Origin of the sequence: Haliscomenobacter sp., from assembly GCF_965225875.1 — a bacterium.
GTDB lineage: Bacteria > Bacteroidota > Bacteroidia > Chitinophagales > Saprospiraceae > Haliscomenobacter.
The window spans coordinates 1,267,778-1,498,463 of sequence record NZ_CBDDBS010000002.1 but is presented as its reverse complement, the minus strand read 5'-3'; the positions used below and the strand labels follow the sequence as shown (position 1 = coordinate 1,498,463).

At 47.5% G+C, this 230,686-nt stretch carries 185 protein-coding genes (2 of these 185 cut by a window edge); 83 read left to right on the top strand and 102 right to left on the bottom strand.

Features of this window, described 5'->3' with window-relative positions:
• The 6 genes from ACO08K_RS08820 to ACO08K_RS08795 form a co-directional block, all read left to right on the top strand.
• Positions 1 to 769, top strand: the 3' portion of a protein-coding gene (locus tag ACO08K_RS08820) for an SH3 domain-containing protein (RefSeq protein ID WP_421796028.1). Its footprint begins 5 nt before the window's first position; the window shows 769 of its 774 coding nt (coding positions 6-774); its start codon lies beyond the left edge, outside the window; it ends in the stop codon at positions 767 to 769.
• 292 nt (positions 770 to 1,061) lie between these two features.
• The gene (locus tag ACO08K_RS08815; RefSeq protein ID WP_421796027.1) at positions 1,062 to 1,781 is read left to right on the top strand and encodes a hypothetical protein; all 720 of its coding nucleotides are present in this window, start codon (positions 1,062 to 1,064) and stop codon (positions 1,779 to 1,781) included.
• A gap of 67 nt (positions 1,782 to 1,848) precedes the next feature.
• Complete coding sequence (locus ACO08K_RS08810) at positions 1,849 to 5,223, top strand: DEAD/DEAH box helicase (RefSeq protein ID WP_421796026.1); 3,375 nt, start codon at positions 1,849 to 1,851, stop codon at positions 5,221 to 5,223.
• Positions 5,224 to 5,270: 47 nt separating this feature from the next.
• Positions 5,271 to 5,837: a DUF433 domain-containing protein gene (locus tag ACO08K_RS08805; RefSeq protein WP_421796025.1), complete on the top strand. Its 567-nt coding sequence runs from the start codon at positions 5,271 to 5,273 to the stop codon at positions 5,835 to 5,837.
• A gap of 89 nt (positions 5,838 to 5,926) precedes the next feature.
• A complete protein-coding gene (gene fumC / locus ACO08K_RS08800; protein WP_421796024.1) occupies positions 5,927 to 7,309 on the top strand; it encodes a class II fumarate hydratase in 1,383 nt (460 codons plus the stop codon).
• A gap of 299 nt (positions 7,310 to 7,608) precedes the next feature.
• Entirely contained in the window at positions 7,609 to 9,138 is a 1,530-nt protein-coding gene (locus ACO08K_RS08795; RefSeq protein ID WP_421796023.1) for a calcineurin-like phosphoesterase C-terminal domain-containing protein, read from the top strand.
• A gap of 252 nt (positions 9,139 to 9,390) precedes the next feature.
• Here the strand turns inward: ACO08K_RS08795 and ACO08K_RS08790 are convergent, their stop codons facing one another.
• The 3 genes from ACO08K_RS08790 to ACO08K_RS08780 form a co-directional block, all read right to left on the bottom strand.
• Entirely contained in the window at positions 9,391 to 11,349 is a 1,959-nt protein-coding gene (locus tag ACO08K_RS08790; protein ID WP_421798301.1) for an alpha-L-fucosidase, read from the bottom strand.
• Positions 11,350 to 11,776: 427 nt separating this feature from the next.
• Entirely contained in the window at positions 11,777 to 12,508 is a 732-nt protein-coding gene (locus ACO08K_RS08785; protein ID WP_421796022.1) for a DUF421 domain-containing protein, read from the bottom strand.
• 129 nt (positions 12,509 to 12,637) lie between these two features.
• Positions 12,638 to 12,979 carry a hypothetical protein gene (locus ACO08K_RS08780; RefSeq protein ID WP_421796021.1) on the bottom strand — a complete coding sequence of 114 codons (342 nt, stop codon included), beginning with the start codon at positions 12,977 to 12,979 and terminating at the stop codon, positions 12,638 to 12,640.
• A gap of 260 nt (positions 12,980 to 13,239) precedes the next feature.
• Between ACO08K_RS08780 and ACO08K_RS08775 the strand changes: the two genes are divergently transcribed.
• A complete protein-coding gene (locus tag ACO08K_RS08775) occupies positions 13,240 to 15,600 on the top strand; it encodes a TIM-barrel domain-containing protein (protein WP_421796020.1) in 2,361 nt (786 codons plus the stop codon).
• A 151-nt stretch (positions 15,601 to 15,751) separates the two neighbouring features.
• Here the strand turns inward: ACO08K_RS08775 and ACO08K_RS08770 are convergent, their stop codons facing one another.
• Both ACO08K_RS08770 and ACO08K_RS08765 read right to left on the bottom strand, forming a co-directional pair.
• Complete coding sequence (locus tag ACO08K_RS08770; RefSeq protein WP_421796019.1) at positions 15,752 to 18,013, bottom strand: TonB-dependent receptor; 2,262 nt, start codon at positions 18,011 to 18,013, stop codon at positions 15,752 to 15,754.
• Between the two features lie 10 nt (positions 18,014 to 18,023).
• Positions 18,024 to 20,777, bottom strand: a complete 2,754-nt coding sequence (locus ACO08K_RS08765; protein ID WP_421796018.1) for an alkaline phosphatase family protein — start codon at positions 20,775 to 20,777, stop codon at positions 18,024 to 18,026.
• Between the two features lie 144 nt (positions 20,778 to 20,921).
• On the opposite strand from ACO08K_RS08765, the gene ACO08K_RS08760 reads away from it, so the two are divergent.
• Positions 20,922 to 21,761: a metallophosphoesterase gene (locus ACO08K_RS08760; RefSeq protein WP_421796017.1), complete on the top strand. Its 840-nt coding sequence runs from the start codon at positions 20,922 to 20,924 to the stop codon at positions 21,759 to 21,761.
• A gap of 76 nt (positions 21,762 to 21,837) precedes the next feature.
• Here the strand turns inward: ACO08K_RS08760 and ACO08K_RS08755 are convergent, their stop codons facing one another.
• Positions 21,838 to 22,659: an SH3 domain-containing protein gene (locus tag ACO08K_RS08755; protein WP_421796016.1), complete on the bottom strand. Its 822-nt coding sequence runs from the start codon at positions 22,657 to 22,659 to the stop codon at positions 21,838 to 21,840.
• A gap of 169 nt (positions 22,660 to 22,828) precedes the next feature.
• On the opposite strand from ACO08K_RS08755, the gene ACO08K_RS08750 reads away from it, so the two are divergent.
• From ACO08K_RS08750 to ACO08K_RS08740, 3 genes are all read left to right on the top strand, one after another.
• On the top strand, positions 22,829 to 23,875 hold the full coding sequence (locus tag ACO08K_RS08750) for a cyanophycinase (RefSeq protein ID WP_421796015.1): 1,047 nt from the start codon (positions 22,829 to 22,831) through the stop codon (positions 23,873 to 23,875).
• A gap of 30 nt (positions 23,876 to 23,905) precedes the next feature.
• Positions 23,906 to 25,027: a glycoside hydrolase family 26 protein gene (locus tag ACO08K_RS08745; RefSeq protein WP_421796014.1), complete on the top strand. Its 1,122-nt coding sequence runs from the start codon at positions 23,906 to 23,908 to the stop codon at positions 25,025 to 25,027.
• A 150-nt stretch (positions 25,028 to 25,177) separates the two neighbouring features.
• The gene (locus ACO08K_RS08740) at positions 25,178 to 25,981 is read left to right on the top strand and encodes a TerC family protein (protein WP_421796013.1); all 804 of its coding nucleotides are present in this window, start codon (positions 25,178 to 25,180) and stop codon (positions 25,979 to 25,981) included.
• 86 nt (positions 25,982 to 26,067) lie between these two features.
• Here ACO08K_RS08740 and ACO08K_RS08735 read toward each other — a convergent pair whose 3' ends face one another.
• The 3 genes from ACO08K_RS08735 to ACO08K_RS08725 all read right to left on the bottom strand — a co-directional run bounded on the left by ACO08K_RS08735 (position 26,068) and on the right by ACO08K_RS08725 (position 29,576).
• A complete protein-coding gene (locus ACO08K_RS08735; protein WP_421796012.1) occupies positions 26,068 to 26,607 on the bottom strand; it encodes a hypothetical protein in 540 nt (179 codons plus the stop codon).
• A 19-nt stretch (positions 26,608 to 26,626) separates the two neighbouring features.
• Positions 26,627 to 28,957 carry a TonB-dependent receptor gene (locus ACO08K_RS08730; protein WP_421796011.1) on the bottom strand — a complete coding sequence of 777 codons (2,331 nt, stop codon included), beginning with the start codon at positions 28,955 to 28,957 and terminating at the stop codon, positions 26,627 to 26,629.
• A gap of 211 nt (positions 28,958 to 29,168) precedes the next feature.
• A complete protein-coding gene (locus ACO08K_RS08725; protein ID WP_421796010.1) occupies positions 29,169 to 29,576 on the bottom strand; it encodes a hypothetical protein in 408 nt (135 codons plus the stop codon).
• Between the two features lie 173 nt (positions 29,577 to 29,749).
• Here ACO08K_RS08725 and ACO08K_RS08720 point away from each other — a divergent pair, with 173 nt between their 5' ends.
• On the top strand, positions 29,750 to 30,184 hold the full coding sequence (locus tag ACO08K_RS08720) for a Fur family transcriptional regulator (protein ID WP_421796009.1): 435 nt from the start codon (positions 29,750 to 29,752) through the stop codon (positions 30,182 to 30,184).
• A 133-nt stretch (positions 30,185 to 30,317) separates the two neighbouring features.
• Here ACO08K_RS08720 and ACO08K_RS08715 read toward each other — a convergent pair whose 3' ends face one another.
• Positions 30,318 to 32,672, bottom strand: a complete 2,355-nt coding sequence (locus ACO08K_RS08715; RefSeq protein WP_421796008.1) for a hypothetical protein — start codon at positions 32,670 to 32,672, stop codon at positions 30,318 to 30,320.
• 102 nt (positions 32,673 to 32,774) lie between these two features.
• Positions 32,775 to 33,869, bottom strand: a complete 1,095-nt coding sequence (locus ACO08K_RS08710; RefSeq protein WP_421796007.1) for a ligand-binding sensor domain-containing protein — start codon at positions 33,867 to 33,869, stop codon at positions 32,775 to 32,777.
• Positions 33,870 to 34,037: 168 nt separating this feature from the next.
• On the opposite strand from ACO08K_RS08710, the gene ACO08K_RS08705 reads away from it, so the two are divergent.
• Positions 34,038 to 34,928 carry a winged helix-turn-helix domain-containing protein gene (locus ACO08K_RS08705; RefSeq protein WP_421796006.1) on the top strand — a complete coding sequence of 297 codons (891 nt, stop codon included), beginning with the start codon at positions 34,038 to 34,040 and terminating at the stop codon, positions 34,926 to 34,928.
• Between the two features lie 65 nt (positions 34,929 to 34,993).
• Here the strand turns inward: ACO08K_RS08705 and ACO08K_RS08700 are convergent, their stop codons facing one another.
• The 4 genes from ACO08K_RS08700 to ACO08K_RS08685 form a co-directional block, all read right to left on the bottom strand.
• Positions 34,994 to 36,139 (bottom strand): Ig-like domain-containing protein, encoded by a 1,146-nt coding sequence (locus ACO08K_RS08700; protein WP_421796005.1) that lies wholly within the window; start codon positions 36,137 to 36,139, stop codon positions 34,994 to 34,996.
• Positions 36,096 to 37,202 (bottom strand): hypothetical protein, encoded by a 1,107-nt coding sequence (locus ACO08K_RS08695; protein ID WP_421796004.1) that lies wholly within the window; start codon positions 37,200 to 37,202, stop codon positions 36,096 to 36,098. The genes ACO08K_RS08700 and ACO08K_RS08695 overlap by 44 nt, the downstream gene beginning before the upstream one ends.
• Before the next feature lie 166 nt (positions 37,203 to 37,368).
• On the bottom strand, positions 37,369 to 38,739 hold the full coding sequence (locus tag ACO08K_RS08690; RefSeq protein WP_421798300.1) for a glycoside hydrolase family 27 protein: 1,371 nt from the start codon (positions 38,737 to 38,739) through the stop codon (positions 37,369 to 37,371).
• Between the two features lie 55 nt (positions 38,740 to 38,794).
• Complete coding sequence (locus ACO08K_RS08685) at positions 38,795 to 39,421, bottom strand: DinB family protein (RefSeq protein WP_421796003.1); 627 nt, start codon at positions 39,419 to 39,421, stop codon at positions 38,795 to 38,797.
• Positions 39,422 to 39,627: 206 nt separating this feature from the next.
• Here ACO08K_RS08685 and ACO08K_RS08680 point away from each other — a divergent pair, with 206 nt between their 5' ends.
• Entirely contained in the window at positions 39,628 to 40,158 is a 531-nt protein-coding gene (locus ACO08K_RS08680; protein WP_421796002.1) for a DUF2975 domain-containing protein, read from the top strand.
• A gap of 3 nt (positions 40,159 to 40,161) precedes the next feature.
• Positions 40,162 to 40,392: a helix-turn-helix domain-containing protein gene (locus ACO08K_RS08675; RefSeq protein WP_320029425.1), complete on the top strand. Its 231-nt coding sequence runs from the start codon at positions 40,162 to 40,164 to the stop codon at positions 40,390 to 40,392.
• A 209-nt stretch (positions 40,393 to 40,601) separates the two neighbouring features.
• Here ACO08K_RS08675 and ACO08K_RS08670 read toward each other — a convergent pair whose 3' ends face one another.
• The 13 genes from ACO08K_RS08670 to ACO08K_RS08610 form a co-directional block, all read right to left on the bottom strand.
• Positions 40,602 to 42,257 carry a serine hydrolase domain-containing protein gene (locus tag ACO08K_RS08670; RefSeq protein ID WP_421796001.1) on the bottom strand — a complete coding sequence of 552 codons (1,656 nt, stop codon included), beginning with the start codon at positions 42,255 to 42,257 and terminating at the stop codon, positions 40,602 to 40,604.
• A 70-nt stretch (positions 42,258 to 42,327) separates the two neighbouring features.
• Positions 42,328 to 43,137, bottom strand: coding sequence for a helix-turn-helix transcriptional regulator (locus tag ACO08K_RS08665; RefSeq protein ID WP_421796000.1), 810 nt, complete (start codon positions 43,135 to 43,137; stop codon positions 42,328 to 42,330).
• 32 nt (positions 43,138 to 43,169) lie between these two features.
• The gene (locus ACO08K_RS08660; RefSeq protein ID WP_421795999.1) at positions 43,170 to 43,574 is read right to left on the bottom strand and encodes a hypothetical protein; all 405 of its coding nucleotides are present in this window, start codon (positions 43,572 to 43,574) and stop codon (positions 43,170 to 43,172) included.
• On the bottom strand, positions 43,522 to 43,977 hold the full coding sequence (locus ACO08K_RS08655; RefSeq protein WP_421795998.1) for a DUF4345 domain-containing protein: 456 nt from the start codon (positions 43,975 to 43,977) through the stop codon (positions 43,522 to 43,524). The genes ACO08K_RS08660 and ACO08K_RS08655 overlap by 53 nt, the downstream gene beginning before the upstream one ends.
• Before the next feature lie 3 nt (positions 43,978 to 43,980).
• Positions 43,981 to 44,391 (bottom strand): DUF1801 domain-containing protein, encoded by a 411-nt coding sequence (locus tag ACO08K_RS08650; RefSeq protein ID WP_421795997.1) that lies wholly within the window; start codon positions 44,389 to 44,391, stop codon positions 43,981 to 43,983.
• Positions 44,392 to 44,496: 105 nt separating this feature from the next.
• Positions 44,497 to 45,093, bottom strand: a complete 597-nt coding sequence (locus ACO08K_RS08645) for an NAD(P)H-dependent oxidoreductase (RefSeq protein WP_421795996.1) — start codon at positions 45,091 to 45,093, stop codon at positions 44,497 to 44,499.
• Between the two features lie 48 nt (positions 45,094 to 45,141).
• Positions 45,142 to 47,574 (bottom strand): ABC transporter permease, encoded by a 2,433-nt coding sequence (locus ACO08K_RS08640; protein ID WP_421795995.1) that lies wholly within the window; start codon positions 47,572 to 47,574, stop codon positions 45,142 to 45,144.
• Positions 47,575 to 47,700: 126 nt separating this feature from the next.
• Positions 47,701 to 48,975, bottom strand: a complete 1,275-nt coding sequence (locus ACO08K_RS08635) for an Hsp70 family protein (protein ID WP_421795994.1) — start codon at positions 48,973 to 48,975, stop codon at positions 47,701 to 47,703.
• Between the two features lie 25 nt (positions 48,976 to 49,000).
• The gene (locus ACO08K_RS08630; protein WP_421795993.1) at positions 49,001 to 49,393 is read right to left on the bottom strand and encodes a DoxX family protein; all 393 of its coding nucleotides are present in this window, start codon (positions 49,391 to 49,393) and stop codon (positions 49,001 to 49,003) included.
• Positions 49,394 to 49,407: 14 nt separating this feature from the next.
• Entirely contained in the window at positions 49,408 to 49,893 is a 486-nt protein-coding gene (locus tag ACO08K_RS08625; protein ID WP_421795992.1) for an SRPBCC domain-containing protein, read from the bottom strand.
• Between the two features lie 120 nt (positions 49,894 to 50,013).
• Positions 50,014 to 50,607: a dihydrofolate reductase family protein gene (locus ACO08K_RS08620; protein ID WP_421795991.1), complete on the bottom strand. Its 594-nt coding sequence runs from the start codon at positions 50,605 to 50,607 to the stop codon at positions 50,014 to 50,016.
• A gap of 91 nt (positions 50,608 to 50,698) precedes the next feature.
• Positions 50,699 to 51,784, bottom strand: coding sequence for an alpha/beta hydrolase family protein (locus ACO08K_RS08615; protein ID WP_421795990.1), 1,086 nt, complete (start codon positions 51,782 to 51,784; stop codon positions 50,699 to 50,701).
• 44 nt (positions 51,785 to 51,828) lie between these two features.
• Positions 51,829 to 52,497 carry a hypothetical protein gene (locus tag ACO08K_RS08610; protein WP_421795989.1) on the bottom strand — a complete coding sequence of 223 codons (669 nt, stop codon included), beginning with the start codon at positions 52,495 to 52,497 and terminating at the stop codon, positions 51,829 to 51,831.
• 523 nt (positions 52,498 to 53,020) lie between these two features.
• Between ACO08K_RS08610 and ACO08K_RS08605 the strand changes: the two genes are divergently transcribed.
• The 3 genes from ACO08K_RS08605 to ACO08K_RS08595 all read left to right on the top strand — a co-directional run bounded on the left by ACO08K_RS08605 (position 53,021) and on the right by ACO08K_RS08595 (position 61,637).
• The gene (locus ACO08K_RS08605) at positions 53,021 to 57,820 is read left to right on the top strand and encodes a RecQ family ATP-dependent DNA helicase (RefSeq protein ID WP_421795988.1); all 4,800 of its coding nucleotides are present in this window, start codon (positions 53,021 to 53,023) and stop codon (positions 57,818 to 57,820) included.
• 170 nt (positions 57,821 to 57,990) lie between these two features.
• Positions 57,991 to 60,765: an endo-1,4-beta-xylanase gene (locus tag ACO08K_RS08600; RefSeq protein WP_421795987.1), complete on the top strand. Its 2,775-nt coding sequence runs from the start codon at positions 57,991 to 57,993 to the stop codon at positions 60,763 to 60,765.
• A 371-nt stretch (positions 60,766 to 61,136) separates the two neighbouring features.
• On the top strand, positions 61,137 to 61,637 hold the full coding sequence (locus tag ACO08K_RS08595) for a hypothetical protein (RefSeq protein WP_421795986.1): 501 nt from the start codon (positions 61,137 to 61,139) through the stop codon (positions 61,635 to 61,637).
• 104 nt (positions 61,638 to 61,741) lie between these two features.
• On the opposite strand, the gene ACO08K_RS08590 is transcribed toward ACO08K_RS08595, so the two are convergent.
• On the bottom strand, positions 61,742 to 62,167 hold the full coding sequence (locus ACO08K_RS08590) for a DUF1801 domain-containing protein (protein WP_421795985.1): 426 nt from the start codon (positions 62,165 to 62,167) through the stop codon (positions 61,742 to 61,744).
• A 111-nt stretch (positions 62,168 to 62,278) separates the two neighbouring features.
• The gene (locus ACO08K_RS08585; RefSeq protein WP_421795984.1) at positions 62,279 to 64,282 is read right to left on the bottom strand and encodes a hypothetical protein; all 2,004 of its coding nucleotides are present in this window, start codon (positions 64,280 to 64,282) and stop codon (positions 62,279 to 62,281) included.
• Positions 64,283 to 64,706: 424 nt separating this feature from the next.
• On the opposite strand from ACO08K_RS08585, the gene ACO08K_RS08580 reads away from it, so the two are divergent.
• Positions 64,707 to 65,753, top strand: coding sequence for a T9SS type A sorting domain-containing protein (locus ACO08K_RS08580; RefSeq protein ID WP_421795983.1), 1,047 nt, complete (start codon positions 64,707 to 64,709; stop codon positions 65,751 to 65,753).
• Positions 65,754 to 66,045: 292 nt separating this feature from the next.
• On the opposite strand, the gene ACO08K_RS08575 is transcribed toward ACO08K_RS08580, so the two are convergent.
• Entirely contained in the window at positions 66,046 to 66,459 is a 414-nt protein-coding gene (locus ACO08K_RS08575) for a hypothetical protein (protein WP_421795982.1), read from the bottom strand.
• 375 nt (positions 66,460 to 66,834) lie between these two features.
• Between ACO08K_RS08575 and ACO08K_RS08570 the strand changes: the two genes are divergently transcribed.
• From ACO08K_RS08570 to ACO08K_RS08560, 3 genes are all read left to right on the top strand, one after another.
• Positions 66,835 to 68,598 (top strand): WD40/YVTN/BNR-like repeat-containing protein, encoded by a 1,764-nt coding sequence (locus ACO08K_RS08570; RefSeq protein ID WP_421795980.1) that lies wholly within the window; start codon positions 66,835 to 66,837, stop codon positions 68,596 to 68,598.
• The gene (locus ACO08K_RS08565) at positions 68,595 to 69,947 is read left to right on the top strand and encodes a WD40/YVTN/BNR-like repeat-containing protein (protein ID WP_421795979.1); all 1,353 of its coding nucleotides are present in this window, start codon (positions 68,595 to 68,597) and stop codon (positions 69,945 to 69,947) included. The genes ACO08K_RS08570 and ACO08K_RS08565 overlap by 4 nt, the downstream gene beginning before the upstream one ends.
• Positions 69,948 to 70,112: 165 nt before the next feature.
• Positions 70,113 to 71,288 (top strand): exo-beta-N-acetylmuramidase NamZ family protein, encoded by a 1,176-nt coding sequence (locus ACO08K_RS08560; RefSeq protein ID WP_421795978.1) that lies wholly within the window; start codon positions 70,113 to 70,115, stop codon positions 71,286 to 71,288.
• A gap of 298 nt (positions 71,289 to 71,586) precedes the next feature.
• Here the strand turns inward: ACO08K_RS08560 and ACO08K_RS08555 are convergent, their stop codons facing one another.
• Together ACO08K_RS08555 and ACO08K_RS08550 are read right to left on the bottom strand one after the other, a co-directional pair.
• Positions 71,587 to 72,672, bottom strand: a complete 1,086-nt coding sequence (locus ACO08K_RS08555) for a methylmalonyl-CoA mutase family protein (RefSeq protein ID WP_421795977.1) — start codon at positions 72,670 to 72,672, stop codon at positions 71,587 to 71,589.
• A gap of 110 nt (positions 72,673 to 72,782) precedes the next feature.
• Entirely contained in the window at positions 72,783 to 74,168 is a 1,386-nt protein-coding gene (locus ACO08K_RS08550) for a Gfo/Idh/MocA family protein (protein WP_421795976.1), read from the bottom strand.
• A 355-nt stretch (positions 74,169 to 74,523) separates the two neighbouring features.
• Between ACO08K_RS08550 and ACO08K_RS08545 the strand changes: the two genes are divergently transcribed.
• The 3 genes from ACO08K_RS08545 to ACO08K_RS08535 all read left to right on the top strand — a co-directional run bounded on the left by ACO08K_RS08545 (position 74,524) and on the right by ACO08K_RS08535 (position 76,557).
• Positions 74,524 to 75,750 (top strand): IscS subfamily cysteine desulfurase, encoded by a 1,227-nt coding sequence (locus ACO08K_RS08545; protein ID WP_421795975.1) that lies wholly within the window; start codon positions 74,524 to 74,526, stop codon positions 75,748 to 75,750.
• Between the two features lie 62 nt (positions 75,751 to 75,812).
• On the top strand, positions 75,813 to 76,226 hold the full coding sequence (gene iscU / locus ACO08K_RS08540) for a Fe-S cluster assembly scaffold IscU (protein WP_421795974.1): 414 nt from the start codon (positions 75,813 to 75,815) through the stop codon (positions 76,224 to 76,226).
• Between the two features lie 4 nt (positions 76,227 to 76,230).
• Positions 76,231 to 76,557 (top strand): HesB/IscA family protein, encoded by a 327-nt coding sequence (locus tag ACO08K_RS08535; RefSeq protein ID WP_421795973.1) that lies wholly within the window; start codon positions 76,231 to 76,233, stop codon positions 76,555 to 76,557.
• 117 nt (positions 76,558 to 76,674) lie between these two features.
• Here ACO08K_RS08535 and ACO08K_RS08530 read toward each other — a convergent pair whose 3' ends face one another.
• From ACO08K_RS08530 to ACO08K_RS08495, 8 genes are all read right to left on the bottom strand, one after another.
• Positions 76,675 to 77,160 carry a fasciclin domain-containing protein gene (locus ACO08K_RS08530; RefSeq protein WP_421795972.1) on the bottom strand — a complete coding sequence of 162 codons (486 nt, stop codon included), beginning with the start codon at positions 77,158 to 77,160 and terminating at the stop codon, positions 76,675 to 76,677.
• A gap of 12 nt (positions 77,161 to 77,172) precedes the next feature.
• A complete protein-coding gene (locus tag ACO08K_RS08525; protein WP_421795971.1) occupies positions 77,173 to 77,772 on the bottom strand; it encodes a GNAT family N-acetyltransferase in 600 nt (199 codons plus the stop codon).
• 149 nt (positions 77,773 to 77,921) lie between these two features.
• Positions 77,922 to 78,872, bottom strand: coding sequence for a carbon-nitrogen hydrolase family protein (locus ACO08K_RS08520; RefSeq protein ID WP_421795970.1), 951 nt, complete (start codon positions 78,870 to 78,872; stop codon positions 77,922 to 77,924).
• Positions 78,873 to 78,950: 78 nt separating this feature from the next.
• Positions 78,951 to 80,129, bottom strand: coding sequence for a Gfo/Idh/MocA family protein (locus tag ACO08K_RS08515; protein ID WP_421795969.1), 1,179 nt, complete (start codon positions 80,127 to 80,129; stop codon positions 78,951 to 78,953).
• A gap of 87 nt (positions 80,130 to 80,216) precedes the next feature.
• Positions 80,217 to 80,789, bottom strand: coding sequence for a pentapeptide repeat-containing protein (locus ACO08K_RS08510; protein WP_421795968.1), 573 nt, complete (start codon positions 80,787 to 80,789; stop codon positions 80,217 to 80,219).
• 6 nt (positions 80,790 to 80,795) lie between these two features.
• Positions 80,796 to 81,926 (bottom strand): glycosyltransferase family 4 protein, encoded by a 1,131-nt coding sequence (locus ACO08K_RS08505; RefSeq protein WP_421795967.1) that lies wholly within the window; start codon positions 81,924 to 81,926, stop codon positions 80,796 to 80,798.
• Positions 81,927 to 82,073: 147 nt separating this feature from the next.
• Positions 82,074 to 82,835 carry a tetratricopeptide repeat protein gene (locus tag ACO08K_RS08500; RefSeq protein WP_421795966.1) on the bottom strand — a complete coding sequence of 254 codons (762 nt, stop codon included), beginning with the start codon at positions 82,833 to 82,835 and terminating at the stop codon, positions 82,074 to 82,076.
• On the bottom strand, positions 82,822 to 84,765 hold the full coding sequence (locus ACO08K_RS08495) for an OstA-like protein (protein ID WP_421795965.1): 1,944 nt from the start codon (positions 84,763 to 84,765) through the stop codon (positions 82,822 to 82,824). The genes ACO08K_RS08500 and ACO08K_RS08495 overlap by 14 nt, the downstream gene beginning before the upstream one ends.
• 187 nt (positions 84,766 to 84,952) lie before the next feature.
• Between ACO08K_RS08495 and ACO08K_RS08490 the strand changes: the two genes are divergently transcribed.
• The gene (locus ACO08K_RS08490) at positions 84,953 to 85,393 is read left to right on the top strand and encodes a DUF4293 domain-containing protein (protein WP_421795964.1); all 441 of its coding nucleotides are present in this window, start codon (positions 84,953 to 84,955) and stop codon (positions 85,391 to 85,393) included.
• Positions 85,394 to 85,471: 78 nt separating this feature from the next.
• On the opposite strand, the gene ACO08K_RS08485 is transcribed toward ACO08K_RS08490, so the two are convergent.
• Complete coding sequence (locus tag ACO08K_RS08485) at positions 85,472 to 86,320, bottom strand: Ca2+-dependent phosphoinositide-specific phospholipase C (protein WP_421795963.1); 849 nt, start codon at positions 86,318 to 86,320, stop codon at positions 85,472 to 85,474.
• Positions 86,321 to 86,525: 205 nt separating this feature from the next.
• On the opposite strand from ACO08K_RS08485, the gene ACO08K_RS08480 reads away from it, so the two are divergent.
• The 3 genes from ACO08K_RS08480 to ACO08K_RS08470 all read left to right on the top strand — a co-directional run bounded on the left by ACO08K_RS08480 (position 86,526) and on the right by ACO08K_RS08470 (position 89,541).
• Complete coding sequence (locus ACO08K_RS08480) at positions 86,526 to 87,395, top strand: hypothetical protein (RefSeq protein ID WP_421795962.1); 870 nt, start codon at positions 86,526 to 86,528, stop codon at positions 87,393 to 87,395.
• A 702-nt stretch (positions 87,396 to 88,097) separates the two neighbouring features.
• Positions 88,098 to 88,883 (top strand): sensor histidine kinase, encoded by a 786-nt coding sequence (locus ACO08K_RS08475; protein WP_421795961.1) that lies wholly within the window; start codon positions 88,098 to 88,100, stop codon positions 88,881 to 88,883.
• On the top strand, positions 88,858 to 89,541 hold the full coding sequence (locus tag ACO08K_RS08470; RefSeq protein WP_421795960.1) for a response regulator: 684 nt from the start codon (positions 88,858 to 88,860) through the stop codon (positions 89,539 to 89,541). The genes ACO08K_RS08475 and ACO08K_RS08470 overlap by 26 nt, the downstream gene beginning before the upstream one ends.
• Before the next feature lie 9 nt (positions 89,542 to 89,550).
• Here ACO08K_RS08470 and ACO08K_RS08465 read toward each other — a convergent pair whose 3' ends face one another.
• Positions 89,551 to 91,791, bottom strand: coding sequence for an outer membrane beta-barrel protein (locus tag ACO08K_RS08465; RefSeq protein WP_421795959.1), 2,241 nt, complete (start codon positions 91,789 to 91,791; stop codon positions 89,551 to 89,553).
• Between the two features lie 139 nt (positions 91,792 to 91,930).
• Entirely contained in the window at positions 91,931 to 92,260 is a 330-nt protein-coding gene (locus ACO08K_RS08460; RefSeq protein ID WP_421795958.1) for a hypothetical protein, read from the bottom strand.
• A 151-nt stretch (positions 92,261 to 92,411) separates the two neighbouring features.
• Between ACO08K_RS08460 and ACO08K_RS08455 the strand changes: the two genes are divergently transcribed.
• Complete coding sequence (locus tag ACO08K_RS08455; protein WP_421795957.1) at positions 92,412 to 92,969, top strand: RNA polymerase sigma factor; 558 nt, start codon at positions 92,412 to 92,414, stop codon at positions 92,967 to 92,969.
• Complete coding sequence (locus ACO08K_RS08450; protein ID WP_421795956.1) at positions 92,966 to 93,367, top strand: hypothetical protein; 402 nt, start codon at positions 92,966 to 92,968, stop codon at positions 93,365 to 93,367. Before ACO08K_RS08455 ends, ACO08K_RS08450 begins: the two co-directional genes overlap by 4 nt.
• A gap of 3 nt (positions 93,368 to 93,370) precedes the next feature.
• Here the strand turns inward: ACO08K_RS08450 and eutC are convergent, their stop codons facing one another.
• The 3 genes from eutC to ACO08K_RS08435 are packed head-to-tail and all read right to left on the bottom strand — an operon-like array spanning position 93,371 to position 96,041.
• Positions 93,371 to 94,147, bottom strand: coding sequence for an ethanolamine ammonia-lyase subunit EutC (gene eutC / locus ACO08K_RS08445; protein WP_421795955.1), 777 nt, complete (start codon positions 94,145 to 94,147; stop codon positions 93,371 to 93,373).
• A 10-nt stretch (positions 94,148 to 94,157) separates the two neighbouring features.
• Positions 94,158 to 95,522: an ethanolamine ammonia-lyase subunit EutB gene (locus tag ACO08K_RS08440; protein WP_421795954.1), complete on the bottom strand. Its 1,365-nt coding sequence runs from the start codon at positions 95,520 to 95,522 to the stop codon at positions 94,158 to 94,160.
• Between the two features lie 12 nt (positions 95,523 to 95,534).
• Positions 95,535 to 96,041 carry a DUF6702 family protein gene (locus ACO08K_RS08435; protein WP_421795953.1) on the bottom strand — a complete coding sequence of 169 codons (507 nt, stop codon included), beginning with the start codon at positions 96,039 to 96,041 and terminating at the stop codon, positions 95,535 to 95,537.
• 234 nt (positions 96,042 to 96,275) lie between these two features.
• On the opposite strand from ACO08K_RS08435, the gene ACO08K_RS08430 reads away from it, so the two are divergent.
• The 7 genes from ACO08K_RS08430 to guaB all read left to right on the top strand — a co-directional run bounded on the left by ACO08K_RS08430 (position 96,276) and on the right by guaB (position 104,206).
• Complete coding sequence (locus ACO08K_RS08430) at positions 96,276 to 98,639, top strand: M1 family metallopeptidase (protein ID WP_421795952.1); 2,364 nt, start codon at positions 96,276 to 96,278, stop codon at positions 98,637 to 98,639.
• A gap of 128 nt (positions 98,640 to 98,767) precedes the next feature.
• Positions 98,768 to 99,454, top strand: a complete 687-nt coding sequence (locus ACO08K_RS08425; protein WP_421795951.1) for a TIGR04283 family arsenosugar biosynthesis glycosyltransferase — start codon at positions 98,768 to 98,770, stop codon at positions 99,452 to 99,454.
• Between the two features lie 39 nt (positions 99,455 to 99,493).
• Complete coding sequence (locus tag ACO08K_RS08420) at positions 99,494 to 100,273, top strand: DUF547 domain-containing protein (RefSeq protein ID WP_421795950.1); 780 nt, start codon at positions 99,494 to 99,496, stop codon at positions 100,271 to 100,273.
• A gap of 243 nt (positions 100,274 to 100,516) precedes the next feature.
• Positions 100,517 to 100,855, top strand: a complete 339-nt coding sequence (locus ACO08K_RS08415; protein ID WP_320031055.1) for an arsenosugar biosynthesis-associated peroxidase-like protein — start codon at positions 100,517 to 100,519, stop codon at positions 100,853 to 100,855.
• Between the two features lie 82 nt (positions 100,856 to 100,937).
• Positions 100,938 to 102,014 (top strand): arsenosugar biosynthesis radical SAM (seleno)protein ArsS, encoded by a 1,077-nt coding sequence (gene arsS / locus ACO08K_RS08410; protein WP_421795949.1) that lies wholly within the window; start codon positions 100,938 to 100,940, stop codon positions 102,012 to 102,014.
• 89 nt (positions 102,015 to 102,103) lie between these two features.
• Positions 102,104 to 102,601 carry an outer membrane protein gene (locus tag ACO08K_RS08405; RefSeq protein ID WP_421795948.1) on the top strand — a complete coding sequence of 166 codons (498 nt, stop codon included), beginning with the start codon at positions 102,104 to 102,106 and terminating at the stop codon, positions 102,599 to 102,601.
• 120 nt (positions 102,602 to 102,721) lie between these two features.
• Positions 102,722 to 104,206 (top strand): IMP dehydrogenase, encoded by a 1,485-nt coding sequence (guaB, locus tag ACO08K_RS08400; protein ID WP_421795947.1) that lies wholly within the window; start codon positions 102,722 to 102,724, stop codon positions 104,204 to 104,206.
• Positions 104,207 to 104,313: 107 nt separating this feature from the next.
• On the opposite strand, the gene ACO08K_RS08395 is transcribed toward guaB, so the two are convergent.
• The 3 genes from ACO08K_RS08395 to ACO08K_RS08385 form a co-directional block, all read right to left on the bottom strand.
• Positions 104,314 to 104,922: a YceI family protein gene (locus ACO08K_RS08395; protein WP_421795946.1), complete on the bottom strand. Its 609-nt coding sequence runs from the start codon at positions 104,920 to 104,922 to the stop codon at positions 104,314 to 104,316.
• A 100-nt stretch (positions 104,923 to 105,022) separates the two neighbouring features.
• Entirely contained in the window at positions 105,023 to 106,453 is a 1,431-nt protein-coding gene (locus ACO08K_RS08390) for a hypothetical protein (protein WP_421795945.1), read from the bottom strand.
• Positions 106,454 to 106,502: 49 nt separating this feature from the next.
• Positions 106,503 to 107,081 (bottom strand): YceI family protein, encoded by a 579-nt coding sequence (locus ACO08K_RS08385; protein ID WP_421795944.1) that lies wholly within the window; start codon positions 107,079 to 107,081, stop codon positions 106,503 to 106,505.
• A 305-nt stretch (positions 107,082 to 107,386) separates the two neighbouring features.
• Between ACO08K_RS08385 and ACO08K_RS08380 the strand changes: the two genes are divergently transcribed.
• Positions 107,387 to 108,838 carry a pyridoxal phosphate-dependent decarboxylase family protein gene (locus ACO08K_RS08380; protein ID WP_421795943.1) on the top strand — a complete coding sequence of 484 codons (1,452 nt, stop codon included), beginning with the start codon at positions 107,387 to 107,389 and terminating at the stop codon, positions 108,836 to 108,838.
• A gap of 193 nt (positions 108,839 to 109,031) precedes the next feature.
• Positions 109,032 to 109,550: a YdeI/OmpD-associated family protein gene (locus ACO08K_RS08375; RefSeq protein WP_421795942.1), complete on the top strand. Its 519-nt coding sequence runs from the start codon at positions 109,032 to 109,034 to the stop codon at positions 109,548 to 109,550.
• Positions 109,551 to 109,555: 5 nt separating this feature from the next.
• Here ACO08K_RS08375 and ACO08K_RS08370 read toward each other — a convergent pair whose 3' ends face one another.
• From ACO08K_RS08370 to ACO08K_RS08350, 5 genes are all read right to left on the bottom strand, one after another.
• On the bottom strand, positions 109,556 to 110,323 hold the full coding sequence (locus tag ACO08K_RS08370; RefSeq protein WP_421795941.1) for an SH3 domain-containing protein: 768 nt from the start codon (positions 110,321 to 110,323) through the stop codon (positions 109,556 to 109,558).
• Positions 110,324 to 110,381: 58 nt separating this feature from the next.
• Positions 110,382 to 110,729, bottom strand: coding sequence for a hypothetical protein (locus ACO08K_RS08365; protein WP_421795940.1), 348 nt, complete (start codon positions 110,727 to 110,729; stop codon positions 110,382 to 110,384).
• Positions 110,730 to 110,888: 159 nt separating this feature from the next.
• Positions 110,889 to 112,508: a T9SS type A sorting domain-containing protein gene (locus tag ACO08K_RS08360; RefSeq protein ID WP_421795939.1), complete on the bottom strand. Its 1,620-nt coding sequence runs from the start codon at positions 112,506 to 112,508 to the stop codon at positions 110,889 to 110,891.
• A 744-nt stretch (positions 112,509 to 113,252) separates the two neighbouring features.
• Entirely contained in the window at positions 113,253 to 114,323 is a 1,071-nt protein-coding gene (locus tag ACO08K_RS08355) for a Kelch repeat-containing protein (protein ID WP_421795938.1), read from the bottom strand.
• A 6-nt stretch (positions 114,324 to 114,329) separates the two neighbouring features.
• The gene (locus ACO08K_RS08350; RefSeq protein WP_421795937.1) at positions 114,330 to 115,619 is read right to left on the bottom strand and encodes a DUF4270 family protein; all 1,290 of its coding nucleotides are present in this window, start codon (positions 115,617 to 115,619) and stop codon (positions 114,330 to 114,332) included.
• Positions 115,620 to 115,917: 298 nt separating this feature from the next.
• On the opposite strand from ACO08K_RS08350, the gene ACO08K_RS08345 reads away from it, so the two are divergent.
• The 4 genes from ACO08K_RS08345 to ACO08K_RS08330 all read left to right on the top strand — a co-directional run bounded on the left by ACO08K_RS08345 (position 115,918) and on the right by ACO08K_RS08330 (position 121,650).
• Positions 115,918 to 116,853, top strand: a complete 936-nt coding sequence (locus ACO08K_RS08345; protein WP_421795936.1) for an MBL fold metallo-hydrolase — start codon at positions 115,918 to 115,920, stop codon at positions 116,851 to 116,853.
• A gap of 33 nt (positions 116,854 to 116,886) precedes the next feature.
• Positions 116,887 to 118,272, top strand: a complete 1,386-nt coding sequence (locus tag ACO08K_RS08340) for a sialate O-acetylesterase (protein ID WP_421795935.1) — start codon at positions 116,887 to 116,889, stop codon at positions 118,270 to 118,272.
• A 186-nt stretch (positions 118,273 to 118,458) separates the two neighbouring features.
• Positions 118,459 to 120,018, top strand: a complete 1,560-nt coding sequence (locus ACO08K_RS08335; RefSeq protein ID WP_421795934.1) for a T9SS type A sorting domain-containing protein — start codon at positions 118,459 to 118,461, stop codon at positions 120,016 to 120,018.
• A gap of 240 nt (positions 120,019 to 120,258) precedes the next feature.
• Positions 120,259 to 121,650, top strand: a complete 1,392-nt coding sequence (locus ACO08K_RS08330) for an aminopeptidase P family N-terminal domain-containing protein (protein ID WP_421795933.1) — start codon at positions 120,259 to 120,261, stop codon at positions 121,648 to 121,650.
• Between the two features lie 55 nt (positions 121,651 to 121,705).
• Here ACO08K_RS08330 and lepB read toward each other — a convergent pair whose 3' ends face one another.
• Positions 121,706 to 123,301, bottom strand: coding sequence for a signal peptidase I (gene lepB / locus ACO08K_RS08325; protein ID WP_421795932.1), 1,596 nt, complete (start codon positions 123,299 to 123,301; stop codon positions 121,706 to 121,708).
• 101 nt (positions 123,302 to 123,402) lie between these two features.
• Positions 123,403 to 124,629: a metallophosphoesterase gene (locus tag ACO08K_RS08320; protein ID WP_421795931.1), complete on the bottom strand. Its 1,227-nt coding sequence runs from the start codon at positions 124,627 to 124,629 to the stop codon at positions 123,403 to 123,405.
• A gap of 96 nt (positions 124,630 to 124,725) precedes the next feature.
• Between ACO08K_RS08320 and kdsA the strand changes: the two genes are divergently transcribed.
• The 3 genes from kdsA to ACO08K_RS08305 all read left to right on the top strand — a co-directional run bounded on the left by kdsA (position 124,726) and on the right by ACO08K_RS08305 (position 127,626).
• Positions 124,726 to 125,538, top strand: a complete 813-nt coding sequence (gene kdsA / locus ACO08K_RS08315) for a 3-deoxy-8-phosphooctulonate synthase (RefSeq protein WP_421795930.1) — start codon at positions 124,726 to 124,728, stop codon at positions 125,536 to 125,538.
• Between the two features lie 6 nt (positions 125,539 to 125,544).
• The gene (locus tag ACO08K_RS08310) at positions 125,545 to 125,970 is read left to right on the top strand and encodes a hypothetical protein (protein ID WP_421795929.1); all 426 of its coding nucleotides are present in this window, start codon (positions 125,545 to 125,547) and stop codon (positions 125,968 to 125,970) included.
• A gap of 93 nt (positions 125,971 to 126,063) precedes the next feature.
• On the top strand, positions 126,064 to 127,626 hold the full coding sequence (locus ACO08K_RS08305) for an NAD(P)/FAD-dependent oxidoreductase (RefSeq protein ID WP_421795928.1): 1,563 nt from the start codon (positions 126,064 to 126,066) through the stop codon (positions 127,624 to 127,626).
• Positions 127,627 to 127,757: 131 nt separating this feature from the next.
• Here ACO08K_RS08305 and ACO08K_RS08300 read toward each other — a convergent pair whose 3' ends face one another.
• Both ACO08K_RS08300 and ppdK read right to left on the bottom strand, forming a co-directional pair.
• On the bottom strand, positions 127,758 to 128,168 hold the full coding sequence (locus tag ACO08K_RS08300; RefSeq protein WP_421795927.1) for a hypothetical protein: 411 nt from the start codon (positions 128,166 to 128,168) through the stop codon (positions 127,758 to 127,760).
• 190 nt (positions 128,169 to 128,358) lie between these two features.
• Complete coding sequence (ppdK, locus tag ACO08K_RS08295; RefSeq protein ID WP_421795926.1) at positions 128,359 to 131,130, bottom strand: pyruvate, phosphate dikinase; 2,772 nt, start codon at positions 131,128 to 131,130, stop codon at positions 128,359 to 128,361.
• A 143-nt stretch (positions 131,131 to 131,273) separates the two neighbouring features.
• Here ppdK and ACO08K_RS08290 point away from each other — a divergent pair, with 143 nt between their 5' ends.
• From ACO08K_RS08290 to ACO08K_RS08280, 3 genes are all read left to right on the top strand, one after another.
• On the top strand, positions 131,274 to 131,693 hold the full coding sequence (locus ACO08K_RS08290) for a DoxX family protein (RefSeq protein WP_421795925.1): 420 nt from the start codon (positions 131,274 to 131,276) through the stop codon (positions 131,691 to 131,693).
• A gap of 134 nt (positions 131,694 to 131,827) precedes the next feature.
• The gene (locus ACO08K_RS08285) at positions 131,828 to 132,595 is read left to right on the top strand and encodes a LytR/AlgR family response regulator transcription factor (RefSeq protein ID WP_421795923.1); all 768 of its coding nucleotides are present in this window, start codon (positions 131,828 to 131,830) and stop codon (positions 132,593 to 132,595) included.
• A 218-nt stretch (positions 132,596 to 132,813) separates the two neighbouring features.
• Complete coding sequence (locus ACO08K_RS08280) at positions 132,814 to 132,963, top strand: hypothetical protein (protein WP_013766911.1); 150 nt, start codon at positions 132,814 to 132,816, stop codon at positions 132,961 to 132,963.
• Between the two features lie 98 nt (positions 132,964 to 133,061).
• On the opposite strand, the gene ACO08K_RS08275 is transcribed toward ACO08K_RS08280, so the two are convergent.
• Positions 133,062 to 134,735 (bottom strand): Ig-like domain-containing protein, encoded by a 1,674-nt coding sequence (locus tag ACO08K_RS08275; RefSeq protein WP_421795921.1) that lies wholly within the window; start codon positions 134,733 to 134,735, stop codon positions 133,062 to 133,064.
• Positions 134,736 to 135,053: 318 nt separating this feature from the next.
• On the opposite strand from ACO08K_RS08275, the gene ACO08K_RS08270 reads away from it, so the two are divergent.
• Positions 135,054 to 135,848 carry a hypothetical protein gene (locus ACO08K_RS08270; protein ID WP_421795920.1) on the top strand — a complete coding sequence of 265 codons (795 nt, stop codon included), beginning with the start codon at positions 135,054 to 135,056 and terminating at the stop codon, positions 135,846 to 135,848.
• Here the strand turns inward: ACO08K_RS08270 and ACO08K_RS08265 are convergent.
• The 6 genes from ACO08K_RS08265 to ACO08K_RS08240 form a co-directional block, all read right to left on the bottom strand.
• Positions 135,845 to 136,582, bottom strand: coding sequence for an NUDIX hydrolase (locus tag ACO08K_RS08265; protein ID WP_421795919.1), 738 nt, complete (start codon positions 136,580 to 136,582; stop codon positions 135,845 to 135,847). The two genes, ACO08K_RS08270 and ACO08K_RS08265, sit on opposite strands and share 4 nt — an antisense overlap.
• 132 nt (positions 136,583 to 136,714) lie before the next feature.
• The gene (locus tag ACO08K_RS08260; RefSeq protein ID WP_421795918.1) at positions 136,715 to 137,398 is read right to left on the bottom strand and encodes a response regulator transcription factor; all 684 of its coding nucleotides are present in this window, start codon (positions 137,396 to 137,398) and stop codon (positions 136,715 to 136,717) included.
• Positions 137,399 to 137,486: 88 nt separating this feature from the next.
• Positions 137,487 to 138,494 (bottom strand): sensor histidine kinase, encoded by a 1,008-nt coding sequence (locus tag ACO08K_RS08255; RefSeq protein ID WP_421795917.1) that lies wholly within the window; start codon positions 138,492 to 138,494, stop codon positions 137,487 to 137,489.
• A 121-nt stretch (positions 138,495 to 138,615) separates the two neighbouring features.
• Positions 138,616 to 139,923 carry a glutamate-1-semialdehyde 2,1-aminomutase gene (hemL, locus tag ACO08K_RS08250; protein WP_421795916.1) on the bottom strand — a complete coding sequence of 436 codons (1,308 nt, stop codon included), beginning with the start codon at positions 139,921 to 139,923 and terminating at the stop codon, positions 138,616 to 138,618.
• Positions 139,924 to 140,143: 220 nt separating this feature from the next.
• Positions 140,144 to 141,040: an IS630 family transposase gene (locus tag ACO08K_RS08245; protein WP_421798283.1), complete on the bottom strand. Its 897-nt coding sequence runs from the start codon at positions 141,038 to 141,040 to the stop codon at positions 140,144 to 140,146.
• A 4-nt stretch (positions 141,041 to 141,044) separates the two neighbouring features.
• Positions 141,045 to 141,344, bottom strand: coding sequence for a hypothetical protein (locus ACO08K_RS08240; RefSeq protein ID WP_421795433.1), 300 nt, complete (start codon positions 141,342 to 141,344; stop codon positions 141,045 to 141,047).
• Positions 141,345 to 141,554: 210 nt separating this feature from the next.
• Here ACO08K_RS08240 and ACO08K_RS08235 point away from each other — a divergent pair, with 210 nt between their 5' ends.
• Positions 141,555 to 142,160 (top strand): Tll0287-like domain-containing protein, encoded by a 606-nt coding sequence (locus ACO08K_RS08235; RefSeq protein WP_421795915.1) that lies wholly within the window; start codon positions 141,555 to 141,557, stop codon positions 142,158 to 142,160.
• Positions 142,161 to 142,173: 13 nt separating this feature from the next.
• Positions 142,174 to 142,770: a class I SAM-dependent methyltransferase gene (locus ACO08K_RS08230; RefSeq protein ID WP_421795914.1), complete on the top strand. Its 597-nt coding sequence runs from the start codon at positions 142,174 to 142,176 to the stop codon at positions 142,768 to 142,770.
• Positions 142,771 to 142,802: 32 nt separating this feature from the next.
• Here the strand turns inward: ACO08K_RS08230 and ACO08K_RS08225 are convergent, their stop codons facing one another.
• The 8 genes from ACO08K_RS08225 to ACO08K_RS08190 form a co-directional block, all read right to left on the bottom strand.
• Positions 142,803 to 144,239 (bottom strand): redoxin domain-containing protein, encoded by a 1,437-nt coding sequence (locus ACO08K_RS08225; protein ID WP_421795913.1) that lies wholly within the window; start codon positions 144,237 to 144,239, stop codon positions 142,803 to 142,805.
• A complete protein-coding gene (locus ACO08K_RS08220; RefSeq protein ID WP_421795912.1) occupies positions 144,239 to 144,847 on the bottom strand; it encodes a hypothetical protein in 609 nt (202 codons plus the stop codon). The genes ACO08K_RS08225 and ACO08K_RS08220 overlap by 1 nt, the downstream gene beginning before the upstream one ends.
• Positions 144,831 to 145,379 carry an RNA polymerase sigma factor gene (locus ACO08K_RS08215; protein WP_421795911.1) on the bottom strand — a complete coding sequence of 183 codons (549 nt, stop codon included), beginning with the start codon at positions 145,377 to 145,379 and terminating at the stop codon, positions 144,831 to 144,833. The genes ACO08K_RS08220 and ACO08K_RS08215 overlap by 17 nt, the downstream gene beginning before the upstream one ends.
• A 78-nt stretch (positions 145,380 to 145,457) precedes the next feature.
• The gene (locus tag ACO08K_RS08210) at positions 145,458 to 145,799 is read right to left on the bottom strand and encodes a DUF6054 family protein (RefSeq protein WP_421795910.1); all 342 of its coding nucleotides are present in this window, start codon (positions 145,797 to 145,799) and stop codon (positions 145,458 to 145,460) included.
• 40 nt (positions 145,800 to 145,839) lie between these two features.
• Positions 145,840 to 146,595: a phosphate ABC transporter ATP-binding protein PstB gene (gene pstB, locus ACO08K_RS08205; protein WP_421795909.1), complete on the bottom strand. Its 756-nt coding sequence runs from the start codon at positions 146,593 to 146,595 to the stop codon at positions 145,840 to 145,842.
• The gene (gene pstA, locus ACO08K_RS08200; protein ID WP_421795908.1) at positions 146,592 to 147,452 is read right to left on the bottom strand and encodes a phosphate ABC transporter permease PstA; all 861 of its coding nucleotides are present in this window, start codon (positions 147,450 to 147,452) and stop codon (positions 146,592 to 146,594) included. Before pstA ends, pstB begins: the two co-directional genes overlap by 4 nt.
• Positions 147,453 to 147,454: 2 nt before the next feature.
• Positions 147,455 to 148,336: a phosphate ABC transporter permease subunit PstC gene (pstC, locus tag ACO08K_RS08195; RefSeq protein ID WP_421795907.1), complete on the bottom strand. Its 882-nt coding sequence runs from the start codon at positions 148,334 to 148,336 to the stop codon at positions 147,455 to 147,457.
• Positions 148,314 to 149,234: a PstS family phosphate ABC transporter substrate-binding protein gene (locus ACO08K_RS08190; RefSeq protein WP_421795906.1), complete on the bottom strand. Its 921-nt coding sequence runs from the start codon at positions 149,232 to 149,234 to the stop codon at positions 148,314 to 148,316. Before ACO08K_RS08190 ends, pstC begins: the two co-directional genes overlap by 23 nt.
• A 361-nt stretch (positions 149,235 to 149,595) precedes the next feature.
• Between ACO08K_RS08190 and ACO08K_RS08185 the strand changes: the two genes are divergently transcribed.
• From ACO08K_RS08185 to ACO08K_RS08175, 3 genes are all read left to right on the top strand, one after another.
• On the top strand, positions 149,596 to 152,751 hold the full coding sequence (locus tag ACO08K_RS08185) for a SusC/RagA family TonB-linked outer membrane protein (protein ID WP_421795905.1): 3,156 nt from the start codon (positions 149,596 to 149,598) through the stop codon (positions 152,749 to 152,751).
• Positions 152,752 to 152,762: 11 nt separating this feature from the next.
• Entirely contained in the window at positions 152,763 to 154,247 is a 1,485-nt protein-coding gene (locus ACO08K_RS08180) for a SusD/RagB family nutrient-binding outer membrane lipoprotein (protein WP_421795904.1), read from the top strand.
• A gap of 64 nt (positions 154,248 to 154,311) precedes the next feature.
• Positions 154,312 to 156,732 carry an alkaline phosphatase family protein gene (locus tag ACO08K_RS08175; RefSeq protein WP_421795903.1) on the top strand — a complete coding sequence of 807 codons (2,421 nt, stop codon included), beginning with the start codon at positions 154,312 to 154,314 and terminating at the stop codon, positions 156,730 to 156,732.
• 209 nt (positions 156,733 to 156,941) lie between these two features.
• On the opposite strand, the gene ACO08K_RS08170 is transcribed toward ACO08K_RS08175, so the two are convergent.
• The 3 genes from ACO08K_RS08170 to ACO08K_RS08160 are packed head-to-tail and all read right to left on the bottom strand — an operon-like array spanning position 156,942 to position 160,096.
• Positions 156,942 to 158,252, bottom strand: a complete 1,311-nt coding sequence (locus tag ACO08K_RS08170; protein WP_421795902.1) for a DUF5690 family protein — start codon at positions 158,250 to 158,252, stop codon at positions 156,942 to 156,944.
• 6 nt (positions 158,253 to 158,258) lie between these two features.
• Positions 158,259 to 158,987, bottom strand: coding sequence for an HAD family hydrolase (locus ACO08K_RS08165; RefSeq protein WP_421795901.1), 729 nt, complete (start codon positions 158,985 to 158,987; stop codon positions 158,259 to 158,261).
• 17 nt (positions 158,988 to 159,004) lie between these two features.
• Positions 159,005 to 160,096: a zinc-binding dehydrogenase gene (locus ACO08K_RS08160; protein ID WP_421795900.1), complete on the bottom strand. Its 1,092-nt coding sequence runs from the start codon at positions 160,094 to 160,096 to the stop codon at positions 159,005 to 159,007.
• Between the two features lie 719 nt (positions 160,097 to 160,815).
• Between ACO08K_RS08160 and ACO08K_RS08155 the strand changes: the two genes are divergently transcribed.
• Both ACO08K_RS08155 and ACO08K_RS08150 read left to right on the top strand, forming a co-directional pair.
• Positions 160,816 to 162,207 (top strand): vanadium-dependent haloperoxidase, encoded by a 1,392-nt coding sequence (locus tag ACO08K_RS08155; RefSeq protein ID WP_421795899.1) that lies wholly within the window; start codon positions 160,816 to 160,818, stop codon positions 162,205 to 162,207.
• Positions 162,208 to 162,317: 110 nt separating this feature from the next.
• Entirely contained in the window at positions 162,318 to 162,800 is a 483-nt protein-coding gene (locus ACO08K_RS08150; RefSeq protein ID WP_421795898.1) for a toxin-antitoxin system YwqK family antitoxin, read from the top strand.
• Positions 162,801 to 162,874: 74 nt separating this feature from the next.
• Here ACO08K_RS08150 and ACO08K_RS08145 read toward each other — a convergent pair whose 3' ends face one another.
• The 11 genes from ACO08K_RS08145 to ACO08K_RS08095 form a co-directional block, all read right to left on the bottom strand.
• Positions 162,875 to 164,794, bottom strand: coding sequence for a histidine kinase (locus tag ACO08K_RS08145; protein WP_421795897.1), 1,920 nt, complete (start codon positions 164,792 to 164,794; stop codon positions 162,875 to 162,877).
• Between the two features lie 102 nt (positions 164,795 to 164,896).
• Positions 164,897 to 166,252: an MFS transporter gene (locus tag ACO08K_RS08140; RefSeq protein WP_421795896.1), complete on the bottom strand. Its 1,356-nt coding sequence runs from the start codon at positions 166,250 to 166,252 to the stop codon at positions 164,897 to 164,899.
• A gap of 134 nt (positions 166,253 to 166,386) precedes the next feature.
• Entirely contained in the window at positions 166,387 to 167,049 is a 663-nt protein-coding gene (locus tag ACO08K_RS08135) for a bifunctional 4-hydroxy-2-oxoglutarate aldolase/2-dehydro-3-deoxy-phosphogluconate aldolase (protein WP_421795895.1), read from the bottom strand.
• 148 nt (positions 167,050 to 167,197) lie between these two features.
• Positions 167,198 to 168,199: a PfkB family carbohydrate kinase gene (locus ACO08K_RS08130; protein WP_421795894.1), complete on the bottom strand. Its 1,002-nt coding sequence runs from the start codon at positions 168,197 to 168,199 to the stop codon at positions 167,198 to 167,200.
• Positions 168,199 to 169,617 (bottom strand): glucuronate isomerase, encoded by a 1,419-nt coding sequence (gene uxaC / locus ACO08K_RS08125; RefSeq protein WP_421795893.1) that lies wholly within the window; start codon positions 169,615 to 169,617, stop codon positions 168,199 to 168,201. Before uxaC ends, ACO08K_RS08130 begins: the two co-directional genes overlap by 1 nt.
• 105 nt (positions 169,618 to 169,722) lie before the next feature.
• Positions 169,723 to 171,378, bottom strand: a complete 1,656-nt coding sequence (locus ACO08K_RS08120) for a UxaA family hydrolase (protein ID WP_421795892.1) — start codon at positions 171,376 to 171,378, stop codon at positions 169,723 to 169,725.
• A gap of 115 nt (positions 171,379 to 171,493) precedes the next feature.
• Entirely contained in the window at positions 171,494 to 173,011 is a 1,518-nt protein-coding gene (locus ACO08K_RS08115) for a tagaturonate reductase (RefSeq protein ID WP_421795891.1), read from the bottom strand.
• 11 nt (positions 173,012 to 173,022) lie between these two features.
• Positions 173,023 to 173,379 (bottom strand): cupin domain-containing protein, encoded by a 357-nt coding sequence (locus ACO08K_RS08110; protein ID WP_421795890.1) that lies wholly within the window; start codon positions 173,377 to 173,379, stop codon positions 173,023 to 173,025.
• A complete protein-coding gene (locus ACO08K_RS08105) occupies positions 173,376 to 174,488 on the bottom strand; it encodes a pectinesterase family protein (RefSeq protein WP_421795889.1) in 1,113 nt (370 codons plus the stop codon). Before ACO08K_RS08105 ends, ACO08K_RS08110 begins: the two co-directional genes overlap by 4 nt.
• Before the next feature lie 66 nt (positions 174,489 to 174,554).
• Positions 174,555 to 176,462, bottom strand: a complete 1,908-nt coding sequence (locus ACO08K_RS08100) for a glycoside hydrolase family 88 protein (protein WP_421795888.1) — start codon at positions 176,460 to 176,462, stop codon at positions 174,555 to 174,557.
• Positions 176,463 to 177,474: 1,012 nt separating this feature from the next.
• Complete coding sequence (locus ACO08K_RS08095) at positions 177,475 to 178,983, bottom strand: hypothetical protein (RefSeq protein WP_421795887.1); 1,509 nt, start codon at positions 178,981 to 178,983, stop codon at positions 177,475 to 177,477.
• Positions 178,984 to 179,593: 610 nt separating this feature from the next.
• Between ACO08K_RS08095 and ACO08K_RS08090 the strand changes: the two genes are divergently transcribed.
• Complete coding sequence (locus tag ACO08K_RS08090) at positions 179,594 to 179,899, top strand: hypothetical protein (protein ID WP_421795886.1); 306 nt, start codon at positions 179,594 to 179,596, stop codon at positions 179,897 to 179,899.
• 224 nt (positions 179,900 to 180,123) lie between these two features.
• Here the strand turns inward: ACO08K_RS08090 and ACO08K_RS08085 are convergent, their stop codons facing one another.
• A complete protein-coding gene (locus ACO08K_RS08085; protein ID WP_421795885.1) occupies positions 180,124 to 181,944 on the bottom strand; it encodes an ATP-binding protein in 1,821 nt (606 codons plus the stop codon).
• Between the two features lie 495 nt (positions 181,945 to 182,439).
• Between ACO08K_RS08085 and ACO08K_RS08080 the strand changes: the two genes are divergently transcribed.
• The 5 genes from ACO08K_RS08080 (at position 182,440) to ACO08K_RS08060 (ending at position 187,233) form a co-directional block, all read left to right on the top strand.
• Entirely contained in the window at positions 182,440 to 183,060 is a 621-nt protein-coding gene (locus ACO08K_RS08080) for a hypothetical protein (RefSeq protein ID WP_421795884.1), read from the top strand.
• An 8-nt stretch (positions 183,061 to 183,068) separates the two neighbouring features.
• A complete protein-coding gene (locus tag ACO08K_RS08075) occupies positions 183,069 to 184,880 on the top strand; it encodes a T9SS type A sorting domain-containing protein (protein WP_421795883.1) in 1,812 nt (603 codons plus the stop codon).
• A gap of 223 nt (positions 184,881 to 185,103) precedes the next feature.
• On the top strand, positions 185,104 to 186,057 hold the full coding sequence (locus ACO08K_RS08070) for an L-threonylcarbamoyladenylate synthase (RefSeq protein WP_421795882.1): 954 nt from the start codon (positions 185,104 to 185,106) through the stop codon (positions 186,055 to 186,057).
• Positions 186,058 to 186,146: 89 nt separating this feature from the next.
• Entirely contained in the window at positions 186,147 to 186,680 is a 534-nt protein-coding gene (locus tag ACO08K_RS08065) for a DUF2911 domain-containing protein (RefSeq protein ID WP_421795881.1), read from the top strand.
• A 169-nt stretch (positions 186,681 to 186,849) separates the two neighbouring features.
• Positions 186,850 to 187,233: a hypothetical protein gene (locus ACO08K_RS08060; protein WP_421795880.1), complete on the top strand. Its 384-nt coding sequence runs from the start codon at positions 186,850 to 186,852 to the stop codon at positions 187,231 to 187,233.
• Here the strand turns inward: ACO08K_RS08060 and ACO08K_RS08055 are convergent.
• Positions 187,230 to 187,814 carry a hypothetical protein gene (locus ACO08K_RS08055; RefSeq protein ID WP_421795879.1) on the bottom strand — a complete coding sequence of 195 codons (585 nt, stop codon included), beginning with the start codon at positions 187,812 to 187,814 and terminating at the stop codon, positions 187,230 to 187,232. The two genes, ACO08K_RS08060 and ACO08K_RS08055, sit on opposite strands and share 4 nt — an antisense overlap.
• Before the next feature lie 381 nt (positions 187,815 to 188,195).
• Between ACO08K_RS08055 and ACO08K_RS08050 the strand changes: the two genes are divergently transcribed.
• From ACO08K_RS08050 to ACO08K_RS08035, 4 genes are all read left to right on the top strand, one after another.
• Entirely contained in the window at positions 188,196 to 195,902 is a 7,707-nt protein-coding gene (locus ACO08K_RS08050) for a gliding motility-associated C-terminal domain-containing protein (protein ID WP_421795878.1), read from the top strand.
• 230 nt (positions 195,903 to 196,132) lie between these two features.
• The gene (locus tag ACO08K_RS08045) at positions 196,133 to 196,861 is read left to right on the top strand and encodes a sulfite exporter TauE/SafE family protein (RefSeq protein WP_421795877.1); all 729 of its coding nucleotides are present in this window, start codon (positions 196,133 to 196,135) and stop codon (positions 196,859 to 196,861) included.
• Positions 196,862 to 196,922: 61 nt separating this feature from the next.
• Positions 196,923 to 197,528, top strand: a complete 606-nt coding sequence (locus ACO08K_RS08040; RefSeq protein ID WP_421795876.1) for a hypothetical protein — start codon at positions 196,923 to 196,925, stop codon at positions 197,526 to 197,528.
• Between the two features lie 4 nt (positions 197,529 to 197,532).
• Entirely contained in the window at positions 197,533 to 198,372 is an 840-nt protein-coding gene (locus ACO08K_RS08035; RefSeq protein ID WP_421795875.1) for a hypothetical protein, read from the top strand.
• A 98-nt stretch (positions 198,373 to 198,470) separates the two neighbouring features.
• On the opposite strand, the gene ACO08K_RS08030 is transcribed toward ACO08K_RS08035, so the two are convergent.
• Complete coding sequence (locus ACO08K_RS08030) at positions 198,471 to 198,764, bottom strand: DUF427 domain-containing protein (protein WP_421795874.1); 294 nt, start codon at positions 198,762 to 198,764, stop codon at positions 198,471 to 198,473.
• 75 nt (positions 198,765 to 198,839) lie between these two features.
• Complete coding sequence (locus tag ACO08K_RS08025; protein ID WP_421795873.1) at positions 198,840 to 199,088, bottom strand: FUSC family protein; 249 nt, start codon at positions 199,086 to 199,088, stop codon at positions 198,840 to 198,842.
• 33 nt (positions 199,089 to 199,121) lie between these two features.
• Here ACO08K_RS08025 and ACO08K_RS08020 point away from each other — a divergent pair, with 33 nt between their 5' ends.
• Both ACO08K_RS08020 and ACO08K_RS08015 read left to right on the top strand, forming a co-directional pair.
• Positions 199,122 to 199,523 carry a hypothetical protein gene (locus tag ACO08K_RS08020; protein ID WP_421795872.1) on the top strand — a complete coding sequence of 134 codons (402 nt, stop codon included), beginning with the start codon at positions 199,122 to 199,124 and terminating at the stop codon, positions 199,521 to 199,523.
• A 43-nt stretch (positions 199,524 to 199,566) separates the two neighbouring features.
• Entirely contained in the window at positions 199,567 to 200,982 is a 1,416-nt protein-coding gene (locus tag ACO08K_RS08015) for an AAA family ATPase (RefSeq protein WP_421795871.1), read from the top strand.
• Between the two features lie 122 nt (positions 200,983 to 201,104).
• On the opposite strand, the gene ACO08K_RS08010 is transcribed toward ACO08K_RS08015, so the two are convergent.
• The 5 genes from ACO08K_RS08010 to ACO08K_RS07990 form a co-directional block, all read right to left on the bottom strand.
• Positions 201,105 to 201,740 (bottom strand): DUF4304 domain-containing protein, encoded by a 636-nt coding sequence (locus ACO08K_RS08010; protein ID WP_421795870.1) that lies wholly within the window; start codon positions 201,738 to 201,740, stop codon positions 201,105 to 201,107.
• A 257-nt stretch (positions 201,741 to 201,997) separates the two neighbouring features.
• Positions 201,998 to 203,245 carry an NAD(P)/FAD-dependent oxidoreductase gene (locus ACO08K_RS08005; RefSeq protein ID WP_421795869.1) on the bottom strand — a complete coding sequence of 416 codons (1,248 nt, stop codon included), beginning with the start codon at positions 203,243 to 203,245 and terminating at the stop codon, positions 201,998 to 202,000.
• Between the two features lie 128 nt (positions 203,246 to 203,373).
• Positions 203,374 to 204,372 (bottom strand): 4-hydroxyproline epimerase, encoded by a 999-nt coding sequence (locus ACO08K_RS08000; RefSeq protein WP_421795868.1) that lies wholly within the window; start codon positions 204,370 to 204,372, stop codon positions 203,374 to 203,376.
• A gap of 102 nt (positions 204,373 to 204,474) precedes the next feature.
• Positions 204,475 to 205,923, bottom strand: coding sequence for an aldehyde dehydrogenase (NADP(+)) (locus ACO08K_RS07995; protein WP_421795867.1), 1,449 nt, complete (start codon positions 205,921 to 205,923; stop codon positions 204,475 to 204,477).
• 109 nt (positions 205,924 to 206,032) lie between these two features.
• Positions 206,033 to 206,926: a dihydrodipicolinate synthase family protein gene (locus ACO08K_RS07990; RefSeq protein ID WP_421795866.1), complete on the bottom strand. Its 894-nt coding sequence runs from the start codon at positions 206,924 to 206,926 to the stop codon at positions 206,033 to 206,035.
• A gap of 126 nt (positions 206,927 to 207,052) precedes the next feature.
• On the opposite strand from ACO08K_RS07990, the gene ACO08K_RS07985 reads away from it, so the two are divergent.
• From ACO08K_RS07985 to ACO08K_RS07970, 4 genes are all read left to right on the top strand, one after another.
• The gene (locus ACO08K_RS07985) at positions 207,053 to 207,919 is read left to right on the top strand and encodes an AraC family transcriptional regulator (protein ID WP_421795865.1); all 867 of its coding nucleotides are present in this window, start codon (positions 207,053 to 207,055) and stop codon (positions 207,917 to 207,919) included.
• A 203-nt stretch (positions 207,920 to 208,122) separates the two neighbouring features.
• Positions 208,123 to 211,437 carry a cohesin domain-containing protein gene (locus ACO08K_RS07980; RefSeq protein WP_421795863.1) on the top strand — a complete coding sequence of 1,105 codons (3,315 nt, stop codon included), beginning with the start codon at positions 208,123 to 208,125 and terminating at the stop codon, positions 211,435 to 211,437.
• Between the two features lie 177 nt (positions 211,438 to 211,614).
• Complete coding sequence (locus ACO08K_RS07975) at positions 211,615 to 214,101, top strand: gliding motility-associated C-terminal domain-containing protein (protein ID WP_421795862.1); 2,487 nt, start codon at positions 211,615 to 211,617, stop codon at positions 214,099 to 214,101.
• Between the two features lie 120 nt (positions 214,102 to 214,221).
• Positions 214,222 to 215,388, top strand: coding sequence for a M50 family metallopeptidase (locus ACO08K_RS07970; protein WP_421795861.1), 1,167 nt, complete (start codon positions 214,222 to 214,224; stop codon positions 215,386 to 215,388).
• 49 nt (positions 215,389 to 215,437) lie between these two features.
• On the opposite strand, the gene ACO08K_RS07965 is transcribed toward ACO08K_RS07970, so the two are convergent.
• Positions 215,438 to 217,603, bottom strand: a complete 2,166-nt coding sequence (locus tag ACO08K_RS07965; RefSeq protein ID WP_421795860.1) for a family 20 glycosylhydrolase — start codon at positions 217,601 to 217,603, stop codon at positions 215,438 to 215,440.
• Between the two features lie 239 nt (positions 217,604 to 217,842).
• On the opposite strand from ACO08K_RS07965, the gene ACO08K_RS07960 reads away from it, so the two are divergent.
• Entirely contained in the window at positions 217,843 to 218,442 is a 600-nt protein-coding gene (locus ACO08K_RS07960; RefSeq protein WP_421795859.1) for a 3-keto-disaccharide hydrolase, read from the top strand.
• A 22-nt stretch (positions 218,443 to 218,464) separates the two neighbouring features.
• Entirely contained in the window at positions 218,465 to 219,100 is a 636-nt protein-coding gene (locus ACO08K_RS07955; RefSeq protein WP_421795858.1) for a DNA-3-methyladenine glycosylase, read from the top strand.
• 77 nt (positions 219,101 to 219,177) lie between these two features.
• Here ACO08K_RS07955 and ACO08K_RS07950 read toward each other — a convergent pair whose 3' ends face one another.
• The gene (locus ACO08K_RS07950; protein ID WP_421795857.1) at positions 219,178 to 219,885 is read right to left on the bottom strand and encodes a membrane or secreted protein; all 708 of its coding nucleotides are present in this window, start codon (positions 219,883 to 219,885) and stop codon (positions 219,178 to 219,180) included.
• A gap of 118 nt (positions 219,886 to 220,003) precedes the next feature.
• Here ACO08K_RS07950 and ACO08K_RS07945 point away from each other — a divergent pair, with 118 nt between their 5' ends.
• Positions 220,004 to 220,942: a hypothetical protein gene (locus tag ACO08K_RS07945; RefSeq protein ID WP_421795856.1), complete on the top strand. Its 939-nt coding sequence runs from the start codon at positions 220,004 to 220,006 to the stop codon at positions 220,940 to 220,942.
• 479 nt (positions 220,943 to 221,421) lie between these two features.
• On the opposite strand, the gene ACO08K_RS07940 is transcribed toward ACO08K_RS07945, so the two are convergent.
• Entirely contained in the window at positions 221,422 to 222,036 is a 615-nt protein-coding gene (locus ACO08K_RS07940; RefSeq protein ID WP_421795855.1) for a superoxide dismutase, read from the bottom strand.
• Between the two features lie 120 nt (positions 222,037 to 222,156).
• The gene (locus tag ACO08K_RS07935) at positions 222,157 to 222,846 is read right to left on the bottom strand and encodes a LolA family protein (RefSeq protein ID WP_421795854.1); all 690 of its coding nucleotides are present in this window, start codon (positions 222,844 to 222,846) and stop codon (positions 222,157 to 222,159) included.
• A 447-nt stretch (positions 222,847 to 223,293) separates the two neighbouring features.
• Between ACO08K_RS07935 and ACO08K_RS07930 the strand changes: the two genes are divergently transcribed.
• The 5 genes from ACO08K_RS07930 (at position 223,294) to ACO08K_RS07910 (ending at position 229,652) form a co-directional block, all read left to right on the top strand.
• Positions 223,294 to 223,953, top strand: a complete 660-nt coding sequence (locus ACO08K_RS07930; protein ID WP_421795853.1) for a hypothetical protein — start codon at positions 223,294 to 223,296, stop codon at positions 223,951 to 223,953.
• Positions 223,954 to 224,100: 147 nt separating this feature from the next.
• A complete protein-coding gene (locus ACO08K_RS07925; RefSeq protein ID WP_421795852.1) occupies positions 224,101 to 224,778 on the top strand; it encodes a hypothetical protein in 678 nt (225 codons plus the stop codon).
• Between the two features lie 48 nt (positions 224,779 to 224,826).
• On the top strand, positions 224,827 to 225,861 hold the full coding sequence (locus tag ACO08K_RS07920; RefSeq protein WP_421795851.1) for a glycosyltransferase family 9 protein: 1,035 nt from the start codon (positions 224,827 to 224,829) through the stop codon (positions 225,859 to 225,861).
• Positions 225,862 to 225,986: 125 nt separating this feature from the next.
• Positions 225,987 to 227,078 carry a PorP/SprF family type IX secretion system membrane protein gene (locus ACO08K_RS07915; RefSeq protein ID WP_421795850.1) on the top strand — a complete coding sequence of 364 codons (1,092 nt, stop codon included), beginning with the start codon at positions 225,987 to 225,989 and terminating at the stop codon, positions 227,076 to 227,078.
• Positions 227,079 to 227,111: 33 nt separating this feature from the next.
• Positions 227,112 to 229,652, top strand: coding sequence for a DUF1573 domain-containing protein (locus ACO08K_RS07910; RefSeq protein ID WP_421795849.1), 2,541 nt, complete (start codon positions 227,112 to 227,114; stop codon positions 229,650 to 229,652).
• 71 nt (positions 229,653 to 229,723) lie between these two features.
• Here ACO08K_RS07910 and ACO08K_RS07905 read toward each other — a convergent pair whose 3' ends face one another.
• A complete protein-coding gene (locus tag ACO08K_RS07905) occupies positions 229,724 to 230,401 on the bottom strand; it encodes a M15 family metallopeptidase (RefSeq protein WP_421795848.1) in 678 nt (225 codons plus the stop codon).
• A gap of 42 nt (positions 230,402 to 230,443) precedes the next feature.
• Here ACO08K_RS07905 and ACO08K_RS07900 point away from each other — a divergent pair, with 42 nt between their 5' ends.
• On the top strand, positions 230,444 to 230,686 hold the 5' portion of the coding sequence (locus ACO08K_RS07900; protein WP_421795847.1) for a PQQ-binding-like beta-propeller repeat protein. The gene runs 1,629 nt beyond the window's last position; only the first 243 of its 1,872 coding nucleotides appear in the window; it begins with the start codon at positions 230,444 to 230,446; its stop codon lies off the right edge, out of view.

The window sequence follows — 230,686 nt, the reverse complement described above, 5'->3', positions numbered from 1 at the left end:
CTTAATGAATTGCTTTCAAAAACAATTGACCCTCATGGGTTTGACTGTTTTTCTTGTGCTGCAGCTTGCCTTCCGTTTTGTGGAGATGGAAGATAACACTACCTTTTATGTACTGGCCCCCAGTGGCCTGAATCTGCGCAAGGACGCCGATCCCAATTCCGCCAAACTGGACCTGGTTCCATTGGGCGGAAAAGTAACGCTGGTCACTCCACCTGCTGCCAAAAACATGAACATCGACCAACTCAGTGGTGGGATGGCCCAAGTGAAGTACGGGACTAAAACGGGTTATATTTTTGATGGTTACCTGTCGAAATTTCCGCCGCCCAAAAAGGCCATCAACACGGAAGGCGAGTACAAGATTGAAACCTATGTGGAAAAACTCCGTGAAGTTCCCGACGCCACCGTGCTGCACGAAGAGCATACGATGGACTATGGGGGGATATACTCCTCAGAAAGTTCGATCCATTTATCGACTCAAAACTGGCAGGAGGCTTTTTTGATCGCCAAATTGCTGATGAACATCCCACCCAAATTGCTGTACCCCAAAGTTAACCGGGCGGTTGAAACCATCATTCCCAACCCCGACAAAAAGGAACAGGCCTGGTCGGATGAGTTGAAAGTGGAACGGGATAAAACCGGGCAATTGATCAGCATCAGCTATTATTATCGTTCGGAAGGCGGCGGCTGGGGAGCGGTGATTTCCAGGAGTACAGAGGAAGCCGGGGGACAGAAATTGTTGAAGATTGCTTATACGGGGATTGCGGATTAGGAGTCTTTTCATTTGGCCACGAAGGCACAAAGTCACTAAGGAAGCATTGGTCACTTTGAACATTGACAAAGCGACATTTTATTAGCACAAAGGAAAAAAGAGAGGACACAAAGAACACAAAGCGAAGCGTTGTCAACGTCTAACTTTGTGTCCTTTGTGTCCTCTCTTTTTTCCTTTGTGCTAATTTTCTTCATTTTGGTTTCACATTTAAACTTCGTGATGGTCTATGTCTCTCTTATGGGCTTTGAGGCTGGAAATCCTCTGTCTTACGAACAAGTTAAACACGATTTTTATGCAAAAGGCTCTATCTCTATTTATCGTGCTAACACTTTGTTGTTGTCAAGGCTCAAGAGAGTCTAAATCACAACCTAACGTAGCACAACTCACTGCTATTTACCAAAGACTTCCCTTGCAATACCAGAGCTTGGACTTTGCTCAATTGTTGTTGCTTAAACCAGTTGATCAACAGATCACACTCAAGCAGGCATTAGACGCAGTTAAACGCCGCCAGGCTTTTGATTCTTTGTATTTTAGTTTTTTAGGAAAACCTTTTTCGAGTTTTATTGGAAGCACTATTGTTCGAACAGACGTCCCAAGTGCAAATGGAGATTCAGTTGAAATTCTAATACGCCATTCACAGGCTTTGACGACAGTTGTTGAGACCTATTATATTGGCATTGCTGGTTTACAATTCAAGCGGTTCATCATTGATCAAAACTGTAATCCTCAAACAGGTTCAAAACCATTGACATCAGGGTGTTTTTCTGTTTTAGACCAAAAAGCCCTTCCTGCAAATCCTGATAACCTTGCTGAGATTAAGGATTATTTGAATAAATGTGACTTTTCTGGATTTCCCGTAAAGTTCAATAACTCTTGTTTTGATGGCGATTATGTAACCATCTACCTAAAGAATCATGGCCAATATCAGGTGGTTTACGCCCATTGCCCTGATGAATTACATCCACTTAGGATCATCCTCAATAAAATGAAGCATTTTCTGGAGCTTAAGTAATTATTTATGTTTTTATTTGATGAAAAATAAAACATAATTTTTAGTTTTGTCAACTAAACACCACCAGATGCTACCACAACTCGCTCAACTCTTCTACCGGGAACTCCAAAAAATCATCGAAAACGACCAACTTGACGCGGCAGCTCAAACCGAGGCCTGCTACCAATTGCTCGTGGTGATGCTGATGGAGGCGACTAAGGAAGAGCGACTGCGTTTTGTGAACCTGTTCTCGCGCATGGCTTTCGCGGGACAAAAATTTCAACTGGACAAAAAACTCCAGTTTTACCAGCATCATTTCCGCAAGGTGGCTCAAGAAGTGCGGCAAAAAGGAGACTTGCGTTCGGATCACCATTTTTTGCCGGGTTTTGCCTACAAAGTCGTTTTGGAAACCATCCAGGGCCTCAGCAAAATCCCTGCCCCGAATGCCCTGCTCAACCAAACGCCCCCCAACTGGCCCCAAACCTTCCGCCCGGTCGACATCAAGGAATACCGCCCGGTGGTGCGGGTGCTGGCGCTGGAGGATCGCCCCAAGGAGCAATGCCTGCTGGTCAAAGACGAAAGTAGACCCGACGAAAACATCCTGGTCAAATACAATCTTCCCGAGCGCAATGAGGGCTTTAATCCCACCATCAAAGCCTTGCGCCAAACCTTTGGTTTCCCCATCCTGCTCAATCTGTTGGAAGTAGAAGTAGATACCGAAGGCTACTACCGTCCCCAGGCTTTTGTGGTGGAGCCCGACCATTTGGTGGATGTAACCGGGGTGGCCGAGTGTTTTGACACCGACCATACCGTGCCAGAAACCTATTTGTTGAAGAAATTTCTGCCCTTTAGTTCCAGTTCGGCCTTGCTGCTGGGGCATATCGCCAACTTTTTCCTCGATGAATTGATGCACAAACCCCAGCAGGATTTTCGGGACGTGTTCGTAAAAGTATTCGCCCTCAATCCCCTGGCTTTTTGTTTGTTGGATAATCGGGAACTGGCCGACTTGCACCACCGTTCCCAGGCTCATTTTGTCAACTTGCAACGAGAAATTGTACAAAGTTTCCCCGCTCAGGGCATTCATCCCGAGCAATGTTACCTCGAACCCACCTTTTATTCCAACATTCACGGCCTCCAAGGGCGTTTGGATGCCCTGTACCGCCACGGCAACAAATCAGCGATTGTGGAACTCAAAAGTGGCAAACTCTTTAAACCCAACCAGTTCAAAATCAATACGGGGCATTACATCCAGACCTTGCTTTACGACCTGATTATCCGGGCCACCTATGGCAAAGAAATTGACCCAACCAGTTACATTTTGTATTCCGCGCTAGAGACCGACAACCTCAAGTTTGCCCCGGTCAATCGCAGCAACCAATGGGAGGCGCTGCAGGTACGCAACCACATCCTGGCGCTGGAGCACACCTTGCAAGGACTGGGCTTACCTGGCCAAGGCGAAGACAACCTCGAAGACCATACCCAGCGTCTGCAAAACCTGATGGCCGATTTTCGTTTTCAATCCGCCAGCAAGTTTGCCCAGCGCGATCAGGAGCATTTTCAGCGGGTGTACAGCGCCTTGAGTGAATTGGAAAGGGCCTACTTTACCGCCTTCACGGGCTTCATTGCCCGCGAGCACAAACTGGCCAAAACCGGTCTGGACGGCATCGAAAGCATCAATGGTCAGGCTGCCCTCTGGCTGAATCCCTTCCACGAAAAGCAGGAGCATTTTGAAATCCTGAGCCACCTGCAAATCACCGACAACCAGGCGCGGGCCGATGAAGCGATCATTCGTTTTGCCCGCAGCGAACATACCAATCCGCTGGCCAACTTCCGGGCTGGCGACATCGCGGTGTTGTACCCCTTTGTCAACGAGGAGCAATCGCCTTTGCGTAACCAGCTTTTCAAGTGCAGCATCATTGAATTGAGTGCCCAAACGGTGACGGTGAGTTTGCGATCTCGCCAATTCAACGACCAGATTTTTAAGGAATACGCCTGGTGGAACCTGGAGCACGACCTGCTCGACAACAGTTTTACCGCTCAATACCGAGGCTTGTTTGAGTGGGGGAGTAGCAGTAGTTCCAAACGGCAACTCTTGCTGGGCATCACTGCGCCCGCCGCGCCTCGGCAACTTGCCGCCAGCCCAGCACCCGCCGAAATGACCCTGGAACAACAGGAGATTTTCCAATCCATCCTGGCTTCGCAAGACTACTTCCTGCTTTGGGGGCCTCCCGGCACGGGCAAAACCAGTGTGATGCTCAAACACCTCGTGGGGCATTGGGCCGATCATACGCAGGACAACCTCTTGCTGCTGGCCTATACCAACCGGGCGGTGGACGAAATCTGCGAGGCCATCGAAGCCTATTCGCCCAGCATGCGCAGCCAGTACATCCGCATTGGCTCCCGCTATTCGACTGCGCCCGCCTACCAGGATCGACTGCTGAGTGTATTGTCGCAGCGCATCAACACGCGCAAAGACCTAAAAGAATTGGTGGAGGGGCACCGCATCATGGTGGCCACGGTGGCTTCCATCATCGGCAAGCCCGAGTTGTTTGCCCTGAAAAGCTTCCAGCGGGTGGTGATTGATGAGGCTTCGCAAATTTTGGAGCCAATGTTGGTGGGTTTGTTGCCGCGGTTCAAACACTTCTTGCTGATTGGCGACCACAAACAGTTGCCCGCCGTGGTGGCGCAGGATACCGAATTGTCCAAGGTGTACGATACCCGTTTGTACGACATCGGCTTGTACGACCTGCGCAATTCCTTCTTTGAGCGTCTGTACAAACGCGCCCAAACCCAGGGCTGGCATCATGCCTACGCCCAGCTAAGCCACCAGGGCCGCATGCACCAGGACATCATGGCCTTTCCGAGCCGCTATTTTTACGAGGAACGCCTGCGCATTTTGCCCCCCGATACCCCCGGGCACGAGGTGCAGGTCAAGGTACTGGAACACCCGCTGGAACTGGAAGCCCCCGTACTGGAACAGGCCCTGCGCCAACAACGCATGATTTTTTGCTCCACCCCTCTCGACAACGTGGGCGCTGCGCACAAAACCAACCGCTACGAAGCGGAATTGGTGGGGGAACTGGTGGAAAAAATCCAGGCTTTGTACCAGCAGCAAGGACGAAACTTCACCGCGCGCAGCGTGGGCATCATCACGCCTTACCGGGCGCAAATCGCCCAAATCCGCCAGGTGCTCTCCCAAAAAAACATTGACCTGGACCGCATCACCATTGATACGGTGGAGCGCTACCAAGGCGGGGCAAGGGACATCATCATCATCTCACTGAGTACCAACACGGTGAATCAGTTTCGCTCGCTGATTTCGCTGTCGGAGGAAGGGGTGGATCGGAAGTTGAACGTGGCGCTGACAAGAGCAAGGGAGCAGTTGATCATTTTGGGGAATGGGGATTTGTTGAGCGGGAATGAGGTGTATCGGGAATTGATGGGAGTGTGTTTTGGGGTGTAGGTAATTAGTGGAGTTTAAATTAACTTTGGGAAAAGAATAAAGCTCCGATGAAAGAAAATGAATTGTTACAACGAATCACCATTCTTCCTGAGGTGTGTCACGGGAAGCCGACTATAGGTGGGTTGAGGTATACGGTTGAGGGGATTTTGGACTATTTTGAGCTAATCAATTCCAGCAAAGAAGCCGAACTGGCCTATGCCAATTGGTACTACCATTTGCCCAATGAGCGCAAGGCGCAGATCATGAGCGACACCTTTGAATTTGGGGTGAATACCGTACTGTACAATTACCGCAAAGCCCATCCTTTTTGTGCAGAAGCAGAAGCGCTGTTGTTTTACATGGAGCAAAACCTCAAGTCCCATTTTTCGGAGAGCACCTGGGCGTTTGTTCGGAAAACCATGGAAGAGAAGGCGGAACAGGAATGGAAAAAGCGTTTCAAAGCGATGAAGGATGACCTGGATTGGTCTTACACCGACATGGCGAACATTATGGACAGCGACAGTGCAGATGCTGTAAAATCCTCGGTTTCGCGAAAACTTCCTGGCTTTGCAAAGTTGGCCATCGGGGTGTATGAGTCGATGCAGGGGAAAGTAAGTAAAAGCATCAACCCCTGATAATTCTCCTTCCCATTCCCTTCCAAACCTTCCTCAAATTTCCTATCTTTGCGGCACTTTTTTAAACCAAACGCTAAGCAGACCACATCATGGCTTTCCGCAAAGAAAAAGACAGTCTGGGCTACGTAGATGTACCCGCTGATAAGTACTGGGCCGCACAAACCCAACGCTCCAAGGAGAACTTCAAAATTGGTGGGCACTTGATGCCCCTGGAAATCATCCGTGCTTTCGCCATTTTGAAAAAAGCCGCCGCTTTTACCAACTTTGAAGCTGGCGTGTTGTCCAAGGAAAAAACCGATTTGATCGCCCAAGTGTGTGATGAAATTTCGGAAGGAAAACTCGATGACCAATTCCCCCTGGTGGTATGGCAAACCGGGTCGGGCACCCAATCCAACATGAACGTCAATGAGGTGATCGCCAACCGCGCCCACGTCCTCACGGGCGGGACTTTGGAGGATGCCAAAAAGGTACTGCACCCCAACGACGACGTCAACAAGTCCCAGTCTTCCAACGATACCTTCCCTACGGCGATGCACATTGCCGCCTACAAAATTTTGGTAGAAACCACCATCCCTGGCATCGAACTGCTGCGCGACACCCTCAAAGCCAAAGCGGCTGAGTACATGAAGGTGGTCAAAATTGGCCGCACCCACTTGATGGATGCAACGCCGCTGACCTTGGGCCAGGAGCTGTCTGGTTACGCAGCGCAATTGGACTACGGCATCCGCGCCATCAAAAATACCTTGCCACACGTAGCCGAATTGGCTTTGGGTGGTACTGCGGTAGGTACAGGCTTGAACACCCCTCCAGGATATTCTGAAAATGTAGCAAGCCACATCGCAAAATTGAGCGGCTTGCCTTTTGTAACGGCGCCCAACAAATTTGAAGCCCTGGCTACTCACGATGCCCTGGTTGAAGCCCACGGTGCGCTGAAAACGGTTGCGGTTGCCTTGATGAAAATTGCCAACGACATCCGTTTGTTGGCTTCCGGCCCACGTTCAGGGATTGGCGAAATCATCATCCCTTCCAATGAGCCAGGTTCTTCCATCATGCCTGGTAAAGTGAACCCTACCCAGTCCGAAGCCATGACCATGGCCATGGCGCAGGTAATGGGTAACGACGTGACCATCAACATCGGCGGTATGAACGGCCATTTTGAACTCAACGTGTTCAAACCGGTTATCATCTTCAACTTCCTGACTTCGGCGCGTTTGATTGGCGATGCTTGTGTTAGCTTCAACGAAAATTGCGCGGTGGGCATTGAACCGAACTACGCCCGCATTACGGATCAACTCAACAATTCCCTGATGTTGGTAACGGCGTTGAATACCAAAATTGGCTACGACAACGCGGCCAACATTGCCAAAAAAGCACACGCTGAAAATACCACGCTGAAACAAGCCGCCATCGATTTGGGCTTGTTGACCAGTGAACAATTTGATGAGTGGGTTCGGCCTGAAGAGATGATTTAGGACTGCCTTCCGCTGGTACAAGTCTGCCTACGCTGGTACAAGTCTCCAGACTTGTACCAGTATTTTCGCGTCTCTGACGCATAAGCAACGCCAAAAAACTGAGTTTTGTTGATATTGGTACAAGTCTGGAGACTTGTACCAGCAGATCCTTGTACCAGCGGATTGCGTAAAGTGTTCCATTCAGCCGAAAATCTTACGTTAAATAGCTTTCGGAAAGTCTGAAACTTTCCGAAAGGCGTTTTTGATTTGTCGATAGACATCCAATTGCCTGCATCCTAAACCCCACAACCAGTCCACCCATGCACCCGATAAAACAAACAGCCAGTGGCTACGTCTACGAACAAGGAAGCACCCGCGGTATTCCCGGCGTGATGGTCAGCAACCAACGCCAGGTCGTTTTGACCGATGAAAACGGTTACTATGAACTGCCGCTGGAAGAAGACTGTAGCATCATCGTTTCCAAACCTACCGCCTATAGCTTCCCGTTAAACGAACACCAACAGCCACAGTTTTATTACCTCTACCGCCCCAATGGCTCGCCTGAGCCAGAGCGTTTGATTCCTTATCCGGCCATTGAACCAACGGGGGAAGTGCCGAACCCGCTGAATTTTTATTTGATCAAAACCGAGCCCAAGGCCGATTTTACGGCCATTTTGATGGGCGACATCCAGCCCGAAACCAGCAAAGAAGTTGAGTATTTTCGTCGTTTGGCTGTTCCTGCTTTACAACAAGAACAGGCTGACTTTATGATCCCCCTGGGCGATTTAGCCTGGGATGAATTGGAAGTCCACCCCGAAGTGCAGGCCGCCATCGGCGAAATTGGCAAACCCTGGTACGTAGTTATGGGGAACCACGACATCAACATCCAGGCTACTCAAAATCGGTATGCTCGCGAAAGTTTCCAGTACTTTTTTGGTCCCACCTATTATTCCTTCGATTACGGGCAAGTGCATTTTGTGGTGCTGGATGATGTGGATTATAGTGGCTGGAACCTGAAACGCGACGAACAAGGCATCACCGAAGGGCGACTCGATGCCCGACAGTTGGAGTGGCTGGCCAATGATTTGGCCCTGGTTCCCAAAGACAAATTGGTTTTTATCCTCTCCCATATCCCCATTTATACCAAAACGGCATCTCATAATCCTTACCGGAACATCATGAACCGACGGGATTTGTATGCCTTGCTCAAAAAGCGACCCCACTTGTTTGCAGCTTCGGCGCATACCCATACCATCGAGCAGGTGGATCTGCGTGAAGGAGGCTGGGAGCAATGGAATGGCCCCTTTCCAGAACTGATTTCCGGAGCCATTTGTGGCGCCTGGTGGCAAGGGCCACTGGAAGAAGACGGCCTGCCCGTGCGCATGGCGATGGACGGGGCACCCAACGGGTACTTTGTTTTCCAGTTTTCCGGCACCACTGTGAGTTACAAATTCAAACCCTTGGGGGTACCTGAGAGCAAATCGCGTTATGTTCTGCGTTTTCCACGAAGCCTTGGTTCAAGTGCCAGCGAGTTGGTCGTCAACGCTTTTGCTACCCCGCCTGAAGCCTCGATTGAGGTGAGTTGGAATGGGGGCGAGTTTATTCCCCTCAAACAGTTTGAAGGAACGGATGCCTATGTGACAGATTTTTTGACCACTCACCGCGATAAATACGATATCTGGATGGGGGCCAAAGTGAACCTGCACTTGTGGAAAGGCGTGTTGCCCAAAGGCCTGGGGGATGGCAAACACCAGCTGGAAGTCAGGATTGTAGAAAAGAATGGGGAACAGTACGGCGGTGTGCATTTTTTGGAAGTCAATACACTGGCCAAAACGAAAATTAAGGGGTAGTCCGCACTACTGTACATTTTACTCGGAGGACATCAATTGCCCCTGGCTTCAGCCTGGGGGCTTGGGAACTCCCCGGATTTGGGCTTTAGCCCTGGCTTAAAAATTGAGGCTGGGGCTGAAGCCCATCAAGAAGGGCAATCTCGGTCCACGCGCTAAAGCACGTGGCAATTGATGTCCTCCGAGCAAAATGTACAGTAATATGGGGATAAGTTTAAACAAAGGTTTGTCTACCCAATTGCAAAACCATAACCTCTACTCCGTAATCACATCTATTTCTGCATAACCAGAAGCAGTATTTTGTACATTTTGAATTGCCCTTAGCTTGATGTAACGAGCTTTGATGGAGCCAAAAGATTTGGTCTGCCAAAAAGGATTGTTTTTGATGTTGGCAAATTCGCCTTCACTGACCAGTTTCCACTCCTGGTTGTCTTCCGAAACAAAAAACTGGTAATGGGTGATGATGCTCCCATCTGCCCACCAATTTTGATCTGGCAAATAGCGGAACCCCTTTAAATTTTCCAGCTTGCCCAAGTCAATCACCAGATCAACGGGCATCTTGGCATTTCTGCTTTGGTGCCAATTGGTATTTACGTTTCCATCCAGGATTCTGGACACATTTTTGTCTTCGATCCCGAGAACCTTCCAGTTGGCTCGGGCAACATCAAATTTTTCCTCGGTGAGGGCACTGCTTTTTCCCGTAACCGGATTGTAGGCGATGGCTTTGACCTCAATTTTGCCACCATTGGTTTTGATCAATCCAGTGTATTTGTTGGATTGTACAGTGGGCGTACTGCCATTCAAGGTATAATATATTTCAGACTCTGGATCGGCGGGCGTGATTTGGATGTCGCCCGATTGTTCGCGCACAATGGAGGGCGGGGTCAAAATTTGAGGTGCTTTGTATACCCCAATATTCGAAATAAGTGGGCAACTCTTCGAATCGGTGATGGTGAACCGCAATTGGGTAGCCTCAACGCTTGGAAAGCGAAGAATACGTTTGTATCCGATCGTGGTTTGTTTGGCTAGTTCCTTCCAAACTCCATTTACCAGGGCTTCCACCGTAAAAGCCTTCACCCTTTGCCCCAGGCGGATGTACTCCTGCACCAAAAAGCGGTTGAAGGTGGTTGGTTTCGCAAAGCGGATGGTCAAGGCCGCTTGATTGACCCCATCGTCAGTGGCCCAATAAGTCTCTTTATCTGAATCTATGGCTTTGCTGGCATTGTATTGAGCGCTTTTGCCCCGAATATTGGAGGCTTTTGCACGGGCTTTTTCCACCAGGTTGACAGCAAAAACCTCTTTGACGGCCTGGGCAAATTCCAGCGCGGCTTTTTCATCTTTTTCATGGATCAAGCCATTCGGCATAATCGGGAAATTGAGCAACAAGGTGCCATTTCGACCAACAGAGTGGTAGTAGGTATCCATGAGCTGAGGCAGGGTTTTGACCTTTTTGTCCTCACGTTCGTGATAAAACCATTCTGGGCGAATGGAAGTATTTACTTCGCCAGGCACCCAACTATCGCCATTTTCCACACCATGACGCAACATGTCTTCTGGCACGTCCCCTTTTGCATTCAATAAACTCCAGTTGGTTTCCCCCACATAACCAGCTTCGGTGCCCACCCATCTGAGATCCGCCCGATCGCCACCGTCGTTCCAGATGACGATGTTGGGTTGGAGTTGGCGAACCAGCTTGTAGGTGTTTGGCCAGTCATAATAGGTTTTTGCATCAATTTTGCGGGTCTCATTGGCCCCGCCATAATAGCCTGAGCCACCATTGGCCCCATCGTACCACACTTCAAAAATGTCGCCGTAGTTGCTCAAAAGCTCCTTTAATTGATTGCGGAAGTAGGTGATGTAGGCTGGCTTGCCGTATTCTGCGTGGTTGCGGTCCCAGGGGGAGAGGTAAACGCCAAATTTCAATCCGTACTCTTTACAAGCATCGGCCAATTCTTTCACAATATCCGCCTGGCCATTGCGCCAGGGTACGTTTTTTACAGAATAGTCGGTGTATTTGGATGGCCATAAACAAAAGCCACTATGGTGTTTTGCGGTAAAAATGATTCCTTTCATCCCGGCTTCCTTACAAATGCGTGCCCACTGCCGGCAATCCAAGTTGGTAGGGTTAAAGATTTTTGGATCTTCATCACCCTTGCCCCAGGCCATATCGGTATGAGTGTTGATGGAAAAATGGATGAAAGCGTAGTACTCCATTTCCTGCCAACGCAATTGATTTTCGTTTGGAACTGGCCCGAATGCGCTCGGCGCTTTTACTTGGCCAAGAACAGGAAGGATTAACCCCAGGCAAAAGAATGCCCCAATAACAAAGCCTTTAGTGTGCATGTTTGTTGTGTTTATAGTTCCATTTACTGGGGTAAGGGGCGATAAAAAATAAGTGCTTCATTTTGTCAAAGGAATAGATAAGTAAACGGTTCATTTTAAACGCCTTATCTAATCCTTTGGCTCAGGAAAAATGAACACTTATTTTTGCCCCACTACCAAGGCTGCAAAATAAAAAAACAAAATGGAAGTAGGGGTAAAAGCCCGTTCGAACAAGTCTCCCTATCAACAATTTTATACTCTACACTAGCACAATTTTATGAGGTATTGTACAACCTTCTTTCTGTTCGTAAAGGTAGCATTAGGTGGGCTCTTTTCCTTTTTCTGGTAAAGTTGCTCGTATCCATTTTTCTTGCCCACAATTGGAACATGGTTCAAAATGCTGGCCTTTGCGAAAATTATCCGTGTAAGCACAAGTGGTGCAGCTGTAAGGATGACTTTCTTCTGCCTTATCTTGAACCTGCTTGTAAACGTTGTCGTCAATGTGCTCTTCCGGAAGGATGCCTAGCCCTGGTTTGATCTCATCTTTGCTGAAGCACCAAACGGAAAGCATTCCTGATGTTTCGAAAAATGCACGTTTTACTTCTCCCAAATGCTCCACACCCTTTCCCCGGAGGAAACGATACAGGTCTTTATGGCTGAGGTTGTTTCGAGTCAAAGCATCTGGAAGGATCTGACCATTTTTCACCAAACAGTCTGCCTCGCCCTCCATTAAGGTCTCCAAATTTTTGTTCTGGTTGATCAGGTATTCTATCCCAATCTGCAAAAATGCGATGGTGGTAATCACTAACATACCATGTAAAATGGGAACCTCGACATTTAGCATCGGATCACCTACCGCCGAGCCAAAGCTGATGATAATGGCCAGCTCCAAGGTTGACAATTGTCCCATGCTGCGTTTGCCTAAAAATCGCAGCAATAGGATGGTGTAGAGGTACATGATGATGGTACGCACGACTACCTCTAACAAAAAGCCGTAGTGAAGGTCACCAAAAAACATCCGGTGAAAATCTAATATCTCCTTGGGTTCCATCTGGAATTGGGTTGTTCTGGGAAGTTAATGCACTAGGGTGTATGTTACAACAATAAGCCGGGCAGTAGTGATGCGACTGCCCGGCTTATGCAATATTGATACAACTGTGGTTATTGGAAAAAATGGGAATTAGCGTCCGCCTTCTTTATTGCCAACATCATCACTGATTGTTTCCTCGTCTCGCTCATAATCGACAGATGACTTATCCTGATCCCATTCATCCTGTTCAGGATTGCGATTTAGGTCATCTTTATTCCAATCAGTGTCACCTTGATTCTGGTTTACATCATCTTGGTTGTCATAATAGTTGCCGTAAATAGGTGATTTACCCTCTGGATTCCAATCGTCGGTGCGGGGATTGCGTTTCACGTCTTCTTCGTCCCAACCTTGGGTATTGGGAATGCGATTGACATCCTCGCGATCGACGGCCGTAGAAGGATCGGTACGGGGATTTTTTTGTGGATCTGGCATAACAATGCGTTTTATTAAAGTGAACTGATCATTAAGGTCATGATTGAAAGGAAAAAAATTATGCCAAGACTGTTTTACTAAAAATTAGTCCTTTTTGTAGGGCATCTTACCCAATTTGGGGTATTTAGGATGTTAAGTGGGCTTTATAAAAAATGACTAATGACTCCTTACTGAAATATCCCAATCCTTTCCAACAAAAAATCTATCTTGACTTGGAAAAATCCATAACAAGGGATATCCTTTATCCACAATTTTTGGTAATGAAACAGATTTTGATTGTTGTCACTTGTCTGCTCGGCTTACAGCTGAGCCTTTGGGCGCAGCATCGCCCTACCCTGCTCAATGAACCGCTCGACCTCAGCGGCGATTTTCGAGATTACACCAACACCTACTTTTTAGCCGACAGCCTCGCCGCCTTCGATCCCGCCACCGGCCAGGGCCAGCTCAAATGGCGGCGCAATGAATACTATCCAGCGCATGCCTTCAACAACACCCAGGCCGGGCTTCGCAGAGTGCGGGGCAATGAATTCCCGGGCATAGAGTACGCAGTGGACCCGGTGCTGCCCTTTAGTGTAGAGTTTGTCTCGCCACGTGCGGTGCGGATTCGGGCCAATACGGGGCAGGCTGCCCCTGCGGGGGAACCTTCGCTGATGTTGGTCAAGGAGCCGAACAAAGACAACTCCTGGCAGTACAGCAAAATCTCCAATGGGCACCAGTACAAAAGCGCCTTTGGTACCGTAATCATCACCCAAAACCCCTGGACCATTGAATTCCGGGATGCCAGTGGCAAATTATTGACCAAAACCTGGCACCAGAGCAACAGCCGTTCTTTTACGCCGATCCTGCCTTTTTCTTTTGTTCGTCGGGCGGGGGATTATTCCCGGAGTGTCAGTGCTGCATTTGCCCTGTCGCCCGATGAAAAAATCTACGGCTGTGGAGAGTCTTTCACCAGTTTGAACAAATATGGCCAAAAGGTCAACCTGTTTACTACTGATCCCAATGGTGTGGAGAATGCTGGGATGTACAAACCCATTCCTTTTTTCATGAGCAGCCGGGGTTATGGGATGTTTATGCATACCTCCTCACCAGTCACCTGTGATTTTGGCGCCACTTACGGCGCGGTAACCAACCTGATGATCGGGGACGAAAACCTGGACTTGTTTGTGTTTTTAGGCGAACCTAAAGACATCCTGGACGAATACACCAACCTTACGGGCAAGGCCAGTATGCCCCCTCTGTGGTCATTTGGGTTGTGGATGAGCCGAATCACCTACTTCTCCGAAGCGGATGGTCGGAATGTGGCCAATCTCCTGCGGAAAAACGGCATTCCTTCGGATGTGATTCACTTTGATACGGGCTGGTTCGGCACCGATTGGCGTTGTGACTACCAGTTTGCGAAGGATCGTTTTCCTGACCCACAAAAAATGATCAGCGACCTGAAAGCCCAGGGTTTCCGTACCTGTCTTTGGCAATTACCTTATTTTGTACCCAAAAATGACCTATTCCCGGAAATCATTGCCAAGGGATTGCATGTAAAAAATCCCAAGGGTGGAGTACCTTATGAGGATGCAGTACTCGATTTCACCAATCCCAACGCCGTACAATGGTATCAGGATAAAATTGGCAATTTGTTGAAACTCGGGGTCTCGGTCATCAAGGTTGACTTCGGTGAAGCCGCCCCATTAAATGGCATCTACGCCAATGGTCGCAGCGGCTTCTACGAGCACAACCTCTATCCATTGCGCTACAACAAAACCGTAGCCGACATCACCAAACAAATTACTGGCGATCACATCATCTGGGCACGGAGCACCTGGGCGGGCAGCCAGCGTTATCCGCTGCATTGGGGTGGCGACGCGGAATGCTCTGACATGGGCATGGAGGCTCAACTGCGCGGAGGTTTGTCACTCGGCTTGTCTGGTTTTACTTTTTGGAGTCACGATGCAGGGGGCTTTACGACCCGCACTCCGGAGGAGTTGTACCGCCGTTGGGCACCATTTAGTCTGTTTAGCTCCCATTCCCGCTGCCATGGCCAGGCACCCAAAGAGCCCTGGGAGTTCAGCGAAAGTTTTTTGAACCATTTCCGCAATGCTACCGAAACCCGCTACCGGCTGATGCCCTACATTTATGCTCAAGCCAAGGCTTCAAGTGAAAAAGGTCTGCCGATGTTGCGCGCTCTTTTTGTGGAATTTCCCCAGGACCCCGGTTCTTGGCTCATCGAAAATGAGTACCTACTGGGTTCGGATATGTTGGTTGCGCCCCTTTTTGAAACAGGTTCCACCCAACGCAACGTTTACCTGCCGCAGGGCAAATGGATCGACTACCAAACGGGCAAAGTGTACAACGGAGGCTGGCATGTGATTGATGGTGGCAATTTGTCTCTGGTGGTGATGATTCGCGATGGCGCGGTGATTCCCCATGCGGAATTGGCGCAAAGCACAGATCAAATTGATTGGTCAAAAATTACGCTGCAAGCCTATACCAGCACTGGTGCAGCCAAAGGCAAGGTTTGTTTACCTGCAGAAAATGTGTTGCAAGAAGTCAATGTGACGCTGAAAAATGGCAAGGGAACTTTGCTGAAAGATCCTTATGCGGGGAAAATCAAGTGGATGATTAAATGATTTGGGGATAGGATAAAATCGTGGCAACGCAAAAAAAGGAGATGCCCTGGATTGTAGAGACGCACGACTGTGCGTCTCCGGGTTTTGCGAGATTATGGAGACGCACGGCCGTGCGTCTCTACAGTGCGTTGCCTCGATTTTTCTCTTAATATCAAAACCTCCAATCCAGCCCTACCCACACACTCCTGCCCACGCCATCAATCCCCGATCCATGTGTACGATAAGCCTCGTTGAACAAGTTGTTGAGTCCTGCTTGTAACTCCACCTGCTTGAATTGATATGCACTACGTAGGTTCAGCACATTCCAGCCTGGTGTGCCTCCCTTTGGAATGCGGGGATCAGACTTGTCGCCACTTGCCAAACGATCTTGTTTACTAGCGTACAGCCACTCAATGCTGTTGAACCATTGCTTGAGTGGCTGATACCTCAAACCCAAGCGACCATTGAGCGGAGGAATGCGGCGCATCGGTTCATTGGCCGTCGTGTTTTGCCCAAAAGTGTAGGTCAGGCTGCCTTGCAGGTTCAAAACTTTGAGCAAGGCCCAAGCAAAATCAATTTCCGTACCTCGAATAAAAGACTCCGCCGCGTTTTCCTTTTTGTACACATCATTACCCTCGTAGGTGGGAGACCCTTCAAAAGTGCTGCGCACCCGCGTTACTAGATCGCTCAAAGCAGTATAAAACCCGGACACATTTGCCTGAAACTTGTTGGAGCTGTACTTGTAGTTCAACTCGTAGGTGGTGGTTTTTTCTGGTGAAAGATCGTAGCTCGGTACCTCAATCCCAAAATCAAAACGACCAAAACTGGTCATGTCGTTGATGTTGGGTGCGCGGAAACCAGAGTAGATGCCCCCGGAAATGGCGTGGTTTTGGCCAGCTTGATACCGCAAAAGCGCATGCGCCACCAGGGCATCGGGGGTGATCTCGGTATCGCCAAAAGTAGCGTCTTTTATGGCCAAACGCACCTGATTGTAGCGCAAGCCCAGGTTCAAAGTCCAAGCCTTCCAGCTCAATTGATGGGCGGTGAAAGCTGCTGTGTTGGTCGCATTGGTTCCTGCTGGATAGAGGCCCCGGCGTGGGGTGACGGCCCCCGTTTCGGTATTGGTATTGGTGCCACCACTGCTCACTTTGTCGTCGTAAAGCTCCAGTCCGGAAGTGATTTTCCAAAAAGACAGGGGCTGGGCGTGCCATTCCAGCACATAGCCGAGGGTGCGGATTTCATCCAGTTCATTGCTACGGGTGACGGTGTTGTTGCGCTGAAAAATGCGGCCTTCTTCGGCAAATTGCCAGGAAGCAGTAATGGTCAGGTTTTGTAGCCAGGGGGATTGCCCTTCCCAGGCCAGGCGAGCGTAGGCCATTTGACGGGTTTGGGGCTCAAACTGGGCCAGCTTTGCAACTGTCACATACTGATCGTAACGTTCTACTTCGGATTGAAAAAGACCATTGTAAGCCAGGGTGAATTTGGCGCGATTGCTGAGTTTAAAAACTGCTTTGGCATCGGCGGCCCGCTCACGGTAGCTGGAAGGGCCTTCTTTGCCCAAGCCTTTTCCGGCATAGTGGTCGCCAAAATTGCGCAGGCTGGTACCTGCCCGGAAGGCCACATTTTTATTGGCGGCTTTTAATTCAGCATGTATGGTTTGTTCCATGTCCCTATCCAGGTAGCGCCCCAACAGTCGGCCACCGAACTGCCATCCTTCTGCAGAAAATTGCGGCGTCGCCGTCAAGACCTGGATGGCACCACCCATTGCATCACTACCGTACAAGACCGAACCAGCCCCGCGCACCACCTCAATTTGTTCCACACTGAATACGTCAATGGTGTTGAAATACTGGTTGGGGCCAAAGCGGTAAATGGAGTTGTTGAGCCGCAGGCCATCCATGAGCAACAGCGTCTGGTTACCAGTTAGCCCCCGTACAAATGGGGAGCCGCCTCCGTGGTTGGTTTTTTGTACAAAAACTCCGGTCAGACCCATCAATGCTTCGGGCGTACTGCGGGCCCCATTGTGGATGATGTCGCTGGATTTCAATACACTGATGGCCTCCGAACTGCTGAAGCTTTGGTTCAAACTGCGTTGTGCGGTGATGACCAGGTTGTTTTGGATGAGGGTGGCTTCGGCATCGAGGTAAAGGGTATCGAGCAGCATATCGGCCCCGTTGAGGCTGATGCTTTGTTCTTTTTCAGCATACCCCAGCATGGATACGAGCAAGGTATAAGTGCCCTCTTGTGCTGGTGCGTAAAGGGTGAAGCTGCCTTGGGCATTGCTGGCGGTACCGCGTTGGGTGCCTTTGAGCCAGAGGTTGGTGCCGGAGAGTGGCGCTTTGGTTTTGGCGTCAAGCACTACGCCTTGGATGTTTTGGGCCCAAAGCGGAGCTTGCCATAAAAGGAAAAGGAGGACAAGAATCGGCTTATTCATACTGTTGATGTTATTCTTGTTTTTTCAAAAAATCTTCCACATTGTCCAACTTGGGCGACTCGATGACTGCCTTCCAGTCAAATTTGGCGTCCATCGGTGTCAAGGCTTTTTGTGGATCAAAAATTTTGGGATTGACTGGGAAGGCCTTGTACGGCGTGAAATCAGGTTGATTGGTGAATAAATCCGCCAAATCACTCGCCGCCGCATCGTACTGGTTCAGGTACGGAATGCCCAGGATGTTCCAGAAGGTTTTAAAAATACTACCAAAGCTGTAATGCTGGTGCCCCACGTAGTTGCGGCGAGCATAGGGTGAAATGACCATTAGGATACTGCGGTGCGCATCTACGTGATCCTGACCATCCTGCGCGTCGTCTTCGGTGACCACGATGGCCATGTTTTTCCAATAAGGGGTGTTGGATAAAAATTCCACAATGCGCCCCAGGGCCAGGTCATTGTCAGCCACATAACTCGACTTGAAAGGGTAACCCGCGTGGGGCCTTTCACCGGCGGTGTGGTCGTTGGGTAGGATGATGGTGAGCACTTCAGGCAGGGTTTTGCCGGGACCCAGATACCTTTCATTGAACTCGTCCATAAAGGTTTTGGCGCGAAACTGGTCAGGGATGGCCATGTTGTAAGTAGCATACCTGCGCGAAGAGCGATCGAACAAGGGGCCGGGAACGGGGTAGTTGACCAGGTATTTTAAGCCTACATATTTCATGGTAGAATCGTCGATGCCGCCAGCGAGTTCGACGCCGAAACCGAAATTGAAAAAATCTTTTTTGTTGCGTTCCAGGTGATCCCACATGGAGCCCGCTTCGTTGTAATCTTCGGGATAAATGGCTCCGGAAGAGCCGTAGAGCAAGAGATTACCTGGCGCTTTGCTGTTGCCGCGCATGCTGCGTTTGCCGCCGTAGGATGCAGTAACTCCTGTTTCTACCCATTCGTTGGGGTACGTGTTGACTAGCCAGCGGTGGCCGTCGGCAGAGTGATCGGAATCGACATAAAAATTGTCGCTGATGGCAAAACGTTCGGCCAAGGCGAGGTGGTTGACGGCGATGGTGGCATTCAAAACACTATCGGTATGGCGGCGGTTGACGACCTTTTGATTGGCACCAAAACGGGCCATAGTGGGGTCCCCCCGAACACCTTTGACTTGGGCAAAAACTTCGTCAAAAGTTCGATTCTCCTTGGAAATGAATACGATGTATTTAATTGGGCTTTCTTTTTGGCCCATAAAAAGGGGCACTGGGTTGTTTTTGCGCCAGCTAAACTGAGGGTCATTGGCGGGTGCAAAGGAGTAGTTTTGGCGAATCACCTCGGCGGTATGCGCTTTTAGTTGTTCGGCATTGGGCATGTCCACAACGCTAAACAAACCCTTCATCAAACCACCAACGTAATGGCCTTCGGGGCCATCTTTCCAATCTTTGCCTCCGTTGGGGCCACTGCCATATCCTTTGGCGGAGGTGACCAACAATTTTTTACCATCCGGTGTAACCGCCACTTTGGACGGAAACCAACCCGTAGGTATATGCCCCAGTACTTCCAATTTTTCGGCATCAATCACACCTACAGCATTGACACCTGATTCGGCCACAAAAAGCTGCTTGCGGTCGGGCGAAAGCGCCAAACCAAATGGAATAACGCCCCGGAAACCGCCCAGGCGCGTATCCGGTTTCAGGAAAATGTTTTTGACCACGGTATCTTTGACGAAGTCGATTACCGAAATACAATCGTTGTTGCCATTGGAAACAAAGACGTAACGATCGGAAGCCACCAGAGAGTTGGGGCTGGCACCACCCACTGCAGGGATACCTTCCACCAAATCGCCGACCAGGAATCCGGTTTTGATTTTTTTACTGACTTTGGGGCGTTCGCCCAAATTGTATTTCCAAACCGAAAACCCTTCGGGAGTATTGGGGTCGCCCAGTCCAGGTACGTCCAGTTTGCCTTTTTTGTAACCGTCCCGCATCTCAGGGGTATTGTAACCCGAGGTGACAAATTCAGCTCCGGTACCCTTGAGGTCTTTAGGGTCGAGGTTTTTCAGCGGTTTGTATTCAAAAATACCCACGTTGGCTATGTACAGATTGCGGCCATCAGGCGAGAGGGTGATGCCAAAGGGATAACGCCCGGTGGGGACGTTGTGCAGAAGCTTGAGGGTTTGGGCATCGATGACCAGTAGGCGGAAACCAATTTGATCGACTGCATACAGGCGGGTGCCGTCTTTGGAGAGGATTATGTCGCCAATGTAGCCGTGGGTATAGTCGCGCTCGCCGTCCACCACACCACATTTCAGAGAATCGACTTTTTTCCCGTTTTCCAGGTCAAACTTGAAAATTTTGTTGGATTGTCCACCGGCTACAAAAACGTGACGGTTGTCGGGCGTGATGGCGAGACCCATGAATACGGATTCCAGAATGCCGACCTGGTTGTTGGCGCCTTCAGGGATTTGGCGCACTGTGGGTTGGCCATTGCCATCAAAATTGCGGATGACGCTGATGGAAAATGGGGCATTGCCAGAGTTGGCGGTCACGGCTACTTTGCCATCGGGCGAAAGCACCAGGCCGTAAGGGTGAGGAGCAGTGAGTATACTTTTGCCCGCGGGCCGGATGATGCGACCATTGGGAATGATGCTTTCGCCAGCAGCATTGATCTGGCAATATTGGGCTCCTGCAGGTGCCTGGGCAATCCAGGGCGTTTTGGGCGCACAGGCTGTAATGATGAGCCCAAAGAACAGGTAGCTCAGGGTAGGTAAGTGTTTGAACATGACGCTGAATGGTTTTATTCAGCGTGAAGTTAAGGGTTTTGGGGTAGGGGAGGTGAGTGGAGGAAAAAATTGATATTGGGGTGATGTTGGGTTAACAAGAATGTTGGAGTATGTTCGTTTTTTAAAAAACATTCCCAACACCCGATGAAAAGAAGAATTTTCCTTAAAGGATTAGCCCGACTAACTGGCCTCGGTGCCCTCACTGGCTTGTATACCTGGCAGATTGAACCCTTTTGGTTGGAATTTGTCAAAAGAGATTTGCCCATTCAACATTTACCCACTGAGTTGGAAGGTTTGACCCTGATGCAAATCAGTGACATTCACGTTGGCAATCGTTTTGACTGGCATTTTATCATCAATTCCTTTGAAAAAGCGCGGCGCTTTGAGCCCGATTTTGTGGTGTATACGGGCGATTACATTAGCTACAAAGATGCGCAGCAGTTTGAACAACTGGAAGAGGTATTGCGCCATACTGTCAAGGGCAAACTGGGCACTATCGGTATTTTGGGTAACCACGATTATGGGATAGATTGGGCACAAAATGAGGTGGCGGCCAAAGTAGTACAGTTATTGGAACAAGCAGGAGTTCAAGTGCTTCGAAATGCACAAACTGCCATCAAAGGGCTCAATTTTATCGGTTTCGATGATTATTGGGCCACCAATTTTCAGCCAGAGAAAGTGATGCAGCATTACCAGCCCGACCAAGCTAATTTACTGCTGTGCCATAACCCTGATGTGTGCGACCTGAATGTTTGGAATGGATACCAGGGCTGGATTTTATCGGGCCATACGCATGGAGGGCAGTGCAAAGCTCCATTTTTAACTCCTCCGATGTTGCCGGTAAAGAACAAGCGATACACCTCGGGGGAAATTGATCTCGAAGATGGACGTCGGCTATACATCAACCGGGCATTGGGGCATTTGTGGCAGGTACGGTTTATGGTGAGGCCGGAGATTACGGTTTTTACCTTGAAGAGAGGGTAGTTGTCCAGGTCGAAAGGGCTGCACCCTTTCTTGATGTTATGCCGCCCTTTCAGGGCTTGTCTACGAAAAGCGAGGATCATTCTTCTTTTTTGTGCACCAATTGTTTGCCATCCCAGGTCCAGATCGTTGTAGTGATGGTTTCTACACTATTCCCTATTTCATCTTCTTGTCCTTTGATGACTTTTTTGACAACCCAGCCCTCTTCTTGTTTGCCTCCTTTTTCCTCAGGGAAAATAAAGTCAATTTCATCCCAGCTTTGACCGACATTTATTGTACCGCCTTCAAATCCAATATAAGCAAGGGTTTTGCCATCCCATAAAAAAACACTGAATCCCGTCCAGTGCAAACAAGCTGGCATGTAATTGTATACTCGGATAACGTTGCTGATGTTTGGTACACCTTTGTTTCCAAGCACCTCAAAACCGAATTCATGACCATCTTCAGCATTACTTTTGTACTCCTTTGTCGCCAGCAGTGCTCCCTGTTTTACAATGCGAACTTCCTGGTAGTATACTCCATTTTCAATCCGGGTCAGACCCAATAAAAACTCAAAACCATCTCTTGCTATCCGATCCAGTGCCAATAAACCCGACCAAATGTAGCCCTGCTGGCTTTTCCCGTTTTGTAAAAACTGCACCTTCACCCAAGGCACTTCGATGCCTTTTTGGGCTAGTTTATCCCCGGCTACATCCAGGATTTTCAAGGTTGTACCTGCCTTGATTTGAGTTAGCACTTTACCTGTAGTGTTGGGCGCATCCCGGACGTTGATGTTGTCGCCAAAAGCGTAGGCCGTTTTGTTGGTTTCGATTTGAAAATACGCGTGGGTTTCGATATCCTGCGCGGATAGGGTAGTGCCCAAACTAAAGATCAAGCTCAAAAGAGTAAGTGTTCTATACATGGATTGAGTTTTATTTTTACAAAAACGACTGTGTTCAAAAAATTGGTGCGTAGCCTGTTGAATCAAGATAAATAAAAAGAAATGACAATTGAAATTGGCAGTTTTTGTATTTTACCTTCATTCCTTAGAGATGCAATGTTAGCGTCTCGTAACCAAATAACCCTCAATTATGCGCAAAAGCACTGTATCTCAACTATTACTGCTTGGATTGTTGGCCTTCAATCTGGCTTGTTCCCAAAACACTCAAATCATACCCAGTGATGAAGTCGCGGGTGAAATTTCGGGAAAAGCGCCAAAAGTAGTGACTTACCTGACCGGAAATGCTGCCGACGTGACCCCTACACCTACCCCTGGTCTGGTACTGATGGGGGGAAGCACCGATGTAGACGCTGCCATTGCCTGGTTATTGAACCGCAGTGGTGGCGGAGATATAGTGGTTATTCGTTCATCTGGGGCGGACGGTTACAACCAGTACATGTTTGACATGGTACCGGTCAACTCTGTGGAAACCATCATCATCGATAGTCGGGCAAAAGCAGATTTGGCCAGTGTGACGGACAAAATCCGGGCTGCCGAGGCGCTCTTTATTGCTGGGGGCGATCAGTGGAACTATGTGAATTATTGGAAAAACTCAGCTACCGAAACGGCAATTAACTACCTGCTGAACACCAAGGGGGCACCTGTTGGCGGTACCAGCGCGGGTTTGGCCATTTTGGGTTCCGCCTATTACAGCGCCCAAACGGGCAGTATAACTACGGCTCAAGCTTTGGCCAATCCATACAACAGCCTTTTAACACTGGGGCAAAACGACTTCCTTGCTGCTACCCACTTGCAAAATACCATTACCGACTCCCATTATACCCAACGCGACCGCCAAGGACGGCACATTGCCTTTATGGCGCGTTTGATGAAGGATTTTGCCTATACCACGGTAAAAGGAATTGGGGTAGATGAACAAACCGCAGTGTGCATCGACCAAAATGGCATTGGCAAAGTATATGGACTCAACCATGCTTACTTTTTGAAAAATGTCAACCTCGGGCCGGAAACTTGTGTAAGTGGCAGCCCTTTGACCTGGAACCGTGCCGGGCAAGCGGTACAAGCTTATAAAATTCAGGGCAGTGCGACCGGGAATGGTTCTTTTAATGCTACCAATTGGACTTTCAGTGGTGGAAATTCCTATTTTTATTACGTGAATAACGGGGTCTTGTTTTAATTCGAGGCCACGGGCTATCCAACTTCATCCATGAAAGCAAAAAATACCTTCTTGCTGTTGTTGTGTTTGATTCCTTGCGGGATAATGGCACAAATTGATAAAAAAGCGACCCCATTAACCAAACAACTCTACACGAGTTTGCAACAATTACAAGGCCGAGGCATCTTATTTGGCCATCAGGATGGACTAGCTTACGGCCTCAATCCCGATGGAAGCCGCTGGACGGGTGAATCTGGCCGTTCGGACATCAAAACACTCACTGGTGAGCATCCGGCGGTGGCAGGTTGGGATTTGGGCCACCTTGAACTGGATAGTACCAGTAATCTTGACGGGGTTCCTTTTGAGTTAATGCGCCAGCGCATCATTGAACAGCACCAGCGAGGAGGTATTTCTACCTTGAGTTGGCATCTCAATAACCCTATCGACCCGAGTAAAACAACCTGGGATAAAGTAGAATCCACAATACCCCGTATCCTTTCCGATAAAACTGCACGCAGAAATTATCAAGCTTGGCTAAGCAAGGTTGCCCAGTTTGTACAATCCCTGCGCGACCCACAATCAGGAGAACTGGTTCCGCTGATCTTTCGCCCCTACCACGAGCATACGGGCTCCTGGTTTTGGTGGGGTGCCGATCATTGTAGCCCAGAGGAATACCAGCGGTTCTGGCGGATGACCATTAACTATTTGCGCAAAAAAGAAAAAGTGCACAACCTGATTTATGCCTACTCTACCGATCGATTCAACTCCCCCGAGCATTATCTTGAACGTTACCCTGGCGATCGATTCGCTGATTTAATTGGCTTTGACATCTATCATCGCAATGCCCCATCTAGCAATGAACAGTTTGTAAAAGATACCCGCCAAATGGTCACCTGGTTAAAAGAAATGGGTAAAGAGCACCGCAAAATCACGGCAATTACGGAAACAGGGTTGGAACAAGTAACTGTCGCCAACTGGTGGACGAATGTAGTGGCACCGATTATTCAAGGTTCGGATTTGACCTATGTATTGGTTTGGCGCAATGGACGCCCCGATCACTATTATGCACCTTACCCCAGTCAGCCCTCAGCCCAAGACTTTCTGGAATTTGTGGCTTCTTTTAACATCTTATTGGAGAATAAAACTGCAGCGTTGAATCTGTTTAAAAAATAGGAAGATGTGACAGTGGAGGACCCCATAGCTCACTTTCTTTTAGCACCAAACCCCATTTGCCTGTTTGTACCAAATTCCTGCTCTTCTGGCGAACTGCGGTCCTAAAAAAGCGTTGAACGAGTATTTCACCCCTTCAACCAAAAAACAACTATGGACTTTTTCGCCAGTATGGGCCAGCCTGAATTTTGGATCAGCTTGCTTACTTTGACCGCCCTGGAAATTGTATTGGGCATCGATAATGTGATCTTTATCTCAATCATTTCCAATAAACTCCCGATAGCTGAACGCCCCAAAGCCCGCAATTGGGGTTTGATATTGGCACTTATTTTTCGCCTGGGGCTCTTGTTCACCATTACCTGGATCATTACTTTGACCAAGCCAGTCTTTCACCTTGGGTTTATACAAGACAAGACTGGGCATGCGCTGGGCATCAGTGTAAAAGACCTGATTTTGATGCTGGGAGGTCTGTTTTTGATCGCCAAAAGCACCAATGAAATGTTCCACAAACTCGAGGTCGATACTAAAGAGCATGATATTAAAGGTCGGGCCACCTTGAGTGGGGTCATCGTTCAAATCATTTTGGTCGATATGGTTTTTTCTTTTGATTCCATTCTGACAGCAGTGGGTTTGGTTAAGGAAGTTTCGGTGATGGTCATTGCTGTAATCATTTCTATGGCAGTGATGCTGGCCTTTGCTGGGCGCATTAGTAATTTTGTCAACAAGCACCCTTCCTTACAAGTGTTGGCACTTGGTTTTTTGATCATGATCGGGACGCTGCTGGTCGCCGAAGGCTTCCATCAAAAATTTGACAAAGGCTATTTGTATTTCGCCATGGCTTTCTCTTTGGTCATTGAACTGATCAATATGCGGATGCGTAAAAAACGGGAAAAGCCAATTCAGTTGCATGGACTGGGGGAAGAGGCAGTAGGGGATGGTTTGATCAAAAAACTTTGAAAATAAAAAGGGGGTAGCCCCAATGCTACCCCCTAATATTACCTGAGTAAGTATGAAAAAACAGTGCACCTCAAATGCACTGACTCTTATTGCACCGTTACATTAAACGTAGCTTCAGCATCGGTCTCCCCGGTGCCACAAGCGTTGGCATTACTTTTATCCGCTTCGTGCTTGAGGGTAACTTTGAGTGTGCCTGCTCCGGACGCTCCCGTTTTAAAGGCACTTTCGAGGCCTAAGGTTTTCCCTGCTGCGTCTTTATCACTGCTTTGTGGGCTTACCATGGCACCCGTTGCGGCATAACAGATCAGGTGATCGTTGCTTTCCGCCTTGACCTCGGTAGTGATGTCCTCGCTAGGCGATTTGGATTCATCGAGGAAAGAGACGGATAGGGTGTAATCAGTATTGGCCTTCAAATTGATGTTTTGAATCACGGGGGCCGAACCGCCATCGCCATCTTTATCCACAGCAGTAAAAGTCACAGTCTGGCCACTACCCGTAAATTTCAAAGCAATGGTGGTGATCAATTCCTGTTCATTGTCGGGCCCATTGTCATCGTCTTTTTCACAGCTTAGGAATGGGAGTACCAGCATTGCCAGGAGTGGCAATTTTAAAGCATTGATTTTCATGGTTTTTAAGATTTTATCGTCAAGTGAAATTGAAAGGCACTTTTAGGCGTAAACTCAGGTTCCGACCTGGTTCAGCGGTAAAGTAACGGAAGCGGTTCAAATACTCCCGATACTCAGTATTGAGCAAGTTGGATACTGAAATACCGAGCTCCAACCTTTGCCTGCCCCACATCAAAGTGTGAAACAACTCTGCATCCAAGCGAACAAATCCTGCCGGGGGTGGCGCGTAGTCAGTAGCAGGGGCTTGTTTTTGTTGCAGCACCCATAGCGCAGCGATGCGCACAAATGAAGGGTGATCGGCCTGTTTTTTTTCATTAAAACCCCATTTCAAACCCTGTTCAAAACGCAGAGGGGGCATGTAAATGAGGTAGTCCTCCAGTTCCCGGTTCCAACCACTCAGTAGAGATGCTTTGGATTCCAGGTGAAAAGTTTTGTAAAGGGTGAAATCTCCTGTCCAATCAATGCCCATGATTCGCGCATCAGCCTGATTGTAATCGAAAGCCGGGAATGCACCTCGAATGGTCAGTTGGGCTTCACCCCGGGGTTGCAGGTAGATGAAATTGTTGATCAGGTTGTAATAGCTGGTCAGAGCCATCGTCCAACGATCATTGCGACTGCCTTCCAGGGTGAGACTGTTGTTGAAACCCCTTTCAGCTTGCAAATCGGGATTGCCTTCTTCATAACTGGCCGAGCCATGGTGCACGCCACTGCTGTACAATTCATTCACGAGGGGTGAACGCCAGGCAGAACCCGTATTGAAACGCAATTTCCAATCATCATTCAAGGCATAAACCAGTCCCAGCGATGCCGACCAGTTTTGAAAATTGCGGTCTTCATCCAGGTTGTTGGTGCCTTGTTCGGCCACGTGCAGGTGACGTAAATCGTAGCGCAGGCCAAACTCATATTCCCATGGGCTGCCACTTTTGAAGCGACGTTCGGTCCAGTACAAGCCCCAATCAAGGTTGTCAAAATTGGGAATCAAGGCGCCGCGGTCTACCGTATTGACTTGCGATTGCGCATTGGTACCCAAGGCACCCCGCCAATTGCGGCCCAGACGGTGATCCCAATTCAGTTCTGCGGCCCAGGTGGTGATTTCAAATTCTATGTTGGGGTCGTCCAGCGTTGCTGGCAAGGGATTGAAACGACGGTGCGCATCAAATTCCTGACGGCGATTGAACTGGCGACTTACCTGCAAAGAAAGTTTGTCGGTTTCCGAAAGCGCGTGCGCTAGCTTCACCCGAAAAGTTTCGTGCATGACCTTTTGCAGGGGGCGCCCCAGCTCGTAGCTGAATGCTCCATCTTGTAGCGGTCTGCCCCGTTCAATGGCATTGTTTAAGTCGGTTAAGTTGCCGATATGTGAGTCGCGCAAGATGCCCAATTGGGTGAAAAAGCGGGAATAGAAAGTTTCTACAACCCAATGTTCTGGCTGGAATTTGCCGCTCCAGGAAAAATTGGATTCACTGACTCCAGTATTGTTGAGGAAATAATTGGGCGTTTGCAGGTTGCCTGCACGTTTGAGGGTACCTTGGATGCGGCCGCTCAAGGGAAGTTTGGCCAATTTCCCTTCCAACATACCCGAAGCAATGCCCCCGCGGCCATTGCTGTAACCTTGCAGGTGAGCCTCGCCGCCAATTCCCGGAGTTTGGCGGCCAGGCTTGGGTTCAAGCAGGATGATGCCTCCCAAGGCATCTGCTCCGTAGCGCACACTGGCGGCCCCCTTTACTACAGTGATGCGCTCGGCGGTGAAAGGGTCAACTTCGGGAGCATGTTCGTTGCCCCATTGTTGGCCTTCCAGGCGGACGCCGTTGTTAAAAATCAGGATGCGGTTGCTGTGCAAACCTTGGATGACGGGTTTGCTGATGGTTGCGCCCGTGTTGAGGGTGCTGACCCCGCTGAGGCGTTTGAGGCTTTCGCCCAAACCCATGCCCCGGCCAGCGTCTAATTCCACTCCACTGAGCTCGGAACTGGTTTGGGTGCCCGCTTTTTTGCTACTGCTGCCCGTTACAACCAGGTTTTCCAGGGTAACCGCGTTTTCTTTCATGGCAATGTCGAGTACGGCATTGCGTTGGAGTGCGAGTTTTTGCTCGGCGTGGTCGCAGCCGATATGGCTACAAATAATGGTGTATTCTCCGGGGCAAATCCGGTCGATCAGGTAATGGCCATGCTCGTCACTTTGTACGCCTTGCTGGGTTTCTTTGATGATGATGCCCGCATAAGGCATGGGTAAACCGGTGTCAGCATTTAATACCTGGCCGCGTAGACTCAAATTACAGTCTTGGGCCAACAACTGGGTGGTTAAACCCAGGCCTAGCCATAGTACTGCCCAAAAGGATGTCCATCTTTTTTCCATACGTTTCTCTCAAAGCCAAAACAAAGATAAAATCTTTTTGCAACAATGTTTCATTTGTGGGTGTTTATTTTTTGTGTTGATTTTTTGAAACAATGGCAGATGGAGAGAAACGCTCAGATGGGAATGTAGAGACGCACGGCCGTGCGTCTCTTGGTTTGATACCAACCATAAAGATCCATAGACACAAAGACGCACGGCCGCGCGTTTCTACCTACACATGCATCCTGGCAAAAATCAAGCCAGCAATTGCCCCCTGAAAAAAGCCATACAGCAACCAGGTGCCAATCACCGTCAGGGATACGTCAATTGCACTGAACAACAAAACCATGATGGGCAGGGTGGAAATGATGAGGTACACAAACCCAAATTCCAGACCTCGAGCCAGCAGGTTGCCTACAAAAATGTCCTTAAAACGGTTCCAAAACCAGGCCAGGGCAAAAGCCAACACGATCGGGTGCAAAAAATAAAATGCATTGCGGAAAGGATCGTTGACAAATACCGGATTGAAATATTCAAAAGTGACCGAGAGCAGCAAAACTGGCATCAACTTCAGGCATAAAAAAGCAAATGCCAACAATACCAAACTGGCCACCAGGCCCGAGGTGAGGACTTTTTTCATGTAATGTTAATTTTGATGAGCAAATGAAATGTAGCCTGAAAGTAGTTGGCTTCTGTGGATCGAGCTATGATATTGATCAATCGAGCAGATCGTTTTAATCAGCCCGTAAGTAGAAGATTTTCAAACCAACAACACCAACAAAATTCCCCAGCCATTCAAAAACTACCGTAACTTTGCATCCAAATACAAATAAAGTGGCCAGCAACGCTCAACATTTGTTAAAATCTCATCAATTGCGCCTCACCGATATGCGCGTGAAGGTCTTGGATTTGTTTATGTCGCGGGCACAAGCACTCTCTCAAAACGACCTGGAGCAAGAATTGGGCAAGGTCGATCGCATTACGCTTTACCGCACTTTGCGCACTTTTGAAGAACAGGGCCTGATCCACAAGGCAATGGACGGTACCGACAAACAAAAATATGCCCTGTGTCAGCACGATTGCGGCCAAGGGACGCACCATGATCATCACGCTCACTTTCATTGTGATACTTGTGGTAAGACGGTTTGTGTGGAGGAAATAGCCGCACCGGTGATTACACCACCAGCAGGGTTTGCGGTGTCGGAGACCCATTTGGTGATTCGGGGGCGCTGTGATGGGTGCCAGTAAGCCTCTTTATTGAGTGCTTCTTAAGTGCCTTCGGTTACTTAGGTGGTGAAAAAATGACCTTGCTGCCAGGGCGTTTTTTACCACCTAAAGAACCAAAGACACTTAAGGAACAGTTCAGTTGATTTTATTCCAATTATTGTGATAACTGTGGCGTAGGTAAGTTTTGCAGAGAAGCTGTTCCAATCGTATACTCGCCCCATTGGGTTAACGCCACTGGATTTTTGCTCGACTCTATCACCTGGTATTTGATTTTCGATATCCTGGCCGGAAGGTTGAGGATAAAGCGGAGTTCTCCTTGTGGCCTTAGTTCAGCAATCAATTGATCGGTTCCTGCATCTTTGACCTGTAAAATCATTTCCCTCCGTTTAAATCCCGTCAAATTTTGCCCAATGCTGCCAAGTGGAAGCAGCAAAATTTTTCGCTTTTCAGCTTTGCTGATGGCTGGTAATGCCATGCTGTACAACTCAGATTCATCGTTTTTTGATAGTTCGATGGTGCTGAAAAAAGCCCGACTATTGTCCGGGGCAATACTCAGCCAGTGCTTTTCGTCGCCAAGGGTATTGACCTCCTTACCGAGGTTTTTCGGAACGGCCCAATTGGTGTAATCTGATTTGGGAAACTTGCTCGGGTCGAAGGAGATTCCAGATTTAGCCATCATTTCCACATCGCTGTTTCCATCGAGAGGTTTGCTGAAAAACAGATCCCCCTGGCCCAGGCTTGGCCAACGGTCGGCGATAAAATACAAATTGCTATCTGGTCCAAAACAGGGATTACGCTCCTCGCCACCCTCAACCATCAAAGTTGTTATGGCCTTTGGATTGCTCCAGCCAGAACGACTATCCCCTTTGAACATGCGGTAGAGGTGGATAAAAGGTGGCTCCAACTCGTGGGCTTGTTTTTTATTGCCAGAACCTTCAAAGACTAAACAACGCCCATCGGATGACAAGGTAGCTCGCCCCACCCAGGGAAATTCATTCACGGTAAGCGGCAAACCAAAAGGCTTTTGCCAATCGGTAGCACCAAAGGTACTCATCATTAGTTTTCCACCTTGGGCCAGCAAAAACTCGCGCCCATCGCGGGTGATGCTGTAAGGCAAGTCGTCGCGCTCACTGCTGAGCATGTCCACCTTTTGCGGAGCAGACCAGAGGCCCTTGAGCGAGTCGAAATGACAAATGAACACATCAAGGCCTGTGGGGCCATTTTCCAAAGCCATATAAAGACTCTGCCCATCTGGGGAAAATACCGGGGCCAATTCCTCGCGCCCCTGCTGGCTTAAACTCGGTAGTAATTCAATGCTAAATCCATCCGCCGGGCGTTGAAAAATCTCCAGCGCGGTTTTGAACCATTCATTTTTGGAAATGTAAAAAGAATAACGTTTGTCGCAGTCGGGAGGCGTGACATCGGGGTAAAGTTTCTGTGCAGTTTGTAAAAGTTGAATGGCTTTGTCCCACACGCCCCGCCGTTGATAAGAAGCCAGAGCGGTACGAAAAAGGTCATAACCCCGTTTGGAAGGGGCGGTCAGATTCAGGTAGCGCAATAGGTTGGCATCATAGGTAGGCAGGCGTTTGCCGGTACGCAATTGTTTGGTGAGTTCCCAGCCCAGGCGCAATTCGGCCAACTGAGCCCATTCCGTAGGTGCATAATCAAGGCTGTCAAGCAGCAAACCGCCATTGCTCAGGCGTTCGATGTGCAGGTCGATCCAATCGTCGAGGATGAAGTATGGGTAGGTACGCAGGTAATTGAGTGCAAGTTGGATGCTGTCTTGGCGCAAAACTTCAACGGCTTCCTTGGACCAGCAGGCTTCAGAAAACCAATGCCCGGGTTGCTCCTTGACAAAGGTGCTCAAATTGCGGTAGGTGTGTTCTTTGACAAAGGCGTCAAGAATAAAGGAATACACGTGATCGGGATAACGACTACCCCGTTGAGCCAGAAGGTCGTGATGATGGTTGTACAAGGCGTCCAAAAGGGCATAGTTGGCCGTCCGCAGGGAGCGGAGATGCCAAGTGACCATGCGTGCTCGTAAATCTTCGCGTTGTTGAAAAATGGCTACTGATGGGGTGTCTACAAAAACGGCCAGGTGTTTTTCAAAGTTAAGGATGCCACTACTATCGTGGTAGTGGGTGAGGGCTTTTTGCTCCAGTTCAATGCGCAAACTTTTGATGTTCAAGGTATCGAACTGGAATTTTTTGCGCAGTTTTTTGCGGGCTTTAAGGTTAAGTTGCTCCCAACGCCCAGCGTCTTCGTAAAGGGCTTCGGCCATTTTGTAGATGCTGGACAGTTCGGGTTCTTTTTCCTCAAATTCGGTTTTGATGAGGCCATAGTGGGCCAATGGCGCATATACCGGATGGGCGGCGTGTTTAGTGAAAGCCGTTCGGGCAGCAGCGTAATTGGATTTGGCCAAATACTTAAAGCCTTTTTTGACCTGAGCGAAGCCAAATTGAGTGAAACTCAGGAGTAATAGCATGCAATAGATGGTCGGGCGGAGCATGTTTTTTTCGTGGCAAGATAATAAAAATGTCAATTCAAAACGTGATTTTTAGTTGTTTGACTTAAAAATTAGTTAATGAGCAAATTCCCGACCATCCTGCAATTACGATTTAAAATATTTAAAAGTTTTCCCATCATAACGGCACACCCCAACTTCTGTACCGAACCAAATGTTTCCTTGCTGATCCTCTAAAATGCCAAAAATTTGCCCATCACCCACAATGATTTTATTAAAATAGGGCTCGCCTAAACGGGGCCCGGACCTGCCATCATAACGATACAATGCCATTTTACGAGGCTGCGGTGTGCCAGCACTGAACCAGATGCTCCCTTTTTTGTCTTCGTAAAGAAAACCTATAAAATCCTTGCTGAACTGGGTGAAGTTTTTGCCATCGTAGCGGTATAACCCATCCTGGCCTCCGACCCAAATGTTCCCGGTTTTGTCTTCAATGATCGAACGAACATTGTTGAATGGGACACCTGCTTGATTGTTTACAGCGGTAAAGGTTTTGCCACCAGCCTTGAGCGAAGCCGAAGGGTTGTAATAGCAAACTCCTCCACGAGTGCCAATCCAAATCTTACCGCTGCTATCTTCGATGATCGAATTGACATCGTTGTCGATCAGGCCTTCCTTGGTGGTGAAATTGTGGAAGGATTTGCCATCGAAATAACTTACCCCAGCAGCCGTGCCAAACCAGATGTTTCCCCGTTTGTCCTCCGCAATGCAAGTGACCATGTCATCAGCTAGTCCATCCTTGGTCGTAAAAAGAGTAAATGTTTTGCCATTGTAGCGGTACACACCAGTGCGAATGGTTCCAAACCAGAGGTTCCCCTTTTTGTCCTCCAAAGCCGAAAAAACATGGAAACGCCGCAAATTATCCTTGTTGGTAAAATTGGTGAAGGTTTTTCCATCGTAGCGAATGATGCCTTCCCAGGAGGCAAGCCACAAGTTCCCTTTTTTATCCTGCACCATATTGCGGGTGATGCTTTGGGGACCAAAAGGGGCGTTGATGGTTTTTGTTTCGACAAAATAGGGGTCAGCTATGAGTGTACTCTGGTCTTTTTGCCAGATTGAAACCGGGTTGGGTTCAGCACTGCTCTTCTTGGAAGGGCTACTTTTAGGTTGTCCATTGCAGGATGAGACCATTAGCGATAAAAACAGCAGGGGGATTTGTTTGAAAAAAAAAGATGGCTTCATGTGTCAGTGGTTTTATTTTTTAATTTGTCGTAAATGTATACTCTTCTTAAAAACACCAGCGTGAATGCCTGTAAAAGGATGTAACACAATTGTAAAACCATTGAAAATCAAGGAGTATTCCAGTGTTTTATTTGCACGAGGGTTTAAAAAAAGCATTATTTTTGAGGCATGTTTTCCATCCATCATTTCAAAAATCTGTGGGTAGTGCCCGTGTTGGCTTTGCCCCTGTTGGTTTGGCTGCTGTCGGCTGCCTCGGTAGAAGCCCCCAAAGGGCTGTCGCCTGAAAAGGTCAATCTGGCCTTGCGTCGCACTGCTGACCGCCTGCTGCGCCAATCTGGCGATCATACCAGCCGCATACCCGCTATCGAGCAGGTAGGTACAAATGTGTGGCGGGTAAGCCTGGAGCAGCCTTTTCGCTACGAAGAACTGCCAGCCACGCTTCAGGCCTCTCTCGACCTGTATGGCATCCGACAAACTTATGATGTAGCCCTGCGCCGCTGTGTGTCGGCCATCATCGATTTGGGTTATCACCAGAGTGATGTACGCAAAGATACCGTGCCCTGTATGGGAAGGGAGATGCCTACGGGTTGTCATTTTATTGAAATCAGTTTTTTGGAAAATGAGGACAAAGTATGGTGGGTGGATAAAGGTGCGTTGATTTTGCTGGCCCTGGGCGGACTGGCCAGTATTTGGTTTTTGGGGAGGCAAAAACCTGTACAAACTACACCAGACCCAGTTAATGCAAGTGAAGCACTACTTTTTGGAAACTCCAGACTAGATGTAGCTGCCCAGATTCTAAGTTGTGGCGATGTACGCCAGGACTTGACCTTCCGGGAAACAAAATTGCTCCGGCTTTTTGCCATTAGCCCCAATCAAGTGCTTGAACGGGATTTTATCCTTCAGGAGGTTTGGGCTGATGAGGGCGTTTTGGTTGGCCGGAGTATGGATATGTTTGTGTCGAGGTTGCGGAAAAAACTGGTGATTGATCCTTCGGTGGGGATTGTGGCGGTGCATGGATTGGGGTATCGGCTGGAAACGAGGAGGGATTACCCGGGGTAGTTTTTTTCTTTTTCACCACCTAAGAAACTTAAGGCACTGAAGAAGCACCTAAGTTAGAAGGAGCATCAAGGCTTCACCTCAAACCCAAGCTCATAATAAGACTTGTTTCTACTTTTTGATTTGGTAATGTCCCGATCAAAAACGCGGTTGAGGTTATTGCCGGCCAGGTCTTCCAGGCGGGCATCTACTTGCAGGCGGTAGCGTTGGGCTTTCCAGGGTTTCGCAGGAACAAAAAGCACTTGTTGGTCTCTTTTATCCAGACTTAATTTCCCTTTTACTAGGCTATTGTTTTGATCGACGATGCCTATCGATTCATTCAATAGATAATGGTCCAGGGTTTCTCTGGTTTTGATCTCGAGGGGGGCAGTAGTGCTTGCTACGGGGACTTGCAATTGCCATTGTTTAAGGTCCGGAGCGAGGTCATCGCGCTTTCCTGCTACGAAGGTTTTGCGGTAGGTTTGGGCCAGCTTGAGCCCGTTTTGTCCTTTCCAGGCAGATGAAATCACCAGGTGATAGGTTTCATTCATTTTTAGGGGGTTGCCCAGGGCACGGTTTAAGGTCAGGCCCCTTTTGATCCGGCCGGGATCGAGCCAAAGGGTGAGTACGCTGCTGCTGGTATCCCACAATTCGGGCTGTAGATTCAAAAAAACATTGCGGATTGTGTCCTGCTTTTTATCCAACAAATGAATGAATTGCAGGGATTCTCCACTGCGCATGGGTTTAGAAAAGTGGATATAAAACTTGAGCAAATTCTCAGGTAAAGTATCGAGCTGCGGGTAAATCGCCAGCAATTCGGGTGCTTTTTCGTTTTTGTTGAAAGGGACAAGTACTTGCCCAATGAGCTGATTGTTTTGCAGGATGTGATAGGTAAGTCCTGGCGTTAGTGGAATCAATGGTTCAAACAAAAGCGCGGAATTGTCGGTAGAGAATTTGCCCAATATGGCCCGCTTGTTGCCATTTGCCAGAACTACTTTGATCGAAGGGTCGGTTGTGGCAGCCGAAAAATTTTGGATGAGTTGCTTGGGAATGGAAATGCCAGTTGCCTGCTGGTCGTTCCATACCAGTTCTATGCTCCTTTCTTGCTTTTGGCAAGCACTCAAGGCAAGCAGGAAAAAAAAGGCCAGGCCGCAGATCAGCTGCAACCCGGCTTTTTTTATGGTAGTTCTCTTAGATGTTTTTGCCATCGGAAGTCCAAAGATCAATGTCGCCATTGGTTTTCTTTTGAATGACTACGGCTCTGTTTTCGTCCAATTTAGCCATTTGCATCACTTTTTCGTGTGGCAAAATGATAAAATTGGTACCGGCAGTACCTTCCACTTTTTCGGTCAGAGTGCCCTGGAATTTTGCAATCTCCTCGTGGCTTACCTTAACCGCTGGCCGGTTGTCGTTGGCCATGACCAGGAAAGACTGGTTGCCATCTTTCAACCAAATCATGTCAGAAGGCGTATTCCGGTTGCCCATTTCGGCAATGGTTCTGCCCTTAACGTGTGCGCCTGGCTTCAGCTCATCCATTGGGAAAAGCACCAGCGGCGTACAAGTATAACTGGCTACCACGTATTTTTTGCCCTCAATGGTGGTAGTGGAGAAGGTGCGTACGGGTGAAGTGGTTTCAAAGCGACCGTGGTTGGCGTGGTACAATTCCAGGGTAGCTTCTTCCTCGGCTTTGCCAGTAAATGGGAAATTGATGCTGCGGAAAGAAGAGCTGAATTCCTTGTTGCACAAGCCGCTGATCAACAGCTTACCTTCCTCAAAACCCATATCTGAAATGGACATCAGGCTCAATGGTTTTCCCTGACGGTCTTTTTTGGTTTCGTCGGGAGGATTGTTGACTGCGGTGGATGAGAAGTTTACATCGGTAAGGGAAACGGCTTTGAGCTCGTTGTTGGCGCCGAGGCTGAGCAACACTGGAGTGCCGTCTGCACTTTTCACTGCGATGTAGAGTTTTTTGGAAACCGGGTTGATGGCCATATCAATGATGGAAACATTCTCTTTGGTGGTTCCCAGCGCTTCGGCAATTTTTACATCGATGTTCTTGACCTCGTATTGGATGCTGGCTGCTTTTTTGGTGTCTTTGGTCTCTACCGCAAACACGGTTGAGCTCTGTGAATCACCAATGAACAAGACGCCTTCGGGGCCAAAAGCCAAAGCAGCAATTGACTTTACTGCGGGGGTGCCCTTGCTAAAATTGTATTTGTTTTCGGTCTTTTGGTAAGTACTGGAGATAAAGAGCATTCCCAGCACGCCTACGGCAACAAGAAGAGTGATTTTTTTCATTTCTGATGCGTTTAAAAAGTTAGGTATTGAATGGACGTTTGGTGTCAACTGAACAAGAACTGACTATCTAAGATACCATGAAATACTGAACTGAAAGTCAGGATTCTACAAGTAAGGGCGTTTGGACTGTGACTGGTAGGGAATATTCGATGCTTGGGTTGAGGCTTTATTTACCCAAACTCAACTTATACAAGCCACAGGCATGCGCCGCCAAGCTCTGCGCAAAAGCCCCCTCTTTAACCCCCATTTTCTCCCCACTCCACAAGTTGGTCACTTTGACCTTACCCAGTAAATCGAGATCTGCCAGTTCCACTTTGAGCTCCAGGCCTGGAGTTTCAGAAGTATTGAACAAAGCCAGGTACGTTTCGCCAGTTTTGCTGTTTTTGGAAGTAATCGCCGTTTTGCCATCTTGTTGGTACAGCAGGCGCACCTCGCTGCTCTCGCGGTGCATTTTTAGTACTTCCTTATTGGTCAGCAAAGAAAGGGTGAAGGCATCATTGCTGGGCAAATCGCCACCAAAAATCAGCGGTGAGCGGAAGATGCTGAAGAAGGTCATCAAGGTGTATTGTTCATCTTTAGTCAGTCTGGTAAGGCGGTCTTTGCCCACTTCACCCCGGATGGAGAGACGACCGAGGGGGATCATGTCACAATCGGGCCATGTCCCGGTTTTGATGTAAGGATACCATTGTTTGCTTACCTCCATGAGGTGGGTAATGTGCCGCCAGGTGTCCCATACGTCGTTGACCATGCGCCACATGTTGGCGTGGTTGCTCACGTGGGTGGCGGCGTTGAATGGGGTTTCGCCGGGGGAAGTGCTAAGCACAATTTTGCGGCCACAAGCATTGATGGCATTGCGGATCAGCTCAATCTCGTCCTGGTGGTAAATGGGAGCAGAGAGGTCGTCAATTTTGATAAAATCGACACCCCATTCGGCATAGAGTTTAAAAATGGAGTTGTAGTATTCCTGTGCACCTGGCTTCTTGGCGTCAACGGTGTAATTGTCGCTCAACCACTTGCAGAGGTTTTCCGTAGAGTAAATCTGATCGGCGGTGATGCCGTTGGTGCCCGCGATGGGTAGTTTTTTGTTGACGGCCACTTTGGGGATACCCCGCATGATGTGGATGCCAAATTTCAATCCTTTTTTGTGCACATAAGCCGCCAATTCCTTGAAGCCTTGCCCATTTTTGGCGGATGGAAAACGATTGACCGCGGGTTGATACCGGCCGTTTTCGTCTAGCACGTAGCGAGGGTCTTTTTGGTTGTAGCCACCAGCCTTGTCGTTTTCTACAAACCAACGAATGTCCACTACGATGTATTCCCAACCGTATTTTTTCAGGTTTTTGGCCATGTAATCGGCGTTGGCTTTTACCTCGTGTTCCTCTACGGTGGGGCCATAACAATCCCAGCTGTTCCAACCCAGGGGGGGAGTCAGGGCCCAGGTTTTGAATTCTCCAGGTTTAAAAGTCGTGTTTTGGGCATGAGCAGTAGATACAGCCAGGATGGCGATCAGGCATACAAAGGTGACGGATTTCAACATGGTCATTTTATCCAGATTAAAGAATGGACTTGCAGGTTTTGATCAAAGATAGGGCTTACTTCGGAAACTGCGGATTCGCTTTAATTCTTTTGATCTGGTTCAAATGTCTTTCGGTATGTGCAATCCAAAGTAGGGTGTACTGATGCAGGTCCCGGACATGCCAAACACCCCAATCTGGTGGCCTGAAGATGAAATGGAGCCTGAAATCAGCTTTGGTTTCTTGCACCAATTTGATGACTTCATTGCGAAAGCGGTTGAAAAAATCTAGGAGTTCTGCTTTGGTTTGAAACCGACCTAAGGGTTGTGCAGCCAGAGGAGATTGGCCCTTGTTGGGATCAGAAGCATAGGCAGTCATCACTGAATCTATCCCTTTTACCTTCGCAAGCAGGTCTGGCCGTTCATCGGTATATTGGTTGTTTAGGAGATCCCAATACAAAAGCTCATCATATACTCCAATGTGTTCAAGTACTTCAGCTACTGACCATTGGTCGCTTGCTGGTTTAAAATGTAGTTGTTTTTTATTTAAAGCCTCCACTTCTTTCTGAACTGCGGATTGGGTGTTTTTTAGCCCGTTCAACAACAGTTGGCGGTCTGCCATTGTCCAGATTGCCTGAGATTCCTGCGCCTTTGCGCCTAAAACCAAGCTCAGCATGAAGCATAAAAAAAGGAGTTTTTTGAGCATCACAACCAAAGATTTAATTATCAAGGTAAGGTAAAACATAAAAAGTGCAAGTACAATTAAACCCGTTCAAATAATGGAGGTAGGTAGATTGGAAGTATTCGTCGAAGTGGAAAGGTGGTTTTGTCTGATTTTTATCCTTTTTAGCTAAAAAATTATTGTTTATCAATAAATATTTACCGATATTTGCTTTGTCAAAAACAGTAAAGATGAAAATACGGACAGAACAAATTCTCACTTTTTTGAAAATTGTAGCCTGGTTAGCCTTCGTTGGGTATGCCATAAAAGCTGGGGCTCAGACAGTTGCGCTGGTCGTCGGGTTTATCAATCCGGAGTTAGGAGACAAACTCTACGAGGCTAACCCATTGCTGTTTAAACTGCTGAAGTACAATAGCTCTTACTTTGCCAATGCCATGTCGATGCTGGTGTTTTTATCCGCCTTTAAGGCTCATGTATGGTATCTGGTCATTCAATTGTTGTCAAAATTGAGACTCCAAACACCCTTTTCAAGGGACATAGCCAAAAGATTGGAAAAAATTGCCTTTGAGCTACTCGGCATCTGGCTCGTCAACATCGTGGGAATGGGCTATTTGAAATGGTTGGAAAAAACCACTGGAGAGCAATTGGGTGACCTTGGTGTTGGCGACGAGTTTTTGTTGTTTGCGGCCATTGTGTACATTGTCGCTCAAATTTTCAAACGGGGCATTGAACTCAAAGAGGAAAACGAACTAACCGTATAAACCATGCCGATCATTGTGAACCTGGATGTGATGTTGGCGCGCCGCAAAATGCAACTTCAGGAGTTGGCCGAAAAGGTAGACATTACCATCGCCAATCTCTCTATTTTAAAAACGGGCAAGGCCAAAGCGGTGCGTTTCAGTACTTTGGAGGCTATTTGTAAGGCGTTGAATTGCCAGCCGGGGGATATTTTGGAGTTTGTGGATGAGGAGCAGGGCATCACAAATAATAAATGAGCACAAAGGGCACAAAGAAAAGCACAAAGGGCACAAAGGTGGGATGTTGACAAAGCGATGCGCTCAAATTTTGGTTTCATTGCCGCTCATTTTTTATGATAACCCTTGTCAACGTCTCATCTTTGTGCCCTTTGTGCTTTTCTTGGTGTTCTTTGTGCTGAAAAATTGTGTCGCTTTATGTTTTTCTTAAAAACTCGTGGTAATTCATGTCATTTTAGTACCGCCGGCAAAATATACTCCGACAACATTTTTGCCACCTGCGGATGCGCATAAGGCATGCCATAAGCCGTGGCCGTAACGACAATCACCAGCGGTAAATCCTTAAAAACCAGGATGTAATTCCCCCCATTGCCCGCGCAATAAAAAGCCTCGTAAGTTTTGCCGTTCACCTGGAAACTTTTGTTCCAGAACAGATAGCCATAAAATTCACGGTCTCTTTCGGGTATTTGCTTCTGCTTGCTGAAGGACTTGTCTACCCATGCTTTGGGGATGATTTGTTGCTTGTTCCAGACCCCACCATTTTTATAAAGCAGCCCATACTTCGCAAAATCCAGGGCATTCATCTGAATCCCACCTGCAGTATTCGGCACCTGTTGAGGGGTATATTGCCATTGGTAATTGCTAATCCCGAGGGGTTTAAACAAACGTTCAGTGGCATAGGCTTCCAGCCCACCCTTAACTTGTTTGTTTAAAATATCGCCCAAAAGCACCACTCCAGCCGTAAAATAACTCCACTCGCCTTTGGGTTTGTTGAGGTCAAAAGGTAAATCCAGGGCAAATTTTACCCAATCCGAAGTGGGGTACATGTTTTCTTCATTCCCGGGTGATTGGTCGTCGTTGTCATTGCCAGCAAAGCCCGAGCTCATGGTGAGCAATTCCCGGATACTGGTTTTTTCTTTGGGCAAGCTGAAATTGGCAAATGATTTGAGTTGGTAAAAATCCTTCAAGGTTTGGTTTTCATCCTTCAAGTAGCCGTCGCGGATGGCAATTCCGCACATTGTGGAGGCAAAGGACTTCCCTACCGAGCGGGTATCGTGCAGGGAGTTGCGGTTTTTGCCATTGAAATACTCTTCGATCAACAATTTGCCATTTTTGATGACGACTACACTGCTAATTTTTTTAAAAACACCTTCATCAATGTTCCCTTTGAGCTCCTTGATTTTGTTTTGGTCAAAAAGTTCTTTTGAAACCGGAAGGCCATTGTAAGGCATCACTTTAGTCAAGCTGACGGTAGACACGTCAATTTTTGGATGCCTCAGCACTTCCAGTGCCAAATCGCCCGCCGCGATGATTTCTCCAACTTTTAACTCAGCGGAGTTTACATAAGGCCGAATTTCCATTCTGAGCAAATGTTTCCCGTCGCTCAGGGCAGCCTCTCCTCCGTTGTAAAGGAATCGGTTCCAGAAAGATTCACTCCATGAGCCACCGCCATTTTCATTGTCGACCAATGGCCGATTGAGGACCATTGCGGTGTCCTGCATCCTGGCTTGGGGTGCTCCGGGCCAAAGGTTGCTTTGGTAGATTTGTTTGCCGTCTATCAACAAGGTAAACTGGTAATTGCCAATTTTCACCAAAGAATCAGCAGTCAGATCAGGTTGTAAACGATGGAGGTAATTGGTCAAAGAATTGCCCAAAAATGCGGTAAAAAAGAGATTGCTTTTATTGGTGAGGGTATACGATTGCAGGAAATCGGATTCCTTTAACGCTGAGATAGGAATGTATTTTTGGGTGAAAAAGACCCGACCCAAATTGTTTTGGTGCAAGGTGGTTTTTATACCTTCGGGCTTTACCAGATCGGCGACTTGCCCACATAACCCCAAAGGCAGCAGAATACTGGCCAAAAAGAACAAACAAACAGCCTTCATTTTTTTAAGTTTGGTGATTTGACACCAAAGGTATTGGGAAGCTGATCAGGAAAATAGAATGAAATTAACGTCAAAAAAACAGCATTTTGCGGTAGGCTAGGGGACTGATGCCCATTACCTCTTTAAAACAGCGGATGAAATGGCTCTGATCGGCAAAGCCGCAGGTAAAAGCAATGTCTGTTAGCGTTTGCTGTTGGTTGGAGATGAGCGGCAAAGATTTTTCAACCTTTATTTTTCGGAGGTATTCTCCAAAGCTGCAATGAAAATACCGCGAAAAATCCCTGGAAAGATGCCCCGGATGGATGCCTGCTGCCTGGGCCAACTGAGCAAGGGATATACTTTCATTGAATTGATCGTGTAAAAACTCTTTTACCTTTTTTACCCAGGAAGGGTTGATCTTTAAAACATCTTCCTGATTGCGTTGGATGCCGGACAGGGTCTCTAGCAACAATCCTTGAATGGACAAATCGCTGGCATTGTCCTGGAGTTTTGACTCCACAAAAATTTTGTACAGCAGCAATTTGTGTTTCGGGTTGGATATTAGGATGTTCCCTTGAAAGCTTTGCAAATCAAAAGAAAAAGTATCTACCCATTTTTGCTCCAATTCGATGTGGAATCCCCTCGTGTAACCCTTTGGCTTTATGTTGTAATGCGGCTCCTGCCAGTTGTGAAACAAGATGGTTCCTGCAGGGCAGTGGTTCACTTCTTTTTTGTTGCCTTCAATCAGATTTCCTTGCAGAATAAAGGTGAAATAAGGGTTTTCGTGATAATGCCAATCCACTTTGTCATGGGTGTAGGCGGTGTCGGTCAGGGTGATGCCGTCCAGGTAGACTGTTTCGGTGGTCTGGCCGTAAAATTGTCCCTTGGGCAGATGGATCATGGATGGGAGTGTTGGTTGAAAAATAGGTTTATTCAATTGCCAAAACCATTTTGAATTTCCTCTAAAAAATAGGTTTCAATCAACCTGCAATAACTTTGTCTAGGATAAATTCTCTCTTTCAAATTATTGCTTAGGTATTCATAAATGTCAAACTCCTCGTTTTCTCTTTTTATCAAATCGATAACCCTATATCTTTGCCCATCTCTCATTTGAAGCTCGACTCTATCAAAAGTCATATGATCTACAGGAGTATGATATCGACCATATTCATAACAAAATATGAGGGTCACATGCATGTTCCTAAAAAGAATTTCCTCCGCACTACAACTAAGCAAGGTGAATTTTCCTGCCTCTAATGGAATTTTAAAATCTTCTAATAAGGTCTCAACTTCGATAGCCCATAGGCTTATTAATCTTTTGTTGTACTCTGAGTTCATGGTTTGTTGTTTTTGATTCAGTTTTCAAGTTGTTCAAACCCCACAACATAAACAGGATCTCTATAATGGTACCGATTAAAAATAGAACTGAAGGAATTCCATCGACGAGTATGCTTAACATTCGACCAGAGGCCAGCCCGCCCATAAAAACAATACTGCTTAGCGTGGCTCCACGCCAATGTTCCTCTTTAAAAATGCCAATGATCCAATACGTTGCAAAGCCCAAATAAAGCCCCATCATAGCTCTAAAAACATGACTCAAATCAACACTTTCAACCTTAAAGTCGAACAAAAAGGGTAGAACCTGGCTCGGGCAAAGACCATAACTCAGTCCAACCAAGATGATGGTAAGAGATGCTATTCCCAGGTGTAAATTCCTAATTTGTATGATTGGGTTTGGCATTTTTTATCCCTTCTCCACCAGTTTCAACCAATCCTGAATGATTTTTTGCAGCGCTCCTTGTTTTGCTTGCACATCCTCCAGATCTTTAAAAATGGCGATCCGCCTGCCATCTTTATAATCCCCTTCAAGTAACCCGGATTGGTCATTTACTTTGGCTCCACTTGGAAATACCAGCATGATTCGTCCTTTGTGCAGGTTCATCACGATCAGGTCTCTTTTGTATTCTTTGGGGTCAAATTCTACCATCTCGCCAGTATAGTAAAAACTGGGATTATTCCATTTTATCCTTTCACCAATTTCGGGATCGGTGCCCAAGATGATCTGGCGCAAAGTTTCAACCACCTGAGCCAGGGCTGGCTCCAGTTTTTGGATGTGTTCACAGACTTGTTCCTGGTCGTTGAGTTTGGCTTTCATGTTTGGCATTTTATTGAAAAAGTTGTTTGGGTAAAATTATTAAAAACTTTTCGTTTTGTAAATGTTGATTTTAAATCTTTACTGGCTTTAATTCTTCAGTTTAACCTATCCAAAGCAGGTTTTTATTTTTAGGGTCAGTTCCCTTAATTTTTCCTCATGTTCTGATCGGACTTTCTCCAGGTCCAAAGTTCCCCCCAGGATCAACATTTCTTTGTTTGTAAATCTTTTACCCAGCCTGTCCCCCAACATCACGGTTTGCATGCTTTGAGCAATGTTTATTTCTTCCAAAAACGCGTTGGGGTGACCGGCCGTGCAAATTACAGCGCCGAATGGAATGGTTTTCATGGGCTGCATTTGGGGGCGATGCCCATAAGCGTAACCTACGCTGTACACCCGGTCAAACCAACCTTTCAGCTTGGCCGGACAATCGCTCCACCACACCGGGTATACGAATAAAACGCAATCCGCCCATTCCAGTTTTTGGTGTTCTGCTTTGACATCAGGAGGGATGGGCAAGTCAACTTCTGCAAAGCCTTCACGTTTGTATTCCGCTTCGGACATATCGCTTTGAAAATCCAGGGCATACAAGTCGGATACTTCTATCTGCCAGTTTTCTTGAGCTAGCAGGGTTTGGATTTGTTGCAAAACAGCATGTGTATATGACTTTTTGCTAGGGTGGCAATAGACAATTAAGGCGTTCATTTTTAAGTGTGGTTAAATAAGAGATGTTTTCCTTTATCCTTTTGGCTTTCATTCGGCCCGTAAGCTCTCCACCGGATTGGCTATTGCGGCCTTCACCGATTGAAAACCAACCGTCAAAAATGCAACCAGCACTGCAGCAGCGCCCGCAAGGGCAAACATCCACCATTGCAGGTCAATCCGGTAGGCAAAACCAGTCAGCCATTGTTGCATGAAATAATAGGCAATGGGTGAGGCAATGATGATGGCAATGACAACCAATTTCAAAAAATCTTTGGTCAAAAGCGCCGTGATGCCTGCAACCGACGCGCCGAGGACTTTGCGGATGCCAATTTCTTTGGTGCGATTAATTGTCGAAAGGGCAGCCAAACCAAACAAACCCAAACAGGCCAAAAATACCGCAATACCACCTGCCCAACCAATGGTTTTGCTCATACGGGATTCGGCCACATAAACCTTCTGGAGGTTTTCATCCAGAAAGGTATAGCGGAAAGGCAAAACTGGCTCGGCCTTGCTCCAGGCTGCCTGAATCTGACTGAGCGCTTGCTGAGGGTCGCCAGGAGCGATGCGCACAAAAAACTGTTGGGGCAAACGGCCATGAGCCATAAACAACATCGGGTATAATTTCTCGTGGAGCGAACGGAAATGGTAATCTTGCACTACCCCAATCACCACGGGATTGCGGGTGGGGTCGGCCACATTGTAGCCAGTGAGTACCTGGCCGATGGCAGTTTCATTGGTCCAGCCGAAATTACGTACCGCAGCCTCGTTGAGGATAACCGAAGTCACCGTGTCCTGTATCCGCTTGGGGTCAAAATTTCGTCCGGATATCAAGGGGAGTTTCAGCACGCTGAGGTATTCTGCGTCGATAAAATGTTCAAAAATATCGGTGGTTTTTCCATGATATTCAAAGCGGGTATTGCCCGCGATGGCACCTGCTCCGAGCGAAAATTCCGCTCCGCTGATCCCTTCAATTTTCGGCTGATTGACCAGTGATTGACGTAATCGGGCCAGGGTTTTAGCAGGGTCGGTCGTACCGTTGGCACTGACCACCACAACGTTTTCTTGATCAAAACCCAGGTCTTTTGAGCGCAAGAAATTCATCTGCCACAACATGATGAACGTGCAAGCCATAAAACCAACTGAAAGCACAAACTGAAAAGTGACCAGGGATTTGGTGAACCAGTTTTCGCCACCAATCTTTAACTTGCTTTTTAAGGTTTCGAGTGGCGAAAAACCAGACAACACAAAGGCTGGATAAGTTCCCGCCAAAACACCAACCAGCAAGGCTAACCCGGGGATCAGCCCAAAAAGCTCGGGGAATTGCTGGAAATCAAAAGTCAATTGTTTGTCAGACAATTGATTGAAGACAGGTAAAAGCATCGCAGCTAAGGCTATGCCCAGGATGGTTGAAAAACAACTGAGCAAAATAGCCTCCACCAGGTACTGCCTGGAGAGTTGTCCCCGGCTCGCTCCCACGATTTTGCGCACCCCAATTTCCCGCGCCCGGCCTGCTGAACGCCCAATGGAAAGCGTCGTAAAATTGATACAAGCGATGAGCAAAATGATGCCGCCGATGGCTAGTAAAATCAGCGATAAGGAGGGATTTACACCTAAATTTGGGTCGTGGTGCAGCGACTGAATGGGCAAGAGCCCAAAGGTGACGGGTAGCTCCGGTTTGTTCCACAGCCCAGCAGTGCGGAGCGACTTTTCTACATCGGGGTAATATTTTCCAAAAAACTGATCCATACGAGCCTGGTTATTGGCCAAACCAGAACCAGGGCGCAATTCAACAAAGGTTTGCATCGACAATTGAGCCCAGTCCGTTGCGGCTGCCTTACCGCGTTCAGTGGTGGCGAATTTTTCAAAAGGCATTAAAATGCCAAACTGAAGGCTCGAATTGGAGGGTAAATCCTTTACAACGGAAGACACTGTAAATGGCTCAAATTGAGTACCTCCAGCCGCGTTGATTTCCAGGATTTTGCCCATTGGATTGGACTCGCCGAATAGTTTTTGCGCCATTTTTTCGCTCAAAACCACGTTGTTGGCTGAACTGAGCGCGGAGTTTGCATTCCCGTATAAAAAAGGAAAGTCAAACATTTGGAAAAACGCCGGGTCGACAAAGCTGGCCGGTTCTTCTACCACTCCGTTCGGGGTACGCAGCAAAAAACTTTCCCCTGCACCTTGCAATCGCGCGAAGCGTGCTACATCAGGTAAATCGGCTTTCAAGGCTGGCCCAAGCGGCATCGGCAAATTGCTCATTTTTTGAGCGGGCTGGCCACTGATTTCGCCAATGGCTTCATACACCGCAAATAAGCGATCTGCCTTGGCATGAAAACGGTCGAAACTATACTCGTTGATGACGTCCAGCAAAAACAGTGCGAAACAAGCCAAACCGACGGAAAGGCCTACAATGTTGATGACGGAGATGGCCTTATTTTTCCACAAGGAACGGAAGGCGATGGTGAGGTAATTTTGGATCATATCAATAGACTACCCAAGCAACGTGCCAAGTATTTAAGGCAATGATAGTTAATATTTTAAAATAATTCGATTTTTTAAAAACGTCCGAAATTGGACGCTCTCAGTTCAATTTCGAACGCGTTTGGTTTACTTGGCCTGCGACACCACCTGATAACTATACGCAATCCCCGTCGCCACACTATTGAAATTATCCCCGGATTTGATTTTTTCTGGGCCAAATAAGCGGCTGAAAATGTTGCTGAGCGGCCGGACGTAAGAAGTGCCGCCTGTCATAAAAACCGTATCGATGGCTGCAAATTCAATGTTTTGGCTATTTAAGAATGCATGTAGGTAGGCCTCAATTTTAGCCACATTTTTGTGGATGATCACACTTTCAAAGTCTTCAATGGTAATGGATTCATCGATTTGGATGTCCATTTCATGAAAAGTAAAGTTGGAGACATCCTGATCGGTTAAACCGAATTTTGCTTTTTCAATTTGTTTAAAGAGAATATAACCCAGGTTCTTTTCAATCAAAGTCAACAGGTTTTTTACCCGGTAATCGCGCCCTGCGGCAAAGTAGGATTTGTTGATGGTGTTGCGCCATTTGTAGGTGTCCAGGAAGTTCATTTTTTCCCAGGAACAAATGTTGGTAAAATAGGAGAGGGGCAGGTCAATCCATTTTCCTTCCCCCAGTTTTTCCTTCACCCCCCGACCAAAATGGGGGGTGCCCCGGTGCCACATGATGTCCGAATCAAAACTATCGCCGCCGATATAGATGCCGCCTTTGGCGATCATGTCGCCACTGCGGTCGGGATTGTGGATGGCCTCGGGCTTGAGTTTCATGATGGAAAAATCCGAGGTGCCGCCACCAAAGTCGGCTACAAGCACCAGCTCTTCTTTGGTAATTTGCCGTTCGTAAGTGAATGCCGCCCCGATGGGCTCCATTTGAAAATAAAAGGTTTCAAAGCCAGCAATCCGTACAGCCTTGGCCAGGCGCTCCTGGGCGAGTTGGTCTTTTTCGGGGTTTTCATCAAAAACCACGGGGCGGCCAATCACGGCTGTGGTGATATGGGTGCCCAAAAAATCATCGGCTTGTTTTTTTAAATGGAGCAAAATCAAAGCAACCAAATCCTCGGCTTTGTAGAGCTTGGTGAAAATCCGAGTGCCCAGGAAACTTTTATTCGGCAGCGCCCGCTTGATGGACTTCATAAAACGGCCTTGCATGCGGCTTTCCACGTAGGCTCCCACGGCTGTTTCTCCCACGGAATAAGTCAGTGGTGCAATGGGGATTTGAGCGTCTGGAAAAAACAGCAGGGAAGGGGTGGTGAAAATTTTCAACACGCTGTTCGTTCGGGTGTCCAGAATGGCTAAGGCCGAGTTGGTGGTGCCAAAGTCGATGCCGTAGATAAAATGATTCATGGGGCAAAGGTATTAAAAAATATCCTCAGCCTTTTTGCGACTTCAAGCCATTGGGAAATAGTATAGCGACCAACACCACAATCAGCAAAAAATTATACTCCCAGCCATTGCGCCCACCGCCAACTACATACCAGCCTTCTTTAAAATGCAGCATCACAATGCCAGTCAGCAGGACGGAAATGGTCACGATAGCCGCAGGTTTGATGAATTTGTCGAGCAAAAGGCAAATGGCCGCAGCGACGTGCGATAGTTTGATGGCCCAGGCCAATGGCACACCAATTGGTGCAAAACCAACCGTATTGAGGTACAAATTGCCAAAATTATTGACGTCTCCAGTGTAAATGCTGGGCAGGCTGTGGGTCAATAAAATGATGGCTACTGCAGTGCGGAGTAGGAAGGTGGAGTTGCTGAAATTCATGTTGATATCAGATTTTAAGGATGATTTTCCTCGCCTATTTTACTGGCTACGTACTCACGGAGGTACGCCTTGAGTTTTTCAACCGTTTGGTGGAGGCCTTCGCTGGATTTATGCTGAATCTCCACCAGTTCAAATAGCTCTTTGGTTTCATACAACTTGTACCAATCGAGCAGGGTCTGATCCTCGCGGCCTTCAAACTCGATGACAGCGATAAAATTAGGGTCAAAATGCTCGTGCACCAATTTTTTGTGCTTCACCACTTCCCTGAAAATGGTTTTGTTGGGGTATTCTTTCCCATCCGGCCCCTGCATCACAAAAAGCCACTCCCCCTCGGGCTTGACTTCCATTTTGGTAATGGTATTGCTAAAGCCATTGGGGCCCCACCAGTGCTGGATGTGTTCGGGTTTTGTCCATACCTCCCAAACCAGGTCTAAGGGGGCGTCTAATTGGATCGAATTTTTTTGTTCCCGGTCGGTGGTATTGCGTTTGTCGAGTTGCATGTTTTTTGTTTGGAGGGAAAATTTTGAGTGAAAGCAATTTTGAAATGTTGATAGTACTGGAGCGGTTCGGCCACAATTTCCTCCAAAGTAGGCATTTTTTTCCACTCTTTTGATTGTTGCTTATGTGCCAAGGGTACCTGTCTTAACTTCTCCAGCTCGTTGGTAGGTGGCAATAATCACTCCGGTTGGGGTGATCACACTCTCGGTTAAGGTAAATGCCGCCGGAACGCTGCCATCGGCAAACAATTTTTTCCCCTCACCAAGGATCAAGGGGTGGATTTTGAGCCGGAGCTCGTCCACCAGGTCATATTTGAGTAGCAGCTGAACCAACTCGCTGCTGCCCCAAACCTGGAGGTCTGCACCTGCAGTATTTTTAAGCGCTCTGATGGCTGCAGGGCTGTTGAGGAATACCGAGTTCTTCCAGTCTGACTTGGTCAGGGTGTTGGACATGACGTACTTGGTGCCTTCGTTGATCCCTGGCCAAAATTCGCCATGTTCTGGCCAGTAAGCGGCCCAAATGTCAAATGTTTTTCGGCCTAAAAGATAATCGGCAGGTTCCAGCTCTTTTTGCACCACCGCATCATAAACCTCATCGCCATAGGGGGCAACCCAACCACCGTATTGGAAACCGCCCGAGGTGTCTTCTTTTGGTCCACCCGGGCCTTGGATGATTCCATCCAGGGTAATCATGGATAAAACAGTTATTTTTCGCATGGTATTGGTGTTTGGTGAGGGTGCAAATTTCGGGAATAAATATGGAGCTTGGGATGGGGGATTGCGACAATTGGGGTGGGGGGATGCGGCTTTAATTGGCATCAGCAAGACTGCTCAAGCCAGCCAATACATCCACCCGCAAGGTGTGTTGTACTTTTTCGGGCTCTTCAAACATGGGGCTATGCGCCGATTTCCAAAAAGTATAAAATCCTTTTAATGGCGCTTTTAATTGATAAAAATACAGTTTTGCTTCATCGTAAGAGCAAGTGTAATCGTAAATGCCCTCGAAAAAATAAACGGGCAATTTCAGTTCTGGAATTGTCTGACTCAAATTGGTAGCGAGTATTTCATTCCAGACCACACTAACTCCAGCATTGGCTTTGGAACGCCACAAGTTTATTTTTTCCCTCAGGGTGTACTCCCGGAATTGTAGGGATGGAATAAAAATACCGTTTAGTACCGAGTGCATGTGATGCATGGTGCCGATGCCAAGGCTATGCATGGCTTTATCGCGCCAGAGGAGATACGCCTTGGGTACCCCATCTGCCAGTGTGACTGGGGCTCTTTCAAGTTTTCGGGTCATTTTTTTGTTTCCCTCCTCTTTGAAACGCTTCAGCATGTAGTCATAAGCGCGTATTTCGGACTGCAACTGGTTCGACATCTGGGCTATGCCAATGTAAGCATGGTACAGTTCCGGTGCTTTTGCTGCTGCCTGAATGGCAACAAAGGTCCCCCCGGAATGGCCCATTAGGTAAATCTTCTCTTTGTGGAATCGTTGTCGGAGGTAATTGGTCATTGCTATCACATCTGCTACCAATTGCTCAGTTGTTACGGTCTCTGTGGCGTTTTTAGGGTGGTAAGACAACCCAATGCCCCGCTGCTCCCACCAAACAACAACAAATTCGTCCTCAAACCCGGTGGGGTAGTTTTGGGTTAAAAAATAATCAGGAATTCCGCCATGCACATATAGCAACACAGGTTTTGTTACATCTTTGCCTTTAATGAACATACCCTGATGGGAGTGATTGATTTTTATAAAACTTTTCTCCGATATGCTACCGCTTAGGGGTTTTCCATTTGCATCGAGGAAGGGTTTGGGCTTTCCCGGGCTATACGACCACAATAGACCGAGAGCAATAACAGCACAGAATAGTATGGCGGAGAATAAAACCAACATAAACCACCTTGCTTTTTGAATAATAGAATCCCGCTTCGCCTTGCTCATTTTATGGCAGGAGTTGAAATTTGTCTTTTAAATAGTATGGCCAGCAACAGCATAAAAGCAGGCGCAGTAACGCCCCAAGGCGCACCTAAAAGCAAAAGTTTTTCAGAAAAAACGGGATAGAAGTAAACATAAGCAATGAAGGGGGTGGTGATGCTATGCACAATGAAGGCCAACCTGACCCATTTTTGAAACCCTTGTTTTTCAAAAACAGGGATTGCTGCCAAAGTTGCAAAGCCCATAAAAATGTAGCCTATGGCGTCAAAATCCCAAAACAGAGAATGGGGCGTTTGTTTTAACAATTCAATTTGATCACCCATACCACTGGAAACCATTGGGATAACCGTGGCCAACTGAACAATGTAGTTCGCGACAACAAAAGGGGCATACAAAACGGCAAAAATGAGCGCCGCGTGGCTCCAGAATTTTTTCTCGGCAGGAACCACGTAATGCAAGGCCAACATTTCCAATATAAACGGTACGGAGATACACAAAGACGAACCGTAAATGGATATTTCATCATAAGGATAGGGAAATACCCTGAAAAGTTGCAGGGTTTGAAATATGGTAAATGCTGCGGTTGAAATACCGGCTGCTAAGCCCGACAAGTAGCCGATTTTGTAGAGCCGATTGTCTGTACTCCAGGGGGGTAAATTATCTTCTTTCATTTCTTGCTATTTTTTGGATGCTGTAGGGAAAGGAAATATAGATGCCTGCGCCCGATACAAGCCAAGGAACTCAGGAGGGCGGCGGGAATCTATACAGGTACAAAATTACGGGCACACAAAAATTCAGGAAATGATTGATGTCATTGGGAAGAATGACTGATTTTTAGGGGAACGGGGATACAATTGCCATTGGTCCAAAATCGTAGGGATTAGCTCTCTTGATGATCGTGCAGAAGGTGGTCAAAGCAAAAGCGGATAATGAGGAACTGGTGATGAATTTTTTCCTGTCTATTGAGGTGGTGGTGTTTTAGAATTAGGTAAATATGGCCTAAACATTCCAAATTAGGGTGAAAGTAAAGCTGAAGTGGATCAATCGGGTTTTTGGCCCTATTCCAGTCTTTGTGGGTAACGAATTGGCTATTATTTCGTATAACACTAGAGTGACGAAGGTCCTTTTACTCGAATCAGCCGAATTAAATTCAAAACGTGTTCGTAAATTTGTAAACGACTGAACTAAAGGTATATGCATTCCATCGTCTTTTTCGATACCGAAACCGACCGCAACGGTAAAAAGCTCTACGACATCGGTGGATGTTTGGACGATGGCAGGCAGTTTCATGATGCTTCACTTGAGCGTTTTGCTTCCTTTCTCAAGGGGGCGGAATTTGTTTGTGGGCATAATATCCTTCAGCATGATGTAAAATTTGTCCGCCCTGCGCTTGCCACAGCGGGCGTCCCGTTCGAAAACGCCATTGATACCCTGCCTTGGTCGCCCCTGCTTTTTCCTCAGAAGCCCTATCATGCCCTGGTCAAGGACGACAAACTCCAAAGTGAAGCCGTTAATAACCCCCTCAACGATGCCCTAAAAGCACGCGACCTGTTTCACGATGAAGTGGCAGCCTTTTCGCGCCTGGAGTCTGAAATGAAAAGCATTTTTTACGGGCTGCTTCACGACCAAGGGCTGTTTGCTGCCTTTTTTAGGTATTTGAATTTTCGGCCTGAAAAGACGGACCTCGCCGCATTGATTTTTCAGAAATTTCATACCCATATTTGTGAAAAAGCAGATGTCGCTCGTTTTGTGGATGAGAATCCTATCGAATTGGCCTACGCACTGGCGATCATCAACAGCCAACATCGTTTTTCCCTTACTCCGCCCTGGGTGCTGAAAAATTACCCTAAGATTGAGCGTGTGACTGCACATTTGCGCAGTAAACCCTGTTTGGAAGGCTGCTCCTATTGCCGCCAGCACCTGGATATTTTTAAAGGGCTGAAACAGTTTTTTGGTTTTGATGGCTTCCGAACTTACGGAGGCGAACGTTTGCAAGAAAAAGCCGTTCGCGCTGCCATTCAGAACCGATCCCTATTGGCCATTTTTCCAACTGGGGGCGGCAAATCGATCACTTTCCAGGTACCTGCTTTGATGAACGGCCAAAGCATGAAAGCCCTCACGGTCGTTATTTCACCCCTGCAATCCTTAATGAAAGACCAGGTGGACAACCTCGAACGGGCGGGCATCACCGAGGCAGTCACCATCAATGGTTTGCTCGACCCCATCGAACGTGCGAAATCCTTCGAACGTGTTGAAGATGGCTCGGCTGCTCTGCTCTACATCTCGCCCGAATCCCTGCGGTCTAAAAGCATCGAACACTTGCTACTGGGGCGCAAAATCGCCCGTTTTGTCATTGATGAGGCACATTGTTTTTCTGCCTGGGGGCAGGATTTTCGGGTGGACTACCTGTATATTGCTGATTTCATCAAAAACCTGCGGGAAAAGAAAAACCTGACCGATCCCATCCCCGTTTCCTGCTTCACGGCTACGGCCAAACAAAAGGTGGTTGAAGACATCTGTGCTTATTTTAGAGAGAAATTGAACCTTGAGCTCGACATTTTTCAAGCCTCTGCAGCCCGCAGCAACCTGCACTACAGTGTTTTTGAAAGAGAAGGCGACGACGACAAATACAACGCCCTACGCAACCTTATTGACGACAAAAACTGCCCAAGCATCGTCTATGTGTCGCGCACCCGCAAAGCGACCGAACTTGCTGAACGCTTGAGTGCCGATGGATTCAACGCCCGCGCTTTTCATGGCAAAATGGAGGCCACTGAAAAAACCCAAAATCAAAACGCCTTCATCGAAGGGTCTGTACAGATTATGGTGGCCACTTCGGCTTTTGGGATGGGGGTGGACAAAAAAGATGTGGGCCTTGTCATCCATTTTGACATTTCCGATTCTTTGGAAAACTACGTACAGGAGGCTGGCCGAGCCGGGCGTGACGAAAAGATTGAGGCTGAATGTTATGTCTTGTACAATGAGGAAGATTTGAGCAAACATTTTATCCTATTGAACCAAACCAAACTCAACATCCAGGAAATCAAACAAATCTGGAATGCCATCAAGTTCATCACCAAATACCGGACAAGTGTTTCCAATTCCCCGCTTGAGATCGCGCGTAGAGCGGGCTGGGACGACAGCGTCTCTGAGATCGAGACCCGCGTAACCATTGCCATAGCTGCGCTCGAAGACGCTGGTTACCTGCGCCGCGGGCAGAATATGCCCCGCATTTACGCCAACAGTATCTTGAGCAAAACCGCGCAAGAGGCCATTGAAAAAATCGAAAAATCCAGTCGCTTTGAGCACGAGCGTCAGAAAACAAACGCCATCCGCATCGTCAAAAAACTGTTTTCCAGCAAGAGTAAGGCTCAAGCTCTTGACAGCGAAGCCGCCGAATCAAGGATTGATTACATCAGCGACCACCTGGGAATCGTCAAAGAAGAAGTCATTCAAATCATCAACCTGCTGCGGGAGGAAAAAATCCTCGCCGACGCCAAAGACCTGACGGCTTTCATCAAACGTGGTGAACAAAAGAACCGCTCACTTGCGATTGTTGAAACCTACCATCAAATCGAACAGTTTTTACTCACCCAGTTCGACGAAACTGAGCGCGACTACTCGCTCAAAGCCCTCAACGAAGCAGCCGAAGCGGCAGGCTGCACGAACGTTTCGCCGCAACGAATAAAAACGATGCTGAATTTTTGGGCCATCAAACACTGGATAAAACGTGCACCCCGCGATTTTGCGCATCAAATCGTCGTTGTGCAAACGATGGACTCGCCAAAAAATTTACGTGAAAAATTGGAAAAACGGCACGAACTGGCCTGGTCGATCATTGATTTTTTGTACGAAAAAAACAAAAAGGTCAATACCGAAAATGAGCAAGCTGATGAGGTACTGGTAGAGTTTTCAATATTGGAATTAAAAGAAAATTTCGAAAGACAATCCGGCCTGTTCCAGCAAAAAACTACCCCAGAGGCAGTTGAAGACGCGCTTTTTTACCTTTCCAGAATCGAAGCCCTGAAAATAGAAGGTGGTTTTCTGGTGGTGCACAACCGTTTGAACATTGTGCGCCTGGAAGAAAACAACAAAATCCAATACAAAAACGAGGACTACCAAAAACTCAATCAGTTTTATGAAAACAAGGTGCAACAAATCCACATTGTGGGCGAGTATGCCAAAAAAATGGTGCATGACTATGTAGGTGCTTTGCGTTTTGTAGACGATTATTTCCAGCTGAACTATTCTTCTTTCATAGGAAAATATTTCCCCGGTACGCGCGGCGCAGAAATCAAACGGAATATCACGCCCGCCAAATACCGCCAATTGTTCGAAACGCTTTCTGATGCCCAGCGCCAAATCATCGACGACAAAAACAGCCCTCATCTTGTGGTGGCTGCCGGACCAGGGAGTGGCAAAACCAAGGTGCTGACCCATAAACTCGCCGCGCTTCTGCTGATGGAAGATGTGAAGCACGAGCAATTGCTGATGCTCACCTTTTCGCGGTCGGCTGCAACGGAGTTCAAAAAACGCCTGACCACACTCATCGGCAACGCTGCCCATTTTATAGAAATCAAAACTTTTCATTCCTACTGTTTCGATCTTTTAGGCCGCGTAGGCAGCCTTGAAAAATCGGACAGTATCCTCCAGAATACGGTAGAAAAAATTCGCAACGGGGAAATCGAACCTAGTCGAATCACCAAAGCGGTGCTGGTCATTGATGAGGCGCAGGACATGAACGTTGATGAGTTTTCATTGGTCAATAGTTTAATGGAAAGAAATGAGGGTTTGCGCGTGATTGCGGTAGGTGACGACGACCAAAATATCTACGGCTTCCGAGGAGCTGATTCCCGCTATTTGCTGGAGCTCATCGAACGTTGGCAAGCTGTGAAGTACGAGCTTACGACCAATTTCCGCAGTTGCCCCCAAATCGTAGCTTTTGCCAACGCTTTTGTCAAAACCATAAGCAAGCGACTGAAATCCAGTGAAATCATTCCACATCAAAGTAAAGTGGGGCATTTGAAGTTGGTGACTTACCAAAGCAAGCATCTCATCGAACCCCTGGTGCAGGACTTACTTGCCACTGACCTGAGCGGAACCACCTGCGTGCTGACCAAAACCAACGAAGAGGCTGCCCAAATCACCGGATTATTGCTCCAGCAGGGCAGGCCTGCCAAACTCATCCAAAGCAACGACGGTTTTCCGTTGCAAAACCTGCTAGAGGTGCGCTATTTCATGGATGCATTGGCACCCCACTCGGTCAGCATCGCGCCGGAAGATTGGGAGAAGGCCAAACGCGCGGTGTATGAAAAATTCAAGTCCAGTCCGAAATTTGAGATCGTATTAAATTTGGTCAAAGATTTTCAGGAAATCAACCCGAAAGTTAAATATTGGTCTGATTTTCATGCATTTGTTCAGGAGTCAAAAATCGAGGATTTTTACCGCCAGGAAGGCGACACGATCTTCGTTTCGACGATCCACAAGGCCAAAGGCCACGAGTTTGACCAGGTTTTCCTCCTGCTCGACGACTTCAAGGCAGACTCCGACGAGGCCAAACGCCAGATTTACGTTGCCCTTACCCGCGCCAAAAATCGTCTAGCGATTCATACCAACGGGTATTTTTTTAATCACATCCAATTACCGGGGATTCAACTGATAGAGAATACGGAAACTTGGTTACCACCTTCCAAAATTGCCGTCCAACTTACGCTCAAAGATGTTTATCTCGGTCATTTTGCTTTTGTCCAAGCTCAGGTGCAGGCGCTGACAAGTGGGCAAAGCCTGAACATCCAGGCCGATGGGCTGGCTGATCCAAACGGGAATTTAATCGTGAAATTTTCGAAGAAGTTTCAGGAGCAAATTGCGGGTTATCGCGCATCGGGGTATGGGATGACGGAGGCACGGGTTAATTTTTTGGTGTATTGGACTGATCAGGAAAGGGGAAGGGAGTTGAGGGTTGTGTTGCCGGAAGTGGGGTTAAAGAAGGAATGAACCTGAATGCCAGTCCCTCGCTTCTAAGGCTGAACAAGAGTGAAATGCCAACTACCTTACCAAACCAAACATATATCCAAAATAAATTTACAATCGATTTCATGAAGTCGGAGCATTGTTGTAACATTGCTTTGATCACAACATTTTTAGACCAATTAAGGAAAAAATTCATGAAACAATTGACCAAAAACCATTGGTTAGCGACATGCCTTTGTCTGCTAACCAGCTATGCTGTTGTAGCTCAAAATCTTATTCCCAACCCAGGCTTTGAAGCCGGAACCGGCAAAACTTTCACCAACTGGAACATTTTTAACGAAATCAGCGGCACCTTTTCAGAAGCTGTTGCCAATGGAGAATACCGAAGCGGCAGTAGAGCCTTGAAAGGGCAAGTGACGCAAGCTGGGCAAGCCTGGCAATTGCAGTTGGCCAGCGATTTGATTCCTACCCAGGCGGGCGAGGAATACACCTTTTCTATTTGGGTGAAGGGGGCGAATGCAGGTACGCAAATTCGTTTTTCCACCCAGCCCAATGCATTGTATTCGGCAGATTACGCGGTGAGTAAGGAATGGGCACAATTGACCTGGAAGTTCACAGCGAATGAGGCGATGACGAGAATTGTACTGGACCTTGGCGCACAAGTGAACACGTATTACCTGGACGACATGTCTTTGCAGGGCCCTGCGGGAGGTGCAGCCAATTGCCAATTATTGGACAATGGCGATTTTGAAACGTACAACTCAACTGCCAACACCTTCAGTGGCTGGACATTTTACAACCAAAACGGTGGAAGCAGTTTTGGCCTAGCCACAGGCACCAACGCCTATGCCGGCACCAACGCTTTGCAGGCGACCAATGCGGGGGGGATTGCTCGCTGGGGATTACAAATTGGCACCCCCGCTTTTCCTACGGTGAATGGACAATCCTACACACTGAACCTATGGATCAAAGCAAAGACACCCAATGCGAATTTCATTCAGTTTTCCACCAGGGATGGAAACGGGGGAAATGAAACACAATACACCAACTCTGCAACGAGGATAAGTGGTGATTGGACCCAGATTTCTTATTCGTTTACGGCAATTAGTAATGCGACGGTAATTACCTTAAACCTTGGCGACGAAACCGCCAATACCTATTACATCGACAACATTTGTGTGGTCTATCCAAAACCAACGGACAACTGTTTGCCACTTACCAACAATGGTTTTGAGACCCATGATGCCGGGAGCAATACCTTCAACGGATGGACTTACTACAATCGTGCAAACGGTAGTTCTTTTGGCGTGACGATGGATACCGCGAAGGTATACAGCGGGTCGAATGCGCTGGTCGCACGCAACCCTGCCAACACGCTAAGTTTCCAGCTGCAAATGGCCAGTCCTTCTTTTTATACCTTATCTGGAGGCACTTACCGCTTCAAGATCTGGATTAAAGCAGACAGCGCGGATGTCAACACCATTCAATTTTCCCTCAGAAACGCGGCCAGTCCCTTCAATTCTGAAACGCAATACACTACTTCCGCCAACCGAATCGGCAAGGAATGGATGCAGGTAACTTACGAGTTCAAAGCATTTAGCCCTCGCTCGCTGGTGACCCTCAACCTGGGCGGCGCTGTGGCCAATACCTTTTACATCGATGAGGTCTGTCTGGAAGTGGTCTGTGGCACCAGCTACAGCGCGCCAGCAACTCAAGTGCCGATTGCGACGGGCAAGTCGAAGTTTTTGGGGAACGTCTACGCTGGTCATGCTTTGCCGGATTTTGAAAAATATTTCAATCAAGTGACCCCGGAAAACTCCGGTAAGTGGGCTTCAGTAGAAGTACAGAGAGATTCGTTCAACTGGGCCGCTTTGGATCAAGCCCGGCAGTTTGCGAAAACCAATAATTTCCCCTTCCGTTTCCACGTGATGGTTTGGGGCGCCCAGCAACCCACCTGGTTAGAGAATTTGCCACAAGCGGAACAAGTGGCAGAAATCAAGGAATGGTTTGCCGCCGTGTCCACGCGTTACAGCGGTGAGAACGCCCCAGCCTATGTGGAGGTGGTGAATGAACCTTTGAACCAGCCGCCTTTTTACAAAGCTGCTTTGAGCTCCTTAAATGCGGAATTAAACACTGAAGCAGGCGAATACGACTGGATTGTGAATGCGTTTAAATTAGGCAGACAATATTTCCCTACCCAAACAAAATTGATGATCAACGAGTACGGGATTGAAAATACCCCTAGCCTCAATCGCCGCTATGCCGATATCATCCGATTGCTGAAAGCTGCCAATTTGGTGGATGTAGTGGGGATGCAAGGCCACACCTTCAGTACCAAAAAATACGGCGGCACTTATGCAGCATTGAACAGCAACCTAAAAAGCAACCTGGACAATTTGGCGCAGTTGGGACTGCCCATTCAGATTACGGAATTGGATATTGAAGGCGACCTGTACTTTGATGCCAACGGCGAACCACAAGATGGGGGTACCACCGCTCAAAAAGACAGCTTCCAACTTGCGGAATACCAGCGGATTTTTAGTCTCTATTGGAACCATCCATCGGTCATTGGCATCACGCTTTGGGGCTGGCGACCAGGCCTGTGGCAAAACGACGCTGCGGCTTATCTGATTGATCCTTGTACCGGACAGGAGCGCCCTGCTTTGCAGTGGCTCAATTCCACGATCAGGGCTTCCGCTCCTCCCGTCAACATTCCCACCAGCTTGAAGGAGATCGAATCATCCATTCCGTTAAGGGTTTATCCTACCGTGGTTCAAAACGAATTGACCATCGAGGGGCTGGCTCAAAACAGAGGGCTTGTTCAGATTTTTGACCTACAGGGGCGTTTGGTCAAATCGTTTACTCATCCCTTGAAAGACGATCGAATCACGGTCAATCTTGCTGCAATACCCCGCGGCCTGTACATCATTCGAGCGGGTAGAGCGGTTCAAAAAATCATCAAGGAATAGTAGGGTGTTACTTTAAACAGTTGGACATCCGGAATTTTTGAGAAAACATAAAACGGCATTTTTTAGCACAAAGGACTCTGTGTCCTTTGTGCTTATTTTTTCATCATGATATTTGTAAATTCAGGGTGACTCATTTTTAGTCATAAAATGTATACCTATTTAAATCCCCCCGCTTCTCACAATTGGAACCTGAAAATGGCACAGGCGATTTTCCAGCTTATCGAATTCACGACCATCCACGTGTTTGTTGGCCATTCAAAGCATATTCTCTAAAATACGCAAATCTACGTAGCCGATTTACGCAAACCTGCGCATAACTGCCGCCCGGCAGCCCCTTAGCTTTGTACCATCAAATCACAACCAATCAAACTATGAAAAAGACACTTTTAAACCTTCTCGCTTGCTGCGCTTTTGCGTTTTTTTTCCAAACGCTGCAAGCCCAAAGCATCTCCGACGCGGATCAAAAAGGCATCATGGCAAACTACAATGGTTTTTCAGCGGCCTTTGGAAAAATGGATATGTCGGGTATTGAAGCCCTGCTTACCGAAAATGTAGATCAAATCACCCCAGATGGGAACATTACCCGGGGCCGTGCCACTGTGGTCGCCAACATGAAGGGCTATATGGAATTCCTGAAAGGTTTGCCTAAGCCCGACAAGGTTGACGTCAAACTCATTGGCATGCAAAGCCGCTATCTGGCACCTGGTCTGATATTGGCCACTTACACTGAGGAAAAGAGCATCAGTTTTGGCAGCCAAACGAAAGTAGAAAAAACAACTACGGCAGTGGTGCTCAAAAAAATGGGCGACAAGTGGCTGCTTGATCTCATCGCACTCACCCCGGTGGTAAGTGGCCCTGAAATGGGAAAATAAGCGAGCGGTTGAGCAACGCATTGTACTTAGACAAGCCTTTCTAAGGAATGAAAGGGAAGCTGCCCCAAAACGGTAGCTTCCTTTTTATGCGTAGTGGTGTCGGCTCAAAATCTCCCATCAAAGCCATCCCGTATCGCCGCTTCAAGTACATCCAGTTTGATGTCTTTTAGCGCTTTGAACTTAATGCAATACCCGGTCACGCTGGCTTTGCCAATGCTTTCTCCGTAGGTTCTGGACAGATAGGTCTTGTCTTTGAGGCCCATAATGTAGACCGAGATCCCGGTTGTGTTGGCACTCAACCCAATTTGATAAAACTCCCTGCTGCTTCCATCGGCATATTTGATGGTATAAAAGCCATAGCCGATATTGGGGTTGGCAATGGTTTTGCCTTCGCTGTTTTTACCATCGATGAACCATACTCTACATCCAGGTGATACTTGAAGAGCGAGCTGGTGCAAGGTTTGCAGGTCAATTCGTTTGGGCTCAGGCTGGCTGGCTATGTAGGAGTCGATTTGATCTTGGACGTTCATTTAAAGTTGCAGCTTGATTCTTCACAAAATAGAAACTGAACTTCTCTTTTACAAAGAATCAAGCTGTTGAATTTTTAGGGATGGTTAGGGATTTTGATTGAATTTTTATCTTTACCCATTGTCCACCGCGCAAACCGGGCCAACCACTGGCGTCTGAGCGGGCTTGGCTATTCCGTAGATGACCAAAACACCTGATCCACCACCCCAGGTCGAAAAGGCGGGATCGGGTTGCGCTTGCATCACCGTTTGAGGTAAATTCCAGTTATTGGCACACCAGAGATTGCCCGCCTGGTCAACAACCACATCGGTCAACATCTGAATGCTGCCAGAATGGATGGTGTGAATCACATCGCCGGTATTAAAAGATTCAGTGCGGCCACTGGGCGAAGCGCCAGCCATAAAAGATACCCCTCTGCCCATAAAGTTGGCCACCCAGACATCATCGTTGCCATCTACGGATACCCCCCAGGGGGCATTCAAGTCCCCATCGCCATAAGGTGTCAAAGGAGTGGTGCCATCCATTGTATCGATCGGTTTGGCATCGAAAGGAATCATAAAAACAGAACCCGTTTTATGCTTGCGCCCAAGTGTTTGTTGGAGATGCGGATAACCAAGTGCAAATCCCTCAAGGATTGAAATACCATCGGTCGGAGTGGTGGAAGGGAATTCGGGACTTAAATTGCAAGATACCCAACAATTCCCTTTTGAGTCAAGCGCCACACCGCGTCCACCACCGGCTACAATAAAGCGTTCCACCGGATTTTTTTCTGCCGATGGCGTATACCGCACCAACGATTTACCATTTGTATTGCTAATCCAGACCCGGTTGGATTGATCGATCGAAACCGCAAAGGGGGCAGAGAGAAGATGGTCTGCGCTAAGGTCCGGCACCTTCCGGCCTTTGGAGAGGTCTCCGCCCGGAAAATAAAGCACATTATTGGACGAAGTTCCAGCAATCCAGATGTCGCCATTTGCGGCTACTCCAATGCCTTGCAAACCTCCATTGTCCCTTAACATTTCAGCCAGGTAGGCTGGCACTTCGTCCATTACCGGAGCACCATCCGCTAAATTATATACGCCAATAGCGCCATTAAAACTTGTCACCCAACAGGTGCCAGCTTGGGTAATTGCGGTGCCCCAGCCTGCCCCATCTACGCCCATTCCCGTATAACCCGTAACCGGCGGCGACAACAGTCGCCCCGTAGAATCCAGCTGAACAAGTCCACCGCCTATACCTTGATACACGCCGTTTTGTGCGCCCGGCATCCAGTTCAAACCAGTCCACAAGTTTCCTTCCGCATCCAAAGCCAACTTCCCGGGTGCGCAGATGCCACCTTGGCCAAAAGCCAGGATCATTGAAAAATCCTCTGGAGCAAAACTCAAATAGGGTACAAAAGGAGCACTTCGCCGACTGACTGGAACCTTGCTGTTGGGTTTAGCCGGGAAGCCATCGGTCGGCTGAGGATAGGCTTGATCAAAAAGGGCATACAAAGCTGCCGGGTTTGCCCAAGGCGACTGGGCAATGCCAATCATTGCTTCAGCGGTATTCTCCGGCTGTTTGCCACCCAAGGGCGTTGTATATTTCAAAAAATTATCCTGCCAGCCAGTTATATCAACTGTGCCGTAGGCAGTGATCAGTGCCCCCAATGTATTCAGGCGCGCCAGTGTCTCATTCTGGGTGATGTTGAAGGGGTCCGTTAACACATCGCCCCAGGATCCGCTTACTGGATTGACCAGATTGGGCATATTTTTAGCGGCAATCGTCACTCCTTTTAGGTTACCAGACAGTTGTAGCCCCTTGAAAAATTGAGCGCAAGTAAACGCCGCAGCCACGGTAGTTAACTCATTCACAACTATCCCCTGCTTGGCAATATCTGCTTGCAAATTCGGCGACAAAACAGACAGCAAAACAACTCCAGAGGCTTGTAAATCAGCCGTAACGTAAAGAATGGCGTCCGCTGATCCGGGAGTAACGTCAATGGTGAATTGACCGTCGTTCACCGCAGCCCCACCAATCGACTCAGCATTATTGGCCTCCCAAACGCTTACAGTGGCAGTGACATCACTGGATTGGTTAAAGGATACCCTGCCGTTAAGGGTAATTTGATTAGACATAACTTTAATTTTAGCGTTTTGTGATGATAAAACTAGTTCAAGTAGGAAAAGATAAGTCGGTACTAAAGATGGGGTTTACGGGCAATGCATTGCGCCCCAAACTAATTCAGTGAAAGTTTGGATAAGCTATTGAGGAGTCCAAACAAAGATAATTATCTGGGAGCTGAAAAGCAAGTTGTATTAATGTTTTGAATCATTGATTTGTGTTTTTAATTTGATTTTTATCTTTATACAGAACGTTTTAAATATCAGTATCCTTATACCGAACACCTACATCCAGATTCACATCCACTACGTATTTGCACCCAAATACCGGACTTTGTGGAGATAGCTCCCGAGGCAAAACGGGCTTTGGTTCCTTTGCAATATCGCTGGTTTGTTCTACTTTCGCTTCTATATAGAAACCAAAAATTATTCCAACAATATGAAAAAATTGATCCTTGTCTTCGCCTGTCTATGCGCTCTGCATGCCACTGCCTTTTCTCAGAAGGTATTTGTCGAAGATTTCCTTTTTGGACCAATAGGAAATCTTGACAACAATAATGATTGGTTTAAATCTGGCATTGATTTTCCTTACAATATAAAGGTGGTCGCTCCCGGGCTTACTTACAAAGATTATGTCGGTTCGGCCAAGGGTAACGCCTGCCAAATAGCCAATGCAGGCAATGGAGATGTGGTTATAAAAAATCTGGATTCCGCAATTACCACAGGGGCCGCTTATATGTCTTTGATGATTCAAGTAGATAGTTTGCCGTCGACTGTGACCGAAGGATATTGTATTTCGTTCAACCCCAATACGGGTGGAACGAACCTCAACACAAGCCTGTATATTAAGCGATTGTCGGATTCAACTTTCAACCTGGGGGTACAAAAGGAAATCGAAAATACCATTGCATACGCGAGCAATACGTTTGAGCGCGGGAAAACATATCTCGTCGTACTGAAATATTCGATTGTCGATGGCGCCGGCAATGATGCCAGCAGCTTGTATGTGTTTACGCAAGGCGTACCTGCGACTGAACCTGCAACGCCCGCTGCGGGTACGAATGACGGAGGTGATTATACAGGGCAGGCTTCGGTGGTGTTGAACAACAATTATGCCCAAACAGGCATAACCGGATGCAATATTAAACTTGATGGTATCCGGGTTGGCACTTCTTGGGCTACCAGCGTTTTGGACGTTTTGTCGTCGGTATCAGGCAAACAAACCAGGGAATCGGTCGCCCATTCCAACTCTCCTAACCCTTTCTCTCAAAAAACTGCCATCCACTACCAACTACCAGCAAAGGGCTTGGTTCAAATCGACGTGCTGGATGCCAGCGGCCGGCTGGTTGCAGGATTATTACATGAAAAACAGGAGACTGGAGCACATACCCTGCATTGGGATGCCTCCTCCTTGCCGCCGGGATTGTATGTCTACCGAATTTATTTCATTGGGGGAGTGTTCAGCGGGCAAATGTTCCGGCAATGAGTGTGGAGTGGCTTCTGGTCGGTACTCTTCTGGCCTCATGCTGCTTCCGATTTCTGCTTAATGCATGGTAAAATGCTTCTGTTCTCAATATAAAAACAGTACGCTGATTTTTCAAATGAGTATTGCATTGAATCTGGAAATCGTGGGGACGAAAGGTGGGTGCCGTGGTAAAATAGAGGGGTTTTGCGGAGTCAAGGGATTTAGGCTGAATCCTGCGAGTTTCTGAATGATTAGAGAAACAAGCAACTTAATTTTTTGAAATGTTGCTTACAAAGTTGATCAGTTTAAGTGATTACTCTCTTACTGTTCTATTTATTTGGTTTAATGTTGTCCTGAAATAAATCTTGTAGATTAAATAGAAAGCAGTTAGTCCAAAAAAAGAAAATAGGATGTCCCAATAATCGAAAACTTGAGAATTGGCAAAAGTTGGTATGTATTCTTCATATATAAATAAAAGAAAGAAAATCCCAAGCCCCCATAAAATATATTTGTCATACTTTTTTAGAATGTTTTCTTCTTTCTTATGCAGGTTCCATAGTGAAAACATTGGCATCCCAATAGCAGAAAAAAAGTTGGGAGAAACCCCTAACAGAAATATTGCTAAACCATTATTTAGATTTAAAGTTCTTAGATAAAATTTACAAAAAATAAAAAGAATTACAAGGAAAATGGTTAATGCTCTAATGTAAAAAACATTATTTTTCATCGTTTATGATTTAACTACCTTTTTATTGAGTGCCGTCGGTTTTTGCATGTCGCCCAACAAGTCCCTGACGCAACAACCGTCAAAGTGAAACCCGCATTGTACCTTTTACTTTGACAGCTGTTGCGTGTGAGCTGGGACTGTCTTCATCCCATTTTACTCCGTCTATAGTCAAATATCCATGATACAAAGACTCAAATCAAAGTTAATCTTATAGCCTATAAGTTTTCAAGAAGAGCACATTAAATTTTCAAATCATCAATCAGGCTTTTGATTCTATTCCGACCCCGATGAGTGATTTATAATAATTTTCAGTGATTTTGCCCCGCTCAATCCCCCGAAATTCCCTATTTTCCCCTCCAAAAAAACCAAAAATCCATGCGCCACCACCTCCTCCTTCTCCTCCTCCTTTTTACCACCCTTTCCTCCGCACAAACCTTCAATAACTTAAATTTCCGCTTCCTCGGCGTCGACGGCAACCGCGCCTCCGCCGTAGTCGGAGAACCCGGCAATCCCATGGTCGCCTACGTCGGTGCGGCCTCAGGCGGTATCTTCAAAACCGAAGACGGCGGCCTCAACTGGCGACCCATTTTTGACGATCAAGACGTTGCCGCCATTGGCTCTCTGGCCATTGCCCCCAGCAACCCCAACCAGATCTGGTGCGGCACCGGCGAAACCTTCGTCATTCGGCCCGCACACCCGCTGGGCAATGGCGTGTACAAGTCATCTGATGCGGGCAAAACCTGGAAGCACCTGGGGCTGGAAAAAACCGGGCGCATTGGGCGCATTGTGGTGCACCCCAGCGATACCAACACCATTTACGTCGCCGCCCTGGGCAACACCCACGCGCCCCAGCAAGAGCGTGGCGTGTATAAAACCAGCGATGGCGGCAAAACCTGGGCTCGCGTCTTTTTCCTGAACGAGTCCACTGGGTGCAACGAGATCGAGATCGACACCAACAACCCCAATATCCTCTTTGCCGCCATGTGGCAGGTCGACATCAAAACCTGGGGCCTCAACTCTGGCGGCCCTTCCAGCGGCATTTACCGCTCGACCGACGCGGGCAAAACCTGGGAGCCCATGAACACTCGGGGTATCCAATTTGGCGAAAAGCACCCGGTCGGCAAAACCTCCGTGTGCATCGCCCCCAGCAATTCCAACGTGGTGTACGCCCTGATCGAAGACAAGGAGCCCTGCCTCTACCGCTCCGACAATGGTGGCAACAGCTGGACCCTGGTCAAAAAAGACCATTCCATGGCCCAACGCGCGCCCTACTACACCCGGGTGCGGGTCTCCACGGGCAATGCGGACGAGGTGTACACCATCTGCGTGAGCGTTTCCAAGTCCAAAGACGGCGGTAAGTCCTGGGTAATGGGTGAGGGCAGCCCCTGGGCCATGGGCGGCGATTGCCACGACATGTGGTTTGACCCAAAAAATCCCAACCGCCAGATGGTGGCCCACGACGGCTGCATGAACATGACCCTGAACGGCGGCAAAACCTGGAAAAACGTCAACCTACCCATCGCCCAGCTTTACCACGTGGCGGTCGACAGCATGATCCCCTATCACGTACTCGGCAATCGCCAGGATGGTTATTCCTACTACGGCCCCAGCAACAGCCGCAGCGGGGGCATCCCCATCAGTGACTGGAAATTTGTAGGCGGCTGCGAGTCGGGTTTTGCCCAGGTTGATCCCTTCAATCCGAACATCGTCTGGTCGGGTTGTTACGATGGCGGCCTGGATGTGACCGACCTGCGCACAGGCATCGCGCGCGACGTACGCCCCTGGCCCGAAACCCAATACGGCTGGAACCCCCAAAACGTGAAATACCGCTGGCACTGGAACTTCCCCATGGTGCTCTCGCGTCACCGCCCGAACACGGTGTGGGTGGGCAGCCAGTACATCCACCAGACGACCAATGGCGGCCAATCCTGGCAAGTGATCAGCCCGGATTTGACCACCGCTGATCCCAAAAAAATGGACAATTCCGGCGGCATTGCCTACGACAACCTCTACACCTGGGATGGCTGCACCACGCTGAATATGGCTGAATCGCCGTCAAAGAAGGCATCCTTTGGGTGGGTACCAACGATGGCCTTCTGCACATTACCCGCGACGGTGGCAAAAACTGGGAAAATTTGACCAAAAATATACCTGGCTTACCCGCTGGCGGCAGCGTTTCCTGCATCGAACCCTCCAATTTTGAGGCCGGAACCTGTTACGTATCCTACCGCTTTTTGTACGTGGGCAACACCCAATCTTACATCTTCAAAACCAGCGATTACGGCAAAAGCTGGACGAAAATCATCGGCGACTTACCCCAAAATCAATCCAGTACGGTGTTTCAAATCCGTGAAGACCCTGCAATGAGAGGCCTCTTGTACTGCGGCACCGACAATGCGCTTTACTTTTCGCCCAACGACGGCAAGACCTGGCAACGCCTGCGCAACAACCTGCCTCCTGTGGCGGTCTACGGCATCGCCATCCAGAAACACTTTGGCGATTTGGTGCTCGGCACCTACGGTCGAGGTTTTTACATCCTGGACGACCTGACACCCATCCGCCAGTTCAGTGCCGAGGTGCAAAAGGCTGAAAGCCACTTGTTCAGTTTGCGGCCAGCCTATCGCTTTCAACGCGTACAGGGCACCCACGCGGACGGCGACTCTTTTTCGGGACAAAACCCTACCTACGGCGCATTGATCAATTATTACCAAAAAGATACTTTGCAAAAAACGGCTGAGCTGCTGGTGCTCTCCATGCAGGGCGATACACTGCGCAAGTTGCGTACGGTCAACAAAGCGGGTATCCAGCGGACCAGTTGGGACTTGCGCCCGGAACCCGCCCGTTTGCCCAAGTTGCGCACCAAACCCCGCGACAAGGACTGGGTAGAACTGGACAAAAACGGCGAGCGCAGCATTTATCCCTGGGATTTGGACATGCAGCCGGGCATAAACGCACCGCTGGTGCCTGCGGGCAAATACCGCGTGGTGTACAATGCCAATGGCAAAAAACAGGAGCAAATCTTGGAACTGCGCAATGACCCAAATGTAAAGGGCAATGACGCCGACATCCAAAAACAATTCAGCTTTGGCCTGCAACTGAACCGCGACCTCAAAGCTACGGTCAAATTGATTGAAGACATTGAAAAACAACGCGCTGATCTGCAAAAGGCCAGCAGCCGGGAGAAATCGGCGGAAGTGAAAAAAGACCTGCTCGACCTGGAGGAGCAATTGTACCAAATTGAAAGTGGTTTGCTCGACTTGAAACAAACGGGGGCTCGGCAGGACAATTTCCGGAATCCGGTGGGTGTGCTGGAACGTTTCTTGGCGATCGGGAAAGAGCTACTGGTTTCCAGTGGTGATCACCCGCCGACGGATCAGCAGGTGGAGGTGCATCAATTGACCAAGGGGAAATTGGAGGCTGCGCAGGCGGCGTATCAGGGGGTGCTGAACTCGGCTTTGTGGAAAAAGGCGACCTGGAAGAAGCCTTGAATACTGAGCGCGCTTAGGTGCCTCTTATTTGCCTGTGGTTTCTAAGGTGGTGAATGAATACCTGCTTCGCAGGTTGGGGGTCTCACCACCTAAGAAACTGAAGGCACATAAGGGACACCTAAGGGGAGCGTCGGCTTTTAAATAGTACTTAATTTTTTGGGATAAATGGCACGGATAACCTTTGGGATAGATCATTTTTTGCAAACGCAGCAAGACAAAAACAAACGTTGGGGCTTGGTCACCAATGACGCTGTTTTTACCCGTGATTTTATCCCCGTCCGTCAAGCACTACTGAATAATGGCTTTCAGCTCGCCCGCCTCTTTTCACCTGAGCATGGCCTGCAAGTCATCGGCGCAGATGGCGCTCTGATGGCCCATCAAACCGACGCATTAACCGGCTTACACGTGTTCAGTCTTTACGGCGATAACCTGCGCCCACCTACCGAGGTTTTGCAAGACCTGGATGGCATTTTATTCGATTTACCCGACATTGGGGTACGTTTTTACACCTACATCTGGACCCTTTCCTACGTGATGGAGGCTTGCCACGCAGCCAGAGTGCCCTTGGTCGTTTTGGATCGACCGAATCCTCTCAGCGGAAAGCTCGACCTTGCGGAAGGCCCGATGCTGGATGAATCCACGGCTGCCTCTTTTATTGGCCGTTGGCGCATTCCCATTCGGCATAGCCTGACGATTGGGGAATTGGCTTTGTTTTGGCACAAAGAACGTTTTGATGAGGGGCTGGATTTGAAAGTGTATACCGCTCAAAACTGGAAACGGGAGCAATTTTTCCAGGATTTGAACTTGCCCTTTGTACCCAGTTCGCCCGCCATTTCGAGTATGGAAACCTTGCTGACCTACCCAGCTTTGTGCTTTTTGGAAGGGTTGAATGTGAGCGAAGGCAGAGGAACTGCCTTTCCCTTTCGGGTATGTGGGGCACCCTGGATCGATGGCTTGGAGTTGGCTAAGGCTTTCAATGACAGTGGCTTGGAGGGGGTGAGGGCCCGACCTTTTTCGTTTACGCCAAGTGAAGGTTTGTACAAAAATCAAGCTTGCCAGGGCATCATGTTGCATGTGCTGGATGAGCTTGTTTTTCGACCCATTTTTGTGGGTTTATACCTGGTAGGACTGTTGAAAAAGCTGTATCCCGAACAAGTCCAATGGGCGAATTACCCGACTCATGTGAATAAAACCGGAGCACGGCATTTTGATTTGTTGACGGGTACGCCCGCTGTACGCGAGGCCTTGGAGGAAGATGTGGATCAGTTTTTTAGTCAAATTGGGGATTTGACGGTTGTGGGCGATTGGAGAGAGAGGACGGAAGCATTTTTACTTTATTAATAACTCACATTGCGCATTTTATTTACCGCAGAGTTTCACAGAGTACACGCAGAGTTTCACAGCGTTTTTTTAGGGCACCTGCGGTGCCAAGAGGCCTCAGAGGTCGCCTTTGCTGAAGGCTGGCCGTTACTCGTTATCAAATATTACACTTTATCTTAAGCAAGATTTTCCTGGAGCCCTAACTCCAGCCACCGCAGGTGGCAAACTCCTTAAAACTAAAAAACTCCGCGAAACTCTGCGTGTACTCCGCGAAACTCTGCGGTAAATAAAATGCTTAAAGTGAGTTAATAATTCAAACCTACTGTTGCTGAAAAATCGCCCACGCCTTCCTCGCCAATTCCTCCGTCAATTTTTCCACATAATAACTTCCCGCCGCCGGGTCTTGCACCTTATCCAGGTAACTTTCCTGGCGCAGCAGGTGTTGCACATTGCGCGCAATCCGCCGGGTGAATGGGGTAGGGGACTCGCCTGCGCCCACATTGGAGGGCAAGACGTACAATTCCTGGGCGCCACCAATGATGGCCGACATGGCCTGCGTGGCCGCCCGAATCATATTGGTATTGGTATTTTCATCCTGTGAATCAGGGGCGAAATGAGCGGAGATGGATACGCCCGACTTTTGCACCCCATACGCCTTCAACACATTGAACCAGAGGATGTGCAAAGCCCTCAATTTGGCGATTTCCACAAAATAACTTTTGCCAAGGGCTACTTTGAAGAGGATGCTTTGCGCTACCGTTTCCAACTCCGTACTTGAAGCTGCTGCGAGGTAAACTTCTCCCGCCTGTAACAGACCAGCCAACTCTTGCGCACTTGCTGTATGCCCCTGATGCAAGCCTAAGCCATCAACCACACCAAGTTTGAAACCTGGCAAGTATTTTTGAAGGGTAGCAATTGGAACAGGTTTTTTACCAAAATCGATCGAGCCGTGCAGTTTTTCAGGTTCAAATCCTTGTTTGATAATGTAGTCCTGTAGGCCCTCCAGAAAAACGCCCGGCTCCTGATTTATCTCCCTCAAAACCAGATTCAGCGCAATGTACTCCAGTTGCACATTTTCCAACAAAACTGCCCAATCTTCAGTACCCATCGGGCTGCTGAGGTGCAACTCCAACGCCTCTGTGCCACCCTCCAACGCCGCCAATATCTCCTGATTGCCCAACTTGAAGTCAGCAATTTCCAATGACTCACCAATTGCCCATTGGGCTTTTGACTGCCCGGCCAGCAAGGGCAAACGTTGGGGGAAATACTGATCCGGGTGGTAAAAGGGATCAACTACAATATCATCACCCAGGTGCCATTGTAGGTCGGTCCAGGGTTTGCCTTTGAGGTCTTTTTCAAGTTGTTGGAGCCAATCGGCGTAGGGGGTTTCTGGAAAAGAGAACATACTCTTTGGAGTTATGAGTGATGAGTGATGAGTGATGAATTGGCTGCAGCAGCGACCTTGTCAAAGTTGCTGCGGCAGCCAATTCATCACTCATCACTCATCGCTCATCATTAATAACTGCCTGTTGCAAAATCATTTTTCTTCTTCATCCAACGCCCCCGTGTAAAGTCGGGGAAAGCTTGGGCGGAACTACCCGTAGCGATACTTGCTTCCGACAGCGGGGTGATGGCCAGCCAGCTCGCTGCATCGTACACATCGATTTGGGCCGGAGCATTTTGTTTAACACACTCGATGAAAGAGTTGAGCACAAAAAAGTCCATGCCGCCGTGCCCGGCGCCCTGGGCGTCGTTTTCGTAACGCTTCCAAAGGGGGTGATCGTACTTTGTGAGGTAATCATCCGCTTTTTCCCAGGCGTGGGCCTTAGGACTGGTGCCTTCGATGTAGAGCGACTTGTTGACGTCCATCCAAATCCCCTTGGTGCCTTGCACCCGGAAACCGAGCGAGTAGGGCCGTGGGGAGTTGGTATCGTGACTCAAAATTATGGTTTCACCGTTATTACATTTGATGACACTTGTCACTATATCGCCTAATTTCCATTCGAGATTGGCGTTCGGGTGATTGGGGCCACCTTTGGGATGCTTGGCCACGTATTCGTTCAGGGAACGGGGTTTGGAAGCGGTGGAAGTCAGGTGTACAAAACGATTGCCCCGGTTGATGTCGACCATCATGGCTACCGGGCCAACGCCATGGGTAGGGTAGAGGTCGCCGTTGCGGTGCAGGGAGTGGGTAGTGCGCCATTTGGCTTCACTGAAACCTTTGTCGCCAAATTCTACTCCGCCGCCATAGGGATTCACTCCGTCGTTGAACTTGACCTCGCGCAGGTCGTGCTGATAGCCCCCTTCCAGGTGCAGGATTTCACCAAACATATCTTGCCGTACCATGTTCATGACGGCCATGATGTCGCGGCGGTAACAGACGTTTTCGAGGAAAAACAGGTGTGTCCCGGTTTCTTCGTGGGCATTTACCAATTCCCAACACTCGTCGAGAGAAAAACCGCCGCAGACCTCACTACCGACATAAATGCCCCGCTTCATACAAGCTATCGACTGCTCAGTATGCCATTCCCAGGGGGTCGCGATGATGACTGCATCCAGTTTTTGTTTGTCCAACATGCGCAGGAAATCGCGCTCCCCTTTTTCACCATAAGCCGCAGCAGCTGGTTTTCCAGCTTTGCTGATCATTTTTTGCGTCTCAGCAATAGCTTTTGGATCGATGTCACAAATGGCCACTACTTCACAATCTTTGCGGAGCAGAGCAAGTTCTACGTGGTTGCGGCCACGCATACCCGTGCCGATGAAACCGATGCGTACTTTATCGACCAGTGGGCCTTTGCGGAGATTTGGCGCACCGATGATTTCAGTATTGGGCAGGAATCCTGCACCAGCTGCCAGCGAAGACATTTTGAGGAACTTGCGGCGCGATGTTGTTGATGACATGGTCAGAGCGTATTTTTTGTCAAAAAATAAATAAAGTCTGGTAAATCCCGGGTAAAAATAAACGCAACGCCGCAATAATAGACCTTTATAGTGGGCAAAAATAAGCATTCATTTTCTCTGAGTCAAAGGATTAGATAAAACACTTAAAGTGAATCGTTTATTTATCTGATCCTTCGGCAAAATGAAACACTTATTTTTTTACCGCCCAATTGAATCCCAAAAGCTTTATCGCCCTATAAAGAAAAGTTTTCCACCAGCAATGATTTTTTAATTGTTTAGAACTTTTTTTCCCACCAATCGTTATCTTTGTGTCAGTTTTCAATAAGATTAGATTCAATCTAAATAAACTTAGGTTATGACCAAGGATACACGCCGCGTGTACGTGGACAACAACGCTACAACTCCCACCGATCCACGGGTAGTGGAAGCGATGTTGCCCTATTTTTATCAGATGCCGGGGAATGCGGCGAGTCGCAACCACCCTTTTGGTTGGGAAGCAGAAGAAGCTGTTGATTATGCTCGCGAACAACTCGCTTCACTGATCAATGTTGATCCTAAAGAAATCATCTTTACCTCAGGAGCAACCGAGTCCGACAACCTGGCCATCAAAGGGGTGTTCGAGATGTATGCCAGCAAAGGCAACCACATCATCACCGTTACAACCGAGCACAAAGCGGTGTTGGATACTTGTAAAAAACTGGAGAAAGAGGGTGCTGAAGTGACCTATCTCCAGGTTAATGCCGAAGGTTTGATCGACCTGGCCGAGTTGGAAGCTGCAATCAAACCGAGTACCATCCTGGTATCGGTGATGTGGGCCAACAACGAAACCGGGGTAATTCAGCCGATGAAAGAAATTGGCGAAATTTGCGCCCGCAAAGGTGTTTTGTTCTTCAGTGATGCAGTACAGGCAGTGGGTAAAATTCCGGTGAATCCAAAAGAAACCGGAGTACACCTGATGGCTTTTACTTCACATAAAATGTACGGTCCTAAAGGGGTAGGTGCCTTGTATGTGAGCCGCAAAAACCCACGCGTAAAGGTAACTGCTCAAATGGACGGCGGTGGCCACGAACGTGGCATGCGCTCCGGCACCTTGAACGTACCTGGTATCGTTGGTTTTGGCAAGGCAGCTGAAATTGCCAAGGCAGAAATGCATCAGGATGCCGCACGCCTGAGTAAAATGCGCGACCGTCTGGAAAAAGCATTCCAGGACAATCTGGAAGAAGTATATGTGAATGGTAGCCGCCAAAGCCGGATGCCCCACGTGACCAATATCTCCTTCAAACATGTTGAAGGTGAAGGTTTGATGATGACATTTAACCAAAACATTGCCCTTTCTTCAGGTTCTGCCTGTACCTCGGCCTCATTGGAGCCGTCTTATGTACTGGTAGCACTGGGTTTGGGAGATGATTTGGCACACTCTTCACTGCGTTTCAGTCTTGGCCGTTTCACTACGGAAGAAGACATTGACTATGTGATTGAAAAAGTGAGCGAAGGGGTAAACCACATGCGAGACCTGAGTCCAATCTGGGAAATGTACAAAGAAGGTATCGATCTGAATTCCGTTCAGTGGAGCGAACATTAAGAGCGATAAACGACTAGTGTTCATTTTGCCCACTATTTAAAAAATAAAAAAACGCTAAAATCATGGCATACTCCGATAAAGTCCTCGAACACTTCCAACACCCACGCAATGTAGGAACCTTGGACAAAAGTAAAGCAACCGTAGGTACTGGTTTGGTTGGTGCACCCGAATGTGGTGACGTAATGCGTCTGCAAATTGAAGTAGACCCTGCTACCAGCACCATTGTGGATGCCAAATTCAAAACCTTTGGTTGTGGTTCTGCTATCGCTTCTTCTTCACTGGCCACTGAGTGGTTGAAGGGAAAAACCATCGATCAGGCTTTGACCATCGACAACATGACCATCGTAGAAGAACTGGCTTTGCCACCGGTTAAAATTCACTGTTCAGTATTGGCTGAAGATGCCATCCGCAGTGCGATTGCTGATTACCAGCAAAAAAACGGCATTGAAGTAGCAGTTGCTGAAAAAACACACTAAGAATATGCTTTTTGTAGCAGATAGTGCCAAAGAAAGGATTTCAGAAATTCGCTCACAAGGTAAGTTGGGCGAAGATTTCTTTGTGCGGGTATCGGTTACCAGCGGCGGTTGTTCCGGCTTGAGTTACAACATGGACTTTGATAATGAATCCAAGCCCAATGATCAGGTCTTTGAAGACAACGGCATCAAAGTGGTAACTGATCTGAAGAGCTTTTTGTACCTCTTCAATTCCACCCTCGAGTTTTCGGGCGGCCTGGATGGAAAGGGCTTTTCCTTCAACAATCCCAACGCTGCGCGCACCTGCGGGTGTGGAGAGAGCTTTGCGGTTTAGTCGAAGTTTAGGAGTTGAGGGGTTGAGAAGTTGAGGCTACCGCGAGCGATCTGGACAAAGGACATTGTCAAAATCGCTCGCGGTAGCCTCAACTTCTCAACTTTCTAAACTCCTCAACTACTTCAGTACTTTATTCACCACATACACCATTCCCTCCGGCGTTTCAAAGCTGGAAATTACTTTGGCTTCGCCAAAAGACAGCACATTTGATTCCATTTTGACTGGAATAGCATTGCCCTCCAAGGTGGTCACACTTCCCATACTTTGTAATTTTTTAGGACTCAACGGCAGGTTTAGCACATGGCGCTTGAGCATGGATAGTTGGGCAGAAGTTTGTTTGGCATCCATCAGTTCCATCAGTGCCTGACCACCCAATTGGTTGTAGGCTTCATCGGTAGGTACAATCAAGGTACCCTTCTGTTTAAAACCCAGCAACTGGGTGCTTCCACCCGCGTTCAACAACAACATTTGATAAGTCGTCGTATTGCCTACTTTTTTGAGTACGGCAGTAAAGTCCTCCATTTGGGGCAAACCTGCACTGCTGCCACAAGCGGTGCAAAATAGCAGGAGAGCTCCCAAGGTGAGGGTGGAAAAAATGCGCATAAATCGATCAATTTAAAATAGTTCTTTCATCCAAAACCGCAATGGCTTTGGGCTTTCTTCTTCTTCAGTCAAGTCTTTCCAGCTCATGTAGCAGACCATGTCGGTCTCCTGAAAGCCGCGCCGCCGCCAAAAATGATTGAGGGGAACGTAATCAGCTGGGCGCAAAGGATGATCTTGAGGCCGTTCTACGCCACAAAAACAAACCCATTGGAAGCGTTGCAAACTCCGGGCTTTGCGCTCGCGGTGCTCAAAAAAGCCTACCCCAATGCCTTTTCGCCGGTACTCAGACTGCAAAACCGATTCACCGTAGTAGTAGATTTTTTTGACATCCAGCCCTTTTTCTAAAAACGGCTTTTGAACGGATTCGGGCTCGTTTTCCAACGGAATACAAGTTGAAGCGCCGATGACCTTGCCTTCATCTCTGGCGATAACAATGGCTGCCTCAGGCGCATTTAGGTAGCTGCGCAGGTATTCGCGTTCGTATTCCATGTGGCCTTCGTACAAGTAGGGATAAGCTCGAAATACTTCGATGCGCAAACGGGCAACATCTTCCAGGTAAGGCTCCAAGTCAGCTCCAGAATAGGTATGGAGGGTGATTGATGTGTCGATCATTTGGGAAAATATGGTTGAAAAAGTTGAGGAGTTGAGGAGTTGAGGAGTTGAGGAGTTGAGGCTACCGCGAGCGACTTTGACAATGTCATTGTCCAAGTCGCTCGCGGTAGCCTCAACTCCTCAACCTCTCAACTTTCTCAACTGTTTATTCACGAATTACTCAAAGGATCATCCAGATCCAGCTCCACCTCCAGAGGCATTTTCAACTTTTCTGTTGCCTCCATATGGTAGAGGTCTTTGCGGCGATCTTGCAAGTTGCGTACACTACCCCGGTGGTGCAAGTTGTGCAACAGTTCCAGGTTGACATCGGTCACGATAATGGATTCCACATTGGCGGGCAATTGTGACTTGACTGCACCTTGCGGGAAGGCATAATCGGATGGAGTAAAAATAGCCGACTCTCCGTACTGAAACTCGATGGCGCTCACTTCTGGTAGGTAACCTACGCAGCCGGAAATGGCCACATAACACTCGTTTTCGATGGCCCGAGCCTGTGCACAATGGCGCACCCGAAAAAAACCTTCTTGCGAATCCGTGGAAAAAGGCACGAAGAGGACTTGTACCCCGGCATCGGCGTACAAACGCCCTAACTCGGGGAATTCCACGTCGTAGCAGGTTTGGATACCAATACGTCCGCAGTCGCTGTCAAATACCCCCAACTTATTGCCGGGAACCATGTGCCAGGCGTGTTTCTCATAAGGGGTAAGATGGATCTTGAGGTATTTTTCCACACTACCGTCTCTGCGGCACAGGTAAGTTGCATTGCGCAGCTCGCCAGCAGGCGAAAGCTCCGGAATACTTCCTGTGATCACATTGACCTGATAGGTACTGGCCATGCGGGAGATTTCCTCCATGAGGTGGTTGGTAATACCCGTCATGGCCACCAAACGCTCTCGCTCTTTGGGGCCTGGAAACAGGGACAACAATGGCATGGAGAAGTACTCCGGATAGAGCACAAAATCTACACCATAATTAGCAAAAGACTGGATTTGGTGTTCGATCTTGTCAAGGAAAATTTCCACTGACGCAAAATTCCTTACCAGCCATTGGACGACCCCCAGACGAATTTCGCCGGGTTTCAGTTCAGTAGCGTTTCTCATTCCGGATGAAAAAGACGGTTAATTGTGACGTGCAAAAATACTGGAATTTAAGGGGATATGCAAATGCAAAATTTGAGATCACAAAATCGGATACTTAAACGTCGAAGTCAACTTCACCCTTTTCCCCGTACTCGCCGACTTTCGCGCCGCTTCAATCACTTCCAACACATGCAAAGCATGCTCCGCCTGAATGCGCGGCTCGCCACTCGCTCCGGCCATGTACTCAGAAATGACAGTGGCACCCATTTGCCAGACATAGGCACCCGGATCGGGCACATGACGCACCGTTTTTTCATTTTCCAGTGTAGCCATGTCTACACCAAAGGGGGCCCAATCGTAGCCGATAAGGTTCATGTTGCCGCCGCTGCCCCAAATGGAGATGGTCGGTTTTTCCTGACCTTTCCCTTCGTGCCCATAGGGGTCAAAATAGTTGAAGCCACACTGTACGCTGGAAATGATGCCTTTGCCGTGATCCATGAGGACAACGGCATTGTCTTCGGCAATTACGTCGATTTCCCCTTTGTTGTCGGTCTTGCGTTTGGGAGTTACGATGCTGGTCATAGCTGTGATGTATTTGGCCGGGCCCAACAAACCCGTCAAAGTAGCCAGGTTGTATACGCCCAAATCTGGCAAACTGCCCCCTCCCTTTTCATAAAAAAATGCCGACCAGTGCGGCCCCAAATGCCCGTAATGGGCGTGGGCTGCGGCAATTCGACCCAGTTTTCCGGCCTGGATTTGTTGGGCCATGAAGGCAAATTGAGGACTATTAACTACAGCTGGGGCGCCCCAAATGCGCAGTCCTTTGGATTTGGCCAGATCTAGCAACGCTTTGCCTTCGGCATAGGTATTGGCCATGGGTTTTTCACTCCAAACATTGCGGCCGGCCAGCAGGGCTTGTTTGTTGAGCCGACCGTGTTCCTGCATGTCGGTGAGGTTGAGCAGCAGGTCGAAGGGCTCGCCAGCCAGCAATTGATCGATGTGGGGGTACCAATGTTTGATGCCGTATTGTTCGGCGGCTTTTTGCGCCCGCTCTGGAATGATGTCGCAGGTGCTGACCAATTCTACGTAGGGCGACTTGGAGATGTGGGGCAGGTATTGGGTCGAGACACTTCCACAGCCAATCACACTGACGCGCACTTTTTTGACGGGCATCGGGCTACTGGCTTGCAAAAGGCCGGGTGCAACTACAGTGGCCGCACCCACTATCGCCGTTTGTTCGATGAACTGGCGACGGGATAATTTTTTAGGCTTGCTCATGATGCAGGTATTGAGTTGAGATGAGGCTAGAGACGCAAGATCTTGCGTCTCTACGTCATGTTGTAATGATGTTGTACTGAACGCTCATCATTCCACGATAATACCATATTTTCCTAAAAGTCCGATGATGTTTTGGCGAGAAAATTTTGCTTTTTTGATGCGGTTAAAACTGGGGTCGATGGAAAAATTGTGCGCAGTACGCAGGTCAGCCCCTTCCAAAATGCTGTCTTCAAAAACCGCAGCATTCAATTCGCAATTGTCAAATACGGCATTGCTTAAATCAGCCTCCACAAAATCCACCCCTTCCAGTTGGCAATTCTTAAAAATTGTGCCAGGAATTTTCAACTGATAAAAAGCGCTGTAATTCAAGGTGCAATCGGTAAAAGTGAAGGACAATAAAAAAGGATTGCAATAGTCAAAGTGTAGGCCCAGTAGTTTACAGGCCTTGAATTCCACTTCCCGAAAAGTACATTGGTTCAATTTGGCCATGCTGAAATCACAATCAGTAAAGGTGCATTGCACAAAGGTGAACTTGGACAAATCCACTTTAGCAAAAACACATTGGGAGAAAGTGCAGGCTTCGTATTCACCTAGTAGCAAAGTTGTTTCGCTGAAATTTTCACCAGTAAATTCGATTCCGTGTTGGTACGTTTCATCCATGAGTAGTTAGTCTAAGCCTAAAAGTTCGGTATACAAATCCATCATTTCTTCGGTCACTACTTCCCCTTTGAAGTTTTGAGCGTATTCAAGCCCGGTTTTGATCATGTTGTGTCGAAAAGCATCGTCGCTCAGGATGCGCTCAATGCCTGCGGCGATTTCGGCGGGTTCTTCGGGGTCAACCAACCAAGAAGCTGGCCCCGCCGCCTCAGGCAAGGAGGATACTTTAGAGCTGATCACCGGAGTGCGACTGAACAAGGCCTCGATTACCGGAATGCCAAAACCTTCCCAACGCGAAGGATACAGGAAAATCCGTGCCTTTTGGAAAATGGCGGGCAAGTCATCGTTGTTGACCTGGGTAAAGATGACCCACTCGCTCAAACCTGCTTTTTGCAGAAATTCCAGCACCTGAGCTTTGTATTCTTTACCCTGGCCAATGACGACGAGGGGAATGCGCATGCTTTGTGGCAATTGAGCCATGGCTTGAACAATCCCGAGCAGGTTTTTACGCTCAGATATGGTACCCACGTAAAGCATAAACTCGGCGGGAAGTTGGTATCTGGCCAAAATAGGCTCAATCAATTTAGGCGACTTTTCCTGCATGAAACGTTCGTCGCAAGACTGGTAAATTACCTTGATTTTTTCGGGTGGAATGTCGTAAAAATGAACGATGTCGGCCTTGGTGCTTTCGCTGATGGCTACAATGGCGTCGGCTTTTTGACAAGCGTAATTGAATTTGAAGTCGTAGACCTGGCGGTCAAAAAAGGGATAATAATCCGGGCGGTGCTTGAATACCAAATCGTGAATGGTCACTACCGATTTGATGCGGGTGCTTTTGATGCCCAAGGGGAGTTCATTACTCAGGCCATGGTACAACTGGATTTTGTGGCGCTTCAGCGCATAACGGATGCTGTAACTCCGCCACAACATGCGCTGGTATTGCGAAGGGCTATAGGGCGTAAAAGAGGCACTGCTGGTGAAAAATCGGGTATCCGGCTTGCGCTCAATGCGGGGAGAAAAGAGGAAATAAGCGTGGTCGGGGTAATAATAGGACAGGTTTTTCAACAAGGTACGGCTGTAATTGCCTAAACCGGTGAAATTGTTAAAAAGCCGTTTGGCATCGTAGCCGAAGCGCAACATGTAATGGGTTATTGGTTATGACCCATGAAGATAGGGGGTTTGGTGCTGAGTTTTGAGAAATCGTGGGAAATTATTTATAGTCGCTCCATCAACCCGATGGTAATGACCCCAAAAAATGTGCGCTACGAACTCTTTTTGCTTTATCTTTCACCTAATCCTCCCCGTACTTTTCCCTTCCAACCAGCCCTCCTGCCCATTGGCCAAACGCACCTTGTCCCAAGTCCCGATTTTGTCCAAATAAGCCACTTTGGTACCCTCGTGCAGAGTGCGAATGGCCGGACTGGCTTGTTCTGGTCCGATACGCAGGGTCGCTTCTTTGCTCAAAATTACTCCGCTGGGGTTTTGATGATCGTGCCAATAACTCAAACCAGCAGCCAGCATAACAAAAAAAGCCAGTGCCAGTAAACCACGCGCGGCCCAGGGCATCCAGGGTGCAGCAGGTTTGCGGCGGATGTACCAAAACAAACCCATACCCAGCCAGATCAACACGGCGAAGGTAACAGCCCAGGCATTGGGTCGCATGATCCATTGGGGTTGCAGGAACCAGTCCCACCACTCGGGGGCGGCGCTGTGGTCGATTTGATCGGTGAGTTCGCTGCGCACCTGTTCGAGGTTGGCGAGGGTGGCTTCGTCGGTGGGCCTTAGGCTGAGGGCTTTTTCGTAGTAGAGTACGGCTTTACCGAGTTTCCCGGCCCGAAAACAGGCGTTGCCCAGGTTGTAGCACAAATCGGCGTCGTGGTAGCCGCCCTGGATCAGCTTTTCGTAGGCGCTGATGGCGTCGGCATAGCGGCTTTGTTGGTAGGCCTGTTGGGCTTGTTGAGCAATTTGGATGGGCGTTTGGGCAAAATTAAAACCTTTAAAACCCAATATAAAGAGAATCAAAAGGATCCGTTTGTTATTTTTCTTCATCGCTGTTGAGCTTGATGCGGTTAGCGGGGGCGATACGGCTTTGAGGAGTAAGCACCACAAATATATCTTCACGTTTGCGGGGGCGGGAATCCACTTCCCAGCGGAAGCCTTTCAAGCGCAAGGTCCGGTGGTTGGTGGTCCCCATCGGGCTGAGTACGGATTTGGGATCGGTGATAAAAGTGATTTTTTCCACCGCATTTTGAGCTCCAAACCTGATCACCATTTCACTACACTCCGTTTTGTTGACTCCTACATAGGCACCCGAATCGTCTTTGGCGTAATAGACGACCTCGGCATTGCCGAAGGCGTCCATTCGTTTGAGGTTGCTTTCCACAAAGTAGGAGACCACGTTTCGGGCCTTGATTTGATTAAAATAAGTCCCATCCGAGATCACCACTATGAAGGAGTTACTCCGCATGATGATTTTATCAATCTTTTTGTTCTTCAAAGTGATGTAAATCGTATCGGCGGTAAACTGGCTGGTGTCCGACCAAACAATCGGGTTGCCGTAAAGGGTAAACAAAGAATCGCGGGTGGAATACACCATCGAGTCACACACCGCCTGAAAATCCCTTTTGTAAATCCGGGCATTGTGGTAAGCGTGCAAAATGCGGCTGGTGTCGCTTGGCATGGTATCTTTTTGCACCACAGCCAGAGAATCATTTTTTCCAACAGACAGGCTATCCTTCCCTTTGCCGGGCAAACTATCGGCTTTCACCGCCAGAAGGGTGTCGGCAGATAAAAACAAGGAATCTCCCTCCACAATCGTGATGAGTTCCGGTCGCCCTCGCGACCCACCTGAGGCTTTGAGGTAACCGTTTTTTTTGCCATAATCTGCTCGATTGGCATTGATGGAAAGGTCGGCTGCGGTGTCGCGCCACATCACATTACCTGTTGCCACCCCAAGGCCTGTCGCATCGTCAAAACCCATTTGGTCGGCTTCCATGAGGTTGGGTGGGTCGCTGACGTAGGTGCGCCCCAGGGTTTTAAAAGTGCCTTTTTTGCGGTTGTAACTGATGACTTCAGAATTGATGTCCTGTTCTTTTTCGCGGTAGCGGGCATTGCCTTGCAGGAAGGTGGTATCCTGGAGTTCGTCGTATCGAATCAGGTTACCGATGGCCAAACGGGTTGAATCTTCCACCCGGGCGTTGCCGCGCAGGGAGTAAATTTTGAGGTTGTCGTCGTAGGTGATGGTATCAGCCTCGGCTTGTTGGTCTTTTTTGACGTACTGGGCATTGCCCGAAAATTCGGCGCGGTTGTTGAAGGTGTCGTAAAAACCATCTTCGCAATAGACTTTACTGCTGTCGTTGGTGATGACAGTTGGCCCGAGAAAGTCGACGACTTTGGTTTCGGTATTGTAGTTGAGCGAATCGGCTTTGAGGCTGAAGCGAGGGCCTACGGCGGTTACATTCTCCCGAAACTGGGCTTGTTTGGTGGCCACATAGTAAAACCCAACCTTACTTTTTAGGGATAGGGAGTCGCTGACCATTGTGGCATTGTTGGTGTAATAGGCTACTCGGGTATCGGTGCGGTAGTCCAGACGGCGGGTGTAGAGTTTACGGTTGCCATTGACCAGAATGACCCGGCCCAGAAGGTTGGCGATTTTGGACTCGCCATCGTATTGAGCTTCATCGGCAAATATTTTCAGGGAATCGCCTTGCTGGATGACCACATTCCCGTAGGCGTAAACCTGGGTCTCGTTTTCTACAATTGCCGAGTCGCAGTACATGTACACACTATCCTGCTTCAGCTCTACTTTTCCTTTCAGGCGATTGATGGTCGTTTCACCTCTGGTTTCATACACGGATTTGTCGGAGTAAAGGATTTTTACCCGACTACCTTCTCTGCTTGCGCCGGGGGTCTGTGCTTGTAGTTGGGCTATTCCGATCAGCATCCACATCACTCCAAAAAGCCAAAGCTGCCTATACATTTTTTTCTCTTAATGATTAATCAATCAGCAATTCTGCTGCCTCTTCCCCCACCAAAGAACCAATAACTTAGTTGATTGATCTTTTGTTGTAAGTACATAAGCCTTTAAAGTTGTTGTGATCGCAACAACTCTTTATCTTCCGCCGCAAATATCACTATTAAACTACAATATCCTTTAATCTACAGCTATGATTCAGCGAATTCAGAGCGTTTTCTTTCTGCTGGCCGGGGGCTTATACCTCGGATTGTTTGGGGTTCCTTTCGCCGAAACCAAACAAGCAGTGGCTCAATCGGCCTTTTTAAGTGATGCTGCTTATGGCGTCCAGGATCATGTGGCACTGATGGCGGCCTTTGCCGTAGCGGGTGCACTGTCTATCGCGGCGATTTTTTTGTTCAAAAACCGGGCACTACAAATGCGGCTGGCACTGTTTTCAACAATTGCCGCTATTGTGGGTAGCATCCTCACGGTGGTATTGTTTATGCAGGAGGGACTGAATAAAAGCAAAGAAGCCATCAACGATGGGCTGGGTTTGTACATGACGATCGCGGCGCTGGTGTTTACAGTGCTGGCGTATCGTTTTGTGAATAAGGATGAGAAGTTGGTAAGGTCGGCGGATCGGTTGCGGTGATACCAAAGAAGGTAGAGACGCAAAACCTTGCGTCTCTACCTTAGTAGTGTGGTAAATATTACCCATTAAGGTTTTTCTTTAGTTAGGCGTTTCGCAGAAAGGTGCGGAGCCGACATTGGCCCAATTGGTACCCGTAATGTCATCTGTGGCTATATTGCTTACACTGGCACTCATTGAAGCATCCCATAATTCTGCACTACTTGCTATGTAAGCTCTCACCAGGTAATTTTTGGCCTTAAAAAATGGGATGGTTGTGGTCCAGGTGTCGATATCACGGCTGTAAATGTGAAAATTAAAGACCACAAAATTGCCAGTTACGGGTGGAGTAATGTGTTTGTCGCTATCACTTTCATCCTGATCCGAAAAACAAAGCCTTTGAGTGATGTTGTCATTGGCATAGTAAGATTTCCACTCCACCGTTCCGCTGAGGCAAAAAAGGAATTGATTGCGCATCGCACTTAGGGTAGGGAACCCGGTTTGAATCACATTTGCAGCGAGTGATAGAGCAGGGTTGGGCATTACCATGCTAGGGGTAAAAATGAGTGAGCTATCAAAATAAGTGCTCAGATAACCGTCAATTTCACCAGGGAAATTACTGAGTGGGTCTTTTTTTGTATCAGAGCTTTTGATATCCAGGGTGATAAAAACGGGGTCGTGATTGGGATTTGCCTGATGCCAGGTCATAATATCTGACAAGTATATGCTGAGTGGTGGTCCATCATTGGTGACATGCCCAACTGTAAAAAGGTAGGGCGTCCCTATTTTATCCGAATTCCTCCAAATGTCCAACTCTAAGCCTCGACAGCCATAATTGGATGGGTTGCTGGGATCAAAAGTGAGCTGGACACTCATTGAAGCAGGTTGTTCATAGGAATTATGTGAACCTTTAAAAGAAACGTGTTGATAGTTCAGATCCAGGTAACTCATGGTTGATATTTTTTTTGAAGTGCTATTGTTTTGCTGCCTTTCGGCATTTGTCGAGACAAAATTCAGCTCATTCTGCTTTTAAAATAAGCGTAGATGAACCCCTTTGCCAAAACACGGAGTTCTACGCATATGTATAGGTATTTATACCTGTTTTATCTATGTAAGTTTGCTCGGCACTCAAATAAAAAATATCTTTGATGGAAGAATGATCGAAAACACCTCAAATTCATCCACAATGCGCTATTTTATTTTCTTTGGATTGCTTTTTAGTTTTGCTTTATTTGAGATGGGCTGCAACAATGGAGCACCTGAGCAAGCGTCGAATGAATCAGATTTTGTAGAAACTCCCTGCGATACCCCTTCCAGGGAAGTTGATCCGACCAGGGCTCAGCTAGACTCTGCCCAATACGCAATCTTCATCAATGGGGTGAAGCTGCCCAAAAAGGTCAAGATCACCAACCCTACGGTCACTTACTTTGTAGTACCCATTCGACACATCAACACGTTAATAAAATGGCAGAACGAGGGCAAAATTATGCCCAATCAAAGTGAAGACAATCTCACCTGGACTATGTTGGCACTGGAAAAAGATAGTGACTCCGATTCTTCAACCATTGTTCCCTACTTCGTATGTTATTCTACCATAGACAGCAATAAGCAAGGCCCGATTGTGTATTTCAAGTTGCCAGAGCGCGGCGAAATCGATACCATCCCGACAGAGGTAGCACAGGCCAATACAAAAGCCATGGAAAATTATATTGATAAATACTTGAATAGTGAAAAAGTGTTTTATCCCCATGGATTCCAATTCCCTTGGAGTGATATGGTCGGGCTGTCTTGTAGCTTGCAGGGAGAGGATCCCAATAATAGTTTACATGGAATCTTAGTGCTCAAAGACAGAGAAGATGACAAGGACAAGGACAAGCAAAAGAATAAAAACAAGAAAGGCAAAGAAGTAGACTATTATCTACATGCTTTTTACAATTCTAAAGTTGCAAAGTCTCGCAAAGGGCGGCCAGGTGATGGTGGTGATTATTTTGATTTTACGAGCCCTTGTCCAAATTCTTGCCCTTAACGATTAACTTAACCTATTAAATTTTATAGTATTGCCTATGTCGAACTGGCAATTTTGGATTACGGGCTGTTCGGAAGTACTGTTACTAATCAATACAGTTTTAAGTGTATTGTATTTGTGGAGAAGCTTCGGTGGGTTTAAATATTTTGTTTTTTTTCAGGTCTTTACATTAATAATTTTGGTCGCGGCAAAATTATTATGGCTAGAGCATGAGCACAATAAGGCAGTTAACAATTTGCCTTTGTTGCATTTTTATACCCTTGGTGAGTTCATTATATTGACAATGTATTATCACCAAATTTTTAAGTTAATCCCAATTTGGCGAAAGTACATCCTCAGTTTTGTCGTGGTTGTAATCGGATTAATCCTCGCAAACTCTATTTTTTTACAACCTATTACAACCTTTAACGCCAATGCAAAAACCCTAACCCAGGTTATTTTCATTGGGTATTCAGTGTTTTTCTTTTCAAAGGAAATATATAACAGAACTGACTTTCTTTTTTCCATTTTAAAGACTATCAACTCTGCTATCTTGTTGTATTACGCTGGAAGTTTATTTATCTTTATGTTCGGTAATGTGTTAATCAATCTAGAGCAATTACATAGTCTCTTCTGGGTTGCGAACGCTGTACTTTACCTGATTTTTCAACTTCTGGTGTTCTACGCAATATGGCAATTTCGGCAAACGAAATCTACTTACTCATGACGATTGGCATACTTATTATGCTCAGTCTGGCTTTAGCTTTTATCGTTTTTTTTAACCGGTCTCAACGCAAAATACTAGCAGAACAAATGCGGATGCAGCAGCTCAAGCTGGAGCATCAGGAAGCACTGCTGTACAACAACATCAAGACCCAGGAAGAAGAACGAAAGCGCATCGCAAAGGACCTACACGACGAGGTAGGCTCCAAGCTCAATGTCATTCACCTGAATTTGCACCGGCTGAAAAAAAATGCGGCGGCTTCGCCACTTTTGGAAGAGACGGTTAGCGACATTTTTGGGGCTATTAATGATACCATCAATACTACCCGGCGCATTTCGCACGATCTGCTACCCCCTACGCTGGAGAATTTTGGGCTGGCGGATGCCATCAAAGAATTGTGCGACAGCTACCAGCGTACTTCGGCCCTGAATTTACAGTTCGACCACCTACAAAACGAAGGACGGCCCATTGAAAAAATGGTTGAAGTCAACCTGTTTCGCATCATTCAGGAACTGATCAGCAATTCGATCAAACACGGTCATGCGTCCCAAATCAACATCCGCTTGTTGGCCAACAACAAGGAATTGCGCCTGGAGTATCAGGACAATGGCCAGGGTTTTGACCCCGCTCAATTGAAGAAAAAAACGGGTCTGGGTATGCAAAACGTCGAAAGTCGATTGCAAATGATCCAGGCCCAACACAGTATAGACAGCCAGCCGGGTGCTGGTTTTTCGCTCAGCATCAAATATCCATACCCCGATGATTCACCTAGCCTTAGCCGATGATGAAGCCTTGTTCCGCAAGGGCATGAAACTGTTGCTGGAAGATTATGAAGGCATCAGCGTTGTGCTCGAAGCGCAGGATGGTGAGCAGCTTTTGCAACAATTGCGCCAGGCCACTACCTTGCCAGATGTGCTCTTGTTGGACATGAAAATGCCCAACCTCAACGGGGTAGAAACGGCTAAGGTTTTGCAAGAAAATTTTCCTAGTGTCAAAATTATTGTGCTTTCCACGTATTTCAGCAAAGCCTTCATCGTCAACATGATCGAGTTGGGTGCCGGGGCTTATTTGCCCAAAAATGCTACACCGGACGAAGTAGTGGCCACCATCCGGGAGGTGTACAACAATGGTTTTAGTTACAATCAGGCGGTATTGGAAGTCATCCGGGACAACATGTTGCAAAAGAGTAAACCCAAAATGCCCCTGTCTTTTGGGGTGGAGATTACCAGTCGGGAAAAAGAAATCCTGCAACTCATTTGTGAAGAATACACCACGGGTGAAATTGCCGAAAAACTCTTCATCAGCCCCCGCACCGTGGATGGGCACCGCAATAATTTATTGGAAAAATTGGGTTGTAAAAATGTGGCGGGGCTGGTAGTCTACGCCATTCAGCACCAGTTGGTGAAGATTAATCCGGAGACGTTTTGGTTTAAGAAGCGTTGAATAGCGCAATCATTGCTTCGACAGGTCATCGTTTTTTATGTTGCGTTTGCTGCGACTCACCTCTCCTTTAGACTGCCCAAATCTGTAGTTAAGGCTAAAATTGAATGACCTAAAATATTCACGCACCAAGCCCTTTTCCTCAAATCCAGCCCCTACAATCTCAGTGATATTGTCCCGGAATTTGTTGACTGGGTTGCTTACCGTACCGGAGAGCACCAGTTTCCTTTTAGCCAGTTCTTTGTTCAAGCCAAAAGATGAGCTTACAAAACCATTGGTCGTTCCTTGTAGTGAATTGGGGTTTTGGCTGTTGATGTTCAAATCAATATTTGCCCTCCATCCTTTATTCAAATTAAAAGTAAGCGAAGGCGCTGCAAAAAAAGTAAGCCACTTGTTGTCAAATAAAGTACGATCCGTTTCTCCTTGTAGGGAGAATTGGGCAATGTTGCCGTTGAGGTTGAAGTTGATGTTATCGGAAATGGGGCAGTTGATGTTCAAATCCAGGCCAATTCGACTTCCTTCCCCCACATTAGCAAAGGTTATGCTTGTAACATTGGTTGTGGGATTGAAACTGTAAATACGCAGATCAAGTTTATTGAAAAACGAATACCCCAACCCTACATTGATGCTTACTTTTTTTGAATAACTATAGCCCAACTGGATGTCGTTTAACAAGACGGGGACCAAAGTGGAATTTCCGGTGGTTTGCAAGTTGGGGTTGGAACGATCTACATAAGGGTTTATCCTCACAATATTGGGGCGGCGGATTCGCTGAACAAAACCAACGTTGAGGCTATTGCCCTCGGAAAGCGTATAGTTCAGCATGATCGAGGGTATAACATTAAAAAAATCCTGTTTCACTTTGGTACTGGTAGAGCTGAAATTGGCGCGGGTATTGGTTTGTTCTACTCGAAAACCACCCAACAAAGCCCATTTTTCGCCCATGAGGGTATAACTATTGTAAAAAGCGTACACATCCTGGAGGTAGTCATAAGCATTGCTAAAGCTTGGTACCTTTTCGAATGTATTGGAGGAGGAGTTAAAAGCAGCATACTGAAAGTCGCTGGCATTATCCCTCCAAATGGCTTTGGCGCCCATTTCAACTTTTATGGTTTTAGAGGGATGGACAAAATCAATCTGAGTAGTATTTTCGACAAAACCTTCTTGATTAGATTGCCTGAAATCAGGCTGATCAAAGTTCAAGCGCTTTGCAAAACCCAGGTTGTTTCTGTTGTTGTTTTTGAATTGAAAAAAACGGTAAGAAAACGTGAGAAGATTGGCCTTGTTTTTGCGAAAACCATGTTGAAAATTTAGGGCGGCGTCCATACCATTCCCCAAATAATTGATCGCGTTTTGAACATCGTAACGCTCAAGGGATCCTGTTCCAGCATTTAAAGCTGAACTTTGAGTAAAAAACGTTTCTGAACCACTTCCATTAAAATTGATCTGGCCCGAAATGAGGTTGATGCTGTCTAAATCCCAGCTTAACTCCGCACCTACATACCCAGATTTGTTGTCAATATTGCGCGTTCCTGATTGTACCAATGTGTTAGGATTGCTGAGCAGTGTTTCACGATTTAAGGTATTGCTGTAACTTGGCGTATTGTAAAAGTTTCCTCCAGCGTACCCGGAAAAACCAAATTTACCCTCTTTAAAAGCAAAAGAAGTACCCACTCCTGGGCCTCCTACGGGAAAACGCTCATAAACATTAACTGTGCCATTGTACCCATTGCTGGCACGTTTAGTTGTGACTATATTGATCAGTCCCGCTAAACCTTCTGCTTCATACTTTGGTGGTGGGCTGGTAATCACTTCCACGCGGACAATGGTGGATGCTGGAATGCTGCGCAAAACCTCTGTGGGGTTACGTTCCATCATACTACTGGGTTTTCCGTTGATCAATATACGGAATGAATTATTCCCTTTCAGTAAGATGTTGCCTTCTGCATCGGCGGATAAATAGGGAATTTTCCGCATGATTTCAAGCAGATTACTGGCCTTGCTTTCAGGATCTGCCTGCATGTCATAGCTGATGCCCCCCAATTTTTGTTTCACCAACACCCGCTTAGCTATAATTTCTGCTTCTTTTAGGTTAATAATAGTAGTCAACGCTGGTGGTTCCCCTGAAACGGAATCAACAACTAAGCCCTTCAAACGGTAATTGACCGTATCCTGAGCTTGTATGTTTTGGGCAAAGCCAATCAGGGTGAAAAAATGAATAAACAGGAGTTGCCTGTGTAGCGTATATTTCATGATACTATTGTTTTAATTCGAAAATTAGATAGCCAGGGTAAAGCCCTCTCTCAAGTGCTTACCAGCATAAGAATGCTGTTTTGTATGGATGGATAAGTCAGGTCAAAATTTACGCGGTATGCGTTTTTTTAATCCTAAATCAAGGTTTTTTACTATTCAAAATCAAATAATAGATGAAAAAGCCGATTGCTAAAAAAACGGCTTCTATGCCATAAGGTATCAAAGACTCGGAGGCATTGAATGGGAGCATTTCAATGGTGATCAAGCCTACTCCACCCATAAAAAAGACAATTGCCCACTTCAACACCTGTACAGCTGAGAGCTGCTCCATCAGTTTTATCGCATTTTCGTCCAAAGGCCCTGCGTCAAGAATGCGTTTTTTTAAATTGTGATTCAGCAGCTGAACGATGGTCATACTGATCATTCCGATAATCAAAATCATTGCAAAAAAAGGGAGTAATTGTTTCATCCTGAGTCTGTTTTTGTGGGGTGTGATGGGGTTTTTATGAGTTGACAAAGTGTAATTCAAAAATGTTGCAGCTAAAATGGGTTAGGGTGTAACATTTTTGCAACATGGATTGTCTCATGGTCATAATTGTGGGCAATGATCGCGAATGCTTATGCTTGACGAAAAAGAGCTGGTCAACAAAGTTTTAAAGGGGGATTTAACTGCTTTTAAAACTTTAGTTGAACAGTATCAGAATCTGGTTTTTTGTGTAATCCGCAGGCTTTTCCGCGAAGATGAAGATGTCGAGGATGTATGCCAGGAGGTGTTCATTAAGGTTCATCAACATCTTACCCGTTTTAAGTTTCAATCAAAATTATCAACCTGGATTGCACAAATCGCTTACCGCACTGCCCTCAACCACTTGAAAAAGTACAAACGAAGCTTGATCAGCGTACCGATAAAACCGATTGAAGACGTCTACCTCAGTGCAGAAAATATAGAGCAAAAACTAAATGACCTGGATGTTGCTGCGTATCTGGATAAACTGATCGCTCAACTTCCTGAACAATACCAGCTTGTGCTCACTTTGTACCACTTGAAAGAGTTCTCCTATCAAGAAATAGAAGCCATTACTGGCATGCCGGAAGGAACGGTAAAAAGTTACCTTTTCCGAGCCAGAAAAATGCTCAAGGACAAACTGGACAAGTACTTAAAAAACGAACAAGTATGAAAAAATTCAGCGACGAGGAAATCCAAAACGCTCTGGATGCAGGTGAAAACCTGACATCTGAAGATGCTGATATAAAGCAGTATAAACTTTTGTTTACAGCTTTGGAAAAAACGCCGCGGGCTACCCTGCCTTTGGCTTTTTCTGCTTCGCTTGTCCGCAAAATAAAGGCAAAACAACTCCGCCGACAGGATCTGAAATTAAACCTTTTGGTTGGTTTTCTGCTTACTTCGGGCCTTGGTGCCGGTTACCTCTGTCTGATTTGGTTTAGCCCTAATATGGTCAAGCAGTTCATGCAAATATTGAGTCTTTACAAAGGTATTGGACTGCTGATTTTGTTTACGCTACTACTGTTTTATTGGGGCGAACGCAAATTATTGTCTCCTGCAAAACCGAGTTAAAATTTATGGAAGCTCAAGAAAACCAGGGTCTGCATTGTCTTTCAAGGCCACTCCAGATAATTGCAAACGGAGTGACTCTTGAATCAAATAAAGGATTTTTTGTTTGGCCATTTCGTAAGGAAGCCCCTCTGGGCGAATGTTGGAAATACAGTTCCTGCGTTCGTCGGTAAGACCTGGAGTAGGTGCATAGGTCATATATGCCCCCATACTATAAGGCGAACTCAGTCCTGGCCTTTCTCCAATGAATACGACCACCAGTTTGGCCCTAAGTAAGCACGCAATCTCATCACCAATGGCCACTCTGGCCTGTTCTGCCACAGTTATCGGAGCAATCCGATAACTGTTTTTTTGCAAATCAGGAATCAGCCGTTGCAACAAAGGCATGGCATGCTGATTAATCGCAGTAGCCGACAATCCATCGGCCAATACAATTGCAATATCATGGTCAATCTTGGGCATTTCTTTCAAGCTCGCCACCGAAGCTTCATTCAAACTCCGCCCCCAATCAGGTCGTTGCAAATAAACTGAGCGGGAGCTCGCCCGGCTATGCAATTTTAAATGAGGTACAGCAAGCTGCTTCAGCCTTTGCTCCAATTTGAGCCAATCGAGTTCAGAATACACCGCATCCTTGGCGTGGGCGAAAGCCAGTTTGAACTGCAATACTTCTTTTAAAGGGATGGCACCGCCGGTGTGCCCCAGCGCAATGCGGGCATCGGTGTAGGTCTTGAGTGATTGCCAGGGATCTGGCTCCACGGATTTTGAGTATTGCTTTTTTTTCAACTGATGCCATTTAACCCAACAACAAATGATTCGGCTTTAAAGGCAGCTTCTGGCCTTGTTCATTCAGAATTCCTTGCGCCAAAAGCCATTGTTCAAACTCCGGTGCGGGCTTTTTACCCAGCACCTTGCGCAAATATAAGGCATCGTGAAAAGAAGTAGACTGGTAATTGAGCATGATGTCGTCGGCACCGGGAATGCCCATGATGAAATTGCAGCCAGCCACACCCAATAAGGTCAGCAAGGTATCCATATCATCCTGGTCGGCTTCAGCGTGGTTGGTGTAACAAATGTCGGCCCCCATGGGTAAACCCAGCAATTTGCCACAAAAATGGTCTTCCAATCCCGCTCGGATGATTTGTTTACCATCATAAAGGTATTCCGGACCAATAAATCCAACCACGGTATTGACCAGGAAAGGGTCATATTTTCGCGCTACCGCGTAAGCTCTGGCTTCGATGGTTTGTTGGTCTACCCCATGATGGGCATTGGCGGAGAGGGCCGAGCCTTGCCCGGTTTCAAAATACATGACCTGCTGGCCAATGGTCCCACGATTTAAGGCCAAAGCAGCTTCGTGAGCTTCTTGTAAAATGCTTAGGGTAATGCCAAAACTTTGGTTCGTTTTTTCCGTGCCACCTATCGATTGAAAAACCAAGTCTATGGGTGCGTCCTGGATGATTTGTAAGGCGGTCGTGACGTGGCACAACACACAACTTTGGGTGGGTATCTGGTATTTTTCCCGTAAATCATCGATCATATGCAGCAAAGTGCCCACCGCTGCCGGGCTATCTGAAGCTGGGTTGATGCCAATCACCGCGTCGCCACTGGCGTATAAAAGGCCGTCGATGATGCTGGCGGCTATACCTTTGGGGGCGTCGGTAGGGTGATTGGGTTGTAAGCGGGTTGACAAGCAGCCGCTGAGACCAACAGTAGTGCGAAAACGGGTAACTACACTACATTTTTGAGCTACTGCGATCAAATCCTGGTTGCGCATCAACTTGCTCACGGCGGCCACCATTTCGGGCGTCAAACCTGCGGCTAAAACTTGAAGTGTATCGCTATCCGCCTGCTCACTCAACAACCAATCCCGCAATTGCCCCACCGTAAAATGGCTGATGGGAGCAAAAGCCTCTTTATCATGTCCATCAATGATCAGGCGAGTCACGTCATCCATTTCGTAAGGGATGACAGTTTCGTTCAGAAAAGTTTTCAGGGGTAAATCGGCCAGGGCCAATTGCGCGGCAATCCGCTCTTCAAATCCGTCTGCGGCCAGGCCAGCTAATGCATCGCCGCTCCGCAGAGGGCTTGCTTTCGCCAATAAGGTCTTTAAGTCTTCAAAGAGATATACTCGATTGGCGATGGTGTAGCGGTAGGGCATGGCAGCCAGGTTTTATTGAATGCTAAAACTCTCCCGCACCTTCCCCTGGATAAAGCGCATACTTCCCTTCTTTTGTGGAAAAGTGAAATTCACCAGGTTGCTCTGGTCATCGTACAGGTCCATCAAAAAGGAATCGGTCAAATCCACCGATTTTGGTTTGGGTACATTGAGGATTTCGACGTACAACCAACAGGCCACATCCTCGTATTCCTTGCCTAAAAAGTTGGCTTTGTAGGCTTTGCCGTTGATGAGGAGTTTGAAATGAGCGGCCAGGTATTCAGCCAAATAGCGGTCGGTATCGGGGTGCTCCTGGGAAGTACCCAGTTTCAGGTTCACTTCTTTCCCCTTGGCTTTTAGTGATTCTTCGACGTGCCGTTCCAGGTCATCCATAAAAATTTTGTGGGTGACTTGAATCGTTTTGCTTTTTTCCTCATAAACGACCTCGGAAAGCGTTAAATGGATAGGATGAAGATTCCAGGCCCCAATGCACAACCACAATCCGATCAAGATACTTTTCATCTGACTATTCTTTTTTAAACTGTAACGCAGTTTGTGATGACAAAGATACAAACGCCGAACGTCTCCATGATAGGTTCTATCGTCGATAATCGCCAGGCGCAGCAAGATAATTTTTACCTTTGACTACTTTTTTAGCACCCTGGTCACATTTTCCCGCCAATGGGGGGAGAAGCACACCCGACTTAAGGTGTATCTTACGAGTTTAAATTGTTCATTTACCACCCTCAACTACAAATGAGACGGATAAACCAAATTGGAACTTTGGTTTTGTTGCTGGTAGCCACGCTTACCTATGCACAACAAAACACCGATCAAAGCAAATTCCGCCAGCTTGGCACGGAATTACCTACGCCCAATACCTACCGCACTGCCTCTGGCGCACCTGGCGAGTCGTATTGGCAACAACGTGTAGATTACGACATCAAAGTGGAGCTTGATGATGAGAAGCAAAAGATCAGAGGCACGGAGATGATCACCTATTACAACAACTCTCCACATCCGCTGACTTATCTCTGGCTGCAGTTGGATCAGAATGTGGTACACCCTGAATCGGATACCTACAAAACAGCAACCAATGAACTGGGCGCGCGCGTCAGTGCTGGTCAGTTGAACAGCATGCTGGACAATTCTTTTGACGGTGGTCACAAGATTGAGTATGTAAAAGACGCCACTGGCAAAGCCCTGAAATTCACCATCGTCAAAACGATGATGCGGGTTGATTTGCCTACTCCGCTGATCGCCAAAACGGGTAAAATCCAATTGCAGATCGGTTGGAACTACAACATCAACGACCGTCAAAACCCGGCTTTGGCAGCCGATTCTCGTGGTGGTTACGAGCTCTTCCCCGAAGATGGCAACTACCTGTACACCATCACCCAGTGGTTCCCACGTTTGGCTGTTTACGACGATTACAATGGCTGGCAGCACAAACAATTCCTGGGGCAAGGTGAGTTTACCCTGCCTTTTGGAAACTACACCGTAGCGATCACCGTTCCTTCTGACCACATCATTGCCGCTACTGGTCAGCTACAAAACGCCAAAGATGTATTGACTGCTGAGCAGCAGAAGCGTTTTGAAGAAGCCAAAACTGCTACCAAACCTGTGGTAATTGTTTCCCAGGAAGAAGCTACACAAAAGGAAAAAACCAAAGCCAAGGACAAAAAGACCTGGATTTACAAGGCTGAAAACGTACGCGACTTTGCGTTTGGTAGCTCCCGCAAGTTCATCTGGGATGCCATGGGTGTCAAAATTGAAGGCAGCCCGGTTCCTACCGTAATGGCGATGTCTTATTATCCAAAAGAGGCCAACCCGCTGTACGGTCACTTGTCTACCGAAGCGGTGGCGCATACCCTGCGTGTATATTCCAAGCACACCATTCCGTATCCATACCCCGTAGCGATTTCCGTAGAAGCTTCCAACGGGATGGAATACCCAATGATTTGCTTCAACTATGGCCGTCCTGAAAAAGACGGAACCTATTCCGACCGCATCAAATACGGCATGTTGGGAGTAATCATCCACGAAGTAGGGCACAACTTCTTCCCGATGATTGTCAACTCCGACGAGCGCCAGTGGACCTGGATGGACGAAGGTTTGAACACATTCTGCCAATTCCTTGCTGAACAAGAATGGCAGCGCGACTTCCCTTCTGGCCGTGGGCCAGCCCGCAACATCGTTGGGTACATGAAGGCGGACAAATCGGTACAAAATCCAATCATGACCAACTCGGAATCCGTCATCCAGTTTGGAAATAATGCCTATGCAAAGCCCGCTACTGCACTCAACATTCTCCGTGAAACGGTGATGGGGCGTGAACTTTTCGACTTCGCTTTCCGGGAATACGCCCGCCGCTGGGCATTTAAACACCCAACGCCCTACGACTTGTTCCGCACCATGGAAGATGCTTCGGGGATTGATTTGGATTGGTACTGGCGCGGTTGGTTCTTCACTACCGATAACGTAGACATTTCTCTGGATGCGGTTACGGAATTCCGCCTGGACACCAAAAATCCGGAGATCGAAAAGCCGCTCGCTTCCAAAAAATCGAAAGAACAACTGGAGCGTGACGTGACTTACCAAAACAACAAACGCGACCTGGCCACTACTGCGGTAGAACGCAATGAAGCCTTGAAAGACTTTTACAACAGCTACGATCCGAATGCCCCAGCGCCAAGCGATCGGGAGCGTTACGAAAAATACCTGGCTAGTTTGAGTCCAAAAGAAAAGGCCATCATCGAAGCCCGCAAAAACTACTACCAACTGGATCTCTCCAACCAGGGTGGTTTGGTGATGCCTCTGATCATCAAGTTTGAGTTTGAAGATGGAACCAGTGAAACCCAGCGTATTCCTGCGGAAATCTGGCGTATGGACGATAAAAAAATCAGCAAGGTATTTGCTTTCGCCAAACCCCTAAAGCAGGTCATCCTCGATCCACAGGAAGAAACGGCTGATGTGAATACCGAGAACAATTACTATCCACGTCGCCCGATTCCTTCCCGTTTTGAAGTGTTCAAACAAGAAGGATTTGCTCGTGGAGCCAGCATGGGTTCCAACCCGATGCAGCAGGCACAACAGCAAAAGAAAACAGGCAGTAATTAGCCTAAATAAAGCTTGAATCATGAAGCCTGGCAAATGCGTGATCATTTGCCAGGCTTTTTTGTTGTATAAATTGTACCCATCAAATTTTCCAGCAATCCAAAAAAACGCCTCGGGTCGTATAAAAACACATGAACGTTTCCATTATCATACCAACCCTCAACGAGGCGAGCAATATTGCCAGATTGCTGGAGTACATTCGGCAAAACGCCGGGCCTCAATTGCTGGAAGTCCTTTTGGTGGACGGTGGCAGCACCGATGATACCGTAGCCATTGCACAAATTAAAGGGGCCCAGGTAATCCATTGCCCAACCCGGAGCAGGGCGGCCCAGATGAATTTGGGGGCAAAGCATGCCCGTGGGGAAGTCCTTTACTTTATCCACGCTGATACCCTCCCGCCACAAAATTTTCTCGAAGCCATTCACACAGCTCTTGCAAATGGCTTGTGTATGGGTTGTTTTCGCTACCGATTTGACTCTTCCAGTTGGTTGTTGAAATGTAATGCCTGGTTCACCCGCTTCAATTTCCTTTGGTGTCAGGGGGGAGACAAAACCTTTTTCATCCTTACCGATACCTTTACCGAACTTGGTGGCTATGATGAAAAATACGTCATCATGGAAGAATACGACTTCATCCGCCGGGCGCGCAAAAAGTACCTCATGCCGACCTTACCCCATACCGCTATTGTTTCAGCGCGAAAATACCAACAGAATTCCTGGCTGCGAGTGCAATTGGCCAATCTGTTGGTATTCAATCTTTTTAGAGTTGGGCTGGAGCCCATTCGCCTGAAAAAGATCTACAAACAAATTTTAAACTAGCCCGTTCTATTCCCGAACTGGTCAATTTTTACTTTTTTTATGAAAAAACAAGTGTTTCTAATCACCCGACTGATGGTACTGGCTATGGTTTGGTTGAGCGCGTCCAACTGTGCTGCCATTCGCCGCAATACCAATTCCAGCCCAATCAATCACGAGCGCTGGGATCAATTGGTCAAAAAACACGTCAAGGACGATGGTTTTGTTGACTACAAAGGGTTCATCCGCGATTCGCTGGAATTGAATCGCTACCTGGATCAACTTTCAGCAGTTCATCCCGACGACAAAAGTTGGTCCCGCAACGAACAAATGGCTTATTGGATCAATGCCTACAATGCCTTTACGATTAGACTGATTGTCAGAAATTATCCGGTGGAAAGCATCAAGGACATCAAAAAAGGCATTGCTTTTGTCAACTCGGTCTGGGACATCAAGTTCATCAAGATTCAAGGATTCACCTACGATCTCAACAACATCGAGCACAATATCCTGCGCCCGGTGTTTAAAGATGCAAGGGTGCATGCAGCCATCAATTGTGCGTCCTATTCTTGCCCAAGGTTGCGGCCAGAAGCCTATACCCCTGAAAAACTGGACAGCCAATTGGAAGATGGCATGAAAAAATTCCTGGCCGATCCGCTGCGCAATAAAATAACGGCTGAAAAAGCCGAGATTTCCGAAATCTTCAAGTGGTTCAAAGGTGATTTTGACCGCGATGCAGGCTCTTTGATTGCCTACATCAATAAATTTTCGACCCAAAAGATCACAGACAAAACTGAACTCAAGTACCTCAATTACAACTGGACCCTTAATGAAGCTAAGTAAACTAGCACACTACTGACATTTTGCTCGAAGGACATCAATTGCCCCAGGCTTCAGCCTGGGGGTATCGGAACCCCTCGGATTTGGGCTTTAGCCCTGACTTGAAAATTGAAGCTTGGGCTAAAGCCCGATCAAAAGAGGAAACCCTATCCACGAGCTAAAGCACGCGGCAATTGATGTCCTCCGAGCAGAATGTCGATTAGTATGGTAAATAAACAACCATTCATCTAAATACAACAACTAACCATGGCTCAAAAGCATTATTTCGATCCAGCCGACCTGGCCAAGTTCGGCGACATTACCAAGTGGCAAAAAGCAATGGGTGATAAATATTTCGCCTGGTATGGAGAAACCATGAAGGAAGGAGCGCTTACCGAACGGGAAAAAGCACTGATTGCTCTCGCGGTAGCTCATGCCATTCAATGCCCTTATTGCATCGATGCCTACACCTCTACTTCGTTGGAAAAAGGTGCTGATGAGGAACAAATGATGGAAGCGGTGCATGTAGCAGCTGTGATTCGGGCTGGTTCGAGCCTCGTTTATGGCGTGCAGATGATGAACCACGCTGAAGAAATAACCATGTAAACTTTAAGGATCGAAGTTTATGAACGGTCGCCGAGCGTAGCCGAGGTGCCGTTCATAAACCTCGATCCTTACAACTCTCGCTATGGCCATTCACCAAAAAGGAAAGTCCCTTGCTGCACGCGGCAATGCCCTGTCGGATACTTTTTTCCAGCTAGAAGTCCTAAATGGGCGCGAGCGCAGTGCTGCTCAATTCAAACCCTTCGAGGAATCCATCAAAATTGCTGGGTTTGATCAGGGAAAACTGTTGCCCTCCCGCATCGAAATATTCCAAATCAATGTAGGCAAGTTGTGCAATCAAACCTGCGCTCATTGCCATGTGGATGCAGGACCTGACCGCAAGGCCGAAAACATGGACAAGGCAACCTTCGATCGTTGTTTGGAAATACTGGCCAAATACGACATCCCTACCGTGGACATTACCGGTGGTGCCCCCGAAATGAATCCACACTTTCGCTGGTTTGTTGAAGAATGCCACAAGTTGGGCAAACACGTGATGAATCGTTGCAACCTTACCATCATTGTGTCCAATCCCAAATACCAGGATTTGCCTCATTTTTTTGCCGAAAACAAAGTTGAAGTCGTTTCCTCTTTGCCCCATTATTCTGCGCTGCGCACGGATAGCCAGAGGGGCGACGGGGTATTTGAAGATTCGATCAAAGCCTTGCAACTGCTCAATGCGGTGGGCTATGCTCAACCCGATTCAGGATTAAACCTCAATCTGGTCTACAATCCTTCCGGTGCTTTTTTGCCCGGTGGCCAAGCTTCCCTGGAAAATGAATTTAAGCGCCAGCTGAAGCGCAAGTACAACGTGGATTTCAACAATCTCTACGTCATCACCAATATGCCGATCAGCCGCTTCCTGGATTATTTGCTGGAAAGTGGGAATTACGAAAAGTACATGAATGCACTGATCGATGTGTTTAACCCCGCCGCAGTGGCCGGGGTGATGTGCCGAAATACCATTTCAGTCAGCTGGGATGGCTGGATGTACGATTGTGATTTCAATCAGATGCTGGATCTTAAAGTTAGTACCCCGGGCAAATCGGTACATGATTTTGATTTCGCAGCGCTTGAAAAACGGGATATTGTTCTCAATCAGCACTGTTATGGCTGTACTGCGGGTGCTGGATCGAGCTGTGGTGGGCAGGTGGTAGAATAAGATCTTGTTAAAAAATTCCTAATCCCCCATTCACCCAATAATTTTTATCTTGCTTAGGTCATTCTTTTGCTATCACAAAAAACCAAAACATGAAACAATTGAGATACCTAAGCTGTGCGCTGGCACTGTTGCTGAGTGGAAATTTTTTGCTGGCCCAGGTACGCGTGGGTGGTGGTTTTACCTACGGAACCAAATTTGAAAAACCTGGATTGTTCGCCCGTGGGGAGTTTCAAATCCCCAACAAAGACCTGGGCATTGTAGCCTCGGGGAATTTCTATTTCCCCAAAGAAGACAAAAACCTGGGGGTAAGTGATAGCCGCGTGGCCTTCAACCTGGATGGAATGTACACCTTCGCAGGCAACGACTTTTTGGATATTTATGGCCTGGGCGGTTTGAACGTGATGCGTTCCAGCCGCAAGATCACTGGCTTTGACGATAAGGCTACAGATACCAAATTTGGTTTCGGCGTAGGTGGCGGCATTCGTTACAAATTGGAAAGTAAACTGGTCCCCATGGCCGAGATGAAATACATCAATGGCGGGCAGGACGAGTTCGTGATCAATATTGGGGTGTTGTTTCAACTGTAGGGGCAACCCTCGCGCTTGCTCGTGTGAAATATAAGGGGGGAAAATCCCAATTTTCCCCCCTTAAAAAAAATAGTCATTTCTTCCTTTGCGCAAATCTCCACAAAATCCCTACCTTTGCGCATGGATACGCAAAATACCAACCTGGACAAATTTCTGGGCGAGGCACTGACCTTCGACGACGTGCTGCTCGCTCCGGCATACTCTGAAGTATTGCCTCGTGAAGTGGACATCACTTCCCAACTTACTCGCGAACTAAGATTGAATGCTCCCGTTGTTTCGGCCGCTATGGATACGGTAACCGAAGCAAAACTAGCTATTGCCATTGCTCGGCAGGGTGGCATCGGGATCATCCACAAGAACATGACCATTGCTGAACAAGCCGAACAGGTTCGCCTGGTCAAACGTTCGGAAAGTGGCATGATCATCGATCCCGTCACGCTGAAACCGGACGCAACCATTCGCGACGCCAAAAACCATATGGAGCGCTTCAAGATTGGCGGGATTCCGGTAGTCGATGCTGGCAACCACCTGGTGGGCATTCTGACCAACCGCGATCTGCGTTTTGAAACCAGTCTGGACCGCTCGGTTCAAGAACTGATGACTTCCAAAAACTTGGTCACCGCCCCGGCAGGCACCACTCTGCATCAAGCCCGCGAAATTCTGCAACGCAACAAGATTGAAAAACTGCCAGTGGTGGACGACCACAACAAACTGGTCGGTTTGATCACCTACAAAGACATCATGAAGGTGATCAACTATCCGCTTTCGTGCAAGGACACCTTTGGGCGTTTGGTAGTAGGTGCTGCTTTGGGCGTTACTCGCGACATGATGGAGCGGGTGGAGGCCCTGGTTCACGTAGGTGTTGACGTCGTTGCGATCGATACGGCTCATGGGCACTCCCAAGGAGTACTCAACGCGGTGAGAGAGGTCAAGAAAAAATATCGGGATCTGCAAGTCATCGGAGGAAACGTAGCTACAGGTGCCGCTGCCTTAGCTTTGGTTGAAGCCGGAGTTGATGCAGTAAAGGTGGGCGTAGGCCCTGGCTCGATTTGTACCACCCGCATCGTAGCAGGGGTAGGAGTGCCTCAGTTGACAGCGATCAGTTGGGCAGCTCAGGCTTTGAAAGGCACTGGGGTTCCCATTATTGGTGACGGAGGGATTCGCTATACGGGTGATATCGTTAAAGCCCTGGCCGCCGGGGCAAGTACCATCATGGCGGGCGGCTTGTTTGCCGGAGTAGAAGAAGCTCCCGGTGAAACCATTCTTTTTGAAGGCCGGAAATTCAAAGTATACCGCGGCATGGGCTCTCTGGGGGCCATGCAAGAAGGCTCCAAAGACCGTTACTTCCAGGATGTAGAAGACGACATTAAAAAACTGGTACCAGAGGGTATCGAAGGCCGGGTACCTTTCAAAGGAACCCTGGCGGAAGTGATGGTTCAATACATCGGAGGCCTACGCGCCGGGATGGGTTACTGTGGCGCCAACACGGTAGAAGAGTTACAACAGAAAGGTCGTTTTGTAAAAATCACGGCGGCAGGGGTGAAAGAAAGCCACCCGCACAACGTGAACATTACGAAGGAAGCACCGAACTATAGTACACGATAATTTCAGATTTCGGGATTTGGGATTTCGGTGGAAGTTTGCTTCTAAGGTTGAATAAACCTTCAAACGATTGCTCCACCGAAATCCACATTCCGAAATCCGAAATCCGCTTACATTCCCTTCTCCACCTCCACAATCATATCCATGTGGATGCGAATCAGGTCGTTGACCCGGATAGTGCCCATGAGCGCTCTTGGTGGAGTGAGCCCAAAATCGGTCATGAGAATGTTTTTATCACTGACAAATCGAAATCTTCCTGCTTCGGTTTGCTGAGTACGTACGCTCAGGTCTATCGTTTTTCTTACCCCGGCAATGGTCAGCCCAGCCTCGACAACCTGAGTGGCCCAAGTTCCAGGTTCTTTCAGTTTCTCATCGTCCAGTTGTTTGACCTGAACCAACTCGATGCGGATTCGGGGGTATTCGTCCCCTTTCAAGGTTCGTTGCAAATCCTTGTTCATCATTTTGTTGCCACAATCCAGGGTAGCCACTCCAAGGTCAAGTATTGCATTGGAAAAAGTAGCTGAGGTTCCACTTTTTCCCTTGTTGAATTTCACGGTTGAGCGTGGAAACTGATCCGTACAATCACACTTGAATTTGTTGACGTTGCTCGAACCGTAAAGCGTCAGTTCACTTGCTGGATCAATGGAAACAACAGCATCATTGGAAATACCTAGCACCAAAACCCCAAACAAAAGAACTAAAGCAAAATACTTTCTCATGGCTTTGAATTGTGGTGTGACTTAAAAGGGGAATAAAAGCGGGGCACCAAATCTTGATGCCCCAGTTGTTTTAGAGGAAAATCACAGTATTCTATTCAACTTATAGGCCAATAACGGCTTCTACCATCATCCCTTTGAAATTGCCACCGTAGCGGTAGTCAGTAGTTGGGAAGTTTTTGTAGTTCTGGTTTACATATTCCAGTTTCAGCAAGAGGTTTTGAGTTGGGAACCAGCCTGCAGATACAGCGCTGCGTTCGATGGTTACGTCGCCCAAACCGCGAGCTTCACCAGTTACGGTATTGTATCGTGCACCGATGTAGGCTTGCTCATTAGGCAAGAAGCGGTACAAACCTTCTACTGCAACTTGAGTCCAGCTCCGTTTCATCCATTCGCCATCAGATACGTCTGCGTATACACTACCTTTGATGAAATCAAGAGAGCCAAAAACTTCAGCACCTTTGTACTTGATGAATGGGTTGATCACGATTGCAGTTACCCGGTTGGCTACACCTGGGTCAAAACGGCCAGAGGTAAAGTTTGGACCGGCTTGGGTTGCAGGGTTAGATGGAGAAGTACCAATCGAGATTGGTAAACCACCGATGGTAGCAGGTTCCATGATGCCGAAGTAGTGAGAACCAGTCCGGTCACCTGCAAACAAGGTATTGCGTTGGCTGTTGCTGTTGTGGTATACAGATGCTGATACCCTTACTCTCAAATCCTCATTCACATTGTTGTCGTATGCCACTTTGGCAAAAATGGAAGGCGTACGTTTGGTAGGAACCACTCCATTAGAGTTAATGGCATCTGCTGGTTTAATGATGTTGCCATTGATGAAACCAGAGCTCATACCACCCATCAGCATGATGTTTTTTGCAGGGAACAAGTACACTTCGCCACCAATCTCAGTGGTAAATGCATCAATGATGAAGTTTTCAGCAAATGGGTTGAAGAGAGCATTACCACCATCGGAACGACGGAACTGTTGGTCGCCGAAGTTAGGTTGGAAGTGACCAATTTTCACCCGTACCAAATCGGTAAACCATTGTGGGTTACCAAACATGGGCAGTTTGTCGATTTGGATGTAGCCGCCTTTTACCCAAAATTCGTTGTGGTGACGAGCGGACATGTAGTTTTCCAAACAAACCCGGATCCCGTCGTCAACCTGGAAGTCAAGGTTCAAGTTCGCCATTGCCAGGTTGAAACCTGCCAATCTTGCGGAAGTAGTGTCTTCTGCTTTGATGTACCCATACAAGTAGTTTTTATTCAACTTGTTGGTAGCAGAGGAGGGCGCATAAACGGCTTTGTTGGAGTGGGTCAGGTTTTGATAATCCTGAGTAAAGCTACCACCAATCCGTACGCTCATGCCTTTGAATTCAGGTTGTTCAGCCGTTTTGGAAGGTTCAAAAACGTTGATCCCTTTTTTGTTCCAAGGGCGGAAGTATTGCAAATCAGCTTGTTGAGCTACCAATGGTAAGGAGAAAGCGAGGGCCAGCAAACCTGCCAGCAGGTTCGACAAAGATATATTTTTCATCTTGTTGAATTTTAGTCGTTAGTGAAAGAGCTTGAGAAGAAGGAGGTGTTTATTCACCCAACACAATATCAAAACTTACAGTGATGTCGTTGCCCGTTTTGAGGGTACCCATGAGTGCAGTCGGTGGATCGATTTTAAAATCGGTCATTTTCAAGGCTTTCGATCCTTTAAAGGAAAGGCTGCCGTTACTCAAAATTTTACCTTTTACGTTCATGCTGATCGGAACTTTTACACCTGCGATGCTGAGGTTGCCGAGCGCTTTAATGTCGTATTCTCCGGCAGCAGGGTTAATCGATTCGATCTTGGTCAATTGGTACGTGATTTTGGGATACTGTGTTGTTTTCAGTGCTTCCCAGGTCTTTTTGTCCATAATCGAGCCCTTGGTACTCTTGATGGAAGTGGCGTCTACTTCGAGGTACAAACTGTTGATGGCTTCTAGGCCACCTTCGTTAATGACGATGTCACTTTTAACTGTGGCGACTCCTACACTCGACTCCCACTTGTGAAGGGAAGAAGTGCCTGCAACAGTCATTTTAAAACTTTTGAGTGTTTGAGGGCGCACTGGTATCCAGAGTAAAAAAGGAAGAATCAGTGCGGTAGTTAGAATAAGAGATGCCTTGTTTTTCATGGCTTTTCGCTTTGTTTCGATACAAATGTAAGCCGAGGGCGAGGTGCCAGACCATGAGCTTTGAGACTGCTTTTAGGTGATTAATATCACGGTAGGGAAAAATTTGAGTGTTTTAGTATGACGCAAAAAATTACTTCCCGATTTTTTTAAGGCTTTTGAATAGAAAGCTCACTTGAAATGAAGCGTTCGACTGCCTATTCAAAACCCAAATCGGGAAGTTAATTTTTCTGCGTACTTAGGACTTCAGCGTTGGCTTCAACCCTTCAAAATGTGCTGTTGTTTATTAATCCACAACCAATACGGCAATGACACAATCCAACACCACCCTCTTACAAAAAGTATATGATCCAGGCAGTTTTCGCCAACAAGGTCACGCCCTCATCGATCAATTGGCCGATTATTTAGAATCCGTGCAAAGCCAAAGTGATGAAGTGGTTTTTCCTCAGCACGGCCCCGAAGACCATTATCGTTTTTGGCAAAATGAACTCAATGGCCCTTTGTCAGAAAATCCCGCTTCTTTTTTCGAAACTGTAATCCAACATTCGGTTAAAACCCATCATCCCCGCTATATGGGCCATCAGGTGGCGGTAACAGCACCCGCGGCAGCATTGGCAGGCTTGCTGAGTAATGTACTCAATCAGGGGATGGCCTTGTACGAAATGGGCATGAGTTCGACACCGATGGAACGCCTGGTGATCGAGCTGCTGGCCAAAAAAATTGGCTACGATACTTCCAGCAGCGGTATCCTGACTTCGGGCGGTACTCTGGCCAACCTCACCGCCTTATTGGCTGCCCGTGCTTGCAAGGCCCCCTCGAATGTTTGGTCCGAAGGCCATCAGGAACGCTTGGCCATTATGGTGAGCGAGGAGGCGCATTATTGTGTGGACCGGGCGGCGCGCATCATGGGGCTGGGCAATGCTGGTATCATCAAGTTGCCCACCGATGCGCAGTATAAAATGCGTTGTGAGTTGTTGGAGGAATCCCTGGCCAAAGCTCAGCGGGAAGGATTGTATGTATTTGCGATCATTGGCAGCGCTTGTTCCACCTCTACTGGCTCTCATGATGACCTGGAAGCGATTGCCGATTTTGCGGAACGGCACAACATCTGGTTCCATGCCGATGGAGCGCATGGCGGAGGGGCGGTTTTTTCCACAAAATACCAATCCCTGCTCAAAGGAATCGATCGAGCGGATTCGGTAGTGGTAGACTTTCACAAAGTGCTCATGGTTCCAGCTCTGGCTACCGCTCTGGTGTTTAAGCGAGAACAGGACAGCTTCAGCACTTTTCAGCAAAGGGCACAGTACCTCTGGAACTCTGCCGAAGCGGATTGGTACAACCTCGGCAAACGCACTTTTGAATGCACCAAATACATGATGTCCCTAAAAATTTTTACGCTTTTGAAATTATACGGTGAAGAAGTTTTTACAGCTGTTGTGGATCAGGTGTATGATTTGGGGCAAAAATTTGCAAAAATGATTGCAAAAAGGCCAAATTTTGAGCTTGCAATGGAACCCGAGTGCAATATAGTGTGTTTTAGAATCGTGAAAAATGGAGTCAGTGACCTTAACGCATACAACCAGGCGCTTCGCGAACGCATCCTGGAAAAAGGGCATTTTTACATTGTACAAACCACCCTGCGCGATAAACTCTACCTCCGCACTTCCCTAATGAACCCACTCACTACCGAACAGGATCTTACGATTTTGCTGGATGAACTGGAAAGTTTGGCCAATCGGCTACTTTTTAAGTTCTCCTGAAAAGAGTTTTTGCATAATTTGGAGCCTCCCTTTGTGCGTTGTTACGCCGGGGGAGGTTTTTTGTTAGTTTAGAAGTTGAGGAGTTAAGAGGTTGAGGCTACCGCGAGCGATGTTGACAAAGCCATTGTCTAAGTCGCTCGCGGTAGCCTCAACTTCTCAACCTCTCAACTCCTCAACCGATTAATCCATCGCTATGAATCCCGAAGAAACTTTCTCTTTCACCTCTTACCTGGAAGAATCCAACAACCGCTTGTGGGGGCAACACTTTATTGTGCCAGCTCCCGTTGTAGGCGCCATCAGCGAAGGCAGCGAAGACAAACGAGTGGTATGCAACATCAATGGAGCCGTCGAATACCAATGTGCGCTGATTCCTCGGGGAGAAGGCATTTACGTGATCCATGTCAATAAAGCACGGGTGAAGCAGCTCAAGCTCAAGATTGGCGATCAGGTGCAAGTCAGCCTACGCAAAGATGATAGTGAATATGGCTTACCCGTACCCGAAGAATTTACCGAAGTACTGGAACAAGACCCCGAGGCCAAGGCCTTTTGGGAAAAACTCACCCCGGGCAAAAAACGCACCCTGCTGTACATCATTGCTCAACCCAAAAGTTCAGATTTGCGCATTACCCGCGCCCTGGCGATCTGCGAACACCTTAAAGCATATGTAGGCAAAATCAACTTCCGCGCTTTGAATGATACCTTGCGGGGGTAGTACTATTAATCTGCAGAATAAAATCCCACAATCACCTTGTCCCCTTTGTCTTCAAACTCCATCCACTCATAAGGGTTGGCCGTATCGTTCACTTTGATTTTTTTGGTCTTGGCGTTGCGTACGATTTTCAGATTTTTAGCATTGCTGAAATAAAAGGAACGCAGGGTAACCAAAGCCTGAGAAAAGGACAAGGTGCTGCTGGGGATGCGCAAAAACTGCGTGACGCCGCCATTGTACAAAATCAATTCAAACTCGCCGCCATCGGCAAATGCCTGCTTGTAGCCTTCCAAGATGCCTTCTTTTTCATTGGGCGCCGTTACCTCCCGCTCGCCCTTGGGTTTCGACAGGTTCATGTAAAACCATTCTGGCAAGGCCATGTCCTCTTCAGGCTCTTCTTCGATGGTTGGGAATTTGGCCAAATAGCCATCAAACACATAAGCTTCCTTTTGGTCGGCATTTTTGATTTTTACCCAGTGCCCTTTTAATTGGAATTCGTCGATGGTTTCGGCGACATAGGTTTGGTCGGCTTCAGGGAGGGCAAGGATTTCCAAGGCTTCACCGTATTGGGCTGCGCCTACTTTTTCAGCTTTGGCATCAGGGCCTTTGCGCAGGCTGAGCCCCAGGAGGGCGTGGACGTACATGGTTTGGCCTACCTCGTACGCGGCCGTGGATTTGGGCGCTTCCGGAGCGGTGTTTTCCTGTTCCTGATTTTTTTTGTTGCGGCAGGAAAGGGCAAGGGTGGCGAGGAGGGTAAAGAGCAGGAGTTTTTTCATGGATGGATGGCTTGAGTGAATGCTAAAGATAGGCAATCCATGTAAATGCGTGCAAGATTTACGGCACATCATTTATCGGACCAACAGTAAGAAACATTTGCCAGGATTTTAATAAATCAATAAAGTCTTCATAACTGATTTCTATGGTTTCAGCTCCTGGATCATTTCCATAAGTTTCAAACACCACAAGCTTTTTTGTAATCAATAGAGAGCCCGCATTGTATCCAGTAAACCGCTCAATCTCTTCCCCTTCGGATAAATGCTCTGCATTTTGAATGATGGATTCACAAGAAATTGGGTTTGCGAGATCCATTAAAAAATAGCCAATCATCAAATATTTTTCAGAATAATTAGGCCGAGGTGAACCGCCATAACCCCAATGGAATTTATGCAAGTCACTAATCATGTTTAGGTATTAATTGATAAAGTGGAAAAAAATCTCTGATTAAGTCAAATATACTCATGGTTAGGTATTTACATTGAGCACTACGTTACTGATGGTCTGTTACACTTTAAGCTGAGTTATACCTCACTGCAAGTACAACTCAGCTTAAAGAGGATAAATTTACTCCACCACCAATTTTTCAACCTGCATCCAATCACCCTGTTGTAAACTCAAGGTATATACTCCCGCTGGCAAGTTTCCTAGTTGAATCGAGCGACTTTCCAGCGCGCGCAGCGGTTGTTGCAAGATCAATTGTCCAAATAAATTGTGGATGCGCAAGGTTCCATCTCCCAAGTCGGCGTTTAGGCTATGTATTTGGAGTTGATCTTGGGCAGGGTTGGGAGAAAAGGACAATAAATCCCGTGCACTACGGATTTCTTGGGTGGGTGTAAGTTTTGATTTTGGTGTATACACCCATAATTCTCTACCAGTTTGTGGGTCATTGATGGTTAGGAACAATTTGTCTTTAACTACTAAAAAATTTCCAGGATCAGCCTCAGTTGGTCCTTTTTTCCATTCAACTGGTACCGTACCGGCGGTAGTACCATTGGTTCTCCAAAGCTCCCAGCCCGTCTCGTCACGGTAAGCATTCAAGTAAATGCTATCACCAAAGACGGCGTATTGCCCGCCACTAAAACTCAACCCCCCGCCTAACTTTGACAGATCCAATGGTCGGGTAGTACCCTTTGGTGTGCCATCAGTTACAAAGAGATCAGAAATATAGGAGGGAGAAAAGGCATGAAAGTACAGTTTGTCTTTCAAAATTCGGGGTGATGATGGCTCCTGGTATGCTTTTTCCCCTTCTAGTTTAAAAGTACCTGCACTGGTGCCGTCCGATACATAATAACGTTCTGTATTGCTGAACCCTCCCAGATCCACGGCAGGGAAATAGAACTTATTATTCCAAACGACCAGGGATTTGAGTTTTTTAAAATCGTTATTGTTGTCATCAACCTTGGCTACCTGCTTCGTCCCTGCAGCTGTACCATCACTTACATACCAATAAGCTGGATCAAAAAAGCTTGTACTCAAATAAAAAAACACCTTATTGCCCATTGCGGTAAGTTGAAACGGGTTGGACAAGCTGAAATCGGTACCAATTTCATATACTCGCTTGGTATTGGCAGCACTTCCATCGCTCGACATCAGCCACAGGGAACTTACTCCGCTAGGGTTTGCAATCATCATGAGTTTATTTCCAGCCACGACAATATCCTTCAGTCCGTAGAATCCCAATTCAAAAACCTTAGTTACCTTACGACTGCCCAAATTCAGGCGGAAGAAGGAAGCATAAAAACTACCAGACTCCTCTGCTGCAAAGTACATCACGCTATCCAGTAAAACTGGCCCAACCAAATAACTATAAGCAGAGGTAATGGCTAATGTACCAGCTTTTGTACCATCACTCAACCAAAAACGGCCAGAACCTGATTCGTTGATGGTTACGATGGCTTTTTTGCCTTTCCATGTAAAAATATCCTTCACCCTTTCCCCATTGGCTAAAGTTACCAGGGGTAGTGTACCTGCGTCGGTCCCATCGGATACCCAGATGTTGTTTAGCTTTTGAGCATCGACTAGAGAGAAGAGGGCTTTATTTCCCATACTATCCATCATTGTACTGCCTTCACGCCAGCCACCAGTTGTGCCAGGTGCAAAATCTTTGACCAAACGATAGCTTTGAGCATTAAGATTTAGCATCAGTGCTAAGAACAAAAGGGTTGTTGTAAAAAGTTGTCTCATTATTTTTAAAATTAAAAAGTGATAAATTTCTTTAGGATCTGATGAATAATTGTGAGTTGTAACCACCAACCGTTTTAGGATAAACTAGTTGATGTGTACAGCATACTCTGTCCTGATTGCTCTGCTGAACAACAGGAAATTTAAGAGGCAGTTGAATTGTAAAGCAAGCTCGGTATGGTGACTAATAATGCGTAACTGGAACAAACCTGGACGTATCAGGAATTGATTTCCTTTACATTCGTTTCAGGTTGTATACATTGTTGTATTTAGAGTGCAAACATGAAGAGAAAAAAAACATTTTGCAACTTTATGGTTGGATTTAAGCAAATTTTAGACAGGCTCGTAGTTAATCAAAAAAAAGATGTCGCACCAAAGGACTCAGCGCGACATCTTCATCAACAGTTAACACCAAAAATATTGGTCGGCACCAAAATTATTCGCCTTGAGGAGAGAGAGTCAATACGCCGACCAAAATTTGAACACCCAATTGACCATGTGTAACAGAAAAAAAATTAAAAACTCCTTGTACTGCTTGTTGAGTCAAAGATAAAGTGGATAGGCGCGGAATTGGGTGACTTTTGGGTGATGGGGAGGGTGATTTTTATCAGCTTGCAAAAAACGATGGCACCGCTCCCCTGCAGTGCCATCTTCATTTGCTGAAGGAAAACGGAGCGTACCCCGTTTTTAGCAAACTTAACCCTATCTTATATGTCTTAATAAATTGAAGATCAATATTAAATGATCTCAATCACAATCCTCCTGCTCCGCATCCGGCGAAAATGTCCACAAATCATCAAAGCGCCCACTGCCCGCGGTACCCGTAGTGACATAGGCTAAACTCCCAAAACTAAAGGTGATCGTAGTCGCACGAGCCGCCCCACAATCGTCGCTGAGGGGAGTGTGTTCCGTCCAGGTATCCAGTGCCGGATCATAGGCCCAGATGTCGCCGAGATAATACCCACCAGTAGAGCCACCAAAGAAAAAAATGCGCTGATCCAGCACAAAAGCACTGGCCGAAATGCGCGATTCCAGGTTAACCTGATCGTCATCATCGTCATCATCCCGCAGACTTGTGACCTCCGTCCAGGTATTTTGCTGTGGGTCAAAGGTGTAGAGGTTTTTCTGCGCCACCCCATTGCTGTTGCCAAAACCAACGTAGGCTTTGCCGTTCAAAACAACCGCCGTAGCCCCCTCCCGTTTGGAACCCCCAAAATCGCGGATGGGCGACCAAGAATCGGAACTGCTGTCATAACTCCACATGTCGACCAGGTAATTGCCATCGTAACCAGTGCCCACATAAGCTTTGTTCCCAATCACAAAAGCGATCGCTCCCCGCCGGGCTCCGCCCGGAAAATCAGCAATTTTGCGCCAGCTGCGGGTAGCCGGAGTATATTCATAAAAATCGGCGAGATAGTCTTGGTCATTATCCCCCAGCCCTACATACCCTTTGCCATTGAGGGCAAAGGCTACCGCTCCATTGCGTGCCGATCCCGGAAAACGCGCCTGAGTATCGGTATTGAGGCGCCCCAGGTTGTCCCAATATCCCTGGCTTGGATTGTAGGCCCAAAAATCACTCAAACGTTCACCGTCTTCATCAAAGCCCAAGCCAACGTAAGTGATGTCATCAATGGTGAAACTTACGGCGGCATTGCGCCCAACGCCGGGAAAACCGGAATTGATCTGCTCCCAATCACCAAGGAGCTCTTCATCATCGTCACCGCCCAGGTCACAACTCAAGGTGCCTAGTCCTAGTGAGAGCAGCAGGAGCATCAGCGTGCCCCAGGAAAAACGAGTTAAAGTCGGTTGATAAAACATGGTTGTTTATTTAATTACGGTGAAAATTACATGCAGTTTGATGGCGTCACGAGAGAGCCTTTGACTGGGCAGTACTAGACGGCCAAGCTCATTAAGCCCCGTACTAAAAACCGGAGCATAGAGCATAATCCCGTCGTAGTCATCACCATCCTGATGCAGAATGTCGTGGACGTAATCGGTGAGGTAAATGCGGAAATTGGAATTGCCGGTTAGCGGGTCTATGGTTCGGCGGACGCTGACGGGGTTATAATCCCTGCTGCTCCAGTAGGTTTCCGCCAGGGTGTTTTTATGGGTAGGGGAGTACACGTAGATGTTTTCCAAAGGAGAAAAATCACTGCCCTGGTAACTGGTCTTGAGGGGTTGAATGTCCAGATAAGCCAGATTGACGCTGATGTTGCGGTTTTGGCGGATGCTGCGCAAAGTGGGAAAATCCAGTTTGGTACAGATGCCCACCCCTGCCTGGATAAAGGTTTGATGCCCACTTTGTGAGGAAGAAAGGGGGACACCTTGCTGAGTCAGTTTACTGATTACGGTATTTCCCCGATCACTGGTGATACGATTGAAACGCCGCCCCGGTTTTAGCCTTAATTTTACTTCGCCGGCTGCGTCGGTTTTTTGATCGTGGTAATACAGTCGAATTTGTACACTGTCGCTGGGGAAACCCATTACTGATTGGCCTTCATTATCGCCTTCATGCACGAGGGCAAGGCCCTTCAACACATTTTCCAGCAAAAGGTCATCCTGTCCTTTAGCTACTTTTAACAGAGTTTGTCCCAATACATCGGGCAGGCGGATGTTGAAACGTTTGCTGCGCGTTGTTCGGGTGTTGAAACTGGCAGTGGCAATTTTATTGAGGGTTCCCGGGGCTGGTGAATCATTAAAATAGAAGGTCTCATCGTCTAGTGTACTTTCCAGGGTATAAACGGTAAGCCTTTGCAGGTGATCCGTAGCCGGGTATTCATAATCCTGCCTTAAGGATAGACTCAGGGAGTCAAAGCGAAAATTGTCGTCGTCATCCAGGGAAAAAATATCAAAGGTATCGGCATTGAAAAAGCACTGCGCACTGATGTTGCCGAGGTAAGGGTCGGGGTAGGAACCTACCAATAAACGCGTGCCATCGGTGGTGTACATGGAATCGAGCAACAGGCTGGCTGATTCAACACTCAGGCTATCAATTTCCTGTACCTGGGTGTTGTCTTCATCAATCAAGTCCTCCCCGATGATGGTGCCATGTTGGCAAGCAGCCAGCCAAATGGCCATGACAAAAAAGAGCAGTAAGTCGGTTAAATTTCTCACATTCAATTATTTTTAAGTTCAATAATGAGCAAAGAATCTCCATGCTGAGCAGCGGTTTAAAGCTGTCAGTTCGTAATGGACATGACAATCCCAGGTGCAGAAAGGTCAATACCTAGGCACCAGGCATGGCAATACCAAAATGAAATTAGGAGTGGGTTAGCGGATCAAAATGAGATCGCCGTATATTGAGCTTGTGAGAGTCTGGAGCGTTTGGGGTAAAGATGGAGGAAAAGGGGGCTCTGGTTGTATGGAAATTTGTCAGATGCGTTACATTTTTTTGTGGCTTTAAACCAGGAATATGAAAATAGCCTATTTGTTGCTGATTTGCAATGCTTTATTACTGTTGTCTGTGCAGCCAGACCTAGCTGATTCACCCGCAATAATTGTTTTGGGCACCATCCAGGATGCAGGTTCGCCCCATGCGGGCTGTACCAAAGACTGTTGCAAAAGTCTTTTTTCGAAACCTGATCCCACCCGGATGGTGGTCTCTCTTGGCTTGATCGACCCGCTTAACAAACTGAATTTTTTGTTTGAAGCCACCCCGGATTTACCCCGTCAAATGAAATTGCTCAAAACCTATAGCCCTTTTCGGCAGGAAGAAACGCCCAACGGGATTTTTTTGACCCACGCCCACATTGGTCACTACAGCGGACTGATGTACCTGGGCCGGGAAAGTATGAACGCCAAGTCTACTCCCGTATACGCCATGCCCAAAATGCAAGAATTTTTGGAAAAAAATGGCCCCTGGAGCCAACTGCTTGCTTTGAAAAACATTGCGATTCAAGGACTAAAAAACCTGGAACCCCAGCGTTTGTCGGACCATCTTCAGGTTACCCCGCTGCAAGTACCCCATCGCGATGAGTTTTCTGAAACGGTAGGCTATCGCTTCGAAGGTCCTAATAAATCGGCCTTGTTTATCCCGGATATCGACAAATGGGAGCGTTGGTCTATGGACATTGTGGCTGAGATCAAAAAGGTGGACTACGCTTTTTTGGACGCTACTTTTTACGACAACGCCGAACTCAATTACCGCAATATGTCCGAAATTCCCCATCCTTTTGTGGTCGAAAGTATGCAGCGCTTTAAAGAACTGCCAGCCTCAGAAAAGAAAAAAATCTATTTCATTCACCTCAATCATACTAATCCCTTGCTGAACCCGAAGAGCCCCCAACTGAAGGAGCTTCAAAAAAATGGTTTCCAGGTTGCCCACTTTCGGCAAATTGTTCATCTTTAGCTCCTTAAAAGAATCAAAAAACAGTTGTTCATCATGTCACAACAAGCAATCAAGTATTTTTCTACACTCTGCCTTTTGGTGTTGGCTCAAGTCTCCTGGGCGGTATCCCTACCAGCCGTATTTTCCGACAATATGGTTTTGCAACAAAACAGCGAACTGATCATCTGGGGTTGGGGAAAACCACTGGAAAAAATCAGCATCAATACCCCCTGGGATGGCAACATCCTCAATACCGAAGCCACCAATCAAGGTGTCTGGTCCGTATTTGTCAAAACGCCCAAGGGCAGCATGACTCCTTATAACCTTACCATCAAGGGCTACAATGAAATTGTGCTCAAAAACGTATTGGTCGGCGAGATTTGGCTTTGTTCCGGGCAGTCCAATATGGAATGGTCGGCCAATATGGGCATCAACAGCGCCCAGGATGAAGTCAAACAGGCGAAATATCCCAATATCCGTTTTTTCTCAGTGGTTCACCGTACTGCAACTGCGCCCCAAATCGACCTGGAAGGGGCATGGGCAGAATGTAGTCCGGAGAGCATGCAAAATTTCAGTGCTGTGGGCTACTTTTTTGCCCGCAAGCTTCAAGCAGAGCTAAAAGTACCCATTGGCATAATCAATTCCAGTTGGGGTGGCACTCCCGCCGAATGCTGGATGCCCTCAGAAGCTTTTGAAGGCAACGAACTGATCAGTACTGCGGCCGCAAAACTGGAACCAGTGCGTTGGGGCCCCACCGAAATTGCCCGCATCTACAACGCCATGATTGAACCCCTTACCAAATTCAAAATTGCCGGAGCCCTGTGGTATCAGGGCGAATCCAACGTAAGCACCGCCTATGCCTACAAAGAAACCATGACGGCATTGATTACCAGCTGGCGCAAAAAATGGGGGCTGGAATTTCCCTTTTATTATTGCCAAATCGCCCCTTACAAATACGAGAACCCTGCCGAGGGTGCCGCACTACGTGACGCGCAACGCCGTACCCTTAGTGTCCCCAATACTGGCATGGTGGTGACCAGCGACATTGGCGACACCAGCGACATTCACCCACGCAACAAGCAAGATGTGGGTTTGCGCCTGGCCAACCTTGCTTTGGTGAAACATTACAAAGCCAGCAATGCCGTAGTCGCGGGGCCACTTTACCTCAATAGTCGAGCCCGGGCTGGTCAAATGTTGGTTTATTTTGCCAATGCAGAAGGGTTGAATTTTAAAGGGGATAAAATCACCCACTTCGAACTGGCCGGTGAAGACGGTGTTTTTTACCCCGCCGAAGCCACAATCAACAAAGATAACCTCGTAATCGTACAATCTGAAAAAGTGCCTCAACCTACCATGGTGCGTTATGCCTGGGGCAATACAGCTACGCCGAACTTGTTCAATGGGGCGGGATTGCCAGCTTCGTGTTTCAGCTCGAAATAAAGTTGAGAAGGTTGAGATGGTTGAGGGAGGTTGAGGCTACCGCGAGCGACTTGAACACAGATCTTGTCAAAGTCGCTCGCGGTAGCCTCAACTTCTCAACTCCTCAACCCACTCAACTATGTTAAACTTTCCCCCTCCACTAAACTTCACCCCTTTTTCCTCGTCTTATTCCTAAAGCCCATCATTATGCAGCAGAAATTACTATTATCGCTATTATTGGTTCTGTTCGGTTTGAGCGTAAGTTCCGCCCACAATCCAGTCTGGACCCTGGATATCGCACCGATCCTTTACAAACATTGTACCCCTTGTCACCACGATGGTGGATTGGCGCCCTTTCCCCTGGTGACTTATGATGATGCCTACTTCAATCGATTTTCAATTGAATATTCGGTTAAGACTGGCAAAATGCCGCCTTGGCCGCCCGATCCCACTTACAGCCGTTTCGCGCATGAGCGCCTGATAAGCGCGGAGGAAATCCACCTGATTCAGGAATGGGTTGCCGGAGCTGCCTCTTATGGCAATCCCAAGGATGCTCCCAAAGTCCCGGAATACAACAACGCGCCCCTGATCAGTACGCCGGAATTGAGTTTGCAAATTCCTGAGTACACCATTTCAGGTGAAAAAGACGTATACCGTTGCTTCCCCATTGCGAGTGGGGTCAATGTGGACAAATACATCACTGCTTTTGAATGTGTACCTGGGAACGGGCAAATCGTGCACCACGTACTGGTGTACGCCGATACTGCCAAAACCGTACTGACCCTGGATGCCCGCGATCCGGGGCCGGGGTACACCAGCTTTGGCGGCGTCGGCTCCCAGTCAGCAGTACAAATTGGGGCTTGGGTACCGGGTAGCCGACCAATTATTTATCCCAAAGGGATGGGGCAACTGTTGCCAAAAAATGCCACCATCATTCTGCAAGTTCACTACGCACCAGGATCAAAAGGAAAAACCGATCGAACCCGTTTTTTGGCACGCCTGGAATCGGGTCCGATGCGTCGCCTGGAAACTCAACCATTGCTCAACCACTTTTTATCCCTGACCAATGGGCCACTCGTTTTACCGGCCAATCAGGTAAAAACCATCAAGTCCCAATTCCGGGTACCTATTCAGGGCACGGTGATTGCGGTGGCACCACACATGCACCTGTTGGGAAAATCCGTCAAGGTTTGGGGCATTACCCCCAAAAAAGATACCTTGAAAGTTATCCGCATCAACAACTGGGATTTTCATTGGCAAGGATTTTACTTGTTCCGCAAAGCAATGGTAATTCCAACCGGGACTACCGTGTATGGCGAAACGGTATACGACAATACCGTCAACAATTTTGACAATCCCAATTCACCACCTAAAGAAGTGCGGGTAGGGGAGGGTACTACCGATGAAATGATGTTGGTGTACTTCACCTTCACGGCCTATCAACCGGGGGATGAAAACCTGATCCTGGCGCCCGAAGAAGTGACCAACAGCCGCGAGATTAAACTGGAAGATTTGGAGCTCAAAGTGACCCCCAATCCAGTTCAATCTCAGGCCCTGATCTCTTTTAAACTCAAAGAGGCCGAACCCATTTGGTTGGATGTCTTTGATGTGCAAGGGCGTTGGGTGCGGAGTTTGGCGGCCAATCAAGGTATGGCTGCTGGAGAGAATCAAGAGGAATTGGATTTGAGTGGGTTGCAGAGTGGGGCGTATTACTTGCGTTTGCGGACGATTAAGGGGTATGCTTCGAGTCAATTGGTCAAGTTGTAACCTTTCGCGAAGGTTTTACCCCAAGTTTTCAATATTACCAAAGCGACACTTTTTAGCACAAAGGACACCAAGGAGAGCACAAAGAGCACAAAGAGCACAAAGTTAGATGTAGACGATCTTTGTGCCCTTTGTGCTCTCCTTGGTGTCCTTTGTGCTAATTTTTATGTTGATAATGAAACTTGGAGATGATCCTTGATTTCCCTGAAAACCCCTATTTTGCCCCTTCAACCTACACGCATCATGACCATCAACCTGAACACCGTTGAACTGCCGAACTTTGGCATGCCCTCCGCTGAACCAAGCCTGAGCCAGGCCATTTACGAAGGGCGCATCGACCGTTTGCGGCAAAAAATGCAAGCCGAAGCCCTGGATTTTGTGATTGTTTACGGCGACCGTGAACACAACGCCAACACCACTTACCTCTGTGGCTACGATCCACGTTTTGAAGAAAGTTTATTGATCATTGGCAAAACGGGTTTGCCCCATTTGTTGCTGGGCAACGAAGGCTGGGGCTACGCCGAACTGGCACCATTGCCAGTAAAAAGAGTATTGTTCCAATCCCTGAGCTTGATGGGGCAAGACCGCCTTTCGGGCGTATCCCTGAGCCAGGCTTTGAGTGACGCCGGGATTGATGTAGAAAGTACCATTGGAGTAGCAGGCTGGAAATACTTTTCCGCAGCCGAATTCGCCGATCCAGACCATTGTTTTGAAACACCTTCTTACCTGATTGATACCCTGCGCAAAATCAGCGGCAACCACCAGCAGGTGCGCAATGCCAATGCCCTCCTGATGAACCCGGACGACGGCCTGCGCATTTTGAACGAAGCCGAACAGTTGGCCCTATTTGAATTCGCCGCCTGCCATACCTCCACTGGCCTCAAAAATGTACTCTTCAACATGCAGCCGGGCATGACCGAAATGCAGGCTACTACGCTGATGCAACTCAATGGTTTTCCCCTGGGTGCGCATACCATGCTGACCAATGGCCCTCGGGCGGCTTACGGCTTGCCCAGCCCATCGATGAACACACTCAAGGTAGGCGAACCCTTCACCATGGCCATGTGCCTTTGGGGTGGTTTGAATGCCCGTGCGGGTTGGTTGGTACACGATGAGACCGAGTTGCCGGATGGGGTAGGGGATTATCTGCAAAAGCTGGCCATTCCCTATTTCCGGGCCATCGTAAAATGGTACGAGCACATTGGCATTGGGGTGCCTGCCGGTGAATTGTACGACATCATTCACGGCGAAATCGGCGATCCTTTTTATGGGGTAAAACTCAATCCCGGGCACTACATCCACATCGATGAGTGGGTGCATTCCCCAGTATTCAAGGGCTCGGAATTAAAATTTAAATCAGGGATGGCCTTGCAAGTGGATGTAATTCCCGGAACTGGTACTGCCTACCATACCAGCAACATTGAAGATGGGATTGCGCTGGCCGATGAGGCGCTACGCGCTGAATTGGCTCAAAAATTTCCGGAAATGTGGCAACGGATTCAAGCCCGCCGGAAGTTTATGGCTGAAGTGATTGGCATAAAATTGAAGCCGGAGGTGCTGCCCTTTAGCAATATTCCGGCGTATTTGCCGCCGTACATGTTGAGCCCAAGGAGGGTGTTGACAGTGCAGCAATAAAAAAAGGGCGCATTCTCATCATGGAATGCGCCCTTTTTTTGATCAGTTGAGAACTTTACCGATTCCCCGCCGACATAAAGATCCTCCGCCAGTTGATCCCCTTGGCCAGGCTTCCTTCTTTCAGCGAGAACCAAATCAACAGCGGTTTGCCCACTACATGGTCTTCAGGAACGAAGCCCCAGTAGCGTGAATCTTCCGAATTGTGGCGGTTGTCCCCCATCATCCAGTAATAATTCTGCTTGAAGGTATAGGTCTTGGCTTCTTTGCCATTGACATAAAATTTGCCATTGCGCTCCGCAAAATCGTTGCCTTCGTATTTGCTGATTACCCGGCGGTACAAGGCAATCGATTCGGGGTTGAGAGCAATGGTTGCACCTTTTTTCGGAATGTAAATCGGGCCGTAATTGTCCAAATCCCATCTGCCAAAATGGGCGGTATCGTAAGGGAACAAACGACTTTGGGTCCGACTCATATCGATGTTTTCAATCACGATGTTTTTGTCCATCGCTTTGAGCTTGGCCTTTTGTTCGTTGTTCAGAATCAGCATCATGTTGGAACTACCACCGTTCACCCCTTGCAATTGATCCTCGGTTGAAATGCCCCAATCACTGAATTGTTGGGTGTTGATACCCGCTCCAGAAGGATTGTACACTTGATACATGTACTGCAGGTACTTGGGGTTGGCACCGGGTTTCCCGTTGATGTACACCTGGCGGTTGCGGATTTGCAAAGAATCACCGGGCAAACCAATACAACGTTTGATGTAGTGGTCCATTTTGTCCATCGGACGGGTAATCAAGGGGGCTTGCCCAATTCCGATCATGGAACTGGCCTCCGGAGAAACACTCCCTCGCCTATAGTCGTAAATACTCCAAGTACGATTGGGGAAAATATATACACTATCGCCTTCAGGGTAGTTGAAAACCACTGGATCATTGTGATCGATGCTTTCAAAAGCCTTTAGTCGATTGTATTTGAGTTTGGGTTTTTCCAGGTAAGACTCGGTATTGAGGATGGGAATGCGGTTGTGCAACAATGGCACCATCGCCACAGTTTGAGGCATCCGCAGGCCATAACTAGGTTTGCTCACAAACAAAAAGTCGCCCACCAACATCGAACCTTCCATCGAAGAAGTTGGGATCACATAGGCTTCAATCAAAAACATCCGAATAAAAGCAGCGGCGAAAACCGCAAAAATGATGGCCTCAGCCCATTCCCGAATTCCTGATTTTTTGTAAGGATTTTCGGACAACAATTTTTTGTGCTGCCGCTCATTGGTACGAGATTCGTGCAATTTATTGCGGTAATCCCGCTCCTTAGGCAAGATTGGGCCTTCGTACTTATCCGTTTTATTGGTGCCTAGGTACAGGAAATAAAAAGGGGCAAACAATACCGCCAGAGCACTGTGGTAAAATTTGAGTTTACCAAAAGAGCGTGCCATATCTACTGCCAAACCAGCGTAGATGAAGATGTTGACTATTGGAAACAAAAGAAAGATGGCGTGGGTGGCTTTGCGCCCCACCAGTTTACACCAAACGATAAAATTGTATCCAGGAACCAGGCCTTTCCAGGCGGCTTCTCCACATTTTTGAAAAATGAAGTATAAACTTACACTCAACAATACGTAACTCAGTACAAAAAACAGGATCATGCTCTGCGTAATTTGTGTGATGGATTGTACGAAAGCCCAAATATAAGGCTTTCAGGGTTAGTTGGGTAACCTTAAATAAAATTACAGCCTTGGGGCAAATTTTAAGCGGGTTGTAAATCAATTAGCGTTACCTCAGGCAAAATGCCCACCCGGCCAGGATACCCCAAAAAGCCCAGGCCACGATTGACATACAAGAACTGCTCGCCCTGTTGGTACAGTCCCGCCCATTGTTTGTACATAAATTGGGCAGGGCTCCATTTGATCCAGCCGGGAATTTCTACCCCAAACTGGAACCCATGAGTATGTCCTGAAAAAGTAACATGAATGTCCTTAAATTCGGGGACAATCTGAACATCCCAATGCGAGGGGTCGTGTGAAAGCAGGAGCCGAACATTGGCTCCATCCGATCCCTGGTGTGCATCCGCCAGACGGCCCATTTTGGGAAACTGCGGCAAGGCCGAATAATTCTCAACCCCAATCACTGCTACTTTTTCGTCGTTGATATCAAGGATGCGGTGCTCGTTCATCAACAGATTCCAACCCAATTTTTTGTGGATCCCTTTAAGGTTTTCCAAATTCGCCTCCTTTTCTTCCGCGTTTTTCCAACGGTGGTAGTCGCCGTAATCGTGGTTGCCTAAAACGGAATACACCCCATACTTGGCTTCAATTTTATCAAAAACATCCATATAATCAGCCATCTCATCGGCATGATCGTTGACCAAATCTCCGGTGAAGAAGACCAGATCGGGTTTTTGCGCATTGATGAGGTCGATGGCGTTTTTCACCGGATCTTTAAAGGTGAAACTCCCGGAGTGGATGTCTGAAATTTGCACAATTTTTAGTCCAGCCAGTTTGGGAGACAAACCTTTGATGCCAATGGTTTGCTGGAACAACTTGTAGCGATATGGATTGCGTAGAATGCCGTAAGACAGGGTGAAGAAAGGGATAGCGCCAAAAAACACGCCCATTTTGCTCAAAAACTTGGAGCGGCTGATGTCAAAATTGGGATCCCCGTTCACGCGTTGAGCCACCCACATGGTCAGGCGGCGCAAATCGTCGATGAGCAGCATGGGTACAATCAGGAACTTGGAAATGTAGATGATAAAAACAACCGTCCGGGAGTAGGTCTCCATATTTTTGCTCCAGCCATCCGCCCAACCCCAGTTATGGGCCAGTAGGTAAAAAACGCTGAATGCGGTCAGGCCCCAAAAAAAGCCGTAAGCAATATTTTTTGCCAACATCGACCAGTCTTGCACAATCAGCTTAACCGCTTGAAAACTATAAAAGTCGATGACCAATAAAACAAGGATGAAGATGGTGAATCGCATTTTGATTGGATTGATAAACACTCGTTTAACACTAGAATAGGACAAAGGGATTAATTTTGCGTGTAAATTTGCGTTTTCTTAGACCATAATTCAAATATGCTGGACAAAATACCCAATCTCAAGCATCTCGATAGTGGAAATTTTTTCCTCATCGCGGGCCCTTGTGCCATCGAGGGCGAAGACATCGCCTTTGAAATTGCTGAAAAAGTACACCATTTGTGCACCCAATTTCAAATCCCCTACATTTTTAAAGGCTCTTACCGCAAAGCCAATCGTTCACGCCTGGATTCCTTCACCGGGATTGGCGATGAACAGGCTCTAGAGGTACTAAAAAAAGTAGGCCAGCACTACAACATTCCCACTACTACGGATATTCACACCGATGAAGAAGCGGTCTTGGCTGCACAGTACGTTGATGTGTTGCAAATCCCGGCTTTTTTGTGCCGCCAAACCAGCCTTTTGGTTGCCGCTGCTGATACAGGAAAGGTAGTCAACGTCAAAAAAGGGCAGTTTATGAGCGCCGAAGCCATGAAGTACGCGGTGGATAAAATTCGGCAATCGGGCAACGAAAAAATCATCCTGACTGAGCGCGGGGTGACCTTCGGATACCAGGATTTGGTGATCGATTATCGTGGGCTGCCGGTGATGCAATCTTTTGGGGTGCCTGTCGTTTTGGATTGTACTCACTCACTCCAACAACCCAACCAAGCCAGCGGCGTAACGGGTGGCCGACCCGCCCTCATTGAAACGGTAGCCAAAGCGGCCATTGCTGTTGGGGTAGATGGTTTGTTTCTCGAAACCCATCCACGTCCCGCTGAAGCCAAATCCGATGCGGCAAATATGTTACCTTTGGAACGTTTGGAAGCGATGTTGGAAAAATTGGTGAAAATCCGCAAATCAATACAGTAAGAACTTATGAAAAAATTGCTGCTAGCCTGTTGTCTTTTTGCGTTGCCGCTGCTGATCCATGCCCAGATCAAGCGCACCATTCACGAAGTGATCGAAGTTTCGGATAGCATCCAAACCATCACTTTTGAATTTTATGATTCGCTCAAAGTGCAAACCTGGCCCAGCAATTCGATCATGTTGGAAATTTTTGTGGTACACAAAGAAAACAGCACCGATAGTATCCTAAAGGGTTTGATCGAACAAGGGCGATACCGTTTGGACCCCGTAAAATCGGTAGATCGTTTGCACGTCAAATTTGACTTGCGCAACCGGGGCATTTTAAACACCCTCACCAGTGGCGATATACCCGAAGACATTAGTGTCAATATATTTGTGCCCGAAGATTTTGTTGAGGGCCAAAAAGGGGAATGGATCCGAAAAAAAACACCGTAGGGGCAACCCTACGTGGTTGCCCTTTAAGGATATCGTAGCCCGAATAGGGCAACCACGCAGGGTTGCCCCGACGGTTGCCCCAACCACCATCACATGTTACACGAAATCGACATAAAACTGCTGCCCGCCGAAGCCAAAGACGAAACCGCCATCCGGCGTAAAGCAGCCAGTAAATTACAATTGCGGGAAGATCAAATCCAGGACTTAAGGGTACTGCGCCGCTCGGTGGATGCCCGGAGCAGCCAGCCCATTTTTTTGCTGCGGGTGGCTGTATATGTTGGCGAATCCTACCAGGCTGAACCCGCCATTTTATCCCAACTCAAATCGGTCGCCGATCGTCCCTCTGTGCTCATCGTAGGGGCAGGCCCTGCGGGATATTTTGCGGCGATGGAATTGATTGAACAAGGGTTGAAACCGATCGTGTTGGACCGGGGTACCGATGTGCAGACCCGCCGCCGGGATTTAAGGGCCATCCAGCAATTTGGGCAGGTCAATCCCCACTCCAATTATTGTTTTGGGGAGGGAGGCGCTGGAACTTACTCCGACGGTAAACTCTACACCCGTTCCCACAAACGCGGCACCATCGATAAGGCCATGCAATTGCTGGTTGAACACGGGGCTTCTTCTGAAATCCTGATCGATGCCCACCCGCACATTGGTTCCAATAAACTACCCAACATTGTGGCGAACATCCGGGCTACCATTGAACATTATGGCGGAGAAGTCCATTTCGACAGCTACGTTACCGATTTTATCCTGCACCAGGGGCGGATGCTGGGGGTAGTGGTCAATGAAAACCAGGAACACCGGGGCGAGGCGGTTATTTTGGCCACCGGCCACTCTGCCCGCGACATTTATTACCTCCTCCATCGCCATCAAATTGCCATCGAGGCTAAACCTTTTGCCTTGGGCGTTCGCATCGAACATTCCCAACAGCTCATCGACCGCATCCAATACCACTTACCGGAGCGGGGTGAACATTTGCCAGCAGCCAGTTACAAGCTGGTGACTCAGGTGGCTGGACGTGGTGTATTTTCCTTTTGTATGTGTCCAGGTGGCCTGGTGGTGCCTGCGGCAACCGCGCCTGGGGAAATTGTGGTGAATGGCATGTCCTTATCGCGCCGGGACTCACCCTACGCCAATTCAGGCACCGTTGTGGCCATTGAAGTTGAGGACCTGTTGCCCTTTGCCCAGCACGGCGTTTTTGCTGGCCTGGAATTCCAGCGCAGTGTGGAACAAGCCATGTTCAACTTTGGAGATGGCAGCCAAAAAGCGCCAACCCAACGTTTGACCGATTTTGTCAAAGGAAAAATATCCAGTACCCTACCGGACTCCTCTTACATCCCAGGCTTGGTGCCCGCGCCCTTACACGAATTGCTCCCTGCGGCCATCTATAGCCGGCTGAAACAAGGGGTGGCCGATTTTGGCCGCAAAATGAAGGGCTATTACACCGAAGAAGCCAATGTGATTGGCACCGAAAGCCGTACCAGCTCTCCAATTCGCATTCCGCGCAACGCGGAAACTTATATGCACGATGGGGTGCAGGGCTTGTTTCCTTGCGGCGAAGGCGCAGGTTATGCTGGTGGGATCATTTCAGCGGCGATGGATGGGCAGAATGTGGCGAAGGGAGTGAAGGGGTTTGTGGGAAATAGGTGAGAATCGGGATGAGGCGATCAGGGATATTGGCATCGTAGAAATAGACGAGGTTATCGATTAGGGCAAAGGTCAAAGGTTTCGGGGTAGTCAGCGGTTTGGTAGATCATGCGCATGCTGAAGGCGTCGGCGAGTTAGTCGTCAAAAATAATCTTATTCGGCTTATAGCCATTGTAGTTTTCTCTATAAATAAATTGTATTAAAAATGATTTGTAATTTTTTTGAGGATCTTGCCCCAAATAGACTTTATAAATATTTTTTGGATCAACACTAAATGCTGTATCGATTTCATTGATAGAAACTTTAAGGCTCACTAAATTTTTATTATTGCAAAAATTATTAAATAGAATTCCTCGTGTTTTTGAAAGCCAGAAGTAGTGAGGAGTGATAAACTCTTTCTTGTACATCTCATCTATCCATAGTGTCAATTTTGCCCCCATTTTCAAATTGCCTACTGCAATATTTACAGGATATTGACATCGACTCCTCCGTTCACAATTCAGAAGGAGTAAAACAGTAAAAAAACAACACATAATTTTAAGCATAATCTGTTATTTAGAATACTCAAAATGAAATCAAGCAACTTTACTTTTGTTCTATTCTGGAAGACTTGGACTAGCGGCTAGGAAAAATCACACCTCAAATCTACTAAAAAACCCACCCAAAGGTTCCAAACCTTCGGGTGGGTCAGTCAATCCCCACTGCTAAGCCCATCCGGACTTAAGCATTGCAGGTTTACCCCACAGCTTCCAATTCCGGTTTCTGCTTCAGTTCCACCTTTTTTGGAGCATCCTTAATGGCTGCCTGTGTCGCCGCCAGCCGTGCGATTGGCACCCGGAAAGGAGAGCAACTCACATAATCCAGACCACTCCGGTGGAAGAACTCAACCGAAGCCGGGTCACCGCCGTGTTCGCCACAAACACCCAATTCCAGATCTGGCCGAACCGAACGACCTTTTTGTACGGCCATTTGTACCAGCATGCCTACTCCTTTTTGATCTATAGACTGAAATGGGTCTTTTTCGTAAATACCATTTTTTAGGTAGTGAGGCAGGAATTTGCCTGCGTCGTCACGCGAGAAGCCCAAAGTCAATTGAGTAAGGTCGTTTGTACCGAACGAGAAGTATTCAGCCTGGCTGCCTACGCTATCCGCGATCAGGGCCGCACGAGGGGTTTCGATCATGGTGCCAACCAGGTAGTGGACCCTATCTTTACGCTCTGCAAAAACCATTTCCGCGGTGCGGCGAATGACTGCGGCCTGCGCATTGTATTCTCGTACGGTACCAATCAATGGAACCATAATTTCCGGTTTGACCACAATCCCTTTGGCCTGTATATTGAGTGCGGCTTCGATGATGGCGCGGGTTTGCATTTCCGTAATTTCGGGATAGGTAATCCCTAAACGGCAACCCCGGTGGCCCATCATTGGGTTGAATTCTTCCAATTCTTCTACCCGCATCTTGATTTTGCCCAAAGAAACCCGCATTTCCTGCGCCATCACTTGCTGACTGGCTTCATCATGCGGTACAAACTCGTGCAATGGAGGATCGAGTAGACGGATGGTTACGGGCAGGTCGTGCATTTCGCGGAAAATGCCTTCGAAGTCACTGCGCTGCATCGGCAACAATTTAGCCAGGGCTTTGCGGCGACCAAATTCATCGTCGGCCAGGATCATTTCCCGGACTGCGCGAATACGATCTCCTTCAAAGAACATGTGCTCGGTACGGCAGAGTCCAATACCCGTAGCGCCGAATTCGCGAGCGACCACGGCTTCCTCGGGCGTATCGGCATTGGCCCTTACCTCCATGCGGCGGTATTTATCGGCCAGGGCCATCAGGGTACCAAAGTCGCCACTTAGTTCTGCGTTTTTGGTGGTGATTTGGCCATCGTATACTTCACCAGTAGAGCCATTGAGGGAAATCCAGTCTCCTTGGTGCCAGGTTTGCCCATCAATAGTCATGGTGCGGTTTTTGTAATCCACGTGGATGGCACCAGCCCCAGATACGCAACATTTACCCATTCCACGGGCCACTACCGCGGCGTGAGAGGTCATACCACCACGAGCGGTGAGGATCCCTTTGGCCACACTCATGCCCCGCAGGTCTTCGGGCGAGGTTTCGAGACGCACCAAAATCACGGCGTGACCATGTTTGGCCCATTCTTCGGCATCTTCGGCAAAAAAGACGATTTGCCCGGTGGAAGCGCCAGGTGAGGCAGGGAGGCCACGTGCCAATACCAGTGCATTGCTCATGGCCTCGGAGTCAAAGATGGGGTGCAACAATTCATCCAATCGGTGGGGGTCTACCCGCAGCAAGGCCGTTTTTTCATCAATCATCTCTTGCTCCAGCATCTCCATGGCAATGCGGACCATTGCGGCTCCGGTGCGTTTGCCATTGCGGGTTTGCAACATCCAGAGCTTTCCTTCCTGAATGGTGAATTCTACGTCCTGCATGTCCTTGTAGTGGTTTTCGAGCTTGGTTTCTGCTTCAACCAACTGATGGTATACATCGGGCATAATTTCTTCCAGAGAAGGATAGCTTTTACGCCGTTCTTCTTCGCTGACACAAGCCAGTTGAGCCCAGCGGCGTGAGCCTTCCAGGGTGATTTGTTGAGGGGTACGAATCCCTGCAACGACGTCTTCTCCCTGGGCATTGACCAGGAATTCACCATTAAAAAGGTCTTCGCCAGTGCCCGCGTCGCGGGTGAAAGCTACACCGGTTGCACTGGAATCGCCCAGGTTGCCAAAAACCATGGCCTGTACGTTGACTGCTGTGCCCCAGGATTCGGGAATGTCGTTCAATTCGCGGTAAACCCTGGCCCGGTTGTTGTTCCAACTTTCGAATACAGCGACTACTGCACCCCAGAGTTGTTCCCAGGGATCAGTTGGGAAGTCGCGGCCCAAACGCGCGCGGATCAAGGATTTGAAGCGTTGAACAAGCTCGCGCAAATCATTGGCATCCAAATCCGTATCTAGTGTGACGCCGCGCTCATCTTTGAGCATATCAATGATGACTTCGAAGGGATCGTGGTCTTCTTTGGAGACTGGTTTTAAGCCCATGACCACATCGCCATACATTTGGACAAAGCGACGGTAGGAGTCCCAGGCAAAACGTTCGTTGCCGGTCTTGCGAGCCAGGCCTTCCACGGCGCGGTCGTTGATGCCCAGGTTCAGGATGGTGTCCATCATGCCAGGCATGGAGGCGCGTGCTCCAGAGCGTACGGATAAGAGTAGCGGATCGTCGTCGTTACCAAAAGTTTTTCCCATCTCTCTTTCCAGCAAGGTGACTCCCGCTTCAACCTCAGCTTTGATGAGGTTCAATACGTAATCTTTGCCTTTTTTGGTGTATTCGGTACAGGCTTCGGTCGTAATGGTAAATCCGGGGGGAACCACAATTCCCAAACGGCACATTTCGGCTAGGTTAGCGCCTTTTCCACCGAGTAAATTCTTCATGGAGGCTTCGCCCTCCGTCCTGGAGGCGCTGAAGACGTAGACATACTTCTGTTGCATAGCTTGACAAATGATGTAGTCTGATTAATGATATCGAAGCTCAAGCTATCCTGTTTACAAATCTTAAAAAAGGAGGGATGTCATGCGAAAAATTGAATAAAGTCAGTACATTGTCCAGGCAATTTAATGACCAAATCCTCGACATGAAAGCCATCATGGACCTCATCGGTCGAATGTGTATTTCGCTGATTTTTTTTTATGAAGCCTACGATTCCATTGTGTATGCCAAGGCAACCAAGGAAATGATGACCGATTATGGCTTATTGTGGCGGCAAGATCTGCTCTTTTATGGAGCAGTGGTGGCTTTGGTACTGGGCAGTATTTTAGTGTTGATTGGGTATCGGGCCAGTTTGGGCGCTTTTTTGTTGCTGGCCTATTGGATTCCCGTAACCCTGATTGTACATTCGTTTTGGAATGATGCCCCAGAGTTGCGCCGAATGGAATCTATTCAATTTATGAAAAACATCGCCATTGCCGGGGGCCTGCTTTCAGTGCTGGTCAATGGGAGTGGCAAAATTAGCATCCGGCGCTTGTTTGCTACTTTTCGGGTACGCAATGCCTGAACGCTTGTCTCAAGCCAAGGGATTTATTTTTTTTATATATAAAACCCTTTTCTCTGTTTTTTTGTATCTTTACGAGTACCCGATTTATTTTTAATCGTTCATTCAGGATATTTACTTCTAAAAAAGTGACAAACGTGATTAAGGCAATAATCGTTGAAGACGAGATTAAAGGAAGGAATAATCTCAAGAACTTGCTCAAACAACACTGTGAGCAGGTTGAAATCATTGGGGAAGCCGGAACCAACTCCGAGGCTTTGGTCTTGTTGTCAGATGAGTCAATAGAGCCCGATGTTGCCTTTTTAGACATAAGCCTTCCCGACGGACTGATATTTCAAATGCTCAGTCAGTTGGAAAATTTAGATTTTGAGATTATCTTTGTCACAGCTTACGAAGAGTACGCCATCAAAGCCTGTGAATACAGCTCGATTGGCTACATTCTGAAGCCGATTGACCCCGACGCGCTAAAAGAAGCCGTCAGCCGGATTCGTATCCGGACGAAAAACCAAATGGATAAGCGCCTGGAAATTTTCAGCGCTTACTACAACAACCCCAATGCTTTTTCAAAAATGAGCATATCTGCTGTAGACGGCATCTACTTTGTCAACATTAAAGACATTGTACGCTTCGAAGCAGAAGACAATTATACCCACATCTACCTCAACAGCAGTGAAAGAATCACTGCATCCCGCACAATCAAATCATACGAAGATTTGTTAGCTCCCTTCAATTTTTACAGGGTTCACAAACGCCATGTGATCAATTTGAACTACATGCGCAAGTTTGTGAAAGGAGAAGGAGGCTTCGTGATTATGGATGACAACATCAAGATCGAAGTTTCCCGTCGGCGTCGACCTGCATTTATGGAACAACTCCGCAGATTACAGGAAGGACCGGTGCAGTAGGCACAAAAGTTGAATTTTTTCATTTTTTTTGCCTCAAAAATCTCCTGAAAACTTAGCTTTGGCAGGGTTTGTAGCTTGCATACAAGGTTGCGTCTTGTCGTTGTATGTACAACTTCAGGACAAATTGACGTTTATTACTTGGTACTTTGGGGTAGTGTTCTTAACTTTCGCAATAGGAACCGATTTAAGCAATTTTTTATCCCATAAAACGCACTCATATGGGAAAACCAAAAGATGAAAAAAAGAACCTGGACGACCTGAAAAAAGACCTTAAAACCGTCAAGAAAGAGGATATGAAAAAGATCACTGGCGGTAAAAAGGATGGGAAGAACTGGAACAATGGCTGTGGGGGAATTATCCCGCAATAGCCTGTGTTTCAAATGTCCGAATGCTGTTCTTACCAAAGGAAAAACCTCCTGTAGGCATTTGCCACAGGAGGTTTTTCTATTTTATTGGCTACCGCCCCTTAAAATTTGACAAAGGATGCGCGTTGTCCATCCTGAGTAATGAGCCAATACCGGCCGGTACCAAGGTTTTGCACGTTCAGTTCGCTACGCGTGCTACTTTCTTGCACCATTCGCCCCACAGCATCATAGATGCGGATGCGGGTCGATTCGCTCAAACCCATCAGATAAAGCTTTTCTCGTACCGGGTTGGGGAAAAACTGCAATTCGCGGTAATTGATGTCTCGCATTGCAGTCGTGGTACTTACGGTGAGGTTGATCACCTTACTTTCTTTCACCTCGTCGACATCATCCCAGGTTTTTGCTTTCAATTTGTGCACACCCAGGGGTAGGTTGTTGAGGGTGATGGCATAGGGAGCCTGCCCGTCTTCACCCACTTTTATGTCGTTTAGGTAGAGCTCCACCCTGATGATTTCTCCATCGGGGTCATTTGCATTCAAGCGGACTGTCAGTGGAGTACTCTGTAGAATCGTGGTATCCTTGGTCGGGTTTTGAAAGCTGAGATTGGGCGGTGCATTGACAATGACCGCAACCGGTGAAGAGGTGCTGGATGCCCCAAAATTGTCAAAGGCCTTGGCTGCATAAATGTAGGGTCCAGAGCTTAAATTATTGACGATGAAGGTGAAAGGAGAGTCTAGGTCTTCGCCCAATTTTTCACCATTTTGCCAAAACTCCACTCGACCTACAACACCATCCACATCACTGGTATTTACTTGCAAGGTCAAAACGCTTCCCGGTGTATATTTTGCACCAGTGACAGGGTTGGCAATGCTCACAATAGGTGGTGCATTGACGATAAAACTAAGGGAGCTTGAAGCAGCAATACCCCCCAAGTTATCTGTTGCCCGGGCAAAAAAGCTGTAATTGCCATAAGTGTTGGCACTGTACTCGTATTCATAAGGCGCAATACTGTCCTCCGCTACTTTGGCATTGTTCAGGTAGAATTCCACCTTTTTTACAGTTCCATCGGGATCTGTGGCGCTTACCTCAAAATTCAAGGTAGAAAACTGAGGGTAAATATTACCATTGCGGGCTCCTCCGATTTGAACCACGGGCACTGCATTTACCAATACTGCTGCAGGTGTAGAGACTCCTGAGCCTCCTCTCGAATCAAAGGCTTGAACGGCAAAAAAATAAGGACCTGGAGTCAAGTTGCTCAAAGACAAAGAATAAGGCGCGATCGAGTCTTCGCCTACCTTGATCCCATTCTGTAAAAAGGCTACTTTGCGGACGGCATCGTCGGTATCGCCTACTCTGGCTAGTAAAATCAGGTTGCCGGTACCATGAAAAATACTGTTGTTGGCGGGAGAGCTCAAAAAAGCAAAGGGCTGAGCATTAACGGTAACCGAGACGGCACTCGAGATTTTGGAAGCTCCTTTGTTGTCGATGGCTTTGGCGGTAAAGCTGTAAACACCCGGAGGTGTAAACCCTAGCTGATAATCAAAGGGCGCATCACTCGCCTCTCCGATTAGTTGCCCATCCTGGTAAAACTCCACTTTGTCGATGCTACCATCTGGATCACTGGCATTGGCGGTTAAGCTGATGGTTTGACCCTGTTGAAAGATGGTGCCGTTGGCAGGAGCGGCTAGGTTTACACTTGGCGCTAGGTTTTGGGCATGACATAAATAGACGCATAATAGTGCTGGGAACAGTGCACTAAAGTTCTTGATGTGCATAAAATTTGTTTTTGGTTTGAGGTCAGGGAATAAAAGCTCCTGCCTCTTTGTCATAAATCTATGACGCAATTTACAACAGAAAATTATAACCTTAAATAGCTGAATATTTTGTATAAGAGAAAGTATAAAATTATAATTGATAAGTACAAGACTACTAAGGGAAGAGAGAAAATATTGAGAAAAAAAGAATGTGTTTAGGTCAAATGCGAAGTGTGCCCTATATTTGCAAGCAGCAAAAAGGGTTTTGTATCCGTTTTCAGGATACTGACTTTGTAAAGACCAATGTGCTTGCTTGCGGACAACCCAAAATGACTAATTATGCTCGCTTATTTATCAAAAATGGTACCTATGTTGTGCCTCTTGCTGGTGATGCAAGCGTGCAATACCGACAAAACCGAAACCCCGGTTTTGGATACTGAAATTGAGAAGGAATACGAATTAGATTTATGGGAAAACCTGAGTAACCAAACCCGCGCCTTCCAGATCCGCGCCAACACCATCAAAAGTCAGGATTGCCTGAATTACTTCATCGAGAGTTCAATCACCCGTAAAGGGAACAACATAGAAATCAACTTAGGCAAACCTCAGATTCCCAGTGTTTGTGAACGCGGCATTGGTACCGCAAAATCCAGCCTGGATTTAGGTGCTATTTCAAATGGGGTGTATCCCTGTACCATTAAACTTGGGCAAATTGTACCCAGTACCGGACGTTTAGTGGTCAGTAATGGCAGCTTTTTTTTGTCCATGCCCACGCCCATTGGTTTTAGGGTCCTTCACAATACCCTACTGCGCATTCCCGACAATACCATTTGGGGGTACATCGGTTATGATGCAGTTGCTCAACCAGCAGTGGTGCAGTTTTTTAATGACCTGGCAAACATTAGCCAAACCAACGACTTGCCTAAAGGATATTACGGCTATTTTAATTTATTGGAAAATGGTTCCATTGAGTTGGGCAATGCCCAAGGTTCTACCGACCGACCCATTCAACCCATCGTACGTCGATTTACAGCCAACGAAAATGACCTGGAAAAACTGATCCAAACGTATCGCGATAAATATGGGCAGTCTATTTTGATTCGCTTGCGGAATACGGCGGGTAAGGAGTATTAATTGCTTAGCTCGGCGGTTTTCATTTTTTTGGTAGGCGTTTCCTTCAACTCAAAATTGAAGCCCTGTTCCACCAACTTATTGTAGCGCTTACGGTCGAATTTGTACAGTTTGGCGGGGCGGTGGGCAACACCTTCCTGCGTCTCATCACAGTCCACCAACAAATTCATCGACAGGATCTTTTTGCGAAAGTTACGTTTGTCCAGTGGGCAACGCAGGATGGCTTCATAAAGGTGTTGCAACTCGGTCAAGGTAAATTTAGGGGGCAATAATTCAAAACCAACCGGTCGGGTTTTGACCAACCATTTTAAGCGTTGCAAGCATGATCCCAGGATAGCGTCGTGGTCAAAAGCAAGGTGTTGCAGCCCATTTACCGTATGCCACTGCGCTTGTAAGGCAATGGAGGAGGGTTGAATGGTATAATTGTCGATTTTGATCAATGAAAAGTAAGAAATGGTAATGACGCGCCCAAAAGCGTGGCGATTGACCGAGCCAAAGGTGTGTACTTGCTCCAGGTACACGTTGGTGAGCCCCGTCAATTCTGACAAAACCCGTTTTGCAGCAGCATCGAGGTCCTCATCGGTTTTTACAAAATAGCCTGGCAAGGCCCATTCTCCGATGTGTGGTTCCTCTCCCCGTTTGATTAGCAAAACCTTTAAATCACCTTCGTCAAAACCAAAAATAACGTTGTCTACTGTGAAGGCCGATTTGAAGTAATTGTCAAAATTTGTCCCCATTTCTTTGGTGAAATTGTTGCAGTACAGTTTGGCCAAACAAATTATAAAACCTCCACAGGAAAACCAAATAAAGAGAGGGTAATTAGTGTGAAAAATGCACTAACTAATTGCATACGTTTTTTTAGCCCTTGCTCAGGTTGCAAATTTGTAACCAACCCCACGAATGGAATGAAAATGGCGGGGGTTTTTGGAGTCACCTTCAAAGTTGCGCCGAAATTTAAGGATAAAGTTATCGATGGTCCGGGTGCTGGGATAAACGTCGTAACCCCATACCGATTGAAGAATTTGCTGACGGGAAACCACCTCATTGCGGCGATCAATCAACAACTTTAAAAGCATGGCTTCCTTTTTGGTCAAAACAAAACGGCCCAGAATGCCATCGGCTTCAAAGGTTATAAAATTGATGCGATTGGATCCAAATTCAAAAATTTCGGGAGTGTTTTCTGGCGATTTACTGGTCCGTTTGATCAGGTTATTGATGCGCAGCAGCAATTCTTCCAGTACAAAGGGTTTGGTCAGGTAATCGTCGGCGCCTTTTTTTAAACCAGAAATGCGGTCACCTACTGCATCCTTAGCTGTGAGGAAGATGACTGGAACCTCCATGTCGGTAAGCCGAATTTGTTCGCAAATTTGGAAACCGTCAATTTCGGGCAGCATCACATCCAGAATGATGAGATCAAAATGCTGTTCTTGAAAATAACGGATGGCATCTTTGCCATTGCCAGTCGCCACTACCTCGAAGTTTTCCAACTCAAGGTTCAGTTTGACTACCTCGCGGATGTTTTCTTCGTCTTCAACAAGGAGGATACGCATCATGGTGTAAAAGTTTAAGCTAAGAATTGAAAATGGCTGCCCAAGACTACAAAAAATCCCGGGATATATAGATTTTTTATTACTGTTAATTTCAACCTGTGGGCAAGAGTATTTCAAAAACGCTACCTCTGGGCAGGTTATCGTGAACACTGATTCGCCCGGAATGTGCGCGAATAATTTGATCAACGATGTACAAGCCCAGGCCAGTACCCTTGGCGGTACGGGTGTCTTCGTTGCCCACCCGATAAAATTTCTGGAAAATCTGTTTCTTTTCCTTTTCGGGAATGCCCACGCCCTGGTCTTTTATTTCAAGTTTGATTTGTCCATCTTCTTGCATGCTCAAGTGAGCTTCGATATTGGCCTTGCCTCCATTGCCTGAGTACTTTACGGCATTTTCCAAGAGGTTGAGCGCTACTGAAATCATTCCCATTTTGTCTCCCTGGAAATAAGGCATTTCTCCCTCCTGTTTAAATGTGAAGGAAGCATCGGGGTATTTGTCACTTAGTTTGCTGATGATTTCTTCCAACAACTCATGTAAATCGAGAGGCTCTTTGTTCGCTTGATAAGTTGATTCCAATTTTGCAGAAAACAGTAGGTTGTTGACCAAAGTATTGAGGCGTTCGGTTTCCTTGAGGGCATTGCCTTGCAATTGGGTCGTTTTTTCCCGGGGCAATTCCCGCTTCAACAGGGTTTCCAGCACCAAACGGATCGAAGCAATGGGTGATTTCAGCTCGTGGGTGATGGACAACAAAAAATTCCGACTTTGCTGGGAAGCAATCATTTCTTTGTTGTAGCCCCGATTGATCAGGTAGACCCCAAATACCAGACTGATCACAAACACCACCGCCTCACCCACGATCATCCACTCCTGTCGGGTATAGTGTTTGGACAAACTTTCATATTGAGCACTGGCTACAAACTGAGCATCGTTTTTGATGACTCCTTCCGCAATCATGCCGATCTTCATCAATTGGCTTTTGGCTTCAAAAGCATCGCGGTTTTTGGTAAACAGCAATACCGTCCACCAGGTGAAGGCCATCATCATGTAGGCGATCACCAGGTAAGAGAGGAAACGGAGGCGGATGTTTTGTTTTTCCATGTATTTACAGTTGAGAAGTTAAGAAGTTGAGAGGTTGAGGAGTTGAGGCTCCGCGAGCGACTTAAGCATGTTCTTGTCCAAGTCGCTCGCGGTAGCCTCAACTCCTCAATTCCTCAACTTCTCAACCAAAAACGATATCCAAAGCAGCCTTGAACTGCTCTGCTGCCTCAGCCAGGTCCGCATCGGTATGGGCCGAGGACACGAAGCCTACTTCATAACCCGAAGGCCCCATATACACTCCCCGTTTGAGCAATTCCAGGTGCAATACTTTGAAATGACTCATGCTGGCTGGATCAATTTGTTCGGCGGCAATGATGCGTTCAGTGGCAAAAGCTACCCAAAAAATGGATCCAATGTGTGGGAAAGTAACCGGATATCCCTTGCTGTTGGCATAATCCTGGATGGATCCGACAAACGCAGCGGTTTTAGCAGCTAGTGTTTCGTAAAAGCCGGGCTCCAACAATTGCTTTAAGGCGGCATAACCTGCGGCCATAGCCACTGGATTCCCGGATAAGGTTCCGGCCTGGTACACGGGTCCATCTGGCGCGATATTGCTCATGAGTTCAGCACTGGCACCATAGGCACCAACGGGCATTCCTCCACCAATAATTTTACCAAAAGTAAGGATGTCGGGTTGGATGCCGTAATAGCCAGCGGCCCCTTCAAATCCTACCCGGAAACCAGAGATGACTTCGTCAAAAATCAGCAGCACATTGTGCTTATAGGCCTTTAAACGTAGACATTCCAAAAAAGAAGGGTCTTGCAGCAATAGGCCATTGTTCGCGGGGATAGGCTCCACAATGATACAAGCTATATTGTGCCCTTCTAGTTGGAGGGTTTCTTCCAGTTTTTCCCGGTCGTTGAGTGGCAACACGATGGTTTCCTGCGCAAAAGCCTCGGGGATACCCGCTGAGGTGCTTTCTCCAAAGGTGATCAAACCCGAGCCTGCCTTCACCAGCAAAGAATCAACGTGCCCGTGGTAACAGCCTTCAAATTTGATGACCTTGCTCTTCCCTGTAACGCCACGGGCCAGGCGCAAAGCGGACATTACCGCCTCGGTGCCTGAACTGACAAAACGCAATTTTTCGATGTAGCGATGATTGTCGACAATCAAGCGCCCCAGTTCAATCTCCAGTCGGGTAGGGGCCCCAAAGGAAGTGCCCTCGGCCACTGCCGCATAAATGTGCTCGCGGATTTGAGCATTGTTATGCCCCAGAATCAGTGGCCCCCAGGAGCAACAAAAATCGATGTATTGCTGGTCATCTTCATCCCAGATGTGACAACCATCTCCTTTTTTGATAAAAATGGGGGTACCAAAAACCGACTTGAAGGCCCGTACTGGCGAATTGACGCCACCCGGGAATAATTTTTTAGCCTCAGTAAAAAGTGCTGCCGAAACAGTACGCTTGTGATCGAGGAGAGTTTCCATTCTTTATTTTTATTAACTTGCTACAAATGTAACAAAAGCGGACGCAAATGTTCAAACACCTGCACAGCTGTGACGGAGAAATGAAAATGGGTTAGTGTGTGAAATGTGATGTTGTGGGTGTTGGGGCAGCCCTATGTGGCTGCCCTGTGCTGAAAGTGTGGGTGAGTTGGCCTTCCATTCTCGCGATTACCCCGCCAACCCACGGCTTATGAAGTTTTCTTTAAAAAGCGTTCTTTGACATATTGGAACTAACATCAGCGAAAGGGCGATAAAAAGGCGACTGTAAAGCCCTTAGGCCCACATATTGAAGCAAAGGCTGGTTTTGATGACCAGGTTGTGCAAACCATTGTTCGACTTTAATTTTCAATGCATCCCATTGATCGACCAGGCGATGATTGTGCAAAAGATCTTGCTTGAGCCATCGCCACATTTTTTCAATGGGATTGAGCCAAGAAGCATAAGTGGGCAAAAACAACAATTGAACGGGTAAATTTTTACCCTTGAACTTTGCTTTAGGCTTGAGATGTTGCCATGATTTGGGTAAAATTATGGGGAATGGAGATTGCTGAGGAGCTAAAGCAGCAAGGACGTCGGGGTGAAAATGAACCGGCCAATTATCCAGGATGACCCAAATGGTTTTTTGAGGATGCTTCAGGGTGAGTTCCTCAAAAAATTGAATGATGGTGGGTACCTTGATTTTATGACGAATCAAATAGTGGGTTTGGCCCGTTAGTCCATTTAAAGCGCCACAGATTCTGAACGTTTTATTGGAATAATGACCTAATCTACACAAGGGTTGCTTTTGCGAAGCTGGACTCCAGTCATAGCCAATCGTGGGCTGGAGATATACGGTGAGCTGATCCAAGAAATAAATTTCCTGCTCTCCAGGATTATGGCTTCGGATTTGCTGTAGCAGGTACTCTACTTTGGCCTGATAAGCTGGATCAGGGCTATGTACATATTGGCGTGCTCGTAAATGGCGAACCCCAATTTTTTTGAGTACTTGCCACACTCCACCCAGGGAGTAGTCCTTAAATGCCTCGATCTTTTCCCTCAATGCCTTTAGCGTCCACCGACTTTGATCTAAACCAAAGTTAGTTGGACTTTGACCTACCACCAACTCAACCTGGGTTTGTAGTTGTGGGGGGCTTAGAGGGGGAAAACCCAGGCTTACGACCGCGGCCTGCCTTTTGTTCTAAGCCTTTGATGCCTCCTGCTTTGTAGCGAACCACCCAGTCATAGACCGTGTTCTTGCGCCGACGTCGCAGTAAGCCTTTGTTTGCAACTTCGTTGCCAAAGGAACCAGACGCAATTTGTAAAATGGCACTCGCTCGCTCTCGAAGATAGGGCTTGGGTGAACGTTTCAAGAGGCCTTCCAAGGCTTCTTTTTCCCCTTCGCTCAAGGTTAGATAGATTCTCATCTCTCCTCTTTTTGATGCTAAGTTACCAATATTTCAAAGATCGTTTTTTACGAAAAACTTCATTATCCGTGGGAGGCTACCCAAGGTCTCAACCCACGAATTTATTCGTGGGAAAAACCCGTGGGATACCATCTGTGGAGTCCCACGTGATCCACATCACCAAAAACAAACCCCCAAAACGCAATCTTTGGCACAATAAATAAATCCCTCATGGCAACATCTCGCACAACTAAATTTTGGACCTTCGCAAGCAGCACCTTCCTACTCTTGCTCAGCACCTGCACAACCACCCAAACAACCTCTGAGCTCAGTGAAAAAGAACAAAAAGACTACCTCCAAAAGGGACAAACCCTGGCTCAACAATCCTTCGCTGCCCTCAGCAGCCGATTGATGAGTGCCATTGAAGCCGGTGGTGTTCCCCATGCGATTGAATATTGCCACGCGGCTGCGCTTCCACTCGTAGACAGCCTTTCCAAGGTTTACCAGGCCAACATCCGTCGAACCAGCCTCAAAGTGCGTAACCCCAAGGACACCCCCCAAGATTGGGAAAAAACCATTTTGCAAAGTTTTCAGCAGGAATTAGCCGCAGGAAAACGCCCAACTCCGGTGGTAAAAGCGCTGGACAAAAAGCACATTGCCTTTGCTACACCTATATATATGGCGCAACCCTGCCTGAAATGCCATGGCAAATTGGGAGAAACGATCACTGAACAGCACTACAGCACCATAAAAAAACGATACCCAGCGGACCAGGCGATTGGCTATGTAGAAGGCGACTTGCGTGGAATGTGGAGCATTACTTTTTTCAGAAAATAAAAGTCATCAGGATATGAAATCATTTTGGGACGAGCGGTATGCAGCTTCGGAATACGTTTACGGTGAAACGCCCAACACTTTTTTTAAAGCACAATTGGAAAAACTCAAACCTGGTCGTTTGCTGTTGCCCTGCGAAGGGGAAGGCCGGAATGCGGTCTATGCAGCCCAAATGGGTTGGGAAGTAGAGGCTTTTGACCAAAGTGAGATGGGGCGAGACAAAGCATTGCGCTTGGCCGAGCGAAAGGGAGTCCATTTTAATTACCAAATTTGTGATTGGAGTGATGCCATTTACCCGGAAGCATCCTTCGACGCCATTGCACTCATCTTCGCCCACCTTCCTGCGGCTATACGTGCTACCGCCCACCAACAATTGATTCCTTACCTCAAACCTGCAGGAACGCTCATCTTAGAGGGATTTAACCCCCGTCAACTGCAATACCAAACGGGTGGCCCAAAAGACCCAAGCATGTTGTTCACGGAGGCCATCCTGCGGCAGGATTTTGCTGAACTGGAACTGTTGGAGTTGTACGAGACTGAGGAGGAATTGGATGAGGGGCCTTACCACAGCGGCAGGGCAGCAGTGATAAGGCTGGTGGGGCGGAAGGGGTGACACATTGACTCTCCCTTGTCATTGATTATCCCTTACTCAGTCTTGCTTTGCGCTTTTTTATTCATTTCAATAATCTTGTCCATCACCAGTTCTAATTGGTCTGCTGGAACCTGCTTGGACAAAATTTCTTTCTTTTGGTCCAAAATGTAGACCTGTGGGGTGGTTTCGAGGTTGTACAAGCCAAAGTATTTGCCACTTGGATCAGTGGCATTAAACCACTCAGGCATCTGGTTTTCTTGCAGGTATTTGGCGCAGTTTGGCTGTTCCAGGGTCGGGTTTACACAAATGGCCACCAAGGTGATGCCCTGTGCGGCGTATTTTTCATAAAATTTCTTCACCGCTGGCAGAGACTCGGTGCAATGGCTACAATCGTAACGCCAAAAGAAAAGTACGGTGTAAGGAGACTGGATTTGATGCAACTGAGTGCGCTGCCCCTTGCATTCAAGGCTGATGTCTGGTGCGATTTTGCCAATCAGTAAGGGTTTTAGCTTTTTTGCATTGATGCTCAATTTTGCGAGTTGATCCGCAGATGCCCAGGGAGCTTTTCCCGTATTGTAATATTTTTCAACCAAATGGACGTAAACAGCATCCATTCCTACAAAATTTGAAGCAGCAAAACTGTTGAGGAAGTGGATGAGGTAAAATTGAAAAGTTTCGGGAGCTTGGCCCATTTGGTGTAGGACAGTATCGATTGCCCGGCAGATGGAATCGGGATGCTGCGGCGTCAATGTGCGGATGAAGTAGTCGACTTTTTCAAAGAGAAAGGGCGTTCGCAGTAGGTTAGAGTCACCCAGGGGCAAGTAATCAAAGTAATGCTGACGGGTCCACATCCAAAGTTGGTGCGACTTTTCGAGACTATCCAATTTGGCAAAGGATTCAAGTGGAGGTGTTGGATGCAAATTCGCGCCGATGATGGTAGCGGCATAAGTGCCTTTATTTTTTTGCACCCATTTTTTTTGAGCCTGCGCTACGTTTGTATTTAACTGCTGCCGCTTTAGTTCGGCCTGAGTTAGGGACGTTTTTTTTGTTTTCGACTGTTTGATGATTTCAGAGATCGCTTCTGCTTTCGCTTGCTGTTTTCGCAGGTAACGGAGATAGGCATAAAAACGCCCATTTTCTTGACTTCCTTCAATTTTGACAACTTCATTCAATTTTTCTTGGGTTGTTTGAATCGAAAAAAATTGCTCTTGGGGCGTAATCAGGATTTGGAAAAAATCATTTTTGGGAGGTAAGGCAACAAAATAAATTCCGGTTTCCAGGGGCTGAGCACCACTAAACACAAAAGTATTGGGAGCAATGGCATCGGCGGTATCCAGAACGTATTGTTTGTCGCCTAGGTAGTAGCCAAGGTAAAGCTTCGGGCCTGAAAACCCGACAATGGTCACTTCAATGCGGTAAGCAGGGGTCATAGCTCCGCCCTCTGTATGCAGCATGAGCAACATACAAGTCCAAAAAATTAATGCTTTCATTAGTTTGTTGTCTTTAGTTTGATGACATGATGAGGGAAATTGGTGGAATCCATAGTGGGGCGAAGCAAGTCAAAAGATTGCTCCTTAACCCATTGGGCATCGATACTTGCACCGTCTTGGTTCGCATCGGTATAAATTCCTTGATCCCATAAAAAAGCGAAAATTATCGTGTTGGAATCGGGGGTTGAAATCGCGGGAAGCCCCGGTTCAAATGCATTGATGACCAAGGACTCCTCAATGCATTTGATTGTAATTGGGTTTTGCTTGTTCAACTGTTTTTCCAGTTTATGTTTCAGGGCAGGTTCAATTGCGATAAAATGAACCCGGCCTTTTGCATCTGCAATGGGCTGCCGATCAAGTTGCCTTTTCTCAGGGCTGCTATTTTTAGCGTTTTTGGGTGAAGTTTGATCAGTAGGAAATCCTGTAAAAAGCAATATCAGCACCACCATCAAGCAAACCAACGGGCGAACCGAACCTCGGGGTGGATTCATTCTTTCATTGACCTTCTCCCACATCCTTTCTTCCTCCCAGGCTGGATAAAGATTACCAGCCTCTGAGGCTTCTAGCCGCTTTGCGAGCGGTTCTGAAAACTCATTTTTGGAAATCATGCCAGTATAATTTTTTGATTTTGCATTGTAAAAGAGCCTTGGCTTTGCTGAGTTGTGATTTGGAAGTCCCTTCTGAAATCTCCAACAACTTCGCAATTTCTGGGTGGCTGTATCCCTCAATTACGGCCAGATTGAATACAGTGCGGTATCCAGGCGGCAAGGCTGCAATGAGCTTGAGTATTTCAGCCGCACTCAAGTCGTCCAACTGCTCTTCCATACCCGTAGAGTATTGAGGCAATTCACTTAACTCCGCCCAAGTCCATTTGTAACGCTCGCGCAAAATGCCCAAAGCTTCATTGACTACAATGCGACGGAGCCAGGCTTCCAGCTTGGCAACGGAATCGAACTTGCATTTGGCCATTTCTTGAAAAGCCTTGGCAAATCCCTGGGCTACTGCATCTTCAGCCGCCATACGTTCTTGTAAGTAACGCCAGGCCACTTTGAACAAAACCCCGCCATAGGCCGCAAAGACCTTACGTTGGGCCGAAGTTTCACCGCGTTGGCATTGTTCAATGATGATCTGGGTAATCAAGTGGTGGTTTTACAGGGATAATGGGATTTGGAGGCAAAGGGTTGCCTGGGGAGGAAAAAATGATTTCTTTTCTTATCCCTATTTGTTTTCTCCGAGTTCAAATGCCCAATTCATGTTTTGGCAACATTCACGCATCGCATCGATAGCTGAATTAATGAATTCTGATTCTGAGAAATAGTTGATGTTGAATATCCCTGATCCACCTGCGCCGCCAATTGCATCAACCAGAATGGTCGATCCTTCTTTTTTAGCGACGACCATATTGAGCTGGCTGGAATTGTTGAAAATATAATATTCTTCAGCTGCTAAAATGTACATGTCGGTACTGTGGTTCTCATATTGAAAACTGAGGTGCTGCTTGAGTTGAACAATGAATTCATCAAGCAGCGGGGTTCCGATTTTTACTGTTGCGATTTCCATGGATGAAGTTTGGGGCTAATATACCAAACAGTGAATGGAATCACCCAAAATTCCCACTCAAATAATTCGCCGTCAACTCCACCTTCGGATCCCTAAACAACTCCTCCGTCGGCGCATATTCAATCACTTCTCCGAAGTACATAAACGCAGTCAAATCCGCCACCCTTTGCGCCTGTTGCATATTGTGAGTCACGATGACAATGGTGTACTCTTTTTTTAATTCCAGCATTAAGCCCTCAATTTTAGCCGTACTGATTGGATCCAGCGCAGAACAAGGTTCGTCCATAAGCAGTACTTCGGGCTCGACAGCTACCGCGCGGGCAATACACAAGCGTTGCTGTTGGCCGCCAGAGAGGGAGAGTGCCGATTTGTCCAAATCATCCTTTACTTCTTCCCAAAGGTAGCTACTCCGCAAGGTGCGCTCTAGGATGGTATGTAATTTTTTTTTATCGTTTTCACCAGCTAGCTTTAGTCCATAGGCAATGTTGTCAAAAATGGATTTGGGGAAAGGGTTCGGCTTTTGAAACACCATGCCGATTTTACGCCGAACAGCCACCACGTCTTTGCCTGGAGCATAAATGTCGTCGTCATCCAACAAGATTTGTCCTTTTACCTTTGTCTCAGGATTCAGATCATGCATACGGTTCATGGCGCGCAACAGGGTCGACTTGCCACAACCCGAAGGCCCAATCAAGGCTACGATGTTGTTTTCAGGTACATCTAGGTTGATCCCCTTCAACACTTCTTTGGCACCATAGTGCAAATGCAAGTTGCGCACTGCCAATTTCGTTTTCATATCCGGGCTTTATTGAAATTTCGGTAACGGTACCGAATGATAAAGGCAATGATGTTCAGCACAAAAACCAAACTCAGCAGTACCAGCGCGGTACCGTAGGCCAGGGGGCGTACTTCCTCAATGGCGTGGTGCTGAGTGGACAAAATGTACAAGTGATAAGGCATGGCCATAAAGGAATCGTAGACGCTGGCCGGCAGGTAGCGCAGGTAAAAAGCCACACCAGTAAACAGAATTGGAGCCGTTTCCCCCGCCGCTCTGGACAAACCCAGAATCGACCCCGTGACAATACCCGACACCGCACTGGGCAACACATTGGTCCAGATGGCCTCCCATTTGGTCGCCCCCAAGGCCAGTGCACCCTCGCGGTAGGAATGAGGTACATTTTTGAGCGCCTCTTCCGTAGTCGTAATGATGTAAGGCAAGGTGAGCAAACCCAGGGTGAGCCCCGACGACAACACCGAAGACCCCAATCCTAAACCTTGCACAAACACGGCCACCCCAAACAAGCCATAAATGATCGATGGCACCCCCGCCAGGTTGCGGATCGAAGCTCGGATCAATTGATTGGCCCAATTGTTGCTGGCATATTCGCTCAAATAAATGGCTGTAGCAATGCCCATCGGCAAGGCAAAAATGGTGGTGACCATCGTGACAAAGATGGTACCCATAATGGTGGGGAAAATTCCTCCTAAGGTCATGCCCTTGCGCGGATAATCAAAGAGGAAGTCAGCATCAATTGCCCCTCCACCTTTGGAAAATACCTCCCAGAGGATGATGCCCAAAAACAACAAAACCAGGCCCACAAACAAACGGAGGATATTTAGCCCCAAAAACTGTTGCAAAGCTTGTTGTTTCATACCTACATTTTATATCGATACCGTTTGGCAAGCCGCTCTGCAAGCAGATTGATGCCCAGGCTGATGAGGAAAAGGACGGCGCCAACCGCAAACAAACTGTAATAATGGGTAGTGCCGTAAGGTACTTCACCCAACTCAATGGCAATGGTGGCCGTCATGGTCCGCACCGGGTCGAAAAATCCCCGAGGCATGGCCAGCGCATTACCTGTAGCCATCAGCACCGTCATGGTTTCGCCAATTGCGCGACCCATGCCCAGAATAACGGCGGCGATAATGCCCGAGTAAGCCGCAGGCAAAACCACTTTTATCAAAGTTGTCCATTGGTTGGCGCCAAGGGAATACGAAGCCTCTTTAAAACTATTGGGAACCGCACGAATGGCGTCCTCTGCCACGGTAATGATGGTAGGCAAGGACATGATCGCCAATAAAATGGCTCCATTCAGGGCGTTCAACCCATTGCTTAAGCCAAAAACTTTGGCGATGAATGGCCCCAGCATCACGATGCCAATGAAACCCACGACCACGGAAGGCACTGCGGCCAAAAGTTCGATCACGGGTTTGAGTACCAGCCGGGTTCTTTCATGAGCTACTTGAGCCAGGTAGGTGGCAGCACCAACCCCCAGTGGAACGGCCAAAATCATGGCTCCTAGGGTTACAAGTAGCGTACTGCTCAGCATGGCCAAAATCCCATAACTCGGTTTGCCGTAGGCGGAAGGATTCCAATTGTTGCTCAGGAAAAATTCGCCCAGACTGATTTCGCTAAAAGCTTTCAGCCCATTGGCTAGCAACATCCCAAAAATGCCCAGCAACACCAGCACCGAACTAGCCGCTGCGCCAAAAAATAGCCATTTGATGGCTAGATCAACGAAGTGTCGATTTCGCATATTGATAGTTTAGGGCTTGTTCATTTTGCAATTGGTATTGCGCACTGACTGGGAAATAACCACTGGCTTTGACCAAAGCCTGACCTGCTGGGCTCAGGCAGTATTGCAGGTACTGATGCAATCTACCCTTGGGCTGGCCATTGGTGTATTGGTACAAAGGGCGAATGATGGGGTAATCACCAGATTCAATGTTTTGTACTTCAGTGGGTAGGAAGGCAGGTTGATGATCGCTGCGGCCGATGGGCAAAACCTTGATGCCAGCGCGTGCTCCACTTTTTTCCAAAATGTATCCTACGCCTACATACCCAATGCCGTGTACATCGTTTTTGATGGCCTCTACAATCTGGGCCGTACCGTTCATTTGTTTGACTTCTTGAGCATATTCTGCCCGTACGATGCTGTCGCGGAAATACACAAAGGTCCCAGAATTGCTTTGGCGACCGTACAGGGATATTTCAGCATCGGGGCCACCTAGGGTTTTCCAGTTTTGAATGTCGCCGCGATAAATGGCACCCAATTGTTGCAAGGATAGATTTTGCACCGGGCATTGCGGGTGCACCACTATTGCGATGGCATCCATGCCCAACACACTGGCCAGGGGTTGCACTTTTCGTTCGTTGGCCAACGCGATCTCTTCCCACTTCATCGGTCGAGAGGCATTGGCAATACTGGTTTTGCCATTGATCAGGGCGGCGATACCTGCTCCAGAGCCGCCGCCAGTAACGGCAATGGATACGTCGGGATCGGTACTCATGTAGGTTTCGGCCAGGGCGAGAGCCAGGTTGACTTCGGTGTCCGAACCTTTGATGAGGATGTTTTCGACTTTGTGGTGATTAGGGTTGCAGGCAAAGGCAAAAAGAGCCCCGCCGATCAAGATAGTATGGATGTATTTAGACATGGTGTTGATTCACATTTGCTGTAAATTACTAACAGCGTGTCAACTCCAGGTTAAGGGCGCGTTATCTTCTGGTAAATTGATGAAAGTCATGTTGGGCTTTGATGGATGTTGCTTTTTGTAGAAGTCAAGGGCTGACGATTGTCATCAAAGCAATTAGGAGGTTTTTTCTAGGCAAGCTTTTTTCCAGGCTGATAAACAGTGCATTCCTTTACACCTAGAGGAAGGATTTAATCCAAAGGTCAAGTTCGCTTAACGAGCAGGATACTTCTCAGACTTACCTTCGCCAAAAGATCGTAGGCGCGGCCACGCCTACAATCAGGTGTTATTAATCAAAATGCTCAATCAACAACCTTACAAAGGTATGAAACGAAGTCTACAAAAGGTAGTCCTATCGATGGGACTTGTCATGTATTTGACGCTAAGTCTGTTTGCCCAATCGGGGGTAATCGCAGGGAAAGTGTCTTCAGAAAATGGAGAAGCTCTGCCTGGCGTCAACATTCAAATAAAAGGAACTACTACAGGTACCATTACGGATGTGGATGGGAAATTCCAATTGGAGCAAGCAGCCGATAATCCCGTACTCATCTTTTCCGCTATTGGTTTTGTCACCAAGGAATTAAGTGTGAGTGGGCAAATTTTCATTGAAGTGAAATTGGCAGAAGATACGCAACTGCTCAGTGAAGTGGTAGTCGCCGCTTTGGGTATCAAACGGGAAGAAAAATCCTTGGGCTATGCTGCCCAAACCATCAATGCCAGTGCGGTATTAGATGCCAAAACCAACAACTGGGTGAGTTCCTTGAGCGGAAAGGTTGCAGGTTTGAATATTCAGGGGGTAGGCGCAGGTCCATTGGGGTCGGCACGGATCACCTTACGTGGAGAATCATCTCTGAACCTCGATAACAATCAAGCCCTGATCGTTATTGATGGTATACCCGTGAGCAGCAGAATTTCGGGTACAGGATTCAACTCTCACCTGGCTACGGATAGTCCGGTAGATTATGGCTCCACACTCTCGGATTTGAACCCGGACGACATCGAAAAAGTCACGGTGCTTAAGGGCCCGGGGGCAACCGCATTATATGGTAGCCGGGCAGCGGGTGGTGCCATCATCATTACCACCAAGTCTGGTGCCAGAAAAGACAAGGGCATTGGCATTACGTTCAACAGCAACTTTAGTGTAGAGCAAATCAATCGCTGGCCCGACTATCAGTTCGAATACGGCGAAGGGCGTACCGATGCCTATTATTCTTACCTCGATAGCCCGGATGGCATCAATACCAGCACCACTGTAGCTGCAGGCCGTGCCTGGGGACCAAAATTCAATGGTCAACAGTATTTCCAATACAATCCCAATGACCCCATCGGAAAGTCTACCGAACGTACACCTTGGGTTGCTTATGATGACTACATCTCTGGCTTTTTTCAACTGGGAAAAAATTACTCCAATAGCCTCTCTTTTGAAGGCGGAAACGAAAATGGCTCGGCGCGTTTGTCTTTGACCCAACTCAAAAACGAGTGGATCATTCCGAACACGGGTTTTGAGCGACTGAATGCCGCCTTATCGGTCAATCAGAAAGTTTCAAAGCGCCTGAAAATCTCCGGCAAAGCCAACTACACCAACAAGAAGAGTGACAACCTACCGCTAGCGGGGTACAACAACCAGACGCTGATGTACTTCCTGATCATTGGTACAACTCCAAACGTTCGTCCGGAGTGGTTCAAACCTTATTGGCAGGAGGGATTAGAGGATGTGCGTCAGCGCAGCCCATTTAATCCCGGCCCGGATAACCCCTACCTGGGCATGTACGAAATGCTGAACAAACTAAATAAAAATGGGATGATCGGTAACGTAACCGCCAATTATGAGTTTTCACCAAAACTCGAATTGCAAATTCGTACCGGGGTAGACATGTCCTATGAGTTTCATTCTCAGCAGCGCCCGTTCAGCATGACCCGTTACCCTCGTGGAATGTACCGCGAGCAAAACATTTTTAGCCTGGAATCCAACTCCGACTTCTTGTTCACATACAAAGATACCTACTCCTCTTTGTTCAACGTTACCGCCTCCATCGGAGGCAACGCGATGCGCCAGACCTATGATTTCGCCGGGATGTATGCTGATCAGTTGGCTCAACCAGGCGTGTATCAAATCTCGAATAGCCTCGATCCTGCCGTAGCTGATCCACTCAAGACTAAAAAGGCCATCAACAGTTTGTACGGAAGCGCGCAGTTTTCTTATGCTGAAAAAGTCTTTGTTGACGTAACTGGCCGCAATGACTGGTCGAGTACCCTGCCTTTTGAAAACAATTCTTTCTTTTACCCTTCGGTGAGCGCAAGTTTTTTGCTCAGTGAGATGCTCCATTTGCCCAAAATGGTATCCTTTGCCAAACTGCGGGCATCCTGGGCACAGGTGGGCAACGATACCCGGCCTTATCAAACAGCACGGTATTATGATCGGATTTACGGCAACAGCTTTACCAACCCAAGCCAATTGTTCAACGCTGATTTAAAACCAGAGATCACTTCCAGTTATGAGTTCGGTTTGGACCTGCGCTTGTTCCGCAACCGCATTGGTTTGGATATTGCTTACTACAACAACGAGAGCCGCAACCAAATTTTGTCAATCCCGCTTGATCCCGTGTCTGGTTTTTCCAATGCCTTGATCAACGCTGGTTTGATCAACAGTGTAGGCGGCGAAGTGAAGTTGATACTTAAGCCTATGGTCAAGCCAGGTTTCAGTTGGACTACTACCTTACTGTGGGCCAGCAACCGCAGTTACGTTCGTGAATTGGCACCGGGCATTTCCAACCAAATCATTTATGCTCACAACACCAACGTGACCATTGAAGCACGGGTAGGCGGTCGTATGGGGGATTTGTATGGGCGCGGCTTTCAACGCTCGCCTGATGGACAAATCGTATATTCCAGCAATGGTCTTCCCGCACCGCTCGACCCAGTGGCCAAACTTTGGGGCAATGCTTTTGCCGATTGGAAAGGCAGCATCATGAATGAATTCACGATCAAAAATGTACGCCTCAGCATCTTGCTGGATGGCCAAATGGGCGGTGAAATGTACTCTCAGACTAGCCACAAAAACAACACACTGGGTAAAACCCGAGTAACTCTGCCTGGTCGTGATGGCGGTTTGGTCGGTGATGGCGTGGTCAAACAAACTGATGGGACTTACGTGCCCAATACGACCAAGGTTGCAGCTAGTGCTTATTACGATAACTACTACCAGATCAGCAATGCCGAAACCAATATTTTTGATGCCACCTTTTTGAAAATCCGCGAAGTACGCCTCGAATTCAATCTGCCACAACGTTGGCTGGACGGGGTCGGTATTCAAAAAACCTCCGTCGCTATTTATGGGCGCGACCTGTTCAACTTCACCCAGTTCCCTGGCTTCGATCCTGAGAGTGGAAACCTCAATGGCAGTACCTTGACACCAGGAGTGGAATTGACCCAGTTCCCTTCCACCCGCACTATGGGCGTCAACCTCACCTTTAAATTCTAAAATCGACAATCATGAAATTTCTTAGCAAAATAGCCATCGTTTTTTTGGCACTGTGCATCGTTCTCAGTGCCTGTACCGAGGGGTTTGAAGACTTGAATCTCGACCCCAATCGCCCTAAAGACGTCACCCCTGGCGTGTTGCTGGGCCAAATGCAATATCGCTTTGTCAATGCCAGTATGCAGGCTTCCCGCAACTTCACGCACGAGCTGATGCAAGTAGATGCACCTCGAGCAAGTACCAGCGGCCAAGGGCTTCATCGCTACGTGGTGAGTCCTGGAGCCGGGGTATGGACTTCTTTTTACACCCTGATGCGCGATGTGGAAGACATCATTTCTATCTCCGATCGTTTGAAAGAAAACAACTACAAAGCCATTGCGCTGGTCTACAAAAGCTGGGGCTACTCCATTTTGACCGATTTGTACGGGGATGTGCCCTATTCTCAAGCCGTTAAGGCGGAGGAAGGTATTTTTGAAGCAGCTTTTGATGCTCAAAAGGACATTTATCTGCAAATTCTGAAAGACCTGGAAACGGCCAATAACCTGTTTGATGATACCAAAATCCTGACTTTTGGTGGTGATCAGGTTTACAATACGAACGTTTTGACCAGCGGCAAAAACATTGGTATTCAGCGGTGGAAAAAGTTTGCCAACTCCCTGCGCTTGCGCCTTTTGTTGCGCATTTCCAAGCGGGATGGCGAAGTCAGTGTCAATGAGCAGATTAAGGCGATTTTAGCCGACCCCACCAAAAATCCAGTGTTTGTAGCCAATGCGGATGAAGCCATTTTTCGTTACCCTGGTACTTTTCCTTATTTTAACCCTTATTACAATGCCCGTACCCTGGACTGGCGGGATGGCACCTATTTCACCGAATTTTTCCTCAATAAACTCAATGCCGACAAAGACCCACGCAGAGCGGTATGGGCTACAACGGTTGCTGTGAATGGGGTGCAAGTTTATCAAGGCATCAAAAGTGGTTACCCAACTACTACCGAATATGTGGTTGGCCGCAACTCCAGCTATCAGGATGCGCTTAGGACTTCGCCGCTACTAGGGGTAATGATGACTTATGCAGAGCTGGAATTCATCAAGGCTGAACTTGCGCTGAAGGGATTCAATACCGGCAAAACGGCCAAAGTTCATTACAATACTGCTATTGGGGCTTCGATGGTACAATGGGGCACCACGCTGCCAGCCGATTTTTTGACCCAGCCTGGAGTACTGTACGACGATGCACTAAGTGTAGACAAACAGTTGGAACAGATCATGCTGCAAAAATACATTGCCTATTTCTTTGTAGACTATCAGGCATGGTTTGAGAAACGGCGAACTGGTTATCCCATTTTGCCTCGCGGTACGGGTATTCCTGCTGAGAATAAGTTCCCTTCCCGGGTACCTTACCCCACCTACTTGCAGTCCCAAAATGCGGCCAACCTCAATGCTGCGGTAGCCAAAATGGGTGGCGACAACAGTGATACCAAGGTTTGGTGGGAGCAATAAAGTTGATTTTTTTCATAACGCCGACAAATCATCCCTTTTTGCCGGCGTTGCAATTTTAATGATCATGAAAAAACTGTTCGTCTTCGTACTGTTTTTAAGTATTGGTGGCCTTTTTGCCCAAAACACCATCTCAACTGTCACCCTACCCAATGGTTGGTCGCTCAGCCCAGCCGGGCGTTCGTTGGAAGTGGGCGACTTGCCTTTAAATATTGCCGTATCGGGCAATCAGCAACGCATCGCCGTCACCAACAATGGCCAGGGCAAGCAGAGTTTGCAACTCATTGACCCAGTCGGGGAAAAAGTTTTGTCGAATATTGAAATCCCCAAGTCATTTTATGGGCTAAAATTCAGCAAAGATGGCAAGTACCTGTACGCCTCTGGGGGCAACGACAACTGCATCCGCAAATACGCCATCGAAAATGATCAATTGCTGCAAAAGGATAGCCTAGTACTGGGCAAACCCTGGCCAGAGAAAATCTCCCCGGTGGGCATCGATATAGATGATCAGCGTGGCTTGCTTTATCTGGTGACCAAAGAAAACAACTCCTTGTACATCCTCGATTTGAAGACAAAAGCTACCGTCCAAAAGCTCGATCTGAGGCATGAGGGCTACACCTGTGTCTTGTCTCCTGATGCCAAAATGCTCTACATCTCGCTTTGGGGCGGCAAAAAGGTAGCCTATTTTGATACCTATAGTCGGAAAATTGTAGCCGAAGTGCCCGTGTCATATAATCCCAATGAGCTGATTTTGAATAAAAAAGGAAATTTGATTTTCGTCGCCAATGCTGGCGATAACAGTGTTTCGGTGCTTGACGTAGCCCAACGCAAAGTAATAGAAGTACTCGACGCCGCTTTGTATGCCAATTCACCAGTGGGGTCTACGACTAACGGTGTGGCCTTGTCCAAAAATGAAAAGACGCTTTATATTGCCAATGCTGACAACAATTGCCTGGCCGTATTTGATGTAAGCCATCCGGGCCGCAGTGAATCCAAGGGTTTCATTCCAGTAGGATGGTATCCGACGAGTGTACGGGTAGTCGGCAAAAAGATTTACGTGGCCAATGGCAAAGGCTTCAGTTCTTTTGCCAATCCACTTGGCCCTCAGCCCGTTCAGCGCAATGTTCGCTCCGAATCGCACCAAGGAGAATTTCCTCAGCCCAACAACCGACTGCAATACATCGGCGCCCTGATGAAAGGTACGCTGAGCATCATCGACCTGCCTGATGCGGCCACAATGAGTGCTTATTCGGCCCAGGTCTACAAAAACACACCTTATAAAAAGGAAAAAGAATTGCAAACCGATGGCGAAGTAGGCAACCCAATCCCGATGAAGGTAGGTGCAGCCTCGCCAATTAAGTACGTATTTTATGTGCTGAAAGAAAACCGCACCTATGATCAGGTTTTGGGCGATATGCCCGGCGGCAATGGCGACACTAGCCTCTGTTTATTTGGTGAAAAATACACACCCAATCAACACAAGCTGGCCCGGGAGTTTGTGCTGCTGGATAATTTTTACGTGGATGCTGAGGTCAGTGCGGATGGCCATAATTGGTCGATGGGTGCCCTGGCCAACGATTACCTCGAAAAAACCTGGCCCACGGGCTATGGCCGCCGGGGAGGTGTAACCGAAGGAATGGGGCGTCGCCAAATTGCCAACAACAAAGACGGGTTCATTTGGGATTTTTGTAAACGTGCAGGGGTGAGTTACCGAACCTACGGTGTGTTTGCCGATGACAAAAAAGGCAATATTCCAGCCTTGGACGATGCGCACGTATGCTCGAAATTCACCGGGTACTACAACCAAAAAGTGCGGGATACCACTCGATTCGCCCAATGGAAGCACGACTTTGATTCACTGTTGGCCATCAATGCTGTACCTAGCCTAAGTACCATCCGTTTGGGTGCCGATCACACCCAGGGTTTGGCCGTAGGCCGACCAACGCCTTATGCCTGCGTAGCAGACAATGACTTGGCCGTAGGAATGCTGGTGGAGCACATCAGCAAAAGTGCCATCTGGGCCCAATCAGCCATTTTTGTTCTGGAAGACGATGCCCAAAATGGCCCTGATCATGTGGACGCCCACCGCTCGATTGCTTTTGTGGTGAGCCCTTACACCAAGCGCAATTACGTAGACCACACCATGTATTCTACTTCGGGGATGCTACGTACGATGGAACTGATCCTGGGATTGCCGCCGATGAGCCAATACGATGCTGCGGCCATGCCCATGTTCCGCAGCTTTACCTCAACGCCTAATTTGGCACCATTCAAGTCCATGCCACTGTCCGTGAGCCTCGATGATGTGAATACCCTGGCCAGCCGCTGGGCAAAAATTTCCGAAGGCTTCAACTTCGCGGAAGTAGACCTCAATGATGACCGCCTGTTCAACGAGGTATTGTGGAAGGGGCTGAAAGGGGATCAAGCCGAATTGCCTGCGCCGAGAAGGAGCGCCTTTGTACGGATGGAAGAAGGGGAGAGGGAGTAGATTTCACAAACATGAGTCATCCCGAATTTTCAAATAATTCACAAACGACATAATTTTCACAAAGAAAACACAAAGAGGCACAGAGGACACAAAGTTAGACGTAGACGACGCTTCGCTTTGTGTCCTTTGTGTCCTCTTTTTTTCCTTTGTGATAAAAAAATGTCGCTTTGGTAGTCTTTCTGAAAAAATTCGGGATGTTTTTTGATGTACTACGCAAGGCTGGCACCCCCCCGCTCCTTCCGCCAAAAATACCCAATCGCTAATCCCGACAGCACCACCGTCACACTCCCCATCACAATCGCCGTAGTGATAAAAAAATTCAACCAACTGATCTCTTGCGCCCCAAAATTTTTGTACAACAAAACCCCCATACTGCCCAAATACCCAAAAGCATCGCTGATATACATAAGGTAGCCAATGTTACTCTGGTAGCGAAACAAGGCGATCCAGCGCTCAAACAGCAGGGTGTGAAACCCAATGTAAGGCAAATACATCCCAAAGCCCATCACGATCATCCACAAGGCTGGATCAACTGCTTTTTGTACAAAAAGATAAGTCATCACCAGTACAATCAACCCACCGCTCAGGATGGCTATTTGATTGGCAAAAAAAGCAACTTTGTTGTTGCGGATAAAAACCATGGACCCAATGATGATCAAAACCGCAATGGCCACAGGAATTTCGGACAGTACCAAAATGGCAGGAGCATCAGCATAGCCTAGATCCGCCCACAGCTCCACCGCAAAATTGTCGCGGATGTCTCTAAAAATGGTCAATCCAATGTAAATCAATACAGAAAGGACAATGCCCGGTGCAAAAGCGAGGAAAAATGCCCGCCGCTGCGCGCTCGTCATTGGTACCCGGCGGGTGCGTTGTTGCTCGTCTTCAGCACTTGGGGGAGGAATCTGTTGCAACATCCAGATGCCCAACAAAAGTAAGGGCACAAAAAGCAGCCCGGTCAAAAAAGGCATCCAAAAATCGCCCACGCCGTAATTGTCGATCAAAGTTTTTCCGCCTGCTTTTACAAAACCCGACGAAACAATAAAACTCGAAGCCATCGCAGCCCCTAGCAACTCCGTAAAGCGTCGCCCCTCCAAAAAACTAAACACCACCCCCCAAATCATCCCCAGGGGTAAGCCATTAAAAAACATCCAGACGAAATTGTAAGGATAAGGGGTAATGGCAAATAAGAGGAGGGTCAGCCAGGCGAAACCCATCAGCAAAATGAGGATTTTCACCCGTCGGGAGGCGGTGAGCTCAGACACCAGCTTGATGCCCATAAACTTGGACAAAGTGTAACCAATGGCTTGCGCAATGATCAAAACAATTTTGTAATCTATTCCCCAGAGGTTTAATCCCTCAAAAGTGGCCGCAGTGAAGGGTTTGCGAAAAGCGTACATGCTGCAGTAGGTGATGAATGCAGCAGCACCGCTGAAAAGAATAAACACTAGTCCATCGTTGCGCATCAACCATTGCTGAACGCGGCTGGGACTGGCCAATTGGGTAGGTTGGAGGCTCATAGGGGTTTATTTGTGGAATTCTCTAGTGATGAGCTCGGGCAGTTCACGTACACTGGGCAAAATATGGGTGTGGGGGTATTTTTGCAGGGTTTCCAGGCTGTTGGCCCCACTCAGTACGCCAATGTTGCCTTTGCAACCTGCATTGTATCCCGATAGCAAATCAGCTGGGGTATCGCCAATTTTGATCACTTCGTGGATGCTTTGAATCCCCAAGTCCATCATGGCTTTGTAGATCAAATAGGGGGAAGGGCGACCAATGCCTCCGGTGCTTTCCACATCCAGGGTCAAATCTACCAGACCCCGCTCCACCCATTTTAGCCCATCCGTAATCGCAGTATTGACATCCCGGTGAAAGCCCGTATCGGTCACTACTTTAATGCCTTGCTCGTGGCACCAGGCAAAAACCTCTTCGGCCCCCGGCATGGCTTGTACTTGCTGACGGTAGTAGTTGACCATGACGACGGAGTAGCGTTCAAAAATCTCCATCGCCTGGTTCAGATGCTCAGGGAAATGGTATTTTTCGAGGTTCTCAATCAGTACGGGTTCGCCCTGGCTTTTGGCGATCATGAATTGGTACAGGTGGATTTTATTGGTGCCAATGGTTTTTTCAAAGTCTTCGAGGTCGACATTGAGGCCAAATTCCAGGGCTGCTTCGTACAAACTTTTGGCTACGGCATTGTCGTCGCTTACGGTGGTGCCCGACAAGTCAAATACTACAAGGCTGATCTTATTCATAAATTTTAGGTGTTTTTTTATAAAGTGATTCCGACTCGGAAAGGATTGTTTTCGATGGCATACTGAAAAGCCGCGTCCACCTGATCCAGGGTAAAGCCGCCTTGCACCAATTGCTCGAAGGGGTATATGTTATGGTGTTTTTGGATGAAGTCCACAGCGGTGATTAAATCCTGGCTATTGTAATTGTGCAAGCCTTTAATGGTCAGTATTTTTCTCACGACTTTCTCGGCATTGATCTGTACATTGCGTTGTGGATAAGTAGAGCCGATCCAGATTGCGGTGCCGGCAATAGCCAGTAGTTCGAGTCCATTTTCTATCGCGTCAGGTGCTCCACTGAAATCAATCATGGTATGGATGGGCAGTTGGCCCAATTGCTCCGCTGCTACTGCACCCAAATGTTGAGGTTCTCCTGGAATAACTAGCGTGTAATCTGCCCCAAACTGCCGGGCCAATTCCAGGCGTTGGGGATTAATGTCCAGGGCAATGACTTTGGCTGCCCCCTTCGCTTTGGCCATGGCACAGGCAATGATGCCCAACATGCCCGTGCCTGAGATGAGCACGTTTCTACCAGGCAAATCTTCCGCCAAGCGCAGCGCACCAGCTACGGTTGCCACTGCACAATTGATGATGGTAACAATTGGAAGTGGAATGGATTCATCAAGTTTGATGATGGGGGTATACTTGCGCAAAATAATGTACTCGCTCAACCCTCCGTGCAAATGGCTTTCAGGCGTGATGGCTTCGTGGCCGTATTTAAAAAGGTCATCCGCTTTTTGGGGCAGGCCCGCTTGGGCCAAAGGGGAGTTGGGATCGCTGGCAAATATAGCCCAAGTAACCCGATCTCCTACTTGGAGTGTTTGACCTAGGAGGTCACTTTTTGGTGCATCTCCAGCCATTGCCGCTATTCGCCCTACAATTTCATGCCCAAGTAAGGTAGGCGTCTTTTCTTTGCGCTTGCCCAAATAGGTTAACAAATCACTGCGGCAGAGGGTGGCGTATTCATTGCGTACCAGGATTTCCTGAGGCTGAAGTACAGGTATGCTTACTATGTCAAGTTGGAAAGATTCTAAAGGGGCATTAAAGATGGCAACTGAAGCGGTTAATGGCATCGTCTTTTTGCACGAAAGTAAATTGAATTTTATGGTAAGTAACTTGGCTGCCGTTTTTTGACAATAATTTAAAAATCAGTTTACAAGGTGCGGGCTTAGTAGTGGGGCAAAAACAAGTGCTCATTTTTTTCTTAAAAGTAAAACTATCTTTCGCAACAGTTACATCCTTCAAAAATGAAAGAAAAAAGCTAATTTTTTTCCATTAAGACTTGACATTAATTTTTTTTCATGTATTTTTGTGCTGTACTAAATGTCCTAGCGACGACAAGTACAATTTCATTTTGATCTGAGTTTTGTACTATCATCATTTGAGGTACATTTTATATAGGCTAATCTACATACTTCACCACAAGCTATGATTTATCCATAGCTTACTCACATTCTGCCGTTTTGAACTAGTTGTCAGCTCAGTTTACTGTTCTGATTAATTCATTTGTAATCTACATCCATGTTGATGTGGTTAAAACGAATCACCCAGTATGATGACTTATTAACTGTTTTATTTTTGTCCATTCGGTTGATCTGAGAAATCTACACACCAAAATTTATTACGCTAAGCTAATCAGCACTTTGCTTTGGTTGTACTGCTTGTAGTAAAAACCAATTAAGGCATTATGTGCTTCAATTTACCCAATTTGGAACATGTTCCAGATTAGGCCAGGAGAACTCTATCTAATTTTAAATTTATAACATCATTAACACCACAAATTTTTTTAACCATGGGTATTCTTTCTACTCTAAAAAAAATGTTACCCGCCCTGCTTTTGATGGGCGTGTTGTTCACTGCCTGTGACAATGACGACGACGACAAAGTCCTGGTACTGGATGAAAAAACGGTAGCGGACTACGACTACGAAGTAGCTTTCAAATGGAATGAAGTATTCCTCGAAATTGAGCGTTACGCTGCGGGTTACCGGCCCGGCCCGGCACCTCGTGCCTTGGCTTACATGGGTTTAGCTTCTTATGAGGCCTGTGCACCAGGTATGGAAGACCACAAATCCATTGCTTCTCAGTATCCTGGCTTGACCTTACCAGTAGCAGATGCCAATGAAGAGTACCACTGGCCAGCTGTGGTAAATACGCTGCGTGCCAACCTGACTCGCCGCTTCTTCCGCAACGCCAGCCAGCCTTTGTTTGAAAAAATCACTACGCTGGAAAATGCCTTGGGAAGCAAGTACCGCACTCAGACTTCTGAAGCAGTGTACAAGCGTTCAGTAGCACATGGTCAGGCGGTAGCGGATGCTATGTGGGCATGGTCGGCTACGGATGCAACTGGTCACGAAGCTTATCTGGATCCATTCAAAGGGTACAACTGGGCAGATTACCAAAACAAACCTGGTCACTGGCGCCCAACTGTTCCCGGACCAACTCAACCGATGTTCCCATTCTGGGGCCGTGCTCGTGCTTTTGCGATCACTGAAGCAGACAAATTGTGTCCTCCACCATTGGCTTACAATGAGTCTCCTAACTCTGCATTTTTCAACCAGGCCATGGAGGTTTATGCACAAACGGTGAATGCTCCTTATGAAAACATCTGGATTGGTGAATTCTGGAGTGACGATTTGTTGAACCTGACTTTCAGCCCTGGCCCACGCTGGATGGCTATTGCGAATCAGGTGTACGAAGCAGAAGATGTTGACCTGGAAACTGCCCTGTTGTGCGATGCAAAAGTAGGATTGGCACTGAATGATGCTGCTGTAGCTTGCTGGCACTCCAAATACTATTACAACGTAGAACGCCCAGAATCTTACATCAAGCGGGTGATTGACAGCAAATGGGAGCCACCATTGGACAACCCAACCAACGGCGACAAAGGCTTTAGCCCTCCATTCCCAGCATATCCTTCTGGTCACTCTACCATGGGTGCAGCTGGTGCCGAGGCATTGTCCAGTGTTTTTGGCTACAATTATGCCATGACCGACCGTTGCCACGAAAACCGCAGCGACTTTGAAGGCCGCCCACGTAGCTTTGGCTCTTTCTACGAAATGGCTGAAGAGAATGCCTGGTCTCGGGTTCCACTTGGTGTACACTTCCGCATGGACTGCGAGCAAGGCGTTAACCTGGGCTACCGTGTAGCACGCAAGGTGAACAAATTGCCTTGGAACAAATAATCGCCAGCAAATAGAATTGTAATAACACTGGGCTCTTGGCGTTGACCATTGGTTGGAAGCAACTGGGGTCTTCACCAAGAGCCTTTTTTATCCTATAAAGGTTTTATCACATGAAGTTCCACAGAAACACGATACTCGCTTTGCTAGGCTTTGTTTTGCTTTTGGCCACCGTTGCCTGCAAAAACACCAATAATGCCGAAGAGCATATCCTTAAACACCTGGATGGGAGTATCAAGCGCCGTTATACCATGGTAGAAGGCAAAATTGAAGGAGAAATGCTCGAATATTACCCTAAGACCGGTGCTGTTCAGGTCAAACGCCAATTTGTAAAGGGCATTCAAGTAGGGCGTACTGAGCTGTTTTATCCGGATGGAAAACTCAAAGAAGTACAATACTACGAAGGGGGTAAAAAGCAAAGAGGGGACACTATTTTTTATCCCAATGGCCAACCCCAGTTTTTGATCACCTTCAAAGACGGAAAAATGGATGGCCCAATGCGCCGTTGGGAAGAGGATGGGACCTTATTCTTTGAAGCCCACTATGTACAGGACTCTTTGAAAGAAGTGACGAAGAAAATGGAAACGATCAAATAGCGATCAGCAGTCAGCTATGAGCGATCAGCTAGGCGACAACTACTGGCTGACAGCTGATTGCTCGTTGCTGATTGTTATCGCGTATGCACATCAATAATCGGAATTTTTATCTCTACCCTGGTACCCAAGGCCTCACCGGTTTCTTCATCCCGTAAGTCGATGGTGTGCACATAGACCTTCTTCTCGCGTGAGTTGTACAAAAGTTGCAAACGCTGCTCGGTGATGGCCGTGCCTCTGGAGCGGTGGTTCTTGTAGCGCCCGTCGTTGAGGTGCATTTGCCGGGCTTTATCGCGGCCAATGCCGTCGTCTTCCACTACACAAAGGATGGTATCTTCATTGTACAGTGAAAAATCCACCCGGATGTTGCCCGATTCCTTGTTGCGCAGGCCATGCTCGATGGCATTTTCCACGTAAGGTTGTACAATCATCGTAGGTACCCCGGTGATGTCTTCTTCTATTTCATCATCCACGATGATTTTGTAGCTGAGCCGATCTTCAAAGCGCAGTTTTTCATTGATGTACAGGTAATCGCTCAAAAAAGCGATCTCTTTTTCCAGGGATACCACTTCCAGATCGGAATATTCCAAACTTTGCCGCATCAGCTTGGCAAAACGGGCCAGGTATTTGGCGGCGTTGGTGACCTCATTGGAGGTGATGTAGTTTTGGATTGAATTGAGGGCATTGAACAAAAAGTGGGGGTTCATCTGGGCACGCAAGGCCTTCAGTTGTAGCTTGGCCGCTTGCAGGCGAAGTAACTCTGCTTCTTTGTGCTGTTTTTCCGCTTCATATTTTACCTCCAGTTCCATCCGCTTGCGCTCATTGACATCCTGCTGGTACAGTTCCGCATTTTTACTGTGTTCCAGGAGGTGTTCATAAGCTTTTTCGTACTGCCCTAAGAGCGCGAAAAAACCCGCCATATCTTTGTAAATGCTAGACAATCGTTTGAAATCATTGGCTTCATCGGCCAAAATAAGCGCCTTGGAGAAATGTTTTTCAGCTTGGCTGGCTTTGCCAAGAGCACCATAAGCTAGGCCTCGCCAGGATTCGATCAGGGCAAAATTTTCAAGAGATTCCGCTGACATGCCCTTGAACTGACTTTCCGCTTTTTTGAACAACTTCAGGGCGCTCTCATAGTCCTTGTGCTGCAATTTGCAGTACCCTACATTGGCAGTGGCACTGGCTTTTGCGTAAGGATTGACATCTTCGTGGGTTTCGATGGCTTTTTGAAAATAATACTCAGCACTTTCGAGGTTGTTAAGGGCCATAAAGCCATTGCCCACATTGAGGTAATTCCAGGAAAGGCGGCTGCGCATTTCGGTGGCCTCGGCAATTTCTACGGCTTTAAGGTAGGCTTCTACACTTTTTTCCTGATCGTCGTTGCGCTCATAAATGGTCCCTAAACCCGTATGGATCAAAATGAGAAAATGGTAGTCTTTGAGGTTGATGTAGCTACCAAACTCAGTGATTTTTTTATCGGACTCCATGAGTAACTCGATGGCCCGGGAATAGTTGGCGAAATGCAATTGTACAAAACCTTCGCGGGCTGTATGCCGGGCACGGAGCCGCTCGTCGGGGAAGGCCCGCAAGAGTTTGCCCGCCTTGTCCAAATAGGAGAGGGCCTGATCCATGTTCTGCATGTTGATGCAGGTTCCTGCAAAATCGATGTATACTTCAGCCTGTTGTTTGACGTCGCCGCATTCTTCTACCAGATCGAGTAATTGGGTGAAATGAGCGTGAGAACTGCTGTAGTTGTACAATTGGTTCTCAACAATGGCCGAATAGAGGTGAAAATTTAATTCAACATCGGGGTTCGGGTACGATTTGATCAGTGCCCCTTGTTCTGCCAGGTAGGTTTTGGCGCGTTGTGGGTTGGTATAGGTATAATAGGCCAATAACCGATCCAGCAAAATCAAGCGCTGGTGCGGCGCTTTTTGTTGCTGTAGTTTATTCTCCAAACTACGGATGTCGTCAATTTGTGGGAGAAGGTCGGTCATAACATTTTGCGTTTTGGCGAGAAGGTCATTTAGAACAATTTTACATTCTTATTCACAACCTACAACCCAAAACGCAAAATGTCAAACTTTGTGCGGATTTAACTACAAATCCGTAATCAACTTATACTTTGGCACCAAACTCTTCATCACGGTCCAGGCAATCACATAAGCTATTGCACAAAAACCAAACATGATGGAGTACCCGGTTTGAATGTGGCCTAATTCTTTGTAATGGTCAAACAAAGCACCAGCTACTTTAGAGACAAAAACGCCTCCCAAACCACCGGCCATACCCCCAATACCCACTACTGAAGCCACCGCCTTTTTGGGGAACATGTCCGAAACGGTGGTGAAAATATTGGCACTCCAGGCCTGGTGCGCGGAAGCACCAACGCCAATCAGCAGAACTGGGATCCAGAAACTGATCCCGCCCAGAGGTTGCGCCAACAAGACTACCAATGGAATCAAAGCGATTAAAAACATCGCCCGCATCCGCCCATCGTAGGGAGCATAACCCTTGTTGATGAAATACATCGGAAATGCACCGCCACCAATGCTACCAAACATGGTCATGCTGTATAAGACCGTTAGAGGAAGAGCGATTTCCGTTTTTTCCATGTCGTATTGCGCTTTCAAATAAGCGGGTAACCAGAAGAGGAAGAACCACCAAACGCCATCGGTCATAAATTTACCAAAGGCAAAAGCCCAGGTTTGGCGATAGCCCAAGAGTTTCATCCAGGCCACTTTTTCCTGCGCGCCTACCGATTCTTGTTCTTTATCGCTATGGATGTATTCGAATTCTTCTTTGGAAAGGCGTTTTTGGTCTTCTGGTTTTTCGTAGTACATCCACCAGAAAATCAACCACAAAAAGCCTACCGCACCAATCAGGACAAAGGCCGTTTGCCAGCCCCATGCTTCAGCGATATAGGGTACGGACAAGGGCGCCAAAATAGCACCAACGTTGGTACCAGAGTTGAAAATTCCCGTTGCGAATGCGCGTTCCTTTTTGGGGAAATACTCCGCTGTCGCTTTGATCGCTGCTGGAAAGTTGCCCGCTTCTCCAAAGCCCAAAACCGCTCTGGAAACCATAAAACCGGCAATTGAAACCGAAACCGCTCCGATCCCGAACAGGCCCAATACGGCAGCCGTTGCTTCACCCAATGGAATCGCCAAAGCATGCAAAATGGCTCCAAGTGACCAAATGATGATGGCCCAGGTGTAACCACTTTTGGTCCCCAAGCGATCGATGATTCGGCCCGCAAACAACATCGAGATGGCGTATACAAATTGAAAAACCGAGGTGATGTTGGCGTAATCAACGTTGGTCCATCCGTAGGTTTCCGCCAGTGTAGGTTGCAACAAACTGAGGACTTGCCGATCAAGATAATTGACCGTGGTGGCAAAAAAAAGCAGTGCACAGATCGTCCACCGGTATTTTCCAATTGTATTTGTACTCATGATGTAGGTTTTTTAAGTTGAGGATGTTAAGGGAGGTTGAGAAGGTTGAGAAGTTGAGAAGTTGAGGCTACCGCGAGCGACTTAGACAAGGACATTGTCAATATCGCTCGCGGTAGCCTCAACTCCTCAACCTCTCAACTACGCAACTTCGTAACTATCTGCACCAGTTCCGCAATATGTTTTGTGAATCCCTCGATGCCGAGCTCGTCTGCTTTTTTGATCAGTTGTGATCCAATCCCCACAAAGTTGACGCCCGCACCAAACCATTCCCGCAAGTTGGCCTCATTCGGCTGTACCCCGCCGGTAACCATTAATTTTACCTTGGGCATCGGACCCCTCAAAGCTTTGATGTAACCTGGTCCTACGGCATCGCCAGGGAATATTTTTACCACCGTAGCGCCCAGGCTTTCCGCCTGGTAGACTTCGTTGGGTGTAAGGGCGCCGGGCATCCAGGCTACGTTGCGTTCCTGGCATACCTCACCTACGGCTGGCGTGATGATGGGTTGAATGATAAAATCGGCACCGAGGTCCAAAAACTGTTCGGCTTCCTCGGGGCGGTAGATGGTACCAATTCCCAGGGCCAGATCGGGCAAGTTTGCCTCTACATGTTTGCTCAATTGAGCAAAGGTAGCAGGGGCGCTGGCCCCCCGATTGGTGAACTCAAAAGCACGTAAACCACCCGCGTAGCAGGCATCCAACAGCTTTTGGGCATGGCTGGCATCGGCATGAAAAAAGAGGGGTACCACGGGGGAATCCTCTAGTTTGGATAGTATTTGTTGAGGTGTAAATCTTGGCATTTTATTTTGTTGAGGAGTTGAGGGAGTTGAGGAGTTGAGGAGTTGAGAAGGTTGAGGCTACCGCGAGCGATTTTGACAATGTCCTTGTCTAAGTCGCTCGCGGTAGCCTCAACTTCTCAACCCCTCAACTTCTCAACCCTCTCAACCATTATCTTAACAATCTTCCCGAAACATCCCCAGCCAGAATCTGCTCCACCTCCGCCACCGAATGTTGGGCAAAATCGCCTTCCACCAGATGTTTGAGTGCAGAAGCCGCAGTGCCAAAGCTGAGGGCATCGAGTTCGTTGGACAAATTTAAACGACCATAAATGTAACCAGCCAGGAAGGAGTCACCTCCACCGATGCGGTCCACAATGGGATTGATGTCGTAAGTTTCGGTTTCTTGGTAGCCTGCTTTATGGGAAAAACCAATTCCTGTCAAGCGGTTGTGGCTGGCACTCAGTGTATCGCGGCGGGTAGCAATGATGCTTTGAGCATTGGGAAAACGCGCCAGCATTTGTTCAGCCATGTCTTGGAAGCCATTGGTATCCATCCCAAAAATGTCCTTGGCATCCCCTTCGGTGCATACCATCACGTCGCAGTGCTCGACCAGGGCGGGCATCACTTCTTGCACGGTTTTGCCGTATTGCCAGAGGTTGCGACGATAATTCACGTCGGCGCTGACCGGGATGCCCAGGCGGCTTGCGGTCTCCAATGCTTGTAGGCAAGCTTTTGCGGCATTGTCCGAAATAGCAGGTGTGATCCCCGTCCAGTGAAACCAACAGGCGTCAGCCAACAAGTCTTCCCAATCAAAAGCAGCTGGATCCATATTGGCAAAAGCGCTGTCGTACCGATCGTAAATGATGCGCGAAGGGCGCATTCCTGCGCCCACCTCCAAAAAGTACAATCCCAGACGTTGGTCTTTTTGGTATACTGTGCGGTCAAAATCGACACCGTGTTGGCGAAAAAAAGCGCTGGCAGCGCGCCCTAAATCATTGTCGGGAAAACAGGTGACGTGGCGGCTCGGCACCCCCAATTGGGCCAGGGCTACCGCTACGTTGGCTTCCCCTCCGCCATAAGTGACTTCCAGGCTACGGGCCTGTAAAAAACGTTGATGGCCTGGCGTATGCAGGCGCATCATGATCTCTCCAAAGGTGACGACTCGTTTCATTAGAATCCAAAGTAATTTTTCGCGTTGTTGTAGCTGATGTCCTGGATCACTTTGCCAATCCACTCGTAATCGCGGGGCAGTTCACCATTTTCGATGTCCTGGCCGAATAGATTACACAAAATGCGGCGGAAGTACTCGTGGCGAGGGTAGGAGAGGAAGCTGCGTGAATCTGTCAACATCCCCACAAATTTGCTGAGAAGCCCCATGTTGGAAAGTGCATTCATTTGCCGCTCCATCCCGTCTTTTTGATCCATAAACCACCAACCTGATCCAAACTGGACTTTGCCCGCAATTGAACCGTCGTTGAAGTTGCCCGTCATGGTGGCCATCAGTTCATTGTCGTTGGGATTGAGGTTGTACAAAATGGTTTTGGCCAATTGGTTGTTGCTGTCCAGTCGGTCCAAAAACTTGGACAAGGCGCGGGCTTGCGGGAAATCGCCGATGGAATCCCAGCCGGTATCCGGGCCCAATTGACGCAGCATGCGCGAGTTGTTGTTGCGCAGAGCGCCCAGGTGGTATTGTTGTGTCCAGTTTTTCTCCCAGTCCCAAATGCCAAAATACACCAGCATCGCCGATTTGAACTTCAGTATTTCACTTTGCTCTAACGAATGGCCATCGCGAATTTTGGTGAAAATCGTTTTGATCTCGGCTTCGGTGTAATCCTCGGCATAAATCTGCTCCAGGCCATGATCGGATACCTGTGCACCCATGCTGGCGAAAAAGTCGTGCCGCTTTTTCAGGGCATCCAGAAAATGGTTAAAATTATCGATAGAGGTATCGGCGGCTTTTTCCAGACGCGCTACGTATTGGTTAAAAGTCTCAGGATTGTCTACTGCCATCGCCTTATCGGGGCGGAAGGCGGGCAATACCCGTACATCGAAACCACTTTGGGCAATCTGGCCGTGAAACTCCAGGCTGTCCACCGGATCATCGGTCGTGCAGAGCACCTTGACGTTCATTTTGCTCAATAGCTTGCGCACGGAGTATTCCGGCGTACGCAACTTGGCGCTACATTCTTCGTAAATGGCTCGCGCAGTGTTAGGTGAAAGCAAGTCGTCTACGTCGAAGTAACGCTTGAGTTCGAGGTGGGTCCAGTGATAAAGCGGATTGCGTAAGGTATAGGGTACAGTAGCAGCCCACTGCTCAAATTTTTCGTAATCGGATTTATCGCCCGTGCAATACCCTTCAGCTACGCCGTTGGTGCGCATGGCCCGCCACTTGTAGTGATCGCCGTACAACCAGGCCTGGCTGAGGTTGTCAAAAATTTTGTCTTCGGCTATTTCCTGTGGTGGCAAATGGTTGTGGTAGTCGATAATGGGCATCTCCCGAGCGTACTCATGGTAGAGTAGCCGTGCTGACTCACTTTGCAGCAGGAAATCCTCGGTGAGGAAGGTTTGGGTAGTAGTTAAGGTGCTCATGTGTTTGAATATAGTTTAGGAGTTGAGAAGTTGAGAAGTTGAGGCTGCCGCAGCGACTTAAGTACTAGCAATGCTAAACTTCTCAACTCCTCAACTCCTCAACCTTTACAAAGAGACTCCCCGTTTCCAGGGAATAAAATCATCTTGTCCGTGCCGAACGGCAGCAACTTCAATTTCGCCGCTGGCCACAGCTATGACGTATTCCAGGAGTCGTTCCCCTGACTCCTCGATCGTTTCTTCTCCTTCTATGATGGTTCCTGTGTTGAAATCGATGATATCGGGCATCCGTTTTGCCAGCGCTGTATTGGTCGCAATTTTGATGACTGGAGCAATCGGATTGCCAGTCGGGGTTCCCAGGCCAGTAGTGAAGACCACTACATTGGCACCTGAACCAACTTCAGCGGTGGTTGATTCTACATCATTGCCGGGTGTGCAAAGCAAGTTGAGCCCCGGTTTGGTGACCATTTCCGGGTAGTCCAATACCGCAGTCACCGGGGAGGTTCCACCTTTTTTAGCCGCACCGGCCGATTTGATGGCGTCGGTGATCAGGCCGTCCTTGATGTTGCCAGGGGAAGGATTCATGTCAAAACCAGAGCCTACGGCCTTGGCGCGGTCATTGTAAGTCGACATGAGGGTGGAAAAACGTTCAGCGGTTGGCGCATCTACGCAGCGGTCGCAGAGTTCTTGCTCTACGCCACACAATTCCGGGAACTCAGAAAGAATAACCGAGCCACCCAGGGTGACCAACAAATCAGAAGTATAGCCCACCGTAGGATTGGCGGAAATGCCCGAAAACCCATCCGATCCGCCACACTCCAGGCCCAGACAAATTTTGCTCAAAGGCGCAGGTTGCCGGGTCAGCGTATTGGCTTGCATCAAGCCTGCAAAGGTTTTTTTGAGCGCAGCACTGATCAGCGCTGATTCAGTACCCATGGTTTGTTGTTCAAAAACGTAGACTGGCTTTTGCAGGTTTGGATCCCGCTTGGCCAGCTCTTCTTTGAGCATGGAAACCTGTGCATTTTGGCAGCCCAGACTCAATACCGTTGCGCCCGCCACATTGGGATGTACAATGTAACCCGCCAGCAGACCACAGAGCGCCTGCGCATCTTGCCGGGTGCCACCACAACCGCCATCGTGAATCAGGAACTTGACCCCATCCACATTGGAGAAAAGGCGTTGGTTTTTTTCCAGCGTAGCTGTTTCAACATCGATATCGGCTTGCAAAATTTCTTCCACCGTTTTACCCGCCCGCATCAAACTCACCAACTCGCGGGTTTGGCGCTGGTAGGTATGGGAGCGGCCGTAACCGAGGTCGTCTACCAAGGCTTCGCGCAAGACTTCGAGGTTGCGGTTCTCACAAAAGACCAGTGGAATTACCACCCAGTAGTTGGCTGTACCCACTTTGCCATCGGCACGGTGGTAGCCCTGGAAGGTCCGGCCACTAAAGCCGTTCACGTTGGGTACAGGCCAGTCTTTCCTTTGTTCGCCCAGTTGGTAAGTCCCAGCGGCGTGTTTCAGGTTAGCCGTGCTGATCAACCCTCCACGAAAGATGGGCTTTTGGGCTTTGCCCACCAATACCCCATACATGGTGACTTCGTCGCCTTCTCCCAGGTCGGCGGTGGCAAATTTGTGCTTGGCAGCAACGTCTTCCAAAATGGTGAAAGTCTCGCCGCCCAATTGTACGGTTTCACCCGCCTTCAGATCACTGAGGGCAACAATCACATTGTCATTGGGATGAACCTTGAGTATCCGGTTTTTCATGATTGTACTACTTGTAAAAAGGCCTCCAAGGGGCGATAAAAAAATAAATGTTCATTTTGCCACAGGATTAAATAAGTAAACGATTCATTTCAAGTGTCTTATTTAATCCTGTGGCTCAATAAAAATGAACATTTGTTTTTGCCCCCACTACTAAGGTACTGCAAAGTCCCTGATCTTGCATGGATTCGAGCTGAAAAGCTACTTTTTCTTCAAAACCGGCCAGTTGACTCAAATCGCATCCCCAGAGGTCTTCGTTCTTCAAAACTGCACTAACCAATGCTCGGGGAGCAAAATTTTGCCACATGGTATAAAAATAGGCAGCTTGATCATCCTGAATCAGGTAATCTTCATTTTCGCGGCGACCATAAAAGCGACCATCTTCGGTTTTGGTGGCGCGCATGAACAAGAGGTAAGCTGCAAACCCCAACGCCATGTGTTCAGGAACCGTACCTACGACATCATAATAACGCAGTAAAGTGGGCACATTGCGCATTTGCATCTTGGAGCTGTATTGCATGGTGATGCTCAACCATTTGTGCTCGATGAAGGGATTGCGAAAGCGGTCGAGTACTTTTTTGGCAAAATCACGCGCTTCAGCCAGGGTAAGCGGTGCCGGGATGCTGTGGGCGATTTCGTCCAGCAACAAATGCTCGATGAAGTGAGTGAACATTTCTTGATTCATGGCTTCTACCACCGTGTTGAATCCACAAAGGTAGGCCAGGCCGCAGGAAAAGGTATGTCCGCCGTTGAGGATGCGTAGTTTGAGTTCCCGATAAGGATTGATATCTGGGGCGATGATTACCCCTTCGTGGGCCAAGTGTAAGGGGAATTTGGCCTTGACCGCTTCATCGCCCTCGATGGCCCAAAGGGCGTATACTTCCGACATGATCAGCAGATCGTCCTGGTACCCCAATTGGGCCTCAATGTTTGCCTTTGCCGCAGGAGCAGGTGTGCCGGGTACAATGCGATCTACAAGGGTATTGCAACAATGGTTGTGCTGTTCCATCCAATCGATGAACTCGGCTTCCAGGTTGTTGAGGTGAGCCAGTTCCAGCAGAATTCGCTCCAGTTTGTCCCCATTGTCGGGAATCAATTCGGTAGGGGCGATGATCAATCCTTTTTCAGGATCTCCTGCAAATGCTTGATAACGTGCATACAAAAAAGCCAACAATTTGGCTGGGAAGGAGCTGGGCGGACTTTGGTGAATGTCTTCCTTGACCAATTTGATTCCGACCTCAGTGGTATTGGAAATCACCACACTGAGCTCAGGATTATGGGCACAAGCCAAGACTTCATCCCATTGAGTGCTGGCGGTCAATACCCGGCTGATGGAGCTACACACCAGATTTTGTTCTACTTGTTGGGCATCCTGGATCCCCCGGATACAAACGGTATACAGATTGTCCTGTTGATCAAAGGCTGCGGTATCGCCCGAACTGGTTGATTTTACCACGACAATCCGTCCCTGAAAGATTCCCTGGCGATTGGCCATTTCGATCAAAAAGTCTGGTAAGCCGCGCAACAACACCCCGGTGCCAAATTGCAACACCTTTTCAGGCAAAGCTGCCCTTTCTTGATGGGCAATACTTTGGCCATTTTGAGCAGACATCAATTGGTGGGATAAGTATTCCATGCTTGTGGTTTTCATTTGTCCTGAATAAAATCTTCCCGAATTGGTGAAAAAACATCCACTAAAATGCCTGCTTCCAAACAAAGGGCACCGTGAATTTCATTGGGTGGAATGTAGTAACCGTCACCCTGGCGCAAGATTTTTTTCTCCGCCCCGATGCTGATTTCGAATACCCCTTCCGCAACATAGCTGATTTGAGTATGGTGGTGATGGTGCAAGGCACCAACTCCTCCGGCATCAAATGCTACTTTAACCATCATAATCCGTTCATCAAAAGAAAGGACCTTACGCTTTACTCCAGGTTCCACTTGTTCCCAGGGAATGTTTTCGTCCAGCATGTATTGTAGCCCAAAAGTGGGAAGATGGTTCATTTTAATTGAGTTTTATTTGACTGTAGAGACGCACGGCCGTGCGTCTTTACAAGTGTGCCCGGAGGCGTCCATTTTCCTTCAAAAGTCCAATCTATGGTGATGGCCTTGGCTTTCACGCCTGCCTTTAAATTGTCCTTGTGCCAGGCATAATCCCCACCATTGCGTTTGCAGCGATAGTAGTACACCCGGCGGCCCCAAAGGGGAGTGCCCGGGCCAGATTGCGCCCAGTAAATGTCGGCATCGGCCATTTCCCTGGCGAATCGACAATTGAGCAAATAAAACTGCGATTCACGGTGAAAACGTCCTAGCTTGAAGCCAGGGTCGCCTTGAAAATTGCAGTTTTTGAGCACCGTTTTTGAACTTTCGTGTAAGGATCCATCGTGCCAAATAGCGGCACTAAGGTTATGGCAAATAAACTGACAATTTTCGGCATATGCCCAACCTCGGGGGCAATAAAAATCTACACCACCTTCCATCACACAATCCCGGAAATAATACATACCCTGATCAACATCCCAGGGACTCACCGTATCTCCGCCAAATGCGCGGAATACGCAGCCAATCACCGAGAGCCGGGTACAACCGGGCATGGTGCGTAGTGCAAACTGATGCCCATCTTTGTGCACTACTTTGGGCTTGTTGCCTTCATTGGGGCAATTGATCGTGCTGTCGCCTTTGGCATTGAAGCCGTACGTGTTGATTACACTCAGGTTTTGGAGGGTAATGTCCTGCGCCCTAATGTTAAGTGTGGCTGCCCCCCAGTCGTCGGGGTGTTCGCAGCGCCAGCAGTCGCGTGGAAGAGAAATGCTGATGACTACACCTGTAGCAGATTCGCCGCTGAGGCGAATCTTGTTTTTGTCGATGAAAATTTTTTCTGGGTACTGGCCATTTTTGACAAAAATTTCACGCCAGTTAGTTGATTCGGAGGGTAAACTATTGACAGCAGCCTGGATAGAACGGAAATCCCCCGATCCATCAGTAGCAACCACTAGCCGGGTTTGCGCTTGCAAGGTAAGGCTGCTGACCCAGTAGAGTAGAAAAAAAAGGCAAAAGCTGGACGCTATACCTGCATCCAGCCGGGCCTTGTGGTGTGATGGATTGGTTTTCACCAGTGCTTGTTTTTGTTTGTTTACAGGAAAAATCCTGATTCAGTGCCATTAATTATGATCAGGCACTCATTGGGATTGCTCCAGTAGCCACTTCGCCAATAAGCGAGCAGCTTGAAAATTTTCGTATTGCGCCGGGAGCCGTTTCCCGTTGACATATTCGTTGTAAATCCAGGGATCACCTACCACAAAGACCGTGCCTTTACCGTATTTCACCGTAGCCATGATGACATCTCCACCTTCACTAATGCTGGCTTTGGCCGTACCACTGAGCTGAAGGGTCACCAATTCTTTGATAAAAAGGGTGGACAAACCTTTAAAGATTGGATGCCCGGCGGGGACGGCTACTTTCCCTTGCTCATAGACATCATTTTTGACCATGTTGCGGTTTTTGCTCGTAAGGCCAATCCCAAAAGTTTGAGTCAACTGGCCGAAGTGTTTTTGCTCACAGTTGCTGGTGTCATTGCCCATCAGCATCAGTACCCCACCTTTTTTTACCCAATCTTTGATGACTTTGATGTGCTCGGGGCCAATAAAATTGGGGGTAGCGGTTTCTTTTTTGGTGTCGGGGTCAACGATGATGTAGACCTTGGCATCCTTGAGGTTGGCAGCAGTGGGCGCCGTTTGCAAGGGTAGGGTAGTGGCACCGTATTCGCGAAACAGGTTGCCCCACATCGAAAAGCCGGAGTCCATGCGGTCTTCCCATGTGTAGTGAAACCGCTCCGTTTGGCCATTTAGCCCCTTACGGTATTCGTTGTTGAAGTAATAGTCGAGTACCACATTTTTGCCTTTGGCCAGGGTATTGGTGGCAGCGATTTCGATTTCCAGGGCGGCTTTGATGAAGGGGCCGATGCCTTTGAGGTCGTCTTTGCGCAGGGGCTCGCTCAGGTAATACTCGTAACTGCCATCGCGGTAGGGAGTGCCTCCGAGGCCACCTACACTCACCGTTTTTTCCAAATGGATTTTGCCATTGGGCTCGGTGCTGATGAAATTACTGAGGATACCCTGGAAGCCTTTTTGGGCCGCTGGCAAAAAACTGGCGTTGAGGTAGCCCATCCGTACCCCTTTGGCTAAAGTGTAAGTGAACATGCAAGAGGCCGAGGCTTCGAGGTAATTGCCTTTATCATTGGCTCGGTCCAGAATTTGCCACCAACAGCCTGAAGGGTCCTGGTATTTGACCAATACAGGTGCCAATCGTTGCAGATACGTGATGAACTTGTCGCGTTCAGGGTGATCCACGGGGAAATTGTCGAGTACATCCACCAGAGCCATTGCGTACCAACCCAGGGCGCGACCCCAGAAATTGGGAGAATTGCCCGTGGCTTTATTGGCCCAGGGCTGCTCCCGACTTTCGTCGTAACCGTGGTACAACAAACCCGTTTTGGGGTCGATCATGTGTTTTTCAACCAGGGCAAATTGTAGCGCAATGTCATTAAAATTGGCGGGTTCGTTGAACTGGACACTAAATTCAGTGTAAAAAGGATGACCCATGTACAGGCCATCCAACCACATCTGGTTGGGGTACCGTTTTTTGTGCCAAAAGCCATTTTCTTTATTGCGGGGGTGGCTACTGAGCTGGCTGCGCAGCAGGTATGCGGCTTTTTTGTACTTCTCCTTTTTGGTCTCCTGGTACAACAACAACAGCGAACGGCCGGTAGGCATGTTGTCGATGTTGTAATCCCCCAGTTTATAAGTGCGGATGCTGCCATCTTCCTGCACAAAATGGTCGATGTCCTTTTTGATGTAATTGAAATACCGTACATCGCCGGTATGCTGCCAGAGGCGTTTAAAGCCTTCAAGTACAAGGCCTTGCTCGTAATCCCAGCGGGAGAATTTGTTGGCACCTACGAGGATGGAGTCTTTGTGGGTGTCCATAAAAGATTCGGCCATCCGCACCGACCAGGGTTTGTCCTGAGCAGTTCCGATTCCGAAGAAAAATACGGAAAAAAGAAAGAGGAAAAGTTGTTTTGTTTTCATGGCACGCGGTCTGTTCGGGGCGATAAAAGAAAAATGAACACTTATTTTGCTCCACTACTGCTGATAGGCGATTGGTCTTTTCCAAAACGAACGGTGCCAAAATTATGCATTAATGTATGAAACGTTAGAGTGAAAAAAGACCTATATCTGGTGATAAAAAATGCTACGAGCGCTTCCCAGCGCCTTGTCTGGCGCGCCCGCAGCGTTCCTACTACTACTACTACTACTACTCTTGTTGTCAGAACGGGATTGTAGTTTTACAGCAACTGCAATGAAGTTTAAAATAAAATTTTGCATTCACTGTCAATCGCAACACGAATCTATGTCATTGCAAGGAGAGGTTTTTTTTTGTTTGGATTTTTTTTTACGCAATCGTTATCGGGAACGATTGCAGAGGAGGAAAATGAATCACGGGTATTTCAAAATTCGGCGCGCCGCAAAAACCGAGGATTTATATCAAAAACGGCTTCTAATGGCAAAGCTTGGATTACGTAAATTTTTGTAAATTTTCATAAAATGCTTGTAATCAAATACTTATAGTGGTTTTTTCTTGACAGGTACTAGATCATCGCATATCTTTGTCCCATGCTTCGGCAGAAAAGGGTGATCACAAAATCGCCCGCTTCTTGCTGAGCACTTCCCAACAAATGTACAAAAAAAGTAAGCTGTACACTTAGGTCAGGCCCATGTCTGACCCTGGGAATGCTTTGCCTTCGGGTATGTTTTGCCGGACAAGATATCTGCAGTACCACTTTCCGGGTCAGCATACGATTCACATGATTTTTTCATCTCAAAATCGATTATCATGACGATGCTTGATCTGTTTATCCTTTGGATGCAAGGGGTAGGAGCTACGGACCTTATCATCTAGTGCCAGTTCCAACAAAAAAATTACTTATCTGGAGGCCCGGGCTCCAGGTATGTAATCGAAAAACATGGTGTTTTCTGGCATAAAAATCATGATAAGCGGGTTTTAAACCGCTTTGCCATAACAATGCATTTTTGATTGCTTTTAGCAATTTTCTATCTTTTCTTTTAACCATTTTTTGCAGACGATTGGGCTATACTTTTCCAATTTTCGCTGCAATTTGTTGCGCTTTTCAGCTAAGTTGGTATTTGGGTCAAGTTTTGCGCTGACGAGGGCCTGCACCATTTTGACAAAATTACCGTACGACTCACGATGCTGAGGACTAAAGCGATCCTCACTTCTGCTCAATGCCTTGGCGAAACTCTCGCAAAAAGAATCGAGGAGAATGTATTCTTCCATCTCAAAATAACTTTGCACCGTACTGGTGCGTGCAACAAGTTCCATAAAGTGATTGGAAAAGCGTTTGACGGTGGAGAATTGTGCAGCGGATTCCTTGTATTTTTTGGAAAAAAACTGAATCCGACTTTTTGAAGCCATGATGGCTTCTTCTTTTAAACTAGGGGCAAGATGTGGCCCCCACCTTTCCAATAATGCTTCAGCTTCAGCCAACTGTTGCGCTTCACAAGTTATGTTGAGAACACTGAGCAGCAATTCGGGAGTGATTTTTTCGTCCTGGAGCAGTAAACCAGTTTCCAGCCCATAGTGATGTAACAAACTGGCTTCGGCATAAAATTGTTCCTGCCCCTTGCGGATAGCGACTGATGCATAATTGATTAAGGGGGTCAATAAGTTGCCTTGCTCATCTCTGCTCAACTGTTTGCCCAACCTTAGCAGTTTAGCCTTGAAATCATAAAATTTTTGATCATCCGGATTGGCGAGCAAATCATAGGCATGGCAATAAAGGTAGAGAAAGGTCTCTTTTTCCGTAAGTTTTGTTTTAAGTGCTGCAAGTTCTTCGTTTGAGAAGGTCAAAAGCGGCTCTTTGCCATTGATCAATTTTAAGGTGGCCATTTCCAGGGCAATCCGTAGCCTGGCCGCTAAGTTGGCCTGTTCCAATTGCTCCAAACTCAGGTCCAAGTTGGTTTCGCCAGAAGCAGCTTTAATGGTATCACGAGAATAATAGCGCAGATGGTACATCCGGTATAAGTTCCAATGGTACCAGACATTGATGCTTCCTCGATCTGAGTCTTTTTTTTTCTCCTGGTCCAATTTATTGCCTTCCAACTCTTCTTCATCAGTTTCCTCTTTAATGGTAAGTTTTTCAGGCGCATTTAAATAGCTGTCAATTTTCCGATCCAATAAATCCGGGAGCCCCAGCCGACTGTATTCAAATGCCAATAAGAACTCATATTCTTCCCAGTTCTTTTTCAGGGCTTGTTCTACCAAAAAATCGTCAATGATCTTGGTCAAGTTATTTCCAATGTTGCTCAATCTTTTGGCCGGGTTAGCCCAGTTGCTGTCTTTAAAGATTGAGAGGATTTTGTCCTGATCCAAATCTTTTGCCTTGAACTCGGGATGACAGTTGTATAGGTAATTGAATAAACTATTCTCCTGTTTTTTTTGTGCCTCTCTTTGTTTGATAAAAGCTTTTAAGGCCTTTAATTCAGCCTTGTCCATTTTTTGTAAAATCTGCACACAAGCGTTATTAAACATAGCCCAAAGTTTTGAAAAAGTGAGTCAGGGTTCCTGGGATTCCAAAAATAGTGAAATGATAGAGTATAGCTCATTTATGGGTTAATGAAAAACAAAGAAATGGCGGAGATTTTGCAGCAATTAATTTTTGTGAGAAAAATAGGATGGGAGCATTTTGAAAAGTGAGCGGGAAAGCTGAAAGAAAAGGGTTGCTTAAATTTTGTGCATAAATAATAGATTTTCAAATATTTATAGTTTGTTTTTTGAATTTCAATGAAAGGAAATTTCACAAATTTGAGCAGGATATTGAAGAATTCTGTCCAAGATTTTGGGGGAGTAGTTGCTTTATATTTGTTTCAGCGATGAAGCGCAAGCGAATTGCTGAAACATAAAACTAAACCCCAATTCAAGCTCATTGAAAGTTTTGTCATTTTGAAATTTGGTGGAGAGCTGAGTTCCAAATCTTATGAGAAACTACCAATTATTTCTCTAGGATAAGCAAGCTAGAGTTTAAAATCCATATTATTCCCGGAACCCCTGACTAAATTAGGTATAACAATTATAGCAGCTCTTCCACTTTTTTGCTTGTGCTAAACCAATAAACGTTCATACACAAATAGAATACTAAATTATGGGAAATGAATTAAACCGCAAACAAATCCTCGATTTATTTGAAGATCAACTTTTTATAAGTTATGAGGACTACTGTAACAAACACGAATTACCACCTGATTACAAAGGTTTGATCACCTACATCATCGATCAGGAGTTAATTCACCCGAGTGTGATTCAAAAATATACGGTGTTGAAAGAATTCAATGCTCGATGTCTAGGGGACCGTGGTCAAAAAACACAAACAGTGGAAGCTTTGGCAGATCGGTTCAACCTCAGTTCAAGAACGATCTGGAGCATTTTAAAAAGTCATGTTAAAAAATGAAGTGGGCTGACGGGAGACCTAGTTAAAATGGACAATAAATTAAGGGGTGCCTTTGGGCTTTTTTACCACGTTGCCATTTCTATTTGTGGTTTAAGAGCTCGGGGTGCCCTGATTTGAAAAGGATAATTGAATTATAAGGTTTCCTGTGGTCTTTTTTGAACGCCCCCAATGGAACACTGTAAAAAGCTAAACCCCAGTTATGTAACACTTATTTTGCCTCACTACTAAGTTGTCAAGGGTACATTCAACGTGATCCTCGTCCCTTCCCCAATTTCCGAATGAATAAACATTCTACCTTCAATGAATTGCATCCGTTCCCGCATGAAGGACAATCCCATCCCGCTGCCATCCTGTTTATCCGATACCTCTTCTGGATCAAATCCCACCCCGTCATCATCGATCACAATGCTCAGCATTTTTTCAGAATGGGAAATGCGGATCAAAATAAAATTGGACTGTGCGTATTTAATCGCATTGTTGACTGCTTCCTGGGTAATGCGGTAGAGGTTGGTTTCCACTACGGTGTCCAATCGTTCATTAAAATTGCTGCTGTTTTCAAAAAGAATATTGCGGTTGGTGAGTTTGCTCAGTTCGGCGGCCATACGTGCCAGGCCAGTGGCGATGCCGTAGTCGCTTAGCTCGGGTGGAGTGAGGTTGAAGGTGACCATCCGTACTCCCTGGATGAGTTTGGCGGTGAGCCCCTGGAGTTTTTCGAGCTTGGCCTGGACTTTGTCGGGCTGCTGGGGGTCTAGTGAGTCGAGGTTGAATTTGAGGGCCGTGAGCATTTGGCCGATTCCGTCGTGTATATCGCGGGCGATGCGTTTGCGTTCTTCCTCCTGCGCCTCTACAATTTGCGCTGAGCGCAATACTTGCTGCCGCATTTGTTCATCAAAACGCTCCTGGTTGAGGCGTTCAATTTCCAATTGGGCTTCCTTGCGGTAGGTGATGTCGGCACACAAAATGAGCAAATCCTGCGCCAAGCCACCGCCACTGACGGGGATTACCGACATTTCCAGCCACAATTTCCGCCCATCCGGGGTGCTGATCTGGATTTCATTGGTGCTGATGCGCGACCTTGCTTTTTGCATGGTCTCTTCGATGCTGCGTTGGCCAGGTTCATCCGCGCAGATGATTTCGGCCAGTCGCCCCCGCAGTGGTTTGTTGTCGTAGCCTAGTAGTTCGCGGAACTTTTCACTCAGGTAACGCAGCTGCCCATTGGTGGTACAATTGGCGAACAAAGCCGCCTGATCCACCGCAAAGGTGAGCGCTTTTAACTCCTGTAAAGAACTTTCTTTAGCACGGTAAAGCTGCTCCATTTCTTTGGCCATTCGTTTGGCTTCTTGCTCCGAATGCATGAGGCGTTGAAGGGTGTTGCGCACATGAATGGCGGCGGGGCGAAAAATGAACCAAAATTCAATCAGCAAAATAGTCAGTGCGATGACGAGCAAAACCCATTCGATGCGCTTGATTTCGTTGACCTTGGCTTTGGATTCGGCGTCGTATTGAAAAACGATTTGGTCCATCTCGGCCACAAAACGTTTTTCGTTGCGCATGATTTGGGTCAACAATTGTGAATCGGGCTGAACGACTCCATTCGCCGAGGCGTTGGCAATTTGTAAGGCGGCGCGATAAATGGCTTCGAAATGGGGATTTACCCGCTGAAACATGTCCCTGATGGCCGGGCTATTTTGACCCGGCAAGCCCAACTTGCTGCTGCCTCCTTGCAGGCCCAAATGTGCTTGCTGCCATACCCAGAGGTCTTTTCTTAACTGTTGGCGCAAACTTCGGAGGGAATCGGGAGTAGCATTGGTATTGAGCAACAACACCTGTTTGGTAATGCGCTGGCTGAGCATACGTTGCCGCCCCGCTACATTCACCACCCGCGAGTCATCGGTTTGTTTGCGCAAATGATCCTGAATCAACAACTGCCCACTGACAATGGCCAGGGCAATGGCCCCCAGGGCCAACACGTACAAACGACGCAGGCGCGAAAAGGTGGCCGAATCGAGTTGTTCGGCGTTGGGCTGGGCGAAGAGCGGTGACATGGGGTAAAGGTACGGAAAAGTTGAGGAGTTGGGGTTTTCTCCAGCTTATGCAAAAATAAGTCAAAAAAAGTTTGTTGAAAATTTGGGAAATTCTGTGTGTGTGCCTTTATATTTGTGCCATTAGAATTACAACAGCGTATTGAAAAAAGTAAGTGCCTTATTCTAATTTAATTGCAAGAACACTGGCTTGTTTTCTCCACAGAAAAACAATCCCTCATAGCTACCAAAAATAGAGTATGCTTTACAATCAATGACTTAGGTACAGTGTGTCTGCCCTGATGTGCCACTGCTTAAGCTTAAGTGCTATTGTCTTAATTGACCTACACCATGATGAGTGGTGCCGAAATTGCAAGATTATTGCTGGAATGCCAAATCGGAAAAGCACATATTTTATAGAGCTTAAATTCGAAATCGAGGCAAGTGATAATGCATTAAAAACGCAGAAAAGGAACTTAGTAAAAGTTTTTGATGTTTTGAAATAAAAAATTTAATAAAATGAAATATCGATTTTTTATAAGCTTATTTGTTTTAATGTTGACTCAGATGAGTTGTGAAAGTGACAGCCCCGACTTCGAGCTCGGCCGCTACACCTATGCCGGGATCGACAACAAAACCTTCCGTTTTTTCCGGGTAGAAAACGGCGGAGTTTTCCGGGAGGTCAATGCCAAGCGTACCGGTATTGGGTTTTTGCAAACCATCCCTTTTTGTGATGAAGACTTTTTGGGCAAAACTTTTTACGATTGTGGTTTTTTCCCCAATCTGGCCAAACCTTACTTCGAGTTTCGGCAAAACGAAGTGGAGTTGGCTCTTTTTTATGCACCTGATGAAGACCTGCTCACCCAAACGATTCCCTATACTCTGGAAGGTGATAGTTTAGTGATTGGGGAACTACCCGATGTGCTCAAAATAGCTCGCCCTACGGGCAATAAAAACCGGGAAATTTTGTGGCCTTGGCGGATTTATCAAACGACCAAATTTGGGGTATCTTCGGTAGACCTAGTCTTGGAGGCCCTTAGCGAAAAAGAGCATTTACAAGCCATCCAAAAATCGGAACAATTGAGTATAGGGGATACGATAGCGCTGTGCTTGCTAAAAGAAAAATTCGTGAAACAATAAAAACAACCATGAATAAACCTCTAATTGGCAGTTTAGTGCTGCTGCTGGCCTTAAACTGGATACAAGCCCAATCCCCCAACTACCATTGGGCTACAAAATGGGATGCTGATCGTAACGATGATTTTGGGTTTGACAGTGACGACCAATTTGTAGTAGATGCCCAGGGCAGCAGCTACATCTTGCAGCGCATTGTGGATCAAATCCAATACGCTGACACCTCCCTATTTGCTGAACCCGAAGCAGGAGCTTACGCTCTAGCCAAGTATGACGCCGCCGGGCAATTCCAGTGGGCCCGTACCCTGGTGGGATTGGACGAAAACGGAGTGGAAAGCAGCTTAGGTTATCTCAACAGCCTCATTATCGACCCCGCTGGAAATATTTTAATCTCCGGAGAATACGATACACCACAGTTTTTTGCTGGAATGGGTGATCCCCTGCAGAACCCTTGCCCCGAGGAGTATTGCAATGCCCTTTTCGTCCTTACTTATAGTCCTGGAGGGCAATTGTTGAAAGTAGAGCAACACTACGCTTTTGGCGCCCCACCCGATGCTGAATATTATGGGGGCGCAGATAGCCCGGTATTGAACATTGATGCCTCCGGGCAGCGGCACCTGGTGTGCAATCTTTATGGGGACACCCTAGTATGGAATGGCCAAAAGCGGTACTATGGCAGCCAAAATTACCAATTGCTCCTGACGCGCAGCCTGAGTACAGGCAAACTGGAGCAAATTGGGGCCATCCACTACGAAAATGGAGGATTTTATCCTCTAAAATTAATCCCCCAAGCGGATGGGTCGGTGTTGTTGTTTGGGGAAGCAGATGAAGAAACAACCTTGAGCGATGCTCATGGATTTAGCTTCACCACTGGCCCACTGATCGAAGGCTCCAGTCTGGAAGACATTTACCTGGTGATCAAATACAATGCCCAAGGACAAGTGTTGTGGATCAGGGAGCTTCACGGCGAATATGCTGAAGCGCAACTGGTGGCCGATCCACAAGGGCATACCTACCTCATGGGTTATTTTGAAACTTTTTTGAGATGGAAACAGCAAACCCTACGCGAAGGAGAGGATGAATATGGCGGCTTTTTGTTCCGACTGGATGAACAAGGGGAAATCGTATGGCAAAAAATCTATGCGAATGCGGCAATTGACGTGACCCTCGCGGCACAAGTGGCGAGTGTTTCGCCGGATGGTGGCTTATTGGCACCTTTGGTTATTCTTGCGCCCGAAGGGGAGCCTTCCACTACTTTTGAAGGGCGAACTGTTCAGTCAGTTTGGGAGGATTATACTTCTGCCATAGGCCATTACAACCTTCACGGCACGCTGGATACTTTGGTACCTTTACCTGCCGCTGGCGAGGGCGTTTTTTTTGTGACCAATTTGAGCTACGATCCCAATGGCCGCATTTATGGTCTTTTTCAAACCGCAGAGGTGGATACCCTGCGGATTGGCGCCTACACGTTTCCCGTTGTCGAATACACCTCTGAAATACTAGCTTGTTTCACCCTTTCCAACCTCCCTCCAGGCTTCACTGCCCCCAAAGCAGCTACCAAGGTGGAAAAAACGACCGAAAACCTCCGCATCATCCGCACTTACCCCAATCCTACCGACAACCAATTGACGGTGGAATGGGTGCCACAAGCTACTGAGGTGGAACTGCTGTGGAGCGATGCCCAAAGCAAAGTGTTACAAAGATTTGAACTTGAGCCTTACGCGCAGCAGCATACTTTTAATGTGGCTCAATGGCCTGCGGGTTGGTATACTTTGGAATGGCGAGGAGGAGGAAAAAGGCAGAGTGTGAGGGTGGTGAAGAAATGACGAATTTTTCGAATGACGAATGACGAATGGGGTGGTAGCACCTAAGATTTTTGGGAAGTGCTAGACTTTGATTCCATTTATTTGAACTTACGAACAAATCTTGAGGGCAAGGCCCCAAATTCGTCATTCGTCATTCGGGCTATTCCTCATTCGAAAAATTCCTCATTCGAAAAATCTCCCCCAAAAACCTTTTCTTTGCAGCTCAAACCAAGTCCACCATCCAATGATCGGCCAAAACATTGCCCAGGCTGCTGCTTTATTGAAACAAGGAGAGGTGATCGCCATTCCGACCGAAACTGTTTATGGCCTGGCTGGTAATGCCTTGGATGAAAAAGCTGTGGCGAGAATTTTTGCCATCAAACAACGCCCATCATTTGATCCACTGATTGTACATGTGCCCGATTTGCGGCAACTGGAAAACTGGGTAAAGGAGATTCCCCCCTTGGCCCGCAAACTGGCCGAGCAGTTTATGCCCGGAGCTTTGACTTTATTGTTGGAAAAAAAGGACCAGATTTCCGATTTGGTCACCGCTGGTTCGCCGCTGGTAGCTATGCGGATACCCGCACACCCTTTGGCACAGCAACTCCTACAAAGTTTACCTTTCCCCTTGGCAGCCCCTAGCGCAAATCCCTTTGGCTACATCAGCCCCACCCGCGCTGAACATGTGGCGCATCAACTGGGTGATCAAATCCCTTACATTTTGGACGGCGGTCCTTGTAGCATTGGACTGGAAAGTACCATTGTTGGTTTTCCAGAGGGTCATGCTACCGTTTTCCGCAAAGGAGGTATCTCCGTAGAAGCGATCGAGGCACTGATCGGACCGGTACAGGTAAAAGCCCATTCTAGTTCCAATCCCCAGGCGCCAGGTATGCTCAAAAGCCACTATGCACCACGGGTGCCCCTGGTGCTAGGCAACTTATCCGAATTGATACCTGTCTATCAGGGAAAGGCGGTTGGAGTGCTCAGTTTTCGAGAAAGATTTCCTGAGATACCCTCCGAACGGCAGTTTGCATTATCTTCGTCAGGTGATTTTACCGAGGCAGCAAGGAATCTTTTTTCGGCCATGCGGTATTTGGATCGTTTGCCTATTGATTTCATTCTGACGGAATTATTGCCGGAAGAACACCTGGGGCGCGCCATTAACGACCGACTAAGACGAGCTGCTGCCGTGGAATAATCAACCAAGTATCGGCATGTTCTGTTACTAAAGTCTAATTTCAGGAGTCTAATATCTATTCACAGGACTGTTTAAAAAAACAAATCAGTATGCGTTTCAACCAAATCACAATGGCCCTAACTATGGTGTTGGCCATTTTTGCATCCACCGCGCTACAGGCTCAAGACCAAAAAGCCCAACGGCCTAGCCCTCCTAAAACTGTCAATCGGATGCTGGATTCGCTCAGTATCAACATTGTGTACAATGCACCTTCGGTGAAGGGACGTACCATCTGGGGCGCACTGGTACCTTATGGAAAAGTTTGGCGTACTGGCGCCAATGAGGCTACCACTTTTGAGGTGAATAAACCAGTTTTGATTGAAGGCCAAAAATTGGCAGCAGGCAAATATTCTTTGTTTACCATCCCAGGTGAAAAGGAATGGGTAGTTGTTTTTAACAAAGAAGCTGAACAATGGGGTGCCTATAGCTATAAAAAAGATACAGACGCTTTGCGGGTTACGGTAAAACCCGGCAAAACCAAACTTCTGGTAGAACAATTGGCTATTGATGTATCGGAAAAAGGAGAGGTCAGTATTGCCTGGGAAAATGTCCAAATTGCTTTTGCGGTAAAAGAAGCCAAGTAATTTCGGGTTTGGGATTTCGGCCCGGCTCCAGCGCTTCGGCTTACTTCGACTTCGCTCAGTAACCGACGCTCAGCGACAGGAGCCAGGACCGAAATCCGACATCCCAAATCCGACATCCAAAATCGTATATTCTTCGTATTTTTGCCCCAGTTTATTTAATACACACTCCATGAAACGATTGATAGCATCTACATTATTTCTCTCTTTGGTTTCTATTGGCATTCACGCTTGTAAAAATGAACCCAAAATAGAGCAAGCCGATTTGTTGGGCCGGTGGGAGCTAAGGGAAGGCTTTCGGAACGAACAGAGATCAGAAGATCTGGCCGGTTTGTTCTTCGAATTTTTTGGCGATGGGAAAATGATCACCAACATGTCGGGATCTACCACTGAGGCACAATATGAGTTGAAAAAACAAATGTTGTTGCAGCGCGGTGGCGAGATGGATGCTGATTATCAAATTGAAATCTTAAATGATACCAGTCTGACCCTTGTCGCCACCTTGCGCGAGATTAATTTCCGTTTTGTTTTGGGCAAAAGCATCCAGGTCAACTAGAAGTGCCAATTGAGCCCAAAACGTAAGGATAGTGGCGATTTTGATGAGAGTGGACTCGGGTTAACATTGTACAGCAACAGGATCTCGCTCCGCATTGCTCCTCCTCCCCCTTGCAACAAGCCTAAACCAAGGTGCAAATTGTTGGCGTTATACCGTTGGACCTCAAATCCGTTAGAGGTATAATAAGGTACAGCCTCATTGGCGTATTCGTATTCCGCGTGCACAAAAAAGCGATCCACAAACTTGTATCGGCTGAATAGTCCAGCTGACCAGGAAAGTGGTTGCACCCGCTCAACCTGCCCATTTATCAAACGTTGGCTGTAGTAACTGTATAAAAAACCTACCCGTGGCCCCACCGAAAAATCTGGTGTTAATTTATAGCCTAACATTGGACTGATGCCAAACTGAATCAGGGTAGAAGAACCAAACCCCAAACCCAAGGGTACGTTTCCTCCGTACCAGATGCGGCTATTGCTGCTGCTGACTTTCTTTTCTTTGTCGGTACTTCTGGTCAGGCTTTGGGCTTGTATGTCCAGGCTCATGAACCCCAAACAACAAAGGACAATAATGATGTTACGCATGGCTGAAAACATTGGTGATGGTTTGATTTTTACGATAATGCTCCGCAAAGATACATGCTCTGCCATCACTTGATAGAGATATTAAAAAATTTGGCAGCGCCCTTACTGAATTATGCTAACTTTGAGTCCTTAAATACCGCAACACTGTAAAGCTTCGTTCAATGTGTTGATGTTGTTTCCCTCTATTGGCAACGAAAGAATTTTCTTCCAAGTAGTGGGGCAAAAATAAATGTTCATTTTTTTTTTAAGCCATAGGATTAGATAAGGCACTTAAATTGAAGCGTTTACTTATCTAATCCTATGGCAAAATGAACATTTATTTTTTTTCGCCCCCGAGACCCTTTACGCTACCTTATTTCCGTGGACTAACTGTGTGCTACAATGAAGCATTGCCTTACTCTATTTATGATTCTGCTTAACGGCTGGCTGTGGGGTCAAAACTGCCCGATTGAAGCGCCTTTTCGTATTCCTGCCAACGATTCGATGGAATATTTCTTTGAAGTTTTTGATGTTATCAATAACAATTTAGCGGCAGCGGGCCAAGGTGTTTGTGGGGTGAAAATGCGCTTCAGCCACAATTCGATTACCGATTTTGAAGTGTGGCTTACCTCGCCTGCGGGTACCACTGTACAACTGATTGGCCCCAATGCCACGGTATCGCCAGCCACCTTGGGCGGGACTTGGGATGTAACATTCGTGCGCTGTTTGGCTACCCCTATGCCCCAAGTACCCTTTCAATCAAGATGGAATAACAGTAGTAATCCCTTTAATGCCAGCGGCATTACGGGGTCGTATTGGCCCTATCAGGGCTGTTTGGAAGAATTCAATACCGGACCAGTGAATGGCACCTGGACATTGAAACTTAAAACTCTGACGAGTACACAGATACCAAGTAGGCTTTTTGCCTTGGACATTCAATTTTGTGACAAAAGGGGGCAACGCTGTTGCTTCGCAGATGCAGGTGTTTTGAACAACCTCAACCCCGTCTCCGCCTGCCAATACGATAACGACCTGAACCTGGCCCTCGCCCCAACTTACAGCGGGGTGAAACCTGACTCTAGCAAATTCGGCTACACCTTTGCAATCGGGCGAGATATGATCCTGCAACGCTACGACTCAATTCCAGATTTGCGCCGATTAACCCCAGGAAATTACCAGGTTTGTGGGATTTCTTATGCACGCAAAGACTCTAGTTTATTCCCTGCACCTGATAATGTCCTGCGTTTGGACACCTTGCGCAATCGATTATTAGGGAATGCTGCGCCATTTTGTGGGGAAATGACCAGCAATTGTGTCAACGTAACCATTGCCCCACGCAATGATTCGTTAGTATTGCCCCTCAAGGTTATTTGTGAAGGAGATTCGGTGGTCGTCAATGGCCAAAGTTTTAAAACAACTGGCCGATATTATATCAACTTTAACCAGCCGGGCCGTTGTGATAGTTTAGTGATCGTTCCCGTGCAAGTTCAAAAGGTATTGAGGGTAAACCTGGACAGTACCATCTGTGCAGGTGATTCAGTCCGAATAGGAACTTCTTTGTATAAAACGACCGGCAATTATGTAGATACCCTCCAGTCGCGCAGTAGCTGTGACAGCATCGTTGCATTAAATTTACGCGTACTGCCTGCGATTCCAGTTCGGGATACGGCCATTGAAACCTGTTCTGGCCGTTCGGTGGTGGTAGCTGGTCAGCGTTTTAGCACTTCTGGAGTCTATATCATTCCTTTGGTGTCCAGTCAGGGTTGCGATAGTTTGATCCGTTTGACGATAAATTTCATTAGCCCTACGTCAATCATTACAACTCCCGATACCGTTCTTACCTGTACACGCAAACAAATCGTATTGGATGGCACGCGTTCGATTCCTGTAGGACAGGTCATGTACCGCTGGGAAGACAACATGGGTAACCCACTCAGCGATAGCAGCCATTATGTAGTGACTACGGCCAATACGTATTATTTGCAGGTAATTACCAATAGGAGTTTGTGTGTCAAACGTCAAAGAATCATCATTTACGCAGATACACTCAAACCTGCCATCAACATCCGCGGGCTGGACACACTGGACTGTCGTACCCCGCGGATTACTCTTCATGCACCAGATACAAGTAAAGCCAAAGTCAACTTCATTTACCGCTGGACAACTGGTGGCACTGGGCGCATCGAAGGCGCTACTGATCGAGATTCAGCCATAGTTAGCGGCCCTGGTTTTTACAACCTGCAAATTGACAATACCCGCAATGGCTGCTCAAACAACGCCAACACCCAGGTCATCCAAAATACCAACCCACCCATCGCCATCGCCGGGGGAGGGGGGACCATCACCTGTACCAATACCAATATTACTTTGAGTGGAGCTGGGTCGAGCCAGGGGGCTAATTTTCAATACAACTGGAGGGGCTTGAGTGGCCAAGCGGTGACCAGCCCCGGAGCCTTATCGACCCAGGTGCGTCGTGCCGGAGCCTATGAACTAGCAGTAACCAATCGGGTCAACCACTGTGTTAGTTTGGATACCATCACGGTGGCCGCGGATACTACCCCGGTTCGCTTATCGATCGATATTCCGCGTGAACTAAACTGTATCAATCGATCGGTAACCCTCAATTCCCGGGTTACGCCCTCCAATCGTACCCTGCTGTACAATTGGACGACGTTGAATGGTGGAAACATCACTGGTTCAGCTACAAGCCCCAATATTACCGTCAACCGGGCTGGATCTTATGCACTCGAAGTTACCGACCAGGGCAACGGCTGTACCAGTGGCGCGGTTGTTACGGTTAAAGACAGCAGTGCCACTGTGCGGGCAGTCATTGCCGCACCCGCTCCACTTTCCTGCACCCAGCCTGGAGCAGAGTTGGATGGCACAGGATCTTTGGGAGGTAGTACACTGGTTTTTAAATGGAGCACCAGCAATGGTAAAATCGTGGGGGCGGCCAATCGGAATCGGCTCAGCATTTTGGGCCCGGGAACGTATAAACTTGTCGTGCGGGACAGCATCACCCAATGCCAGGATTCCGCAGAGGTAATCGTACGAAATGATAGCGCAGTACCCGTGGCTGATGCAGGTATCGCCGTCGATTTATTGACCTGTCAAAATCCCCGCTTGCGCTTGAATGGCTTAAATTCCTCGGGTGGGGCCGACTTTGAATACAAATGGTCGGGCACTTGTATCATTGGCAGTGAACGGCAGCCACTGGTTACGGTGAGTTGTGCAGGAATTTACAAAATTACTGTACGCAACAAAATCAACGGCTGTACTGCCGAAGATAGTGTTGAGGTATTTAGCAATCAGGTGAAGCCAAAGGCTAAGCCTATCAAGGATCAAGTACTGACCTGTGACAGTCCATCTTTAGTGATTCCGGCAGAATTGGATTCTCTTGGAGCTGCGTCGATTAGGCTTAAATGGACAACCCCTGTTGGGGGTGGAATCGTTTCCGCAGATACCATCTTAAAAATCACCGTAAATAAACCCGGCCAATACATCCTTCACGCCACCAATCGCCAAAATGGTTGTATGTCTGAAGCACCGGCCAATGTCTTTATTGATACCATGACTTTGCGGGCGGATGCAGGTGCAGCCTTTGCCCTGGACTGTAAAACTCCACAAGGAACCTTACGAGCATTAAACGTTACTACCGGCCCCCGGATGAGCTACACCTGGTCGACTCGCAATGGGGTGATTGGCACCCGGGTGGATGACCTTACCGCAACTGCCTTGGAACCGGGCGTCTACTCATTTACAGTTCGAGACACTTTTAATGGTTGTTTTGCCACGGATAGTGTGCTTGTGAACAATGACCGGGTTCCCCCGGTTGCTCAAGCTGGGGCCGATCAGGAATTAACCTGTAGCAGACCCAGTGTAACCCTTAGTGCAGTTGGCTCCGCAACGGGTAGTGGCATCCAATACACCTGGAGAGGCCCTTGCACTATTCCTGATTCTACATCTGCATCTATCAACATCAATTGTGAAGGCCAATATGTGTTGCGGGTTTCGAATTCAACCAACGGCTGTGTCGCTACGGATACCGTGCTGGTCAACCGCAATCCACTGATTCCTAACGCCCGAGTTGAATCTGCTACCACCAACATCAATTGTACTGCGGGGGAAGCTATTTTATCCGCACGGGGTTCTTCTGGCGGGCAAATCCACTGGTTTTTCCAAAACAATGAAATTGGGCGCGACACCCAGTTGTTGGTTCGTGCCCCAGGGACTTATTCATTGGTGATCGAAAATGCAACTTTGCGTTGCTCCGATAGTGCTACGGTGATTGTTAGCAAAGACTGTCGCCCTACCGCCATTATTGCTCCCCCGGCTACACTGACCTGCCGACAGGCGGTGGTCACCCTGGATGGTACGGGCTCGTCCTTCAATGCCTCCATCCGGTATCGCTGGATTGGTCCCAGCGGAAGATGTATCGTCAGTGATTCTACCTTGCGCCGGGTGGACGTCATTTGTCCAGGAACTTATCAATTGATCATTGAAAATGTGGCCGTCAATGAGCGAGATACGGCGACGGTGCTGGTCACTGCGGATCAGGTCTTGCCGGTAGCAGTGGTAGCAAAACCAGACACCATCACCTGTACTGTACCCAATGTTACACTGGATGGCAGGGGTTCTACCCAGGGCGCCAATATCCAGTACACCTGGCTAAACAACCAGGGCCAAGTGGTAAGTCGAACCAGCCAAGCTCAGGTCAGTACATCCGGACTTTATGCTCTGGAGGTATTGAATACCACGAATGGATGTTTTGGACAAACCGAAATCCTGGTACCCAAAGACACCAACTTCCCCCAAATCATTCTTAATTCTGCCTTGTTCCCCTGTAATCGAGATACCTTTAGTTATCGTGGAGCTACGGTGCTGCCACAAGAGCGCAACTATCAATTCCGTTGGACTGGACCAAATATTGTTGGTAAAAATGATACACTCCTGCTCAACATCACCCAGGGGGGCCAATACATCCTGTCGGCTACCGATCTTGGTAGCAATTGCGTCGTCACGGATACCATTACCATTCAGAATCAGGAAAACTGTGCCCCTTGTGTGCGGGCAACGGATACAGACCCACTCTTGACCTGTACCCAAACTGAATTGGCTCTGCCTGCTGCATTTTGCCGTCCCTGTGTAGGTTGCAGGGTGACCTGGACGAGTAGCGATGGCAACTTCGTTTCCCGAGCTGATACCATTGCTCCCCGAGTGAACCGCGCCGGTACTTACAATCTTACGGTAATCGACTCCAACAATCGTAGCGTTAACTTAAGTATTATCGTTCGAGCTGATCAACAGCTGCCCATTTTACCGGCGGGATTTGATGCGAATTTGACCTGTGGCATTCAACAGATTGCTTTGCCCAATCCTGATTCAACCGCCAATAACCCGATCACCTGGACTTGGACAACAACGGATGGTTTGTTGGTACCCGATACCATCCCCGGAGCATTCCTGGCGGCCAGGATGGGTACTTACCGCCTGGCAGGCCGCAACGTCCTGACTAGTTGTGAAAATTTCAGCTTGGTGCGCCTAGGTCTGGACACTTTGGCCCCACGTGCTACTGCGGGTGCTGATGCAGTTTTGGATTGTGCCAATCAACGCCTGACCCTCAATGGCAGCAATTCATCGGTAGGCCCTGGCATCAGCTACCTTTGGACTGCTCTGGACAATGGGCGAATTCTGGCGGGTGAGAATTCTTTAAACCCCATTGTAGATGCTCCAGGCCGTTACCTCATTCGAGTGGAAGATGGCCGAAATCAGTGTGCGGATACGGATACCCTGCGCGTTACCCCCGATGCTTCTTTACCACCCATCACCCCAATCGCTGATCAGCTGCTCAATTGCCGGGATACCGTACTGACCTTGGCAGGAAGTATGCCTGCGGGAGGCAATTACACGGGCAATTGGTGCGCTTTGGGCCCCAATCGAGATACCCTGGATTGTTTTGCGCAAGCGAATTTGCGGGTCACCCAAGCCGGTTTGTACAGCTACGAACTCACGGATACCCGCAACAATTGCCGCAACCGTATTTTTGTAAATGTCAGCCAAAACAATCAAGGGCCCGTCATTGATGCAGGCAATACAGACACCCTGCGTTGCAATGAGTTGAGTTTGCGCCTGAAAGGGGATGTACAAAACCCCAGCAACCGCCTCAGCTATTCCTGGTCGGGCCGCAACAATCCTTCGATACAATCAGATACTACCCTCACGCCAACGATCATCAGTGGCGGCTGGTATCGCTTGCAAGTGCTAAACCGCGACAATTTCTGCTCCAGTTTGGACAGTGTTTTCATTGCCAGTGACCTGGGCCGGCCTCAGGTGTCGGCAGGGCAGGATACTTTTTTGAACTGTGTACCCCTGCAAATCAACTTGCAAGGGCGCTTTAGTTCCAGTAGTGCCGGAACGCTGGAAGCCCGTTGGACCGCCAATGGTGGTCGCATCATCAGTGGGCAAAACACCGCCAACGCCCAGGTCGACCAGCCCGGCATATACCGGCTTACGGTGCGCAATACTGCCAACAGTTGTGTGGCCGCCGATGAGGTGCAGGTGAGCAACCAGGCCTTAAAACCGAATGCCCAAATCAACGGGCCTACCTTGATTTCCTGTAATGTAGCACAAGTCATTTTATCGGGTGCTGCTTCGACCAATCCATTCAACCGAGTCCTGCGTTACTTTTGGACACCAGTAGGGACAGGCCGTATCATTGGCAGCCCTGCCGATGACAGCATGCGCACTGCCCAGGCTGGTCTGTATCGCCTGATCGTCACAGATGGTTTGAGCGGCTGCCAGGATTCTACTGACTTTGCGCTGGAAGCTGATACCAATCGGCCTCGTATTGATATTGCCCCGCCTGCGACGCTGAGCTGCTCGCGGAGCCAGGTGCGGATCGACGCTAGTGGCAGTGCTACTGGAGTGATTTACCGTTATTCCTGGCGCGGGCCAAATGGACAGGCCTTGGCTGATTCCAGTAAAACCCCACAGGTCAACCTGCCAGGTGTTTATCGACTGACGATTCGCAATACCCAAAGTGGTTGCATCGCGGTGGATTCTGCCGCGGTGACCGAAGATTATGTAGCGCCTCGCATCCGCATGCGGGCACTAGACGTTTTGGATTGTGTTACTTCGGTGATCGAGCTGGAAGCAGGGACTTCGCAAGGGCGCAATTTGAGTTTCCGCTGGTCGGCTCCACAAGCAGGTATCGTCAGCAATCCCAATACCGCCCTGATTCGGGTCAATGCTCCGGGTATATACCGTCTGGTGTTGACCGATGGATTGAATGGCTGTAGCAGCCGGGATAGTTTGGTGGTACAGGAAGCTGCCAGTGCGATCGATTCTGTTGCATTCAATGTCCGTCAACCAGGTTGTGGCAGCAATCAGGCTGGGCAAATTGTGGTGACAAACATCACAGGTGGCACGGCCCCTTATCTGGTTTTGTTGAACAATTCCCTTCCCGAAGCCAACAATACTTTCCGCAACCTACGCCCTGGTACTTATAACCTCAATGTAAAAGACGCGGGAGGCTGCCTTTGGACCAGTTCGGTGGTATTGCAAGCACCGAGCGCTCCTTCAGTGGAACTGGGTCCCGATCGGGAAATCAAACTGGGGGATAGTGTGAACATCGTGCCGATCATTAGTACGGATAGCATTTTATCCATTACTTGGTCCACCGGGACTACCCTCAGCAACCCGAATGCCCGGAATCAATTGTTGAAACCAAGCACGAGCACCACCGCTCAAATCACCATCCAGGCGGCCAATGGCTGTACCGCTACGGATTTGCTCAACATTCTGGTGATTCGCAATTTGCCACTGTTTGTCCCCAACGTCTTTTCGCCCAATGGGGATGGGATCAACGACTTATTGAACATTTATTCCGGCTCGCAGGTCAACAAAATCAATTTCTTCCGCATCTATGACCGTTGGGGTAGCCAGGTGTATGGCTTACAAGAGTTCCGCCCGAATGATGTGTTATTGGGTTGGGATGGTAAATTTGCTGGCAAAACCTTGAATAGCGCCGTGTTCACCTGGTACGCGGAGGTGGAAATGGCGGATGGGAAGTTGGAAAAATTGAAGGGGAGTGTGACACTGGTGAGGTAAGTGCTCAGCTGCATATTTATTTGGTTACCATTGCATATTCAGATGGGAAGCAAAACTCCCGAACGCCCCATCGAAAGTTTCAGACTTCCGATGGGTTTTTGCTTGCACTATTTTGCGCTAAAGAACTTTTCAAAAGGCTGAACCTTTTGAAAAGGCATACTAATTTTGCACCTGCTCTAAAGCTGGTTTGACAGGTATAAAAAATGTCACTCCGCACAAACACGCTAATCATGCAGACCATCGTTCTTTGTCTCGCCGCCTTTTTCGCCAGTATGTTGAATGCGGGTGCCGGAGGAGGAAGTTTCATTACCTTTCCAGCCTTGGTGTACAGTGGTTATTCCCTTACGGCTGCCAATGCCATTAGTACGGTTGCTTTGTTTCCAGGGGCGCTTTCCAGCGCCTGGGGTTTTCGCAATAGTTTGAATGAAACAGTGAGCAAGTTGATCATTTTTGCCATTTTGAGTTGCCTGGGCAGTATTGCCGGAACTTATTTGTTCTTGTGGACCGACGAAGCACAATTGAAAAAACTGATCCCGGGGCTCATCCTTTTTGCAACCGTTTTGATCTATTTTAAAGACCGGATCAAGGGTCTGCAAGCCAAACCTAATCCTTACATCGTCTACCCCTTGCAGTTTTTAGTGGGCATCTATGGCGGGTATTTTGGGGGTGGAATGGGCATCATGATGATTGCGGTGTTCAGCTTGTACGGCATGAAAGATTTTTTGCAAATCAATGCATTGAAGTCTATTCTTGGTTTCTCGATCAACCTGGTGGCAGCCACGATTTTCATCATCCAGGTAGACCTGCCCTGGCCAACGGTGCTGTCGATGATTGGCGCAAGCGTATTGGGCGGATACGCCGGGGCAAGGGTGATGTACCGCTTGTCGGAAAAAACGGTGCGGACCTTTATTGTGGTAGTGGGGGTGGTATCGGCGGTGTTGACTTGGGTGGGGATGTGAGGATGTTTCTAAACCATTGGATCAAATAAATTGTATGCCACAATCGAAGCCAGCTTACCGAATGTCGGTTGCTACAGTTTTGCTGTTTATTTTAAGCGGTCTGTTGCTTAATCAATGCAAGAAAAACTGTAGTGAACAGCAAATGTTGACCAAGTTAAAAAGGCAGAGTGTTCAATTCTATCCTTTCATTGATTCGTTAAAACTGGAAGAACAGCCTCAAAAATACAACCCTAATTATGAGTGTTTGTCATTGGTAAAATTAAACGATCATGCCCCATCAGTTGTGAATGGATTTTGGTACTGTTGGAAAACCCATACGATAGATTCCATTGGGTATGTAAACTTTCATGATTTTTTTGAACTAGAGGGTGTTGATAAATCGAAGGCAATCATCGTAACTTATGCCAATCGGGAAAGGGTTTATTTCAAATTGCTGACTTTTGAAAATGAGGGAATTAAAATCTGGCCATCTTTTTTGGTCTTGGAAAATGAATTGGAGGGCACTTTTTGCCATGAAATAGATTATGACTCCATTCAATTTAAAGGTGACCTGGTGAAGGGGGTATTGGCCTTAGGTGTCAGTTATACTTATCATTCCATTTGTGAAAATGTAGAGGATATAAAAACTGAAAAAACGTTTAAACTACCGTTAGCCAACTTCAACTAATGCCATGGTAAAGCTATTTTTTCTATTTTTTCTCATTTTCCTTACGGCTTGTGGGAGACCCAAACAGCAGAACCCTACCGCCAATTTATTTGTGCCTGAGCTTGTTTTTACCAGTCACAAATCACTTGAAAAGTTTCTCGATAGCCTAGTTGAAACTCCCGGCATTACCTATGCGAAAACGGAACCACAGTGCAGTGCGGATACATTTCCGCTAGGTAACAACAATTTTCGCATTGTCAAAACACTCGGGAGCATCGTGCAGTCCTATCATTATTTTGATTGGGAAAAAAGGAGCCCTTTTGAAAACACAGCGGATAGTTGCAATAGTGTTTTACAATTTGGCAGCCATAAATGGACCGGACATTGCCAGCTTCATATGGAGTGCCCGCAAAAAGCTGAATTCACTTTTCATCAAAGCAAGTTTATCTACCGATTGGGTGTACACATGAATAATTGTTCAGGTAGGATGTGCCGGGTGATTTATTATCCCGTATTTGCAATCAATGGGCAAGACACCAGTTTGCAGGTATTTACCAATGCTGAAGATGTAACTGGTCTCAGATATGGTGATTTCAACCAGGATAAATGCCTGGATTTTTTGGTGGTTGGAAACGGTTTTTCGAGGGAAGATTTAAAAAAATTAACCCACAGATGGGAAATGCAGGCAGGGTTAGATTGCTCAGATGATCAATGTTATAAAATCACCGCACTTACCTTTAAAAATGGCAAATGGACAGCGTTAAAAGACCGCAATGGAAAGCTGTTCTATTTTTTACTCCGGTTAAATAAAGCTTTAAACCCAGATGCTGGTTTTGAACTGCTGGATGCGTATTGGGTGGAATAAAAAAAGTAGTGATATTTTCAGGATTCGCTTATAGCCACCGCAAGAAGGCAGATATGCCTCAAGAAAGTTTTAAGTAGTGCGTTTAACGGCATTGCTGATCATTCTACCTCAGTAATAACTTGCACACCTTTCCAAAAAGCAACACGATTTTTAATTTCTTTTGCCGCTTCCGATGGTTCGGCGTAATACCAAACTGCATTTTCATTTGTTTTGCCATCGACTTCTAACGAGTAATAATTAGCAAGCCCCTTCCAATGGCAACGTGATTGATGACTACTCTCTTTTAAAAATTCTTGTCTGACGGATTCCATTGGAAAATAATGGTTCCCTTCGACTACTACTGTTTTATCACTTTGTGCGATGATTTGATTATTCCAAATTGCTTTGTGCATAGATAGGAATTTAAAGCTTTAAGTACTGTTTTTTAAATTCTGGTAAATGTGGCCCCTCAAACCTCAGCCATGAATTTATGGTAAATTTCGTTCTTTCAATTCTTTTTTCAGCGCTTCATATTGCTTCGGTTTTTTCAAAAAAAGATAAATCAAAAATAAAGGAATCAATGTGAAAAACCCCCAAGCGTTCGCAGCGATACTATAAACTATTATCCCAGCTAAAAATCCAATAAAAAATGCATCGATCAGGGGGGATGGCTTGTTTGCTTTTGCTGCTTCTAGTAGTTCTTTGTCGGTTAATTGAGATAGTTCTTCTTGGTTCATTTGTGTTTGTTTTTTGGCGTTCAATTACTGGTAATGTTCATTACAATAGCAGCCAATGACCAAATCTTGGGCGCTGTTTCGATAGCAATATACGTAAAAACGTCTGTTCCAGGCAAGGCATCCTCGAAGGAAGTTGGCGGCTTGTGGGATAGGATTTACGCCAGGGTGGAGGTGATACTTGCGGGAAATGGTTTAGTTTTTCACCCAAACCGCTCCGGAGCAAACATCTCCAAATCCACACTCACCTTTTCCTCTTCCGCCAATTCCGCCACCAACTTACCCGTACCCGCCCCAGACTTAAGCCGAGCATCAAATGCCCTGCCACAAAGTTTGCGTCAAAATAGCTTTGAATATCGTTTTGATGGAGGTCGTCGATTTGCTCTTTCAACTAAAGTTTTAGCATTTAATCTAGTTTTAGCTAAAACTCAATTTTGAGTTTTAGCTAAAATGACTATATTTGCTTAAACTTTAGTCAGAAATGAACCAGATCATTGGGAGAAAAGCAGAATTAGAAATCCTGCAATCAACTATTGAGTCCACTCAATCGGAGTTCATCGCCGTCACTGGTCGGCGACGGATCGGCAAAACATATCTGGTCAATACTTTTTTCAAAGACGATATTTGTTTTTACCTCACCGGCGTGCAAAACCAGCCGATAAAAGTCCAATTGCAAGCTTTTGCCAGCGAGTTGAGCCGCCGAAAACAATCTTTCGTAAGTGCACCCGCCGATTGGATGGAAGCTTTTGCCGTGTTGAGAGATTATGTGGAAACGGTAAAAACCAAGCGAAAAAAAGTCATTTTTTTTGACGAACTCTCCTGGATTGAAACCCAAAGATCGGGTTTCCTGCAAATCTTTGCCCACTTTTGGAATTCTTGGGCTGCATGGGAAAAAAACATTGTTTTGGTTGTAGCGGGGTCTTCCACTTCCTGGATCATCAAAAAAGTCTACAATGATACGGGCGGACTGCACAATCGAGTGACCAAGCGGATTTGGCTTGAACCGTTTAAATTAGCAGAAACGGAAGCTTTTCTCAAGCAAAGAAATATCGCGCTTAACCGCTATGACATTGCCTTGCTTTACATGACCTTCGGGGGAGTGCCATTTTATCTGAACGAGTTGAAAGCGGGTGAAAGTGCAGCGCAAAACATCGAGCGACTTTGCTTTTCTGATGCTGCACTACTGCAAAACGAATTTGAAAATCTGTACGCTTCCATTTTTCGCCAGGCCGAATTGCATCTTCGGATTGTTCGAACGCTGGCCCGCTCTCCTTATGGCATGGAAAGGGCTGAATTGTTGAAAATGGCCAAAATCGACAATTCAGGTACTGCTACCAAAGTTTTAGAGGAGTTGATCGCGACTGGCTATGTCCACTATTTGCTGCCTTTGGGAAAAAAATCGAACGGCGGCAAATACATTTTGGCAGATTTTTTCTCTCGGTTTTATGTGAATTTTATGGCCAATCGTCAGTCTGCAGATTGGATGAGTCAGATAGAAAGCCATGCTTACAAATCCTGGTGTGGTATTGCTTTCGAATGGCTTTGTCATTTTCATAAAAAGGAAATCCTCAAGGCATTGGGCATTAGTGGCATTCGGACTTCGATAAGTTACCTGACACTTAAAGACGAATCGGGTAAAATGGCCGCACAGATTGATATGCTAATCGACCGTGCGGACAATGTGGTCAATTTGTGCGAAATCAAATTTGCCAATGATGTATACGCCCTTACGAAATCCGAGGCCAACAATATTCGCAATAAAATGACCCAACTACGGGCACAATTGAAAAAACGCAAATCCATTTTTCCGGTGATGATAACGACTTTTGGTTGTGAGAAAAATATGCATTACCTAGGATTGATTCACAATCAAGTTGAGTTGGATGACTTGTTTTGAGGGGTGGATTGCTTGGGTGGATCTAAATTTTCTAGATGTAAAGTTGCCAACGGTTGGCTTACTGCCGTGCCACCGTGCTTGTTGCGGGTTGGCTGTTCGGCGGCATGGATAGCAAGCGGTTGTTATGAGCTGGCTTCTTTTATTATTTCATCAATTACCCCTTTTCTTCCTGACCCGACAACTCCTTCTATGCATGTTTCTCCGAATTGTGCAAAATCTATTGCAGCTTGTTTTTTCCCATTGTTTAAATTAAAAACTGAGCATATTAATGCTTGTGTCATATCTGTCCCTAATAATATTTCTTTCAATTCTCCAGCTTTTAACCTATCAACAGTTGTTCCTAATATTTTATCTTCCCAATTTTCATATTTATCGAAAAACAACTCTAAATTACTATTGAATGCATCTTTCACATCTTGTATCAGTTCATCATAATTAGAGCCTTTTACGGGATAATTCCACCATTCATCCCCTACATGTTTATGCTTCATCAATCTTGTATTAAAGTTCCACTTGTTTAGTTCCTGAATTAATTTACCATACTCTAATGGCTCAAATACAAAATGTACAAGGAGATTGATGCAAAATTTTTCTCCACCACTTGAACCTTGAAATTTTATACTATTACCAATATTAAATTTAGTTCTTGTATAATCGTATCCGCTACCTTTCCATCCCAATTTTCTCAAATAGGGTGCAATTTCTTTGGTAACTATTTTCTTGAAATCTGAGGATTTGATATACCTTGGCGCGTCCATGATTGACTATGTTTATTTTTTTCTAGTTGCCCAATATGTCTCTACCGCAATAGACGACTAAGCAAAACCCGCATTGCATCTTTTACTTAGTCGTCTATTGCGGGTAAGTTCGCTTTGTCCGCATATCATTTTCTCTTGTCTAAGTGGTTTATCTACGCAGTACTATAATTCCCTCACCAGCGAATATAGTAATCAATTATTTACCCAACAAGCAATCATACATTAAATTTCCAAACCATCAATTGCACTTTATAACCCTACCCAAACCGCTCCGGCGAAAACACACCCAAATCCACACTCACCACTTCCTCCTCCGCCAATTCCGCCACCAACTTACCCGTACCAGCTCCCAGGCTCAAGCCCAGCATCGAATGCCCCGTGGCCACAATCACATTCGGCGTTTTTTGGAGCCGCCCGATGTAAGGCAGCCCATCCGCTGAACAAGGGCGGTAGCCGTACCAGATATCCTCCGCTTTGGGTTGGTCCAATTTCAATTGTGGGAAAAAATCACGGGCAGATTGTACAATGCCTTCCACCCGTTTGTAACGCGGCGGGGTGTTGATGGGCGTAATTTCCATAGTGCCGCCAAAACGAATCTGCTCTTCAAAAGGGCTCACGGCCACCCGACCTTCGGTGAGGATCACCGGGCGACGTAGCGGGAAATCGGAAGCATTGGCCAAAAAGGAATAGCCCCGGCCAGCGACCAGTGGCAAGCTCAAATCCAGTTTAGCCGCCATTTCCCGACTCCAGGAGCCAGTGGCCAGCACCACTAAATCAGCGTTATAGGTACCTTTATCGGTTTGCACCTGGGTAATGGCCCCGTTTTGTTTGCTAAAGCCAGTCACCTCAGTATCTACTTGCAGCACGGCTCCATTTTTCAACAAGTATTGCTCCAGGTTTTGCACCAATTGTTCGGGATTGCAGTGTGCATCGCAGCGGAACCAGGTGGCGCCCCGGATGTTCATTTCCACATCGGGTTCGATGGCTTTTACACCATCCTTATCCAGCCATTCCGCGTCAAGGCCGAGATCACGGGCAATCTTGGCGGTTTCCTGAGCATGGTGGGCATTTTCAGCCGTTTGCACCGCTTCCAACATGCCATCGTGGGCATAAAAAAAGTCGAATCCAGGCTCTTTTTTCAATTCCTCATAACAGGCCATGCTGAACATGGCAATGTCTCGCAAGGGGCGCGCCGAAGCCTGCACGTGTTGGGCCGTGGCGCTGCGCATGAACTGGATGCCCCATTGAATCAGCGGCCAACTCAGGCGTGGTTGCACATAAAAAGGACTGCGTGAATTGAGCATCCATTTCAGGCCCTGTGATACGATTCCCGGCGTAGCCAATGGTACGAAGTGGCTGGGACAAATGTAGCCAGCGTTGCCGGTGGAGCAATTGTTGCGGCGGTTCCCTTTGTCGATCACGGTCACTTGCCAGCCTGCACGGCTCAGGTAATAAGCGGAACTAAGGCCAATGATGCCGCCGCCGATGACTATTGCTGTTTTCATGGATAGCTTGAAAGAGTTGAGGAGTTGAGAAGTTGAGGAGTTGAGGGCTGCCGCAGCGATTTTGACAATGTCCTTGTCTAAGTCGCTGCGGCAGCCCTCAACTCCTCAACTTCTCAACTCCTCAACCATTATATTACTTGAAACCCATGCGCATACGGATCATCTTCCGGATCGATGCTGATGGTATTGTAGCCATAAATTCTTGCCCAACCTTCGATGCTGGGGCGAATAGCGGGTTTGCCCGCCAGACTGGTTTCTTCTTCAATGCGCCCGATGAATTGGGAACCGATGATGCTTTCGTGGACGAATTCATCACCCTTCTGCAATTTACCTTGCGTGTACCACTGCGCCATACGCGCCGAAGTACCCGTCCCGCAAGGGGAACGGTCGATCGCTTTGTCGCCATAAAAAACCGCATTGCGGGCGGTGGCATTGGGGTGAATCGTTTTGCCGGTCCACTGGATATGGCTACAGCCGTTGATGGTGGGATCTTCAGGGTGTACAAAACTGTATTGGGCATTGATGCGTTTGCGCAACTCCCGGGCCCAGGCCACCAATTGTTCGGCAGGGTAATGCTCCAAACCTGGGAAATTTTCCTGCACGTCCACAATGGCGTAGTAATTGCCTCCGTAAGCCACATCTACAGTAATTGGCCCCAAACCAGGGCATTCTACTGGAAGTTTTTCGGCAGCCAGGAAGGATTTTACATTGGTCAAACGAACACTTTTGACTTTTTTGCCCTCCTGCACATAGGTGATTTCTACCAAGCCAGCCGGGGCCTCCATGCGGATTTTTCCCGGGGTTTTGGGATTGATCAAGCCATGTTCCAACGCGGCAGTAATGGTACCAATGGTGCCGTGACCACACATGGGCAAACAACCACTGGTTTCGATGAAGAGCACCGCCACATCGTTTTTGGGATCATGGGGTGGATACAAAATGCTGCCACTCATCATGTCGTGTCCCCGTGGCTCAAACATCAGCCCCTTGCGAATCCAGTCGTATTCGGCAAGGAAGTGCTGGCGTTTTTCACTCATGTCTTTGCCCTCCAGTTGGGGGCCACCGCCAGCCACCAGGCGAACCGGGTTGCCGCAGGTGTGGGCGTCAATGCAGAAAAAAGTCCTCATTAGAAATGAAAGATGAGAGATGAGAGATGAAAGATGAGAGATGCTACCGCAGCGTTTTTGACAATGACCTTGTCTACGTCTCTGCGGTAGCATCTTTCATCTCTATTTAGTAAAAACTCCGTCCACCCATCTCCAAATCCCCAACGGATTATTGTCTTGCAATTCCATAGGCAATAAGGCAGCTGGATAATTTTGATAACAAATTGGGCGAGCCCAACGCTTGATGGCGTCGGAGCCTACCGAGGTGAAGCGGCTATCGGTGGTAGCCGGATAAGGGCCGCCGTGTTGCATAGAGGCGACGACCTCAACTCCCGTAGGAACACCATTAAAGATGACACGGCCAGCTCTGGATTGGCCCAACTCAACCAGATCGGCGTTCGCCAGTGCATCAGCATCGGTGGCCATGAAGGTTAGGGTGAGTTGTCCTTCTAAATGCTCGAGAATCTGGGCAATTTGTTGTTTTGATTGGCACTTCACTACGAGGGCGTAAGGGCCAAAAACTTCTTCGTGCAGTTTAGGGTTGGCCAAAAAGGTATCTCCATCCACCAGGGCAACAGCTGCCGTTGGTTCGATGCCGCTAACTTCTTTTGCCGTTTTGCCCAAAACACCGAGGCCTGGCTGTTCCAGGGCAGTATGCAGGTTTTTCTCGTAGGCTGCATGAATACCTCCGTGCAACATCGGCATGGTCGGCAAGCCAGGCACTTCATGGCCAATGGTGCGGAGAAAAACGTCAAGGGCTTCACAATCCTGAGCCAGGATCAAACCAGGTTTGGTACAAAACTGCCCCATTCCCAGGGTAAAAGAAGCCGCCAGTTGTTTGGCCAATGCTTCGGGTTGCGCGGAAAGAATTTCTGGCAACAAAATCACCGGGTTGATGCTGCTCATTTCGGCAAAAACCGGGATGGGTTGTTTGCGCTCGCGGGCGTATTCAACGAGGGCGGTGCCGCCAGCCAGGGAGCCGGTGAAACCAACCGCTTGGGTGAGAGGGTCCTGCACCAGAGCTTTGCCGGTGGCAAAATCGGTGCTATCCACATGCTGTATCGTATGTTCAGGCATGCCACAAGCCGCAATTGCTGCCTGCATCGCGCCAAAGACCAAAGCCGAAGTTTTGGGGTGCCCAGGATGCCCTTTGATTACCACCGTACAACCAGCAGCCAAAGCCGAAGCGGTATCGCCACCAGCAGTAGAAAAGGCCAAAGGGAAATTGCTGGCACCAAAAACGACCACTGGACCCAGTGGGTTGAGCATTTTGCGCAAATCGGGGCGAGGTGGAATCCTTTCGGGTTGAGCAGTGTCGATCACGGCTTCTACCCAGGATCCTTCGCGCACCAGATTGGCGAATAGTCGTAGCTGATTGGCGGTCCGGCCACGTTCGCCCAACAAACGGGCTTCGGGCAGGTTGGATTCAGCCATGGCGGTTTGAATCAGGGTGTCGCCTAATGCCTCAATTTCGCTGGCTATGCGCTCCAAAAATTCAGCGCGCTCAGCATTGCTTTTTTTGCGGTAAACAGGGAAAGCCGTGGCGGCTTGTTGCATGGTTTGTTTGTTCATAGTGGTATGGTTGTAGAGACGCAAGATCTTGCGTCTCAAATATCCAAAATCTTGCGTCTCAAATATCCAAGATTTTACGCATTGGAGACGCAAGATCTTGCGTCTCTACCTAGGGTCTTGCTGCGATTCCATCCCGGATCACCTTCAAAATGCGGTCTCTTTCTGCACCTTCAAGGGTCAAACGGGGGGCGCGTACATATTCGGAACCAATCCCCACTTCTTGTTCAGCCAGTTTGATGTACTGTACCAGTTTGGGGTGGAGGTCCAACTCCAACAAAGGTAAGAACCAGCGGTAAATGGTCAAGGCTTCAGCCAACTTTCCTTCTTTCACCAAGCGATAAATGGTACAGGTTTCGGCTGGGAAGGCACAAACCAATCCAGCTACCCAACCATCGGCACCCAGTACCAATTCTTCAAGTGCCAGGGTGTCTACTCCGCACAGGATTTTTAGGCGATCGCCAAAACGATTGACCAAACGGGTCACATTAGAAACATCACGAGTCGACTCTTTGACGGCGGTAATGTTTTTTTCTTCAATTAAAGCAGCAAACATGTCCAGGGTGATTTCAATTTTGTAATCAACCGGATTGTTGTACAGCATGATGGGGAGATCGGTAGACTGGGCTACGGCGCGGAAAAACGCGGTGGTTTCGCGATCATCGGCTTTGTAGCGCATTGGAGGGAGCAACATGAGGCCATCGGCACCCCATTTTTCGGCCAACTGAGCCTGGCGCACTGCCTCACGGGTAGAACCTTCAGCAATGTTGAGCACAACTGGGGTTTTGCCTTCCAGTTTTTCCTGTGAGAATTTGACCAAGGTTTCTTTTTCGGCCTCGGTGATGGTGCTGGCTTCACCCAGGGAGCCGCCCAAAATGATTCCGTTTACCCCACCATCAACCTGTGCTTGCAGGTTTTTGGCAAAGAGCGGCAAATCCAATTCATCCTGACTATTGAATTTGGTGGTAAGCGCCGGAAATACGCCCTTCCATTCAAATGCGTTCATGTGCTAATTTTTGACAAAGATAGGCCGCTGAACAAAGCTAAGCTTGACGGGATTTGGCCAAAAACTAACTTTTTTTAACCATTATCGCTCTATTTGCTTTATTTTGCTGGTAAAAAACGTTTTAATTTGAAAGTTATTCCTTTTACCATTCCGGTTAGCGGGGAGCAGTCCATCATCATTCAGGAAGATCGGGAGCCGCATTTTTATCCCCATTTGCACCAGCACCCTGAAATTCAACTCACCTGGGTACGCGAGGGGAATGGCAACTTACTGGTAGGGGAGCAGGTGCATCGTTTTCAGACAGATGATGTTTTTTTGATTGGCGCCAATCAAGCCCATTTGTTCAATAGCGACCCAGCTTATTTTGACCCGGATTCGCACTTATCCATTCACGCGCTTACCCTGTTTTTTGATCCACTTCAGGTAGGCAAAACCTTGGCGTTGATTCCTGAGTTAAGTGGGATGAAGGCATTGTTAAATGGTTTTGATCGTGGGATCAAAGTGGGATCAAGTACAAAAGGCAGGGTCATCGAATTGATGTTGCGGATTCAGGCTGCTCATGCACTTAAACGGGTAGCTTTTTTCCTGGAGTTGTTAGAGTGTTTGACTACCGAGCAGCCCGCTTTTTATTTGAGTCAACAAACCCCATTTGCCATTTCGGAGAGTGAAGGCCAACGGATGAGCACGGTATTTCAATATTTGCTCAAACATTATGCCGATGAACTGGATTTGGAAAAAGTAGCGGCCCTGGTCCACCTTACCCCACCCGCCTTTTGCCGGTATTTTAAAAAACATACCCGCAAAACTTTCACTGTTTTTCTCAATGAAATCCGCATCAACGCAGCTTGTCGAATCCTGAAAGAGGAACAACTGTTATCCGTTGCAGCTATCGCATATTCAACGGGTTTTAACAATATTCCTCATTTTAACCGCACTTTCAAACGGGTTACAGGCCAAAGGCCCAACGATTGGCGAAGAGAGAAGTTTCGATGATTTTGTAAAAATTGTTACAATAGATAGATACTTTTCCTACAAATGACGACGTTAACATTTCATTCAATCCAGCCTGCCTGACACTTTATCTGTTTTTTCCAGCCAAAAAGTTTCCACGAAGAATAAGCAAGAATTAGCACAAACATGCTATGCACTATTGTCATTGGCATAGCCCCCATAACCTTGCAAAAAACCATTGAAATATGCGAAAAGTTCTATTTTTCCTGCTATCCAGCTTGCTCTGCTGGCAGTTATCTGCCCTGGATGGCCCCAAAAACCAAATTGTAAAGCCACCAACCTACTTGAGCTTGTTTATGCCCTTGTACGACAGTACGGCTTTTCCGGTTTGTATCGCAAATGTCAAAGCCCGCTTAAAGGACACACTCGTTTGTGTGAATGTGGTAGCGGTAAATTTTGACACCATTGCTGCTCTACAGTACACTGTGAAATTCGACACTTCCTTTTTACAATTGAAGCAAATTAAGGTAGACACCAACAGCGCGTTGAAAAAACTCACGCGTGATGATTTTAGTGTGAAGCCGGGAGGTTTGATTTCGCTGGTCTATTCCAAAGCTGAAAGTGCAGCGGGGTTAACAATTCGGGACAGCACCAAACTTTACCAACTTTGTTTTAAACCACTGAAAGAAGGTAAATCTGCAATCAGCTTTACCGATAGTGTCAATACGGAAGTTCTGGGGCCAAAGCGCTCCAAACGTGCATTTAAAGGTGAGGCTGGATCGGTTGAAGTAACTACGGATACCATCGTACTACCTCCACCACCTCCCTGTAGAGATACGGTTATCAACCGTACTATCGCCGTTTGTATTGGCCCGATTGGTACTGACACCACCAAGCTGGTGGCTGCAGGCGGATGTGATAGCACCATTATCGTAACCAGAGTAAGAGCTACTTCCACTGCTCCACGCGATACTGTGATCTATACTACCATTTGTGAAGGACAGAGCTATACTGTGGGTGAAAACGTATTCCGTCAAGCCGGGACTTATGTTGTCAATCTGCTTACTGAAGGAGGTTGTGACAGTTTGGTACAACTGGCACTGGCGGTGAAGCCAATGCTGGGCGTCACCATTATCGGCGGTGATACAAGTATTTGTGATGGAGACTCTACTTTAGTGAGGGTTTCAGGTGGTGTTGGGTACAAGTGGAGCACAGGGGCAACTACCGATTCGGTATGGCTTGGCCCAGGCACTTACACCGTGATGGTCAATGATACAACGAGCAGTTGTGAAGGCATTCTTAGCGTTGTGATCGGTTCGGCTTCCCCTAAGCCACAAATTGAAGCTGATCTCATCAAAGCTTGCTCGGTAAGTACCCTGCCAGTAATTAAAGTGAAAGCGGACTCTGCCTTTACCGTCAACTGGTATGATGTGCCTACCGGAGGTACCCCTCTAGCTAAGGATACCCTGAGCTTTAAACCGACCAAAGCTGATACCTTATATGTAGAAGCCATTGATTCTTCGGGTAAGAAGTGTGCCAGCAAAGAACGAACTGCCATTGTGGTACTCATCGACAGCACTCAGACAGCTGGCTTTACGGAGTGCCCTAAGGATGTCATAACTGTTGCTCCTGCAGGCAAAACCAAGGCTCCAGTAAGCTGGAAAGCGCCTACTTTCACCAGTGGATGTGACAGTACGGTTGCAGTGCTGAGCAGCAACCATAAACCTGGCGATACCTTGGCAGTGGGTACTACCCGTGTCAGGTATATCCTTACAGATACTACCTCTAAAAAGGTGATCGACTCCTGCGTCTTTAAGGTCATCTTGGGCACGGATACGATCCTGCCTCCACCACCTCCAGTTCAGGTCGATTCGCTCACGTTCTTTGTTGATACCAGTGGCGTAACGCTTACGGATAGCACCATGAGTGTACCTGTAAAAGTGCTCCATTTTGACAAAGTACAGGGATTCCAGTTCACCCTCGCCATACCTGATAGTTTGGCCACTTTTGTCGGCTTCACTGCTGACACCGCAGCGCTCAAAGGAGTAGAGAATTTTGCTTTCTCGCCTTTTGTTCGAACGGTCAACTGGTTTGACGCACAGTCCAATGGGGTAACACTGAAGGATAGTACGACCATCTTTACCTTACGAATCAGCAGAGACTCGGCTAGTAAAGAATGTATACCAGTTCAGTTCAAAAATGCACCATCGAAGATCATTGCCACCAAGTCTTCACTGACTGAAATTATTCCTACCACCATTGATGGCGTAGTTTGTCCAGATACCACCACAGTTCCACCAGTAGATACCACTGGACCGGTTAGAATAGCTGGGAAAATTTTCCGGGAAGACAGTACTCCGGTGAAATTTGTAACGGTGGACATCAGTCCGGATAGCCTTGCTTCCGTGGTAACAGGCGTTACTGGGGAATATGCATTCGATTCTTTGGCTTACAATAAGAACCATACCATTCGCCCATCTTTGGATTCTAACTATTCTGGTGGGGTGAACATTTTGGATGTGGTACTGATTCAACGGCATATTCTGGCCAAGGATACCCTGGACAGTCCTTACAAATGGATTGCTGCCGACGTGAACAAGTCTGGTACAGTTACGGTAGCGGACATTTTGGATATCCGTCGGTTGATCTTGGGTGCAATTGATTCATTCCCGAATAATACATCCTGGCGCTTTGTACCAGTGAGCTTCAAGTTCCCGGACAGTGTGGCCAACCCACTGACCTTAAAATTCCCGGATACCATCGGGTTTACGGGGTTGAAAAAAGACACCTTGAACAATGACTTCATTGGCATCAAAGTGGGTGACGTCAACCTGAGCAAGGATGCACAACTGCGTGGCGAAGCGCCAATGGAAATCACCATGGCTAACCGCGCATTTGAGTACGGTGAAAAACTGGTGGTTGATGTACGTGCCAGCGACCTGGGTAAATATGCAGGGTACCAGTTCGATCTGGGCTTTGACCGCGAAACCCTTGAATTTGTCAGTGTAGAAGCGGGCGATGTACCTGGAGTAGACCGCAATGCCTTCAATCTGAATGCTGTGGCAGAGGGTCGAATCCCAACGCTTTGGTACCAAACCGGTGCAACCTTGCGCAGTGCTGAAAACCCAGTATTGTTCAGACTTACCTTCAATACCCGCAGAGCAGGTGAAGTAGCTGAAGCAATTTGGCTCAATCAGCAAGGCTTGGCAGGTATGGCCGTCAATCAGGCTGGTCAGGTTAAACAACTGAAGGCTCGTTTCACGGATGCTGCACTCAAAGTGGATCTGGGCAAACGCAATGCCATCAAAGCATTGGGCGTACAACCCAACCCATTCAGTGATCAGGCTTTGATTCGCTTCAAACTGCCTACAGATTCCCGCACCACCTTGTCGATTATCGATGCTGCTGGTCGTGAAGTTTACCGCGAAGCCCGTAATTTGTCAGCAGGTGTTCAGGAATGGACAATCAATGGCAACACCCTGGGCCAAAATGGCGTTTACCATTATCGAATCCTGACCGCTTATGGCGTATTGACGGATAAGGTAATTTTGACGAAATAGTATTGATTTCGGAATTCGGATTTTGGATTTCGGTTGGAGCTTTAGTCTAAAATTGATGTGGCACTACCATTGAATTTTCTAGACCTGGAAAATCAAATTTGGTGCATACTTCAATTTGAGACTAAAGCGCCAGTCGAAATCCGAAATCCGATACCCGAAGTTTGAAACATCATTCAGGTGGGAAAATTATACATTTTGGCACTGCTGGTACTGGCAACACTACTGAACCACAGTACCAGCTACGCTCAAGGAGCGCTTGATTCTACAACCTTCATACTGACTTCCCGCAAAGTCTGTGTGGGAGATACCATCGACATACCCGTTCGCGCTGTTCATTTCAGACGCGTGGCGGGTTTTCAATTTGCTGTCAGTTGGGCCCGAGGGCAGTTCCGTTTTTTGAGTGTCAACAATAGTATATTTCCCGGAAACGAATTCGATTTTGAAGCTCCGCCATCCGGTACGCGGGTGAATTTCGCCTGGTTTAAAGCGGATGGCACTTCTTCTACCTTGCCAGATTCTACCCGAATTTTTGTGCTGCGCTTGGTCGCCTTACAACCTGGAAACCCAGCCACCTTGGGCTTTGTGACCAACCCTCGCGACCAAACCGCCCCTGTTGTAGCTCAATACAATCAGCGCGGCAACAACATCCGGGAATTCCCTCCGGCGCTGATTGGGAATACCATCCAGATCATTGCCATTCCCAGCGTTCAGGCAACACCAGATACGATTACTTGTCGAGATCCTTTTGTTTTTTTGGATGCAAAATCTTCCGACTCATTGGCTACTTTTGCCTGGAGTGGGCCCAATGGCTACAGTTCAAACCTGGCCAGAGACACTGCTTTTATCCCCGGGCGTTATCAGGTGATTGCCACTACGGATTCTTTATGTGCCTCGGTACCACTGGATATTGTGATCGGTTTCGACCAAACCCAGCCAGTAGCACCTACCTTACAAGGGGATAGCCTCAATTGTTTGCGCCGACAAGTCCAGCTCCAATTTTCCCCCGTCAACAACACCCTGGAATATTATTGGATTACTCCCCAGAACGATACAGTACCTCATCCATTGCCACCAATTAGTGTTGGTGGCACCTATCGCTTGTTGGTCGTACAACCCAGCAATGGCTGCCAGAACACTGCCAATACTACAGTCCAGTTAGATACCTTGGCACCAAGCATTCGACTGAGCGGGCAAGGGCAATTGGATTGCCGCTCCCAATCGGTACTCTTGAATGCGAGCAGCAATAGCAAAAACCTGAGTTACACCTGGCGCAATGGTACGGGTGGAACGGTTAGCCAGGATTCGTTCCTGCGCATCAATGCAGCTGGCTTGTACCAACTCATTGTACGCAATACCCGTAATGCCTGTCAGGCCAGCAAAGACACCAGTATCACTGCCGATACCTTGCGGCCTTCGGCAACACTGGATACCACGGGAAAAATTACCTGTATCAATCGCAGCACAACATTACGAGCAACGGTTAATTCCAACCGGGTGGCAACCTATTGGATTTCTCCTTCTTTGACTGATACCATTTCACGCAGGACCAGCACAACTGCATTTAGTGGTGGGCGCTACACCTTTTTGGTGGTGGATACGATCAACGGTTGTAACCTGAGATTGAGCACTACCGTGGAATCGGATACGATTCGGCCTTTCAGCTTGATTCAGGTGCAAACGCCCTTTTCCTGCGCCAATCCAACGGCGACCTTAGCTGTAGATGTATTACCGAATGTAACCTATGCCTGGACTGGACAAGGCATAAGCGGCACCAATACGGCTGCTACCGTGCAGGTTAATGCTTCCGGGCGCTATAGCGTAGTACTCAGCAACGCCAATAATGGTTGCAGTTTCCGAGATTCACTACAGTTGGGTGGCAACACCGATGGTCCCAAATTTGACCGCATCAATTTGAAACAACCACCTTGTGCCACCGATGGCCGGGGTAGCATTGGCATCGAATTGGTGAGTGGGGGAGTGGCGCCTTATACTTTTGCGCTAAAGGATAGCACTTTTGCCAGCCAACGCAATTTCAACAACCTTGCTCCGGGCACTTACCACATCCGGGTTCAGGATGCAGCTGGTTGTGAAGGCGATACGAGTTTGACCATTTTGGCTTCTATCCCAATTGAGGTGAGCATCACTGCGCCTACCAATGAAATCGCTCCAGGCGACTCGCTACAATTGACGGCGGTACTTGGCGACTCTACTGGTCTGGCTTCGCTTCAATGGGTTGGCACTGATCTCGCACCCTGTAATGGCTGCAACAGCATTCAGGTGAATCCACCCCGCAGTACAGTTTATCAGGTTCAGGTGCTAAGCACCAATGGTTGTCGATCTCAGGCAGTATTTAATGTTTTTGTGGTCAAAAAAGACCAGGTTTATGCTCCAACCGCTTTTTCTCCCAATGGCGACAGCAAAAATGACCGCTTTTATTTGCAGGGTAAGAAGAACCTGAAAATCGTGCAGTTCCGCATTTTTGACCGTTGGGGAAATCTCGTTTATGAAGCCAGCAATGGAACCCTCAACGATGAAGCAATGGGTTGGGATGGTACTTATGGTGGAAAAGTAGTGCCGCCGGGTACTTTTGTGTGGATTGCTGAGTTGGAAACTGCGGATCAGGTGTTCCAATCCTGCAAAGGAGAGGCAATACTTCTGAAGTAGAGCTAGATCATTCAGAAAAAGGGCGCTGCCCATTCTTAAGGTATATCGCCCTTTCAGGGCTTGGGAATAATTGACCGACAGGATATGAACTTTTTCCCTAAAACTGGTATTTGCTAGTTTATGGGTAAAAAGAAACAGAATAAAACGGTACAACTGATCATTGCTTGCTCATTGGGGGCTGTGGTGGGCTATCTGCTTAGTTATGCTTTTGTAAAATTAGTGCCCCTCAGTGTTTTTCAAGCCTTAATGGAAAACGGCGGTATTTGGTGGGAAAATCCACTAAAATTGGTCTTGGCTTTTGTGGCCATTTGGGCCGCACTGGCAGCACACGAACTGGGCCATTTGTTGACGGGGCTGTTCCAAGGTTTCAAATTTCATTTGTATGTAGCCGGTTTTTTGGGCGTTCGCCGCAATCCTGTGGATGATCAGATTGAATGGTATTTCAATCGAGACCCCAACCTTTTTGGTGGAGTAGCGGCTACTTTACCAACCCAAAAATCTCCCGATTTGGTCAAAAAACTGGCAGCGGTCGTGGCAGCAGGGCCCTTGACGAGTATCGGTGGAGCGCTATTGGTGGGGCTGCCTGCGTTTTGGGTGACCATGAATTTGACAGCAGGTGAATCCAGCGCTGCCTTGAGGTCTTTGCTCGTTTTTTCGTTCATTTTCGCCCTTACTTCTTTCTTTCTGTTTTTGGCGACCACTATCCCCGGCCGTACCGGTGCTTTTTTCACGGATCGGGCGCGTTTCTTTCGTTTGATTGGTGGGGGTAAAACTGCTGCCATCGAACAGGCGGTATTGGAGGTATTGGCGCATAACTATTCCAATCAACCTTATTCTACCATTGATCCTACCCAAATCGAGTTGATCCAATCGGATGAGTCGGATTTGATGAAAGCTTTTGCCTATTCATTGAACTATTATTACCACCTGGACCGGGATGAAAAAGATTTGGCACTGAAAGCAGCTAAAGAAATGGAACCGCTGCTAGAGGAACAACCGCTGACCTTTCGGGTAGAATTGCAAAAAGACCTGGTTTTTGCCTATGCCTTTTTGGCGAACGACCCGGTTCAGGCCCACAATATTTGGGGAAAAATGGGAAAATTGGGGCAAACGGGGAAAGATGCCCACACCCTGCTGGCGAAAGCGGCTTTGTTGTATGCTGAGGGGAATTTGGATGAGGCCAAAATGGTGATAGCAGCTGGAATGGCGACATTGCCAGGGAATTCGGTTAAGTATAGTGATCGGTTTTATCGAGGGTGGTTTGAGGTGTTGGAGGAGCGGCTTTAGCTGTTCCAATAGTGCCAACTTATACCTTCATGCTGATCGATAAAGGCCCTTAATAAATCACAATCTCATCGGTAAACATAAATCCTCCGCGTACATTGGGTGCAACGATACGAATGTACCGGGCCTTAGTTTGTTCCAGTGCGTAGGCGAAAGTTTTAAACAATAACTCCGGATTTTCTGGCGAAACGTCATGCTCCAGCTTTTTCAGGGGCACAAAATTACTCCCGTCTTCAGAACCCAATATTTCCACATAAGCCGGAAGAAAAACGCCCGGCCCCTTTTGCTGCATAAACGTAATGGATACTTCTTGAATGGGCTGTACTGATCCCATATCTACCGTCACATCAAAATTCTTGAGGTAACCAAGCCACTGTTTGTCGCTGTATGTGAATGACCCCCGCACGCCATTGGTGAGGGTGTTTTCTTGCTGAGCAGGATAGGAGTCACTCCATCTGGTGTTGAAAATCGTTTTTTTGCCAATCGCGCGGTGATGATTGGCCTGATAACTGGTGACCTTGCCCAATGGCATTCCATCTTTAAAAACGGCGGCTTGAATGTGGGCTTTTCCCTGTATTACAAACGGCTTTACGTACCGTTCCGAACTACTTGAAGGTGTACTGCCGTCGGTGGTGTAACGAATTTCTGGCTGGTAAATCTCGCTGATCAAGGTGATTGTATTGCCGCTATTGTCGGGAGCGGGGGCTTCTTTTACTTCCAGAAAAGCCGAAGGCCGGTAATAATTGACATTCATCCGTTGCAGGAGCAAATAATGCGCTTGCAGGCGTTGCTGAAAGTCGGGATAATTTTTTGCTTCCTTTTGAGTCCAGGCATTTTCCGCGATTGCAATGGCGCGGGGAAAGGCCATGTACTCCACCTGATCCGTACTGGGCATAAACTCTGTCCACAAATTGCCCTGCGTGCCCAGGATGTGTTTCTTCTCGTTCTCCTTGAGCACTGCGGGAATGGGCTCGTAGGCGTACACCCGTTGAATCGGCAAAAAGCCGCCTATGGCCAGAGGTTGGGTGCTTGGATTGCTTTGGTAGGCGTCCAGATAAGTTTCACCCGGCGTCATGACCACATCATGGCCTTGTTGTGCGGCGGTGATGGCACCGGCTTCGCCCCGCCAGCTCATGACGGTTGCATCGGGAGGAAGGCCGCCATTGATGATTTCATCCCAACCAATCAATTTTCGACCTTTTGATTTGAGAAAAGCTTCCAGCTGTTTGATCAGATAGGCTTGTAGTTCGTGTTCATCTGCCAGGTTTTTTTCTTTTTTCAGGGCCTGACATTTTGGACAATTTTTCCAGGAGGAAGTCCCCGCTTCATCGCCACCAATGTGGATGTATTCAGAGGGGAAAATGGCTAAAACTTCGCTTAAAATATCGGTTAAAAAAGGCAAAGTATTGGGGTTGCCAATACAAAATTCATGGTGCTGGTAAGGCTTGCCCGTACAGCTAAGCTCGGGATAAGCAGCCAAAACTTCATAGGAATGCCCCGGTATTTCAATTTCAGGGATGACGGTGATGCCTCGTTGCGCGGCATACCGCACGATCTCTTTGGCATCGGCTTTGCTGTAATACCCTCCGTATGCTTCGGCATTCCCTTCTTGCGAGAATCGGCTGCCGTTTTTGCTCCACTCCGTCCAGCTGCCATGGGTGCGGAACGCAGCTTGTTTACTCAGCAGTGGATATTTATCGATTTGTAAACGCCAGCCGGGCGAATCGGTGAGGTGCCAATGAAAGGTGTTGAATTTGTACAAAGCCATCAGGTCGATGTACTTTTTGATGAAACTCAGTGGGAAAAAGTTGCGGGACACATCCAGGTGCATGCCCCGGTAGCTGAATCGGGGATAATCTTTGATGCTGGCACAAGGGATTTGAACGGGATTGGTTTGTAGTGCCCTCAATTGGAGCAAGGTGAAAAGCCCGTGGATGCTTCCCGCTTCATCGGAGGCAAGAATGGTAATGCCTTGAGAGGTAATGTTCAACGCATAACCCGCAGCAGGTAGCTCAGGGGATTTGAGTAATAAAATGCCAGCTTTTTCCTTGCTTTTGGATACACTCAGCTTCATCTCCTGGGCCAGTAACTGTGCACTTTCCTGCCATTCTTTTTCCGCAAAAACCTGGACGGAAGAATGGATTTTAAATGCCCCTTTTTGCTCCTGACAATATACTGGTTTGGGGATAAGTAGCGTGGCCCCAGTTTGAGCTTTCAAAGCGCAAACAAGTGTTAAGTTTACGAGGAAAATAAAGCTTAGGTGATGCTGCATGTCAATGGTTTCAAATCAAGTTAAAGCGGGCACTAAGCTATCCAATAAATCCAATTGTTCGACCAATTTTGAGAATCGAAAAAACCCAGCAATTGTTTTTTCCCCCATTCCCGCTTATATTCACCCGGGATTAGGGTTGCCCTAAAAAGTCTACTTCATTACCTTACTTACAATCTCTTTCATTCATGAAATTTACTTACCTACTCGTTTGCATCGCCTGCTTGCCACTATTGGCTACTGCACAAAAAAAAGTATCCCTTTTCAACGGCAAAGACCTCAGTGGCTGGAACATCCACGGCACTGAAAAATGGTACGTCGAAAAAGGTGAACTGATCTGCGAAAGCGGTCCTGACAAAGCTTACGGCTATTTATCCACTGCGGGCAAGTACAAAAACTTCGTCCTCACCCTGCAATTCAAGCAAGAAGCCAACGGCAACAGCGGGGTCTTTTTCCGTTCCAGTATTGAAGGCGTGAAGATCAGCGGCTGGCAAGTCGAAGTGGCGCCTTTGAATAGCCACAGCGGTGGGATTTATGAATCTTATGGCCGTGGCTGGCTCATTCAGCCCAGCGCTGAAGCCGAAAAAGCCCTCAAAACTGGCGAATGGAATCAAATGAAAATCCAGGTCATCGGTGATGAAGTTACCACCTGGCTGAACGGTCAACAGATGATCTACCTCAAAGATGAAAAAATTGGCAAAGGTGAAGGCTTCATCGCCCTGCAAATCCACGATGGTGGCGGTATTAAAGTGCGGTGGAAAAAATTCCGTTTGACCCAGTTACCTTAAATAAAACACGTACTTAAACACAGTGGAAACCTATCAGCCAGGCACTCGACTCAACGAAGCCTTTTACCTGCGGGAAGACGTTGTACAAATCAGCAAGGAACTCCTCGGTAAACACCTCGTGACTTGCTTCGATGGGCAACTCACCGTAGGTCGCATCGTAGAAACCGAAGCTTACCGAGACTCCGACGACAAGGCTTGCCATGCATACGGTCAACGGCTGACGCCGCGTACCCAAATCATGTTTGGACCCGGAGGGCATGCTTATGTCTATTTGTGCTACGGCATTCACCACTTGTTTAATGTAGTGACCGCACCAGCAGGGCAGGCACATGCAGTGCTGGTGCGGGCCATTGAGCCCATCTATGGCGTTGAAACCATGCTTCAGCGCCGGAAAATGAGCCAACTTAAAACCACCCTGGGTGCAGGTCCTGGCAGTTTGAGCCAGGCAATGGGTTTACGCACCCACCATACCGGCCTCGCTTTCACCGATGAATCTTCCCCCGTCTGGATTGAAGAACCCCAGGAAACACCCAGCTTCCAAGTCAAAACAGGAACCCGGGTCGGCATCGCTTTCGCCGAGGAATGCGCCTTTTGGCCCTGGCGCTTTAGCATAGTTGGAAATCCGTGGGTAAGTAAGGCGAAGGGGATTGACGAATGATTCGAATGACGAGTGACGAATGTTCGCCATGTGCTGGCCATTATTCGTCACTCGTCATTCGAATCATTCGTCATTTTTTACTGTCTTTCCCAAATCTCATGCACCGGATTCCCCGTCGAACTTTTGCCCGTGTGCGTCCACTTGTTGCCTTCTACCAGCGCGTCAAAGCCAAGTGATGCACCTACTCGGGTGCTGTCGCGGGAGAAGAACTCGATATTTTCGGTGTATTTGCCGTCTTTGAGGGTGTAGGTGCCGCCGCCAGTGCCAGAGAAGTCGCCCGTTTGGGTATTGATGGCGGCCCATTGGAAGCGGGTTTTGCTAAAAATTTTGATGGTTTTGCGTGCGGCCAAAGGCATAGCGTTCAGTTGCCCGTTGTTCATACGCCCAGTGATGCGCCAGAGGCCGGCGAGGGCAACGGGTCCATCTTCGGGGATAGCTTTCCAGCTTTGTTCGGTTTTAGTGGAGGGGTCTTTGAGGGTCAACTCTTTTTTCAATTTGGCCAAAAATACCTTGTCTTTACCTACGGAAGCCTTGTCGTAGGTTGAAAATTCCAGATGTACTTTTAGACTGTCCTTGACCCAGGTGTAGGTACCGCCCCAACTGCCCTTGAATTTTTTGTTGGGCACCGAAAAATCGGTACAAGCCAGGTAATTGTGGGTACAAATTACCACTCCTTGCCCGGTATCCCAGGCACCTTCCAGGCTTTGATTGCTAGGAGACTTAGGGCTAAACCAGGAAAATATGCTCAGCCCCAGGGCGATGCAGAGAGAAAACATCAATTTCATTCGAGTATATTTTGGGTGAAACCATTTGGCTGTACAAATCGTAGTGTAAAATAGTTGCTTAGTGTAACATTTTTTAAGCAAAACTGAACTTACGCTGTTTCTACACAAAATAACCATTATGAAACTGATGAAATGGATGCTGGTCATCTTGGCCCTGTTCTTTACCTGTATGCCTCAATTGGGGCGACGAGACCTTTCGGCTAAAGCCAGTGTTGTCAAAAAAGAAGGAAAAATTGGTTTGGGGCCTTACTGGTTCGAGGGTAAGGCTGAAATCAACCATTATACCCTGTCCCAAAACCGTTATCGCGATCTTCACCCAGGCGAGGCGGTTCTGGTATTTGTAACCGAACCCTTTTTGACCGATAAACAGGTTAAAAATGATCAGGGACAAAAAAAGAACTCTGCCACAGTTCTGAAACTCAACAATATTCAACGTTTCGCCACCGGGATTTACGACTATTCAGTGATGACTTCAGTGTTTACTCCTGAGGAATTGAAACGTTTTCCGCATTCCCTCAAAGTGACCAGCAGTAGCCAGGACTGGTGTGGTCAGACCTTCATGCAAATCAATCAGGACAAAGAAAATTACAAGGTAGAAATGCGGTCTTACTTTGAAAATGAGGGAGACCAAAACCAGAGCTTGCCACAAGCTTTGCTGGAAGACGAAGTCTGGACACGCCTGCGGATGGGGCCAGATGCCTTGCCCCTCGGTGCAGTGCAGGTTTACCCCAGTGCCATGTACACTCGCCTGATGCACAAGCCTTTTAAAGCATATACCGCCGAAGCAAAGTTGGAAAAATATGAAGGCAATGAGATTAAGGGCAACAACTTAAAAGTATACCAACTCAATTTTCCGGAACTGGAACGCAAGTTGGAGATCGTTTTTCAGGACAAAGAGCCTTACTTGATTGAGGGTTGGATGGACAGTCATCCGGCTTTGTTGGACAAACAAATGCGCCAAACCATTGCCAAAAGAACCCATACCTTATTAGAGGCTTATTGGCAAAAAAACAATCTGAAGGATCTCCCTTTACGCAAGGATTTGGGAATGGATTAATGGAAAGAAATTAGCGTATAAATGGAAAGGCCGCGTTCTCAGTTGGAGAACGCGGCCTTTTGAGTCTTTGAATGGTGTGTGTTAGGTTCTTTCCAATAATTTCGAACCAAAAATAAGCACTAAAATCAGGCAAAAAGCTGCGATGATCATGGGAAACGGTTTTGGGTAAAAAATAAACGGTTTAAGCTGGAACGTACAGTAGGTAAACGTCAGTGTTCGCGGTAATCAAATCAAAATAGCAATGGTGTAAGGTGCCAATATGTACACCTGAATGGACACGCTATTGAAACAAGCGTATAAAGGGAGAAACGAGACGAAAAAAAAAATTAGTATATGAGGGAGGGAAAAAAGTTGGAGGAGGCTGAAAGAAAGTTGAGCAGTTGAGAAGTTGAGGCTACTGCGAGAGACTTAGACAAAGTCCTTGTCAGTGACGCAAGCGGTAGTCTCAACTTCTCAACTTCTCAACCTCTCAACTTTTTTTATTTAGCGGCAAGGTAGCGACGATTCACTTCCTCCCAATTGATCACATTGTAGAAAGACTCGATGTAATCAGGGCGACGGTTCTGATAGTTCAGGTAATAAGCATGTTCCCAAACGTCCAAACCGAGAATTGGTGTACCTTTTTTCTCAGCGACATCCATTAGCGGGTTGTCCTGATTGGGACTAGAACTAACGAACAACTTGCCATCGGCACCCACACTCAACCAAGCCCAACCAGAGCCAAAGCGGGTAGCGCCAGCTGCGGAGAAGTCTTTTTTGAAGTTGTCAAAACCACCCAAATCCGCAGTAATGGCCGCATGAATCGCAGTGCCTTCCGCAGGAGTAGGGCTACCATTGGGTGACATGATGGTCCAGAACAGGTTGTGGTTGAAATAACCGCCTCCATTGTTGCGTACAGCAGGAGAGAACTGGGAGATATTGGCCAGGATGGATTCAATTGATTTGCCTTCGTGCTCAGTACCTGCCAGTGCGGCGTTCAGGTTATTGGTATAGGCAGCATGGTGCTTACCGTGGTGGATTTCCATGGTGCGTGCATCAATATTGGGTTCGAGTGCGTCAAACGCATAGGGCAACGCTGGAAGTTCAAAAGCCATGTTTGCTTGATTTTTTGATGGGTTAAAAATTGCGACCGAAAGGTACTTTAAAAACGCTTTAACAGGTAAAGAGTTTTTAAGGAAAGCATAAACTACTTGACAAAATTGATTCACTTATGGCTACTCTCGGAGATCCTCGATATGGTACCCAGGGTAGTTGGCTTTGTTGAACCCAAAATTGCTGTCTTCCAAAGGTTTGTTGGGAATGACGTTGTTCATCACCAGGGTGTAACGTGAGCCATCCTTGCCAAAAGCCTTTAATTCAATGAATTCCAGGGTCTTTTTATCCAGGCTCAAGCGGAGTTTAGAGTATTCGGAATATTTGTCGGTAGGTTTGAATTCAATTTCCTGGATTACCCGTTTGTCCTTGGCATATTCGTTGGTGATGGAATAGAGGAAATCCTTGCGCAGGTAAATGCGAAACAAGGCCTGTGGAGATAAGATACTCTCATCGTCATTGGGGTCAGGCATGTTGTTGATTTGCACCTCTTTGTTTTTGGGCAAGATGATCCAAACGGCTTTTCCATCTGAAATCACAGTTTGTTGGTTGAAGCTCACCCGGTATTTGCTGCCTTTTTGCAGCAATTTCCCTTTCTGAATTTCCTTGGGCTGTTCTGGCATTTCGAGGATTAGTGAAAAATCGGCTTCCAGGGTTTTGTAGCCTTCATATTTGGCCCGCATTTTATCCAGTACCACCTTGGTTGCTGGATCCGAAGTTTCTTTAGGAGGAGTGACCACCTTGGTTTTGGTTTGGGCACTCAACAAACTTACGTTTATGGCCAAAAGGCTGAACAAGATTATTTTTTTCATTTTTTTAGATTGAAACGTGAATCCGTGGATGGTAAAGACGCACCGCCGTGCAGCTTTACGGCCAAATAACGCCATTTAGACGTGCAAAATTGATCATAGGAACGATTTTGTCCAGTTAAAGTTTTAATAAACTGAGTACAAAACCTTCAGCACAGGCTTGTTTCAATAAAGAATCTTCTATTCGAACTACAGTCGTCTTTTTTTCCTGTTTTTAGTTTTTGCATTTTATAACAGTCGGGTTTTTTAGGTGGCCAGGGGCATGCTCCTGGCTTTTTATTTGATCTGATTTTTCAGAATAAATAGCATCAAAATTTTTTATTTGCCTGCAAATGCATGAAAATATGCACATTAAAGCAACTATTTGAGGCATCCAGCTTAAACTTTACATTCAGTTAACATAGCTTTGGAAAATTAGCCTTACCTTCGTTTTGGATTTAAACTTACTCCATGAGTAGTCTCCATATACAACACTCCAATTTGCTGAAAAATCAGATTCAGGAGGCCTTGAAAAAACGGCTGGCTGAAAGAGATTTTTTCTTTATGCCCCAGCTTAACCAATTCCGACGGGTAACGCCAACTGGTTTTCAGTGCGTTATATTGAATTGGATTCCAGGGGATAATGTACAAATACTGGAAGTGTACCTGGGGGTCAGGCACGATGCGGTGGAGGATTTGGCCCAGCCTTTTACCCAAGGCTTGCCTGAGTTACAGTCCAACAATTTTACCTTGTTTACCCCCCTGGGCAAATTGTTTGAGCAGCCTTTTGAGCGTTTTTCCATTTGTTGTGAGGACGATATCCAGCCTGCGGTGAATGCCATTCAAAAAGGGATTTTATCGCGGGGAATCAGCTTCCTGGAGCGCTATACCCGCCTCGAAAACGTAGACAACCTCTACAATACCGATCCGGAAATGCCCGCCATTTACCTGCACAATCACCTACACCGCTGCATGCGCGCCATCGCCATTGCTCGCTTGAGTTTGCGCCCTGATTTTGAACGATTGGCGAATGCCTACTGCGAACAGCTCAAAAAATCAGGGGTAACGGAATTGGTGCTCGACCGTTACGATCGACTCTGGCGCTTTTTGCGCACCTATTCCATGAATTGAGTAACGCAGAAAAATTAACTTCCCGATTTTTTGCGTTATAAGTTTTGTCAGCGAATCTTTTCTGCTTCTTTTTTCAAAATTTTTCCAAATTTGTGGGTTCATTTTTTTTCGTTTGTTAGGACAGACAAACGAATAACGGATTTTCCCATGCAACTGAAAAAAATTCAAGAAGCACTAGATCAATTCAAAACACACTTGGGCTCGGAAGCCAAAGAGGAACACCTCTATATTTACGAGTCCCAAAAAATCTTTCAAGAAAACTGGAATCTGGAATCCAGCGACCTGGCGTCGATGTACAACCGCAGCCTCAATAATACCCAAACCCGTCGATTGTGGAACCGCGAGCACTACGAACCCAAACGGATGATGTTGGAATTTTGGCGCATGCAGCCCGATTTTGTCAAACAGATGTTTCAGGACCTTTTTGATGAAAATAAAAAAGTTGATGGTAGGGTAGGGCGCTTTGTTTTTTATTGCGATGAGTTGTTGACCGAATTTTTGGAAAAACACCCGCGTAGCCGGGAAGGCAAACATTTTCACCAGGACGGCTATCAAATCGTGTCACTTTACCTGGCTTTTCGTTATCCAGACCAATACAGCTTGTATCATTTTGATCGTTTCAAGCGCCTGCTCGCTGCCTTGGGAACCCCGGATATGCCAGCCACCCACGATTTTGAAAGATTTTGCAAGGTGGTGAAAACACTTTGGGGTTTTATGCAAAAAGACGAAGAATTGATAGCCGCTCATCGTGAGCGACTAGAGGAAGGCAAGCACTACCAAGGAGAAAGTTTATTGCCAGTTTACGAATTGATGCAGATCATTTAAGTTGATTTGGGTGCTTATTTTTTGTCGCCCTCTATAAAATCACACACCGTGCCCTTAAAAATTCTGATTATCCGTTTTTCATCGATTGGGGATATCGTGCTGACTACACCGGTGGTGCGTTGCGTGAAACAGCAGTTGCAGGCAGAAGTGCATTTTTTGACCAAAAAACCATTTAGAAGCATCCTGGATGCCAACCCATATGTTGATAAGGTTTATGCGATTAAGTCAAAAATTGGGGAAATCAGCGAGGAATTAAAACAAGAGCAATACGATTGGGTCATCGATTTGCACCACAACCTGCGCAGCTTGCAGGTCAAACGTTTATTGCGCGTTGCCAGCCGTTCTTTTGATAAAATCAATTTCCAAAAATGGTTGATGGTGCGGTTTAAGTGGAATGTATTGCCCCACACCCATATCGTAAACCGCTACCTGGAGACCGTCAAAAAATTGGGCGTTCAATACGATGGGCAAGGCCTGGATTATTTCATCCCGGAAGCACAGGAGTTACCCTTACGCAACCTGGCTGGCGACCAAAACCTTTCGCCCGAACTGCGCAATGATTTGCAGCAAGGCCATTACATCGCCCTGGTCATTGGAGCGGCGCATGCCACCAAACGTTTGCCTGTCAACAAACTGATTGAAATTTGTCAAGGTATCCGCCAGCCAGTTCTATTGTTAGGTGGGCCAGACGATCGCTCCGCGGCAGAACAAATCGCCCAGGCGGCTGGCTCCCACGTAGTCAATACCTGTGGGCAGTATAGTTTGCACCAATCGGCATCTTTGGTCCGCCAGGCTCAACTGGTCATTACCCATGATACCGGACTGATGCACATTGCAGCAGCTTTGCGCAAACCGATTATTTCAGTGTGGGGCAATACCATTCCCGAGTTTGGCATGACTCCCTTTTATCCTGACGGGATGGAGAAAAATACCACCATAGAGGTGAAAAAACTGAGCTGCCGACCTTGCTCCAAAATTGGTTTTGATGCCTGCCCCAAGGGACATTTTAACTGCATGGAACAAATTGATCCTGAAAATTTATTCATAGCGATGGAACCCAACACTCCTTCCAAGATTAGCTGATGGGTGACAATAAATAAAAAAAAACGCTAAAAGGGCTTTACACAATCCATAATTCCAATGAATCTGCGTTAATTTGTTTGTGCGGTCGATAGATAACCGCTAACTTACCGTTTAAAAAACAGCGTATGAGAATTTTCTACCGGCTGAGCTGCTTTTTTTTGCTTTGCACTACGGTCCACCTGGGAGCCCAAGACATTCACTTTTCCCAGTACAACATGTCGCCCCTTACCCTAAACCCCGCCCAGGCCGGAGCTTTTTTTGGCACTGCCCGGATTGGGGGCATTTACCGGGATCAGTGGTTGTTTCTTCCCAAAGATTATTCCACACGTTCCTTTTTTGTAGATGCACCTATAGTCAAAGGTTTTCGTAAAAAACGAAACGACTGGGTCGGAGTTGGTTTATCAATGTACAGTGACCGGTCAGGTACTTCTCGTTTGGGGTCATCGCAGCAAAGTGGCAATGCATCTTACCATTTTGCCCTGAATAAAAAAGGAAATCAGCACCTAAGCCTGGGGATTTCGGCGGGAACCACCAACTATTCAATTCTGGTTGATACCAACCTCGTTTTCGAAGAGGACATTATTGGCAGAGTGCCCGGCCAAATTGCCACGGATCGGGATAATATTACACCTTCAACTGATCCAAATAAGAAATTCTCGGAGTCAGCACTTAATCCTCCTCTTGCGTTCTCCATTGGCTTGATGTACAAAGCGACCAACAAAGATGGGGACTTGCTGGAACTTGGACTTTCAGCAGCTCAGGTCAACCAACCAGAATACGGTTTTCAATTGGGCTTTAACCCCAGCGACACTACCGCCAATGGCAAACAAAGCAGCAAGGTTAAACGCCCCATGCGTATGGTCCTTCATGGTTTATACACTACGAACTTAACGGATGTAATTAGTATTTCGCCATCCCTATTGGTTCAATCCTTGACTACTTCTACCGAAATTGTGCCAGAAGTAATGGCAGGTTACAAGTGGAATCCAGACACTCGCTTCAATGCTGGTTTGGGTTACCGCGTGGGGGATGCAGCGATCCTGCTGTTGGGGGTTGACCACAAGGATTTGCGCATTGGTGCTTCCTGGGACATGCGTTTGGGCCAACTGTCCAGCGATCGGGGGATCAAGGGTGGTTTTGAACTAGCGGCCAACTACATCATCAAGTTGTACAAAAAGCCCGATGTGCCACCTTCAATCTTGTGTCCAAGACTTTAGACTCTAATTGTACGCCAAATATCCTTAGTTGATATGAAAAGTTATTTTTCAATTTTGTTGTTGCTTCTTTTTGCTGGGCTTAGTTTGCAGGCTCAGCCCTTGCGCAAGTCTTCCCGGCAAGCAAACCTGGAAGCTGCCGAGGCCGCTATGACGGACAAGAATTACTATCAGGCAGTCACCCTGCTGGAAAAGGCTTACGAGGAAGTAGAAGATGAATCTTTGCTGCCACAACTGGCGGAAATGAACTACCAACTGCGGGATTATACCAAAGCAGCGCGTTATTACCGGGCTTTGTTGCGCAAAGACAAACAAAACAACTTTGTGGAGTTGCGTTACAAATTTGGTCGTTCGCTCAAGATGAACGGGGATTGTGAAGAAGCATTGGAAGAATTCCAGAAATTCATCGGGGCTACCAAAGACGAAAAACTCAAGGAACTGGCCCAATACGAAGTGACAGGCTGTGAAATGGCCATGTCCAAAACCAAGGCTAAGGTAACACCCAAGGCTTTGGACAAAAATGTGAGCAACGCTTTTTCGGAGTATTCTCCTTCCTTATACCGCGATGGCAGCCTGTATTATGTTAGTTTTGAGACAGATGAGGTGGTGATCGCTTCCGATTCCGCAGAGGAGAAAGGAGCTAAAATTTACAAAACGACCAGAACCGATAAGGGCTGGGGCAAACCCGAAGTACTGGATCAAAAAATCAACCGCGAAGGTTACCAAACCTCTTTTGTATCCTTCTCTCCCGATGGCAGCCGCATGTACTTTACCCGTGCACTCATGCAGGGCAACGAAGTATCCGAGAGTAAAATATTTTACAGCCAGGGTGGTGGTGATTCTTGGGGAGCTGCGCAGGAATGTACTGGAATCAATGGTGAATATTTGTCCCTCCACCCGGTTGTTGGCGAATTGTTTGGCAAAGAAGTCATCTTTTTTACCTCCAACATGGATGGTGGACAAGGAGGACTGGATCTTTATTACGCCACCTACAAAGGGGAAGGTGTATACGGCGACCCGATCAATTTAGGGCCAAAAATCAATACGCCTGGAGATGAAGTGACGCCATTTTATTTTGATGGAACCCTTTACTTCAGCTCCAATGGCCACCCCGGGTATGGTGGGCAGGATATTTTCTTCACCGTATGGAATGGACAGGTGTGGAGTGAACCCCGCAACCTGGGCAATGGTTACAACTCTTCCACCGACGACCAATATTTTTCATTGGATCGGGAAGGTTACAAAGGCTTTTTTACCTCCAATCGTCCCGGCACCAACCGCTCCGTACGTGCCAAAACCTGTTGCGACGACATTTACGAATTTGAAGTGCCACGCATCAAAGCTGATTTGGTGGTAGGTGTTTTTGACATTGCCAAAAAGCCACTTAAAGGGGGGACCACTAACCTTGGAATGGTAGCAACTACCGAAATCACTCCGGTAGATCAAAAGCTGAACGCAGATGGCAACCGCTTTGATTTCCCTTTGACCTTGGACAAGGCCTACAAAATCAAAGTGACCGTGCCTGGTTATTTCCCGGATAGTGCGCAGGTTTCCACCATTGGTTTGAAAGAAAGTAAGGTTCTGGAAAAAAGATTCTTCCTGAAAGCCCGGCCTGAAACCAAGGTGAAAGAAGAACCTGAGTACGATACGGTAACTACTGAACAACCGATCCTTTTGGACAACATCGTGTATGGCTACGACGACGATAAAATCACTCCTGAATCCGAACCCGACCTCAATCTGGTTTTGGAACTGATGAAAAAATATCCCGATATGGTCATCGAGTTGAGCTCGCACACGGATTACCGTGGTCGGGATACCTATAACCAGGACCTGTCTCAACGTCGGGCCGAATCTGCGCGTAAATGGTTGTTGGCAAAAGGTATCTCTTCTACCCGGATTCAAGCCAAAGGTTACGGAGAATCACAACCCAAACCTGTGAATGAAAAAATGGCGTCGGAATATCTGTTCATGACAGTAAAAGATACCCTGACCCAAGCCTTCATCGATAACCTGGAAACCAAGGAACAGCAGGAAGCCGCACACCAGCTGAACCGCCGTACCGAGTTCAAAATCATCAAAGGGCCAACTAAGATCGTGATCAAACGGGCGGAATTGCGCAAAAAACCAACCACTACCAAACCTGCGCCCAACCGCAATAAGTTGATTGACACGGTTCCTGCTCCTGCTCCGGTAAAAGATACCATTCACCGTTTCTCCACGCTGTATTATGCGAAGGACCTCAAAGGGGTGCCAGTAATGCAGTTTAAAATCCGCGAAGTGGATTTTGGTAAGGTGAAAAAAGGGGAAAAAAGGGAATACACCTTTGAGTTCACCAACAAAGGGGATGCCGAGCTCAAAATCGCCATCATCACGGCTTGTGATTGCACCACAACCGATTATTCTACCGATCCAGTAAAACCCGGTGAATCTGGCAAAATCAAAGTGACTTTCGACAGCACCGATAAAACCGAAAGTGAAACCATCGATGTGGACATCATCCTGGAAAATACCATGCCCGGAAAGGATAGTCCGATCATTGAAAGGTTGCAGTATAAGTTTGAATTGATCAAGTAGTTTTGATCAAAAAAAGCTAAGAGTGGTATTTATTGGATTCGTTCCAGTAAATACCATTCTTGTTTTAGGGCTTACTTCCCCAACTCCTCAAACGGAATATCCGTAATGTCAAAGCGCTCAAACCCGATAAAATCATAATGCCACCATTCGTATTTGTAAATGGCAAAACCATGTTTGGTCATCACCTCGCGCAATATCGCCCGGTTTTTGCGTTCTTCTTCCGTACCTCCTGTATAGTCGTGGAATGCCCGTTCGGTAGTTTCATCATAGCCGGAGGGCATGGGGAGTTCTTTACCCGTTTTGAGATTGATCAGGGTTAAATCCAGTGCACAACCCCGATTGTGCCTGGAACCACGCCAGGGCGCAGCCACAAAGGTGGTATCCCGGATAGCAGCATAGAACAGGCAAGTAACGGCGTAAGGGCGATACCCGTCAAAGACTTTGATGCCCAAACCCTGGGTATTGAGCTCGGCCTGGATTTTTTGCAAGGCTTCAACTACCGGCTTCCGTGCGAACGATCGAGCCTGTTTGTACACCCGCTGGTGCACGAGGTTATCCTTGGTGGCGTATTTGATGTCGAGTTTGATGGAGGGGATGGCCTTGATGATTTCGACCAATTCATTCTCAGGATTCTCTACTACTTTTTGGCGATAGCCCTCCAGGGTATTGACTACTTTTAGCCCACAAGATTGCCCCTGAAGCCCCACAAAACTTGTCCATACTAAAATCAACAGTAATAGCTTTTGCATGATGGTGGTGTTTGAGTAAATGTTGGTTAAAAATAACATTCCATGAAACGATTATTAAAGTTCGGGGCAATTTTTGCCATTTTTTTGCCCCTTTGCCTGGGGGCTCAACCTTTCAAATTTGCCCACATCAGTGATACCCACATCGGCAGTGGCGCAAGCGCAGCCGAAGATCTGGAGCGTACGGTGCGCGACATCAATGCTCAGGCCGATATCGCTTTTGTCATTCATTCTGGTGATGTCACCGAATTCGGGTCGGATGCTGAGTTGAAACAGGCGAAAAACATC

Excerpts from the sequence above, each read along its gene's own strand:
- ACO08K_RS08815 (WP_421796027.1), top strand. The coding sequence starts at position 1,062 with ATGCAAAAGGCTCTATCTCTATTTATCGTGCTAACACTTTGTTGTTGT.
- ACO08K_RS08810 (WP_421796026.1), top strand. The coding sequence starts at position 1,849 with ATGCTACCACAACTCGCTCAACTCTTCTACCGGGAACTCCAAAAAATC.
- ACO08K_RS08805 (WP_421796025.1), top strand. The coding sequence starts at position 5,271 with ATGAAAGAAAATGAATTGTTACAACGAATCACCATTCTTCCTGAGGTG.
- fumC (WP_421796024.1), top strand. The coding sequence starts at position 5,927 with ATGGCTTTCCGCAAAGAAAAAGACAGTCTGGGCTACGTAGATGTACCC.
- ACO08K_RS08795 (WP_421796023.1), top strand. The coding sequence starts at position 7,609 with ATGCACCCGATAAAACAAACAGCCAGTGGCTACGTCTACGAACAAGGA.
- ACO08K_RS08790 (WP_421798301.1), bottom strand. The coding sequence starts at position 11,349 with ATGGAGTACTACGCTTTCATCCATTTTTCCATCAACACTCATACCGAT.
- ACO08K_RS08785 (WP_421796022.1), bottom strand. The coding sequence starts at position 12,508 with ATGGAACCCAAGGAGATATTAGATTTTCACCGGATGTTTTTTGGTGAC.
- ACO08K_RS08780 (WP_421796021.1), bottom strand. The coding sequence starts at position 12,979 with ATGCCAGATCCACAAAAAAATCCCCGTACCGATCCTTCTACGGCCGTC.
- ACO08K_RS08775 (WP_421796020.1), top strand. The coding sequence starts at position 13,240 with ATGAAACAGATTTTGATTGTTGTCACTTGTCTGCTCGGCTTACAGCTG.
- ACO08K_RS08770 (WP_421796019.1), bottom strand. The coding sequence starts at position 18,013 with ATGAATAAGCCGATTCTTGTCCTCCTTTTCCTTTTATGGCAAGCTCCG.
- ACO08K_RS08765 (WP_421796018.1), bottom strand. The coding sequence starts at position 20,777 with ATGTTCAAACACTTACCTACCCTGAGCTACCTGTTCTTTGGGCTCATC.
- ACO08K_RS08760 (WP_421796017.1), top strand. The coding sequence starts at position 20,922 with ATGAAAAGAAGAATTTTCCTTAAAGGATTAGCCCGACTAACTGGCCTC.
- ACO08K_RS08755 (WP_421796016.1), bottom strand. The coding sequence starts at position 22,659 with ATGTATAGAACACTTACTCTTTTGAGCTTGATCTTTAGTTTGGGCACT.
- ACO08K_RS08750 (WP_421796015.1), top strand. The coding sequence starts at position 22,829 with ATGCGCAAAAGCACTGTATCTCAACTATTACTGCTTGGATTGTTGGCC.
- ACO08K_RS08745 (WP_421796014.1), top strand. The coding sequence starts at position 23,906 with ATGAAAGCAAAAAATACCTTCTTGCTGTTGTTGTGTTTGATTCCTTGC.
- ACO08K_RS08740 (WP_421796013.1), top strand. The coding sequence starts at position 25,178 with ATGGACTTTTTCGCCAGTATGGGCCAGCCTGAATTTTGGATCAGCTTG.
- ACO08K_RS08735 (WP_421796012.1), bottom strand. The coding sequence starts at position 26,607 with ATGAAAATCAATGCTTTAAAATTGCCACTCCTGGCAATGCTGGTACTC.
- ACO08K_RS08730 (WP_421796011.1), bottom strand. The coding sequence starts at position 28,957 with ATGGAAAAAAGATGGACATCCTTTTGGGCAGTACTATGGCTAGGCCTG.
- ACO08K_RS08725 (WP_421796010.1), bottom strand. The coding sequence starts at position 29,576 with ATGAAAAAAGTCCTCACCTCGGGCCTGGTGGCCAGTTTGGTATTGTTG.
- ACO08K_RS08715 (WP_421796008.1), bottom strand. The coding sequence starts at position 32,672 with ATGCTCCGCCCGACCATCTATTGCATGCTATTACTCCTGAGTTTCACT.
- ACO08K_RS08710 (WP_421796007.1), bottom strand. The coding sequence starts at position 33,869 with ATGAAGCCATCTTTTTTTTTCAAACAAATCCCCCTGCTGTTTTTATCG.
- ACO08K_RS08705 (WP_421796006.1), top strand. The coding sequence starts at position 34,038 with ATGTTTTCCATCCATCATTTCAAAAATCTGTGGGTAGTGCCCGTGTTG.
- ACO08K_RS08700 (WP_421796005.1), bottom strand. The coding sequence starts at position 36,139 with ATGGCGACATTGATCTTTGGACTTCCGATGGCAAAAACATCTAAGAGA.
- ACO08K_RS08695 (WP_421796004.1), bottom strand. The coding sequence starts at position 37,202 with ATGAAAAAAATCACTCTTCTTGTTGCCGTAGGCGTGCTGGGAATGCTC.
- ACO08K_RS08690 (WP_421798300.1), bottom strand. The coding sequence starts at position 38,739 with ATGTTGAAATCCGTCACCTTTGTATGCCTGATCGCCATCCTGGCTGTA.
- ACO08K_RS08685 (WP_421796003.1), bottom strand. The coding sequence starts at position 39,421 with ATGCTCAAAAAACTCCTTTTTTTATGCTTCATGCTGAGCTTGGTTTTA.
- ACO08K_RS08680 (WP_421796002.1), top strand. The coding sequence starts at position 39,628 with ATGAAAATACGGACAGAACAAATTCTCACTTTTTTGAAAATTGTAGCC.
- ACO08K_RS08675 (WP_320029425.1), top strand. The coding sequence starts at position 40,162 with ATGCCGATCATTGTGAACCTGGATGTGATGTTGGCGCGCCGCAAAATG.
- ACO08K_RS08670 (WP_421796001.1), bottom strand. The coding sequence starts at position 42,257 with ATGAAGGCTGTTTGTTTGTTCTTTTTGGCCAGTATTCTGCTGCCTTTG.
- ACO08K_RS08665 (WP_421796000.1), bottom strand. The coding sequence starts at position 43,137 with ATGATCCATCTGCCCAAGGGACAATTTTACGGCCAGACCACCGAAACA.
- ACO08K_RS08660 (WP_421795999.1), bottom strand. The coding sequence starts at position 43,574 with ATGAACTCAGAGTACAACAAAAGATTAATAAGCCTATGGGCTATCGAA.
- ACO08K_RS08655 (WP_421795998.1), bottom strand. The coding sequence starts at position 43,977 with ATGCCAAACCCAATCATACAAATTAGGAATTTACACCTGGGAATAGCA.
- ACO08K_RS08650 (WP_421795997.1), bottom strand. The coding sequence starts at position 44,391 with ATGAAAGCCAAACTCAACGACCAGGAACAAGTCTGTGAACACATCCAA.
- ACO08K_RS08645 (WP_421795996.1), bottom strand. The coding sequence starts at position 45,093 with ATGAACGCCTTAATTGTCTATTGCCACCCTAGCAAAAAGTCATATACA.
- ACO08K_RS08640 (WP_421795995.1), bottom strand. The coding sequence starts at position 47,574 with ATGATCCAAAATTACCTCACCATCGCCTTCCGTTCCTTGTGGAAAAAT.
- ACO08K_RS08635 (WP_421795994.1), bottom strand. The coding sequence starts at position 48,975 with ATGAATCATTTTATCTACGGCATCGACTTTGGCACCACCAACTCGGCC.
- ACO08K_RS08630 (WP_421795993.1), bottom strand. The coding sequence starts at position 49,393 with ATGAATTTCAGCAACTCCACCTTCCTACTCCGCACTGCAGTAGCCATC.
- ACO08K_RS08625 (WP_421795992.1), bottom strand. The coding sequence starts at position 49,893 with ATGCAACTCGACAAACGCAATACCACCGACCGGGAACAAAAAAATTCG.
- ACO08K_RS08620 (WP_421795991.1), bottom strand. The coding sequence starts at position 50,607 with ATGCGAAAAATAACTGTTTTATCCATGATTACCCTGGATGGAATCATC.
- ACO08K_RS08615 (WP_421795990.1), bottom strand. The coding sequence starts at position 51,784 with ATGTTGGTTTTATTCTCCGCCATACTATTCTGTGCTGTTATTGCTCTC.
- ACO08K_RS08610 (WP_421795989.1), bottom strand. The coding sequence starts at position 52,497 with ATGAAAGAAGATAATTTACCCCCCTGGAGTACAGACAATCGGCTCTAC.
- ACO08K_RS08605 (WP_421795988.1), top strand. The coding sequence starts at position 53,021 with ATGCATTCCATCGTCTTTTTCGATACCGAAACCGACCGCAACGGTAAA.
- ACO08K_RS08600 (WP_421795987.1), top strand. The coding sequence starts at position 57,991 with ATGAAACAATTGACCAAAAACCATTGGTTAGCGACATGCCTTTGTCTG.
- ACO08K_RS08595 (WP_421795986.1), top strand. The coding sequence starts at position 61,137 with ATGAAAAAGACACTTTTAAACCTTCTCGCTTGCTGCGCTTTTGCGTTT.
- ACO08K_RS08590 (WP_421795985.1), bottom strand. The coding sequence starts at position 62,167 with ATGAACGTCCAAGATCAAATCGACTCCTACATAGCCAGCCAGCCTGAG.
- ACO08K_RS08585 (WP_421795984.1), bottom strand. The coding sequence starts at position 64,282 with ATGTCTAATCAAATTACCCTTAACGGCAGGGTATCCTTTAACCAATCC.
- ACO08K_RS08580 (WP_421795983.1), top strand. The coding sequence starts at position 64,707 with ATGAAAAAATTGATCCTTGTCTTCGCCTGTCTATGCGCTCTGCATGCC.
- ACO08K_RS08575 (WP_421795982.1), bottom strand. The coding sequence starts at position 66,459 with ATGAAAAATAATGTTTTTTACATTAGAGCATTAACCATTTTCCTTGTA.
- ACO08K_RS08570 (WP_421795980.1), top strand. The coding sequence starts at position 66,835 with ATGCGCCACCACCTCCTCCTTCTCCTCCTCCTTTTTACCACCCTTTCC.
- ACO08K_RS08560 (WP_421795978.1), top strand. The coding sequence starts at position 70,113 with ATGGCACGGATAACCTTTGGGATAGATCATTTTTTGCAAACGCAGCAA.
- ACO08K_RS08555 (WP_421795977.1), bottom strand. The coding sequence starts at position 72,672 with ATGTTCTCTTTTCCAGAAACCCCCTACGCCGATTGGCTCCAACAACTT.
- ACO08K_RS08550 (WP_421795976.1), bottom strand. The coding sequence starts at position 74,168 with ATGTCATCAACAACATCGCGCCGCAAGTTCCTCAAAATGTCTTCGCTG.
- ACO08K_RS08545 (WP_421795975.1), top strand. The coding sequence starts at position 74,524 with ATGACCAAGGATACACGCCGCGTGTACGTGGACAACAACGCTACAACT.
- iscU (WP_421795974.1), top strand. The coding sequence starts at position 75,813 with ATGGCATACTCCGATAAAGTCCTCGAACACTTCCAACACCCACGCAAT.
- ACO08K_RS08535 (WP_421795973.1), top strand. The coding sequence starts at position 76,231 with ATGCTTTTTGTAGCAGATAGTGCCAAAGAAAGGATTTCAGAAATTCGC.
- ACO08K_RS08530 (WP_421795972.1), bottom strand. The coding sequence starts at position 77,160 with ATGCGCATTTTTTCCACCCTCACCTTGGGAGCTCTCCTGCTATTTTGC.
- ACO08K_RS08525 (WP_421795971.1), bottom strand. The coding sequence starts at position 77,772 with ATGATCGACACATCAATCACCCTCCATACCTATTCTGGAGCTGACTTG.
- ACO08K_RS08520 (WP_421795970.1), bottom strand. The coding sequence starts at position 78,872 with ATGAGAAACGCTACTGAACTGAAACCCGGCGAAATTCGTCTGGGGGTC.
- ACO08K_RS08515 (WP_421795969.1), bottom strand. The coding sequence starts at position 80,129 with ATGAGCAAGCCTAAAAAATTATCCCGTCGCCAGTTCATCGAACAAACG.
- ACO08K_RS08510 (WP_421795968.1), bottom strand. The coding sequence starts at position 80,789 with ATGGATGAAACGTACCAACACGGAATCGAATTTACTGGTGAAAATTTC.
- ACO08K_RS08505 (WP_421795967.1), bottom strand. The coding sequence starts at position 81,926 with ATGTTGCGCTTCGGCTACGATGCCAAACGGCTTTTTAACAATTTCACC.
- ACO08K_RS08500 (WP_421795966.1), bottom strand. The coding sequence starts at position 82,835 with ATGAAGAAAAATAACAAACGGATCCTTTTGATTCTCTTTATATTGGGT.
- ACO08K_RS08495 (WP_421795965.1), bottom strand. The coding sequence starts at position 84,765 with ATGTATAGGCAGCTTTGGCTTTTTGGAGTGATGTGGATGCTGATCGGA.
- ACO08K_RS08490 (WP_421795964.1), top strand. The coding sequence starts at position 84,953 with ATGATTCAGCGAATTCAGAGCGTTTTCTTTCTGCTGGCCGGGGGCTTA.
- ACO08K_RS08485 (WP_421795963.1), bottom strand. The coding sequence starts at position 86,320 with ATGAGTTACCTGGATCTGAACTATCAACACGTTTCTTTTAAAGGTTCA.
- ACO08K_RS08480 (WP_421795962.1), top strand. The coding sequence starts at position 86,526 with ATGATCGAAAACACCTCAAATTCATCCACAATGCGCTATTTTATTTTC.
- ACO08K_RS08475 (WP_421795961.1), top strand. The coding sequence starts at position 88,098 with ATGACGATTGGCATACTTATTATGCTCAGTCTGGCTTTAGCTTTTATC.
- ACO08K_RS08470 (WP_421795960.1), top strand. The coding sequence starts at position 88,858 with ATGATTCACCTAGCCTTAGCCGATGATGAAGCCTTGTTCCGCAAGGGC.
- ACO08K_RS08465 (WP_421795959.1), bottom strand. The coding sequence starts at position 91,791 with ATGAAATATACGCTACACAGGCAACTCCTGTTTATTCATTTTTTCACC.
- ACO08K_RS08460 (WP_421795958.1), bottom strand. The coding sequence starts at position 92,260 with ATGAAACAATTACTCCCTTTTTTTGCAATGATTTTGATTATCGGAATG.
- ACO08K_RS08455 (WP_421795957.1), top strand. The coding sequence starts at position 92,412 with ATGCTTGACGAAAAAGAGCTGGTCAACAAAGTTTTAAAGGGGGATTTA.
- ACO08K_RS08450 (WP_421795956.1), top strand. The coding sequence starts at position 92,966 with ATGAAAAAATTCAGCGACGAGGAAATCCAAAACGCTCTGGATGCAGGT.
- ACO08K_RS08440 (WP_421795954.1), bottom strand. The coding sequence starts at position 95,522 with ATGCCCTACCGCTACACCATCGCCAATCGAGTATATCTCTTTGAAGAC.
- ACO08K_RS08435 (WP_421795953.1), bottom strand. The coding sequence starts at position 96,041 with ATGAAAAGTATCTTGATCGGATTGTGGTTGTGCATTGGGGCCTGGAAT.
- ACO08K_RS08430 (WP_421795952.1), top strand. The coding sequence starts at position 96,276 with ATGAGACGGATAAACCAAATTGGAACTTTGGTTTTGTTGCTGGTAGCC.
- ACO08K_RS08425 (WP_421795951.1), top strand. The coding sequence starts at position 98,768 with ATGAACGTTTCCATTATCATACCAACCCTCAACGAGGCGAGCAATATT.
- ACO08K_RS08420 (WP_421795950.1), top strand. The coding sequence starts at position 99,494 with ATGAAAAAACAAGTGTTTCTAATCACCCGACTGATGGTACTGGCTATG.
- ACO08K_RS08415 (WP_320031055.1), top strand. The coding sequence starts at position 100,517 with ATGGCTCAAAAGCATTATTTCGATCCAGCCGACCTGGCCAAGTTCGGC.
- arsS (WP_421795949.1), top strand. The coding sequence starts at position 100,938 with ATGGCCATTCACCAAAAAGGAAAGTCCCTTGCTGCACGCGGCAATGCC.
- ACO08K_RS08405 (WP_421795948.1), top strand. The coding sequence starts at position 102,104 with ATGAAACAATTGAGATACCTAAGCTGTGCGCTGGCACTGTTGCTGAGT.
- guaB (WP_421795947.1), top strand. The coding sequence starts at position 102,722 with ATGGATACGCAAAATACCAACCTGGACAAATTTCTGGGCGAGGCACTG.
- ACO08K_RS08395 (WP_421795946.1), bottom strand. The coding sequence starts at position 104,922 with ATGAGAAAGTATTTTGCTTTAGTTCTTTTGTTTGGGGTTTTGGTGCTA.
- ACO08K_RS08390 (WP_421795945.1), bottom strand. The coding sequence starts at position 106,453 with ATGAAAAATATATCTTTGTCGAACCTGCTGGCAGGTTTGCTGGCCCTC.
- ACO08K_RS08385 (WP_421795944.1), bottom strand. The coding sequence starts at position 107,081 with ATGAAAAACAAGGCATCTCTTATTCTAACTACCGCACTGATTCTTCCT.
- ACO08K_RS08380 (WP_421795943.1), top strand. The coding sequence starts at position 107,387 with ATGACACAATCCAACACCACCCTCTTACAAAAAGTATATGATCCAGGC.
- ACO08K_RS08375 (WP_421795942.1), top strand. The coding sequence starts at position 109,032 with ATGAATCCCGAAGAAACTTTCTCTTTCACCTCTTACCTGGAAGAATCC.
- ACO08K_RS08370 (WP_421795941.1), bottom strand. The coding sequence starts at position 110,323 with ATGAAAAAACTCCTGCTCTTTACCCTCCTCGCCACCCTTGCCCTTTCC.
- ACO08K_RS08365 (WP_421795940.1), bottom strand. The coding sequence starts at position 110,729 with ATGATTAGTGACTTGCATAAATTCCATTGGGGTTATGGCGGTTCACCT.
- ACO08K_RS08360 (WP_421795939.1), bottom strand. The coding sequence starts at position 112,508 with ATGAGACAACTTTTTACAACAACCCTTTTGTTCTTAGCACTGATGCTA.
- ACO08K_RS08355 (WP_421795938.1), bottom strand. The coding sequence starts at position 114,323 with ATGTTTTATCAACCGACTTTAACTCGTTTTTCCTGGGGCACGCTGATG.
- ACO08K_RS08345 (WP_421795936.1), top strand. The coding sequence starts at position 115,918 with ATGAAAATAGCCTATTTGTTGCTGATTTGCAATGCTTTATTACTGTTG.
- ACO08K_RS08340 (WP_421795935.1), top strand. The coding sequence starts at position 116,887 with ATGTCACAACAAGCAATCAAGTATTTTTCTACACTCTGCCTTTTGGTG.
- ACO08K_RS08335 (WP_421795934.1), top strand. The coding sequence starts at position 118,459 with ATGCAGCAGAAATTACTATTATCGCTATTATTGGTTCTGTTCGGTTTG.
- ACO08K_RS08330 (WP_421795933.1), top strand. The coding sequence starts at position 120,259 with ATGACCATCAACCTGAACACCGTTGAACTGCCGAACTTTGGCATGCCC.
- lepB (WP_421795932.1), bottom strand. The coding sequence starts at position 123,301 with ATGATCCTGTTTTTTGTACTGAGTTACGTATTGTTGAGTGTAAGTTTA.
- ACO08K_RS08320 (WP_421795931.1), bottom strand. The coding sequence starts at position 124,629 with ATGCGATTCACCATCTTCATCCTTGTTTTATTGGTCATCGACTTTTAT.
- kdsA (WP_421795930.1), top strand. The coding sequence starts at position 124,726 with ATGCTGGACAAAATACCCAATCTCAAGCATCTCGATAGTGGAAATTTT.
- ACO08K_RS08310 (WP_421795929.1), top strand. The coding sequence starts at position 125,545 with ATGAAAAAATTGCTGCTAGCCTGTTGTCTTTTTGCGTTGCCGCTGCTG.
- ACO08K_RS08305 (WP_421795928.1), top strand. The coding sequence starts at position 126,064 with ATGTTACACGAAATCGACATAAAACTGCTGCCCGCCGAAGCCAAAGAC.
- ACO08K_RS08300 (WP_421795927.1), bottom strand. The coding sequence starts at position 128,168 with ATGCTTAAAATTATGTGTTGTTTTTTTACTGTTTTACTCCTTCTGAAT.
- ppdK (WP_421795926.1), bottom strand. The coding sequence starts at position 131,130 with ATGCAACAGAAGTATGTCTACGTCTTCAGCGCCTCCAGGACGGAGGGC.
- ACO08K_RS08290 (WP_421795925.1), top strand. The coding sequence starts at position 131,274 with ATGAAAGCCATCATGGACCTCATCGGTCGAATGTGTATTTCGCTGATT.
- ACO08K_RS08280 (WP_013766911.1), top strand. The coding sequence starts at position 132,814 with ATGGGAAAACCAAAAGATGAAAAAAAGAACCTGGACGACCTGAAAAAA.
- ACO08K_RS08275 (WP_421795921.1), bottom strand. The coding sequence starts at position 134,735 with ATGCACATCAAGAACTTTAGTGCACTGTTCCCAGCACTATTATGCGTC.
- ACO08K_RS08270 (WP_421795920.1), top strand. The coding sequence starts at position 135,054 with ATGCTCGCTTATTTATCAAAAATGGTACCTATGTTGTGCCTCTTGCTG.
- ACO08K_RS08265 (WP_421795919.1), bottom strand. The coding sequence starts at position 136,582 with ATGGGGACAAATTTTGACAATTACTTCAAATCGGCCTTCACAGTAGAC.
- ACO08K_RS08260 (WP_421795918.1), bottom strand. The coding sequence starts at position 137,398 with ATGATGCGTATCCTCCTTGTTGAAGACGAAGAAAACATCCGCGAGGTA.
- ACO08K_RS08255 (WP_421795917.1), bottom strand. The coding sequence starts at position 138,494 with ATGGAAAAACAAAACATCCGCCTCCGTTTCCTCTCTTACCTGGTGATC.
- hemL (WP_421795916.1), bottom strand. The coding sequence starts at position 139,923 with ATGGAAACTCTCCTCGATCACAAGCGTACTGTTTCGGCAGCACTTTTT.
- ACO08K_RS08240 (WP_421795433.1), bottom strand. The coding sequence starts at position 141,344 with ATGAGAATCTATCTAACCTTGAGCGAAGGGGAAAAAGAAGCCTTGGAA.
- ACO08K_RS08235 (WP_421795915.1), top strand. The coding sequence starts at position 141,555 with ATGGCAACATCTCGCACAACTAAATTTTGGACCTTCGCAAGCAGCACC.
- ACO08K_RS08230 (WP_421795914.1), top strand. The coding sequence starts at position 142,174 with ATGAAATCATTTTGGGACGAGCGGTATGCAGCTTCGGAATACGTTTAC.
- ACO08K_RS08225 (WP_421795913.1), bottom strand. The coding sequence starts at position 144,239 with ATGAAAGCATTAATTTTTTGGACTTGTATGTTGCTCATGCTGCATACA.
- ACO08K_RS08220 (WP_421795912.1), bottom strand. The coding sequence starts at position 144,847 with ATGATTTCCAAAAATGAGTTTTCAGAACCGCTCGCAAAGCGGCTAGAA.
- ACO08K_RS08210 (WP_421795910.1), bottom strand. The coding sequence starts at position 145,799 with ATGGAAATCGCAACAGTAAAAATCGGAACCCCGCTGCTTGATGAATTC.
- pstB (WP_421795909.1), bottom strand. The coding sequence starts at position 146,595 with ATGAAAACGAAATTGGCAGTGCGCAACTTGCATTTGCACTATGGTGCC.
- pstA (WP_421795908.1), bottom strand. The coding sequence starts at position 147,452 with ATGAAACAACAAGCTTTGCAACAGTTTTTGGGGCTAAATATCCTCCGT.
- pstC (WP_421795907.1), bottom strand. The coding sequence starts at position 148,336 with ATGCGAAATCGACACTTCGTTGATCTAGCCATCAAATGGCTATTTTTT.
- ACO08K_RS08190 (WP_421795906.1), bottom strand. The coding sequence starts at position 149,234 with ATGTCTAAATACATCCATACTATCTTGATCGGCGGGGCTCTTTTTGCC.
- ACO08K_RS08185 (WP_421795905.1), top strand. The coding sequence starts at position 149,596 with ATGAAACGAAGTCTACAAAAGGTAGTCCTATCGATGGGACTTGTCATG.
- ACO08K_RS08180 (WP_421795904.1), top strand. The coding sequence starts at position 152,763 with ATGAAATTTCTTAGCAAAATAGCCATCGTTTTTTTGGCACTGTGCATC.
- ACO08K_RS08175 (WP_421795903.1), top strand. The coding sequence starts at position 154,312 with ATGAAAAAACTGTTCGTCTTCGTACTGTTTTTAAGTATTGGTGGCCTT.
- ACO08K_RS08170 (WP_421795902.1), bottom strand. The coding sequence starts at position 158,252 with ATGAGCCTCCAACCTACCCAATTGGCCAGTCCCAGCCGCGTTCAGCAA.
- ACO08K_RS08165 (WP_421795901.1), bottom strand. The coding sequence starts at position 158,987 with ATGAATAAGATCAGCCTTGTAGTATTTGACTTGTCGGGCACCACCGTA.
- ACO08K_RS08160 (WP_421795900.1), bottom strand. The coding sequence starts at position 160,096 with ATGCCATTAACCGCTTCAGTTGCCATCTTTAATGCCCCTTTAGAATCT.
- ACO08K_RS08155 (WP_421795899.1), top strand. The coding sequence starts at position 160,816 with ATGGGTATTCTTTCTACTCTAAAAAAAATGTTACCCGCCCTGCTTTTG.
- ACO08K_RS08150 (WP_421795898.1), top strand. The coding sequence starts at position 162,318 with ATGAAGTTCCACAGAAACACGATACTCGCTTTGCTAGGCTTTGTTTTG.
- ACO08K_RS08145 (WP_421795897.1), bottom strand. The coding sequence starts at position 164,794 with ATGACCGACCTTCTCCCACAAATTGACGACATCCGTAGTTTGGAGAAT.
- ACO08K_RS08140 (WP_421795896.1), bottom strand. The coding sequence starts at position 166,252 with ATGAGTACAAATACAATTGGAAAATACCGGTGGACGATCTGTGCACTG.
- ACO08K_RS08135 (WP_421795895.1), bottom strand. The coding sequence starts at position 167,049 with ATGCCAAGATTTACACCTCAACAAATACTATCCAAACTAGAGGATTCC.
- ACO08K_RS08130 (WP_421795894.1), bottom strand. The coding sequence starts at position 168,199 with ATGAAACGAGTCGTCACCTTTGGAGAGATCATGATGCGCCTGCATACG.
- uxaC (WP_421795893.1), bottom strand. The coding sequence starts at position 169,617 with ATGAGCACCTTAACTACTACCCAAACCTTCCTCACCGAGGATTTCCTG.
- ACO08K_RS08120 (WP_421795892.1), bottom strand. The coding sequence starts at position 171,378 with ATGAAAAACCGGATACTCAAGGTTCATCCCAATGACAATGTGATTGTT.
- ACO08K_RS08115 (WP_421795891.1), bottom strand. The coding sequence starts at position 173,011 with ATGGAATACTTATCCCACCAATTGATGTCTGCTCAAAATGGCCAAAGT.
- ACO08K_RS08110 (WP_421795890.1), bottom strand. The coding sequence starts at position 173,379 with ATGAACCATCTTCCCACTTTTGGGCTACAATACATGCTGGACGAAAAC.
- ACO08K_RS08100 (WP_421795888.1), bottom strand. The coding sequence starts at position 176,462 with ATGAAAACAAAACAACTTTTCCTCTTTCTTTTTTCCGTATTTTTCTTC.
- ACO08K_RS08095 (WP_421795887.1), bottom strand. The coding sequence starts at position 178,983 with ATGTTTAATAACGCTTGTGTGCAGATTTTACAAAAAATGGACAAGGCT.
- ACO08K_RS08090 (WP_421795886.1), top strand. The coding sequence starts at position 179,594 with ATGGGAAATGAATTAAACCGCAAACAAATCCTCGATTTATTTGAAGAT.
- ACO08K_RS08085 (WP_421795885.1), bottom strand. The coding sequence starts at position 181,944 with ATGTCACCGCTCTTCGCCCAGCCCAACGCCGAACAACTCGATTCGGCC.
- ACO08K_RS08080 (WP_421795884.1), top strand. The coding sequence starts at position 182,440 with ATGAAATATCGATTTTTTATAAGCTTATTTGTTTTAATGTTGACTCAG.
- ACO08K_RS08075 (WP_421795883.1), top strand. The coding sequence starts at position 183,069 with ATGAATAAACCTCTAATTGGCAGTTTAGTGCTGCTGCTGGCCTTAAAC.
- ACO08K_RS08070 (WP_421795882.1), top strand. The coding sequence starts at position 185,104 with ATGATCGGCCAAAACATTGCCCAGGCTGCTGCTTTATTGAAACAAGGA.
- ACO08K_RS08065 (WP_421795881.1), top strand. The coding sequence starts at position 186,147 with ATGCGTTTCAACCAAATCACAATGGCCCTAACTATGGTGTTGGCCATT.
- ACO08K_RS08060 (WP_421795880.1), top strand. The coding sequence starts at position 186,850 with ATGAAACGATTGATAGCATCTACATTATTTCTCTCTTTGGTTTCTATT.
- ACO08K_RS08055 (WP_421795879.1), bottom strand. The coding sequence starts at position 187,814 with ATGCGTAACATCATTATTGTCCTTTGTTGTTTGGGGTTCATGAGCCTG.
- ACO08K_RS08050 (WP_421795878.1), top strand. The coding sequence starts at position 188,196 with ATGAAGCATTGCCTTACTCTATTTATGATTCTGCTTAACGGCTGGCTG.
- ACO08K_RS08045 (WP_421795877.1), top strand. The coding sequence starts at position 196,133 with ATGCAGACCATCGTTCTTTGTCTCGCCGCCTTTTTCGCCAGTATGTTG.
- ACO08K_RS08040 (WP_421795876.1), top strand. The coding sequence starts at position 196,923 with ATGTCGGTTGCTACAGTTTTGCTGTTTATTTTAAGCGGTCTGTTGCTT.
- ACO08K_RS08035 (WP_421795875.1), top strand. The coding sequence starts at position 197,533 with ATGGTAAAGCTATTTTTTCTATTTTTTCTCATTTTCCTTACGGCTTGT.
- ACO08K_RS08030 (WP_421795874.1), bottom strand. The coding sequence starts at position 198,764 with ATGCACAAAGCAATTTGGAATAATCAAATCATCGCACAAAGTGATAAA.
- ACO08K_RS08025 (WP_421795873.1), bottom strand. The coding sequence starts at position 199,088 with ATGAACCAAGAAGAACTATCTCAATTAACCGACAAAGAACTACTAGAA.
- ACO08K_RS08020 (WP_421795872.1), top strand. The coding sequence starts at position 199,122 with ATGTTCATTACAATAGCAGCCAATGACCAAATCTTGGGCGCTGTTTCG.
- ACO08K_RS08015 (WP_421795871.1), top strand. The coding sequence starts at position 199,567 with ATGAACCAGATCATTGGGAGAAAAGCAGAATTAGAAATCCTGCAATCA.
- ACO08K_RS08010 (WP_421795870.1), bottom strand. The coding sequence starts at position 201,740 with ATGGACGCGCCAAGGTATATCAAATCCTCAGATTTCAAGAAAATAGTT.
- ACO08K_RS08005 (WP_421795869.1), bottom strand. The coding sequence starts at position 203,245 with ATGAAAACAGCAATAGTCATCGGCGGCGGCATCATTGGCCTTAGTTCC.
- ACO08K_RS08000 (WP_421795868.1), bottom strand. The coding sequence starts at position 204,372 with ATGAGGACTTTTTTCTGCATTGACGCCCACACCTGCGGCAACCCGGTT.
- ACO08K_RS07995 (WP_421795867.1), bottom strand. The coding sequence starts at position 205,923 with ATGAACAAACAAACCATGCAACAAGCCGCCACGGCTTTCCCTGTTTAC.
- ACO08K_RS07990 (WP_421795866.1), bottom strand. The coding sequence starts at position 206,926 with ATGAACGCATTTGAATGGAAGGGCGTATTTCCGGCGCTTACCACCAAA.
- ACO08K_RS07980 (WP_421795863.1), top strand. The coding sequence starts at position 208,123 with ATGCGAAAAGTTCTATTTTTCCTGCTATCCAGCTTGCTCTGCTGGCAG.
- ACO08K_RS07970 (WP_421795861.1), top strand. The coding sequence starts at position 214,222 with ATGGGTAAAAAGAAACAGAATAAAACGGTACAACTGATCATTGCTTGC.
- ACO08K_RS07960 (WP_421795859.1), top strand. The coding sequence starts at position 217,843 with ATGAAATTTACTTACCTACTCGTTTGCATCGCCTGCTTGCCACTATTG.
- ACO08K_RS07950 (WP_421795857.1), bottom strand. The coding sequence starts at position 219,885 with ATGAAATTGATGTTTTCTCTCTGCATCGCCCTGGGGCTGAGCATATTT.
- ACO08K_RS07945 (WP_421795856.1), top strand. The coding sequence starts at position 220,004 with ATGAAACTGATGAAATGGATGCTGGTCATCTTGGCCCTGTTCTTTACC.
- ACO08K_RS07940 (WP_421795855.1), bottom strand. The coding sequence starts at position 222,036 with ATGGCTTTTGAACTTCCAGCGTTGCCCTATGCGTTTGACGCACTCGAA.
- ACO08K_RS07935 (WP_421795854.1), bottom strand. The coding sequence starts at position 222,846 with ATGAAAAAAATAATCTTGTTCAGCCTTTTGGCCATAAACGTAAGTTTG.
- ACO08K_RS07930 (WP_421795853.1), top strand. The coding sequence starts at position 223,294 with ATGAGTAGTCTCCATATACAACACTCCAATTTGCTGAAAAATCAGATT.
- ACO08K_RS07925 (WP_421795852.1), top strand. The coding sequence starts at position 224,101 with ATGCAACTGAAAAAAATTCAAGAAGCACTAGATCAATTCAAAACACAC.
- ACO08K_RS07915 (WP_421795850.1), top strand. The coding sequence starts at position 225,987 with ATGAGAATTTTCTACCGGCTGAGCTGCTTTTTTTTGCTTTGCACTACG.
- ACO08K_RS07910 (WP_421795849.1), top strand. The coding sequence starts at position 227,112 with ATGAAAAGTTATTTTTCAATTTTGTTGTTGCTTCTTTTTGCTGGGCTT.
- ACO08K_RS07905 (WP_421795848.1), bottom strand. The coding sequence starts at position 230,401 with ATGCAAAAGCTATTACTGTTGATTTTAGTATGGACAAGTTTTGTGGGG.